221 protein-coding genes, 6 tRNA genes and 3 pseudogenes (2 of these 230 cut by a window edge) are annotated in these 224,283 nt (G+C 68.4%); 119 read left to right on the top strand and 111 right to left on the bottom strand.

The features are described from left to right. A protein-coding gene (locus tag FSY98_RS15175; protein ID WP_144877464.1) for an enoyl-CoA hydratase/isomerase family protein crosses the window boundary here: on the top strand, positions 1 to 440 show its 3' portion. The gene continues 358 nt to the left of window position 1, outside the view; only the last 440 of its 798 coding nucleotides appear in the window; its start codon lies off the left edge, out of view; its stop codon occupies positions 438 to 440. Positions 441 to 480: 40 nt separating this feature from the next. Further along, positions 481 to 2,373, top strand: a complete 1,893-nt coding sequence (locus FSY98_RS15180; RefSeq protein ID WP_144877465.1) for a helix-turn-helix domain-containing protein — start codon at positions 481 to 483, stop codon at positions 2,371 to 2,373. A gap of 18 nt (positions 2,374 to 2,391) precedes the next feature. On the opposite strand, the gene FSY98_RS15185 is transcribed toward FSY98_RS15180, so the two are convergent. Continuing rightward, positions 2,392 to 3,408: a hypothetical protein gene (locus FSY98_RS15185; protein WP_144877466.1), complete on the bottom strand. Its 1,017-nt coding sequence runs from the start codon at positions 3,406 to 3,408 to the stop codon at positions 2,392 to 2,394. A 189-nt stretch (positions 3,409 to 3,597) separates the two neighbouring features. Here FSY98_RS15185 and FSY98_RS15190 point away from each other — a divergent pair, with 189 nt between their 5' ends. Continuing rightward, positions 3,598 to 4,557, top strand: coding sequence for a DNA topoisomerase IB (locus FSY98_RS15190; RefSeq protein WP_186307707.1), 960 nt, complete (start codon positions 3,598 to 3,600; stop codon positions 4,555 to 4,557). 68 nt (positions 4,558 to 4,625) lie between these two features. Further along, on the top strand, positions 4,626 to 7,103 hold the full coding sequence (pepN, locus tag FSY98_RS15195; RefSeq protein WP_144877467.1) for an aminopeptidase N: 2,478 nt from the start codon (positions 4,626 to 4,628) through the stop codon (positions 7,101 to 7,103). A gap of 19 nt (positions 7,104 to 7,122) precedes the next feature. Here pepN (FSY98_RS15195) and FSY98_RS15200 read toward each other — a convergent pair whose 3' ends face one another. Further along, the gene (locus FSY98_RS15200; protein ID WP_144877468.1) at positions 7,123 to 7,761 is read right to left on the bottom strand and encodes an MBL fold metallo-hydrolase; all 639 of its coding nucleotides are present in this window, start codon (positions 7,759 to 7,761) and stop codon (positions 7,123 to 7,125) included. A 152-nt stretch (positions 7,762 to 7,913) separates the two neighbouring features. Between FSY98_RS15200 and FSY98_RS15205 the strand changes: the two genes are divergently transcribed. After that, positions 7,914 to 7,986: transfer RNA gene (locus tag FSY98_RS15205), tRNA-Glu, on the top strand. Positions 7,987 to 8,066: 80 nt separating this feature from the next. Here the strand turns inward: FSY98_RS15205 and FSY98_RS15210 are convergent. The 3 genes from FSY98_RS15210 to FSY98_RS15220 all read right to left on the bottom strand — a co-directional run bounded on the left by FSY98_RS15210 (position 8,067) and on the right by FSY98_RS15220 (position 11,203). After that, on the bottom strand, positions 8,067 to 9,398 hold the full coding sequence (locus FSY98_RS15210) for an acyltransferase (RefSeq protein ID WP_144877469.1): 1,332 nt from the start codon (positions 9,396 to 9,398) through the stop codon (positions 8,067 to 8,069). 108 nt (positions 9,399 to 9,506) lie between these two features. After that, positions 9,507 to 10,625 (bottom strand): DUF4349 domain-containing protein, encoded by a 1,119-nt coding sequence (locus FSY98_RS15215; protein WP_144877470.1) that lies wholly within the window; start codon positions 10,623 to 10,625, stop codon positions 9,507 to 9,509. Next, entirely contained in the window at positions 10,622 to 11,203 is a 582-nt protein-coding gene (locus tag FSY98_RS15220) for an RNA polymerase sigma factor (RefSeq protein ID WP_260857506.1), read from the bottom strand. Before FSY98_RS15220 ends, FSY98_RS15215 begins: the two co-directional genes overlap by 4 nt. A 234-nt stretch (positions 11,204 to 11,437) precedes the next feature. Between FSY98_RS15220 and FSY98_RS15225 the strand changes: the two genes are divergently transcribed. Together FSY98_RS15225 and FSY98_RS15230 are read left to right on the top strand one after the other, a co-directional pair. Beyond that, the gene (locus FSY98_RS15225; protein WP_144877769.1) at positions 11,438 to 12,442 is read left to right on the top strand and encodes a TerC/Alx family metal homeostasis membrane protein; all 1,005 of its coding nucleotides are present in this window, start codon (positions 11,438 to 11,440) and stop codon (positions 12,440 to 12,442) included. Between the two features lie 12 nt (positions 12,443 to 12,454). After that, positions 12,455 to 12,805: a DUF2834 domain-containing protein gene (locus tag FSY98_RS15230; RefSeq protein WP_144877471.1), complete on the top strand. Its 351-nt coding sequence runs from the start codon at positions 12,455 to 12,457 to the stop codon at positions 12,803 to 12,805. Here FSY98_RS15230 and FSY98_RS15235 read toward each other — a convergent pair. After that, entirely contained in the window at positions 12,768 to 13,361 is a 594-nt protein-coding gene (locus tag FSY98_RS15235) for an LON peptidase substrate-binding domain-containing protein (protein ID WP_144877472.1), read from the bottom strand. The genes FSY98_RS15230 and FSY98_RS15235 overlap by 38 nt on opposite strands. 36 nt (positions 13,362 to 13,397) lie before the next feature. Between FSY98_RS15235 and FSY98_RS15240 the strand changes: the two genes are divergently transcribed. Continuing rightward, positions 13,398 to 13,895, top strand: coding sequence for a DUF427 domain-containing protein (locus tag FSY98_RS15240; RefSeq protein WP_144877473.1), 498 nt, complete (start codon positions 13,398 to 13,400; stop codon positions 13,893 to 13,895). 19 nt (positions 13,896 to 13,914) lie between these two features. Here FSY98_RS15240 and FSY98_RS15245 read toward each other — a convergent pair whose 3' ends face one another. Both FSY98_RS15245 and FSY98_RS15250 read right to left on the bottom strand, forming a co-directional pair. Continuing rightward, positions 13,915 to 15,228: an LLM class flavin-dependent oxidoreductase gene (locus FSY98_RS15245; RefSeq protein WP_144877474.1), complete on the bottom strand. Its 1,314-nt coding sequence runs from the start codon at positions 15,226 to 15,228 to the stop codon at positions 13,915 to 13,917. Then, positions 15,225 to 16,520, bottom strand: coding sequence for an O-acetylhomoserine aminocarboxypropyltransferase/cysteine synthase family protein (locus FSY98_RS15250; protein WP_144877475.1), 1,296 nt, complete (start codon positions 16,518 to 16,520; stop codon positions 15,225 to 15,227). The genes FSY98_RS15245 and FSY98_RS15250 overlap by 4 nt, the downstream gene beginning before the upstream one ends. 189 nt (positions 16,521 to 16,709) lie before the next feature. Between FSY98_RS15250 and leuC the strand changes: the two genes are divergently transcribed. The 6 genes from leuC to FSY98_RS15280 all read left to right on the top strand — a co-directional run bounded on the left by leuC (position 16,710) and on the right by FSY98_RS15280 (position 23,063). After that, complete coding sequence (gene leuC, locus FSY98_RS15255) at positions 16,710 to 18,161, top strand: 3-isopropylmalate dehydratase large subunit (RefSeq protein ID WP_144877476.1); 1,452 nt, start codon at positions 16,710 to 16,712, stop codon at positions 18,159 to 18,161. A 2-nt stretch (positions 18,162 to 18,163) separates the two neighbouring features. After that, positions 18,164 to 18,760 carry a 3-isopropylmalate dehydratase small subunit gene (gene leuD, locus FSY98_RS15260; protein WP_144877477.1) on the top strand — a complete coding sequence of 199 codons (597 nt, stop codon included), beginning with the start codon at positions 18,164 to 18,166 and terminating at the stop codon, positions 18,758 to 18,760. Between the two features lie 63 nt (positions 18,761 to 18,823). Further along, complete coding sequence (gene murA, locus FSY98_RS15265) at positions 18,824 to 20,191, top strand: UDP-N-acetylglucosamine 1-carboxyvinyltransferase (protein ID WP_144877478.1); 1,368 nt, start codon at positions 18,824 to 18,826, stop codon at positions 20,189 to 20,191. A gap of 5 nt (positions 20,192 to 20,196) precedes the next feature. Continuing rightward, positions 20,197 to 20,952 (top strand): 1-acyl-sn-glycerol-3-phosphate acyltransferase, encoded by a 756-nt coding sequence (locus FSY98_RS15270; protein ID WP_144877479.1) that lies wholly within the window; start codon positions 20,197 to 20,199, stop codon positions 20,950 to 20,952. After that, entirely contained in the window at positions 20,942 to 22,081 is a 1,140-nt protein-coding gene (locus tag FSY98_RS15275) for an NAD(P)H-dependent glycerol-3-phosphate dehydrogenase (RefSeq protein ID WP_144877480.1), read from the top strand. The genes FSY98_RS15270 and FSY98_RS15275 overlap by 11 nt, the downstream gene beginning before the upstream one ends. Then, positions 21,981 to 23,063, top strand: a complete 1,083-nt coding sequence (locus FSY98_RS15280; protein WP_144877481.1) for a D-alanine--D-alanine ligase family protein — start codon at positions 21,981 to 21,983, stop codon at positions 23,061 to 23,063. Before FSY98_RS15275 ends, FSY98_RS15280 begins: the two co-directional genes overlap by 101 nt. A 34-nt stretch (positions 23,064 to 23,097) precedes the next feature. On the opposite strand, the gene FSY98_RS15285 is transcribed toward FSY98_RS15280, so the two are convergent. Further along, a complete protein-coding gene (locus FSY98_RS15285) occupies positions 23,098 to 23,628 on the bottom strand; it encodes a DUF3515 domain-containing protein (protein ID WP_144877482.1) in 531 nt (176 codons plus the stop codon). A 23-nt stretch (positions 23,629 to 23,651) separates the two neighbouring features. Here FSY98_RS15285 and thiL point away from each other — a divergent pair, with 23 nt between their 5' ends. Next, complete coding sequence (gene thiL, locus FSY98_RS15290) at positions 23,652 to 24,647, top strand: thiamine-phosphate kinase (protein ID WP_144877483.1); 996 nt, start codon at positions 23,652 to 23,654, stop codon at positions 24,645 to 24,647. Here the strand turns inward: thiL and rsmD are convergent. Continuing rightward, on the bottom strand, positions 24,639 to 25,220 hold the full coding sequence (rsmD, locus tag FSY98_RS15295; RefSeq protein WP_144877484.1) for a 16S rRNA (guanine(966)-N(2))-methyltransferase RsmD: 582 nt from the start codon (positions 25,218 to 25,220) through the stop codon (positions 24,639 to 24,641). The genes thiL and rsmD overlap by 9 nt on opposite strands. Positions 25,221 to 25,281: 61 nt before the next feature. Here rsmD and FSY98_RS15300 point away from each other — a divergent pair, with 61 nt between their 5' ends. From FSY98_RS15300 to FSY98_RS15330, 7 genes are all read left to right on the top strand, one after another. Then, positions 25,282 to 27,456: an ATP-dependent DNA helicase RecG gene (locus FSY98_RS15300; RefSeq protein ID WP_144877485.1), complete on the top strand. Its 2,175-nt coding sequence runs from the start codon at positions 25,282 to 25,284 to the stop codon at positions 27,454 to 27,456. A gap of 30 nt (positions 27,457 to 27,486) precedes the next feature. Continuing rightward, positions 27,487 to 27,984, top strand: a complete 498-nt coding sequence (coaD, locus tag FSY98_RS15305; RefSeq protein ID WP_144877486.1) for a pantetheine-phosphate adenylyltransferase — start codon at positions 27,487 to 27,489, stop codon at positions 27,982 to 27,984. Positions 27,985 to 28,120: 136 nt separating this feature from the next. Beyond that, positions 28,121 to 28,615: a DUF177 domain-containing protein gene (locus tag FSY98_RS15310; RefSeq protein ID WP_144877770.1), complete on the top strand. Its 495-nt coding sequence runs from the start codon at positions 28,121 to 28,123 to the stop codon at positions 28,613 to 28,615. A gap of 2 nt (positions 28,616 to 28,617) precedes the next feature. After that, entirely contained in the window at positions 28,618 to 28,827 is a 210-nt protein-coding gene (gene rpmF / locus FSY98_RS15315) for a 50S ribosomal protein L32 (protein ID WP_013586329.1), read from the top strand. Positions 28,828 to 28,843: 16 nt separating this feature from the next. After that, a complete protein-coding gene (rnc, locus tag FSY98_RS15320) occupies positions 28,844 to 29,536 on the top strand; it encodes a ribonuclease III (RefSeq protein ID WP_144877487.1) in 693 nt (230 codons plus the stop codon). Next, positions 29,529 to 30,392, top strand: a complete 864-nt coding sequence (gene mutM / locus FSY98_RS15325; RefSeq protein WP_144877488.1) for a bifunctional DNA-formamidopyrimidine glycosylase/DNA-(apurinic or apyrimidinic site) lyase — start codon at positions 29,529 to 29,531, stop codon at positions 30,390 to 30,392. The genes rnc and mutM overlap by 8 nt, the downstream gene beginning before the upstream one ends. A gap of 185 nt (positions 30,393 to 30,577) precedes the next feature. Further along, the gene (locus tag FSY98_RS15330) at positions 30,578 to 32,023 is read left to right on the top strand and encodes a P-loop ATPase, Sll1717 family (protein ID WP_144877489.1); all 1,446 of its coding nucleotides are present in this window, start codon (positions 30,578 to 30,580) and stop codon (positions 32,021 to 32,023) included. 17 nt (positions 32,024 to 32,040) lie between these two features. On the opposite strand, the gene FSY98_RS15335 is transcribed toward FSY98_RS15330, so the two are convergent. The 5 genes from FSY98_RS15335 to FSY98_RS15355 form a co-directional block, all read right to left on the bottom strand. Further along, positions 32,041 to 33,342: an FtsX-like permease family protein gene (locus FSY98_RS15335; protein ID WP_260857508.1), complete on the bottom strand. Its 1,302-nt coding sequence runs from the start codon at positions 33,340 to 33,342 to the stop codon at positions 32,041 to 32,043. Between the two features lie 17 nt (positions 33,343 to 33,359). Further along, positions 33,360 to 34,055 (bottom strand): ABC transporter ATP-binding protein, encoded by a 696-nt coding sequence (locus FSY98_RS15340; RefSeq protein WP_144877491.1) that lies wholly within the window; start codon positions 34,053 to 34,055, stop codon positions 33,360 to 33,362. A gap of 85 nt (positions 34,056 to 34,140) precedes the next feature. Beyond that, entirely contained in the window at positions 34,141 to 35,223 is a 1,083-nt protein-coding gene (locus FSY98_RS15345) for a GNAT family N-acetyltransferase (RefSeq protein WP_144877492.1), read from the bottom strand. Further along, positions 35,220 to 36,308, bottom strand: a complete 1,089-nt coding sequence (locus FSY98_RS15350) for a GNAT family N-acetyltransferase (protein ID WP_144877493.1) — start codon at positions 36,306 to 36,308, stop codon at positions 35,220 to 35,222. Before FSY98_RS15350 ends, FSY98_RS15345 begins: the two co-directional genes overlap by 4 nt. Before the next feature lie 13 nt (positions 36,309 to 36,321). Beyond that, positions 36,322 to 36,600 carry a hypothetical protein gene (locus FSY98_RS15355; protein WP_144877494.1) on the bottom strand — a complete coding sequence of 93 codons (279 nt, stop codon included), beginning with the start codon at positions 36,598 to 36,600 and terminating at the stop codon, positions 36,322 to 36,324. A 518-nt stretch (positions 36,601 to 37,118) separates the two neighbouring features. On the opposite strand from FSY98_RS15355, the gene smc reads away from it, so the two are divergent. Further along, positions 37,119 to 40,667, top strand: coding sequence for a chromosome segregation protein SMC (smc, locus tag FSY98_RS15360; protein WP_144877495.1), 3,549 nt, complete (start codon positions 37,119 to 37,121; stop codon positions 40,665 to 40,667). 15 nt (positions 40,668 to 40,682) lie between these two features. On the opposite strand, the gene FSY98_RS15365 is transcribed toward smc, so the two are convergent. Beyond that, the gene (locus FSY98_RS15365; RefSeq protein ID WP_144877496.1) at positions 40,683 to 41,345 is read right to left on the bottom strand and encodes a hypothetical protein; all 663 of its coding nucleotides are present in this window, start codon (positions 41,343 to 41,345) and stop codon (positions 40,683 to 40,685) included. Between the two features lie 28 nt (positions 41,346 to 41,373). Here FSY98_RS15365 and ftsY point away from each other — a divergent pair, with 28 nt between their 5' ends. Together ftsY and FSY98_RS15375 are read left to right on the top strand one after the other, a co-directional pair. Further along, positions 41,374 to 42,246, top strand: coding sequence for a signal recognition particle-docking protein FtsY (gene ftsY, locus FSY98_RS15370; protein WP_144877497.1), 873 nt, complete (start codon positions 41,374 to 41,376; stop codon positions 42,244 to 42,246). A 54-nt stretch (positions 42,247 to 42,300) separates the two neighbouring features. Continuing rightward, a complete protein-coding gene (locus FSY98_RS15375) occupies positions 42,301 to 42,801 on the top strand; it encodes a DUF2004 domain-containing protein (protein WP_144877498.1) in 501 nt (166 codons plus the stop codon). A gap of 19 nt (positions 42,802 to 42,820) precedes the next feature. Here FSY98_RS15375 and lipA read toward each other — a convergent pair whose 3' ends face one another. Together lipA and lipB are read right to left on the bottom strand one after the other, a co-directional pair. Beyond that, a complete protein-coding gene (gene lipA / locus FSY98_RS15380) occupies positions 42,821 to 43,813 on the bottom strand; it encodes a lipoyl synthase (RefSeq protein ID WP_144877499.1) in 993 nt (330 codons plus the stop codon). Further along, the gene (gene lipB, locus FSY98_RS15385; protein WP_144877500.1) at positions 43,810 to 44,463 is read right to left on the bottom strand and encodes a lipoyl(octanoyl) transferase LipB; all 654 of its coding nucleotides are present in this window, start codon (positions 44,461 to 44,463) and stop codon (positions 43,810 to 43,812) included. The genes lipA and lipB overlap by 4 nt, the downstream gene beginning before the upstream one ends. 105 nt (positions 44,464 to 44,568) lie before the next feature. Between lipB and FSY98_RS15390 the strand changes: the two genes are divergently transcribed. The 4 genes from FSY98_RS15390 to ffh are packed head-to-tail and all read left to right on the top strand — an operon-like array spanning position 44,569 to position 47,909. Continuing rightward, positions 44,569 to 45,153: a TetR/AcrR family transcriptional regulator gene (locus tag FSY98_RS15390; protein ID WP_144877501.1), complete on the top strand. Its 585-nt coding sequence runs from the start codon at positions 44,569 to 44,571 to the stop codon at positions 45,151 to 45,153. Positions 45,154 to 45,212: 59 nt separating this feature from the next. Next, a complete protein-coding gene (locus FSY98_RS15395; RefSeq protein WP_144877502.1) occupies positions 45,213 to 45,839 on the top strand; it encodes a hypothetical protein in 627 nt (208 codons plus the stop codon). Continuing rightward, positions 45,836 to 46,333, top strand: a complete 498-nt coding sequence (locus tag FSY98_RS15400) for an RNA polymerase sigma factor (RefSeq protein ID WP_144877503.1) — start codon at positions 45,836 to 45,838, stop codon at positions 46,331 to 46,333. The genes FSY98_RS15395 and FSY98_RS15400 overlap by 4 nt, the downstream gene beginning before the upstream one ends. A gap of 13 nt (positions 46,334 to 46,346) precedes the next feature. Continuing rightward, positions 46,347 to 47,909: a signal recognition particle protein gene (gene ffh / locus FSY98_RS15405; RefSeq protein WP_144877504.1), complete on the top strand. Its 1,563-nt coding sequence runs from the start codon at positions 46,347 to 46,349 to the stop codon at positions 47,907 to 47,909. Between the two features lie 6 nt (positions 47,910 to 47,915). On the opposite strand, the gene FSY98_RS15410 is transcribed toward ffh, so the two are convergent. Further along, positions 47,916 to 48,827: an EamA family transporter gene (locus FSY98_RS15410; protein WP_144877505.1), complete on the bottom strand. Its 912-nt coding sequence runs from the start codon at positions 48,825 to 48,827 to the stop codon at positions 47,916 to 47,918. Between the two features lie 70 nt (positions 48,828 to 48,897). On the opposite strand from FSY98_RS15410, the gene FSY98_RS15415 reads away from it, so the two are divergent. Next, on the top strand, positions 48,898 to 49,797 hold the full coding sequence (locus FSY98_RS15415) for a LysR family transcriptional regulator (protein ID WP_260857514.1): 900 nt from the start codon (positions 48,898 to 48,900) through the stop codon (positions 49,795 to 49,797). Between the two features lie 51 nt (positions 49,798 to 49,848). Here FSY98_RS15415 and glpK read toward each other — a convergent pair whose 3' ends face one another. The 3 genes from glpK to FSY98_RS15430 form a co-directional block, all read right to left on the bottom strand. Beyond that, positions 49,849 to 51,363 (bottom strand): glycerol kinase GlpK, encoded by a 1,515-nt coding sequence (gene glpK / locus FSY98_RS15420; protein ID WP_144877506.1) that lies wholly within the window; start codon positions 51,361 to 51,363, stop codon positions 49,849 to 49,851. 30 nt (positions 51,364 to 51,393) lie between these two features. Further along, on the bottom strand, positions 51,394 to 52,146 hold the full coding sequence (locus tag FSY98_RS15425; protein ID WP_144877507.1) for an MIP/aquaporin family protein: 753 nt from the start codon (positions 52,144 to 52,146) through the stop codon (positions 51,394 to 51,396). A gap of 95 nt (positions 52,147 to 52,241) precedes the next feature. Continuing rightward, positions 52,242 to 53,951, bottom strand: a complete 1,710-nt coding sequence (locus FSY98_RS15430) for a glycerol-3-phosphate dehydrogenase/oxidase (RefSeq protein WP_144877508.1) — start codon at positions 53,949 to 53,951, stop codon at positions 52,242 to 52,244. A gap of 102 nt (positions 53,952 to 54,053) precedes the next feature. Here FSY98_RS15430 and FSY98_RS15435 point away from each other — a divergent pair, with 102 nt between their 5' ends. Next, positions 54,054 to 55,025, top strand: a complete 972-nt coding sequence (locus tag FSY98_RS15435) for a sugar-binding transcriptional regulator (protein WP_144877509.1) — start codon at positions 54,054 to 54,056, stop codon at positions 55,023 to 55,025. Positions 55,026 to 55,028: 3 nt separating this feature from the next. On the opposite strand, the gene FSY98_RS15440 is transcribed toward FSY98_RS15435, so the two are convergent. Next, positions 55,029 to 56,180 carry a glutamate--cysteine ligase gene (locus tag FSY98_RS15440; RefSeq protein ID WP_144877510.1) on the bottom strand — a complete coding sequence of 384 codons (1,152 nt, stop codon included), beginning with the start codon at positions 56,178 to 56,180 and terminating at the stop codon, positions 55,029 to 55,031. Between the two features lie 207 nt (positions 56,181 to 56,387). On the opposite strand from FSY98_RS15440, the gene rpsP reads away from it, so the two are divergent. The 4 genes from rpsP to trmD are packed head-to-tail and all read left to right on the top strand — an operon-like array spanning position 56,388 to position 58,404. After that, entirely contained in the window at positions 56,388 to 56,825 is a 438-nt protein-coding gene (rpsP, locus tag FSY98_RS15445; protein ID WP_144877511.1) for a 30S ribosomal protein S16, read from the top strand. A gap of 5 nt (positions 56,826 to 56,830) precedes the next feature. Next, positions 56,831 to 57,061 (top strand): RNA-binding protein, encoded by a 231-nt coding sequence (locus tag FSY98_RS15450; protein WP_096715970.1) that lies wholly within the window; start codon positions 56,831 to 56,833, stop codon positions 57,059 to 57,061. A gap of 1 nt (position 57,062) precedes the next feature. Further along, positions 57,063 to 57,683, top strand: coding sequence for a ribosome maturation factor RimM (gene rimM / locus FSY98_RS15455; RefSeq protein ID WP_144877512.1), 621 nt, complete (start codon positions 57,063 to 57,065; stop codon positions 57,681 to 57,683). Between the two features lie 19 nt (positions 57,684 to 57,702). After that, positions 57,703 to 58,404, top strand: coding sequence for a tRNA (guanosine(37)-N1)-methyltransferase TrmD (gene trmD / locus FSY98_RS15460; protein ID WP_144877513.1), 702 nt, complete (start codon positions 57,703 to 57,705; stop codon positions 58,402 to 58,404). On the opposite strand, the gene FSY98_RS15465 is transcribed toward trmD, so the two are convergent. Further along, complete coding sequence (locus FSY98_RS15465) at positions 58,401 to 58,994, bottom strand: histidine phosphatase family protein (protein ID WP_260857519.1); 594 nt, start codon at positions 58,992 to 58,994, stop codon at positions 58,401 to 58,403. The genes trmD and FSY98_RS15465 overlap by 4 nt on opposite strands. A 70-nt stretch (positions 58,995 to 59,064) precedes the next feature. Between FSY98_RS15465 and FSY98_RS15470 the strand changes: the two genes are divergently transcribed. Together FSY98_RS15470 and FSY98_RS15475 are read left to right on the top strand one after the other, a co-directional pair. Next, the gene (locus FSY98_RS15470; RefSeq protein ID WP_144877514.1) at positions 59,065 to 59,799 is read left to right on the top strand and encodes a class I SAM-dependent methyltransferase; all 735 of its coding nucleotides are present in this window, start codon (positions 59,065 to 59,067) and stop codon (positions 59,797 to 59,799) included. Further along, positions 59,796 to 60,236, top strand: a complete 441-nt coding sequence (locus FSY98_RS15475) for a pyrimidine dimer DNA glycosylase/endonuclease V (RefSeq protein WP_144877515.1) — start codon at positions 59,796 to 59,798, stop codon at positions 60,234 to 60,236. The genes FSY98_RS15470 and FSY98_RS15475 overlap by 4 nt, the downstream gene beginning before the upstream one ends. Positions 60,237 to 60,247: 11 nt before the next feature. On the opposite strand, the gene map is transcribed toward FSY98_RS15475, so the two are convergent. Continuing rightward, positions 60,248 to 61,030, bottom strand: coding sequence for a type I methionyl aminopeptidase (gene map, locus FSY98_RS15480; RefSeq protein ID WP_144877516.1), 783 nt, complete (start codon positions 61,028 to 61,030; stop codon positions 60,248 to 60,250). Positions 61,031 to 61,139: 109 nt separating this feature from the next. On the opposite strand from map, the gene FSY98_RS15485 reads away from it, so the two are divergent. The 13 genes and pseudogenes from FSY98_RS15485 to FSY98_RS15550 all read left to right on the top strand — a co-directional run bounded on the left by FSY98_RS15485 (position 61,140) and on the right by FSY98_RS15550 (position 71,509). After that, the gene (locus FSY98_RS15485; RefSeq protein WP_144877517.1) at positions 61,140 to 61,631 is read left to right on the top strand and encodes an MFS transporter permease; all 492 of its coding nucleotides are present in this window, start codon (positions 61,140 to 61,142) and stop codon (positions 61,629 to 61,631) included. Positions 61,632 to 61,807: 176 nt separating this feature from the next. Next, positions 61,808 to 62,155, top strand: a complete 348-nt coding sequence (gene rplS / locus FSY98_RS15490; RefSeq protein ID WP_050721068.1) for a 50S ribosomal protein L19 — start codon at positions 61,808 to 61,810, stop codon at positions 62,153 to 62,155. 115 nt (positions 62,156 to 62,270) lie between these two features. Further along, positions 62,271 to 63,005 carry a signal peptidase I gene (gene lepB / locus FSY98_RS15495; protein ID WP_144877518.1) on the top strand — a complete coding sequence of 245 codons (735 nt, stop codon included), beginning with the start codon at positions 62,271 to 62,273 and terminating at the stop codon, positions 63,003 to 63,005. Next, positions 63,002 to 63,664, top strand: a complete 663-nt coding sequence (locus tag FSY98_RS15500; RefSeq protein ID WP_144877519.1) for a ribonuclease HII — start codon at positions 63,002 to 63,004, stop codon at positions 63,662 to 63,664. Before lepB ends, FSY98_RS15500 begins: the two co-directional genes overlap by 4 nt. Positions 63,665 to 63,706: 42 nt before the next feature. Then, positions 63,707 to 64,033 carry a DUF2469 family protein gene (locus FSY98_RS15505; protein ID WP_017204525.1) on the top strand — a complete coding sequence of 109 codons (327 nt, stop codon included), beginning with the start codon at positions 63,707 to 63,709 and terminating at the stop codon, positions 64,031 to 64,033. Positions 64,034 to 64,135: 102 nt separating this feature from the next. After that, complete coding sequence (locus FSY98_RS15510) at positions 64,136 to 64,498, top strand: YraN family protein (protein ID WP_144877520.1); 363 nt, start codon at positions 64,136 to 64,138, stop codon at positions 64,496 to 64,498. Next, entirely contained in the window at positions 64,495 to 66,024 is a 1,530-nt protein-coding gene (locus tag FSY98_RS15515) for a YifB family Mg chelatase-like AAA ATPase (RefSeq protein ID WP_144877521.1), read from the top strand. The genes FSY98_RS15510 and FSY98_RS15515 overlap by 4 nt, the downstream gene beginning before the upstream one ends. Before the next feature lie 164 nt (positions 66,025 to 66,188). Continuing rightward, positions 66,189 to 66,719: pseudogene (locus FSY98_RS17045) on the top strand (DNA-processing protein DprA); the annotation flags it as partial. A gap of 128 nt (positions 66,720 to 66,847) precedes the next feature. Continuing rightward, complete coding sequence (locus FSY98_RS15525; RefSeq protein WP_186307708.1) at positions 66,848 to 68,251, top strand: recombinase family protein; 1,404 nt, start codon at positions 66,848 to 66,850, stop codon at positions 68,249 to 68,251. Continuing rightward, positions 68,251 to 68,535, top strand: a complete 285-nt coding sequence (locus FSY98_RS15530) for a hypothetical protein (RefSeq protein WP_144877524.1) — start codon at positions 68,251 to 68,253, stop codon at positions 68,533 to 68,535. The genes FSY98_RS15525 and FSY98_RS15530 overlap by 1 nt, the downstream gene beginning before the upstream one ends. A gap of 386 nt (positions 68,536 to 68,921) precedes the next feature. Then, positions 68,922 to 69,185, top strand: coding sequence for a hypothetical protein (locus tag FSY98_RS15540; RefSeq protein ID WP_144877525.1), 264 nt, complete (start codon positions 68,922 to 68,924; stop codon positions 69,183 to 69,185). Between the two features lie 94 nt (positions 69,186 to 69,279). After that, entirely contained in the window at positions 69,280 to 70,566 is a 1,287-nt protein-coding gene (locus FSY98_RS15545) for a DUF262 domain-containing protein (protein ID WP_144877526.1), read from the top strand. A gap of 43 nt (positions 70,567 to 70,609) precedes the next feature. After that, on the top strand, positions 70,610 to 71,509 hold the full coding sequence (locus FSY98_RS15550) for a HEPN domain-containing protein (RefSeq protein ID WP_144877527.1): 900 nt from the start codon (positions 70,610 to 70,612) through the stop codon (positions 71,507 to 71,509). 19 nt (positions 71,510 to 71,528) lie between these two features. On the opposite strand, the gene FSY98_RS15555 is transcribed toward FSY98_RS15550, so the two are convergent. The 8 genes from FSY98_RS15555 to FSY98_RS15590 form a co-directional block, all read right to left on the bottom strand. Further along, positions 71,529 to 72,107, bottom strand: coding sequence for a recombinase family protein (locus FSY98_RS15555; RefSeq protein ID WP_144877528.1), 579 nt, complete (start codon positions 72,105 to 72,107; stop codon positions 71,529 to 71,531). 146 nt (positions 72,108 to 72,253) lie between these two features. After that, on the bottom strand, positions 72,254 to 72,496 hold the full coding sequence (locus tag FSY98_RS17050; protein ID WP_144877529.1) for a WhiB family transcriptional regulator: 243 nt from the start codon (positions 72,494 to 72,496) through the stop codon (positions 72,254 to 72,256). Beyond that, a complete protein-coding gene (locus tag FSY98_RS15565) occupies positions 72,493 to 72,744 on the bottom strand; it encodes a hypothetical protein (RefSeq protein WP_144877530.1) in 252 nt (83 codons plus the stop codon). Before FSY98_RS15565 ends, FSY98_RS17050 begins: the two co-directional genes overlap by 4 nt. Before the next feature lie 405 nt (positions 72,745 to 73,149). Further along, complete coding sequence (locus FSY98_RS15570) at positions 73,150 to 73,533, bottom strand: hypothetical protein (RefSeq protein ID WP_144877531.1); 384 nt, start codon at positions 73,531 to 73,533, stop codon at positions 73,150 to 73,152. Continuing rightward, the gene (locus tag FSY98_RS15575) at positions 73,530 to 74,177 is read right to left on the bottom strand and encodes a hypothetical protein (protein WP_144877532.1); all 648 of its coding nucleotides are present in this window, start codon (positions 74,175 to 74,177) and stop codon (positions 73,530 to 73,532) included. The genes FSY98_RS15570 and FSY98_RS15575 overlap by 4 nt, the downstream gene beginning before the upstream one ends. 12 nt (positions 74,178 to 74,189) lie before the next feature. Continuing rightward, the gene (locus FSY98_RS15580) at positions 74,190 to 74,585 is read right to left on the bottom strand and encodes a hypothetical protein (protein WP_144877533.1); all 396 of its coding nucleotides are present in this window, start codon (positions 74,583 to 74,585) and stop codon (positions 74,190 to 74,192) included. A 266-nt stretch (positions 74,586 to 74,851) separates the two neighbouring features. After that, positions 74,852 to 75,637, bottom strand: a complete 786-nt coding sequence (locus FSY98_RS15585) for a hypothetical protein (RefSeq protein WP_144877534.1) — start codon at positions 75,635 to 75,637, stop codon at positions 74,852 to 74,854. Positions 75,638 to 75,864: 227 nt separating this feature from the next. Further along, complete coding sequence (locus FSY98_RS15590; RefSeq protein WP_144877535.1) at positions 75,865 to 76,668, bottom strand: tetratricopeptide repeat protein; 804 nt, start codon at positions 76,666 to 76,668, stop codon at positions 75,865 to 75,867. Between the two features lie 62 nt (positions 76,669 to 76,730). Here FSY98_RS15590 and FSY98_RS17005 point away from each other — a divergent pair. From FSY98_RS17005 to FSY98_RS15600, 3 genes and pseudogenes are all read left to right on the top strand, one after another. Next, positions 76,731 to 76,916, top strand: a pseudogene (locus tag FSY98_RS17005) (DNA-processing protein DprA); the annotation flags it as partial. A 63-nt stretch (positions 76,917 to 76,979) separates the two neighbouring features. Further along, positions 76,980 to 77,189 carry a helix-turn-helix domain-containing protein gene (locus FSY98_RS17010; RefSeq protein ID WP_313955889.1) on the top strand — a complete coding sequence of 70 codons (210 nt, stop codon included), beginning with the start codon at positions 76,980 to 76,982 and terminating at the stop codon, positions 77,187 to 77,189. A 34-nt stretch (positions 77,190 to 77,223) separates the two neighbouring features. Further along, positions 77,224 to 78,126: a tyrosine recombinase XerC gene (locus FSY98_RS15600; protein ID WP_144877537.1), complete on the top strand. Its 903-nt coding sequence runs from the start codon at positions 77,224 to 77,226 to the stop codon at positions 78,124 to 78,126. Positions 78,127 to 78,141: 15 nt separating this feature from the next. Here FSY98_RS15600 and FSY98_RS15605 read toward each other — a convergent pair whose 3' ends face one another. Beyond that, the gene (locus FSY98_RS15605; RefSeq protein WP_144877538.1) at positions 78,142 to 78,666 is read right to left on the bottom strand and encodes a M23 family metallopeptidase; all 525 of its coding nucleotides are present in this window, start codon (positions 78,664 to 78,666) and stop codon (positions 78,142 to 78,144) included. A gap of 307 nt (positions 78,667 to 78,973) precedes the next feature. On the opposite strand from FSY98_RS15605, the gene rpsB reads away from it, so the two are divergent. The 9 genes from rpsB to FSY98_RS15650 all read left to right on the top strand — a co-directional run bounded on the left by rpsB (position 78,974) and on the right by FSY98_RS15650 (position 85,700). Beyond that, complete coding sequence (gene rpsB / locus FSY98_RS15610; protein ID WP_144877539.1) at positions 78,974 to 79,915, top strand: 30S ribosomal protein S2; 942 nt, start codon at positions 78,974 to 78,976, stop codon at positions 79,913 to 79,915. A 44-nt stretch (positions 79,916 to 79,959) separates the two neighbouring features. Beyond that, complete coding sequence (tsf, locus tag FSY98_RS15615) at positions 79,960 to 80,787, top strand: translation elongation factor Ts (RefSeq protein ID WP_144877540.1); 828 nt, start codon at positions 79,960 to 79,962, stop codon at positions 80,785 to 80,787. Positions 80,788 to 80,878: 91 nt separating this feature from the next. Then, positions 80,879 to 81,595, top strand: coding sequence for a UMP kinase (gene pyrH, locus FSY98_RS15620; RefSeq protein WP_144877541.1), 717 nt, complete (start codon positions 80,879 to 80,881; stop codon positions 81,593 to 81,595). Positions 81,596 to 81,658: 63 nt separating this feature from the next. Continuing rightward, positions 81,659 to 82,213 carry a ribosome recycling factor gene (gene frr, locus FSY98_RS15625; protein ID WP_144877542.1) on the top strand — a complete coding sequence of 185 codons (555 nt, stop codon included), beginning with the start codon at positions 81,659 to 81,661 and terminating at the stop codon, positions 82,211 to 82,213. A 6-nt stretch (positions 82,214 to 82,219) separates the two neighbouring features. After that, positions 82,220 to 83,377: a phosphatidate cytidylyltransferase gene (locus FSY98_RS15630; protein WP_186307710.1), complete on the top strand. Its 1,158-nt coding sequence runs from the start codon at positions 82,220 to 82,222 to the stop codon at positions 83,375 to 83,377. Then, positions 83,377 to 83,958, top strand: coding sequence for a DivIVA domain-containing protein (locus FSY98_RS15635; protein ID WP_144877543.1), 582 nt, complete (start codon positions 83,377 to 83,379; stop codon positions 83,956 to 83,958). Before FSY98_RS15630 ends, FSY98_RS15635 begins: the two co-directional genes overlap by 1 nt. Positions 83,959 to 84,006: 48 nt before the next feature. Further along, positions 84,007 to 84,687, top strand: coding sequence for a lytic transglycosylase domain-containing protein (locus tag FSY98_RS15640; RefSeq protein WP_260857522.1), 681 nt, complete (start codon positions 84,007 to 84,009; stop codon positions 84,685 to 84,687). A 9-nt stretch (positions 84,688 to 84,696) separates the two neighbouring features. Next, complete coding sequence (locus tag FSY98_RS16975; protein ID WP_144877544.1) at positions 84,697 to 84,984, top strand: hypothetical protein; 288 nt, start codon at positions 84,697 to 84,699, stop codon at positions 84,982 to 84,984. Beyond that, positions 84,981 to 85,700, top strand: a complete 720-nt coding sequence (locus FSY98_RS15650; protein WP_144877545.1) for an alpha/beta hydrolase — start codon at positions 84,981 to 84,983, stop codon at positions 85,698 to 85,700. Before FSY98_RS16975 ends, FSY98_RS15650 begins: the two co-directional genes overlap by 4 nt. Here the strand turns inward: FSY98_RS15650 and FSY98_RS15655 are convergent. After that, entirely contained in the window at positions 85,697 to 86,746 is a 1,050-nt protein-coding gene (locus FSY98_RS15655; RefSeq protein WP_144877546.1) for an AI-2E family transporter, read from the bottom strand. The two genes, FSY98_RS15650 and FSY98_RS15655, sit on opposite strands and share 4 nt — an antisense overlap. 181 nt (positions 86,747 to 86,927) lie before the next feature. Between FSY98_RS15655 and FSY98_RS15660 the strand changes: the two genes are divergently transcribed. Then, positions 86,928 to 88,946 (top strand): glycosyl transferase, encoded by a 2,019-nt coding sequence (locus FSY98_RS15660; protein WP_144877547.1) that lies wholly within the window; start codon positions 86,928 to 86,930, stop codon positions 88,944 to 88,946. After that, complete coding sequence (locus tag FSY98_RS15665; protein WP_144877548.1) at positions 88,943 to 89,878, top strand: tetratricopeptide repeat protein; 936 nt, start codon at positions 88,943 to 88,945, stop codon at positions 89,876 to 89,878. The genes FSY98_RS15660 and FSY98_RS15665 overlap by 4 nt, the downstream gene beginning before the upstream one ends. A 71-nt stretch (positions 89,879 to 89,949) precedes the next feature. On the opposite strand, the gene glgB is transcribed toward FSY98_RS15665, so the two are convergent. The 3 genes from glgB to glgX all read right to left on the bottom strand — a co-directional run bounded on the left by glgB (position 89,950) and on the right by glgX (position 96,359). Then, complete coding sequence (gene glgB, locus FSY98_RS15670; RefSeq protein ID WP_144877549.1) at positions 89,950 to 92,154, bottom strand: 1,4-alpha-glucan branching protein GlgB; 2,205 nt, start codon at positions 92,152 to 92,154, stop codon at positions 89,950 to 89,952. Further along, the gene (locus tag FSY98_RS15675; RefSeq protein ID WP_144877550.1) at positions 92,151 to 94,223 is read right to left on the bottom strand and encodes an alpha-1,4-glucan--maltose-1-phosphate maltosyltransferase; all 2,073 of its coding nucleotides are present in this window, start codon (positions 94,221 to 94,223) and stop codon (positions 92,151 to 92,153) included. The genes glgB and FSY98_RS15675 overlap by 4 nt, the downstream gene beginning before the upstream one ends. A 63-nt stretch (positions 94,224 to 94,286) precedes the next feature. After that, on the bottom strand, positions 94,287 to 96,359 hold the full coding sequence (gene glgX, locus FSY98_RS15680; protein WP_144877551.1) for a glycogen debranching protein GlgX: 2,073 nt from the start codon (positions 96,357 to 96,359) through the stop codon (positions 94,287 to 94,289). A gap of 123 nt (positions 96,360 to 96,482) precedes the next feature. Here glgX and FSY98_RS15685 point away from each other — a divergent pair, with 123 nt between their 5' ends. Genes FSY98_RS15685 through ligA form a run of 3 tightly spaced genes read left to right on the top strand, consistent with a single transcriptional unit; the run spans position 96,483 to position 101,119 of the window. Continuing rightward, positions 96,483 to 97,658, top strand: coding sequence for a cysteine desulfurase family protein (locus FSY98_RS15685; protein ID WP_144877552.1), 1,176 nt, complete (start codon positions 96,483 to 96,485; stop codon positions 97,656 to 97,658). Positions 97,659 to 97,667: 9 nt separating this feature from the next. Beyond that, positions 97,668 to 98,765, top strand: coding sequence for a tRNA 2-thiouridine(34) synthase MnmA (mnmA, locus tag FSY98_RS15690; protein WP_144877553.1), 1,098 nt, complete (start codon positions 97,668 to 97,670; stop codon positions 98,763 to 98,765). Positions 98,766 to 98,803: 38 nt separating this feature from the next. Then, positions 98,804 to 101,119: an NAD-dependent DNA ligase LigA gene (gene ligA / locus FSY98_RS15695; RefSeq protein ID WP_144877554.1), complete on the top strand. Its 2,316-nt coding sequence runs from the start codon at positions 98,804 to 98,806 to the stop codon at positions 101,117 to 101,119. A 30-nt stretch (positions 101,120 to 101,149) separates the two neighbouring features. On the opposite strand, the gene FSY98_RS15700 is transcribed toward ligA, so the two are convergent. From FSY98_RS15700 to FSY98_RS15710, 3 genes are read right to left on the bottom strand one after another with little or no spacing between them, the layout of a single operon-like run. Next, positions 101,150 to 101,722, bottom strand: a complete 573-nt coding sequence (locus tag FSY98_RS15700; RefSeq protein ID WP_260857523.1) for a GNAT family N-acetyltransferase — start codon at positions 101,720 to 101,722, stop codon at positions 101,150 to 101,152. A gap of 30 nt (positions 101,723 to 101,752) precedes the next feature. Beyond that, a complete protein-coding gene (locus FSY98_RS15705; protein WP_144877556.1) occupies positions 101,753 to 103,582 on the bottom strand; it encodes a DEAD/DEAH box helicase in 1,830 nt (609 codons plus the stop codon). Positions 103,583 to 103,628: 46 nt separating this feature from the next. Next, the gene (locus tag FSY98_RS15710; RefSeq protein WP_144877557.1) at positions 103,629 to 105,329 is read right to left on the bottom strand and encodes a long-chain-fatty-acid--CoA ligase; all 1,701 of its coding nucleotides are present in this window, start codon (positions 105,327 to 105,329) and stop codon (positions 103,629 to 103,631) included. A gap of 68 nt (positions 105,330 to 105,397) precedes the next feature. On the opposite strand from FSY98_RS15710, the gene gatC reads away from it, so the two are divergent. The 6 genes from gatC to FSY98_RS15740 all read left to right on the top strand — a co-directional run bounded on the left by gatC (position 105,398) and on the right by FSY98_RS15740 (position 110,974). Then, on the top strand, positions 105,398 to 105,697 hold the full coding sequence (gatC, locus tag FSY98_RS15715; RefSeq protein ID WP_144877558.1) for an Asp-tRNA(Asn)/Glu-tRNA(Gln) amidotransferase subunit GatC: 300 nt from the start codon (positions 105,398 to 105,400) through the stop codon (positions 105,695 to 105,697). Then, positions 105,694 to 107,211, top strand: a complete 1,518-nt coding sequence (gatA, locus tag FSY98_RS15720; protein WP_144877559.1) for an Asp-tRNA(Asn)/Glu-tRNA(Gln) amidotransferase subunit GatA — start codon at positions 105,694 to 105,696, stop codon at positions 107,209 to 107,211. The genes gatC and gatA overlap by 4 nt, the downstream gene beginning before the upstream one ends. After that, entirely contained in the window at positions 107,211 to 108,725 is a 1,515-nt protein-coding gene (gatB, locus tag FSY98_RS15725; RefSeq protein WP_144877560.1) for an Asp-tRNA(Asn)/Glu-tRNA(Gln) amidotransferase subunit GatB, read from the top strand. The genes gatA and gatB overlap by 1 nt, the downstream gene beginning before the upstream one ends. 72 nt (positions 108,726 to 108,797) lie before the next feature. Continuing rightward, positions 108,798 to 110,054, top strand: a complete 1,257-nt coding sequence (locus FSY98_RS15730; protein ID WP_144877561.1) for a DNA polymerase IV — start codon at positions 108,798 to 108,800, stop codon at positions 110,052 to 110,054. Between the two features lie 37 nt (positions 110,055 to 110,091). Beyond that, positions 110,092 to 110,409: a hypothetical protein gene (locus tag FSY98_RS15735; RefSeq protein WP_144877562.1), complete on the top strand. Its 318-nt coding sequence runs from the start codon at positions 110,092 to 110,094 to the stop codon at positions 110,407 to 110,409. Then, on the top strand, positions 110,393 to 110,974 hold the full coding sequence (locus FSY98_RS15740; protein WP_144877563.1) for a hypothetical protein: 582 nt from the start codon (positions 110,393 to 110,395) through the stop codon (positions 110,972 to 110,974). The genes FSY98_RS15735 and FSY98_RS15740 overlap by 17 nt, the downstream gene beginning before the upstream one ends. Before the next feature lie 3 nt (positions 110,975 to 110,977). Here the strand turns inward: FSY98_RS15740 and FSY98_RS15745 are convergent, their stop codons facing one another. From FSY98_RS15745 to orn, 7 genes are all read right to left on the bottom strand, one after another. Continuing rightward, positions 110,978 to 111,472 carry a DUF2017 domain-containing protein gene (locus tag FSY98_RS15745; RefSeq protein ID WP_260857526.1) on the bottom strand — a complete coding sequence of 165 codons (495 nt, stop codon included), beginning with the start codon at positions 111,470 to 111,472 and terminating at the stop codon, positions 110,978 to 110,980. Next, entirely contained in the window at positions 111,469 to 111,768 is a 300-nt protein-coding gene (clpS, locus tag FSY98_RS15750) for an ATP-dependent Clp protease adapter ClpS (protein ID WP_144877564.1), read from the bottom strand. Before clpS ends, FSY98_RS15745 begins: the two co-directional genes overlap by 4 nt. Next, positions 111,759 to 112,106, bottom strand: coding sequence for a metallopeptidase family protein (locus FSY98_RS15755; RefSeq protein ID WP_144877565.1), 348 nt, complete (start codon positions 112,104 to 112,106; stop codon positions 111,759 to 111,761). The genes clpS and FSY98_RS15755 overlap by 10 nt, the downstream gene beginning before the upstream one ends. Positions 112,107 to 112,257: 151 nt before the next feature. Then, entirely contained in the window at positions 112,258 to 112,887 is a 630-nt protein-coding gene (locus FSY98_RS15760; RefSeq protein ID WP_144877566.1) for a LysE family transporter, read from the bottom strand. Positions 112,888 to 112,896: 9 nt separating this feature from the next. Then, positions 112,897 to 114,999, bottom strand: a complete 2,103-nt coding sequence (locus FSY98_RS15765) for a heavy metal translocating P-type ATPase (protein WP_144877777.1) — start codon at positions 114,997 to 114,999, stop codon at positions 112,897 to 112,899. 100 nt (positions 115,000 to 115,099) lie between these two features. Next, positions 115,100 to 115,175 (bottom strand) — tRNA-His (locus tag FSY98_RS15770). A 36-nt stretch (positions 115,176 to 115,211) separates the two neighbouring features. Beyond that, the gene (gene orn / locus FSY98_RS15775; protein ID WP_144877567.1) at positions 115,212 to 115,838 is read right to left on the bottom strand and encodes an oligoribonuclease; all 627 of its coding nucleotides are present in this window, start codon (positions 115,836 to 115,838) and stop codon (positions 115,212 to 115,214) included. A 59-nt stretch (positions 115,839 to 115,897) separates the two neighbouring features. On the opposite strand from orn, the gene FSY98_RS15780 reads away from it, so the two are divergent. After that, positions 115,898 to 115,973, top strand: a tRNA-Arg gene (locus FSY98_RS15780). A 7-nt stretch (positions 115,974 to 115,980) separates the two neighbouring features. Here the strand turns inward: FSY98_RS15780 and FSY98_RS15785 are convergent. Continuing rightward, positions 115,981 to 116,250, bottom strand: a complete 270-nt coding sequence (locus FSY98_RS15785; RefSeq protein ID WP_144877568.1) for a hypothetical protein — start codon at positions 116,248 to 116,250, stop codon at positions 115,981 to 115,983. Positions 116,251 to 116,465: 215 nt separating this feature from the next. Between FSY98_RS15785 and FSY98_RS15790 the strand changes: the two genes are divergently transcribed. From FSY98_RS15790 to FSY98_RS15805, 4 genes are all read left to right on the top strand, one after another. Beyond that, positions 116,466 to 117,017 carry a single-stranded DNA-binding protein gene (locus FSY98_RS15790; protein ID WP_144877569.1) on the top strand — a complete coding sequence of 184 codons (552 nt, stop codon included), beginning with the start codon at positions 116,466 to 116,468 and terminating at the stop codon, positions 117,015 to 117,017. A 55-nt stretch (positions 117,018 to 117,072) separates the two neighbouring features. After that, positions 117,073 to 117,576, top strand: coding sequence for a DUF6993 domain-containing protein (locus tag FSY98_RS16805; protein ID WP_260857529.1), 504 nt, complete (start codon positions 117,073 to 117,075; stop codon positions 117,574 to 117,576). A gap of 127 nt (positions 117,577 to 117,703) precedes the next feature. Beyond that, positions 117,704 to 119,383 (top strand): energy-dependent translational throttle protein EttA, encoded by a 1,680-nt coding sequence (gene ettA, locus FSY98_RS15800; protein ID WP_144877570.1) that lies wholly within the window; start codon positions 117,704 to 117,706, stop codon positions 119,381 to 119,383. Positions 119,384 to 119,387: 4 nt separating this feature from the next. After that, complete coding sequence (locus tag FSY98_RS15805; protein WP_144877571.1) at positions 119,388 to 119,876, top strand: thioesterase family protein; 489 nt, start codon at positions 119,388 to 119,390, stop codon at positions 119,874 to 119,876. 52 nt (positions 119,877 to 119,928) lie between these two features. Here the strand turns inward: FSY98_RS15805 and FSY98_RS15810 are convergent, their stop codons facing one another. Then, a complete protein-coding gene (locus FSY98_RS15810) occupies positions 119,929 to 120,816 on the bottom strand; it encodes an acyl-CoA thioesterase II (protein ID WP_144877572.1) in 888 nt (295 codons plus the stop codon). Between the two features lie 52 nt (positions 120,817 to 120,868). On the opposite strand from FSY98_RS15810, the gene FSY98_RS15815 reads away from it, so the two are divergent. Beyond that, the gene (locus tag FSY98_RS15815; RefSeq protein WP_144877573.1) at positions 120,869 to 121,534 is read left to right on the top strand and encodes a hypothetical protein; all 666 of its coding nucleotides are present in this window, start codon (positions 120,869 to 120,871) and stop codon (positions 121,532 to 121,534) included. A gap of 17 nt (positions 121,535 to 121,551) precedes the next feature. Here FSY98_RS15815 and FSY98_RS15820 read toward each other — a convergent pair whose 3' ends face one another. The 4 genes from FSY98_RS15820 to pepN (FSY98_RS15835) form a co-directional block, all read right to left on the bottom strand. Beyond that, positions 121,552 to 123,210 carry an FAD-binding dehydrogenase gene (locus FSY98_RS15820; RefSeq protein ID WP_144877574.1) on the bottom strand — a complete coding sequence of 553 codons (1,659 nt, stop codon included), beginning with the start codon at positions 123,208 to 123,210 and terminating at the stop codon, positions 121,552 to 121,554. Continuing rightward, the gene (locus FSY98_RS15825; RefSeq protein WP_260857559.1) at positions 123,207 to 123,701 is read right to left on the bottom strand and encodes a globin; all 495 of its coding nucleotides are present in this window, start codon (positions 123,699 to 123,701) and stop codon (positions 123,207 to 123,209) included. The genes FSY98_RS15820 and FSY98_RS15825 overlap by 4 nt, the downstream gene beginning before the upstream one ends. Next, positions 123,653 to 124,732 carry a mechanosensitive ion channel domain-containing protein gene (locus FSY98_RS15830; protein ID WP_144877576.1) on the bottom strand — a complete coding sequence of 360 codons (1,080 nt, stop codon included), beginning with the start codon at positions 124,730 to 124,732 and terminating at the stop codon, positions 123,653 to 123,655. Before FSY98_RS15830 ends, FSY98_RS15825 begins: the two co-directional genes overlap by 49 nt. A gap of 71 nt (positions 124,733 to 124,803) precedes the next feature. Then, entirely contained in the window at positions 124,804 to 127,356 is a 2,553-nt protein-coding gene (pepN, locus tag FSY98_RS15835) for an aminopeptidase N (RefSeq protein ID WP_144877577.1), read from the bottom strand. Between the two features lie 124 nt (positions 127,357 to 127,480). Between pepN (FSY98_RS15835) and FSY98_RS15840 the strand changes: the two genes are divergently transcribed. From FSY98_RS15840 to FSY98_RS15860, 5 genes are read left to right on the top strand one after another with little or no spacing between them, the layout of a single operon-like run. Beyond that, the gene (locus FSY98_RS15840; protein WP_260857531.1) at positions 127,481 to 128,665 is read left to right on the top strand and encodes a ferrochelatase; all 1,185 of its coding nucleotides are present in this window, start codon (positions 127,481 to 127,483) and stop codon (positions 128,663 to 128,665) included. Between the two features lie 36 nt (positions 128,666 to 128,701). Beyond that, entirely contained in the window at positions 128,702 to 129,187 is a 486-nt protein-coding gene (locus FSY98_RS15845; RefSeq protein ID WP_144877579.1) for a ribose-5-phosphate isomerase, read from the top strand. Between the two features lies 1 nt (position 129,188). Beyond that, entirely contained in the window at positions 129,189 to 130,187 is a 999-nt protein-coding gene (locus FSY98_RS15850) for an Fpg/Nei family DNA glycosylase (protein ID WP_144877580.1), read from the top strand. 23 nt (positions 130,188 to 130,210) lie between these two features. Further along, complete coding sequence (locus FSY98_RS15855; RefSeq protein ID WP_144877581.1) at positions 130,211 to 130,852, top strand: FMN-binding negative transcriptional regulator; 642 nt, start codon at positions 130,211 to 130,213, stop codon at positions 130,850 to 130,852. Between the two features lie 26 nt (positions 130,853 to 130,878). Further along, a complete protein-coding gene (locus FSY98_RS15860) occupies positions 130,879 to 132,345 on the top strand; it encodes an amidohydrolase (RefSeq protein WP_260857532.1) in 1,467 nt (488 codons plus the stop codon). A gap of 73 nt (positions 132,346 to 132,418) precedes the next feature. Here the strand turns inward: FSY98_RS15860 and FSY98_RS15865 are convergent, their stop codons facing one another. Then, on the bottom strand, positions 132,419 to 132,904 hold the full coding sequence (locus FSY98_RS15865) for a Dps family protein (RefSeq protein WP_144877583.1): 486 nt from the start codon (positions 132,902 to 132,904) through the stop codon (positions 132,419 to 132,421). 140 nt (positions 132,905 to 133,044) lie between these two features. On the opposite strand from FSY98_RS15865, the gene FSY98_RS15870 reads away from it, so the two are divergent. From FSY98_RS15870 to FSY98_RS15880, 3 genes are all read left to right on the top strand, one after another. Next, positions 133,045 to 133,581, top strand: coding sequence for a gamma carbonic anhydrase family protein (locus FSY98_RS15870; RefSeq protein WP_144877584.1), 537 nt, complete (start codon positions 133,045 to 133,047; stop codon positions 133,579 to 133,581). Positions 133,582 to 133,609: 28 nt separating this feature from the next. Then, positions 133,610 to 133,683: transfer RNA gene (locus FSY98_RS15875), tRNA-Ile, on the top strand. Positions 133,684 to 133,817: 134 nt separating this feature from the next. Continuing rightward, on the top strand, positions 133,818 to 134,021 hold the full coding sequence (locus FSY98_RS15880; RefSeq protein ID WP_144877585.1) for a DUF6458 family protein: 204 nt from the start codon (positions 133,818 to 133,820) through the stop codon (positions 134,019 to 134,021). 6 nt (positions 134,022 to 134,027) lie between these two features. On the opposite strand, the gene FSY98_RS15885 is transcribed toward FSY98_RS15880, so the two are convergent. The 3 genes from FSY98_RS15885 to FSY98_RS15895 form a co-directional block, all read right to left on the bottom strand. Then, positions 134,028 to 134,378, bottom strand: a complete 351-nt coding sequence (locus FSY98_RS15885; RefSeq protein WP_144877586.1) for a hypothetical protein — start codon at positions 134,376 to 134,378, stop codon at positions 134,028 to 134,030. An 86-nt stretch (positions 134,379 to 134,464) separates the two neighbouring features. Continuing rightward, positions 134,465 to 135,394, bottom strand: a complete 930-nt coding sequence (locus tag FSY98_RS15890; protein WP_144877587.1) for an AraC family transcriptional regulator — start codon at positions 135,392 to 135,394, stop codon at positions 134,465 to 134,467. After that, positions 135,375 to 136,130, bottom strand: coding sequence for a 3'-5' exonuclease (locus tag FSY98_RS15895; RefSeq protein WP_144877588.1), 756 nt, complete (start codon positions 136,128 to 136,130; stop codon positions 135,375 to 135,377). Before FSY98_RS15895 ends, FSY98_RS15890 begins: the two co-directional genes overlap by 20 nt. Positions 136,131 to 136,209: 79 nt before the next feature. Between FSY98_RS15895 and FSY98_RS15900 the strand changes: the two genes are divergently transcribed. Further along, the gene (locus FSY98_RS15900) at positions 136,210 to 137,109 is read left to right on the top strand and encodes an alpha/beta fold hydrolase (RefSeq protein ID WP_144877589.1); all 900 of its coding nucleotides are present in this window, start codon (positions 136,210 to 136,212) and stop codon (positions 137,107 to 137,109) included. Here the strand turns inward: FSY98_RS15900 and FSY98_RS15905 are convergent. Next, entirely contained in the window at positions 137,081 to 137,554 is a 474-nt protein-coding gene (locus FSY98_RS15905) for an Lrp/AsnC family transcriptional regulator (RefSeq protein WP_144877590.1), read from the bottom strand. The genes FSY98_RS15900 and FSY98_RS15905 overlap by 29 nt on opposite strands. A gap of 169 nt (positions 137,555 to 137,723) precedes the next feature. On the opposite strand from FSY98_RS15905, the gene pdhA reads away from it, so the two are divergent. From pdhA to FSY98_RS15920, 3 genes are read left to right on the top strand one after another with little or no spacing between them, the layout of a single operon-like run. After that, positions 137,724 to 138,839, top strand: coding sequence for a pyruvate dehydrogenase (acetyl-transferring) E1 component subunit alpha (pdhA, locus tag FSY98_RS15910; protein ID WP_144877779.1), 1,116 nt, complete (start codon positions 137,724 to 137,726; stop codon positions 138,837 to 138,839). 2 nt (positions 138,840 to 138,841) lie between these two features. Continuing rightward, on the top strand, positions 138,842 to 139,852 hold the full coding sequence (locus tag FSY98_RS15915; RefSeq protein ID WP_186307711.1) for an alpha-ketoacid dehydrogenase subunit beta: 1,011 nt from the start codon (positions 138,842 to 138,844) through the stop codon (positions 139,850 to 139,852). Then, positions 139,849 to 141,213: a dihydrolipoamide acetyltransferase family protein gene (locus FSY98_RS15920; protein ID WP_144877591.1), complete on the top strand. Its 1,365-nt coding sequence runs from the start codon at positions 139,849 to 139,851 to the stop codon at positions 141,211 to 141,213. The genes FSY98_RS15915 and FSY98_RS15920 overlap by 4 nt, the downstream gene beginning before the upstream one ends. On the opposite strand, the gene FSY98_RS15925 is transcribed toward FSY98_RS15920, so the two are convergent. After that, a complete protein-coding gene (locus FSY98_RS15925) occupies positions 141,206 to 141,799 on the bottom strand; it encodes a TetR/AcrR family transcriptional regulator (protein WP_144877592.1) in 594 nt (197 codons plus the stop codon). The two genes, FSY98_RS15920 and FSY98_RS15925, sit on opposite strands and share 8 nt — an antisense overlap. A gap of 88 nt (positions 141,800 to 141,887) precedes the next feature. Here FSY98_RS15925 and FSY98_RS15930 point away from each other — a divergent pair, with 88 nt between their 5' ends. The 5 genes from FSY98_RS15930 to FSY98_RS15950 are packed head-to-tail and all read left to right on the top strand — an operon-like array spanning position 141,888 to position 147,821. Then, positions 141,888 to 143,465, top strand: a complete 1,578-nt coding sequence (locus FSY98_RS15930) for a carboxyl transferase domain-containing protein (protein ID WP_144877593.1) — start codon at positions 141,888 to 141,890, stop codon at positions 143,463 to 143,465. Between the two features lie 5 nt (positions 143,466 to 143,470). Next, positions 143,471 to 145,372, top strand: coding sequence for a biotin carboxylase N-terminal domain-containing protein (locus FSY98_RS15935; protein WP_144877594.1), 1,902 nt, complete (start codon positions 143,471 to 143,473; stop codon positions 145,370 to 145,372). Next, the gene (locus tag FSY98_RS15940; protein WP_144877595.1) at positions 145,369 to 146,520 is read left to right on the top strand and encodes an acyl-CoA dehydrogenase family protein; all 1,152 of its coding nucleotides are present in this window, start codon (positions 145,369 to 145,371) and stop codon (positions 146,518 to 146,520) included. Before FSY98_RS15935 ends, FSY98_RS15940 begins: the two co-directional genes overlap by 4 nt. 9 nt (positions 146,521 to 146,529) lie before the next feature. After that, positions 146,530 to 147,018, top strand: coding sequence for a MaoC family dehydratase (locus FSY98_RS15945; protein ID WP_144877596.1), 489 nt, complete (start codon positions 146,530 to 146,532; stop codon positions 147,016 to 147,018). Next, positions 147,015 to 147,821, top strand: coding sequence for a CoA ester lyase (locus tag FSY98_RS15950; RefSeq protein ID WP_144877597.1), 807 nt, complete (start codon positions 147,015 to 147,017; stop codon positions 147,819 to 147,821). The genes FSY98_RS15945 and FSY98_RS15950 overlap by 4 nt, the downstream gene beginning before the upstream one ends. A gap of 57 nt (positions 147,822 to 147,878) precedes the next feature. Here FSY98_RS15950 and FSY98_RS15955 read toward each other — a convergent pair whose 3' ends face one another. Together FSY98_RS15955 and FSY98_RS15960 are read right to left on the bottom strand one after the other, a co-directional pair. Further along, on the bottom strand, positions 147,879 to 148,466 hold the full coding sequence (locus FSY98_RS15955; RefSeq protein ID WP_144877598.1) for a histidine phosphatase family protein: 588 nt from the start codon (positions 148,464 to 148,466) through the stop codon (positions 147,879 to 147,881). Further along, the gene (locus tag FSY98_RS15960) at positions 148,463 to 149,302 is read right to left on the bottom strand and encodes a Sir2 family NAD-dependent protein deacetylase (protein ID WP_144877599.1); all 840 of its coding nucleotides are present in this window, start codon (positions 149,300 to 149,302) and stop codon (positions 148,463 to 148,465) included. Before FSY98_RS15960 ends, FSY98_RS15955 begins: the two co-directional genes overlap by 4 nt. Positions 149,303 to 149,367: 65 nt before the next feature. On the opposite strand from FSY98_RS15960, the gene FSY98_RS15965 reads away from it, so the two are divergent. Continuing rightward, positions 149,368 to 150,171 (top strand): RNA methyltransferase, encoded by an 804-nt coding sequence (locus FSY98_RS15965; RefSeq protein ID WP_144877600.1) that lies wholly within the window; start codon positions 149,368 to 149,370, stop codon positions 150,169 to 150,171. 22 nt (positions 150,172 to 150,193) lie between these two features. Here FSY98_RS15965 and FSY98_RS15970 read toward each other — a convergent pair whose 3' ends face one another. Beyond that, positions 150,194 to 151,024, bottom strand: coding sequence for an SGNH/GDSL hydrolase family protein (locus FSY98_RS15970; protein WP_144877601.1), 831 nt, complete (start codon positions 151,022 to 151,024; stop codon positions 150,194 to 150,196). Between the two features lie 124 nt (positions 151,025 to 151,148). On the opposite strand from FSY98_RS15970, the gene FSY98_RS15975 reads away from it, so the two are divergent. Both FSY98_RS15975 and FSY98_RS15980 read left to right on the top strand, forming a co-directional pair. Continuing rightward, positions 151,149 to 152,891: a DEAD/DEAH box helicase gene (locus FSY98_RS15975; RefSeq protein ID WP_144877602.1), complete on the top strand. Its 1,743-nt coding sequence runs from the start codon at positions 151,149 to 151,151 to the stop codon at positions 152,889 to 152,891. A gap of 123 nt (positions 152,892 to 153,014) precedes the next feature. Continuing rightward, positions 153,015 to 154,112 (top strand): VIT1/CCC1 family protein, encoded by a 1,098-nt coding sequence (locus tag FSY98_RS15980; protein WP_144877603.1) that lies wholly within the window; start codon positions 153,015 to 153,017, stop codon positions 154,110 to 154,112. Positions 154,113 to 154,199: 87 nt separating this feature from the next. On the opposite strand, the gene FSY98_RS15985 is transcribed toward FSY98_RS15980, so the two are convergent. Next, the gene (locus FSY98_RS15985) at positions 154,200 to 154,790 is read right to left on the bottom strand and encodes an isochorismatase family protein (protein WP_144877604.1); all 591 of its coding nucleotides are present in this window, start codon (positions 154,788 to 154,790) and stop codon (positions 154,200 to 154,202) included. A 115-nt stretch (positions 154,791 to 154,905) separates the two neighbouring features. On the opposite strand from FSY98_RS15985, the gene FSY98_RS15990 reads away from it, so the two are divergent. Beyond that, positions 154,906 to 155,889 carry a GlxA family transcriptional regulator gene (locus FSY98_RS15990; RefSeq protein ID WP_144877605.1) on the top strand — a complete coding sequence of 328 codons (984 nt, stop codon included), beginning with the start codon at positions 154,906 to 154,908 and terminating at the stop codon, positions 155,887 to 155,889. A gap of 62 nt (positions 155,890 to 155,951) precedes the next feature. Here the strand turns inward: FSY98_RS15990 and FSY98_RS15995 are convergent. Continuing rightward, positions 155,952 to 156,034, bottom strand: a tRNA-Leu gene (locus FSY98_RS15995). Positions 156,035 to 156,146: 112 nt separating this feature from the next. Between FSY98_RS15995 and FSY98_RS16000 the strand changes: the two genes are divergently transcribed. Both FSY98_RS16000 and FSY98_RS16005 read left to right on the top strand, forming a co-directional pair. Continuing rightward, positions 156,147 to 157,442 carry a M20/M25/M40 family metallo-hydrolase gene (locus FSY98_RS16000; protein ID WP_144877606.1) on the top strand — a complete coding sequence of 432 codons (1,296 nt, stop codon included), beginning with the start codon at positions 156,147 to 156,149 and terminating at the stop codon, positions 157,440 to 157,442. A gap of 50 nt (positions 157,443 to 157,492) precedes the next feature. Further along, the gene (locus tag FSY98_RS16005) at positions 157,493 to 158,317 is read left to right on the top strand and encodes an undecaprenyl-diphosphate phosphatase (protein WP_144877607.1); all 825 of its coding nucleotides are present in this window, start codon (positions 157,493 to 157,495) and stop codon (positions 158,315 to 158,317) included. 93 nt (positions 158,318 to 158,410) lie between these two features. On the opposite strand, the gene FSY98_RS16010 is transcribed toward FSY98_RS16005, so the two are convergent. After that, positions 158,411 to 159,259, bottom strand: a complete 849-nt coding sequence (locus tag FSY98_RS16010) for a PAC2 family protein (protein WP_144877608.1) — start codon at positions 159,257 to 159,259, stop codon at positions 158,411 to 158,413. Positions 159,260 to 159,349: 90 nt separating this feature from the next. Between FSY98_RS16010 and FSY98_RS16015 the strand changes: the two genes are divergently transcribed. The 9 genes from FSY98_RS16015 to lnt all read left to right on the top strand — a co-directional run bounded on the left by FSY98_RS16015 (position 159,350) and on the right by lnt (position 169,067). Further along, the gene (locus FSY98_RS16015) at positions 159,350 to 160,030 is read left to right on the top strand and encodes an HAD family phosphatase (protein WP_260857537.1); all 681 of its coding nucleotides are present in this window, start codon (positions 159,350 to 159,352) and stop codon (positions 160,028 to 160,030) included. Next, a complete protein-coding gene (locus FSY98_RS16020) occupies positions 160,027 to 161,046 on the top strand; it encodes a tRNA (adenine-N1)-methyltransferase (protein WP_144877609.1) in 1,020 nt (339 codons plus the stop codon). The genes FSY98_RS16015 and FSY98_RS16020 overlap by 4 nt, the downstream gene beginning before the upstream one ends. 10 nt (positions 161,047 to 161,056) lie before the next feature. Continuing rightward, positions 161,057 to 161,971: a hypothetical protein gene (locus FSY98_RS16025; RefSeq protein ID WP_144877610.1), complete on the top strand. Its 915-nt coding sequence runs from the start codon at positions 161,057 to 161,059 to the stop codon at positions 161,969 to 161,971. After that, positions 161,971 to 162,963, top strand: a complete 993-nt coding sequence (locus tag FSY98_RS16030) for a YafY family protein (protein WP_144877611.1) — start codon at positions 161,971 to 161,973, stop codon at positions 162,961 to 162,963. Before FSY98_RS16025 ends, FSY98_RS16030 begins: the two co-directional genes overlap by 1 nt. After that, complete coding sequence (locus FSY98_RS16035; RefSeq protein ID WP_144877612.1) at positions 162,960 to 163,949, top strand: YafY family protein; 990 nt, start codon at positions 162,960 to 162,962, stop codon at positions 163,947 to 163,949. The genes FSY98_RS16030 and FSY98_RS16035 overlap by 4 nt, the downstream gene beginning before the upstream one ends. A 33-nt stretch (positions 163,950 to 163,982) precedes the next feature. Further along, the gene (locus FSY98_RS16040) at positions 163,983 to 164,222 is read left to right on the top strand and encodes a twin-arginine translocase TatA/TatE family subunit (protein WP_144877613.1); all 240 of its coding nucleotides are present in this window, start codon (positions 163,983 to 163,985) and stop codon (positions 164,220 to 164,222) included. 62 nt (positions 164,223 to 164,284) lie between these two features. Beyond that, positions 164,285 to 165,043, top strand: coding sequence for a twin-arginine translocase subunit TatC (gene tatC, locus FSY98_RS16045; RefSeq protein ID WP_144877614.1), 759 nt, complete (start codon positions 164,285 to 164,287; stop codon positions 165,041 to 165,043). Next, on the top strand, positions 165,040 to 167,514 hold the full coding sequence (locus FSY98_RS16050; protein ID WP_144877615.1) for an RNA helicase: 2,475 nt from the start codon (positions 165,040 to 165,042) through the stop codon (positions 167,512 to 167,514). Before tatC ends, FSY98_RS16050 begins: the two co-directional genes overlap by 4 nt. Positions 167,515 to 167,525: 11 nt before the next feature. After that, positions 167,526 to 169,067: an apolipoprotein N-acyltransferase gene (gene lnt, locus FSY98_RS16055; RefSeq protein ID WP_144877616.1), complete on the top strand. Its 1,542-nt coding sequence runs from the start codon at positions 167,526 to 167,528 to the stop codon at positions 169,065 to 169,067. Here lnt and FSY98_RS16060 read toward each other — a convergent pair. The 4 genes from FSY98_RS16060 to FSY98_RS16075 form a co-directional block, all read right to left on the bottom strand. Further along, positions 169,064 to 169,447 carry an RNA polymerase-binding protein RbpA gene (locus tag FSY98_RS16060; protein WP_144877617.1) on the bottom strand — a complete coding sequence of 128 codons (384 nt, stop codon included), beginning with the start codon at positions 169,445 to 169,447 and terminating at the stop codon, positions 169,064 to 169,066. The genes lnt and FSY98_RS16060 overlap by 4 nt on opposite strands. Positions 169,448 to 169,569: 122 nt before the next feature. Beyond that, on the bottom strand, positions 169,570 to 170,343 hold the full coding sequence (locus tag FSY98_RS16065) for a glycerophosphodiester phosphodiesterase family protein (RefSeq protein WP_144877618.1): 774 nt from the start codon (positions 170,341 to 170,343) through the stop codon (positions 169,570 to 169,572). Beyond that, positions 170,340 to 171,266 carry an SPFH domain-containing protein gene (locus FSY98_RS16070; RefSeq protein WP_144877619.1) on the bottom strand — a complete coding sequence of 309 codons (927 nt, stop codon included), beginning with the start codon at positions 171,264 to 171,266 and terminating at the stop codon, positions 170,340 to 170,342. Before FSY98_RS16070 ends, FSY98_RS16065 begins: the two co-directional genes overlap by 4 nt. Before the next feature lie 9 nt (positions 171,267 to 171,275). Continuing rightward, positions 171,276 to 171,749 carry an NfeD family protein gene (locus tag FSY98_RS16075; RefSeq protein WP_144877620.1) on the bottom strand — a complete coding sequence of 158 codons (474 nt, stop codon included), beginning with the start codon at positions 171,747 to 171,749 and terminating at the stop codon, positions 171,276 to 171,278. 121 nt (positions 171,750 to 171,870) lie between these two features. Here FSY98_RS16075 and FSY98_RS16080 point away from each other — a divergent pair, with 121 nt between their 5' ends. Beyond that, the gene (locus FSY98_RS16080) at positions 171,871 to 172,635 is read left to right on the top strand and encodes an SDR family oxidoreductase (RefSeq protein ID WP_144877621.1); all 765 of its coding nucleotides are present in this window, start codon (positions 171,871 to 171,873) and stop codon (positions 172,633 to 172,635) included. Between the two features lie 61 nt (positions 172,636 to 172,696). On the opposite strand, the gene FSY98_RS16085 is transcribed toward FSY98_RS16080, so the two are convergent. Beyond that, positions 172,697 to 173,296, bottom strand: a complete 600-nt coding sequence (locus tag FSY98_RS16085) for an HdeD family acid-resistance protein (RefSeq protein ID WP_144877622.1) — start codon at positions 173,294 to 173,296, stop codon at positions 172,697 to 172,699. A 183-nt stretch (positions 173,297 to 173,479) separates the two neighbouring features. Between FSY98_RS16085 and FSY98_RS16090 the strand changes: the two genes are divergently transcribed. After that, a complete protein-coding gene (locus tag FSY98_RS16090; protein ID WP_144877623.1) occupies positions 173,480 to 175,837 on the top strand; it encodes an excinuclease ABC subunit UvrA in 2,358 nt (785 codons plus the stop codon). 11 nt (positions 175,838 to 175,848) lie between these two features. Then, positions 175,849 to 176,505, top strand: a complete 657-nt coding sequence (locus FSY98_RS16095) for a dihydrofolate reductase family protein (RefSeq protein WP_144877624.1) — start codon at positions 175,849 to 175,851, stop codon at positions 176,503 to 176,505. 33 nt (positions 176,506 to 176,538) lie between these two features. On the opposite strand, the gene FSY98_RS16100 is transcribed toward FSY98_RS16095, so the two are convergent. Further along, positions 176,539 to 177,399, bottom strand: coding sequence for a bifunctional 2-polyprenyl-6-hydroxyphenol methylase/3-demethylubiquinol 3-O-methyltransferase UbiG (locus tag FSY98_RS16100; protein WP_144877625.1), 861 nt, complete (start codon positions 177,397 to 177,399; stop codon positions 176,539 to 176,541). Between the two features lie 130 nt (positions 177,400 to 177,529). Here FSY98_RS16100 and FSY98_RS16105 point away from each other — a divergent pair, with 130 nt between their 5' ends. Beyond that, the gene (locus tag FSY98_RS16105; protein ID WP_144877626.1) at positions 177,530 to 177,937 is read left to right on the top strand and encodes a hypothetical protein; all 408 of its coding nucleotides are present in this window, start codon (positions 177,530 to 177,532) and stop codon (positions 177,935 to 177,937) included. 46 nt (positions 177,938 to 177,983) lie between these two features. Here FSY98_RS16105 and FSY98_RS16110 read toward each other — a convergent pair whose 3' ends face one another. Further along, a complete protein-coding gene (locus tag FSY98_RS16110) occupies positions 177,984 to 178,595 on the bottom strand; it encodes a hypothetical protein (RefSeq protein WP_144877627.1) in 612 nt (203 codons plus the stop codon). A gap of 71 nt (positions 178,596 to 178,666) precedes the next feature. Between FSY98_RS16110 and FSY98_RS16115 the strand changes: the two genes are divergently transcribed. Then, on the top strand, positions 178,667 to 180,424 hold the full coding sequence (locus FSY98_RS16115; RefSeq protein ID WP_144877628.1) for an alkaline phosphatase family protein: 1,758 nt from the start codon (positions 178,667 to 178,669) through the stop codon (positions 180,422 to 180,424). A gap of 15 nt (positions 180,425 to 180,439) precedes the next feature. Next, a complete protein-coding gene (locus FSY98_RS16120; RefSeq protein ID WP_144877629.1) occupies positions 180,440 to 181,765 on the top strand; it encodes a nitrate/nitrite transporter in 1,326 nt (441 codons plus the stop codon). 27 nt (positions 181,766 to 181,792) lie between these two features. On the opposite strand, the gene FSY98_RS16125 is transcribed toward FSY98_RS16120, so the two are convergent. The 9 genes and pseudogenes from FSY98_RS16125 to polA form a co-directional block, all read right to left on the bottom strand. After that, on the bottom strand, positions 181,793 to 182,602 hold the full coding sequence (locus tag FSY98_RS16125) for an arginase family protein (RefSeq protein WP_186307712.1): 810 nt from the start codon (positions 182,600 to 182,602) through the stop codon (positions 181,793 to 181,795). A 57-nt stretch (positions 182,603 to 182,659) separates the two neighbouring features. Further along, entirely contained in the window at positions 182,660 to 183,415 is a 756-nt protein-coding gene (locus FSY98_RS16130) for an SUMF1/EgtB/PvdO family nonheme iron enzyme (RefSeq protein WP_144877631.1), read from the bottom strand. After that, on the bottom strand, positions 183,412 to 184,161 hold the full coding sequence (locus FSY98_RS16135; RefSeq protein ID WP_144877782.1) for an SGNH/GDSL hydrolase family protein: 750 nt from the start codon (positions 184,159 to 184,161) through the stop codon (positions 183,412 to 183,414). Before FSY98_RS16135 ends, FSY98_RS16130 begins: the two co-directional genes overlap by 4 nt. 41 nt (positions 184,162 to 184,202) lie before the next feature. After that, entirely contained in the window at positions 184,203 to 185,555 is a 1,353-nt protein-coding gene (locus tag FSY98_RS16140) for an MFS transporter (protein WP_144877632.1), read from the bottom strand. 38 nt (positions 185,556 to 185,593) lie between these two features. Beyond that, a complete protein-coding gene (locus tag FSY98_RS16145; protein ID WP_144877633.1) occupies positions 185,594 to 186,628 on the bottom strand; it encodes an LLM class flavin-dependent oxidoreductase in 1,035 nt (344 codons plus the stop codon). Positions 186,629 to 186,682: 54 nt separating this feature from the next. Further along, positions 186,683 to 186,832 (bottom strand): annotated as a pseudogene (locus FSY98_RS16150) (DUF885 family protein); the annotation flags it as partial. A 15-nt stretch (positions 186,833 to 186,847) separates the two neighbouring features. Then, the gene (locus FSY98_RS16155; protein ID WP_144877634.1) at positions 186,848 to 188,059 is read right to left on the bottom strand and encodes a hypothetical protein; all 1,212 of its coding nucleotides are present in this window, start codon (positions 188,057 to 188,059) and stop codon (positions 186,848 to 186,850) included. 165 nt (positions 188,060 to 188,224) lie between these two features. Then, positions 188,225 to 189,901 (bottom strand): DUF885 domain-containing protein, encoded by a 1,677-nt coding sequence (locus tag FSY98_RS16160; protein ID WP_144877635.1) that lies wholly within the window; start codon positions 189,899 to 189,901, stop codon positions 188,225 to 188,227. 57 nt (positions 189,902 to 189,958) lie between these two features. After that, complete coding sequence (polA, locus tag FSY98_RS16165; RefSeq protein ID WP_186307713.1) at positions 189,959 to 192,589, bottom strand: DNA polymerase I; 2,631 nt, start codon at positions 192,587 to 192,589, stop codon at positions 189,959 to 189,961. Between the two features lie 45 nt (positions 192,590 to 192,634). Here polA and FSY98_RS16170 point away from each other — a divergent pair, with 45 nt between their 5' ends. Next, positions 192,635 to 193,063 (top strand): hotdog fold thioesterase, encoded by a 429-nt coding sequence (locus FSY98_RS16170; protein ID WP_144877636.1) that lies wholly within the window; start codon positions 192,635 to 192,637, stop codon positions 193,061 to 193,063. 39 nt (positions 193,064 to 193,102) lie between these two features. Here FSY98_RS16170 and FSY98_RS16175 read toward each other — a convergent pair whose 3' ends face one another. Both FSY98_RS16175 and FSY98_RS16180 read right to left on the bottom strand, forming a co-directional pair. Beyond that, positions 193,103 to 193,636 carry a GNAT family N-acetyltransferase gene (locus FSY98_RS16175; protein WP_144877637.1) on the bottom strand — a complete coding sequence of 178 codons (534 nt, stop codon included), beginning with the start codon at positions 193,634 to 193,636 and terminating at the stop codon, positions 193,103 to 193,105. Between the two features lie 3 nt (positions 193,637 to 193,639). Further along, positions 193,640 to 194,266, bottom strand: a complete 627-nt coding sequence (locus FSY98_RS16180) for an ANTAR domain-containing response regulator (protein WP_373557873.1) — start codon at positions 194,264 to 194,266, stop codon at positions 193,640 to 193,642. An 83-nt stretch (positions 194,267 to 194,349) separates the two neighbouring features. Here FSY98_RS16180 and FSY98_RS16185 point away from each other — a divergent pair. Next, a tRNA-Leu gene (locus tag FSY98_RS16185) sits at positions 194,350 to 194,435 on the top strand. Between the two features lie 40 nt (positions 194,436 to 194,475). Here the strand turns inward: FSY98_RS16185 and FSY98_RS16190 are convergent. The 27 genes from FSY98_RS16190 to FSY98_RS16320 form a co-directional block, all read right to left on the bottom strand. Next, the gene (locus FSY98_RS16190; RefSeq protein ID WP_260857547.1) at positions 194,476 to 195,093 is read right to left on the bottom strand and encodes a triacylglycerol lipase; all 618 of its coding nucleotides are present in this window, start codon (positions 195,091 to 195,093) and stop codon (positions 194,476 to 194,478) included. Between the two features lie 38 nt (positions 195,094 to 195,131). Then, a complete protein-coding gene (locus FSY98_RS16195) occupies positions 195,132 to 195,932 on the bottom strand; it encodes an alpha/beta fold hydrolase (protein WP_144877639.1) in 801 nt (266 codons plus the stop codon). Positions 195,933 to 196,049: 117 nt separating this feature from the next. Then, positions 196,050 to 197,501, bottom strand: coding sequence for a pyruvate kinase (gene pyk / locus FSY98_RS16200; RefSeq protein WP_144877640.1), 1,452 nt, complete (start codon positions 197,499 to 197,501; stop codon positions 196,050 to 196,052). 54 nt (positions 197,502 to 197,555) lie between these two features. Then, the gene (locus FSY98_RS16205; protein ID WP_144877641.1) at positions 197,556 to 199,022 is read right to left on the bottom strand and encodes a glutamate synthase subunit beta; all 1,467 of its coding nucleotides are present in this window, start codon (positions 199,020 to 199,022) and stop codon (positions 197,556 to 197,558) included. Further along, complete coding sequence (gene gltB, locus FSY98_RS16210) at positions 199,015 to 203,538, bottom strand: glutamate synthase large subunit (protein ID WP_144877785.1); 4,524 nt, start codon at positions 203,536 to 203,538, stop codon at positions 199,015 to 199,017. Before gltB ends, FSY98_RS16205 begins: the two co-directional genes overlap by 8 nt. Before the next feature lie 135 nt (positions 203,539 to 203,673). After that, positions 203,674 to 204,702 carry a prolipoprotein diacylglyceryl transferase gene (gene lgt, locus FSY98_RS16215; RefSeq protein ID WP_144877642.1) on the bottom strand — a complete coding sequence of 343 codons (1,029 nt, stop codon included), beginning with the start codon at positions 204,700 to 204,702 and terminating at the stop codon, positions 203,674 to 203,676. A gap of 10 nt (positions 204,703 to 204,712) precedes the next feature. Continuing rightward, positions 204,713 to 205,516, bottom strand: a complete 804-nt coding sequence (trpA, locus tag FSY98_RS16220; RefSeq protein WP_144877643.1) for a tryptophan synthase subunit alpha — start codon at positions 205,514 to 205,516, stop codon at positions 204,713 to 204,715. Next, positions 205,513 to 206,781: a tryptophan synthase subunit beta gene (gene trpB / locus FSY98_RS16225; protein ID WP_144877644.1), complete on the bottom strand. Its 1,269-nt coding sequence runs from the start codon at positions 206,779 to 206,781 to the stop codon at positions 205,513 to 205,515. Before trpB ends, trpA begins: the two co-directional genes overlap by 4 nt. Continuing rightward, the gene (trpC, locus tag FSY98_RS16230; RefSeq protein WP_144877645.1) at positions 206,781 to 207,554 is read right to left on the bottom strand and encodes an indole-3-glycerol phosphate synthase TrpC; all 774 of its coding nucleotides are present in this window, start codon (positions 207,552 to 207,554) and stop codon (positions 206,781 to 206,783) included. Before trpC ends, trpB begins: the two co-directional genes overlap by 1 nt. Further along, entirely contained in the window at positions 207,554 to 207,799 is a 246-nt protein-coding gene (locus FSY98_RS16235) for an HGxxPAAW family protein (RefSeq protein ID WP_144877646.1), read from the bottom strand. Before FSY98_RS16235 ends, trpC begins: the two co-directional genes overlap by 1 nt. 47 nt (positions 207,800 to 207,846) lie before the next feature. Further along, the gene (locus tag FSY98_RS16240; RefSeq protein WP_144877647.1) at positions 207,847 to 208,437 is read right to left on the bottom strand and encodes a Trp biosynthesis-associated membrane protein; all 591 of its coding nucleotides are present in this window, start codon (positions 208,435 to 208,437) and stop codon (positions 207,847 to 207,849) included. Then, positions 208,434 to 208,793: a phosphoribosyl-AMP cyclohydrolase gene (gene hisI, locus FSY98_RS16245; RefSeq protein ID WP_144877648.1), complete on the bottom strand. Its 360-nt coding sequence runs from the start codon at positions 208,791 to 208,793 to the stop codon at positions 208,434 to 208,436. The genes FSY98_RS16240 and hisI overlap by 4 nt, the downstream gene beginning before the upstream one ends. Next, positions 208,790 to 209,551 carry an imidazole glycerol phosphate synthase subunit HisF gene (gene hisF, locus FSY98_RS16250; protein ID WP_144877649.1) on the bottom strand — a complete coding sequence of 254 codons (762 nt, stop codon included), beginning with the start codon at positions 209,549 to 209,551 and terminating at the stop codon, positions 208,790 to 208,792. The genes hisI and hisF overlap by 4 nt, the downstream gene beginning before the upstream one ends. Continuing rightward, positions 209,551 to 210,393: an ATP phosphoribosyltransferase gene (gene hisG, locus FSY98_RS16255; RefSeq protein ID WP_144877650.1), complete on the bottom strand. Its 843-nt coding sequence runs from the start codon at positions 210,391 to 210,393 to the stop codon at positions 209,551 to 209,553. Before hisG ends, hisF begins: the two co-directional genes overlap by 1 nt. Positions 210,394 to 210,431: 38 nt before the next feature. Then, positions 210,432 to 210,695, bottom strand: a complete 264-nt coding sequence (locus tag FSY98_RS16260) for a phosphoribosyl-ATP diphosphatase (protein ID WP_144877651.1) — start codon at positions 210,693 to 210,695, stop codon at positions 210,432 to 210,434. Beyond that, complete coding sequence (gene rpe, locus FSY98_RS16265; RefSeq protein ID WP_144877652.1) at positions 210,692 to 211,372, bottom strand: ribulose-phosphate 3-epimerase; 681 nt, start codon at positions 211,370 to 211,372, stop codon at positions 210,692 to 210,694. Before rpe ends, FSY98_RS16260 begins: the two co-directional genes overlap by 4 nt. After that, on the bottom strand, positions 211,359 to 212,762 hold the full coding sequence (locus tag FSY98_RS16270; protein ID WP_260857548.1) for an RsmB/NOP family class I SAM-dependent RNA methyltransferase: 1,404 nt from the start codon (positions 212,760 to 212,762) through the stop codon (positions 211,359 to 211,361). Before FSY98_RS16270 ends, rpe begins: the two co-directional genes overlap by 14 nt. A 110-nt stretch (positions 212,763 to 212,872) precedes the next feature. Next, the gene (gene fmt, locus FSY98_RS16275) at positions 212,873 to 213,790 is read right to left on the bottom strand and encodes a methionyl-tRNA formyltransferase (RefSeq protein WP_144877654.1); all 918 of its coding nucleotides are present in this window, start codon (positions 213,788 to 213,790) and stop codon (positions 212,873 to 212,875) included. Positions 213,791 to 213,847: 57 nt separating this feature from the next. Further along, positions 213,848 to 215,806 (bottom strand): primosomal protein N', encoded by a 1,959-nt coding sequence (locus tag FSY98_RS16280; protein ID WP_144877655.1) that lies wholly within the window; start codon positions 215,804 to 215,806, stop codon positions 213,848 to 213,850. 7 nt (positions 215,807 to 215,813) lie between these two features. After that, complete coding sequence (metK, locus tag FSY98_RS16285) at positions 215,814 to 217,007, bottom strand: methionine adenosyltransferase (protein WP_144877656.1); 1,194 nt, start codon at positions 217,005 to 217,007, stop codon at positions 215,814 to 215,816. A gap of 92 nt (positions 217,008 to 217,099) precedes the next feature. Continuing rightward, positions 217,100 to 217,357, bottom strand: coding sequence for a DNA-directed RNA polymerase subunit omega (rpoZ, locus tag FSY98_RS16290; protein WP_045258544.1), 258 nt, complete (start codon positions 217,355 to 217,357; stop codon positions 217,100 to 217,102). 63 nt (positions 217,358 to 217,420) lie between these two features. After that, complete coding sequence (gmk, locus tag FSY98_RS16295) at positions 217,421 to 218,329, bottom strand: guanylate kinase (protein ID WP_144877657.1); 909 nt, start codon at positions 218,327 to 218,329, stop codon at positions 217,421 to 217,423. Beyond that, positions 218,322 to 219,167 carry an orotidine-5'-phosphate decarboxylase gene (gene pyrF / locus FSY98_RS16300; RefSeq protein ID WP_144877658.1) on the bottom strand — a complete coding sequence of 282 codons (846 nt, stop codon included), beginning with the start codon at positions 219,165 to 219,167 and terminating at the stop codon, positions 218,322 to 218,324. The genes gmk and pyrF overlap by 8 nt, the downstream gene beginning before the upstream one ends. Next, a complete protein-coding gene (carB, locus tag FSY98_RS16305) occupies positions 219,164 to 222,451 on the bottom strand; it encodes a carbamoyl-phosphate synthase large subunit (protein WP_144877659.1) in 3,288 nt (1,095 codons plus the stop codon). Before carB ends, pyrF begins: the two co-directional genes overlap by 4 nt. Further along, positions 222,451 to 223,596 (bottom strand): glutamine-hydrolyzing carbamoyl-phosphate synthase small subunit, encoded by a 1,146-nt coding sequence (carA, locus tag FSY98_RS16310; protein ID WP_144877660.1) that lies wholly within the window; start codon positions 223,594 to 223,596, stop codon positions 222,451 to 222,453. The genes carB and carA overlap by 1 nt, the downstream gene beginning before the upstream one ends. Then, positions 223,593 to 224,126 carry a hypothetical protein gene (locus FSY98_RS16315; RefSeq protein ID WP_144877661.1) on the bottom strand — a complete coding sequence of 178 codons (534 nt, stop codon included), beginning with the start codon at positions 224,124 to 224,126 and terminating at the stop codon, positions 223,593 to 223,595. Before FSY98_RS16315 ends, carA begins: the two co-directional genes overlap by 4 nt. After that, positions 224,123 to 224,283, bottom strand: the 3' portion of a protein-coding gene (locus FSY98_RS16320) for a dihydroorotase (protein ID WP_144877662.1). The gene runs 1,144 nt beyond the window's last position; only the last 161 of its 1,305 coding nucleotides appear in the window; its start codon lies beyond the right edge, outside the window; its stop codon occupies positions 224,123 to 224,125. The genes FSY98_RS16315 and FSY98_RS16320 overlap by 4 nt, the downstream gene beginning before the upstream one ends.

Genomic DNA, 224,283 nt, shown 5'->3' on the forward strand with positions numbered 1-224,283 from the left:
CGGCCGCCGAGGCGCAGTTCGCCCTGCCCGAGACCGGAGTGGGCGTGGTGCCGGCCGGCGGTACGCTCGTGCGATTGATCCGCCAGATCCCGTACGCGTTCGCGATGGACCTCATGCTGCGCGGTAGCCGGATCGATGCCGAGACGGCGCAGAGATACGGTCTCGTGAACCGTGTCGTCCCTGCTGCCGATCTGATGGACGAGGCGCTGGGAGTGGCGGACGAGCTGCTGCAGCGAAGCGGAACCGCGATCGCGACGGTGAAGCGCGCCGTGCGCGCCCTCGCCGACCTCCCCGAGGAGGAGGCGTTCCGTCGGGAGGCGACTCTCGGTCAGCAGGCGTTCGCGAGCGCGGACGCACGGGAGGGACTCGACGCGTTCGCGACGCGGAGGCCGGCGTCGTTCCCGTCGCGGGCGGCGTTGCGAGTCGGCTCGTCCTCATAGACTGCTGACAGTCCCGATCGTCACTGCCCGAGGAGACGCGTTGACCGACAGAGCAGTGAGCCCCGCCGCGCTCGTGCGCGAGGTCCTCGCGGCGACTCGTGCGCAACCGGGCGAGCGCACGGCGGCGCTCACCCGGATGCTGACGGATGCCGACGTGGCTGGTGAGGATCGCGACCAGCTCATCGCCGCCGTGCGCGATTCGCAGCAGCTGACGGCACGGCTGCGCCGCCGCGCGACCGAACTCGAAGCGCTGTTCTCGACCGCGAGGGAGCTGGTGCGTCTGCAGGACGTGACCGACGTGCTGCGTCGCCTGGTCGAGCGCGCGCACGAGCTCATGGGCACCGACGTCACCTACCTGTCCGAGGTCGACAACGAGCAGGGAGATCTGCGTGTGCGCTATTCGGCTGGCACCGTCACCCCCGAGTTCCGCGACCTGCTCGTGCCCGCGGGTTATGGGCTGGCGAGCCTCGTGGCGGAGACGCGCGAGCCGGCCTGGGTCAGCAGCTATCCCGACATGGCGGAGGCTCCGCACGACTCCGGTATCGACGCAGCGGTCGAGCGGGAAGGGCTCGTGTCGTTCCTCGGCGTGCCTCTGGCCGTCGGGGACGAGGTGCTCGGCGCGCTGTTCGCCTGCAACCGGTTCTCGCACGACTTCACACCCGACCAGGTGCTCCTGCTCTCGGCGTTCGCCGACCATGCCGCGGCCGTGCTGCACAGCGCCCGGGTCCTCGCGGACTCCGCGGCCGCGCGCGCGCACGTGGAGGACGCCTATCGCGAGCTCGAGCAGCACGTGTCGGCGACCAGGGTGGTGGGGGCCATCCACGAGGAGCTGACGGCCGCGGTGATGTCGGGCGCCACCGTGATCGACCTCGTCTCCACGCTGTCCGATCGCCTGGGGCGCCGGGTCCGCGCGGTCGACGACTCCGGTCGTCCGCTCGATGCCGCGGCCGACGCGCGTGAGACCCTCCCGTCCCGCCGGTCTCTCGCCGACGCCGTGCGGGAGAGCAGGACGAGCGGGCACGCCGTGCCCGTGCACGACGACGAGGGTGCCCGGTGGCTGGTCGTCGCGATCATCGGCGTCGACCGGGTGCTCGGGGCGATGCTCGCCGAAGACGACGACACCGCGACCCACGACGTCGCGCGACTCACGATGGAGCGCGCGGCCCAGGTCGCCGCCCTGGTCTCCTTCAAGCGCGACGCCGTCTCGGCGATCCGTGCCGAGCGGCGGGCCCGAGTCCTGACCACGGTGCTCGACGGGGATGCCGATGCCGCGGCACTCATCGCGGAGGTCGCCGCACCGGTCGTGGCGGCGGCGGTGGTGGACGTGCACGGGCACGACGGCGCCCTCGGGGTGGCCGCGGAGGCGGTGGGCGACGAGGGACTCGTGACGGTTCGCGGCCCCGGTCTCGTCATCGCCTGGACCGCCGCCGACGTCGGGGGAGCGACCGAACGTGTGCGACGTGTGCTCTCCGAGCGCCTCGGAGATCCCGACGTCGCATCCGTCGTCGGGTCCGCCGTCGCGGACGCCGCAGGCCTCCGGGCGTCCGTCGAGCGGTCCGTTCGCGACCTGCGCTTCCTCGCCCCGCTCGGAATCCGCGGCGTGACGGTGCGTTCGGCGGACTTCGCGCCGTACCACGTGCTGACATCCGGCGTCCCCGACGCGGCCGCCCACTTCGTCGACAGCGTGCTCGGACCCGTGCGCGCATGGGACGAGCGTCGAGGAACGGCGCTCGTCGCGACCCTCGGCGCGTACTTCGACCGGGGCGAGAGCAGGCAGGCGACGGCTGCGGCGCTGCACGTGCACACGAACACCGTGCAGCAGCGTCTGGATCGCATCTGGTCGCTGCTCGACGGAGACGCCGACGATGCGGAGTTCCGCTTCCGCCTTCAGGCGGCGGTGCGGCTCGAGCTGCTCAGACGCGCGCTGGGCTGACGCCGGTCGGCGGACGCGTCACTCGCACTCTCCGAGGAACCCGAGGTAGCAGACGGCTTCGTGGGTCTCGGCGGGACGGTAATCCTCGTTCGACACCTGTCGGGTGTCGACCTCGGGCGTTCGGGTCAGATTCCCGTAGGTGCCGAGCGTCGCGACATAGGCGCCTTCACTGTCCTGGCCCCGCATCTGGCCGATCGCGCTGCTGTAGTCCGCGCACAGCGTCGCCGCCGCCTCGGTGAGCTCCACCCCGGCGCAGTTCGCGTCGTAGCTCGCCTGCAGAAGGTCGGTGCAGTCGGTCCAGTCCTGATTGACGTAGCAGGGGTTCGTGGAGTCCATCGACACGTCGTAGCGGCCGGTCTCGTACTCCTCGCTGTGGAACGTCTCCGGCTGCTCCGGCACGTCGACCTTCGTCCAGTGGCGTGCCGTCGTGAAGGCGGCGACGACGACGATGGCGACGATCAGCAGCAGCGCCCCGACGATCGACAGGGTCACCCACAGGCCGACGTTCCGCTTCGTCTTCGGGGAGCCATCCGACGGCATCCCGGCATACTGCGCGGTGTGAAAAGAAGACGACGCAGGGTCGACACCGGGCGACACCGCGGTCGGCGCGAACGCCGCCGTCGGCTGCGCGTCCTGGCCGAACGCTCCCGGGTGCTCCGTCGTGGGCGCGCCGGGATACTCCGTCGCGGGTGCTCCCGAGTAATGCGTGGTGGGCGCGCCGGGGTACTGCGGCGCGGGCGATCCCGGGTACTGCGCCGTGGGCGCGCCGGAACCCTGCGGAGTCGATGAGAAGGGCGGTGGCGCTGCGTCGAACCCTGAAGCAGCCGCGGGCGGTGACACGACCGGGTCGCTCACGGGCGGAGTCTCGGGAGCGGGAGCGGGCTGAAGCGAGAGCCAGTAGGCGTACCAGCTCTCGGAGGATGCCGGATCCGCGGCGACCTGGTGGGCCTCGACGTCGCTCAGCGGCAGACCCAACGGGCCGCGCATGTCCCCTCGGGTGAGGGCCGCACGAAACTGCTCGAGTGACATCGCCATACGTACGAGGATGGCAGACCCGCGTGATCCCCGACAATCAGCGGTCCCGGGCGCGGGCGTCGACACGGTCGGTCGGCCCCGGTGTCGCACTAGCAGATCGCGTCCGCCCGACGCCACGCCCTTCTCGCGTGCGGGATCGTCGGGCATCGTCGCTACCGTGACGAGACGATCGACCAGGGGAGGCCGCTCATGGCGCTGACACGAGTGGTACCCGGCGAGGAGCCGGGCATCCGTCGAGTGCGGTCCGGTTCCGGATTCCGCTACCTCGACGCCGGCGATCAGCCCGTGGCCGAGGCCGATCGCGAACGCATCCAGGATCTCGTGATCCCGCCCCGATGGACCGACGTGTGGATCGCGGCCGATCCGCTCGCGCACATCCAGGCCGTCGGCACCGACGACGCGGGGCGGCGTCAGTACCTCTATCACCCGCTGTGGCGGGCGGGGCGCGACCAGCGCAAGTTCGCCAGAGCCCTGCGCCTGGCCGCGGCCCTTCCATCGGCGCGGCGGCAGGTGACCCGAGCGATCGGGGAGCCGGGGCTGTCGAAGGAACGTGCCCTCGCCGTCGCTTTCCGTCTGCTCGACGACGGGGCCCTGCGCATCGGCTCCGAGCGCTACCTGGTCAAGCATGGCAGTCGCGGTCTGAGCACGCTCCGTCGCAGAGACGTGCGCATCGACGGAAGCACGGTCGCACTCGAGTTCCCCGCGAAGAGCAAGCAGCTCGCGTCGATCGAGATCACCGACGCGCCGCTCGCGGAGGCGCTGTCGGAGTTCGCCGTCGGTTCTCCTCGGGCGACGCTGCTCGCGTATCGCAAGGGCCGCCGACGAGTCAGGCTGACGTCGGGGGAGATCAACGCGTATCTGCGCAAGGTCGCGGGCGCGGCGTTCACCGCGAAGGACTTCCGCACCCTGCACGGCACGATCCTCGCCGCCGACGCTCTCGCGCGGATCGGTCCGCTCGACGGCACGAACGAGCGGCGCAAGGCCGAACGCCTCGCCGTGCAAGCGACGGCATCCGCGCTGGGCAACACGATCGCGGTGGCGCGGAACAGCTACATCGACCCCAAGGTGTTCCGGCTCTACGCCCGCGGGCGCACCCTCGACCTGTCGGTGTCGCCGGAGACGGCGATCCGACGCCTGCTCGGCAAGTGATTCCGCCGCGCCGCCCGTCATCACGGCGGCGAGGCAGCGCTCCCGGACCCGGATGACAGGATGGAACCATGGACATAGCCAACCTCACCCGCGAGGAGACCGCTGCGCGATCCGCGGTGGTCGCCGTGCGCAGCATCCGCGTCGAGCTCGATCTGACCGGCGCACCCGAGCGCGCCCGCACCGGCTTCGCGACGGCGACGACGATCGAGTTCTCCTCGACGAGCGACTCCACCTGGCTGGACTTCATCGGGCTCTCCGTCGACCGGCTCGTCGTCAACGGTGACGAGCGCGACATCGACTACGACGGGGCCCGCATCCAGCTCCGCGATCTCGCCGCCGACAACGTGGTGCGCGTCGAGGGCACCGGCGCCTACAGTCGCTCGGGCGAGGGGCTGCACCGGTTCCACGATCCCGCCGACGGTCTCACCTACCTGTACACGCAGTACGAGCCCGCCGACTCCCGCCGGGTGATGGCGTGCTTCGAACAGCCCGACCTCAAAGCGGCGTACACGTTCGTCGTCGATGCCCCTGCGGGATGGCAGGTTCTCTCGAACCAGTCGGCGTCGTCCGTCGACGTGGGCGTCGGCGTGCAGCGCGTGGAGTTCGCCCCCACGCTGCCGATCTCGAGCTACATCACCTCGGTCGCCGCCGGTCCCTACACGCGGGTCGACGGTGCATGGCAGCGCGACGAGCAGACGATCGCTCTCGGCGTCTTCGTCCGTCAGTCGCTCGCGCAGTACCTCGAGTCCGACGAGATCCTCGAGATCACGCGACAGGGGCTCGACTTCTTCACGGATTCCTTCGCGTTCCCGTATCCGTGGGGCAAGTACGACCAGATCTTCGTCCCCGAGTACAACCTCGGCGCGATGGAGAACCCCGGCCTCGTGACCTTCACCGAGTCCTACCTGTCTCGCGGCGCCGCGACGGATGCCCAGCGTGCTGCCCGCGCCAACACGATCCTGCACGAGATGGCGCACATGTGGTTCGGCGATCTCGTGACCATGAAGTGGTGGGACGACCTCTGGCTCAAGGAGTCGTTCGCCGACTACATGGGCGCCCATGCCTCTGCCGTGGCGACCCGGTTCCACGACGCGTGGGTGAAGTTCGCCGCGAGCCGCAAAGCGTGGGCGTATCAGCAGGACCAGCTTCCCACCACGCATCCGATCGTCGCGGACATCACCGATCTCGAGGCGGCGAAGCTCAACTTCGACGGCATCACCTATGCGAAGGGCGCCGCGGTGCTCAAGCAGCTCGTCGCCTTCGTGGGGGACGACGCGTTCTTCGAGGGCGCGCGGCGCTACTTCGCGGCCAACGCCTACGGCAACACGACGCTCGACGACTTCCTCGTCGAGCTCAGTGCCGTGTCGGGGCGCGACATGACGGAGTGGTCGCGCGCGTGGCTGCAGACCACCGGCCTATCGACGCTCTGGCTCGAACGGTCGGGCGATACCGCAATGCTGGTGCAGAAGGACCCGCGGCCGCACCGGCTGCGCATCGGTCTGTACGACGACGTCGACGGACGGATCATGCGGCGTGACCAGCTCGCACTCGACATCGCCGACGATCGCACCGAGATCGAGCTCGCCGATGCCGCCCTCGTGCTCCTGAACGACGACGACCTCACCTACGCGAAGGTGCGCCTCGACGAGCGCTCGCTCGCCACGGTCGAGGCGTCGCTGTCGTCGATCGAGGATCCCCTCGCCCGCGCTCTCGTGTGGTCGTCGCTGTGGAACGCCACGCGCGACGGTGAGCTGGCCGCCACGCGCTACACGGCGATCGTCCGAACCCACGCCCCGGCGGAGTCGAACATCGGCCTGCTCGTCGGCGTCCTCGCCAACGCCGCCTTCGCCATCCGTCACTTCGTCGCCGACGATCGTCGGGTCGACGAGCAGAGGCTCTGGGTGGAGGCTGCGTGGGACGCGCTGCAGGAGGCCGATGCCGGAGGCGACGCCCAGCTCTCGTGGGCGCGAGCCCTCGCCGCGGCATCCGCCTTCGACGACGTCCGGCACGCGGAGGTGCGAGCTCTTCTCGACGGCGACGTGCCGGAGGGTCTCGCCATCGATCCGGACCTGCGCTGGCAGCTGCTCACCGGCCTCGTCACGACCGGACACGCCGGTCTCGCCGACATCGATCGGGAGGCAGAGACCGATGACACCGGCAGCGGCCGAACGGCGGCCCGTCGGGCCAGGGCAGCGCGGCCGGAGGCGTCGGTCCGTGCGGAAGCATGGCGGACGGCGTGGGACGACGAATCGCTGAGCAACGATCATCTGGATGCCGAGATCGCCGGCTTCCGTGCCGGCGGTCGACGCGACCTCATCGCCGGCTTCGATGACGAGTACTTCGCACGGATCGCCGGCGTGTGGCGCACCAGGAGCATCGAGCTGGCTCAGCGTCTCGTCGTCGGGATGTTCCCGGCGGCGGCGTCGCTGGGCCTCGTGGACGCGTGGCTCGACGCGAACCCGGACGCACCTGCGGCGCTGCGCCGGATCGTCGTCGAGCAGCGCGATCACCTCGCGCGCGACCTCCGCGTGCGAGCGGCTCAGTAACCCGCACGCGGAGGTGCCGTCAGAGGTCGAGGGAGTCGTTCGGCTCGAGCGCGAAGAACTCGCCGCCGTTCTGCTCCGTCGCCCACTTCAGGCGGTCGCGGTGCATCGTCTTGCCTGCGACCGACAGCGTCATGTCGTGCGTGCCGAAGGCCCGGCGGGGTTTGACGGCGAGCACGTAGTCCATGGCCTCGCCGATCTTCAGCCAGGGCGCCCCGAGTGGCGCGGCGAGCGTGCCCACCTCGATGCCCTCCGGCACGGCGTACGAGTCGCCGGGGTAGTAGAACTCGCCGTCGACGAGCACGCCCACGTTCTCGGGCACCGGCAGGGACGAGTGGATGACCTCGTGCGTCCCCCCGAAGAATCGCAGCTCGAACGACCCGATGGTGACGGTGTCGCCCGGGGCGACCACGGTGATGTCGTATCCGTCGGCGGCCTCGGCGACGCCCTGGGGTCCGAAGATCGGCGTACCGGGTGCGGCCCGCAGTATGCGGTCGAGGTGCTCGGGCGTCCAGTGGTCCGGGTGCTCGTGCGTCAGGACGACGGCGACGAGGCCGCTGAGGTCGGCGAGCGGGCTGGTGAAGGACCCTGGGTCGATGAGCAGGACGTTCGTCCCCTTGTCGATGCGGAGGGCGGCATGTTCGAATTTCGTGACGCGCATGAGGCGAGTCAACTCCCTTCAGATCGCTCCCGCAAACGGCTTGACACCGCGCCACGCCCGGGATCTCTGCGCCCTCAGCCTCGATTTGGCGCAGTGAGAATCGCCGTGGCATACTTGAACGGTTGTCGCGGAACGGAAACGGTCCGCAAGACGGCCCCATCGTATAGCGGCCTAGTACGCTGCCCTCTCACGGCGGTAACGCGGGTTCGAATCCCGCTGGGGTCACACAACACACGAAAGCCCTCGGTACGCCGAGGGCTTTCGTCGTTCCCGGGCACGAGTGCCCTGTCGCCCGCGCCGCGACCTCAGGTGTTCGGTCGCCCGGCCGCCGGCGTCGAGCCGGTGAGCCATAGCGCAGTGACCGCGCAGGCGAGCGATACGGCCGCGAGCGGGAAGTCCAGACCGTAGGTGGTGATCGCGATGAGGGGGGCGACGAACACGACGACCGCCAGCGGGGTGATCCGCATTCCGCCGAACCGGGGGATGCCGGGGCGCGGAGCCGCCTCGAAACGCACGAGCCATAGCGACGCGGCCCACACGACGGCGAGCACGACGACGAGGAACAGTGGACGCGTCCACCACCACAGCGCGGTCCCGGGGGCCGGCATCGGGGCTGGTACCAGTAGTTCGATGCCGATGAGGATCATGATGATCGGCAGGTGCCAGAGGTAGATCGTCATGAGACGCGCGCCGACGACGAACACGACGCCCTGCGCGGCGCGGGTCTCCATGAGCGCGGTGAGGGGCCGGTGCAGCAGCGTGAGACCCGCGGCCTGGATCACCGCGAGCACCGCCATGGGGGTCGTCGGCGGCCACTGGTTCCCGAGCATGCTCCAGGAGTACCCGTCGAGCGAGACGAGCCCCCAGAGCGCCAGATAGCCGCCGACCATGAGCAGCACGAGCTCCCACCACCGCCGCCGGGAGAACCAGCCGTCGAAGAGGAAGAAGCCGACCTGCTGCGCGAAGAGCCACACGAACACGATGTTCGGCACTCCGAAGAGCTCCTGGCCCGCGCCGTACCCCTCCGGGGGCACGGGCTGGATGCCGAGCAGACCGCCCGCCACGATGTACCGGAATCCGTCGACGAGCAGAGCGGCGCCGAGCAGGACGAGCAGCACGCGCCCGCCGTTCCTCTCGTGCAGGCGCATCATCGCCGGCGCAGCCGCCTGCACGATGAGGTACGCGGCGAGGAACCACAGCGGCGAACCCACCCCCACTGCCACGACGTCGACGAGTGCGGGGTCGACGCCCAGCATCCGCACGACGCCCAGGGCGACGGTGAAGAACACGAACAGCGGAACCGCGGGACGGGCCAGACGCGCGAGCCGCACGCGGGCGAAGGCATCGGCGCTCTCGCCACGCCGTTGCGCCGACCGCCACCCGGCGCGGGCGGCGTAGCCGCCGACGACGAAGAACAGCGGCATGATGTTCGCCACCCAGGTCGCTGCGCTGAACCAGGGCTGCGCCTCGACGGTCCGCTCGATCAGCAGCGATCCGTCTTCGGCCCGACCGACACCCGTGAAGAGGATGTGGACGAACACCACGAGCACGACGCACACGACGCGTGCGAGATCGAGCGTGAGGTCGCGTCCGATCGGGATCGTGCGGGCGGTCGTGTCGGCGGCGGCACTGCTCATGCCGACGACTCTAGCGGCGGGGGCGACTCACGGCGGAGACGATGTCGGGGCCTCGCGATCGGCCACGGAGGGCCGTCCCGTATGGGGCGGCCCTTCATCGTCTGTTCGTCAGTCCTCGGCCGGCGACGCGACGGCATCCGCTCGCACGATGCGGCGCCGACGACGCGCGCGCCGTATCAGCCAGACGATCAGCACCACGACTGCTGCGACGGCGAGCCAGGGGAGGACGAACCCGACCGCGATGACGAGCGCGTTGAGCGAGACGACGAGGCCGTTCCACCCGGCGAGCAGTCCGTCGCCGAATCCGGCGGGATCGGCCGAGGTCGGCGCGGCCGCCTTCGTGAGCTGCACCTGCACGCTCGACATCGCGATCTGGTCGTCGATGGCAGCGAGCTGCTGCTCGTACGACTCGAGCTGAGCCTGGCGATCGGTGAGCGCGACCTCGGCCTCGATCAGCTCCGACACGCTGCCCGACTGCGCCATGAGCTCCGTCAACCGCTGGACCGATGCCCTGGTGGCGTCGACGCGAGCCCGCAGATCGATCGCCGTCGACGTGACGTCCTGCTTCGAGATCGATGACGAGACGACCTCGCCCGCGTCGCCGACCTCGTCGATCACCGCGGCGAGATCGGCCGAAGGGACCCGGATGCCGATCCATCCGTAACCCGAGTCCGGGGGCGTGGGCGACGACGTGTCGTCGACCTCGAGGCTCCGGCCGACGTCCGTGCTCTCGACGTACCCGCCGCGTGCCTCCGCGAGCGCGCCGATCTCGTCGGCGGCTCTCGCGATGTCCTGCACCTGGAGCGTGACGAAGCCGCTCGCCACGATGTCGCGGTCCGCGCCGTCGACCGCGCCGGGTGCGAGCACCGCGGAGTCCGCACCAGTGGCGGCTTCGGGGATGCTCTGCGGAGCGCTGCGGTCGACGGCGCTGCCGCTCGAATCCTGCGCGGGACCGTCGGCGACCATCCCGCCTCCGTCCGCCGTGCTGGCGGCGCTCCCGCCGACGCTCTGCAGGATGGGCGGTGTCACCAGCACTCCCACCGCGAACGCCGCGGCGATCCCCGCGCCGGTCAGCCAGCGGCGACGCCGAGCGCGTGATCGATCGGCGGCGGGTGCGGGGCGGGGGCGCTCCGCAGCGATCTGTGCGAAGACGGCGCCCTCGATACGGGCGACGGCCTCGTCCGAGAGCTCGGGGAGGTCCGGCAGGTCAGGGGTCTTGTCGTTCATGCGTCGCTCGCTTCCTTGACGGCGCCCCGCAACTGGGTGCGCACTCGCGAGAGACGGTTCCGAACGACCGCGTGGCTGACCCCGAGCTGCTCGGCGGCGGCCTGGTACGCATAGCCCTCGGCGGCGCAGAGCCGGAAGATCTCGCGGTCCAGCTCGCCGAGCGTGCCGACCTCCTCCGCGATCCGGTCGGCGAGGGCCGTCGTGATCACCTGCTCCTCGACGCTCACCGTCGCCGGCAGCGTCTCGTCGACGGCGTCCGCGGTGTGCGCCTGATCACGACGGCGCTGGCGCAGGCGGTTGGCCGCCTGGAACCGGCAGATCGTCGCGAGCCACGGCAGGGCCGATTCGCCCTGCAGTTCGAGCCCCGGCAGCTTGCGCCAGGCCGTCACGAAGGTCTCCTGCGTCACGTCTTCGGCATCGGCGGGCGAGCCGACGATGCCGTGGGCGATCCAGTAGACCGGGCGCGCGTATGCGCGGTACAGCTCGCGGAAGGCGCTCTCGTCGCCTTCTGCGGCCTGCGCCACCCATCTCTGATCACTCGTCTGCACGGCATCCCGCTTCCGTTCGGCGTCTCTCACCCTGGGAGTGTCGACGGATGCCTCATCGTCTCAGAATCCGGATCGACTTCGGATCCGAGTGAGCGATCGACGCCCGGTTCGGGTCTAGCATGGACACCGCGAGGGGGAGTATCCCGGATCCGCGCGTAACGTCATCACGAGCATCTGCGTAGCTGCTCCGGGCGCGCGACGCACCTGAGTGCGGGGGAGAGACTTTCGGTCTTTTCCCTGCCTTCCGAAAGGTCCTGTGTGACTGTGGACATCCCTCTCTGGTTCGAGATCACCTCGATGGTGGTTCTCAGCCTCATCCTCATCGGCGATCTGCTTCTCATCCGTCTGCGACCGCACATCCCGTCCACCAGGGAGTCGACCCTCTGGGTGGTCTTCTACGTCGGGCTCGCGCTCCTCTTCGCCGTGGTCCTCGGCACCGTGGCCGGCTGGCGCAACGCCGGCGATTTCGTCACCGGATGGGCACTGGAGTACAGCCTCTCGGTCGACAACCTCTTCGTCTTCGTGCTGATCATGGCGCAGTTCGCCGTTCCGCGGCGTCTGCAGCAGCAAGTGCTCATGGTGGGCATCATCATCGCGCTCGTGCTGCGCGGGGCGTTCATCCTCGTCGGGGTCACGATCATCGAGCACTTCTCGCCGATCTTCTACATCTTCGGCGCCTTCCTCATCTACACCGCCATCAAGCAGGCGATGCCCGAGGGCGAGCACGACGACGATGTGAAGCGCGAGAACTTCATCGTGCGACTGCTGCGTCGCCGCATCGACATCAGCGACACGTACGACGGCTCGAAGATCCGCACCATCGTCGACGGCAGGCGGATGTGGACGCCGATGGTCATCGTGTTCATCACGATCGGGGTCACCGACCTCATCTTCGCGATCGACTCCATCCCCGCGATCTTCGAGATCACGACCAACGGCTTCCTCGTGTTCTCGGCCAACATCTTCGCCCTCATGGGCCTCCGGCAGCTGTACTTCCTGCTCGGGGACCTGCTCGACCGCCTCCGGTACCTGCACTACGGCATCGCCGTGATCCTCGGGTTCATCGGCGTCAAGCTCATCCTGCACGCTCTGCACGAGAACGAGCTGCCCTTCATCAACGGCGGTCAGCACGTGGAGTGGGTGCCCGACATCGACAACCTCGTCTCGCTCGGCGTGATCGTGGTGTCGATGGCCGTGGCGACGGTGGCCAGCCTCGTCGCGTCGTCCAGGGAGAAGCGCGCCGAGAGGCTCGCCCCGACCACGGAGTGAGATCATGGCGCCATGATGCGCCACTGGACACCGCTCGCCGTCGTCTATCTCGTGCTCGCGGTGGGAGGTCTCGTCGGAACGTGGACGTACAACGTCCTGGCGATCACGCAGATGGTCGACTTCCTCGGCGATCTGTCCGGCAGCGGGCCGGCGGTCTCGTCGATCACGACGGATCTGCTGGTGGTCGCCATCGCCGGCAGCGTGTTCATCATCATCGAGGCGCGGCGCATCGGGATGCGGTTCGGGTGGCTCTACGTGGTCCTGTCAGGCGTGACGGCGTTCGCGTTCACCTTTCCGCTGTTTCTGGCGATGCGCCAGCGCCACCTCACCCGGCTGACCACAGCTGCTCGGCGTCCAGCGTGAGGTCGATGACCTGCCGCAGCAGCCCCCCGACGGTGGTCGATCGCAGCAGCGTGAACTGGTCGTACTCGCCCAGCGGCGCCATGGCGGCGAGCTGCCACGCCGCGGCGAGCGGATCGTCGGAGATCTCGGTGTCGGCATCCCACCGCCCCTCGACGAGGGAGAGCACGCGTCGCACGATCGCCTCCGCCTCGGTGCGCAGCGGCGTCAGTGCGTCGTTCCAGACGAGGTCGGGCAGGAGCGCGACCTCGGCGCGCGGATAGGGGTCGTCGTCGAGCCACTGCTCGATCGTGAAGCGCTGGGTGCCGACCGCGACGGCGTGCAGCACCTCAGCCCCGGCGGTGACGCTCACGAGCCGGGCCATCGTCCCGATGCCGCTTCGCCGGTCGCCTCCGCCCACCTCGTGGCCGCGCTCGATGAGCACGACGCCGAACTGCGGGTCGTCGTCGTCGAGCAGCTGCCCGACCATCGTCAGGTAGCGCGGCTCGAACACCCGGAGCGGCAGTGGGGTGTACGGGAACAGCACCGAGCCGAGCGGGAACATCGGAGTGGCGGTCATGACCCCAGTCAACACTGCGAGACGTACAGTGAACAGATGCGCAGACCCCGCCCAGACACGCCCGCCCCCGGACAGGAATCCGTGTGGGACTACCCGCGGCCCCCACGAGTCGAGCGAGTGACGGAACGGGTGACGATCACACTCGGGGGCGAGGTGGTCGCGGAGACGACGGATGCCGTGCGCGTCCTCGAGACCAGCCACCCGCCTGTGTACTACCTGCCGATCGCCGACTTCGTCGACGGCGCGCTCGTCGACGCCCCCGGGTCATCGTTCTGCGAGTTCAAGGGGGCCGCGCGGTACCTCGACGTGCACGGCGGCGGAGCAGTAGCCGCCGGAGCGGCGTGGAACTACCCGCAGCCGTCGCCGGGGTACGGCATCCTCGCCGACAAGGTGGCGGTGTACGCGGCGCCGATGGACGCCTGCACGGTCGGCGACGAGACCGTGACCCCGCAGCCCGGCGGCTTCTACGGCGGATGGGTCACGTCCACGGTCGCCGGACCGTTCAAGGGCGTGCCCGGGTCGATGGGCTGGTAGCCCGCCGGACTCCGGGGTATCAGAAGGCGCGGAGGTTCGCCTGCAGACCGCCGTCGACGTACTCCCGGCGCAGGATGCCGCGTCGGCGCAATACCGGAACCAGTTCGTCGAGGGTGCGGTGCAGCGTGACCGGGTGGAAGTCGCCCCACAGCAGCACACCGTCGCTGCCCCAGTCGCCGAGTTCCTCGATCAGATCGGCGAACTCCTCCGCCGTGCCCACGAAACCGGTGCGGTCGGTGATCCGGCCGGTACGGGCCAGTGCGGTGAGGTGAGCTCGCAGCGGGGCGTCGTCTCCCCGGTCGCCGACGAGGCGCTGGATGCTGCCCCGCGAGACGTGGGGGCCGAAGATCGACAGGTCGAGCGGTCGTTCGAGATCGAGCGCCGTGAGGTCGGTCTCGAGGTCGCTCGACTGCTTGCGAGCGATCTGAACGAGCGCGGCGTCGTCGGGGTGGGCCGAGGCGGCGACGATGCGGTCGGCCTCTTCCGAGGAGGTGGTGATGACGGGCTGGATCGCGAAGAGGATCTTGATGTCGTCGGGCGTGCGCCCCGCGGCGGTTGCCGCGTCGTGGATCTTGGCGCGATACGCCCTCACCGATGCTTCGTCGAGCGGGGCGAGAGCGAGCTGCACGTCGGAGTTCGCCCCGGCGAAGCCGAGCCCGCGCCCCGAGCCGCCGGGGGAGACGATCGCGGGCTCGCCGTCGGTGAACGGGATCGCGTTGAGAGGCCCGTCGAATGAGAAGTGCTCGCCTCGATGCCGCGTCGCGCGGAAGCGGGTGCCGTCGGTGTACACATCGGTCTCGCGATCCGCGACGAGGGCACCGTCTTCCCAGCTGCGCCAGAGCGAGCGGATGCCGTCGAGCCACTCCTCCGCGCGGTCGTAGGCCGCGTCATGGCCGAGCTGCGCAGCATCCGAGAAGTGGCGGGCGCTGCCGGTGTCCGTGACGACGTTGAGACCCAGCCGGTGCCCGCTCAGATGCTGGAGGGTCGCGAATTGGCGCGCCGCCGTGTAGGGGAGGTACGCCGCGGGGTTCACGGTCGGCACCACGCCCAGGTGTCGCGTCGCCTGGAAGAGGTACGGCGCGAGCAGCAGCGGGTCGTGCTTGGGGCCGCCGAATGCGTGCCGCACCCGGAGGTCGATCGTCTCGGGCGAACCCATCGACGGTGCGTCCTCGATGATGACGAGGTCGAAGCCCGCCTGCTCCAGAGTGCGCGCTGCCTCCTGGTAGATCTCGGGCCGTGTCCAGTCGTAGTCCCAGTCGAGCGAGGGATATCCCCATCCCTGCGGGCCGAAGCCGCGGGCGAGGAACCACCCGAAGTGCTGGAGCTTGGTCATGCCACGGTCTCGCGGGCCGGGGCGAGGACGCGCGCGAGGTCGGCGATGAGGTCGGCGACGTCCTCGATGCCGATCGATAGCCGCAGGGTGCCGGGGCGGACGCCGAGCACCGCGCGCTCCTCATCCGTGCGGGAGGCGTGGCTGGTGGTTCCGGGGTGCAGCACCAGGGAGCGCACATCGCCGATGTGCGTCATGTGGGTGAAGACGTGGACGTCCTCCACGAAGGCGCGTGCGGCGTCGAGTCCGCCGCGCAGGGTGAAGGTGAAAATGGAGCCGTACCCGCCGCCGAGGTACTCCGCCGCGAGGCGGTGGTGCGGGTGGGTCTCGAGACCGAGATAGTCGACGCTCTCGACCGCGTCCTGGGCGGCGAGCCAGCGAGCAACCTCGAGCGCGTTCCGTGACTGCCGCTCGACCCGGAGGCCGAGGGTCTCGGCGCCCTGACCGATGAGGAAGGCGTTGAGGGGAGAGGGCGACGCCCCGAACCGCGGCGCGACCGACTCGCGGGCGTAGGCGATGCGGGCGTTGCCCCCGTGCCGTGCAGCCACGCTCGCGAGGCCGCCCCGCCCGGGGAGCACGAGGTGCGGAGCGTTGAGTCCCTCTTTGGCCGGGTCGAAGCGGCCGTCGTCGACGAGGACGCCGCCGAGCACAGAGCCGTGGCCGGCGAGGAACTTGGACGCCGAGTGCACCACGATCGCCGCGCCGTGCTCGATCGGTCGGACGAGGAACGGCGTGGCGAGCGTGTTGTCGACGATGAGGGGGATCGCCGCCTCATCCGCGACGGCGCTGACGGCGGAGATGTCGAGGAGATCGTTGCGGGCATTCGCGATCGACTCGGCGAAGAGCGCCCGCGTGTTGGGACGGATCGCCTCACGCCATGCGTCCGGGTCCCCGATGTCGTCGACGAAAGTCGTCTCGATGCCGAGCCGGGTGAGGTTGTCGAGGAACAGCCCGCGGGTGCCCTCGTAGATGTGCGTCGACGAGACGATGTGATCGCCGGCCCCGGCCACCGTGAGGAGCGCGGTGGCGACAGCGGCCTGCCCGCTCGCCACGAGTACGGCGTCGGCGCCGGACTCGAGTGCCGCGAGCTGCCGCTCGACCGCGCGGACCGTCGGATTGCCGGTGCGGGTATAGCCGAAGCCGTCACCCGTGCCGAAGTGGTTCGCCGCGTGGTCGAAGTCGTCGAACTCGAAGCCGGCCGTGAGGTAGATGGGCGTCGCGCGCGACGCTGCCGACTGCTGGTTCCGGGCGGCGTGCACCGCCCTGGTGGCGAAGCCGGGGGAGTCGTCGGTCATGCGGGGTGCCTCTCGATGATGCGGGTCACAGTACTGTGTCACGGCGTGACTCGCCGCACGGAAGCGGTGGTAACCTGACGTCATGCGGATCGTGCTCCTTCTTAGCGGCCGCGACGAGACCTCGATCTAGAGCCCCTCCTCGTCGCGGAGTCCATCGTGGGCCGACCCGCCATCATCAGGAGAACCGCCATGAGCACGCCCGCATCAGCATCCGATTCCGCACGCCGCCGGACACTGGCCGAGAAGGTCTGGGACGACCATCTGGTCGTCAAGGGCGAGAACGGCGAGCCGGACCTCATCTACATCGACCTGCACCTCGTGCATGAGGTGACGAGCCCGCAGGCCTTCGACGGTCTGCGCAGCGAAGGAAGACCGCTGCGGCGGGTCGACCTCACCATCGCCACCGAAGACCACAACACCCCCACCTGGGAGATCGACAAGCCGATCGCCGACCTCACCAGCCGCACGCAGATCGAGACGCTGCGGCGCAACGCCGCCGAGTTCGGGGTTCGGCTGCACTCGCTGGGCGACGCCGAGCAGGGCATCGTGCACGTGGTCGGGCCGCAGCTCGGTCTGACCATGCCCGGCATCACGGTGGTCTGCGGCGACTCGCACACCTCGACGCACGGCGCGTTCGGCGCGATGGCCTTCGGCATCGGCACGAGCGAGGTCGAGCACGTCATGGCCACGCAGACCCTGCCGCTGAAGCCGTTCAAGACGATGGCCATCACTGTCGAGGGCACGTTGCGCCCCGGTGTCACGGCGAAGGACATCATCCTCGCCGTGATCGCGAAGATCGGCACCGGCGGCGGCCAGGGGTACGTGCTGGAGTACCGCGGCAGCGCCATCCGCGCCCTCTCGATGGAGGGCCGCATGACGATCTGCAACATGTCGATCGAGGCCGGTGCCCGCGCCGGCATGGTCGCACCGGACGAGACCACGTTCGCGTACCTCGAGGGGCGTCCGCACGCGCCGAAGGGACAGGACTGGGAGGATGCCGTCGCCTACTGGCGCACGCTCCCCACCGACGAGGGCGCCGTGTTCGACGCCGAGGTGTTCATCGACGCCGACGAACTCGAGCCGTTCGTCACCTGGGGGACCAACCCCGGCCAGGGCAGTTCCCTCTCGGCATCCGTTCCGGATCCGGCGGCGATCGCCGACGCCAACGAGCGCGCCGCCGCCGAGCGGGCGCTGGAGTACATGGCGCTGACACCGGGAACTCCTCTGAAGGAGGTGCCCGTCGACGCCGTGTTCATGGGGTCATGCACCAACAGCCGCATCGAGGACCTGCGCGCCTTCGCGTCGATCATCAAGGGCAAGAAGAAGGCCGACGGCGTGCGCGTCATGGTCGTACCCGGCTCTGCCCGCGTGCGACTGGAGGCCGAGGCCGAGGGGCTCGACCAGGTGATCAAGGACTTCGGGGCCGAGTGGAGGTTCGCCGGGTGCTCGATGTGTCTCGGCATGAATCCCGATCAGCTCGCGCCGGGGGAGCGCTGCGCCTCCACCTCGAACCGCAACTTCGAGGGGCGCCAGGGCAAGGGCGGACGCACGCACCTCGTCTCGCCCCTGGTGGCGGCGGCGACGGCGATCCGCGGCACCCTGTCGAGCCCGAGCGACCTGAACGAGATGGCGGAGGTCTGACCATGGAGAAGTTCACCACCCACACCGGCATCGCGGCGCCGCTGAAGCGCTCGAACGTCGACACCGACCAGATCATCCCCGCTGTCTTCCTCAAGCGCGTCACCAAGACCGGCTTCGAAGACGCGCTCTTCCACGGCTGGCGCCAGGACCCCGACTTCGTCCTCAACCAGGAGCCGTACCGGGGCGCGAGCGTCCTCGTCGCCGGCCCGGACTTCGGCACCGGATCGAGCCGCGAGCACGCCGTGTGGGCGCTGCGGGACTTCGGCTTCGCCGTCGTCCTCAGCCCGCGCTTCGCCGACATCTTCCGCGGCAATTCCGGCAAGCAGGGCCTGCTCGCCGCGACGATCTCCGAGGTCGATCTCGAGCGGATCTGGGCCGAGATCGACCGGAATCCCGGCGCATCCATCACGGTCGACCTCGAGGGGCGCACCGCGTCGATCGGCGACATCCAGGCCGAGATCGGTATCGACGATTACACTAGATGGCGGCTCCTCGAAGGGCTCGACGACATCGGGCTCACCCTGCGCAACGAAGACAAGATCGCGCAGTTCGAGGCCCGTCGCGAGTCGTGGCGGCCCCGGACTCTCCCCGTTCAGTGAACGGAGGGGCGGGGGAGCCGAGGGCGACCCCGCCCTGATTTCCTTGAATGAAGTGAGGCCCGAATGACGACACCTGTGCGCGACGCTCTCCCCGACGGGGTGCCCCCGCTGACCGGAGACGTCCTCGCCATTCGAGGAGGCCGACCGCTGCGCGGTCGGGTCGACGTCAAGGGCGCGAAGAACCTCGCCACGAAGGCGATGGTGGCGACGCTCCTCGGCGACACGGCCAGCACGCTGCGCGACGTCCCGGCGATCAGCGACGTCGCCGTCGTGCGGTCGCTTCTCGAGGTGCACGGGGTGCGGGTCACCGAGGGCGACGAGCCCGGATCGCTCACCTTCGACCCGAGCGACGTGGAGTCGGCCCATTTCGAGGAGATCGACGCCCACGCCGGTGCGTCGCGCATCCCGATCCTCTTCTGCGGCCCGCTGCTGCACCGCCTGGGCCAGGCGTTCATCCCCGATCTCGGCGGCTGCCGCATCGGCGACCGTCCCATCGACTTCCACCTCGACGCCCTCCGCAAGTTCGGGGCGACGGTCGAGAAGCTGCCCAGCGGCATCCGCCTCTCCACCGGCGGCACGCGCCTGCACGGCGCGAACATCCACCTGCCGTACCCGAGCGTCGGCGCCACGGAGCAGGTGCTGCTCACCGCTGTGCGCGCCGAGGGTGTGACCGAACTGCGCAACGCGGCGATCGAGCCCGAGATCATGGACCTCATCGCGGTGCTGCAGAAGATGGGCGCCATCATCTCGTACGAGCCGAACCGCGTGATCCTCATCGAGGGTGTGGAGAAGCTGCGCGGCTACGACCACCGGTCGATCTTCGACCGGAACGAGGCGGCGTCCTGGGCGTCTGCGGCACTGGCGACCGACGGCGAGATCTTTGTCGGGGGCGCGAAGCAGCAGGAGATGCTCACATTCCTCAACGTCTTCCGCAAGGCGGGAGGCTGGTTCGACATCCAGGAGGACGGCATCCTCTTCCGCCGTGAAGGCGAGCTCAAGCCCGTGGTCGTCGAGACCGACGTGCACCCCGGCTTCATGACCGACTGGCAGCAGCCGCTCGTCGTCGCCCTGACGCAGGCCGAGGGGCGGTCGATCGTGCACGAGACCGTGTACGAGAACCGCCTGGGCTTCACCGACGCGCTCGTGAAGATGGGGGCCGACATCGTCGTGCACCCGCGGGGGCTGCAGGCCGGACCCCGCCGCGTCCCGCGCCGCGACCTGGAGCAGGCCGCGGTCATCACCGGACCCACTCCGTTGCGCGGCGCCGACATCGTGGTGCCCGACCTGCGCGGCGGCTACAGCCACGTGATCGCGGCGTTGACCGCTGAGGGCGAGTCGAAGGTGTCCGGTGTCGACATCCTCAACCGCGGCTACGAGAAGTTCCTCGCCAAGCTCGACGCCCTCGGCGCCGACTTCGACGTCCTCCGGTGACCCCGATGGGTTCCCGGTCGACGGAGACCACGCGGCCGAGCCTGTTCTGGCCGCTCGCGGCGATCGTGGTGCCGCTGATCTCGCTGCTGGCGAAGGTGCGGATCACGGGTGCGGAGAAGCTCCCGCAGCGGGGTGCCTTCGTGCTCGCCCCGAACCACTACTCGGAGTTCGATCCGCTCATCGTGGCGCTGGCGGTGTGGCGGATCGGACGAGCGCCGCGATTCATGGCCAAGGAGAGTCTGTTCCGCGTGCCGGTTGTCGGGTGGGTGCTGACGCACACCGGCATGATCCCGGTCGCCCGCACGTCGTCAGCGGCGTCGGCCAGGCAGACGATGAAGCAGTCGGAGGCGCTCGTCGAGCACGGCCGTGGAGTGATCGTCTACCCGGAGGGCACGCTCACGCGCGATCCCGAGATGTGGCCGATGCGCGGCAAGTCCGGCGCGGTGCGCCTCGCCCTCGCCGACGGCATCCCCCTCATTCCCATGGCGCACTGGGGCACCCAGGCGATCATGGGGCGCTACCAGAAGGGCCTGAGTCTCTGGCCGCTCAGAAAGCGCGTCGAGGTCGTGATCGGCGACCCGGTCGATGTCTCGGATCTGCGCGGGCGGTCGGGTGAGCCTGCGGCTCTGAACGAGGCCACGAAGAGGCTCATGGATGCGATAACGGCCCTTCTCGAGGGGCTGCGCGACGAGAAGGCGCCTGCCGAGCGCTGGAACCCCAGTGCTCACGGACAGAAGGAGACGGGTCGCCTTGACTCCTAAGCGGACGGTTCCGAGCGGTCCCCGGGTCGCGGTGGTCGGCGCGGGGAGCTGGGGGACCACCTTCGGCAAGATCCTCGCCGACGGCGGCGCCCAGGTGACGATGTGGGCACGCCGCGCGGAGCTCGCACATGAGATCGACGAGGCCAAGCGCAACTCGAAGTACCTGCCCGGCATCAACCTGCCGCGCACGATGGGCGCCACCCACGAGCTCGCCGTCGCGATGCGCGACGTCGACCAGGTCTACCTCTCGGTGCCCAGTCAGTCGCTGCGCGAGAACCTCAAGGCGCTCCGGCCGCTGCTCTCGGGCAGCGACGCCAAGATCGTCAGCCTCATGAAGGGCGTCGAGCGCTCGACCGGCCTGCGCATGAGCCAGGTGATCGAGCAGGGGCTGCGATGTGATCCGGAGCGGATCGCCGTGGCATCCGGGCCGAACCTCGCGCTGGAGATCGCGCGCGAGCAGCCGACGGCTGCCGTGATCTCGTCTCTCAGCCAGGAGACGGCCGAAGAGGTGGCGCGTGCCGCGCGCAATGACTACTTCCGCACGTTCGTCAACACCGACGTCATCGGCACCGAGTTCGGCGGCGTGCTGAAGAACCTCATCGCCGTCGCGATCGGCATCGTCGACGGGGTCGGCTACGGCGAGAACACCAAGGCGTCGATCATCACGCGAGGACTCGTCGAGATGACCGACTTCGCGGTCGCGAACGGCGCCCACCCGGAGACCCTGCAGGGGCTCGCGGGACTCGGCGACCTGATAGCGACATGCCAGTCGCCCCTCAGCCGCAACAACACCGCCGGGCGCCTGCTCGGTCAGGGATACAGCTTCCAGGACGTGGTGAAGCAGATGCAGCAGACGGCCGAGGGGCTCGCGTCCGTCGCGCCGGTGCTGCAGCTCGCCCGTGAGTCCCACGTGGACATGCCCATCGTCGAGCAGGTGAAGATGGTGCTCGACGGGAAGATGGACCCCCGCGACATCGCACCCCACCTCACGACGGACGACGACACCCCGCAGGGGGAGAGGACCAACCATGGACAAGCAGAGGGTGGTGGTGCTCTTCGGCGGGCGCTCCAGCGAGCATTCGATCAGTTCCGCAACGGCGGGCGGGGTGCTGGGCGCGATCGATCGTGACCGCTACGACGTGATCCCCGTGGGGATCACGCGCGAGGGTGCCTTCGTCCTCGAGGACGACGACCCGACGAAGTTCCCGCTGGATGCCGCGCATCTGCCGGAAGTGGTCGACAACGGCACACGCGTGCTGTGGCCCGAGCCGGGCGGAGATCGCACCCTGCGCGTCGTCCGGGAGGGCGGCGCCGTCGACGGTCTCGGTGAGATCGATGTGGTGCTGCCCATCCTGCACGGACCGCACGGCGAGGACGGCACGATCCAGGGGTACTTCGACACCCTCGAGGTGCCCTACGCAGGCGGCGGGGTGCTCGATTCGGCGCTCTGCATGGACAAGCACTTCATGAAGGTGGCGCTGCAGGCCGCCGGGATCGCCGTCGCGCCGTGGCGCACGGTTCGGGCGCGGGAGTGGGAGTCCGACCCGGATGCCGTCCGCGCCGCCGCCGCCGAGCTCGGGTCGCCGCTCTTCGTGAAGCCGGCGCGGGCGGGGTCGAGCGTCGGGGTGTCGAAGGTCGACGCTCTCGGCGAGCTCGACGCGGCTCTGGCCGTGGCGTTCGCCGAGGACGACAAGGTGCTCATCGAGACCGGCGTCGTCGGACGCGAGATCGAGGTGGCCATCCTCGAGAGCGCCGACGGCGTCCGTGCCTCGCTCCCCGGGGAGATCGTGCTCACCTCGCGCGGCTTCTACGATTTCGAGGGCAAGTACCTGGGCGGCGACGGCGTCGACGTCGTGTGCCCGGCCGACCTCGACGACGCAGAGGTCGACGCGATCCAGGAGGCGGGGATCCGTGCCTTCGAGGCGGTCGACGGACGCGGGCTCGCGCGGGTCGACATGTTCCTCACCGCGGCCGGCGACCTCGTCGTCAACGAGCTGAACACGATGCCCGGGTTCACGCCGATCTCGATGTTCCCGAAGTGCTGGGTGGCGTCAGGGCTGAGCTACGGCGATCTCATCTCCGAGCTGATCGAGGCCGGCCTGCGACGCTGACCGCAGCCGCGCCGCGGCGGTTCGGCAGCGGGGTTCAGCCCGCCGTCGAGCCGTCGTCCGTGCCCTGATCGCTGCTGCCGTCCGTGTTCTCATCCGTCGGGATGCGGTCGGTGCAGCGCGCCGTGGCAGGGGCGAGACCGGCGCGGATGCTTGTCGACAGCTGCTCCACCACGGTGCGGAAGTCGATCTCCGAGCCGCGACGGATGATGACCTCGATAGCCGGGTCTCGCCCGTAGGTGACGAGGCGCTGCCGCTCCTCCTCCTGGTCGAGGACGAGCCAGTCGACGCCGCCGATCGTCGTGCACACGTCGGTCGACGGGGCGGGCGGCTCCACGCCGCACCGCAGCACGACGGTCGGGTCGCCCCAGGCCCCCGTCGCCTGAGCATCGGTCCACACCCGGTCGAGATCGCCCACGGCGTCGGGCAGGAGCACCGAGACCTCAGCGCAGGCCGGGTCGTTGGCGTCGTCGGCCGGCTCCAGGTGGATCGTGGTCGAACAGCCGGCGAGCCCCGCGGCGACGAGCAGCATGCCCGCGACGAAGAGCAGACGGCGAGAGGTGGGCATGCATCCAGGCTACCTTTGACAGCATGCCCTCCCGACCCGATGCCGACGATCCGCGCCTCGGTGACCTGTCCGAGGGCGAGATCCTCCGGGCGATCCTCGCCCGGACGTCGCGGGCCACGCATGCGCTGATCGGCCCTGGTGACGACGCGGCCGTGATCGCCGCGCCGTCCGGCTCGGTCGTCGCGACTACCGACACGCTGGTGCACGGTCCTGACTTCCGGCTGGCGTGGTCCACCGGTCACGACCTCGGGTGGAAGGCGGCGGCGGTCAATCTCGCCGACGTCGCGGCCATGGGTGCGCGTCCGACGGCACTGCTGGTCGCGCTGGCCGTGCCGCGGGACCTGCGTCTCTCGTTCGTGGAGCAGCTCGCCGACGGGTTCCGCGAGGCTTGCGCGGCGCTCGCCCCCGGATGCGCGGTCGTCGGCGGTGACCTCACCGTGTCCGACGTGCTCACGGTCGCGGTGACCGCTCTCGGCGACCTCGAGGATCGGGCCCCGGTCACCCGCAGCGGCGCCCTAGTCGGCGACACGGTCGCGGTGGCCGGCGAGCTGGGTCACGCCGCACAGGGTCTGCAGCTGCTGTTCACCCGGTTCCGCGACGGCGAGACTCCCGTCGCCGTCGACCCTGCGGCGCTCGGCGAGGGCGATCGCGCGGCGCTCGTCGCGCAGTTGCGTCCGTCCCCTCCGATCGGACTCGGCCCGGTGGCCGCCGTCGCCGGGGCCTCGGCGATGATGGACGTCTCCGACGGGCTCGCCCTCGATGCGCGGCGCATGGCCGCGGCATCCGGGGTCACGATCGATCTCGCGTCATCGGCCCTGGGCGGTGATCCGCGTCTCGCCCTGGCCGGGGGAGAGGACCACGCGCTGCTGGCCACGTTCCCCCGCTCCGCCCTGCCCCCCGGCTTCCGGCGGATCGGCGAGGTGCGGGAGCGGACGGAGGACGACCTGCTCCTCGACGGCGAACCGGTCGACATCAGCGGGTGGGACCCGTACCGGGACTGGGACTCGGCGTCAGGCTGATCCCTCGTCGGGCGTCGGGGGCACAGCCCACCAGAGAGTCGTGTCGCCGTAGGTCTTCTCGCGGAGCAGCTCGAGGCCCGCGGTGGCCAGATCCGGTGGGGTCGATCGCCGCGCGCGCTCGATGACCACCAGCGCCTCCGGCGAGAGCAGGGGAGCCAGCGCCACGAGGTCGCTCGTCATCGCGTCGTCGTCGAGGTCGTAGGGCGGGTCGGTGAAGACGAGGTCGAAGGGACCGGCCGCTCGCTGCAGGAACGCCCGCACGGCGCTCTGATGCACACGCGTCGTGGCGATGCCGGCCGCCTTCGCCACGATGCCGGCATTGCGACGGATGATCGCGGCGGCGGTGCGGCCCTGCTCGACGAGGTCGACAGAGGCTGCGCCGCGACTGAGGGACTCGAGGCCGAGCGCACCCGATCCGGCATAGAGGTCGAGGACTCGTGCACCGGCGATCGCATCCGAGGATTCGAGGGCGCCGAACAGCGACTCCCGCACTCGGTCGCTGGTGGGGCGGGTGCCGCTCCCCGGCACGTCGAGTCGGGCGCCTCTGGCCGCTCCGGCGATGATCCTCGTCACCCGTTCACGATACGACAGCCGCCGTGCGCGTCGTGTCGGTGCCGCCTTCTAGACTCGGATCATGCCGCTCTCGCTCGACACGTCTCTGCAGGAGGCGCTCGGAGCGACCCCGGCGAAGGCGCTCGACCGAGCCTTCGGCATGACGACCGTCGGCGATCTCGTCTCGCACTATCCGCGCCGGTACGCAGACCCGGGAGAGCTGACTCCGATCCGCGAGCTGCCCATCGGCGAGACCGTCACGATCGTCGCCGAGGTGCTGTCGTCGAGCGCCCGAGCCATGCGCAACCGCCGAGGGGCGATGGCCGACGTGGTGATCGGCGACGGCATCGGCAAGATGTCCCTGACGTTCTTCGCGAAGAACATCGGCGCCGCCAAATGGCGGACCGAAGAGCTGGCGGTCGGGCGCCGGGGCGTCTTTTCCGGCAAGGTGGGCGAGTTCAACGGCGTCACCCAGTTCGCGCACCCCGAGTACGAGCTCTTCGACGACGAGGACGCCGCTCGTCGCCGCGCTGATGCGCGAGCGGCCGTGCTCATCCCGATCTATCCGGCGACGTCGAGCCTGCAGACCTGGCAGATCGCGAAGTTCGTCGGTCGCGTGCTCGACGACCTCGCGGACGTGCCCGAACCCCTCGCCGCGGATGTGCGGGCTCGCGAGGAGCTGCTGACGGCACGCGAGGCGCTCGAGCAGATCCACCGTCCGAAGACCCGCAACGACATCGACCCCGCCGTACGCACTCTCCGCATGCACGAGGCGCTGACCCTGCAGACGGCGCTGCTGCAGCAGCGCGACGCGGTCCGCTCGCTCGCCGCGACGACTCGTCCGGCGAAACCGGGCGGGCTACTCGAGCGCTTCGACGCGGCGTTGCCGTATTCGCTCACTCCCGATCAGCAGACGGTCGGCGAGCAGGTCGCCCACGACCTCGTCGGTTCGTGGCCGATGAACCGGCTCGTCCAGGGAGAGGTCGGTTCCGGTAAGACGCTCGTGGCGCTCCGGGCCATGCTGCAGGTCGCGGAGTCCGGCGGACAGGCGGCGCTGATCGCGCCCACCGAGGTGCTCGCCGGTCAGCATCTCCGCTCGATCACCAAGATGCTCGGTCCGCAGCTCGCTCCGCTCGTCATGCCGACGTTGCTCACAGGTCAGATGCCGGCTGCCGAGAGACGCAAGGCCGCGCTGAGAGTCGCCTCAGGGCAGTCGCTCATCGTCGTCGGCACGCACGCCCTGCTCGGCGAGAAGACCACGTTCGCCGACCTCGGCCTCGTCGTGGTCGACGAGCAGCACCGTTTCGGCGTCGAACAGCGCGAGGCGCTCCGGGCGAAGGGATCCAGTCCGCACGCCCTCGTGCTGACCGCGACGCCGATCCCGCGCACGGTCGCGATGACGGTGTTCGGCGACCTCGATACGTCTGTCATCCGCACCATGCCGAAGGGACGAGCCGGCATCGAGTCGTTCGTCGCGCCCCTCGCAGAGCATCCGGGGTGGTTCAATCGCGTCTGGGAGCGCGCGGCCGAGGAGATCGCACAGGGACGCCAGGTGTTCGCCGTCTGCGCAGCGATCGACACGACGAAGAAGACCGCCGAGGTGGGCGAGCAGTCCCTTCTTCAGGGAGAGGGCGCTGCCGGGCCGAAGTGGGGCGTCGTGCAGCTCGACGAGGCTCTGGCCACGCATCCGAAGCTCGGCGGTCTGCGCAGGGCTGTGCTGCACGGGCGCATGCCGTCGGACGAGAAGGATGCCGTGATGCAGTCCTTCGCCCGAGGCGACATCGACCTGCTGATCGCGACGACCGTCATCGAGGTCGGCGTCGACGTGCCCAACGCCTCGACCATGATCGTCCTCGACGCCGACCGCTTCGGCGTGTCGCAGCTGCACCAGTTGCGCGGCCGGGTGGGTCGAGGAGGAGTCCCCGGCCTCTGCCTGCTGGTGACGGAGGCCGAGGCGGGCTCTGTCGCGCGCGAGCGGGTCGACGCGGTGGCCGCGACGCTCGACGGTTTCGCTCTCGCCGAGGTCGACCTCGAGCTCCGCGGTGAGGGCGATGTGCTCGGCGCAGCACAGGCCGGCGTGCGTTCGTCGCTCAAACTTCTCCGGGTGGTCAAGGACTCGAAGCTCATCGTGCGGGCGCGCGAACTGGCGGAGGCCATCCTCGTTGCCGACCCCGATCTCGGTGCGAATCCCGGACTCCGCGCGGCCATCGCGCGCCGCGTGACGGAGGAAGACCGAGCGGCCCTCGCGAAGAACTGACGCCGGTTCGAGGTGCCCTAGGCTGGACGCATGAGCAGCCGGATCGCCGTCGTCCCGGGTTCCTTCGATCCACCGACCCTGGGCCACCTGGACGTGATCCGGCGTGCGGCGAAACTGTACGACGAGCTGCACGTGCTCGTCGTGCACAACCCCGGCAAAGAGGCGATGCTCCCGATCGCGCAGCGTATGTCGCTGCTCGAGCAGTCCATCGCCGAAGACGGCATGGACGGCAACGTCGTCGTTGGGTCATGGAGCATGGGCCTTCTCGTCGACTATGCGCGGGACGTCGACGCCGGTGTCCTGGTGAAGGGGATCCGCTCCCAGGTCGATGTCGCCTACGAATCCCCGATGGCGATCGTCAACCGGCACCTCGCCGACATCGAGACGGTGTTCCTGCTGCCCGATCCGTCGCACGCCCTCGTGTCGAGTTCACTCGTGCGCCAGGTGGCGGGTCTCGGGGGAGACATCTCGCCCTTCGTGCCGCCGGCCGTCGCCGCGTTCCTCGACACCGGTGCCCGGGGGATCTGACCCGCTCGCGCGGCGTCGGCACTCAGGCGTCGACCAGCCCCGTTCTCTGTGGAGCCGGTAGCATTGCGGGGTGCGTTCCCGATTCAACGGCCCTTTCGTCCTTCCCGTCCGCGACATCGTTCGCAAGCCGGGCGAGATGCGCGAGCATGCCTTCACGGTGACTCTCGACGAGCCGTGGGGCGAGGGCATCGTGTCGTTCGCGAAGGGCTCCGAGCTCGACCTCGACGTCCGTCTCGAGTCCGTCCACGAGGGCATTCTCGTGTCCGGCGCGGCCGACGCCGAGTACTCCGGAGTGTGCGGCCGGTGCCTGACCGACATCGCCCGGCCCGTCGAAGTCGAGTTCCAGGAGCTTTTCGCGTATCCTGGTGAGGAAGAAACTGACTTCGAGGTTCAAGACGACCACGTGGATCTTGAAAATCTTGTCAGGGATGCGGCCGTATTGTCGCTTCCATTTCAGCCGGTGTGTCAGCCGGATTGCCTCGGGCTCGACCCGATCACGGGCGAGAGGCTGACCGAGAGCACCGGATCGGAGCAGGCAGCTCCCATCGATCCTCGATGGAGTGCGCTCCAGCAGATCACAGACCAAGACGGCGCGGCAGAGAGCAGCGCCGCCGAGAAAGAAGAGAGCTAGTCATGGCTGGTAACCCCCCGAAGCGCAAGGTCTCCCGTTCCAACACCCGCTCGCGTCGCGCGCAGTGGAAGGCCGAGGCTCCCGCGCTCGTCAAGACCATCGAGAACGGCAAGGTCGTCTACAGCCGTCCTCACCAGGCGAAGGTCGTCACCGACTCGCAGGGCACCGAGCTCTTCCTGGAGTACAAGGGCCGCAAGGTCGCTGACGTCTGAGTCGCGACTTCACGCCGTGACAGAGGTCCCTGGGGGGACGAGACCTCTCCCTGAGAAGCTCCGTGTCGATATCGACGCGGAGCTTCTGGAGTTGGCGCTCACCCACCGGTCGTACGCGTACGAGCACGGCGGCATCCCTCATAACGAGCGACTCGAGTTCCTCGGAGACTCCGTCCTCGGGCAGGCCGTGACGGTGATGCTGTTCACGACCCATCCCGATCTCGACGAAGGTTCTCTCGCCAAGCGCCGGGCGAGCGTGGTCTCGACCGTCGCCCTCGCGGAAGTCGCGCGCGGCATCGACCTGGGCAGCCACCTGCGGCTCGGTCGGGGCGAGGAGCAGACCGGTGGACGCGACAAGGACTCGATCCTCGCCGACACGATGGAGGCCGTCATCGGCGCCACGTTCCTGTCGGCCGGACCGGATGCCGCGACGGAACTCGTGTTGCGTCTGACTGAGCCGTTGCTCGCAGACCCCGAGCGCTACGGCGCGGCGATGGACCCGAAGACGAGTCTCCAGGAGCTCGCGGCGCGCCTCGGGCTGACCGCCCCGCAGTACTCGATCGAGGCCAGCGGTCCCGATCACGACCGTCGCTTCACTGCGACGGTGACCGTCGGCGATGTCAGCATGAACGGGCTGGGCAGCAGCAAGAAGACGGCGGAGATGGCTGCGGCGCTGAGCGCATGGCGTCTGCTCGACGAACGTGCCTGAACTCCCTGAGGTGGAGGTCGTGCGGGCGGGTCTCGCCCCCGCGGCCATCGGCTCCGTCATCACCGCCGTCAGCGTGCTCGACGAACGAGCGCTCACCCGGCACGCCGCGGGTGCAGCCGACTTCGTCGCCCGACTCGAGGGACACCGCTTCGCTGCGGCCGACCGCCGCGGAAAGTTCCTCTGGCTGCCGCTCGACTCGGGAGGGACCGCGCTCATCGCCCATCTCGGTATGAGCGGTCAGATGCTGCTTCGCGCGCCGGACGCCCCGGCCGAGCGGCATGAGCGGATCAGGCTGAGCCTCGAGCATCCGACCCATGGCGAACTGGCCGTCGTCTTCGCCGATCAGCGGACCTTCGGGTCCCTCGCCGTCGACGAGCTGCGTGACGACGGCCCATCGCGCATCCCGTCACAGGTACTCCACATCGCTCGCGATCCGATGGATCCGCTGTTCGACGACGCGGCTTTCCTCGCCGCACTGCGCCGCAGAAGCAGCGGGATCAAACGCGTCCTGCTCGACCAGCAGGTGATCAGCGGGGTCGGCAACATCTACGCCGACGAGTCGCTGTGGGCCGCGCGCATCCACCCGGAGACGGTGGCCTCCGCTCTGTCGACGCGTGCGGCATCGCGCTTGCTCGCCGAGATCCGATCCGTGCTGGCGAAGGCGCTCGCTGAGGGCGGCACGAGCTTCGACGCGCAGTACGTGAACGTCAACGGCCAGGCCGGGTACTTCGCGCACTCCCTAAACGCGTACGGACGCGGGGGAGAGCCGTGCCCGCGGTGCGGCGGCCCGATCCGCCGCACCGCGTTCATGAACCGGTCGAGTCACTACTGCCCGCGCTGCCAACGTCGTCGCTGACCCGGCCGACGTAGCATGTTCTGCTGAGGGACCTGATTCACGCGTAGATTTTTCTGTGCATCTCGGGACTGCAAGGAGATCGCGGCCGCGCTTATGCTACTTTGAGGCCGGATCTCGGTAAGATTCAGTTCGGACGGCGTTTCTAGCCTCCTCGCTCGCGGGAGGGGGACAGATTTGGAGGATGAATGTCTAATCGGAGATCTGGATTTGAGGCAATTAAATTCGGTTATGCGAGCGCGGAGACTGAGCGAGCCAATGCGCCTGAACTTCTTCTGCAGGGATATTACGATCACCAGGGCGTCGTGGGCGAGGCGCGATCAGGGGCGCGATTTCTCTTCCTCGGATACAAAGGCTCAGGAAAGTCCGCCATTGGGCAGAAACTCGTTGTGGATGCATACGATCATCCCAATGAGTTCGTGACCCCCCTGCAACTCAAGGATTTTCCATTCAATGCGTTCGGCAAGGTTGGGGTGAGCTCGGACGAGCCGGAAAGTCGTTACCCGACGAGTTGGGCATGGTTGATCCTCCTCAGGCTTCTTGGTTCGTTCAAACAGGACGCGAAGGCGACTCAGGACCCAGATTTCGCTCGCGCAGTGAATAGTTTGACGAACATTGGTATCCTGCCGACCGATGATCTAAAAAATCTTGTTGTAAAGTCGTCCAAGAATTCCTTCAAAGCACAGATCCCAACACTCCTGGAAGCTACGCATGAGTCTAGTACTAATGAGTCTGGTCTTGGGTTCTTGCAACTTGTTAATCACCTCCGCTCCGTGTGCTCCCGAGTTCGTTCGGAGAGTTCTCACATCCTAGTTATCGACGGTCTAGACGACGTCCTAACTCAGCGAGAAGTTCAATATCGTTCCCTTGCAGCCTTATTGCAAGAAACAGTGAAGATTAACGAGGACTTGACTGCGCACGGGGTTCCTGCCAAGGTCATCATTCTTTGTCGAACGGATATTTTTGAACTGTTCCCTGACGCGAATAAAAACAAGGTGCGTCAGGATAGTGCTGTGTCTTTGGATTGGTACCACGATACACGGAATCCCGAAGAATCTGCGCTCGTAGAACTAGCGGATCTGCGCATACAGCTGGCGACCGGTGACCGAGACGCAAAGTTGGCCCACTATTTGCCTCCTTCAATCGATGGCGAGCCTACGATCATCGCACTGCTTTCTTTGACGCGTCACACCCCTCGTGATTTTCTACAATTGCTGGAATCCATACGCGTGTTCGTCGATCCTGGGCAGCCTCTCAAAATTGATCAGGTGCTCAGCGGGATGAGGCGATACTCTATTGAGTATTTCCTGCCGGAGATCAAGGACGAGTTGGTCGGGGTGCTGGAGCCGGCTGAAATCGAGGCCGCATTCTCTCTTTTCTCCGCCATGCGCCGCCGCGATTTCAAACTCTCGCAGTTGAAGGAATTCGCTCAGGAATCTGGCCATGATGTGCTTCGTTCCCTTCCGATCGACAAGGTTCTGGCGGCGCTTTATGAACGCAGTGCTATCGGGACGGTTCACGGAACCAAAGGTTACGACGCATACACTTTCAAGTTCAGAAACCGTAATTCAACGTTAGGCTTCCCAGAGCGCCTAATGATGCACAAAGGTATCTGGAAGGCCATGAACTTCTAATCTCGCCCGGCCGACGTTCACGCCGCCGAGAACGAGCGCGCCAGCAGCGGGCGCGTCGCGCGGGTGCTTGCCCAGACGACGCCGATCCCGATCGTGACGACTGCGGCGATGGTCAGCACGGATTCGGGTGCCGTGAGGAGCGCCATCCCCAGCAGCGGGAACACGAGCACGCCGGCGCAGAGCGCGGAACCGATCGCGGTGACCAGCAGCGGCGACATGATCGCCCGGCGCCGTGCGCGGTCGACGGTCTCGAGCGGCATACCCAGGTGGTGCAGGCTGCGGTGGAGTTCGCGCTGGTCGAGGATCGCCGCCGCCTGGTTGACGCCCACCGATGCGGCGACCATGAGGAACGACGCGACGAGGGTGATGATGAGGCCGGTGCGCATGTCGCCGGCGAGAGCGCCCTGCTCGGACGCCGCATCACCGCTGTTCAGCACGTTCATGAGAGAGACGCCGGTGCCGGCGAACACGGCCATGAAGCTCGCCATCGAGATCCCGCTCACCTGACGCCAGGCGCTCTTGGGCGAATCGAGCACGAGGCGCGCGGCCAGCAGTCGCTCCGGGCGCTCCGCCCGTCGCAGCTGCCCCGACGCGATGATCTTGATGACCCACGGCCCCAGCACGTTCAGCACGGCGAGGGCGACCGCGAAGAGCACGGCGAGCACGACGATGGCCGTCGCGATGCCGGCGATCGACGGGACGACCTTGACCAGCACGAAGACGAGTGCGAGGGCGGAGACGCCGATGATGGCACGGAACCAGTGGACGTTCGACGCGGTGGAGCGCATGCGAACGCCGAGCGGCGAGATGATCACCCGACAGAGGCCGAGCGCGGCGCTCACCGCGGCGACCACGAGGATGCCGCCGACCACCGCGAGCACGACCAGAGGCGGGAGTACGACGGCTTCGGTGCCCAGCGCCTCGCCGCGGAACGGGATCAGGCCGATGAGGGGGCTGATCGCCAATGACACGAGCACTCCTGCGACGGCGCCGGCAGCAGCGACGAGCACGGACTCGACGACGGTCGCGACCCCGACGCCCCACGGAGTGACTCCGAGAAGACGCAGCGTGGAGAGTCGCTCGTCGCGGCGTCGTGCCGAAAGACGGGCTGCGGCCCCGCCGAGGTTCGTCAGCGGCACGACGAGGAGCACCAGCGCGATGGCGGCGAGTGCCTGGTACACCGCCGCGAAGTCGTCGGTCCACGTCCAGAACGACTGCGCACCACCGACCACCGTGAGCACGAGTGCGGAGACGATCGCGAAGGCCGTCGCCGGCAGTGCGAGGAACGCCGTCTGGCCCGGTGCCGGACGCAGAAGCATAACGAGGACGCGCGGGTTCATGCGGACACCGCCGGGGACACGACCTGGCCGTCGCGCACCGAGACGATCCGCGAGCAGCGGGCTGCGACCTCCGGATCGTGGGTGACGACCAGCAGTGTTCGCCCCTGCCCCGTGGTCGACCAGAGCAGGGCGTCCATCACCTCGTGCGAGGTGTGGGAGTCGAGGGCGCCGGTGGGCTCGTCCGCGAAGACGAGGTCGGCGCCGGTCGCCTGAGCGCGAGCGATCGCGACGCGCTGGGCCTGACCACCGGAGAGCTCACCGATCCGGCGGTCCTCCATGCCGGCGAGCCCGAGTGCGGCGAGCCAGGATGCCGCGTGATGCACAGCATCCGCTCTCTTCACGCCGTTGATCATGGAGGCGAGGGCCACGTTCTCGACCGCGGTGAGCTCGGGGATCAGCAGGCCCTGCTGGAACACGAAGCCGAAGCGCTCGCGTCGCAACCGGGATCGTGCGGACTCGCCGAGCGCCGACAGCTCGACCGGGTGGCCGGTGCTCGGCTGGAAGGTCACTGTGCCGGAGTCGGGGGTGACGATGCCCGCGAGCACATGCAGGAGCGTCGTCTTCCCCGATCCGGACGCACCCATGATCGCCACGGACTCCCCGGGGTGGACGGTGAGGTCCACCCCGGAGAGTGCGCGGGTGGTGCCGTAGGACTTCGTGAGGGATCGGGCGTCGAGGACGGATGCGTTCATGCTTCCAGCCTCGTCAGCCGCCCGGCCGATGTCGTCGGCACCGCGGATGATCCGGGGACGACCTCCTACATCGCTCGGATGATCCTCAGGAGAGTCGCTTCTGCCAGGCGCCCGCATACGACACGGCTCGGAAGCCGAGCGCCTCGTTGATGCTCAGCATCGGCCGGTTCTCCTCGGCGTTGAAGGTCGAGACGACGGGGGAGTCCGGCATCAGCTCGCGCCATCTCAGCAGGTTCGCGCACTTCACGATCATGCCCAGGCGATGGCCGCGATGTTCGTTCGACACGAGGGTGCCGAACTGGTGCGTGGTGCTGGCCCGGTCCTCGCCGATCAGCAGCTCGTTGTAGGCGACGAGGTCGCCGGTCGGGACGTGCTGCACGGCGGTGACCGCGAACGCCTGCCCCGCAGAGGTCAACCGCGCGTCCCGGCGCTCGACACGCTGCGCATCCCACTCCTCGGCGACGAACTCCATGTCGCCGCTCGGCGCGTCCGTCGACAGGCGTGCGAGTATCCCCGCGTACCCGTCTCGGTACTCCTCGGGTGTGGGTGCCATCCACTGCACGACGCGGTAGTCCGGCCCCGCGATCGCCCGGGCGGCGTCGAGAGCACTCGTCAGCACGGCGGGGTCGGCGCGCAGGTCGAGCTCGCTGTTGCGCTCCACCTGCTCGCACACGAAACCGTCGGCCTCGAGTGCGTCGGATAGTGGTGTCGCAGGGATGCTGCCCCACCCGGTCCGGGGCACAATCATCCGATCCGTCTCGATCGGACGGTGCAGCGACCACGCCTGGATGAGGGACCGGCCGTGGGCGCGAGCCTCGTCGCCTGCACGGGAGAGGAGTGCGCTCTCGACGCCCATCCCGACGAAGCGACGCGGCACGAGCACATCGATCTCCGCCGCGTGCGCATCCGCCTCCCTGGCGTAGTCGATCGTGATCATGCCGGCGATCTCGTCGTCGACCCTCGCCACGAACCCGGTGTGCAGGGTGTCGGTCTGGTCCTGCCATGCCGGCAGCATCTGGGCGGCGTTCGGGGCGAGATCGGGGAGACCGGTCGCCTCGTCGCAGATCAGGCGATTCAGCTCGCCGTACGCGAGGAAGTCGGCGGCGTCGTCGCCGTCCAGTGATGAGGGCACGTGCAGCGGAGTGATCGTCAGCGTGGACGTGGTCATGAGAGGTCCTTCCGCCACGCGCCTTCGTACGCGATGGCTTCGAAGCCCATTGCTTCGTTGATGGAGAGCATGGGCCGGTTCTCCTCGGCGTTGTAGGTCACGATGGCCCGCGACTGCGGCGCGATCTCGCGCCAGCGGGCGAGCGAGGCGCATTTCACGAGCTGACCGAGGCGGTGCCCGCGGTGCTCACGGAGCACCAGGGTGTCGTGCTGATGCGTGGTGGCTGCCGGGTCGGGACCCGCGCCGATCTCGGTGAACCCGGCGAGCTCGCCGCTCTCGATGTGCTGCGCCACGGTGATGAGCAGCCGCTGCCGCATCTCGACGATGCGCTCTTCGGCGCCCACGACGCGATCGGCATCCCAGTGTTCCTCGTCCGCTTCGAGTCCGGCAGACGGGGCGTCGGTCGACATCCTCGATTTCAGCCACGCGTAGCCGTCGAGGTGTTCGGGTGGCGTCGGCACCTCCCACTGCAGGACGCGATATCCCTCGGCTGCTCGACGAGCGTCGTCGTGCAGCGCCGCGATGCGGTCGGCGGTGGGACCATCGAGGTCGAGGCGGCTGACGCGGTACACCTGTTCCAGCGCGAAGCCGTGGCGCACCAGGAACCGGGAGACGTGATCGTCCGGCACGCTGCCGTGTCCGGTGCGTGCGGTGATCCGCTCGCCCGACGACGCGGGCTGCTCGGTCCAGTTCTGGATGACGGTTCTGCCGTACTTCCGGGCGACCGCCTCGATGTGCGGGAGCACGGCGCTGCCGATGCCCCGACCCCACACCCGCGGGTGGATCTCGATGCTGGCGATCGCCGTGCGCGACCCCTCTTCGTGGGGGATGTCCACGACCGCACGACCCACGGTCTCACCCGCCACGCGCACGGCCCAGACGACCGTGGTGCGCTCGGACCGCGACCGGAGCAGAGGCAGCAGCGCCTCGGGTTCGAGGTCCTGCTCGTCGCGCCCGGTGATGGCGCGATAGACGTCGTTGCGGACGCGGGCGAGTTCGCGGAACTCGCCCGCGTCTGCTGCATCCGCCCGTGCCGGGAGCACGAGCGGATGCAGCGTCGCCTCTTCGGTGAGCACGATGCTCATGATGTCCTTCCGATCAGCGCAGCTGGCGCTGCAGGTCGAAGGTGAGCAGAGCGTACGTCTCGGCGACGGAGCGTTCCCGCCGGTCGAGAGCGAGCAGATCGCCGGAGACGCGGGACGCGCGGCGTTCCCGCCGCGGGCGCTGCGCCCTCTGCAGCAGCCAGAGGCCGACGCGGAGGGAGAGACGGTCTGCGAGCGCGAGGCGACGCAGGTCGTCGGGGGCGGGGATGTGGAGGACCTGCTGGTCCTCGGTATCGGGAGGGTGAGTGGTGGAGCGGTACAGCGTGGTGTTCACGATGGTTCCTTCGAGTGGTGATGGTTGAGTGCGATGACGCAGACGGCGCAGACCCGTCGAGAGAGGGGTGGCGCGAGGAGAGCGCGAACCGCGGATACCGCGGAGAGCGGATGCCGGGGTCGGCGGTGAGCCGTGATCCTGGAGATCAGAGGGAGGCGGCGCGATGGCACGCGAGGCGGACGCCCGATAGCGGGCGGAGTCCTGCTGCGGCGGTCCTAGGACAGAGCGCTGCTGCGACGGACGCCGGCGGTTACCGAGTGCGCAAGACGCGGCGCATATGGCGCGGCGAGGCCAGTGGCCTGTGCGGTGAGCTGAGTGATCATCATCGGTAACCTCCTTTCGTGTGGCGATCCGGAGGTTCACGGTAGCGACAACTCACAGCGGACGTCAAGCATCCCGGGCGTGTCCGGCGTGTCGCGGCGCTCATCCGATCGTCTCCGCACCGCGCGGGATGCCGGTCCTGGCGCGGGATTCCGGTAGCGTGAGGGCGTGATCCAGCCCGGAAGCGCGGTGCGCGCATGCATCTGAAGAGCCTGACCCTCAAGGGGTTCAAGTCCTTCGCGCAGCCGACCAGCTTCGTCTTCGAGCCGGGGGTGACGTGCATTGTCGGTCCCAACGGCTCCGGCAAGTCGAATGTCGTCGACGCCCTTGCCTGGGTGATGGGGGAGCAGGGCGCGAAGACCCTCCGCGGCGGCAAGATGGAGGACGTCATCTTCGCCGGCACCTCGACCAGAGGGCCGCTCGGCCGCGCTGAGGTGCAGCTGACGATCGACAACGCCGACGGGGCGTTGCCGATCGAGTACGCCGAGGTCACGATCAGCCGCACGCTGTTCCGCAACGGATCCAGCGAGTACGCGATCAACGGAGAGTCCTGCCGACTGCTCGACGTGCAGGAGCTGCTCAGCGATTCAGGGCTCGGCCGCGAGATGCACGTCATCGTCGGACAGGGTCGCCTCGACACCGTCCTGCAAGCTTCGCCCGAAGATCGTCGCGGCTTCATCGAAGAGGCCGCCGGCATCCTCAAGCACCGTCGTCGCAAGGAGAAGACTCTCCGCAAGCTCGATGCGATGGGGACGAACCTCACACGCCTGAGCGACCTCGCCGGGGAGATCCGTCGGCAGCTCAAGCCGCTGGGGCGACAGGCCGAGATCGCTCGCGAGGCGCAGACGATCGCGGCGGTCGTGCGCGACGCCAAGGCGCGGATCTTCGCCGACGATGTCGTGGCACTGCGTACGGCGCTTGCCGACCACACGCGTACCGAGCACGAGCGTCACACCGAGCGGCTCGTGCTGTCCGACCAGGCGGAAGCCGTGCGAGCGAACATCGCGCGGCTCGAGCAGGACCAGAACTCGGTCGCCGTCGATCGGGCACGCAGCGTCGCGTTCGGACTCGAGCAGGTGCAGGAGCGCATGCGCGGCCTGTATACGCTCGCCAATCAGCGACTCGCCCTGCTCGGCTCGGAGGCGGACGACGCCGCGGTGACCGCGGTGACGGTCACACAGGCCACGATCGATGAGGCGAAGGACGAGATCACCGAGATCTCCGCGGGGCTCGGCGACGCGCAGGACGCCGCCGTCGCCGCCAGCCGCGAGGTCGTGAGCGCCCGCGCCGAGCTCGACACACTCGACGTCGACATCGCCGAGCAGAGCGCTCTCGTGTCGGAGTACGACATGCGGTTGACGTCGCTGCGCGGTGCAGCAGACGCCGCGGCATCGGCACTGGCTGCGGTGCGCGGCGCGGTGCTGCGGCAGGAGAACGCGCTGGAAGCCGCGCACGCGCGGCGCCGTGAGGCTGCCGAGGCGTTGGAGTCGATCGACACCGCCGAAGCGCCGGAGGGGACGGCCGCGGAGTACTCCGCGGCGTACGAGGCCGCCCAGCGGGCAGCGACCGCAGCGGAGACCGAACGAGAGAGCCTTCGTGAGCGCCTGCACACCGCGGAACGAGAGGTCGACGCTCTCACGGCGAAGGCGGCGGCCCTCGGGAGTGCCCTCGCGCTCTCGGGCGGTGCCGCAGAGATCGTGAAGACCGGGGGAGACGGCATCCGCGGCCTCGTCGGTGACGCCGTGCAGGTCGAGTCCGGATTCGAAGCGGCGATCGCCGCCGTGCTCGGACCGCTGGCCGAGGGGGTGCTCGTCGACGACGCAGCCCACGCCTTCGCCCTCGCGGGAGACGCGGCATCGCAGGGACGCGGAGTCATCGACTTCGTGGTCGCCGACGGGATCCGTCCGGCCGTGCGACTGCCTGAGCTGCCCGGAGTCACGCCCGCCGTCGACACCGTCACGGCGCCGGTCGGCGTGCTCGGGATCCTCTCGCACGTGCTCATCGCCGGCGATCTCGCTGAGGCCCGCACCGCCCGGGCGGCGCTCGACGCCCTCGGAGACACGACGACCACCGTCGTGACGACCACGGGGGACGTGGTCACAGCGCAGACCCTGCGCACGGGCTCCGGAGGGGAACGGTCGCGACTCGAGCTCGCCGCGGAGCGGGATGCCGCGCAGGACCGTCTCGGCGAGGTGCAGGTGATCGTCGACTCGCTGCGCGAGGCCCGCGAGGACGCGAACGAGATCGTCGAGACGACGCGGCGGCAGTCCAAGGATGCGCTTCGAGCTCTGCGCGAGCACGACGCCGCCCTCGCGAGCCACGCCGAGCAGGTCAACCGCATCACCGTCACGCACGAGTCGGCGGTAGCCGAGTGCGACCGGCTCGAATCGGGACTCGCTCAGGCGCAGTCTGCCGTGGAGGAGGCGGAGGCCAAAGCCGCCCGCGCGAAGAGCGAACTCGACGACGCGGTGTCCGCGCCGCGGCCCGTGCTCGATGCCTCGGCGCGAGACGGTCTGCTGGAAGCGCTCGAGCTCGCACGGGAGGGCGAGGTCCGCGCGCGCCTGGAGATCGAGACGCTGCGAGAGCGTGTCCGTGCGGCTCAGTCGCGTGTCGCAGGTCTGGAACGTCAGCGCGAGCAGGAGCGGGATGCCGCGGCAGAAGCGGCGCGCCGCGCGGTGATCCGCCGCGCGCAGCGCGAGTCGGCATCCGGGGTCGCCTCCGAGCTGCCGCGCATCCTGGACTCGATCGACCGCTCCGTCGCCGAAGCGCGCCTCGCCCTCGGCGAGGCGGAAGCAGCGAGGTCCGCCCAGAACGAGGAGCTGACAGCCCTCCGTGCACAGGAGACGTCACTCCGCGAGCGCCTCGCCGGTCTCACGGAGAGCGTTCATGGCCTCGAACTGCAGATCCACGAGAAGAAGCTGCACCTGGGCAGTCTGCTCGAACGCGTGGCGTCGGAGCTGGCTCTCGACGAAGATATTCTCGTTGCGGAATATGGACCCGATCAGCTCGTTCCCAGAGATCCGGGCGCCGAGCCCGCGGAGGGCGAGCTGCTCGACGACACGGCCATCCCCTTCGACCGGCGCATCCAGCAGCGTCGCCTCGCAGACGCCGAACGCAAGCTCGCGCAGCTGGGCCGAGTGAATCCCCTCGCGCTGGAGGAGTTCGCGGCTCTCGAACAGCGCCACGCCTTCCTGACCGAGCAGCTCGCCGATCTGACGCAGACGAGGCAGGATCTGCTGACGATCATCGCCGACCTCGACGAGCGGATGCAGACGATCTTCGCCGGTGCGTTCGAGGATACGAAGGAAGCCTTCGGCCAGGTCTTCCCGCTGCTGTTCCCCGGCGGCTCGGGCAGCATCTCTCTCACAGACCCCGACAACATGCTCACCACGGGCATCGAGGTCTCGGTGCGTCCGGTCGGCAAGAAGATCGAGCGGCTGTCGCTGCTTTCCGGTGGGGAGAGATCTCTGGCCGCGGTGGCACTCCTCGTCGCCATCTTCAAGGCGAGGCCGAGCCCGTTCTACATCCTCGACGAGGTCGAGGCCGCGCTCGATGATGCGAACCTCGGGCGTCTGCTGACCGTGTTCGAGCAGTTGCGCGAGAGCTCGCAGCTGCTGGTCATCACCCACCAGAAGCGCACGATGGAGATCGCTGACGCCCTCTACGGCGTCTCGATGCGTCAGGACGGCGTGTCGGCCGTCGTGGGACAGCGCGTCGGAGACCGCGCGGCGGCCGCCGCGGTCTGACCGCCCTCGCGCGGATCACGCCTCGAGGGATCTCTCGAACTCGGAGACGGCGGGGGCGAACCCGGGAAGATCCTGCGGTCGATGCTGGGCCCCGCTGAGCACGGTGTGGTCGGCTCCGAGACCGGCGAGGATCGCGGCGATGGACTCGTACTCGTCGTTCCAGCCGCCCGTGACCACCAACGTCGGGATGTCTTGGAGCATGTGGTCGCGGACTCCGTGCCCCCAGGGGAGATCGCGAGTTGCCCAGAAGGCCGCGACACCCATTTCTGCCGACCAGCGCTTATCGTCAAGGGGGCCGCCGAACATCAGCGGTCGCAACATCGCCCAGAAACCCCGCAGGTCGCCGGAAGCAGCGACATCACGGGCATCCGTCACGATGCCGATGTGTCGCTCGATCGACTCGAGGCCCCGACCCAGGTCGTAGAGCGCGGGTTCGACGAGCACGAGTCCGGCTACACGGCGGGTTGTCGAGGCGAGGACAGCGGGCACAGCGAGGAGGGAGTGCGCGAAGACGACCGTGCTCTCTGCGACGATCGAGGAGCGGAGGAGCGCGCTCTGCTCTTCGATGGGGGCAGTGACGCGCAGTGCCGCCGCACTGTGCGGTTCGGTCGAGAGCAGCGGCCACGCCGACGCGACAGGGCGCCCAGAGCTGTGGACGAGGAGCCGTGAGAGGGGCATTCGAGGATCGTAGCCGTAGGCTGGAGTCATGGCGGAGAAGTCCTGGTCCCTCACCCGTGCGCTGCGCGGGATGTTCGTCAAGCCCACGATCGACGAGACGACATGGGAGGACCTCGAGACCGCGCTCATCACGGCGGACTTCGGCCCCGACATCAGCGAGCGGGTCGTCGACGAGCTCCGCGACAAGGTCGAGCGCTACCGCACGACCGACCCCAAGGATCTCCAGCGGATGCTGCGCGAGACGCTCGAGGAGCACTTCGCGAAATTCGACACGACGCTGAAGCTCACCGAGCGGCCGGCGGTCGTGCTCGTCGTCGGCGTCAACGGCGTCGGCAAGACCACCACGATCGGCAAGTTCACGAAGTTCCTGCGCGGCTACCAGCGGAGCGTCGTGGTCGGCGCGGCCGACACCTTCCGCGCGGCGGCGGTCGATCAGCTCGCGACCTGGGCGCAGCGCGGAGGAGCGGCCATCGTCCGTCCGCAGCAGGAGGGGCAGGATCCCGCGTCCGTCGCCTATCAGACCATCGAGTTCGCGCAGCGCGAGGGCATCGAGATCGCGATCATCGACACCGCCGGCCGCTTGCACACCAAGGGCGGCCTGATGGACGAGCTCGGCAAGATCCGCCGCGTCGTCGAGAAGCAGGCGCCGATCAGCGAGGTGCTCCTCGTGCTCGACGCCACGACCGGCCAGAACGGGGTCATGCAGGCGGAGGCCTTCCTCCAGCACGCCGGGGTGACCGGGCTGGTGCTCACCAAGCTCGACGGCTCAGCGAAGGGCGGCTTCGTGCTCGCTGTCCAGGAGCGCACCGGCATCCCTGTGAAGCTCCTCGGCCAGGGCGAGGGCATCGACGATCTCACCGGTTTCACCCCTCACGTCTTCGTGCAGTCGCTCGTCGGCTGACGACACGCACGTACAGGACTACCGCCGCGACCACGAGGCTGGTTTCATAGCGTTATGGCGATCGAACACGATTACTTCGGACTCTTGTCGTCGGGCCCCGACGGCTCGATCTTCTGGTCGGAGACCGTGGAACTCGGCGATCAGAGCGTGACGGTCGACCTCACGGCTCCGGATCAGGATGACGTGTCGGCGGATGCGCTCGACATCGCGGCGTCTCTCATCGCCGGGCTGGAGACGGTCGACGGCACCGCGCGGCGCAGCATGCTCTCCGAGGTGGACGATCGCACGAGCGAGGTGACCGAGTACATCCTGCAGCAGCAGGAGGCCTACGGCGACGAGCTGGAAGACGTCCTGGTCGATTTCAGCGGCGACGCGGCCGTCGACATCATCCGCTCGCTGCGTCTGATGAGCATGACGATCCTCGCCGACGAGCATGGCGGCTCCGAGCCCTTCGCCGTGCTGGAGTACGCGCTCGACGCCGACACGACCGACGACGTACTGCTGGTGAACCTCGGGTCCGACGGCGTGGTGCTGTCGGTCATGAGCGCCGACTGACAGCCGGCGCTCCGCGTCCTCAGACGGCCTGCGCGAAACCGAGATCCGCGCTCTCGGCGATGTGTGCGAGGTGCGCAGGGATCTCGCGTCCCTTCGAGGTCATCGACTGCGCCCACAGCCGCCCCGCCCGGTACGACGAGCGCACGAGAGGGCCGGCCAGCACGCCGAGGAACCCGATGCGCTCGGCTTCCTCCTTGAACTCGACGAACTCCGCCGGCTTGACCCACCGGGCGACCGGGAGGTGTCGCGGCGATGGGCGCAGGTACTGCGTGATGGTGATGATGTCGCATCCGGCCTCGTGCAGGTCGTTCAGCGCCTGAACGACCTCTTCGGGTTCTTCGCCCATCCCGAGGATCAGGTTCGACTTCGTGATCAGGCCGGCATCCCGCCCCTGCGTGATGACGTCGAGAGAACGCTCGTACTTGAACGCCGGACGGATGCGCTTGAAGATACGAGGAACCGTCTCGACGTTGTGCGCGAACACCTCCGGGCGGGCGTCGAAGATCTGCCCGAGGAACGCGGGGTCGGCGTTGTGCTCGTTCGCCAGGAGTTCCACGCCCGTGTTGGGGTTGAGCGCGTGGATGCGGCGGACCGTCTCGGCGTTCAGCCACGCACCGGTGTCCGGCAGGTCGTCGCGGGCGACGCTCGTGACGGTGGCGTAGCGCAGACCCATGCGCTGCACGCTCTCGGCCACGCGGCGCGGCTCGTCCGTGTCGTACGCGTCCGGCTTGCCGGTGTCGATCTGGCAGAAATCGCAGCGCCTCGTGCACTGCGACCCGCCGATGAGGAACGTGGCCTCTCGGTCCTCCCAGCACTCGAAGATGTTAGGGCACCCGGCCTCCTGGCAGACCGTGTGCAGGTCTTCACTCTTCACGAGGGAATGCAGGGCCGTGTACTCCGGCCCCATCTTGGCCTTGGTCTTGATCCACTCGGGCTTGCGCTCGATGGGAGTCTCCGCGTTGCGGATCTCGAGACGGAGGAGCTTGCGCCCCTCGGGTGCGGCGGCGGTCATGCGGATGCTCCTGCGAGGTCGGCGGACGAGTAGGCGACGGTGAAGGCGGATGCCACGGCATCCGCGAGGTCGGCGGGGGAGACGTCGGCACCGACGACCTCGCTCACGGTGGTGACCCCGGCATCCGTGATGCCGCAGGGGATGATGCCGCGGAAGCCCGAGAGGGTGTTGTCGCAGTTGATCGCGAAGCCGTGCATCGTCACACCCTGCTGCACCCGCACGCCGATCGCGGCGATCTTGTCTTCGGAGAGAGGCCGTCGCACCCAGACTCCGCTCCGGCCGTCGACCTGATAGCCGTCGACACCGAACGGACGGAGGACATCGATGAGCACCCGCTCGATCCGGCGCACGTGCGCCACGACATCCATCGGCTCGGCGAGCCGGACGATCGGGTAGCCGACGAGCTGTCCTGGGCCGTGCCAGGTGATCTTGCCTCCGCGATCCACATCGATCACCGGCGTCCCGTCCTGCGGGCGCTCATGGTCTTCGGTGCGCTTGCCTGCGGTGTAGACGGCCTCGTGTTCGAGGAGCAGCAGGGTGTCGGCGCGCGACCCGGCGACCACCTCGGCGTGGACTCGTCGCTGCAGATCCCAGCCCTCGGGGTAGGGCACGTAGGCCGGGGCGAGGCCGGCGGTGACGACGTCGAGCATGGGAGGACTCCCTCGTGAGACGGTCGATATAGATGGATCGCGTCTAACAATACTCCTCCGGGCGAGCACCGGCGCCGGCGCCACTGCGCGCGATACCGTGTCCACATGACGACCACGAGCCGAGCAGGGCGCCCGAAGGCGTCGTCGCGCGAGACGCTCGCCGAGGCCGCCTGCGAGCTCTTCCTCGAGCGCGGATACGACGCGACCTCCGTCGCCGACATCACGCAGCGCGCCGGAGTCAGCCGCTCCAGCTTCTTCAACTACTTCTCGTCGAAGAGCGATGTGCTGTGGTCGGGCCTCGATGCGCGCATCGACGGAGTCGGCGCCGCGCTCGCGGAGCTGGAAGCCGAGTCGGATGCCGCGGCCGTCCGAGCGATCCTGGTCGACGCCCTTCGCGACTTCGCGCCGGATCCCCTGGCTCTGGCTTTCCGCAACCGCACCGCGATGGGTCTCGACGAGGAGCTCGCCCGCGATAGCGCGCTGCGTCTAGCGCGGCTGGCGTCGATCGTCGCGGGGGCCGCTTCCGCCTCCGGGATCTCGCGGATCCGCGCCGACGTCATCGGGGCGGCGCACGCCGCAGCCGTACTGTCGTCCCTCCGCGCCTGGGCGGAGCAGGGGGCCGGGTATTCGGCGCCGGAGACGGTGCTCGCAGACGCGCTCTCGGCACTCGACGATCTCCGCTGGGGCTGACGCGGACGTTTCGGCAGACGCCGGACATGTCTTGAGCGAACCCACCGAGAGGACCGCTCATGCACACGGACAGCTTCGAGACCTTGCTCGACTCGTCGGCGCCACCAGCCCGGACGCTCGGGACAGACGACGTGCGGGCGCTCGCCTCGCACGCGCGTTCGCATGTGCGGCGGACCGGACGGCGGTCGCGGGCACTCGTACTCGGTGGGGCGATCACGGCCCTCCTGGTCGGCGGGACCGGCTTCGCGACCGCCTCGAGCACCTGGGGCTGGGTAGGAGGTCTCGAGAACCCGGATCGCAGCTACACCTACACCGCGCCGACCTGGGGAGAGTGCGAGCTCCGCGTGAGCGGCTACTCGGTGCCGAACCCGTTCCTACGGGCAGAGGTGAATCGCATCGTCGACGACTGGTTCGCGAATGCCGACGTCGAGGCGGAGGTCGCCCCGTTCGTGCAGAAGTACGCGGACTTCATCACGACGAGCAACGCTCAGGCCGGTATCGACGCGCAGGGCCCGAGACAGGCTGATCTCGATGCCTGGCTCGCGCACGAACAGGCGCTGGGCGAGGCGCTGCACGACGAACTCGTCGCGCACGGAATCGACAGCTGGATGCTCGCCGGCTCAGAATCGCATTCACAGGTGCACTGCGACGGCGAAGACTGGGGCGGAGAGGGCGAGAAGCGGTGAACGCGGAGGACCGTCGCCTCGTCGCCGCATTCGAATCCACCGCCTCACCGCTGCTCGCCTATCTCGAACGCCGGGTCGGTGCGGACGACGCCGCAGATCTCCTGGGGGAGGCGATGGTCGTGGCATGGCGCCGGGTGAGGGAGCTGCCTGTCGATCCAGAAGGAGCGCGGATGTGGTTGTTCGGCATCGCCCGAGGCACCCTGCTCAATCATGCGCGAGGAGCGCGACGGCGGTGGGCCCTGGTCGACCGGATCCGGATCGCGCCGAGCGAACTGCATGCCCCGGCGGCAGACCAGGGCTCGGACGTGCGAGACGCCATCGCTCGGCTCGATCCCGATCTCGGGGAGATCGTCCGTCTGGTGCACTGGGACGGGTTCTCACTCGCAGACGCCGCCGCGCTCCTCGGCATCCCCTCGTCTACCGCGCGCGGTCGTTATCAGCGGGCGAAGGCCGAGCTCCGAGCCGCGCTGAGCATCGAGGCCCCTCTCGCGTAGAATCGGTAGCACCATGGCTACGTTTGGCACGCTCTCCGATCGGCTCACCGACACCTTCCGCAACCTGCGCACGAAGGGAAAGCTCACCGCGGCCGATGTCGACGGCACCGTCCGCGAGATCCGGCGCGCGCTCCTCGACGCCGACGTCGCGCTCGCGGTCGTCAAGGACTTCACGGCGAAGGTGCGCGAGCGGGCACTCGGCGACGAGGTCAACAAGGCTCTGAACCCCGCGCAGCAGGTCGTGCAGATCGTCAACGAGGAGCTCGTGCAGATCCTCGGCGGAGAGCAGCGCCGTCTGCAGTTCGCGAAGACGGCCCCGACCGTGATCATGCTCGCCGGTCTGCAGGGGTCCGGCAAGACGACGTTCGCCGGCAAGCTGGCCAAGCAGCTCGAAGGTGAAGGTCACACGCCTCTCCTCGTGGCCGCCGACCTCCAGCGTCCGAACGCGGTGAACCAGCTCCAGGTCGTCGCCCAGCAGGCCGGCGCGACCGTGTACGCGCCCGAGCCGGGCAACGGTGTGGGCGACCCGGTCAGGGTCTCGCGCGACGGCGTCGAGCACGCCCGTCGCCAGCAGCACGACGTGGTCATCATCGACACCGCCGGCCGTCTCGGCGTCGACGCAGAGCTCATGAAGCAGGCGGCCGACATCCGCAAGGCCGTGGACCCCGACGAGGTGCTCTTCGTGATCGACGCCATGATCGGTCAAGATGCCGTGAACACGGCGAAGGCCTTCCAGGAGGGCGTCGACTTCACGGGTGTCGTGCTCTCGAAGCTCGACGGAGATGCCCGCGGCGGTGCCGCATTGTCGGTCGCCTCCATCACCGGCCGGCCCATCATCTTCGCCTCGACGGGTGAGCGCCTCGAAGACCTCGAGCCCTTCCACCCCGACCGCATGGCGAGCCGCATCCTCGACCTCGGCGACATCCTCACCCTCATCGAGCAGGCCCAGCAGGCCTTCGATGAGGAAGAGGCCGCCAAGATGGCGGAGAAGCTCGCCACGGAGCAGTTCACCCTCGAGGACTTCCTCGATCAGCTTCAGCAGATGAAGAAGATGGGCTCGATGAAGAAGATGCTCGGGATGCTCCCGGGCATGGGCCAGATGAAGCAGCAGCTCGAGGACTTCGACGAGCGTGAGATCGACCGCACCGAGGCGATCATCCGATCCATGACCCCGGGGGAGCGGCGTAATCCGAAGGTGCTCAACGGATCGCGGCGCCTGCGCATCGCGCGCGGTTCCGGAATGACGGTCACGGACGTCAACCAGCTCGTCCAGCGTTTCGATCAGGCCGCGAAGATGATGAAGACCGTCGCCCGCGGTGGCACCCCGAACATTCCCGGTATGGGGCCGGTTCCCGGGATGGGGCGCCCGGGAGCGTCATCGAAGCGAGGCAAGAAGGGCAAGGGCAAGCCCTCGGGCTCGCGGTCCGGCAACCCGGCGAAGCGCGCGGCCGAGAATGCGGGCGTGGCTCCTGCGTCCACTCCGACCGGGTCGGGGTTCGGTCTCGGCGGAGGCGGCGCGAAGGCCCCCTCTGAGGCGGAGCTCGCCGAGATCCAGAAGCTCTTCGGCAAGAGCTGACGCGGTTCAGAGTCTCGCAGTGGCGGGCTCACCACGAGCTTCCGTCTCCTGCGCGCGCAGACGGCGCGGGCGCGCGGAGAGCTGACCGGCCACCAGGGCGATCGACACGACGGTGATACCCGCGGCCTGCACCGGTGTGAAGACCTCCCCGGCGAAGGTGGTTCCGAGGACGGTCGCGACGACCGGGGACAGGAGAGCGAGCAGCCCCGGCGCGATGACGGGCAGTCGCTGGATGCCGCGGAACCACAGCGTGTACGCGATCAGCCCGCCGACGATCCCCAGCCAGAGGTAGCCGACGACCGCTCCGCCGTCGATGCGCGGCGGGAGCCCCTCGGACAGAAGGGCGAGTGGGAGCAGGAACAGCCCGCCGGCCGAGAGCTGCCACCCGGCGTACCCGATGGCGCCGACTCGCGCTGGGCGCCCCCAGCGCTTCGTCAGGATCATGCCGAGCGCGGTCGAGGTCACCCCGCCCACGGCGGCCAGCACGCCGACCAGGTCGAGCTGCGCGTCGGGACCGACGACGACGAGCACGACCCCCACAGCTCCGGCGAACGCAGCGGCCGCGGTGCCCGGGCGGATCCGGTCTCGCAGCACGAGGCCGCTCATCCCGAGCAGGATGAGCGGCTGCACTCCGGCGACGGCAGCGGCGACGCCGCCCGGAAGACGCTCTGCGGCGACGAACAGCAATGCGAAGAACGCACCGATGTTCAGCACGCCCAGGACAGCGGACTTGACCCACCAGGCGCCGCTCGGGAGCCTGCGGGCGATCGCCACCGCGATGAGTCCCGCGGGAAGGGCGCGGAGAAGGCCGGCGAGCAAGGGGTGACCATGGGGGAGCAGGGACGTGGTCACGAGGTAGGTGGTGCCCCACGCGATCGGGGCGAGCGCCGTGAGCAGGAGGGTGGTCGACCGATTCATACCCCCAGCCTGATTCCGCGGCATCGATGAGTCCAACTCGCTGTTGTCATGCCATCCATGAAGATGGATCATGGGTGAGATGGACCTGCAGCAGCTTCGCTACGTGGTGGCCGTCGCCGCGAGTTCGAGCTTCACCCGCGCCGCCGAGAAGTGCTTCGTCACCCAGTCGGCGCTGAGTCATCAGATCGCAGCCCTCGAGCGAGAGATCGGACAGCGCCTCTTCGTACGCACCAGCCGCAGCGTCGCGCTCTCGGAGGCGGGCGCGGCGTTCCTGCCGCACGCTCGTGCGGCTGTCGAGGCCGCCGACCAGGCGGTGGAGGAAGCGGCCGCGGCATCCGGCACGATCGTCGGGTCGCTGCGGCTCGGCGTCATCCCCACCGTCACCGCGATGGACGTGCCCGGTACTCTTCGCGCGTACCGGCTCGCGCATCCGTCGTCTCGCGTGGAGATGACGGTGGGGAACAGCGACGCGATGATCGCCGCCGTGCGCTCGGGCGACCTGGACATCGCACTCCTGGGGCTCCGAGAAGGAGTCGTTCCCGAAGGCGTGGCCTCGCGGATCCTCGAGACCGAGAGTCTGCAGGCGGTCGTCGCGACAGACCACCCGTTCGCCGCGGAGGGATCCGTGGCCCTCAAGGATCTGGCGGGGGAGACCTTCGCCGACTTCCCGGTGGGCACCGCGGGCCGCGCACAGAGCGATGGCGCTTTCCGCGCCGTCGGCGTGGAACGTGACGTGGCGTTCGAGGCCGACTCGGCCGAGCTGATCCTCGACCTCGTCGCCTCAGGATTGGCGGTCACGCTTCTCGCGCCCGGTGTCGTTCGTCGCTCCGCCGCGCGGGTGGCCGTGGTCGATGTACAGGGCGGGCCGGCGCGGAGCGAGCACCTGGCATGGCACGCGACCGACCCGCGGAGCGCCGCGCGCGCGTTTCTCGGTGTCGTGACGACTCGCGACCAGCGACCGCCTGAGTGACAGAACGGGCCCGGAGGAATCCTCCGAGCCCGCTCCCTCAGTGTCCTGAGATCACTTCACGTCGTCGTCGACCCAGTCCATCGACTTCGTGACGGCCTTGCGCCACAGGCGCAGCTGGCGGTCGCGTTCGGCCTCGTCCATCGACGGCTCCCAACGCTTGTCCTCCTGCCAGTTGGCGGACAGGTCGTCGAGTCCGTCCCAGAAACCGACCGCGAGACCCGCGGCGTACGCGGCTCCCAGCGCCGTGGTCTCCGCGACGACGGGGCGAACGACCGGCACACCGAGGACGTCCGCTTGGAACTGCATGAGGGCGTCGTTCGCGACCATGCCGCCGTCGACCTTGAGCTCGGACAGGTCGACTCCGGCATCCGCGTTCACGGCGTCGAGCACGTCGCGCGTCTGGAAGGCGACGGCTTCGAGCGCCGCCCGCGCGATGTGGTTCTTGTTCGCGTACCGGGTGAGGCCGACGATCGCACCGCGCGCATCCGGTCGCCAGTACGGCGCGAAGAGACCGGAGAACGCGGGCACGATGTAGACGCCGCCGTTGTCCTCGACCTGCTCGGCGAGCTGCTCCACCTCGGGGGCGGACGAGATGATGCCGAGCTGATCGCGCAGCCACTGGATCAGCGAGCCGGTGACGGCGATCGACCCCTCCAGGGCGTAGTGGGTCGGCTGGTCGCCGAGCTTGTAGCCCACCGTCGTCAGGAGTCCGTTCTTCGACCGGACGATCTCCTCGCCCGTGTTGAAGATCAGGAAGCAGCCGGTGCCGTAGGTGTTCTTGCTCTCGCCCGTGTCGAACGCGGCCTGACCGAACGTCGCGGCCTGCTGGTCGCCCAGGATGCCGGCGATCGGAGTCTCACGCAGCAGGGACGAATCCTCGGCCTTGCCGTAGACCTCGGAAGAGGAGCGGATCTCGGGCATCATCGAGCGCGGCACGCCGAACACCTCGAGAATGTCGTCACGCCACTCGAGCGTCTCGAGGTCCATGAACATCGTGCGCGAGGCATTCGTGACGTCGGTCGCGTGCACGCCGCCGTCGACGCCTCCCGTGAGGTTCCAGAGCACCCAGCTGTCGGTCGTGCCGAACGCCAGGTCGCCGGCTTCCGCCTTCTCGCGAGCACCGTCGACGTTCTCCAGGATCCAGGCGATCTTCGTGCCGGAGAAGTACGTCGCCAGCGGCAGGCCGACGATGTCCTTGAAGCGGTCGCCGCCCCCGTCCGCCGCGAGGCGGTCGACGATGGCCTGAGTGCGGGTGTCCTGCCAGACGATGGCGTTGTACACGGGCTTGCCCGTCGTCCTGTCCCACACGACGGCGGTCTCGCGCTGGTTGGTGATGCCGACCGCGGCGATGTCGTGACGCGTCAGGTCGGCCCGGCTCAGAGCGAGACCGATGACCTCCTGCACGTTGCGCCAGATCTCGGAGGCGTCGTGCTCGACCCAGCCCGCCTTGGGGAGGATCTGCTCGTGCTCCTTCTGGCCGGTCGCGACGATGCTGCCCTTCTTGTCGAAGATGATGGCGCGGCTCGAGGTCGTGCCCTGGTCGATCGCGATGATGTAGTCAGCCATGGATGTTCTCCTTCGAAGTCAGGTGGCGGTTCAGGCGAGGCCGAGAAGGGCCGGAGCGGCGACGGCGGCGAGCACACCACCGATGAGCGGACCGACGACGGGGACCCACGAGTAGGACCAGTCGCTGGAGCCCTTGCCCTTGATCGGCAGGATCGCGTGAGCGATGCGCGGACCGAGGTCGCGGGCGGGGTTGATGGCGTAGCCGGTGGGTCCACCGAGCGAGGCGCCGATGCCGACCACCACGAGGGCGACGGGGAGCGCGCTGAGCGGGCCGAGGCCTCCGGGGACGCCGATGTCGGCCACGCCGTAGTCGGCGAACGCGAAGACGGAGAACACCAGGACGAACGTGCCGATGATCTCGGTGACCAGGTTCCAGCCGTAGGAGCGGATCGCCGGACCCGTCGAGAACACGCCGAGCTTGTTCGCGGGCTCGGGTTCCTCATCGAAGTGCTGCTTGTAGGCGAGCCACACCAGGATCGCACCGACGATCGCGCCGAGGAGTTCGGCACCGGTCGCCGTCGCGAACTGCGAGAAGTCGATCTTGCCGGCCACGAGCAGGCCGATGCCGACAGCGGGGTTCAGGATCGCGCCGGAGTACGCCGAGGCGAGGACACCCACGAAGACCGCGAGCCCCCATCCCCAGTTGACCATCAGGAAGCCGCCGCCGTAGCCCTTGTTCTTCGTCAGGGCGACGTTCGCGACGACACCACCTCCGAGAAGGAGCAGCAGCGCGGTGCCGACGAACTCCGACAGGAAGTAGAGACCGAGATTCACATCAGTCATGTCTTCATTGACCTTTCTCGCGTGCCGAGGCCCCTCTGCCCCGGCACTTTTCTATTGTGGTTCGTCGCGAGGAGGGCGACGGTCGGAGGATCCCGTCAGCCGCGGGTGCGGGACGGGATGGAAAGTCCGTGTCGCTCGTTCAACAGCGTCCGAGTCTCCTCGACCTCGGCGTCGTGACGGTCGCGATCCCAATCGAGCAGGGGTGCCAGTGCGTTCGCGAGCTCGTCCAGCACCTCGGCATCCGCATTGCCGGTGAAGGCGATGCTGGTGCGGCGGAGGACGACGTCCTGAAGCCTGGCGACGAGCTCGTTCTGCACCATCCACTCGAGCTCGCGCGTCGACACGTCACCGCCGGCGAGCGGGGCGTCGTCACCCTGCTCGACGTACGTCCAGACGTCGGCGGCGCGCGTACCGTAGCGGGCCAGGAGCTTCTCGGCGCGGTCTCCCGCGCCGGCGAGGTTCTCCTGGATCCAGATGCGACGAGCCTTCTCGGTGCGGGGGAAGTCGCGTCCCCCGCCGATCGCACGACCGACGGTGGAGACCGTTCGGGTGCGACCGATGAGGTCGAGCACGACGTCGGAGAGAGACTCGCCGAGCGCGCGGAAGGTGGTCCACTTGCCGCCGACGAGGCTGACGAGCGGGGTCGCGCCCTTCCGGTCGACCTCGACGCGGTAGTCGCGCGACACGAAGCCGGGCGCCGTGTCCTCGTGACGGGGGAGCGGGCGGATGCCGGAGAAGTTGAACACGATCTGGTCGCGCGTCACGGAGATCTGCGGGAACACGTGGTGGATGAGGTCGAAGAAGTAGTCGATCTCCTCCTCGGTGCACACCGGGACCTCGCGCGGGTCGGCGTCGATATCGGTCGTCCCGACGAGGACGCGGCCCTTGAGCGGGTAGATCAGGACGATGCGGCCGTCGGAGTGCTCGAAGAAGATCTCCCGGCCGCGAGTCGCCTCGAGCAGCTCGGGGTGGTCGAGCACGATGTGCGAGCCCTTGGTGCCGCCCATGAAGTGCGTGTCGGTGCCCAGCGCGTCGTTGGTGAGGTCCGTCCAGGGACCGGAGGCATTGACCACGACGTCAGCGGCGACGGTGAACTCGGCGCCGCTCTCGCGGTCGCGCAGCACCACCTCGAAGCCGTCTCGCGAGACGGCTTCGACGTAGTTCAGGGCGACGGCGCCGGGGTGTGCGGCGCGTCCGTCCTGCAGCACGTCGAGAGCGAGGCGCTCCGGGTCGTGCATCGAGGCGTCGTAGTAGGTGGCGGTGTACTTGATGTTCGGGTCGAGCGACGGGAGCTCGGCGAGCGCGCGCTTGCGACCCAGGAAGCGGTGCCGGGGAACCGTGCCGCCGTCGCGGGAGAACGTGTCGTAGATCGTCAGGCCGATCTTGATGAGGAAAGCTCCGCGCTCCTGCGGCTTGCCGCTCTTGTGCGTCAGGAAGCGCAGAGGCGCAGAGAGGATCCCGGAGAACGTCGAGTAGATCGGGATGGTCGTCTGCAGCGGCTTGACGTAGTGGGGCGCGATCTTGAGCAGTCCGTTGCGCTCCTCGACCGACTCGCGGACCAGACGGAACTCGCCGTTCTCGAGGTAGCGGATGCCGCCGTGGATCATGTGGCTCGACGCGGCGGACGCTCCGGATGCGAAGTCGCCCCGTTCGACGAGGACGGCGTCGACGCCCTGCAGCGCCAGGTCTCGGAACGTGGAGATGCCGTTGATCCCTGCTCCGATGATGAGGACGCTCGTGCGCCCTGCTTCGCGTACGGCGCGGACCTCTGCGCGCTCCGGTGACGAGTGTGTCGACTCGATCATCTTCGACCTCCCTGTGTTGCTTGCCCCCAGCATCGACCCGCGCGACCCTCACGCGCAAGCCTGTTGCACATATGTGCAAGGATCTGTATCGAGGAGGCCGTCATGCCCTACGAAGAGCCCGGATCCCGCGACTCCAAACTGGTCGCCGCGCTCACCGCCGCGCAGCTCTACTACATGCAGGACAAGACCATGGAGGTCATCGCCAAGGAGCTGAAGACCTCCCGATCCTCGGTGTCCCGGCTTCTCAGCTTCGCCAGGGAGAGCGGTCTCGTCGACATCCGCATCAACTCCCCGCTGGAACGCCTCGGGATGCTCGAACAGCGGATCCGTGATCGGCATCGCGTCGTGGCGCATGTGGTGCCGACCCCCGAGATCGTCAGCGAGGTGGAGCGGCTGGAACGCGTGGCGCTCACGGCGGGTCGTCTCCTGTCGCAATTCGTCGACTCCAACATGATCGTCGGCGTCGCGTGGGGGTCGACCATCAGCGCGGTCAGCAGGGGGCTGACGCAGAAGGAGACGCACAACACCACGTTCGTCCAGCTCAACGGAGCGGGCAACACCCAGACGAGCGGCGTGGAGTACTCCAGCGACATCCTCCAGCGATTCGGCAGCGCCTTCGGTGCTCAGGTCCAGCAGTTCCCGGTGCCGGCCTTCTTCGACGATCCGTCGACGCGCGAGGCGATGTGGCGCGAGCGAAGCACGAGACGCGTGCTCGACCTCCAAGCGAAGATGGACATCGCGGTGTTCAGCCTCGGGTCACCCGCCGCCGAGGTTCCGAGTCGGGTGTACGTCGGCGGTTATCTCGGCAGAGACGATTACCGGAGTCTTCGCGAGGACCACGCCATCGGCGACGTCGCCACCGTCTTCTTCCGCGCTGACGGCTCGTGGAAGGACATCCGTGTCAACGCTCGAGCGACCGGGCCCGGGCTCGATCGGCTGCGCCGCGTCCCGCGTCGTGTCTGCGTCGTCTCCGGCATCCCGAAGCTGGCGAGCCTGCGCGCGGCGATAGCCGCCGATCTCGTCACCGACGTGGTGCTCGACGAGGGGCTCGCCCGCCGCCTCGTCGACGACTGACGGTCACGGAGCCTCGGTCGAGGCCTCCGGTCCCGACCGGAACTCGCGGATGAGGTGTCGCACCACCGCGCGCAGATCTCCGCCGGTGGCGTTCGCGATCGTCAGCTGCCGCTCATAGCTGGCACCCTCGGCGAGGATGGTCGCGATGCTGCCGAACTCCCGCACGCATCCGAGCTCCAGGGCGACGGGGGCGAGCTCGTCGAGGACCTCTGCGAGGTGATCGCGGACCGGCCGCTGCGTTCCCTCGGCGTCGACGATGAGACGCGCCTCGAGGCCGTAGCGGGCCGCGCGCCACTTGTTCTCGCGGTGATACCAGGAGGGCATGGTCGGGAGATCGCGCCCCTCGTCGATCTGACGGGAGAAGTGCTCGACCAGCACTTGCACCAGAGACGCGACCGCTGCGAGCTCGGGGAGAGTGGAGAGTCCGTCGCAGGCGCGGATCTCGATCGTGCCCCAGCGAGGAGCGGGACGGATGTCCCAGCGTACCTCGGTGGCGTCGGCCATCACGCCCGTTCTGACCATGTCGTCGAGGTAGGACTCGTACGCGTCCCAATCCGGCAGCTGCCAGGGGAGGCCCGCAGTGGGGAGCTGCTGGAAGACGAGTGCACGATTCGAGGCGTAGCCGGTGCGCTCTCCCGCCCAGAACGGGCTCGACGCCGACAGTGCCTGGAGGTGGGGGAGGTACGCGGCCAAGGCGTTGATGATGGGGATGACCTTGCGCCGGTCCTCCACGCCGATGTGGACGTGGATGCCCCAGATCATCATGTTCCGACCCCACCATTGCGTCCGCTCGATGAGCGTGTGGTAGCGGGTCTTGTCCGTGACCTCTTGGTCGTACCACTGCGCGAACGGATGGCTGCCGGCGGAGAGGAGCTCGATGCCCGCCGAGTCGGTCGCGGTGCGCACCGCGGCGATCGCGTTCGCGATGTCGTCGACCGCATGCGCGACGGAGTCGCCGATCCCGCTCGTGACCTCGATGGTGTTGGTGAGCAACTCGCCGGTCACCGTGTACCGTTCATCAGCGCTGTTCGCCTCGAGGGCGTCGAGGAGCTCAGGGGCGCGTCCGACGAGGTCTCCGGTCGCCGGATCAGCGAGCATGATCTCCCATTCCAGGCCGACGGTTGAGCGGTCTGAGGCGGCGAACTCGAGGGGCACCCGCACAGTCTGGCACGCGAGTCGAGCGCCACGACAAGCACCGTGTCGCCACGTTTCGCGACTGGCGGGCGGATCTGGCAGAATAGAGGGTCGGACGACGTGCTCGACCCTCTATCCAGCACGAGTCCTCCCTCTGAGCTTCCGCCGGATGTGCACCCCACTCTCCAGGCGACCGGTTCGTTTCCTTCCACACAATTCAGGAGAATCGTGGCTGTCAAGATTCGTCTCAAGCGCCTGGGCAAGATCCGTGCGCCCTACTACCGCATCGTCGTCGCCGACTCGCGCACCAAGCGCGACGGTCGTGTGATCGAGGAGATCGGCAAGTACCACCCCACCGAGGAGCCCTCGTTCATCGAGATCGACTCCGAGCGTGCGCAGTACTGGCTCTCCGTCGGCGCTCAGCCGACCGAGCAGGTCACCGCCCTCCTCAAGATCACGGGCGACTGGGGCACCTTCAAGGGCGACAAGGACGCGAAGTCCACCCTCAAGGTCGCCGGCGAGAAGACCGCCTTCGAGGCGGACTCCTCGAAGAAGTCGGTCATCAAGCCCAAGGCGGAGAAGAAGGAGGAGGCTCCCGCTGCGGAGGCTCCCGCCGCCGACGCCGACGCGGAGGCCGCCGAGGCTCCCGCCGCCGACGCCGAGTAATCGTCGTGCTCGCCGCCGCGCTCGAACACATCGTCAAGGGGATCGTCGATCACCCTGAGGATGTCCGTATCAACGCTTCCACCTCGCCGCGAGGCGACCTGCTCGAGGTGCGCGTGCACCCCGACGACCGTGGACGCGTGATCGGGCGCGGCGGCCGCACCGCGAAAGCACTGCGCACCCTGGTGTCCGCCCTGGCGGACGGGCGCCGCGTCCGCGTCGACGTCGCGGACGACTGACGTGGTGCCGAAAGACCGCAACCAGGGCAAGAACCAGCTCCGTGTGGGGCGTCTCGTCAAGGCCCACGGCCTCAAGGGCGCGTTGAAGCTGGAGCTGTACACCGACAACCCGGAGCGACGTTTCATCCCGGGTGCCGAGTTCACGTTGCAGGTGCCCGAGGCATCTCCGTGGCACGGCAAGACCATCACGGTGCGCGAGTACCGCGTGATGAATGCGAACTCCGTCGTCTTCTTCCAAGACGTCGACGACCGGGACGCTGCCGAGAGCCTCGTCCGCGCCATCCTGTGGATCGACCAGGATGCCGACGAGCCCGAGGACAACGCCTGGTACGACCATCAGCTCGTCGGTCTGGACGTGGTCCGCGATGACGCGGTGGTCGGCCACGTGGTCCGCGTGGAGCACATGCCGGCGCAGGACCTCCTCATCGTCAAGGTGCAGGAGCGGGAGATCATGGTGCCGTTCGTGGAGGCGATCGTCCCCACCGTCGACATCGCCCGAGGTCGAGTCATCGTGACTCCACCCGCCGGTCTGTTCGAGGACCTGCCCGAATCCGATCCCGATGGCGGCGAGGCTGCGGCAGCGGACGCGGGTGAGTCTGCAGACTCCGACGCGACCGACTGACCGGCGAAACGGTCCCCGCGTGCGCATCGACGTCGTCTCGATCTTCCCGTCCTACTTCGACGGATTGACCCTCTCACTCCTCGGCAGAGCCCGGAGCACCGGGTTGCTCGACCTGAACGTGCACGACCTCCGGGACTGGACGCACGATCGGCACCGCACCGTCGATGACACGCCTTACGGCGGCGGGGCGGGCATGGTCATGAAGCCGGAGCCGTGGGCGGCAGCGATCGACGACCTCACGGCGATCGACGCATCGGCACGACCGACCATCATCTTCCCATCGCCCGCCGGAGAGGTCTTCACGCAGGCCACGGCTCGGAATCTGAGCGATCGAGACCACCTGATCTTCGGCTGCGGTCGATACGAGGGCATCGATGAGCGCGTGTTCGAGTACGCGGCGACGCTCGGCGAGGTGCGGCTGATCAGTCTCGGCGACTACGTGCTGAACGGGGGAGAGGTCGCCACCATGGCGATGGTCGAGGCCATCGGTCGTCTGATCCCCGGGGTGGTCGGCAACCCCGAGAGCCTCGTCGAGGAATCGCACGAGGACGGGCTGCTGGAGTACCCCTCGTACACGAAGCCCTCCCAGTGGCGGGATCGACCGGTTCCCGACGTGCTCCTCAGCGGCAACCATGCTGCGATCGCCGCGTGGCGTCGCGAGCAGCAGCTCGAGCGCACTCGGCTTCGCCGTCCCGATCTGCTGCCGGGCGACGAGTCCTAGATCATCCGCTCGGCGCGGCGGTCGATCTCGAACACGACGCCGTGGGGATGCCGCAGCGCCAGCGCGTTCGGTGCATCGAGACCGCGGAGTTCGGCTCGCAGCATCCGCCCGATCATCTCGTGGCTGACGATGAGCGGCGTGCCGGCCGCCAGCCACCCGCATGCGGACAGGGCTCGGCGTGCGCGCGCGCGTGCCTGCGCGTAGCTCTCTCCTCCTGGGAACGCCCACCCGTACCGGTTGGCCGCTCGCTCCTCCCTGGCCGTGGGGAACCGCGCATCGATCTCATCCCACGTCATGCCGGCCATATCGCCGTGGTGGACCTCGGCGAGTTCCGGGACCTCGATGACGTCGACTCCGAGCCGCTCGGCGATCACCGTCGCGGTGTGCAGCGCCCGACCCAGCGGACTGGAACAGACGATCGAGACGTTCCGGCCGACGAGTCGTTCCCCGAGCGACTCCGCCTGGCTCCGTCCTTCCGGCGTCAACGGGGAGTCGAGTTGCCCCTGAAGACGGTGCTCCGCATTCCACACCGTCTGCCCGTGTCGCGCCAGCAGGACTCGTTCCGGCACGTGTCGGTCCTGCGGGATCATGCCCCCAGGATGGCACAGGGGAGAGGGTCATGGACGTGGGGCCGTGTCGGCGAGCTGCTAGCGTCGGTGCATGGTCGATGAGGCGCTGGCGAGGTCGTTCGAGGGCATCGGAGCGGACTACGACCGCTATCGTCCAGGCTTCCCGTCTTCAGCGGCGGACGCGATCGTCCCGCACCGGGTCTCGGCCGCTCTCGACCTGGGCGCTGGCACCGGCAAGTTCACGGAGCACCTCACCGGTCGTGCGGACCGGATCATCGCCGTCGAGCCGTCGGCGGCCATGATCGACGTCCTCCGCGACAAACTCCCCGGTGTCGAGGCTCTGGAAGGCAGCGCTGAACTCATCCCCGTCGAGGATGCATCGGTCGACGTCGTCTCGGTGGCGCAGGCGTTCCACTGGTTCGACCGCGTTCGCGCCTGCGCGGAGATCGCTCGCGTGCTGCGGTCCGAGGGCACGCTCGGTCTGCTGTGGAATCGTTCCGATCCCGCGTGCGGGTGGGACCACTCGGCTTCGCGGGTCGTACACCCGGCCGTGGGAGAGGCCGATGAGACGACCAGCACGGCGGAGGAGCTTCCGGGATTCCGTTTCGACCGCTTCGAGTCGTTCCGGTGGGTCGAGCGGATCAAGCGCGGCGACTACCTTGCACGGTGGTCGACCGTGAGCGCCTACCTCATCGCCGACAGTTCGACGAAGGCGGCGATGACAGCGGCGATCGAGCGGATTCTGGATGCGGATGCCGAGACCAGCGGGCTCGACACCTTCGATTTGCCCCACCTCACCGACGTCTTCCTCTACACGCGCGCATGAGGATATGGTCGCTGCACCCCCGGTACCTGGATCGTCAGGGACTCGTCGCCTGCTGGCGTGAGACGCTGCTCGCGCAGGCCGTGCTCGCTGGGCGCACCCGCGGGTGGGACAAGCATCCGCAACTCCAGAGGTTCCGGGTTTCGCCGGACCCGCTCGATGCGCTCGGATCCTATCTGGAGGGCGTGGCGGTCGAAGCGGACGAACGCGGCTATCGCTTCGACCGGGAACGGATCGACCGCCGCGCCGCGCATCGCAGTGAGCCGCTGTTGGTCGCCTCGGGCCAGCTCGAGTTCGAATGGCGGCACCTGACCGCCAAGCTGGCCGTGCGGAACCCGGACGTCCTCGCGCTCTGGTCAGGGGTCACCATCCCGGAGCCGCACCCGCTGTTCCACGTCGTGGACGGGCCGGTCGCGGACTGGGAGCGCACGGCGGAGTGAGGAATCGGTCGTCAGTCGACGCCGAGGAACGAGCGGTCCGTCAGCACGATCGGGCCGTCGGCCGTCACGGCGACGGTGTGCTCGGAGTGCGCGCCTCGTGAGCCGTCGACGCTGCGCAGGGTCCAGCCGTCCGGGTCGGTGACGAGCTCGTCAGTGGTGGCGAGCAGCCACGGCTCGAGCGCGAACACCAGGCCCTCACGCAAGGGGAACCCGCGACCGGCGCGGCCGTCGTTCGGCACGTGCGGGTCGCCGTGCATGATGCGTCCGACGCCATGCCCGCCGAAGTCGGTGTTGATCGAGTAGCCCTCGCCGTGCGAGACGGCGGCGATCGCAGCGGAGATGTCGCCGATGCGGTTTCCGACGGTTGCGGCGTCGATCGCGGCGGCCAGAGCGCGCTCGGTCGTGTCGATGAGGCGCAGGTCCTCATCGCGCGGAGTGCCGACGACGAACGAGACCGCGGAATCCGCCACCCACCCGTCGACCGAGACCGCGAAGTCGAGAGACACGAGGTCACCGTCGCGGAGTGTGTAGTCGTGCGGGAGGCCGTGCAGGACGGCGTCGTTGACCGAGGTGCAGATCACCTTCCCGAACGGGCTCGCGCCGAAGGACGGGTGGTAGTCGATGTAGCAGGATTCCGCCCCGGCCTTGCGGATCATGTCGTGCGCTCGGCGGTCTATCGCGAGGAGGTTCGTTCCCACCTTGGTGTCGTCGCGCAAGGTCGCGAGGGTCTCGGCGACGAAGCGGCCTGCGGCGCGCATCTCGTCGATCTCGGCGGGGGTGCGCAGTTCGATCATCGGGTGTCCTCTCGTCTCCACCATTCTCCCTGATGGATGCCGCGCGGGACCGCACGCGCTCAGAGCGAACACCCCGGGCGCGCTCGGCACGCCGACGTACCATCGAAGCATGTGGTTGCGTCAGGGGTTCTTCCGGTGGCTGTTCCCGGCCGCGTTCGTGCTGCCGCTGTGGCTCCTCGTCGGTTGGGGGGTCTTCCAGGGCGGCTGGGCCATCCTCTGGGTGCTCTTCATCGCAGTGCCCTCCGTGTTCCTCGGGCAGCTCCTCCTCACCGTCCTGACCCGCTCGCGACCGTCGGTGCGAGTCGAGCGAGCGGTGTCCTGGTGGGATGTCGCCGGATTCACCGTGTGGCACGGCCTCACCATCGCCGTCGGACTCTTCATCGACGGCGCGTTCGGGTGGCTCCTCACCGCGGCGATCGTCGCCGGCATCGCGCTCATCTGGCTGCAGCTGTGGCAGCTGTGGAACGAGGCGAGGGGGAGTGGGGCGCGTCTCCGCGAGACCATCACCTGGTCCACCATCCCCCGGGTCGACGAGCCGACCCCCGCTGCTCGGCCGCACGAGGTCATCGTCGTGCGCGAGAGCGACGACCGCGGACTCTGAGCGCGAGCGTCCCGTTTTGGCGGCGCGCGTCATCCGTGGCAGAATGGTTCCTTGTGCCGTGACCGGCTCTGCCTCAGGGGAGCCCGCGGACGCTTCGGCGCCGTTCGGTGCACACCCTTTCTTGTTCCTTCCGAAAACATGCATCCGACCTGTGGCGAGTGCAGAGAGAGACGATCATGCAGATCCTCGACGCCGTCGACGCGGCTTCGCTCCGTTCCGACGTTCCCGTCTTCCACCCGGGTGACACGGTCAACGTTCACGTCAACATCACCGAGGGCAGCCGCTCCCGTATCCAGGTCTTCAAGGGCGTCGTCATCGGCCGCCAGGGAGACGGCGTTCGCGAGACCTTCACGGTCCGCAAAATCAGCTTCCAGGTCGGCGTCGAGCGCACCTTCCCCGTGCACTCTCCGGTGATCGACCACATCGAGGTCGTCACCCGCGGTGACGTGCGCCGTGCGAAGCTCTACTACCTGCGCCAGCTCCGTGGCAAGAAGGCGAAGATCAAGGAGAAGCGCGACAACTGACGCGCAGCTTCTCTGCAGCACCCCGGGACACGATGTCCCGGGGTGCTTTGTTCTCCCCGCGGTGTGCGACCCTTGATACTGCCGTGTACGCGGTGCGACTCTGTGAAGGAACCTGATGACGACTGACTCCGCCGCCGCATCCTCGCCTCGAACTCGACGGCGTCGCGGGTTCCTGGTCTTCCTTCGTGACGTCCTGATCATCGTCGTCATCGCGGCCCTCGTCTCGTTCGTCGTGAAGACGTTCGTCGTCCGCTCCTTCTTCATCCCTTCGGCCTCCATGGAGCGCACGCTCATGGTCGACGACCGGATCCTCGTCGACGAGCTGACCCCTCGGTGGACCTCCTACGAGCGCGGAGACGTGGTCGTCTTCAAGGACCCCGGCGGGTGGCTCGAGGGTCAACCGCAGACGCCCGCTCAACCGCCGCTCGTCGAGGCCGTCGACTGGCTGCTCACCGTGATCGGCGTCTCGGCCTCGGATTCTCAGGACCACCTGGTGAAACGCGTCATCGGACTGCCCGGTGATCACGTGGTGTGCTGCAACGCACTGGGACAGATCACGATCAACGGCGCCCCGATCGACGAGTTGCAGTACCTCGACCTTCCGGACGGCGACACCGCCGCGTCGAACGACCCCTTCGACGTCGTCGTACCGGAGGATTCCATCTGGGTGCTCGGCGACAACCGCGATCGGTCTCGCGATTCGCGCGCTCACCAGGACCTCCCGAGCGGCGGCTTCGTACCCCTGGAGAACGTCGTCGGAAAGGCGTTCTTCACCACCTGGCCCTTCGACCGGATGGGCACGATCGACGGTCACCACGCGATCTTCAACGGGGTGCCGGAGGCGGAATGACCGTCGTCGCCCCGAAGCTGACGCTGGAGCGCAGACTCCTGACCCAGGAGTGCGAGCTCATCATCTCGCTCGACGAGGTGGGTCGCGGTGCTCTCGCCGGTCCTGTGGCCGTTGGTGCGGCCGTGATGGACGCCAAGGGTGCGCGGCGTCGTGTTCCCGAAGGCCTCCGCGACTCGAAGCTGGTGTCGGAGAAACGCCGACCCGACGTGGCGGCCCGGGCAGCCGCCTGGGTGCAGGCCTCAGGCGTCGGGTGGGCGACGGCCGCCGAGATCGACCAGGTCGGCATCATGCGCGCGCTCGGGCTCGCTGCCTCACGCGCGGTGCAGAGCGTCGTCGCGCAGGGGATCGCCGTATCGGGCGCGCTGGTTCTGCTGGACGGCAATTACGACTACGTCTCCGCGGTCCACCCTGAGCCGCTCCGCGTGCGATCGGTGATCAAGGCCGACCGTGATTGCGCATCCGTCTCGGCGGCGTCCGTGATCGCGAAGGTCGCCCGCGACACATACATGGCCGAGTTGCACGTCGACCATCCCTCGTACCAGTGGGATCGGAACAAGGGTTACGCGAGCGTGGAGCATCGCGACGCCATCCGATCGCTCGGCCTGTCGCCTCATCATCGGTCCTCCTGGGCGATCGCCGACGCGCCCACGCTGTTCTGAGCGTGCGACCGAGCGCCGTGCCGACTCTAGGATGGACTCATCATGGATGAGGAAGCATTCGACGACTACGACCGCGAACTCGAACTGGCTCTGTTCCGCGAGTACCGCGACGTCGTTTCGCAGTTCCAGTACGTCGTCGAGACGGAGCGACGGTTCTATCTCGCCAACGAGGTGAATGTCGTCCGTCGAGACACCGAGCACGACTTCTACTTCGAGATCTCCATGAGCGACGTGTGGGTATGGGACATCTACCGGGCGGATCGCTTCGTGAAGGCCGTCCGAGTGCTGACGTTCAAGGACGTCAACGTCGAGGAACTGCAGCGCCGGGAGTTCGAACTGCCCCAGGAGCTGTCGCTCGACGGCGAATGAGTCTTCCTGCACAGTCGACGCGATAGTCGAACTGTCCCGGTCCGGCGGCTGACGTCACCTCCGTCTCCGATGGTGAAGTGCACTCGGCGAGAAGCTGTGCACATGGCAGCGAAAGACGAACTCGGCAGGGCCGGCGAAGCGCGCGCAGCGCAACACCTTCTGGAACGCGGATACGAGATCCTCTCCCGGAACTGGCGGTGCGCCCAGGGTGAGATCGACATCGTCGCGGTGTCCGCGGGGTGGCTCTGCATCATCGAGGTGAAGACGCGGTCGTCCGCGGCCTTCGGGCATCCTCTCGAAGCCGTCGACTCGCGGAAGCTAGGACGGCTGTGGCAACTCGCCTATGCCTGGGTGGCGGCGCATCCCGACCGGGCGCGGGGGCTGACACTCCGTGTCGAGGCCGTGTCGCTCATCGGCTCGGATCCCGCATCCGCCGAGATCGAGCACCTGGTGGATCTCTCGTGACCATCGCCCGCACCTGGGCGGTCGCCCTCACGGGGGTCGACGGGCATCTGGTCGAAGTCGAGGCCGACCTCTCGAACCAGACGCCCGACTTCCGCATCATCGGACTCCCCGACAAGTCTTTGGGCGAGGCGGTTCAGCGCGTGCACAACGCCTGCAAGAACTCGGGGCTGGATCTTCCTCGCCGCCGACTCACCATCAACCTCTCACCGGCGAGCCTGCCCAAGCAGGGCTCCGCGTTCGACCTGAGCGTGGCCGTGTGCGCCCTCGCGGCAGGCGGCGCCCTCGATGGCAGATCCGTCCGCCGTACCGTGCATATCGGCGAACTGGGTCTCGACGGGCGGCTGCGTCCGGTCCTCGGTGTCCTTCCGGCGGTGCTTGCCGCCGCACGAGCCGGTTTCGAGCGGGTGATCGTCCCTGCTGGGAACGCGCACGAGGCTGCGCTCGTTCCGGGCGTCGAGGTGCGCGCCGCGGTCTCCCTGGGCGAGGTCGCGCTCTGGCACGGTGCCGACATCGTCGCCCCCGATCTCGAGCCCGTGGTGCCTCCGCGCGTAGAGAGCGTCGATGATGCAGGGCTCGATCTCGCAGACATCGTCGGACAAGGTGACGCCGTGGACGCGCTGATCGTCGCCGCGGCCGGTGGACACCACATGCTCCTGAGCGGTCCTCCGGGGGCGGGCAAGACGATGCTGGCGCGACGGCTCCCGGGAATCCTGCCCCCGCTCGCGGCGGTCGAGGCGCTCGACGTCGCGTCGATCAGATCCCTCTGCGGGGAGAACGTCCGTGAACTCAGCACGCTGCCGCCTCTCGAAGCGCCTCATCACAGCGCATCGGTCGCGGCGCTCGTCGGGGGAGGTTCGCGGGCGGTGAGGCCGGGGGCGATCGTTCGCGCGCATCGTGGAGTGCTGTTCCTCGACGAGGCGGCCGAGTTCTCCCGGGTCGCCCTCGACGCGTTGCGGCAGCCGCTCGAATCGGGGACCATCGAGGTCAGCCGTGCGGGTTTCTCGGCGCGTTTCCCCGCGCGATTCCAGCTGATCATGGCGATGAACCCGTGTCCGTGCGGCAACTACGGCGTGCGTGGTGCGGAATGCGTGTGTCCGTCGGCCGCGATCCGACGCTACGCGACGCGGCTGTCGGGTCCGCTACGGGACCGCGTCGACATCGAGCTGCAGGTGGCGAGGGTGTCCGCTGCGCGGGCGGTCGCCGGAGCTTCGGCCTCCGCGACCAGCGCCGAGGCGTCGGTGCGAGTGGCGAGCGCCCGTGCGCGAGCAGCCGAACGCTGGCGCGGAACTCCGTGGACGCGGAACGCCGAGGTGCCCGGCAGTCGGTTGCGCCAGGCCGATGTCCGCATACCCGCGGAGGCGAGGGTCTCGCTCGACCGAGCGCTGGAGCGCGGGCTTCTGACGCTGCGCGGATACGACCGGGTGCTGCGTCTCGCATGGACGATGGCAGACCTGGACGGACTGGAGCGTCCCGGAGCCGAGCAGGTCGGACGGGCTCTCTACCTCAAGCGGGGGTATGCGGCATGATCGATGAGCTGCTGTCCGACGCCTCGGTGTTCCGGAGCCTCGACATTCTCAGGCCGTGCGTCTCGGAACACTTGCCCCGACAGTCCGACGAGGAGGTCGCGCGGGTCGCCTGGTCGGTACTCGCAGAACCGGGCGACGGAGTGGCGGGCGCACTCGTGGACGAGATGGGTTCTGCACACGCGCTGCGGACCGTGCTCGACCCCGCCGCGCCAGGTCTCTTCCCCCCGGGGCGAGCGGGTCGCGCTCTTCGCGACGGCATCGAACGGTGGAGTCCGCGGGCTTCGGCGGCTGCGGTGTCGGCTGCCCTGAGGGATGCCGCTCAGATTGGCGCGCGTCTGCTTCTCCCGGGCGACCCCGAGTGGCCTCGCGGCCTCGACGACCTGGAGAACCACCGCCCATTCGTCCTGTGGGCCCGGGGCGACGTCGACACACTGCGGTCAGGGGAGCGGGTTTCCATAGTCGGGGCGCGGGCGGCGACCTCCTACGGAGAGCAGATCGCCGGAGACATCGCGGGGGACCTTGCGGCGATGGGAGTGACGGTCGTATCCGGCGGTGCATACGGCATCGACGGCGCTGCGCACAGAGCCGCCGTCGGCGTGGGTGGGAAGACGGTCGCGTTCCTGGCGGGCGGGGTCGACCGGGCGTATCCGCAGGGACATCGGGACCTCTTCCGCCGCATCACGAGCGCGGGCACGGTCGTCAGCGAGGTGGCCTGCGGCACCGCGCCGACGAAGTGGCGGTTTCTGGCGAGGAATCCAAGCCGTGTTTGTCGGAGGCTTCATACGACAGCCTCCATCGGCGTACAACGGTCATGGAGCGAGAGATGGAAGAACAACATCGGTCGGCATGGATCTACACCCGACTGTCGGAGGACAAGAAAAAGGGCACCGAAAAGGAGGGGGCGACGGTCGCGCGTCAGGAGCGTGATTGCCGCCAGTGGGCGGACAACAACGGCATCATCGTGCTCGGAGTGAAGAAGGACAACGACGTCAGCGCGACGCGCTCGAAGTACCGGAAGGGCTTCGAGCAACTGCTCAGAGAGAACCCTCCCGGAATCATCGTGTGGCACCAAGATCGCCTGCTCCGGAAGACCAAGGATCTGGAGCGAATCATCGAACTGGGTATTCCCGTGTACAGCGTGACGAGCGGCGTTCTCGATCTCTCCACACCTCAGGGGCGAGCGATTGCGCGCACCGTGGCAACGTGGAGCACTTACGAGGGCGAGCACCGCGACGAGCGCCAGGGCGCAGCGCTCGACGAGATCCACGCGAATCGCGAGCCCGTGCCAGGCAAGCGCCGATTCGGATACCTGGCTGCGGACGAGAAGGCCGGGCGGCGAGTCAACTGCAAGAAGCATCCTGTCGAAGCCCCGATTGTGAAGGCCATGTTCGAGTCAATGGCCGACCCCGACCCGGATCAGCGCCGGTCAATCAACTCATGGGCGGAGGAGCTGGGATGGCGACGCACCCGGGTGCGGGAGACGCTGACGAACAAGGCGTACATGGGGATTCTGACGCGGCGAGGGGTTGAGTTCGAAGCGGCAAAGCACGTGGATCGCCTTGTCTCGAAGGAGATCTTCGAGACGGTACAGAATCACCTGGCGACGCACCTTCATGCCCGGCGTCCGGGCGGGGTCATCCGCCACCTGGCGTCCGGGATCGCACGATGTGGCGTCTGTGGAGGACCGATGAGCTACAGGAACGCTTATCTGTGTCTTGCGAACCTCTCTCACCCCTGCATCAAGGGCGATTGGGTGGACAAGAAGATCCGATTCGAGATCGCGAGCTACCTCGTGGGGTCCATGCGAGACCCCAGGATCGTTCCTCCCCGCCTGTCTGAAATCGAGAGGCGTCTACCACTCATCGATGTGGAGGAGGCGGAGTGGGCGGAGGCCAAGGCTGGAGGCATGCGCTGGTCGTTGATTGCGCCGCACGTAGAAGCGCTCCTAACAGAGCGTGAGCGCTTGCTGAGCGAGCGAACGGCGCTGCTGGCTGCAAGCACCCGGGCAAGCATCCTCTCCGACCTCAGAAGGGCCGTGGTCGAACCGGCCACACACAGGGTGGACTGGGACGCTGCGGGTGCACTACTGCGGGAGGTTCAGCGCCGCTTCGACGCCCGGTCCATCGAGGATCAGCGTGCCTTGATCGCGGCACACTTCGAGATCGTTATTCATCCTGGACGGGGACCGTCGCGTATCGCGGTCATCTCGAAAGACGAGGAGATCTGATGGCAACGGTCGAGCCCCCGGACTTCGACGCGATTTTGCGGCAGGAAGAGGAGCGCGAGCGTAATGCTCGGATGACGGCACGGTTCGCGCCTCTGTGGGCGGCGGGTGAGGCGGCGCTGCGGGCTGATGTCGGGCTCGTGATTGAGCTGGCGGAAGAGGCTCGACGGGCCGCTGAGTTGAGGCAAGACCGAGAGGCGCGGCGCGAGCGCGCCCGTCACGCGAGCGCCCTTGGCGTGGCCGCACGAGCGGCGCGGAAGGCGGAGCGCGACGCCGCCCAGGGCTAGGCATCCTCGCTGACCGTCACTGCGTTTCCCCACACCCAGCACCGGAATGTCTCATCAATCCCGTGAAACTCGATCCCGGCTGCGAGAGGGGTGGACCGCATGATCGTCGCGTCCACGCGCACGGCCTCAGCTCCGAATCGCACCCATGCCCTCACACGACGCTGGAGGGCGTGCGGGTAGACCGTCACGGGATGGTCTCGCAGGGCTAATTCTCGATCCGAAAGCGTCTGGAGAGGTCCGCGCTTCGCTGCTGCGGAGACAGAGGCACGCGCGCTGCGCACGTCGTTGGCGTACTTCAACCTGTCGCTCGCGCCCAAGGTCCGCCTCCTCTCGCGGCCTGAATCGAGGGTAGCAACAGTCGAACATGTGTTCCGTTGCCTTAACCCATGAGCACGCCAACCGTCGAACGCACCGCAACACTATGGATGGTCAACGACATCCCGGCACGGATGATCTACGCGGGCCGACGATGGCGCGTCACGGATACCCCGACCCGGCTGCGACACTCCACGTGGTCAGTACCCCTCGGGGAGCATCACCACGGGCTCTACGGCTGGCGATTCCAGGGCACGGACGAGGAGGGCGTCTCATTCGTCTTCGACGTCTACAAGGGCGAGGACGGCTGGCACGTCCACCGCGCCTACGACTAATGCCGCCAGGCGCGCGTGCTCCGTCGAAGATCGATGAAACAGTGTCGCTGCGTGCAATGATCTAATCCTGGAACGGTCCACCGGGAGGTACTCTTTGTCGCTCGAAGCCATACCTGACGAGAAGGCTCGTCGGAACCTCACGAGCCGTCAGAGGGAGGCGCTCGTTCAAGCGGAGTTCATCACCTCGGGGCTGGGTGATGACGAAGTAGTCGTGAGGCCAACGGACGACGAGATCAATCAAAAGTACGAGCGCGGCGAGATTCGAATCGTTACCGAGTCGGGCCGGTACCCGCTCGATTCGGTGAGCAAGATGGTCAGCGCGGATAACTACAAGATGGACCCCGACTATCAGCGCCGACGTCGCTGGGACGTCGCACAGAAGAGTCGTCTTATCGAGTCCTTCATCATGAACGTCCCAGTTCCGCCGATCTTCCTCTACGAGTGGGACTTCAACCAGTACGAGGTCATGGACGGCCTGCAGCGGATGACCTCGGTGCGCGACTTCTACGAGAACGAGTTCGCGCTCACGGGCTTGGAGTACTGGCAAGAGCTTGAAGGTCGCCATTACCGCGACCTCCCGTCGCGGATCAAGGCTGGAATCGACCGCCGATACATCTCGTCGATCATCCTCTTGAAAGAGACATCGCATGGAGGTGAAGACCCCGAGCAACTGAAGAGGTTCGTGTTCGGGAGAATTAACACAGGTGGGGTGAAGCTCACGGCGCAGGAGCTGCGGAACGCCCTCTACGAAGGGCCGATGAATAGGCTCTGCAAGCAGCTGTCCTCGTTCCCTGCCCTTCGGCGTTTGTGGGACATCCCCGAGAACGTGGAGGAGCTGATCATCTCTCCTGAGTCTGCTCTTCGCGACGATTCGATGTTGGACTTCGATGTGGAGATCATCGGGGCACCGGACCCGGTGCCGGAGCTCTACAGGGATATGAGCGACGTCGAGCTGGTACTCCGTTTCTTCGCCAACCGTCAACGCATGCTGCACTACCGGGACAACCTGCGCGACTACCTCGACGAGTACCTGAAGGCTGCCAACAGTTACGACGAGGCAACCCTGGAGGGTCTCAAAGCAGTGTTCAGCGAGACGATGCAATTGGCGTACGACATCTTCGGTGAGAACGCGTTCCGCCGACGCGCCAACGGCAAGTGGCGCACCGTCCCGTCGGTCTCGATCTACGACGCTCTCACCAACGTTCTGTCGCGCCTATTGCCACAGGCAGATGCGCTGCGGAGCAACAGCGAGGCGATCATCGAGGGCCTCGACGGCTTCTACGAGGAGAACGCTCGCAAGTTCAACCTGCGCGGTCAGACGCGGAGCGACCTGATGGATCGCGAGATCTTGTTTGAGCAGTTTCTCACTCGATTCGTCTAGCTGATCGATCATGGGAAGACTTCTAGTCGCCTATACGGAGGCAGTGAACAGATTCACGAGAAGGGCCGATTACGTCGCCCACTCGCGTGACGGTGCTGCCGAGTTCGCTTCCGATGTCTACGCGTCGTGGGTGCTCTTGACATATGCGGCGTACGAGGCTTCAATCCAGGCCCTGGGGAAGGCCGCCGTACAGCACCTTGGTGAGTTTTCTTCATCACTTTCAGATCTGCCCGACTTGGTTCGAGAAGCGCACATCGAGCGGACAGTGCGTCGCGCTAGTGATGCGCTGAGTCGGAACAAGCATGGGGCGAGTGATGACCCCGGGAGCGTCGAAGAGATCCTGCGCGGAGCGGTCGGTCCGGCTTGGGCAGACGAGTCGTCCCTGCTTCGGCTAGATCGGAATGCATGGAGCGACAACGTGAAGGAGCTGTTGCGGAGAGTTGGTGTTGGTGACCCTGAGATGGAGTGGATGCGCCAGCCTTTTGGGCCATCCACGGAGACCTTAGAGTCTCAGGTGGACCGCCTCGTCCAGGAGCGAAACGATCTTGCCCACGGCGACCTGCCTACGGAGATTCGCTCTCCCGAGCTAATGATCGATCAGATCTCCGCAGTTCAGGAGTTCGTGCGGCAGTCGTATTACTGCCTAATGATGATGTGCGCGAGTGCTTTCCCGTCATCGCTGAGCAAAGAGTTGGGAGTGGTCAACGAGGCACCGCCCGTTTCCCTCGCGGAGACGACCGTTGGCTACCTAGCGATTTCAACCGCGGTTCGCGTGGGTGACTTTGTTCCGACCGTAAGCGACGAGGGGCAGCTGAGACTTACGAGAGTCGTTTCAATCCAGTGCTCATCAGAATCTCTGGAGGTCGTCGAGCCTGGGCGCGAGCATGTCGCCGTTACATTTTCCAGGCCGATGCGGACAGCCAGAGCGTTCGAGTGCCTTTGACGACTGAATCGTCGGACATCTAGTCCGCGAGGGCTCTATACACCGATGCGCGGCTGATGCCGGTGAGCTTCACGATCTCCGCCACGGTGCGGCCCTTGGCCTTGTGCTGGCGAATCTTCTTGACGTTCTCCGCGGTCATGGCCGTGATCGGTCGGCCCGCGATTTGCTCGCCGTCCTTGGCGCGTGCTGCACGAGCTGCACGTGCCTCTGCGACGCGCTCAGCGTTCATCGAGCGCTCCCACTCGGCCACATGGGTCATGACGGCCCGCACAAGCTTGCCCGTGGGGCCGGTGAAGTCTTCGCCCGGCTTCAAGCTCTTGACGATGATGTCACGCTCTTCGAGATCGGCCAGGGTCGAGAGCACGTGCAGCGCGGAGCGACCCAGCCGGTCCATGCTCGCGACGGTAATCGTGTCGCCGGGGCGGACGCGGGAGAGGAGATCGTCCAGCCCGGGTCGAGACTGACGGGCACCGCTGATCTTGTCCTCGAAGATGTCGGCTCGGTCGATGCCAGCCTCGGTCAGACGGTCGAGCTGACGGTCATTGGTCTGCGAGGTGGTCGAGACTCTTGCGTAGCCGAAGCTCTTCGAGGTGGTCATGTCTCAACTGTAAACCGTACGGGGTATCTGAGACAAGTAGCAGAGACAGTTTTTGGTCACTTTCTCATGACGATCTGCGTGCTGCAATGGCAGGGATTCGGAACGTCTCAAATCCAAGGATTCGAGACGCCGCGCTGCGCGGTGTCTCAGGTCGGTAGACGAACTCCGCGGCGTTTCCCGCTCCAGTAGCCGGTGATCGCATGACGCGGTGCTACGGCTGCGTACGCGGCGCACTCGACCTGAACGGGACACGACGAGCACACGGGCGCGAGGTCGCGATTGGCTGCGTCTGAGCGCCCGTCATCGATGAACCGCGGATCGTCTCGGCACGCGGGCTCATGTGCGAGGAGGGCTCGGCTCAGCTCGGCCCATGCCGCTGATGCACTCATCGCCCGGGGAAGTACTTCGCGATGATGTCAGCGACGAGGTCGGCAGGGAGTCCGGCCATCTCGCGGAGAGCGCCCTGGCGGTCAAGGAGGAGCACGTGCAGAGTCCCGCTCGGCTCCCGCAGGTAAAGCTGACTCCGCGCCGTGCTGGAGTCAATTGCGATGCTCCAATCGACCGGCACACGCACGCGCTTGCCATCCAGGAAGACGGGGACGACGGCGCTCGCCGCGGGGACCTTCGGGGGGTCCACGAATGAGACCCCCGTGGCGGCGTCTGCACGCGCCTGAGCGCTCGAATTGGCCGGTCGTGCCCCTGGGGTACCGGGGTGCGCTGCGCGCCCCTGGGGCGCTTCCCAGAGGAGCCAAGGATCGGGCGCGGCGTACACGCCGGGGTGCTTCACCCAGGGCGCGCGGGGGTGGATCTTTCTCGCTGCTCGACTGCTCATTCTGACCTCCAGGTTGAGATTGGTCCGGCCCCCGCAGGCGGTCCATCGGTCCCTCGTATAGATCAATGCGGGGGCCGGAGTAAAGGGCCGGTCCCGAGACGTATCCGAATGCGCCTCGGGACCGGGGCTGGGGACGAGTGACATCGAGAGCCCCAGCGGGACCGCGCGGCGCACCAAGGAAGAGGGAAGACGCCGCGCGGAGTCTGTTGTTCAGGGCGGCGGAGTGCGGTGGACGTCCGCGAGAAGCTTGGCGAAGTCTCGAAGATCCAGAATTACGAATGCCTCATCGATGGGACGCTCGCGCCACTGCACCACGGCCCCGATACCGGTACCGCGGATGGCGGCAACTCGCTGCGCCTGCTCCAGATCCTCTGCAAGCCTGAATGGCTTCAGCTTGCTGCTCACCCGGAGATCCACGCCGTCGAGAGCGAGATCCGGTGCGAGGGCGACATCCTCACTCAGAGCATCCGACAGGCTCGTCGGCGTCCTCGTGGCCGTCGAGGTGATGCCGCGTGCATCGAGCGCGAGCCGCACGAGATCCACGACGACGGCATGCGTCGCGCGGTTTCGATTGCCGTACGCCGGGCCAGTCATCGCCGCACTGCCTCGTAGTTGTTGACCTGCCGCACGCCCCCGGCATCCAGGCGGGCTCGCTGCACTTCCGCGAGCTTGATCGACGGGTCCGGCGTCGTGCTGATCGTCGTGCTCGTGACCGGCGCGGGTCCGAACTTCTCGTGCACAGCTCGCAGTGCTGCTGCACGTCGGTCCGGGTTCGGCTCGGCCCATGCCGCCTGTCTCGCTGCCTCGCGCTGCTCGCGCCAGTCGCTGTCTCCGTACTGCGTCCAGGTCTGTACATCCTCGGGGGCACGCCCCATCCGGAAGCGCACCTCACCCCACTTCGCGAGCTGCGCGGGCTCGTTGTCGATGAGAGACATCCACGAGCGCCCAGAGGCGCTGTACGAAGCATCGATCATCGCCTGAGTCACGACGACGTTCTCGCCTGCACGGGTGATGTGGGCCGTGCTCAGGAGGCCCTGGCCGGTCGCGATGGTCGCGCCCGTCATCAGGCAGTGGAAGGTGTCAGCCGGTCGCACGGGGATAGGAGCGCTCGCCGCCTGCTCGGCCTGGATCTTGGCCAGGGCCTCACGAGCTTCGCGGAGACGACGGACGCCGATGGGCTCAGCCTGGAGAGCTGCGCGCGCCTCATGGGTGAGGCCTTCTGCTTCATTAGTGCTCATCACGCGCTAACCTCAATTCTCGATCTCGGGGATACGGTCGCGGACCTCGTCTGCGATGTCTCGGATGTCTGCGGCCATGTCGCCGCTGTACATGCGATCAAGCTCCGCGGCCAGGGGGTCGGCCTGTGCCGGGTCATCACGAACGAGCCGGATCGCGGCGTGAGCGATGTGTCGTGCCTTCAGTGCGATGTCCGCATCGATCTCGCGCTCGACGCCCATGTTGGACAGCACGCCTAGCGTTCGAACCTCCACGTCGATAGCGCGAAGGGCGAGAGCGGCGTCACCGGCCTCCAGTGCGACGAGACCGGCCTCTCGTGCTCGCGTGGTCGCATCTGCCAGCCGACCGGCGACGGAGACGGCATCCATGCCGTGTGAGCGCTCGACGGCCTCCGCCACCTCGGGGCTCACGTGGCCGTTCATCACGTGGCGACGGATGGCGTCTCTGCTCGGCGCGCCGGAGATACGCGAAACGTGCGAAAAGGATCGACCCTCAGCGAGGGTGGTCTCGATGTGAGCCCGGAGATCCGCAGGCAGAGCGCACGCTTCGCATCGACGCCCACGACGGGGCGTTGCTGGGGTGATCGCTGAAGTACTCATCGCAAATGAGTATCGCCCGCTCGACGTTGTTGCGTGATTGACGTCGGATACCCGCCCGCCTTTCGTGCGCGTACGCGCTAACCGCGGTCCCGGAGCGCCTTCCTCATGCGGTCGATGGTGCTCTGTGACACATCCAGCGCGATGGACTGCTGCGCCTTGGTCTGACCGTGTAGCGCCGCGAGCGCGTCGAGGTCAGCGTCGGAGTAGGCCGGTTCGGATGGTCGAGACTTCCGCCCTCCGGTCGCGCCCCACTCTCTCGTTTTTCGAATCCAGTTCGGAGACCAATCCCTGAGCACCGACGCCGCTGCGGCGTCCGCCATCGTCTCGATGTCCCCGAAGCTGATCCCGTGGCCGCGGTTGCTGTAGTACGTGTCGTAGGTCGTCGCACGCTCGCGCATCCGGCGCTCGAAGAGGTCGGCCAGGTCGTCATGCGAAGGCGGGGCGTATCCAGCTCCGTCGAGATCGTTCAGCGTGCGGAATCCCCAGGTGGCGAGGTAGCGCCAGATGTCGCCCTTGTAGCTGGTGCCCTTCCGGGTGAGGTTGCCCTCCGAGTCGTACCGGTTCTTGGCATACATCGGTCGGAGAGGCGGGAATCTGAGGATCTTGCGCTGAGATCGTCCCGCGGTTCGGGCTCTCGTCCCCCTCGTGGAGAACGTCCACAGAGTGCCCTCATCAGCCTGCCTCTCCCTTGGGGGGAGTACGGGGTTACTTGACGCGCCATACGCGCTAACGTCCGGCGCGGGTGCGGGCACCTTACTTGACGCGCGTCGCGCGCTAACGTCCGCGCGCATCTCCTCGATGGTGAGCTTGCGAGGAGGCGGATCGTTGCGATGCGGGTCGTCGGACCGGTACTGGAGGGGCACCCGGCGAGGGGTGCGATGGGGTACGTCGGCAGGTACGCTAGTCATGAGAATCCTTCGCCGCCCGTGTCCTGGACAGACCGGGCGGCATTCTCGTTTTTGAGCGCCTACCCGGGCGGCTGATCGTGTGAAGTTGGTAGCCCCGTGCGTCCGAGCGTACCCGCACGCTGTCGCTCTGTCGATCCCGCCGATGTGGCTTCTCATCTGGGGTATTTAATTCGCGTCACGCGCTAACTCGCGGCGATCTCGCCTTGCGCGATTGGTTGAGTGTCGAACTTCACGTTCGCAGATCGGGAGCGCCAATAGGTCCGGGTCGCGGGGGCTACCCGTGCCGTCAGACTCTGCTGCCACTCGAAGTCCTCGTAGCGCCGCCAGTCGCCCTCTGCATCCTCGACAGCGACCAGAGCAGAGCCCCGGATGATGACGGGATGAATCTCGTCCACGTCGGAGTCACGGGGACCCGAGTAGATGACATCCACGGTACCGCTCACTGGGTAGACCTTGCGCTCGTCTTCCGACGGGACAGGGGTGAGAAGCGAGACCCACTCAGCAACGCTCTTGCGCATCGTGAAGACGAACTCTTTCTCAGTGCCAGGCGGGATTGGCTCCGTGGCGGTCATCACGCTCGTAGACGGAGACGCTTTGAACTTCGGCACGACTGTCCCAGGTCCATCGTTCCGAATGGAGAACTTGTGCCTGCACGTCAGCATCATGTCGGCGTCTCGCGGGAGCTTGAAGATGTGCCCCTGCTCGATCTCAACGGTTTGACCCTGCTCCCACCGCCAGAGCTTCTCGGCTCCCACGTAGAAGGCCGTAGTGACGATGAGGCGTGGCACGCCGTTCTCTACGCGGGCGAGCTGGCTCTCCGTGAGCGCTGCCTGAGCGACGTCAACGGCCTTCTCAGAGGCCTGAACGGATCGGCGGGTCTGCCACGCTTGCCAGGCGATTACGACGGCTGAGACAGCTGTCGCACCCGCGGCGATCCATTCCAGGGCCGAAGGCTGCGTCTGCACCACAATGTCAGTCACCGTCATGGATATGACATTGCCACAGGAAGCGTCATACTTAGCGGAAGAAATGAACACGGCTTCGTTTCCTCGCCCGTAATCGCCTGATCGCGGCGCTCGGCGATGCGACGATCGTCGTGGAGGCCGGGTGGCGCAGCGGGTCGCTGAACACGGCCGGACACGCCTCGGCGCTCGGTCGCCCTCTCGGGGCGGTGCCCGGCCCGGTCACGTCGCCGGCGTCGGCGGGCTGTCACCGCCTGCTGCGCGAGTACGACGCCCGTTGCGTGACCTCCGCGCTCGAGGCGCGCGAGCTGTGGCGCTCTGCGGGCTCATCGACGGTGGCCGAACCTCGCTCGAGTCCGGATGAGACGCGGCTCCTCGACGCGATGAGCACCCGCAAGGCATGGGCCCCGGACGAACTTGCAAGGCGCAGCGGCCTCTCGCCGACGACGGTCCGCTCTGTGCTGGGCCTTCTCGAATTGGACGGCACGGTGCGACGCACCGAGCACGGGTGGCTCCGCAGGTCGGAGGCCGATCGGCGGGGCTGACGCGTCCGTGCGCGAAGCGGGGCAAGCTTGTCGCATGGAGCTCGAAGCGGCGGCAGGGGTCTTCGCAGACCATCTGCGACAGGTGAGACGGTTGTCGCCCGCCACCGTGCGTGCCTATCGATCGGACCTGCGCGACCTCACCGCGACCGTCGGCGAGGTGTCGATCGGCGCCGTGACTCTCGAGCATCTGCGCGATTGGCTGTGGACCGCCACGCAGAGGGGCGACGCGCGGTCGACCCTCGCCCGCCGCACCGCCGCCGTCCGCTCGTTCTTCGCCTGGGCGCAAGAGCACGAGCTCATCGTCCACGACCCCAGCCTCCGCCTCGTCGCACCCAAACGAGGTCGCTCCCTGCCGACGGTCGCCTCGCAGGACTCGATGGCGGGCCTTCTCGACGCGCAGCGCACGGCGACGAGCGGAGGCGATCCGATGGCGCTCCGTGACCACGCGATCCTTGAAGTGCTCTACGGTGCCGGCATCCGCGTGTCCGAGCTGTGCGGCCTCGACATCGACGACGTCGACCTCGACCGGGGCACCGCGCGCGTACTCGGGAAAGGGGCGAAGGAGCGCATCGTGCCGTTCGGCGCACCGGCGCGCGATGCCATCGGCGCGTACCTCACACGCGGGCGCCCGGCTCTCGCCCTTCGCACGACACGTTCGTCATCTGCGCTCTTCCTCGGTGCGCGCGGAGGTCGCGTCGGTCCCCGCGCCGTCTACACCCTCGTCGCCGGCGTGCTTGCGCCGCTCGTGGGTGCCGAAACGGTCGGTCCACATGCCCTCCGTCACACGGCGGCCACACACCTCCTCGACGGCGGTGCCGATCTCCGCGCCGTGCAGGAGATCCTGGGACATGCGAGCCTCGGCACCACCCAGATCTACACCCACGTCTCCTCCGAACGACTCACCGCGACCTATCGACTCGCGCATCCGCGAGCGTGAGCCGCGATATCACGATCACAGGGCGTCACAGCACGGCAGAAGCACCGCGCGGGGTACCGGACCGAACAGCAGCATCGGGTTGATGTACTCGCCCTCCCACCGCACTCCGAGGTGCAATGTGTCGACGAGGGCGTGCCCGCCGCGGTCGAGCGTGCCCACCACGTCACCGGCTCGCACGAGGGTTCCCGGGGCGAGGTCCGACGAGATCGGCTCGTAGGACGAGACGAGCCCATGGGCATGCTCGATGGTCAGCACACCTCGATCGACCACGACGCCGCGGAATGCCACCGCCCCGTCTGCCGGCGCGCGGACCACGGCGCCCGCAGCAGCGCGCAGATCCACTCCGCGGTGTCCCGCCCCGTACTGGTGGGCCGGCGCTCGATACGGCTCTGCCACCGTCCGGTGACCGTCGAGGGGCCACTCCCACACGGGTGCCTCCGGGACGCCGGGCGCACTGCCGTCGCCCGACGCCTGGCCGGGATGGATGAGCAGGACGAGCGCGAGAGCGAGCAGCGCGGCCAGCGCGAGTCGATGCCTCATGCAGGCCATCCTCGGCGGGTTCTGAGCGATCGCGGTGACCGGGCCGTGCGGACCGGCGCGCACGGGGGAGAGGAGCGATATCGGGCGACCGGTGGAGGAGCAGTGACGGCGCCGGATCCTGTATGCTGGGGGAGCACCTCGATATCGGGGTGACTACGCGTGCCCAGAGCGACTCCGTCGCGGCATCCACCCCCACAGGTCCCGTTCTCGAACGGGTGGGAGTGCGTCGGGCACCAGGGAATCCGATCGCCCGATCGGTTCGACAAACCTCAACGGCGCGTCCTCGCGCCAGAACAAGGAGACGACCATGGCTGTGGTCACCATCCGCCAGCTGCTCGACAGCGGCGTGCACTTCGGACACCAGACCCGTCGGTGGAACCCGAAGGTGAAGCGCTTCATCCTCACCGAGCGCAGCGGCATCCACATCATCGACCTCCAGCAGTCGCTCGGCTACATCGACAAGGCCTACGACTTCGTCAAGGAGACCGTCGCTCACGGCGGCACCATCCTCTTCGTCGGTACCAAGAAGCAGGCCCAGGAGATCCTCGCCGAGCAGGCGACCCGCGTCGGCCAGCCCTTCGTGAACCAGCGCTGGCTCGGCGGCCTCCTCACCAACTTCTCCACCATCGCGAAGCGTCTCGCCCGCATGAAGGAGCTCGAGGAGCTCGACTACGAGAACCCGGCCGCATCGGGCTTCACGAAGAAGGAGCTGCTGCTCAAGAAGCGCGAGCTCGACAAGCTGCACAAGTCGCTCGGCGGAATCCGCAACCTCACCAAGACGCCGTCCGCCCTCTGGGTCGTCGACGCCAAGCGCGAGCACCTCGCGATCGACGAGGCCAAGAAGCTGGGCATCCCCGTGATCGGCATCCTCGACACGAACGCCGACCCGGACGACTTCCAGTACCCGATCCCCGGTAACGACGATGCGATCCGCTCCGTCTCGCTGCTGACGCGCATCATCGCCGACGCCGCCGCCGAGGGGCTGCAGCAGAAGCACAACCCCGAGTCCGGCGACGCAGAGCCGCTGGCCGAGTGGGAGAAGGAGCTTCTCGAGACGCCCGCGCAGGAGTCCGCCGACGCCGCTGCCGTCGAGCCGGCCGCCGATGAGGCTGCCGCCGCCGAGACCCCCGCCGCCGACGAGACCGCTGCCGACGAGGCCGGTGCCGAGGCTCACGACGAGGCCGTCGCCGACGCTTCCGGTGAGGAGACCGCTGAGGTCGCCGCCGCCGAGGCAGCCGACGCCAAGTAATCACGCGACCACCACACACACCACGAAGCAAGGAGCCACCACACATGGCCAACTTCACCATCGCCGACCTCAAGGCGCTGCGTGAGCAGCTCGGCACGGGAATGGTCGACACCAAGAAGGCGCTCGAGGAGGCCGACGGCGACGTCGAGAAGGCCACCGAGATCCTGCGTCTCAAGGGTGCCAAGGGCAACGCCAAGCGCGCCGACCGTTCCACCAGCGAGGGCCTCGTCGTCGCTCGCGAGCAGGACGGCGCCGTGACGCTGATCGAGCTCGCCTGCGAGACCGATTTCGTCGCGAAGAACGAGCGTTTCATCGCGCTGGCCGACAAGGTCGCCGACGCTGTCGCCGCCGTCAAGGCCGACTCGGTCGAGGCTGCGCTTGCCGCCTCCGCCGGCGACAAGAACGTCGAGACGGTCATCTCGGAAGAGGCGGCCATCATCGGCGAGAAGGTCGAGCTGCGTCAGGTCCGCACCGTGACCGGCGACAAGGTCGAGGTGTACCTGCACCGCACCAGCAAGGACCTTCCGCCGCAGATCGGCGTCGTCGTCGCCTACTCGGGTGATGACGCCGAGACGGCGCGCAGCATCGCACAGCACATCTCGTTCGCGAACCCGACGTACCTGTCCCGCGAGGATGTTCCGTCGGAGGCCGTCGAGAAGGAGCGGGAGATCGTCACCGAGATCTCGCGCAACGAGGGCAAGCCGGAAGCGGCGCTGCCCAAGATCGTCGAAGGTCGTGTCTCCGCGTTCATCAAGCAGGTCGCACTGCTCGAGCAGGATTACGCGAAGGACAACAAGCTCTCTGTCGCCCAGGTGGCGAAGGACGCCGGTATCACCGTGACGGACTTCGCGCGCTTCAAGGTCGGCGCGTAGCACAGTCGAAGGGGTTCGGATCCATGCGGTCCGAACCCCTTCTTCATGCCCACGAGGCACTATCTTGAATCGGGACGAGAGGACACCACCCATGACCGAACGCACAGGACGCCGCCGCGTTCTCCTCAAGCTCTCCGGAGAGGCGTTCGGCGCCGGACAGCTCGGCGTCAACCCCGACGTGGTCAGCCAGATCGCGCGCGACATCGCCGCGGCGGTCGATCGCATCGAGGTCGCCATCGTCGTCGGCGGTGGGAACTTCTTCCGCGGCGCGGAGCTGAGCCAGCGCGGCATGGACCGCGGTCGTGCCGACTACATGGGCATGCTCGGCACCGTCATGAACGCCCTCGCACTGCAGGACTTCCTCGAGCAGGCAGGCGCCCCGACGCGTGTGCAGTCCGCCATCTCGATGACGCAGGTCGCTGAGCCCTACATCCCGCGGCGCGCCGAGCGCCACATGGAGAAGGGGCGCGTCGTGATCTTCGGCGCCGGTGCGGGCCTGCCGTACTTCTCCACCGACACCGTGGCCGCGCAGCGCGCGCTCGAGATCGGCGCGACGGAGGTGCTCGTCGCGAAGAACGGCGTCGACGCCATCTACACCGCCGACCCCAACAAGCACGCGGATGCCGAGCGGATCGATCGCGTCACCTACCGCGATGCGCTGCAGCGAGGACTCAAGGTCGTGGACGCCACCGCGTTCAGCCTGTGCATGGACAACAACATGGACATGCGCGTGTTCGGCATGGAGCCCGCTGGCAACGTGACGAAGGCGCTGCTCGGCGAGCCGATCGGCACACTCGTCACGGCCTGACCTGACGGTCGCCGCGCGTCCGGCCCGATAGAATTCTTGAACACCCCGACGATAGGAGTCACCGTGATCGCGGATGTCCTCGCTGAAACCACTTCTCGCATGGCGCGGGCGGTCGAAGCCGCCAAGGAGGACTTCTCCACCGTCCGCACCGGCCGGGCGAACCCGCAGCTCTTCCAGAAGCTGCTCGTGGACTACTACGGCACTCCGACGCCGCTCGCGCAGCTCGCCTCCTTGGCCAACCAGGAGGCCCGCACGCTCATCATCACGCCGTACGACAAGTCGGCGCTCAAGGCGATCGAGCAGGCTGTCCGCGACATGCCCAACCTCGGGGCGAACCCCACGAACGACGGCAACCTCGTACGCGTCACGATGCCCGAGCTCACGGCAGAGCGCCGCAAGGAGTACGTCAAGCTCGTCAAGACGAAGGCCGAGGACGCGAAGGTCCACGTCCGCGGCATCCGTCGCAAGTCGAAGGACGAGCTCGACGCATTGAAGAGCGAGCTGGGCGAAGACGAGATCGCTCGCGGCGAGAAGGAACTCGATGTCCTCACGCGCCAGCACGTCGACCTCATCGACGACGCACTCAAGCGCAAAGAGGCCGAACTCCTCGAGGTGTAGGCGGCGATGACCGACGACTCCCACGGCGACGGACCGGACACGCCGTCGACGAGCCCACATGCGGGTGACTCCCCGGCGACCTCGCCGGACGGTGTCCCGCTGGGCGACGCCGCGTTCCCGGGCTTCGATGCGACGAGCGTGCCGCCTCGCCCTGCGCTGCCGGCGGAGGAAGCGCCCGTCGCCGCGCCACTGATCACGGCGCCGGGTTCGGCGGCCCTCGATCACAACGCCATCCGTGAGCAGTGGCGCGCAGCGCGCGATGAGTTCGGCACGCACGTCTCGCACGCGCGTGACCAGATCGACCTCGCGAACGAGCGGATCAAGGAGCGCACGGGGCGCGACCTCGTGCTCGCCATCGTCATCGGTCTGGCGTTCGGCGCGGCTCTCCTCGCCTCGTTGCTGTTCATCAAGATCCTGTTCGTCCCGTTCGCCCTGGCCGCCGCGCTGCTCGGTGTCTACGAGCTCTCACTCGCCCTGCGCGGTTCGGGTCGGCGGGTCGACGTCGTTCCGCAGTTCATCGCCGCGGCGTTCCTCGTCCTCTCCGCCTATTTCCTGGATCTGTGGCTCGTCTGGGTGACGCTGTTCCTCGCCGTCGCCTTCGTGATCGTCTGGCGTCTGATGGCGCAGATGATCGCGAAGGACGGCCGCACCTACGGCGACATCCTCGCTGATGCGGTCATCGGCGGGTTCGTGCAGATCTACGTGCCGTTCCTGGCCGCCGTCGCCCTCATCCTCCTCGGCCAGGAGGGCGGGGAGTGGTGGGTGCTGAGCTTCATCGCCATCGCGGTGGCGGCCGATACCGGTGCATACGCTGCCGGACTGGCCTTCGGACGGCATCCCATGGCTCCGCGGATCAGCCCGAAAAAGACCTGGGAGGGATTCGGGGGGGCCGTCATCGCCTCGATCGCGGCCGGCGTCCTGCTCGCGATCTACCTCCTCCAGCTGCCGTGGTGGATCGGAGCCGTCTTCGGAGTCTCCATCCTGCTCTCGGCCACTCTCGGCGACCTCGGCGAGTCGATGCTGAAGAGAGATCTCGGCATCAAGGACATGAGCTCGTGGCTTCCCGGTCATGGTGGGCTGCTCGACCGGCTCGACAGCATCCTCCCGTCGACCATCCCGGCTCTCTGCCTCTACTTCCTCTTCTCCTCCTGGACGGTGCTGTGATGGCTTCCGAAGAACGACTCGACACCGCGCAGGCGGCCGACGCGCGTCCCGCGTTCTCTCTCACAGACGGGCGCACGCGCGGGTATCACCGCGCTGCGGTCGACACCTTCCTCGCCGCAGCACGATCGGCCTTCGAAGGCGGCGGAGACCTCACCGCCTCCGACGTGCGCGTGGCGTCGTTCCCACTGGTGAAGAACGGGTACGTCGTGGCGGAGGTCGACGCCGCGCTCGGTCGGGTCGAGGACGCCCTCGCCGGGCGGACCCGCGAGGAGTCCGTCCGCATCGAGGGCGCCGACGCCTGGGTCGAGCAGGCGCGCGAGGAGGCGCAGGTGATCCTCGATCATCTCGCCCGTCCGAAGCGTCATCGTTTCGCGCGAACCGGAGTGCTGACCTTCGGCTACCGGGTGGACGAGGTCGATCACGTCGCGTCCCGGATCGTGCGCTACCTGCGTGATGGTGAGCCCCTCACGGCCGAACAGCTGCGCGGTGCAGCCTTCCGGATGCAACGGGGCGGCTACCGTGAAGAGCAGGTGGACGCTCTGCTCGACGCCACCATCGACGTGATCCTGGCCGTTCGCTGAACGTTTGCGTGGCCCATGTCGACCCCATTGGGTAGACTGCCCCCTATCGTGAACTCCCGAGACGACATGACCCTTCATCGCAACGAGCGCACGCCGGTTCCCGCATCGCGTGTGCTTTCGCCGCGCGCTGGTTCGCGCCGTCGGGGAGTCGTCGGGTTCTTCAGCGCCCTCGCCGTGGTCGGCTTCGCCGCTGCCATGGTGGCTCCGACGGGCGTCGCCCTGGCCGAGCAGCCCGCGGATGCCGGCCCCGAGTCCGCCTACGCCGCTGCGCTGGCAGACACCCAGAACCTCACTGTGACGGTCGAGGGCGCCGAGATCGCTCCCGTGCAGCGCGGCACGTTCTCCGTCTACGTCACGCCGAAGCCGACGCCCACTCCGACCCCGGTCGCCGCGACCACCAAGTCCGAGAAGGGGAGTTCCGGTGGCGGTGGCCCGCTGTTCTACACGGGTGGCGGTGCGCCGGCCGAGTGGATGTCAGCGGCGGGCATCTCCGAGTCCGACTGGGGCTACGTCGACTACATCGTGTCGCGTGAGAGCGGCTGGAACCCCAACGCGACGAACAAGTCCTCCGGCGCCTGCGGTCTCGTCCAGGCGCTGCCCTGCAGCAAGGTCCCGGGCAACGGTTACGACCCGGTCGACAACCTGCGATGGGCCACCGGGTATGCGACGGGACGGTACGGCAGCTGGGCCGGCGCACACGCGTTCTGGACCAAGAACCACTGGTGGTGACCTCGGGTCATGCCCCGTTCGCGCAAACGGCGTCCGGCGCGCCCTGACGCCGAGGACTCGCTCGACCGTCTCCTCTGGTCGTGGAAGCGCACTGAGACACGGCGCGGCGTCGAGTGGACGGTGCAGCCCATCTCGGCGGTGCAGGCGCAGAAGGAGTACAGCTGCCCCGGGTGCGGGCGAGGCATCGACCCCGGGGTCTCGCACCTCGTCGTATGGCGCGCGGATGGCGTGCTGGGGGATGCGGCGGACCTCGCCGCTCGCAGACATTGGCACACACATTGCTGGAGGATGGCATGAGCATCGAGATCCGCGGACCGCTGGAACTGCCTGCCCGCCGGGAGGACGTCGAGCTCCGCACCGCCGACGGACTGACTCTCGTGGGCGAGCTCGCGACTCCTGAGGAGAAGGTGCCGGTCGCGACTCTCGTGACGCTGCACCCGTTGCCCACCGCCGGCGGTTTCATGGACTCCCACATCCTGCGCAAGGCGGCTGCGCGCCTGCCCGCACTCGCTGAGCTCGCCGTCCTGCGCTTCAACACGCGCGGCACGAGTTCGCCGCGCGGCACCAGTGAAGGCGCTTTCGACGGCGGTGCGTCCGAACGGCTGGATGTCGCGGCGGCGATGGAGCTCGTCCGAGAGCGCGCGCTGCCGCGCCCGTGGCTGCTCGGCTGGTCGTTCGGCACGGAGCTCGCCCTGAAGTACGGACGCGACCACGATGTCGAGGGCGTCATCCTGCTCTCGCCGCCGCTGCACCGCGCCACCGATGAAGAGGTGGCGGCGTGGGCCGGCGACGGCCGCAAGGTCATCGTCGTCGTCCCCGAGCTCGACGATTATCTCCGCCCTGCCGAGGCGCGCGAGCGCTTCTCGGCGATCCCGCAGGCCGAGCTGATCGCCGTCGACGGTGGTAAACACCTGTGGGTGGGGGAGAGTCAGACGCGACGGGTGCTCACCGAGATCGTTGCCGCCGTGAACCCATCGGCTCTGCCGCTGCCGACGGAGTGGCCGGCGGCCTAGAGCTCGTTCATCCGCGGGATCAGAACCTGGCGGTAGATGATCAGGATGCTGGCCGCCACCGGGATCGCGATGAGGGCTCCGAGCAGACCGAGCAGGCTCCCGCCCGCCAGTGCGGCGACGACCACCACCGCCCCCGGCACCGATACGGCGCGGCTCATGATGCGCGGCGACACCACGTAGGCCTCGATCTGCATGTAGATGAGGTAGTAGATGGCGGCGGCGACCGCGGTCGCGGGGGACCCCAGGCCAGGGATGAGGCACACGAGCACGATCAGCGTCGATCCGGTGAGCGTGCCGACGAGCGGGATCAGCGAGAAGAAGAAGGCGACGACCGCGAGCACGGCCGGGAAGGGCGCCTGGATGATCGACAGGAAGATCATGCTGAGGATGCCGTTGATCACGCCGAGCGACACCTGCCCCATGACGTAGTACCCGACGGAGTCGGTGATCTGCTCCGAGAGGTCGACGAAGCGGTCGCGCTTCGACGCCGGGGCGAGCTGGTAGACCGCGCGCTTGAGCGACGGCGTCGACGCGGTGAGGTAGATCGTCAGGATCAGCACGATGAACGCGCCGAAGAGGCCGGTCACGACGGAGAGGCTCGCATTGATCACGCGGTTCGTGATGTCGCCGAGGTTCGCGATGACCCACGCCTGCGACTCCTGCAGCACCCGCTGCACGTCGAGGTTGGGGAAAGCCCCGGTGACCCACGCCTCGATGTCGCTCAACAGGCTCGGGCGGCTGACGATCACCGTGATCTGGCTCACGAGCTGCGAGATCTGATCGACGAGGACGGGGATGACGATGAGGATGATCCCGGCGAAGATGCCGAGGACCGCGACGATGGTGACGAGCACGGCCGACCAGCGGGGGAGTCGACGCCGTTCGAGGAAGGACACGAGGGGGTCGAGTCCCAGACTCAGGAACAATGCGGTCCCGACGTACAGCAACACGGTCGACAGGCTCTGCACACTGGTGATGAGCAGGATCCCCAGCCCGACTCCGAGCGTCGCCACCAGGGCGGTGCGGAAGGGATTGTGGATCTTCATACGTGCTCCTAGGGGATCCGGTTGCTCAAGGGTATCGACCCGGCCGACCCCGTCCGCGCGCGACCTGCCGCCGATCACCGCAGATGCGCCCCTCGTGGGCAACACACAGCTGATTTCGCTAGTCTGAAATGTCGAGTGTTGCGACTCGGGCGTTCGTCCGGGGCGCGTGAGGAGACTATTCGTGCGTTTCGTATGGGCCGTCGTGGCCTTGGTCCTGGCCGCAGGACTGATCGGTGCGGGCATCGCCCAGCGCACCGTGTTCATGGGGCCGTCGAGTCAGAAGGTCAGCGTCGAGGTCGACCAACCCGCGCCGTTCGTGCTGCTGGACGGAGAGGTGCTGCGCGAGAACCCGGGTGCGCAGACGTTGCTCGTGCGCGGCGACGGCGACATCTTCGCCGCCTACGGGCGCACCGCCGACATGGAGGCCTGGCTCGCCGATGCCGATTACAACCGCGTGACCGTGGGTGACGACGGCGATCTGAGCGTCGAGCACGTCGCGGCGCAGAGCGTCGAGGCGGAGCCGGATGACGGCGGAGCAACTCCCGCTCCGACCGAGACGCCGGCGGCCGACGGAGCTCCGGCCGAGGAGGGGGCACCTGCCGACGATACGACCGCCGACGCGACTTCCGGCGAGGTGACGGGACGCAGCCCGATCGGTTCTGACCTGTGGCTGGATTCCTTCAGCGACACGGACTCGCTCATCGCAGACATGCAGGTGCCGGACGGCGTGAGCGTGATCATCGCGTACGACGGGACGCAGGATGCACCGGATGACATCTCCGTCTCGTGGCCGCTCGACAACTCCACGCCGCTCGCGGGTCCGCTCATGGCGGCTGGCGCGATCGTGCTCGCGGTCGGGCTCGTGCTGTACGTCTTGGCCATCCGGCACCAGCGTCGGGGCCGCGGGCCACGGCGCAAGGGGCTGGGTCCGCTCCCTGCGACCGAGCCCATCGACGTCGCGCAGCTTCCGCCCTCCGAGCGTGCAGCCATCGAGCGTCCCGGCTCCGACGCCGACGCGTCTGACGCGGATGCTGCGGCGACGCCGCGCGGCGAGTCGGCGGCGCCCGGTGTCGAGGAGAGCGGCGACGGCAAGACGTCCGCGGACAACCGTTCCGAGAGTCGCGCGAAGTCGCCGCGGCGACGCCGCCTCCTGGCATTGCCGGCGGTGGCTCTGACGGCGGTTCTCGCGACCGGGTGCTCGCCGGACTCGTGGCCGCAGTTCGATCAGGCCTCGCCGACGCCTTCACCCAGCGAGACCGTCATCGCACCGGACAACCAGAAGCCGCCGGCGGTCACGGAGTCGCAGGCGAAGCGAATCCTCCAAGAGGCGTCAGCCACCATCGCGGAGGCTGACACCGCTATGGACATCGAGCTCGCGAAGACCCGCCTGGACGGCCCGGCGCTGACCGCTCGCACGACCGAATACGCGCTCCGGACCGCGGTGCCCGAGACGCCTGTCCCGGCGACGATCCCGACGGATGACGTCCAGGTGGTCCTCCCCGAAGCCACCGACCGTTGGCCTCGGACCGTGCTGATGCTGTCGAAGAGCGATGGCGACGACACGGTACCGCCGGTCATCCTCACCATGACGCAGCAGGATCCGTGGTCGACCTACAAGGTCACGAACATGGCGGAGATGTCGGCCGATGCCGTCTTCCCCGATGTCGCCGCGTCGTGGCTCGGCACCTCCCTGGTACCGGCGGACTCGGCCTTCCTCGGGCTTCCTCCTGGCGAGTTGGCCAATGCCTTCTCTGACGTGGTCGATGCGGCCGAGCAGAGTCCGTCCTACGGTCTCTTCGACGACAACGCGCTGAACCTCGCGAAGTCGATCAGGGACAGCCGTCAGGCGGTCGTGCAGAACCTCGCCGACAACGGAGCGGCGGAGACGTCGCAGACCGCGTTCGACATCGTGCCAGCGGATACCGCGCCGGTCTCGATGACGACTCTCGGCAGCGGGGCGATCGTCAGCGTCTCCCTCATCGACACCGAGACCGTCACGCCGACGTCGGCGGACGCCGTCATCCGATTCGGCGAGAACGTCCAGGCGAAGGCGCTCACGGGTGTGACCGAATCCGCGAAGGGCGTCACGACAAAGTACGAGTTCCAGCTGTTCTTCTCGGTCCCCGCGCAGGGCTCGACCGAGCAGATCAAACTGCTCGCCGTCCATCAGGACCTTCTCTCCGTCGAGGTGATCAAATGACCGATATCTCTCCTGCTGCGATGCGTGGCGCCGTCGACCTGTCGAGCCTGCGCAACAGACCGACCGCTCCGCCCGCGGGCGCCGCCCCCAGCTCCGCGGGCGCGGTGCCCGACGTAGTCGTCGATGCGACCGACGAGTCCTTCGGGCAGATCCTCGAGCTCTCCCGCACGGTGCCGGTCGTCGTCGATCTGTGGGCCGAGTGGTGTGGACCCTGCAAGCAGCTGAGCCCGATCATCGAGAAGGTGACTCGTGAGCTCGGTGGGCGTGTACTCCTGGCGAAGGTCGACGTCGACGCCAACCCCCAGCTGGCCCAGGGCTTCCGTGCGCAGTCGATTCCGATGGTCGTCGCACTGATCGCCGGGCAGCCGGTCCCGATGTTCACCGGCGCTGTCCCCGAGCAGCAGGTGCGCGACGTGTTCGCGCAGCTGCTCCAGGTGGCCGCCCAGAACGGCGTCACCGGGACGCTCTCCATCGGAGGTGCTGAGTCGGCCGAGGACGAGGAGGACGCGGAACCGCCCCTCCCGCCTCTGCATGCGGAGGCGTTCGCCGCGATCGAGGTGGGCGACTACGCCGCAGCGATCACGGCCTACGAGAAGGCTCTCGCCGAGAATCCGCGGGACGAGGATGCCATCGCCGGCCTCGGCCAGGTGCGTCTTCTCGACCGCGTGCAGAAGCTCGACCTGCAGGATGCGAGGGCTGCCGCCGCGGCGGGCCCCCACGACGTGCAGGCGCAGTTCGACGTCGCTGATCTCGATCTCGCCGGAGGCCACGTCGACGATGCTTTCGGCCGACTCCTCGACCTCTTCGCCGAGCTCCCGTCGGACCAGCGCACGCCGGTCCGCGAACGCCTGGTCGAGCTGTTCGGGCTCATCGGCGCCAGCGACCCGCGCGTCATCTCCGCACGCAACCGGTTGTCGTCGCTCCTCTTCTGACGGGGTCCTCGTTCATGCGCCGAGAGGTCGGCGAGACCAGGGTCTCGCCGACCTCTACGCATCCGGAGGGGTCAGTCGTGCGTGACGGTCGGGACGTGCGGATCGTTCTGGAAGCGCAGCCAGATCGTCGACAGTGCGGGCAGCGTCACTGAGGCGACGGGTGCGCCCCCGTCTGCGGCATCTGCGACGACGATTCCGAGGTTGCCCGATCCTCGGCCGCCGAAGGCGGCGGCATCGGAGTTGAGGATCTCCTGCCAGATGCCCTCGTGGGGGAGCTCCATCCGATAGCCGGTGCGCTCGACGCCGGCGAAGTTGCTGATCACGACGACGCGTCCTCCGTGGGCATCCCGTCGCTCGAACGCGACGACCGCGGGGTCCCAGGTCGGTGCGCCGAGGCGGGAGAACGACGACCCGTCGTTGTCGCGCTCCCACAGCGGGGCCTGGGCCCGGTAGGCGTGGTTGAGCTCGCCGACGAACTCCTGCAGCTGTGAATGAGACGGCTGGTCCAGCAGCCACCAGTCCAGTTCCCGGGATTCCGACCACTCCGCGAGTTGGCCGAACTCCTGACCCATGAAGAGCAGCTTCTTGCCGGGGTGGCCCCACATGTACGCGAGGTAGGCGCGGGCGTTCGCGAGCTTGTGCCAGTGATCGCCCGGCATCTTGGAGAGCAGGCTGCCCTTGCCGTGCACGACCTCGTCGTGACTGATCGGCAGGAGGTAGTTCTCGCCGAACGCGTAGACGAAGGAGAACGTCATCTCGCCTTCGTGGTGCGCGCGGTACATCGGGTCTCGTTCGATGTACTGCAGGGAGTCGTTCATCCAGCCCATGTTCCACTTGAATCCGAACCCGAGGCCGGCGTGGTCGGTGGGGGCGGTGACGCCGGGGAAGCTGGTCGATTCCTCGGCGATCATCAGGACACCCGGGTGCAGTCGATACGCGGTGGCGTTGACCTCCTGCAGGAAGCGGATCGCCTCGAGGTTCTCGCGACCCCCGTGGATGTTCGGCTCCCACTCGCCGGCCTTGCGCGAATAGTCCAGATAGAGCATCGATGCGACGGCGTCGACACGCAGGCCGTCGACGTGGAACTCCTCCAGCCAGAACAGGGCGTTCGCCACCAGGAAGCCTCGGACCTCCGAGCGGCCGTAGTCGAAGATCAGCGTGCCCCAGTCCTGGTGCTCTCCGCGCCGGGGGTCGGGGTGCTCGTAGAGCGGCTGCCCGTCGAAGCGCGCTAGAGCGAACGCGTCCTTCGGGAAATGCCCCGGCACCCAGTCCATGATCACGCCGATGCCGGCCTGATGCAGCCGGTCGATCAGGTACCGGAGGTCGTCCGGTGTGCCGAACCGGCTGGTGGCCGCGTAGTAGCCGCTGACCTGGTATCCCCAGGACCCGCCGAACGGATGCTCGGCCAGGGGCATGAACTCCACGTGGGTGAAGCCGGCGTCGGTGACGTGGGCGATCAGCGGATCGGCGATCTCGCGATAGCCGAGTCCTGAGCGCCACGATCCGAGGTGGACTTCGTACACCGACAGCGGCTGTGCGACGGCGTGGGTGGCGGCTCTCCGAGTCATCCAGGCGCCGTCCGACCACTCGTACGACGATGCGGTGACCACCGAGGCGGTCTCCGGGGGCGTCTGTGCAGCCTGCGCCATCGGATCCGCCTTGAACAGCCACGCGCCTTCGCGGGTGCGGATCTCGTACTTGTACGTGGTGCCGACGGCGACGTCGGGGATGAAGAGCTCCCACAGCCCGCTCCCGCCCATCGAGCGCATCGCGTGCCCCTGGCCGTTCCAGCCGTTGAAGTCGCCGACGACCCGCACTGCCGTGGCGTTGGGCGCCCAGACGGCGAAAGCGACGCCGACGTCTCCGTCGATGTCCTTCGGGTGGGCGCCCAGCGCCTCCCACAGCCGTTCGTGGCGTCCCTCGGCGATCAGATGCATGTCGAGCTCGCCGAGCTGGGGGAGATGCCGGTACGGATCGCCGACCGTCTTCTCCTCGTCTTCGCCATAGCTCGTCGCGATCCGGTACGCCACGGGCGGGCCATCGTGCTCGACCTCCCAGATGCCGTGTGCGACGTGGTGGAGCTCCCGCCGGGTGCCGTCGCGGAAGACGGCCGCGACGGTCGATGCGAGCGGTCGACGTACCCGGATCACCGTGACCGACTCGTCTGCCTCCCCGGCGCGTGCGTGCGTTCCGAGAACGGAGTGCGGGTCGTGATGGGTGCCGGCGGCGACGGCACCCCATTGCGCCGACGCGGTCGCGTGTTCGACGTCGCTCATGCTCGTGCCCTCACCTTCAGGATGTGCACCGGCTCGGCGAAGGCGTCGAGGCGCACGTAGTTGTGATCAGTCCACGTCCAGACGGCGCCGGTGAGCAGGTCTTCGACCTCGAAGGGCTCGCCGAGGTCGACGCCCCACACAGTCGTGTCCAGGTGGACGGTCGTCTCACGCACCGAGTGCGGGTCGACGTTCGCGACGACGATGATCGTGTCGGACGCCCCCGTGCCGGTGAAGGCCGCATCGAGGTGCTTGCTGTAGACGAGGATCGCGTCGTCATCGCTCCAGTGCACGGAGAGATTGCGCAACTGACGCAGTGCCGGATGCTCGCGGCGGATGCCGTTGAGACGGCGCAGCAGGGGAGCGAGCGAGTCGCCGGCCTGCTCCGCGGCATCCCAGTCCCGCAGTTTGAACTCGTACTTCTCGTTGTCGATGTTCTCCTCGGAACCCGGGCGGGCCACGTTCTCGAAGAGCTCGTAGCCGGCGTACACGCCGTAGACGGGTGCCGCGGTAGCGCCGATGCAGGCGCGGATGCGATATGCGGCCCTGCCGCCGAACTGCAGGTACTCGGTGAGGATGTCGTGCGTGTTCACGAAGAGGTTCGGCCGCATGTAGGCGCTCGTCTCGTGCGAGACGCTCTCGAGGAACTCCTCGAGCTCCGCCTTGGTGTTGCGCCAGGTGAAGTAGCTGTAGCTCTGCTGGAAGCCGACGGCCGCGAGGGCGCGCATCACGGCGGGCCTCGTGAAGGCCTCGGCGAGGAAGATGACGTCGGGGTCGGCGGCATTGACCGTGGCGATCAGCCACTCCCAGAACTGCAGGGGCTTGGTGTGCGGATTGTCGACGCGGAAGATCTTGACGCCCTCGCGGACCCAGTGCTGCACGATGCGCAGCATCTCGGCGTAGATCCCGGACGGATCGTTGTCGAAGTTCAGGGGATAGATGTCCTGATACTTCTTCGGCGGGTTCTCGGCGAACGCGATGGTTCCGTCGGGGAGCGTGGTGAACCATTCGGGGTGCGCGGCGACCCAGGGGTGATCGGGCGACGCCTGGAGCGCGAGGTCCAGAGCCACCTCGAGGCCCTCCTTGCGGGCGGCTCGGACGAACGCACGGAAGTCCGCGGGGGTGCCGAGATCAGGATGGATGGCGTCGTGGCCGCCCTCGGCTGATCCGATCGCGTAGGGCGAGCCGGGGTCGCCGGGCTCGGTGGTCAGGGTGTTGTTGCGGCCCTTGCGGTTGGTCGTGCCGATCGGGTGGACGGGGACGAGGTAGATGATGTCGAAGCCCATGTCCGCGACCGCCGGGAGTCGTTTCGCCGCGGTGCGGAATGTCCCGCTCTTGATGGTGCCGTCCTTCAGCCGCTTCGCGCCCTCGGAACGCGGGAAGAACTCGTACCAGGCGCCGACACCGGCCGCCGTGCGTTCGACGAGGAGGGGCCTGGTGGGCGAGGCGGAGCGCAGCGTGGTCAGCGGCCTCTCGGCGAAGACACGTGCGAGTTCGGGATCGGTGGAGAGAGCGAGGGTGCGCGCGGCATCGCCCGTGCCCAGCTCCGTGGCCAGGGCGGTCAGGACACGGCGCTGCGCGGCCGGGCGATCCTTCTCGGTCGCCGCACGGGTGAGGAGTTCGGCGCCGAGCGCGGCCATCACGGGGATGTCGACGCCTGCCGCCACCTTCAGTTCGGCGGCGTGCGCCCAGGTGCCGAAGTCGTCGGAGAACGCCTCGAACCGGAACGACCATGTGCCCTGCGCATCGAGGGCGACGTCGGCGTTCCACCGGTCGGTGCCGTCCAGGAGGGGGCGCAGGCGGTGCAGGCTCTCCGCGCCGTCGGGCGACGTCAATCGCAACTGCACTCCGATGAGGTCGTGCCCCTCGCGGAACGCGACGACCTCGAACGGGACGACCTCTCCGACGAAGGCCTTCGGCGCGAAGCCGCCGGGTACCGCGGGGGACGCGGCCGTCAGAGGTATGCGGGTCGCCCGCAGATCATCGGGATCCTGCACGGCACCGAGCGGGCGCAGGGGGATCTCAGCGGGACTCCGGAAAGCCTTCGGGCGGGTAATCGTGCGTGCGGCCACTCCCCGACAGTACCGCGCTCGTTCGGCAGCGGGTAGCGCGCGGATCGCCCGGCGCGCCGTGGGTCACTCGACGCGGAAGAGGTGCATCGATGTGCCGGGGACGGGCAGCACATCGCCCGGTTCGTAGACGTCGCCTCGCGGCTCAGGGCGCTCGTCGGCGCTCGACCAGAGCGACACGAATCGAGTCGCATCCTCGAGCGCGTCGGGGAGTCTCACATCGATCGGCGATTCGGTGCCGTGGACGATCAGCAGGATGCGGTTGGCCTGTTCGCGATCGGGTGTGGAGGCCGCCACGTACTGCAGCGTCCTGTTGCCCGGGTCCGCCCACTGCTCGCTCTCCATGGTCTCGCCGTTCTGGTCGAACCAGTCCATGACGGAGGCATTCGGGATGTGCTCGCCCAGCCGCGCGTACCGACTCGGACGCAGCGCCGGGTTCTCCTCTCGCAGGGCGATCAGACGGGTGACGTGCGCGCGGAGATCCTCCTGCCACGGCTCAGGGTCCCAGCTCAGCCAGGTGAGGGGCGAGTCCTGCGCGTAGGCGTTGTTGTTGCCCCGCTGCGTACGACCGACCTCGTCGCCCGCGGTGAGCATGGGGATGCCCGCCGACAGGAGCAGGGTGCCGAGAAGATTGCGCATCGCCCTCCGGCGTGCGGAGAGGATGGCCGAGTCGTCCGTCGGCCCTTCGATCCCGTGGTTGAAGGCACGGTTGGTGTCGGCGCCGTCGCGATTGTGCTCGCCGTTCGCCTCGTTGTGCTTGACGTCGTACGACACGAGGTCGTGGAGCGTGAAGCCGTCGTGGGCCGTGACGAAGTTGACGCTGGCGAGCGGCCCGCGCTCTTCGGAGAACGTGTTCGACGATCCCGCGAGCCGGGTCGCGAAGCCCCCGACGCCGACCGGCGCGGATGCGCGTCGGGCGTAGTCGATGTCGCTGAGCCAGAAGTTGCGGACGCGGTCGCGGTAGCGGTCGTTCCACTCGTGCCATCCGAGCGGGAAATTGCCCGTCTGCCATCCGCCGAGACCGACGTCCCACGGCTCGGCGATGAGCTTGGAGTCACGCAGCACCGGGTCCGCGGCAATGGCGGCCAGGAGCGGGTGCTCGGGCGTGTAGGCATGAGTCGCGTCGCGCGCGATGGCCGTGGCGAGGTCGAAACGGAAGCCGTCGATCTGCATCTCCTGCGCCCAGTAGCGCAGCGAGTCCAGCACGAGGCGCGCCCCGGCATCCGTCGACGTGTTCAGGGTGTTGCCGCAGCCGGTCGTGTCGATGTACACGCCCGACGCATCCTGGCGGTAGAAACTGGCGTTGTCGATGCCGCGCAGGCTCGAGCGCGGGCCGCCGATGCCCTCCTCCGAGGTGTGGTTGTACACCACGTCGAGGATCACCTCGAGCCCGGCTTCGTGCAGCAGCCGGACCATACCTTTGAACTCGGCGAGCACGGCCTCGGGGCCGCCTTTGCGCGCATCCTCCGTCGCGTACGCCGTGTGCGGGGTGAAGAAGTTGAGGGTGTTGTAACCCCAGTAATTCGTGAGCCCGCGTTCGAGCAGCCGGGGCTCCGGGACGAACGCCTGCACGGGGAGCAGCTCGATGGAAGTGATCCCTAGAGAGTGGAAGTACTCGATCATCGCGGGGTGTGCGAGCCCGGCGTACGTGCCGTGCAGCGCCGGGGGCATGTCCGGCTGTCGTTTCGTGAGCCCCTTGAGGTGGCCTTCGTAGATCACCGTCCGGTCGAGGGGGATGCGCGGCTTGGCGGAGTCGCCCCAGTCGAAGCCGTCCGCGATCACGACGGAGCGCCACTCCTCGTACCCGTCGCCCTGCGCGAGTCCGCGGGCGTAGGGATCGAGCAGAAGGGTCTCGGAGTTGAAGGTGTTGCCGGGGCCGTGCGGACCGCCGACCCGGATCGCGTACCGAGCGCCTGGCTGCAGCAGGGGAGTGGTGACCTCCCAGATGCCGCCGGGCAGGCGCTCGAGGCTCAGCTGATCGATCGCCCAATCGAGATCTTCCGCGTCGAAGATCACGAGTTCCACCGAGGAGGCGTTCTGTGACCAGATGCGAAGCGTTCCGACGCCGTCATGAAGACGGACGCCGAGGTGGTCGAGGGTGGAACCCCCGGGCACGGTGCTGTCTCGAGTCGCGGGCATGAGTACACCCTAGAGGTCCGGACCCGAGCGCCAGAATCGTGCGCATGGCGTCCCATTCCGCGGTGCACGGGTGCGCGTCGTGCCGTCGACGCCGGCGCGGTGGAAATGCGCGACCATGGAGTCATGCGGCATTACCTCGATCACGCGGCGACCAGTCCGCTGCGCCCCGAAGCGCGTGAGGCATGGCTGCAGGCGAGCGGACTGGTCGGCAACGCCTCGTCGACGCACGGAGCCGGGCAGGACGCCAGGCGCGTGCTCGAGGACTCCCGAGAACGGGCTGCCGCGGTGCTGGGGTGCGACCCCATCGAGGTCGTCTTCACCTCCGGCGGCACCGAATCGATCAACCTCGCGCTGAAGGGCCTCTGGGCCGCTCGGCGGGCGGATGCCGACGCCATCGTGATGCCGGATGCCGAGCATCACGCCACGATGGACACGGTCGCCGCTCTGGTCGGCGACGGCGCGGTGCTGAGACCGGTCGGAGTGTCGCCGTACGCGGCGATCGACGTCGCCGCCTTCCGCGACGCGCTTCCCGGCGCGGCCCTCGCTACGGCGCTGATCGCGAACAACGAGGCGGGAACGATCAACGACGCGCACGCCCTCGCTCGGGCGACCGCTGCGGCGGACGTGCCACTGCACCTCGACGCCGTCTCGGCGCTGGGTCACGTTCCGCTGTCGTTCCGTGAGCTGCGGGGCGATGCGTCCGACGCCGTCGGTCTCGTCGCGATGAGCGTGGCGGGTCACAAGATCGGCGCACCGGTGGGCATCGGCGCTCTGGTCGCGTCGAGGACGATCCGGCTGACCGCGCTGCTGCACGGCGGTGCTCAGCAGCGCAGTCTGCGAGCCGGAACCCAGGATGTCGCCGGGGCCGCCGCCTTCGCGACGGCGCTGGAGCTCGCGGAGGGCGAGCGCGAATCCGAGTCCATCCGCCTCGCCGCCCTTCGTGACCGGCTCGTCTCCGGGGTCCTCGACCGTGTCCCGCACGCAGAACTCCTGGGCGATCCGGACGTGCGGCTGCCGGGCAACGCCCACCTGCTCTTCCCCGGCGCGGTGGGGGAGAGCCTGTTGTTCCTCCTCGACATGGCCGGGGTCGCGGCCTCGACCGGGTCGGCGTGTCAGGCCGGCGTGGCCGAGCCGTCGCACGTGGTGACGGCGATGGGCCGTAGCGAGCGAGACGCGCGGAGCGTGCTGCGGTTCTCGCTGGGGCGCACTTCGACGGATGCGGACGTCGAGGCTGTGCTCGCCGCGATCGCCGACGCGTACGCCAGGGCGTCCGGGTCCGGTCCAGGCGTGCGCTCGTAGACTGGTCGCATGAGGATTCTCGCGGCCATGAGCGGTGGCGTCGACTCCGCGGTGGCGGCCGCCAGGGCCGTCGAGGCGGGGCACGACGTCGTCGGAGTGCACCTCGCCCTGTCCCGCGCAGGCGGAACGCTGCGCACCGGCAGCCGGGGCTGCTGCACGATCGAGGACGCACTCGATGCCCGCCGAGCGGCTGATCTGCTCGGCATCCCGTTCTACGTGTGGGACTTCTCCGAGCGGTTCCGTGACGACGTGATCGCCGACTTCGTGTCGGAGTACCAGGCCGGACGCACGCCGAACCCCTGCATGCGCTGTAACGAGAAGATCAAGTTCGCAGCTCTCCTGGAGCGCGCCATCGAGCTCGGCTTCGACGCCGTCTGCACGGGGCACTACGCCACGCTCAACCCCACCGAGGCGGGCCTCGAGCTGCACCGGGCTGCCGACAACGCGAAGGACCAGTCGTACGTGCTCGGCGTGCTGACGGCGGAGCAGCTCGCGCACACATACTTCCCGCTGGGCACGACGCCGTCGAAGGCGGTCGTCCGGGCTGAGGCCGAGGCCAGGGGCTTGAGCGTCGCGCAGAAGCCGGACAGCCACGACATCTGCTTCATCCCCGACGGCGACACGCGCGGCTGGCTCGCCGAGAAGGTCGGCACCGCGACCGGGGAGATCGTCGACCGGGCCGGAGAGGTCGTGGGCACCCATGAGGGAGCCCACGGGTACACCGTCGGCCAGCGGCGAGGCCTCAAGCTCGGCGTTCCCGCGTCCGACGGCAAGCCGCGGTTCGTCCTCGAGGTGCGGCCGGTGTCGAACACGGTCGTGGTGGGCCCGAAGGAGGCTCTCGCCATCCGCGAGATCGCCGGCGCGCGGTTCAGTTGGGCCGGAGCCGCGCCGATCGATGCGGAATTCCATTGCGAGGTGCAGATCCGAGCGCACGCGGAGCCCGTCGCCGCACACGCCTTCGTCGACGCGGACGGGGTCCGCGTGGTGCCGGACGAACCGCTCGACGGCGTCGCGCCGGGTCAGACCGCCGTGCTCTACACGGGCACGCGGGTGCTCGGTCAGTTCACGATCGATCGCACGGTATCAGCGGTTCCCGTCGGGGCGTAGCCCCGGCCATTGTCGGTGCCCACTCGTAGACTGACGGGGTGCCGGAGAACATCTCGTTGGAAGACGCCCGTACCGAGGCCGAGGAGCTGACCACCCGCATCCTCGAAGCGAAGGACGCCTATTACGGCCGCGACACCTCGGTCGTCGACGACTTCACCTACGACGGCTGGATGCACAGGCTCGAAGAGCTCGAGCGTCTGCACCCCGAGCTCCAAGGGCAGGATTCCCCGACGCAGATGGTGGGGGCGGCCGAGGCCACCGGCCTGGCCACGATCGAGCACGCAGAGCGGATGCTGAGCCTCGACAACGTCTTCTCGATCGACGAACTCCGTGAATGGGCCGCCAAGACGCGGGCATCCGCGGGACGTGACGTCGACTGGCTCACCGAACTCAAGATCGACGGTCTCGCGATCAACCTCCGGTACGAGAACGGGCGTCTGACGTCGGCCGCCACACGCGGAGACGGACGCGTCGGCGAGATCGTCACCGAGAACGCCCTCAGGCTGCCGATGATCCCCGCGCAGCTCAGCGGCAAGGGACACCCGCCGATCGTGGAGGTGCGCGGCGAGGTGTTCATACCGGTCGCGGCCTTCGAGCGATTGAACGCCGCCCAGGCGGAGTTCCGCCAGCGCGCGTTCGACGAGGCGCGGTCGCGGTGGGAGGCGCGCGTCGGAGCGAAGAAGGCCTTCGACGAGGAGAAGGCGCGCACCGCCGCCGCTCGTCGCTTCCCTGCGTTCGCGAATCCGCGCAACGCGGCGAGCGGCGGCCTACGACAGCAGATCGACAAGAAGAGCGGCATGGAGCTCGAAGCAGGCCGGCTCCGCATCGAGTCGCTGGACCTCTACGTGCACGGCATCGGCGCCTGGGAGAACCCTCCGGTGGCAGCACAGAGCCAGGTCTACGATCTGCTCTCCGAGTGGGGGCTGCCGACGAGTCCGCACACGAGGGTCTGCACGACGGTCGATGAGGTCGCCGAGTTCGTCGAGTACTTCGGCGAGCACCGTCACGACGTGGAGCACGAGCTCGACGGGATCGTCGTGAAGGTCGATGAGCTCGCACTGCACGATGAGCTCGGGGCGACGAGTCGCGCCCCTCGATGGGCCATCGCCTACAAATACCCACCGGAGGAGGTGCAGACGACCCTGCTCGACATCGTCGTGTCGGTCGGCCGCACGGGGCGTGCGACACCTTTCGCCGTCATGGCGCCGGCGCACGTGGCGGGCTCCGTCGTGCGGCAGGCCACGCTCCACAATAAAGACGTCGTCAAGGCCAAGGGGGTGCTCATCGGCGACACGGTGGTACTCCGCAAGGCGGGCGACGTGATCCCGGAAGTGCTCGGTCCTGTCGTCGAGAAGCGCGACGGCAGCGAGCGGGAGTTCGTCATGCCGACCGAGTGCCCCGAGTGCGGGACGCCACTCCGACCGATGAAGGAGGGAGACATCGACCTGCGCTGCCCGAATGCTCGCTCCTGCCCGGCACAGGTGCGCGGCCGGGTCGAGCACATCGGCTCTCGGGGTGCACTCGACATCGAAGCCCTGGGCGAGGTCACGGCAGCGGCCCTGACCCAGCCGACCTCACCTGCCGAACCGCCCCTCGTCACCGAGGCCGGGTTGTTCGACCTCACCATCGACCGGATCGTTCCCATCGAGGTCGTCGTCCGAGACGGCGAGACCGGCCTGCCGCGGGAAGACGACGACGGCCTCGTGAAGACGCGTGCGCCCTTCCGTCGGAATCCCACGGCCGCGGAGAAGAAGTCGGGGGTGGACGGGCCGCAGCCCTCGTCACAGGCCGCGACTCTCCTGGCGGAACTCGAGAAGGCCAAGTCCAAGGATCTCTGGCGTCTCCTCGTGGCTCTCAACATCCGGCATGTCGGACCGGTCGCAGCCAGAGCTCTCGCCCAGTGGTTCGGCTCGCTCGGAGCGATCCGCGCCGCGTCGCGCGACGAGCTCGCCGCGGTCGAGGGCGTCGGTGGCATCATCGCCGACTCCCTGCTCGCCTGGTTCGAGGTCGACTGGCATCAGGAGATCATCGAGCGCTGGACCGCGGCCGGAGTGCGGTGGGAGATTCCCGGTCACCCCGGTCCTGGAGCGGCAGTCGCCGAAGGGGGCGTGCTGGACGGACTCACGGTCGTCGCCACCGGATCCCTCGACGGGTACACGCGAGACGGCGCTCAGGAGGCCATCATCAAGGCGGGCGGCAAAGCGGCATCCAGTGTGTCGAAGAAGACGGACTTCGTCGCGGCAGGACCGGGAGCCGGATCGAAACTCGCCAAGGCCGAGGACCTCGGCATCCGCGTCCTCGACGCCGCCCAGTTCCACGTGCTCGTCACCGAAGGCCCGGACGCGCTGGACTGAGTCGGCGACCTGCGCTCACTCGGTAGAGACTCACTCCGCGGAGGCTCGCTCCGCAGAAGAGGTGAGGTCCTTGACGAGGCGCTGCTCACGCAGACCCTCGACGCTTCCACCTTCGCCGATCTTCTCGACCCCGTCGGGCGACCAGCCGTGGGCGCCGTAGAACCCGATCGCGCGCTCGTTGCCTGCGAGGACCCAGAGGTACGCCCGGATCCATCCGCCTGTCAGCAACGCATCCTCGGCGTGACTGATGAGCGCGCGACCGACACCCTGCGACCAGGCATCCGGGTGCGCATACAGGCCGGCGATCTCGCCGAGACCGCCGGAGTCGTCGTCGCGTCCCGCACCGAAAGTCGCCCAGCCGACGATGCGGTCGTCGGTCTCGGCGACCACGAGATGGTGGGCGACTGATCCGTACCCGTCGGTCGATTCTCCCGCGAGTGACCGCTCGATCCAGGTCGACCACATCGTCGCACGCGACTCGACGCTCTGCCGATCGAGGACGGCTTGATCGATGAGTCCCGCGTAGGCCGCGCGCCAGGAATCGACGTGGACGACCGCGACACCGTGCGCGTCCGCGACGACGGCGTCCCTGATCGTGATCATCGGCATCCGATCACGCTCGCCGAGTTCCCGTCAGCTCTTGTGGCGGGGCTTGCGCGCCGGGCGGTCGTCGCGGGCCGGGCGGTCGTCGCGACGGTCGTACCGCGGGCGGTCGTCACGGCGCTCGAAGCGGTCACGGTCGCCGTCGCGCGGTGCGCGACGGGCGCCCGGACCCCGGTCGGGCTTGATCTCGATCAGGCGTCCGGAGATGCGCGTGTCTCGCAGCTTCTCCAGCACTGCGGGGTCGAGCTTCGCGGGCAGCTCGACGATCGAGAAGTCCGGCCGGATGTTGATCGCGCCGAAGTCGTCGCGGCCCAGACCGCCCTCGTTCGCGAGCGCGCCGACGATCTGCCGGGGCTCGACACGGTGGCGGCGCCCGACCTCGATGCGGTAGGCGGTGTAGTCGCCGCGACCGCGACGCTCGCGCGGCTCGCGATTCTCACGCGGCTCACGCGTCGCACGATCGCGCGGCGGACGGTTGTCGTACTCGACCGCCTTCGCCAGAGCGTCGTCCTCCGGATCGAGAAGCAGCGGCTGGTCTCCCTGCGCGACGACGGCGAGTGCCGCGGCGACATCGGCCTCCGGCACATCGTGGTTCCGCACGTAGTGGGCGATGATGTCGCGGAACTTCTCGATGCGTCCGCTCTCTCCGAGTGCCGCCGTGATCGCGTCGTCGAAGCGGGCGAGGCGCGTCGTGTTGACGTCCTCCGTCGTCGGCAGCTGCATCTGCGTCGGCTGCTGACGCGTGGCCTTCTCGATGTGCTTCAGCAGGTAGCGCTCGCGCGGAGTGATGAAACTGATCGCATCGCCCGTGCGTCCGGCACGGCCCGTGCGGCCGATCCGGTGCACGTAGGACTCCGTGTCGGTGGGGATGTCGAAGTTCACGACATGGCTGATCCGCTCGACGTCGAGACCACGCGCCGCGACATCCGTGGCGACGAGGATGTCGAGCTTGCCGTCCTTGAGCTGGTTGACGCTGCGCTCGCGCTGCACCTGCGGGACGTCTCCGTTGATCGCGGCGGCCGAGTAGCCGCGGGCGCGGAGCTTCTCGGCCAGAGTCTCGGTCTCATTCTTGGTGCGGACGAACACGATCATGCCGTCGAAGTTCTCGACCTCGAGGATGCGGGTGAGCGCATCGACTTTCTGGGCGTAGGACACGACCAGGTAGCGCTGTGTGATGTTGGTGTTCGTCGCGGTCTTCGACTTGATGGTGATCTCTTCGGGATCACGCAGGTACTGCTGCGCGAGACGACGGATCTGCGCGGGCATCGTGGCCGAGAAGAGGGCGACCTGCTTCTCGACGGGGGTCTGCGCCAGGATCTGCTCGACGTCTTCGGCGAAGCCCATCTTGAGCATCTCGTCGGCCTCGTCGAGCACGAGGTACTGGAGCTCGGACAGGTCGAGCGTGCCCTTGGCGAGGTGGTCCATGATGCGGCCGGGTGTGCCGACCACGACGTGCACGCCGCGACGGAGTGCCGACAGCTGCACGCCGTAGCCCTGACCGCCGTAGACGGGCAGTACGTGCACGCCCTTCATCTTCGAGGCGTACGACTCGAACGCCTCGCAGACCTGGAGCGCGAGCTCGCGAGTGGGAGCGAGCACGAGAGCCTGCGGCGTCTTCTGTGCGACGTCGAGGCGCTCGAGCACCGGAAGGGCGAAGGCAGCCGTCTTGCCGGTGCCGGTCTGCGCCATGCCGACGACGTCGCGACCCGAGAGGAGGGTCGGGATGGTCGCGGCCTGAATCGGGGAGGGGGTCTCGTATCCGAGATCCTTGATGGACTTGAGGACCGGCCCGGTGATTCCGAGCTCCTCGAATCCGGGTGTCGAGGGGGCGTCGGTGGGCGCGGAGTCTTCAGGAGTCACTGATCAAGGGTAGCGTCTCGTCGCAGACTCCGCCTGTGAGCTCGGATCAGGACCCGCCGGTGAGAGCCACGAGCTTCTCCTTGACCTGACGGCGCAGCACTTTGCCGATCAACGACTTCGGCAGCTCGTCGACGACGAAGATGCGTCGAGGGACCTTATACGGCGTCAGAATGCCGCGTGCGAACGCGCGGATCGCGTCGACGTCGATGCCCGCAGCGGGGTCGACGACGATCGCCGCCACGACCTCCTCACCGGAGTGCGCGCTGGGAAGGCCGATGACCGCGGCATCCACCACCTCGGGGTGCTGACGAAGTGCGTTCTCCACCTCGGTGGGGGCCACGTTGAAGCCGCCGGTGATGATGAGCTCCTTGATGCGGTCGACGATGCGGATGAACCCGCCCTCATCGATCGTCACGATGTCACCCGTGCGGAACCAGTCGTCGACGAAGACCGCTTCGGTCTCCTCCGGTTTGCCGTAGTAGCCGGAGAACACCTGGGGCCCTCGAACCAGCAGCTCGCCGGCGGACCCGGCCGGCACATCGACCGCGGGGTTCTCCGGGTCGACGACGCGGCACTCGGTCCCGGGGAGCGGGAGCCCCACGGTGCCTGGCACACGGTTGTCGGCTACGGGGTTGGCCATGAGCACGGGGGAGCACTCGCTGAGACCGTACCCCTCGACGAGGTAGCCGTGAGTGGCTGCCTCGAAGGGCACGACGAGGTCGTGCGGCAGGGCCATGGCGCCGGAGATGGCGACCTCCACGCCGTCGAGAGAGACGCCGGCGTCGGTCGCGGCGGTCAGCAGCCGGTCGGCGATCGGGGGGACGAGAGGGAGGAAGGTCGCCGGATGCTTCTTCATGACATCGAGTACCAGCGAGGGCTCGAACTTGGGGAACAGCACGAGTCGCGCGCCCATCGACATGGCGAAGGTCAGACAGAGAGTGAGCCCATACGCGTGGAACATCGGGAGTACGGCGTACACGACGCAGCCCTTGCCGCGCTGGATCGAGGGGACCCATGCCTGTGCTTGAGCGGCGTTAGCGAGGAGATTCCGGTGGGTGAGGGCCGCTCCCTTCGGGGTGCCGGTGGTGCCGGAGGTGTACTGGATGATCGCCAGGTCATCGGTCGACGGCCGGGGGTGGGACGCGGAGAGGGGCGCGGATTCCACGAGCGTCTCCCAGGTCACGGTTCCCCGGACCCGCTCGGTCAGCGCCGCGCGGGACTCGCGGGCCTTCGCGACCGGGAGCCGGAGGGCGGCGCGGGTGAAGAACGGCATCGCGCGCGTGACGTCGACGGAGATGAGGTTCGACACGGCGAGATCCGCCGGGAAGTCCTGCACCGTCGAGACGACCTTGTTCCAGACGATCGCGTGCGTCGCACCGTGGTCCTCGAACTGCTTGCGAAGCTCACGCGGCGTGTAGAGCGGGTTGTGCTCGACGACGACGGCTCCGAGCCGGAGCACCGCGTAGAAAGCCACGATGTGCTGCGGGCAGTTCGGCAGCACGATCGCCACGGGGTCTCCTGCGCGCACGCCGAGGTCACGCAGACCGGATGCCGCGCGGTCGATCGCCGCCTGCAGCTGCGCGTAACTGGTCTCCCGTCCGAAGAACTGCAGAGCCGGATCGTCGGGGTAGTCGCGGGCCGAGGCGGCGACGATGTCGATCAGCGATCCCGAGACCGGTGCGAGGTCGTCTGGCACGCCGTCGGCGTAGCTGGCGATCCACGGGCGAGGGGGCTCATACGTGCTCACGTGCCCAGCATAGGGCGGGGGCCGACGCGACTGCGGGAGCCGGCTCGCGCGCGAACTAGACTGGAGGGGTGTCTGAAATCACCCCTGATCTTGTGCGCCATCTCGGCGTGCTCGCGCGCATCCAGCTGAACGACGACGAGGTGACGGTGCTCACCGGCCAGCTCGACGCCATCGTCGACAACATCGCGAAGGTGTCGGAGGTGGCCACGGCGGACGTCGCGGCGACGAGCCATCCGATCCCGCTGAGCAACGTCTTCCGTCCCGATGTGGTCGGTGAGACTCTCACGCACGAGCAGGTGCTCCAGAACGCGCCGGACCAGGCCGACGGCCGGTTCCGCGTCACCGCGATCCTGGGAGAAGAGCAGTGAGCGACATCATCCGCCTGACCGCAGCCGAGCTCGCCGAGAAGCTCTCGTCGCGCGAGATCTCCAGTGTCGAGGCCACGCAGGCTCACCTCGACCGGATCGCCGCCGTGGACGGCGACGTCCATGCCTTCCTTCACGTGAACGAGGGCGCGATCGCCGCGGCCTCCGAGATCGACGCCCGTCGCGCGGCGGGCGAGCAGCTCGGCCCGATCGCCGGCGTCCCGCTCGCGATCAAGGACGTGCTGGTCACCACCGACCAGCCGACGACCAGCGGCTCGCGGATCCTCGAGGGGTATCGCTCGCCGTACGACGCCACGGTCGTCGCGCGGTCTCGCGCCGCGGGCCTCGTGCCGCTCGGCAAGACGAACATGGACGAGTTCGCCATGGGGTCGTCGACCGAGCACTCCGCATACGGACCGACCCGGAACCCGTGGGACCTCGACCGGATCCCCGGCGGTTCCGGCGGGGGCTCGGCAGCAGCAGTCGCGGCGTTCGAGGCCCCGCTCGCGCTCGGGTCCGACACCGGTGGATCGATCCGTCAGCCCGCACACGTCACCGGAACCGTCGGCGTGAAGCCCACCTACGGCGGCGTGAGCCGTTACGGCGCGATCGCGCTGGCGTCGAGCCTCGACCAGGTCGGTCCGGTCACCCGCACGGTGCTCGACGCCGGGCTGCTGCACGACGCGATCGGCGGTCATGACCCGAAGGACGCGACCTCGCTCACCGACACCTGGCCGTCGTTCGCCGATGCCGCCCGCGAGGGTGCACGGGGCGACGTCCTCAAGGGGCTCAAGATCGGTGTCATCCGCGAGCTTCCCGACAGCGGCTTCCAGCCCGGCGTCGCGGAGTCCTTCCGCAGCGCTCTCGCGCTCATGGAAGCCCAGGGCGCGGAGATCGTCGAGATCGGCGCCCCGCACTTCGAGTACGGCGTGGCCGCGTACTACCTGATCCTCCCCGCCGAGGCGTCGAGCAACCTGGCGAAGTTCGACTCCGTGCGCTTCGGCCTGCGGGTCACGCCCGACGGCAACCCGACGGTCGAGGACGTCATGTCGGCCACCCGCGACGCCGGGTTCGGCGACGAGGTCAAGCGCCGCATCATCCTCGGCACCTACGCGCTCTCCGCGGGCTACTACGACGCCTACTACGGCAGCGCTCAGAAGGTGCGCACCCTCATCCAGCAGGACTTCGCGAACGCCTTCGCCGAGGTCGACGTCATCGCCACGCCGTCGGCTCCGACCACGGCGTTCAAGATCGGCGAGAAGATCGACGATCCGCTGCAGATGTACCTCAACGACATCACCACGATCCCGGTGAACCTCGCCGGAGTCCCCGGGATCTCGATCCCCAGCGGCCTCGCGTCGGACGACGGGCTGCCCGTCGGCATCCAGTTCATCGCGCCGGCACGTGAGGACGCTCGCCTCTACCGCGTGGGGGCCGCTGCCGAGACTCTGCTCGTCGACTCATGGGGGGCGCCGCTCCTCACCCGTGCACCGCAGCTCGCAGGAGGGACCCGCTGATGGCCGCCGCCAAGCTCATGGACTTCGACAAGGCGCTCGAGCTGTTCGAGCCCGTACTCGGGTTCGAGGTGCATGTCGAGCTGAACACGACCACGAAGATGTTCTCGGATGCCCCGAACCCGGCCAACGAGCTGTACCACGCGGCCGAGCCCAACACGCTCATCGCGCCCGTCGACCTCGGACTGCCCGGTTCGCTCCCGGTGGTGAACGAGACGGCGATCCGCTCATCGATCAGCCTCGGCCTGGCACTCGGGTGCTCCATCGCGGAGTCCAGCCGATTCGCGCGGAAGAACTACTTCTACCCCGATCTCGGCAAGAACTACCAGATCTCGCAGTACGACGAGCCGATCGCCTTCGAGGGTTCGGTCGAGGTCGAGCTCGAGGACGGCACGATCATCCAGGTGCCGATCGAGCGTGCCCACATGGAGGAGGACGCCGGCAAGCTCACCCACATGGGTGGAGCGACAGGACGCATCCAGGGGGCGGAGTACTCGCTCGTCGACTACAACCGCGCGGGTGTCCCGCTCGTCGAGATCGTGACGAAGACCATCTTCGGCACCGAGCACCGTGCCCCCGAGGTCGCGAAGGCGTACGTGGCGGCGATCCGCGACATCGTCCGGGGTCTCGGCATCTCCGAGGCGCGTCTCGAACGCGGCAACCTGCGCTGCGACGCCAACGTGTCACTTCGTCCGCGCGGGGTCGAGAAGCTCGGTACGCGCACGGAGACGAAGAACGTCAACTCGATGCGCTCCGTGGAGCGCGCCGTCCGCTATGAGATCCAGCGTCAGGCGCAGATCCTCGCCGACGGCGGCACGATCACCCAGGAGACGCGGCACTGGCACGAGGACACCGGCACGACCTCGCCGGGGCGTCCGAAGTCGGATGCCGATGACTACCGGTACTTCCCCGAACCCGACCTGCTGCCGGTCGAGCCCGCCGCTGAGCTGATCGAGGAACTGCGTGCGGCTCTGCCGGAGCAGCCGGTCGCTCGGCGCCGCCGCCTGATGGCGGAGTGGGGCTTCACGGACCTGGAGTTCCAGGACGTACGCAACGGCGGTCTGGTCGAGGTCGTCGAGGCGACCGTCGCTGCCGGCGCCACCCCGGCGACCGCTCGCAAGTGGTGGACGGGTGAGATCACACGTCTCGCGAACGCCCAGGAGAAGGACGCGACCGAGCTCGTGTCGCCCGAGAACGTCGCTGCGCTGCAGAAGCTCGTCGACGCGGGAACGCTCACCGACAAGCTCGCACGTCAGGTTCTCGAGGGAGTCATCGCCGGCGAGGGCGCGCCGCAGCAGGTCGTCGATGCGCGCGGTCTCGCCGTCGTCTCGGACGATGGAGCCCTGATCGCCGCGATCGACGAAGCGCTCGCTGCGCAACCCGACATCCTCGCGAAGATCAAGGACGGCAAGGTGCAGGCAGCCGGCGCGGTCATCGGCGCCGTCATGAAGGCGATGAAGGGCCAGGCCGACGCCGCGCGCGTGCGTGAGCTGGTCCTCGAGCGCGCCGCGCAGTGACCTCGCGGGCTCGGCTGTTCGACGGCCGCCGAGCCCGCGCCTCATGTCGGTGGCCCGAGGAAGGATGGTCTGATGGGTCACGGTGACGGCAGAGGACGTCTCGTGTCGACGGCGGATGCCGACGACACGGGAACGGGCATCCTGCACGTCGACATGGACGCCTTCTACGCCGCCGTCGAGGTGCTCGACGATCCGTCGCTCCGCGGGCTGCCGTTGATCATCGGCTCGCCCGACGGACGCTCCGTGGTGTCGAGCGCGTCCTACGAGGCGCGACGATACGGCGTGCGCTCCGCCATGCCCGTGTCTCAGGCGTTGCGGCTCTGCCCCTCGGCACGCGTCGTGCCGCCGCATTTCCACCGGTACCAGGCCGTATCGCGTCAGGTCATGGCGATCTTCGAATCGATCACCCCGCTCGTCGAGCCGCTCTCGGTCGATGAGGCGTTCCTCGACGTTCGCGGCGTGCGCAGACTGTGGGGGAGTCCGGTCCGCGTGGCGGAGCTGGTCCGGCGCCGGGTGCTCGACGAGGTCGGCATCACCTGCAGCGTGGGCGTCGCGTCGACCAAGCACGTGGCGAAGATGGCATCGACCATCGCCAAACCCGACGGGATGCTCGTCGTCGCCGAGGCCGACACGCAGACGTTCCTGGATCCGCGGCCGGTCCGAGCGCTGTGGGGGGTCGGACCTAAGGCTGCGGAAGCGCTCGAAGGGCGCGGCATCCGCACGATCCGCGACATCAGAGAGTCATCGCGCGACATGCTCGACCGCGCGGTCGGAGCGGCCCTCGGCGCGCGACTGTCGCAGCTCGCCCGCGGTGAGGATGCCAGGGCGGTCGAGACGGAACGCGTCGAAAAGAGCATCGGCCACGAGGAGACGTTCGAGACCGACATCACCGACCGTGAGTTCCTGAAGGCGGAACTCCTGCGGCTGGCGGACCGGGTCGCCGCGAGGCTCCGCAAGGCGGAGTGGGAGACCGGTACGGTGTCGATCAAGATCCGCTTCGACGACTTCCGCACGCTCACGCGATCGCAGACCCTTCCCGAGCCCACAGCAGTCGGCCAGCGCATCGGAGAGGCTGCGCAGATCCTGTTCGCGCAGATCGATCGACGCGACCCGGTGCGGCTCGTCGGTGTGCGGGCGGAGAAGCTCCGGCCGGCGGGCGCAGGCGGTATCGGTCTGTGGGACGAGGACGAGGACTGGCGGCGGGTCGAGGGTGCCATGGACGACGCCGTCGCCCGCTTCGGCTCCGCGACGATCACGCGTGCGCGACATCTCGGGCGCGGGGACGGACGCGGCGCAGCCCAGCATCCGAAGGCCCACGGCGTCGATTGACCCTGCGCGGCGACGGTGCCTGGACTAGCGTGGACCCATGCCCAACATTGCACTGGAACTCGGAAAACAGGCCGCGTCGTTCGGGGTCAAGACCGCCTACGGTGAGCCGCAGGACGTCGACGGCGTGAGCATCACTCCCGTGGCGTTCACCTACTCCGGCTTCGGCGGAGGAAGCGGCGACGGCGCGGAGGGCGGCGGAGGCGGTGGCGTCTCGGTACCCGTCGGAGTTTACGTGCGCCGCGAGGAGGGACTTCGGTTCGAGCCGAACATCGTGACGCTGCTCGTCGTGGCCGTCCCCTTCGTGTGGGTCGCCGGACGAGCGCTCTCCCGCATCATCCGTGCTCTCAAGAAGTGACGATCCGGTCGCCGTCGCTCTCGAGCGCGCCGCACAGTTCATCGTCGGCGACATCCGCGATCTCCCGGTCTCGAATCCCGTCGTTCTGATCGACGGTCGGAGCGGAGCCGGCAAGACGACTCTCGCGCGCATGCTCGTCGAGCGGTGGCCGCTGCGTGGTCCGGTCCAGTCGATCGCGCTGGACTCGCTCTATCCCGGGTGGGACGGTCTCGAGGCGGGGGTGGAGCGCGCACTCGACGGGATTCTCCGGCCCCATGGTCGAGGTCTGCTCGGCAGCTGGCGGCGGTGGGACTGGGAGAACGAAGCGGATGCCGAAAGCCACGCCGTCGATCCGGAGCAGAGCCTGCTCGTGGAGGGCAGTGGCATTCTCACGTCGGCGACCGCGACCGTCGCGGATGTGACGATCTGGGTCGAGTCGGCGGAGCAGGGGCGCAAAGCCCGAGCTCTGGCGCGAGACGGCGACACCTATCGACCGCATTGGAACCGCTGGGCCCGCCAGGAGGACGAACATGTGCGGAGAGACGATCCCCGCGCACTCGCTACGAGGATCGTGGAAGTTCCCTGAGCGTCAGTCGAGGCTGTCGGCGGCCTGCACGACGAGTTCGAGCCGGTAGCCGAGCCAGTCGTAGATCCCGAACCGATCGTCCTGTGGGTCGTGATCGTCGTCGGAATCGATGCCCAGGCGGTCTGCGATCACGAGTCGGAGTGCGGTCAGCGTCCGCATCCACGCCGTGAGTTCCTCGCCGGTGGCGGAGACGTCGACGGGAACGAACGCGTCTTCGTCTGGGAGATCGTGGGTCGGGGTGATCGCGGACGAGAGCGCCGTACGCACGACGATCGCGTCCTGCCGCCGCCGATCGAGGAGGTCATCGGTCGTCGCGGAACGGAAGGCCAGGGACGCCGCATCGTCGTCGGGGTACGGATTCGGAGTGAGGCGCTCGACGGCGGTGTCCGACACGTCGCGCTCGTCGCCGAGAAGCTCGATGAAGTCCTCGAGCAGCCGGGCGAGCTGGTGGCCCTCGATGGTCGCCATCTGCAGGGTCGCGCGCCGATGCCCGCTCACGTCGAGGCCTTCCGCACGGTCGCCCAGAGCCCGTAGTCATGCATCGCCTGCGCGTGCGCCTCCATGGTCTCGCGTGGACCCGTCGCGACGATCGCATGCCCGTCATGGTGGACGGCGAGCATCAGCTGCGTCGCGTGCTCGGTCGTGTATCCGAAGTACGTGCGGAACACGCGGACCACGTAGCTCATGAGGTTCACGGGGTCGTTCCACACCACCACCTCCCATGGCTGCATCGGAGACGCTGCCACGTCGATCTGCTCGTCGAGCTCGGGGCTCGCCAGCGGAGTCACGCCCACCCCAGCTCGTGCAACTGGTCGTCGTCGATGCCGTAGAAATGGGCGATCTCGTGGACGAGCGTGGTGTGGATCTCGTCGCGCAGCTCACTTTCGTCATCGCACGCGGCCAGGTGAGGTTCTCGGTAGACGACGATCCGGTCGGGCAGCTCGCCCATTCCGTACTGCATCCGCTCGGTCAGCGCGAGGCCGTCGTAGAGGCCGAGCAGGTCGAGGCTCCCGTCCTCCGGTCGGTCCTCCACGACGAAGACGACGTTGTCGAGGCCGTCGACCATGTCATCCGGCAGACGATCGAGCTCGTCCGCGACGAGCGTCTCGAAGGTGTCAGCTGTCATCTCCATCGAGTCCAGCCTATTGCTGCAGGCAGCCCCGATGCTCATCGTCGCCGGTGCGGTCCCGTCGACGGCGCGGCCCCTGCGATCGGTGCGGTTTCTGCGATCGGTGCGGTTTCTGTGGTCGGCGGGGTTCCTGTCGCCGGCGGGCCTCCTGTGTTCAGTGCAGGAAGGCGAGCAGTGCGGCGACGGCGATGAACAGGATCCCGAACACGGTGTTCAGGATCCGCTGCCCCCTCGGGGAGCGGGTGAATCGGCGGAAGGGTCGTGCCGCGGCTGCGAAGAAGCCCCACATGACGAGGATGTCGACGACGATCACCGTGGCGATGAGGACGAGGTATTGCGGCAGCTGCGGTTCGTCGAGACGGATGAACTGAGGGATGAACGCGAGGAAGAAGACGATGGCCTTCGGGTTGAGCAGGTTCACCCAGAACCCTCGCCGCACCATCGACCAGCGGCTCTCGCGAGGCGTCGCGCCCTGCGCATCGATGTCGTCAGCGGTCGACGGGCGGGCGAGGATGAGTCGGATGCCGAGGTACACGAGGTACGCCGCCCCGGCGTACCGGATCACCGCGAACAGGACCTCCGACCGGGAGACGAGAAGGCCCACGCCGGCGGCGACGATCACGACGTGCACGATGAGGGCGAGCTGCTGGCCGACGATGCCCCAGATTGAGCGCATCCAGCCCTGGTTCAAAGCGTTGGACATCGTGTTTATGGCGCCCGCACCCGGAGTGAAACTGATCACGACACAGGCGAGGAGGAGCGGGAACCAGACTGCCGGCGACACCTCGCAAGTCTAGGGCGCGCGGTGGACGCTCCCGGCCCTAGCCGGTACGACAGCTCCGGGCCTCAGATCGAGGCGTCGCAGCAGCTGCGCGTTGAGCGCCACCACGACGGTCGACAGCGACATGAGAACGGCGCCCACCGACATCGGAAGGATGAATCCGATCGGTGCGAGGACCCCGGCGGCCAGGGGGACGGAGAGCAGGTTGTACCCGGCTGCCCACCAGAGGTTCTGGGTCATCTTGCGGTACGCCGCGCGGGACAGGTCGATGACGGACAGGACCGTGCGCGGGTCGTCGGACGCCAGGACGACCCCTGCCGACGCGATCGCCACATCGGTACCGGCGCCGATCGCCAGACCGACATCGGCCTGAGCGAGCGCCGGTGCGTCGTTGACGCCGTCGCCGACCACGGCCACGCGTCGGCCCTCCGCCTGCAGCTCGCCCACCTTCGATGCCTTGTCTTCGGGGCGTACACCGGCGAATACGCGCTGGATGCCGAGCTCGGCGGCGATGCGCTCCGCGACGGCCGGGGCATCGCCGGTGATCATGGCGACGTCGATGCCACGCTCGCGGAGGGCGGCGACGGCAGCCGCTGACTCGTGCCGGACGCCGTCGGCGAGTCTGAGCGCGCCGACGACGCGGCGGTCGATCAACACGTGCAGGATGATCGCGCCTTCCGTGCGCCATCGGCTCGCAACGGGCAGCTCAGGGAGGTCCTCCGCGTCGAGGAGACCCGGCCCGCCTACGGCCACATGCCGCCCGTCGACGACGGCGTGCACGCCGATGGCAGGGGAGGAGCGGAAGTCGCTCGCCGCCGGGATCGAGAGTCGGCGCGCTCTCGCGGCCGCGATGATCGCTGCGGCGAGCGGGTGTTCCGAGTCGGTCTCTGCCGCGGCCGCCGCCGTGAGGAGCTCATCGTCGCTGACGCCGGACACGCTGCGTATGGCCGTGACCTCGGGCTTCCCTTCAGTGAGGGTTCCGGTCTTGTCGAACAGCACGATGTCGACGGTTCGCATCGATTCGAGAGCGAGCCTGTCCTTCACCAGCACTCCGGCCCTGGCGGCACGCTCCGTCGCGATGGACACGACAAGCGGGATCGCGAGGCCCAGAGCGTGTGGGCAGGCGATCACGAGCACGGTGACCGTGCGCACCACTGCCTCGTCGGGAAGGCCGACGGTCGACCACACGACAGCGGTGAGCACGGCGGCTCCGAGAGCGAACCAGAACAGCCAGGCTGCCGCGCGATCTGCGATGCGCTGGGCTCGCGACGATGACGCCTGGGCGTCGGACACGAGTTTCCGGATGCCGGCCAGTGTCGTGTCGCCGCCGACTGCCGTGACCTCGACCCGGATCCCCGAGTCGGTGACCACGGTGCCTGCGACGACAGCGTCCCCTGCGCCGCGGTCGACCGGCCTCGACTCGCCGGTGACCATGGATTCGTCGACGCTCGCGGCACCTTCGGTGATCCGGCCGTCCGCCGGCACTCGTCCGCCTGGCCGGACGACGACCACGTCGCCCACCCGGAGTTCGACGGGGGAGACGACCACCGTGATGTCGCCGTCGATGCGCTCGGCTTCGTCCGGCAGCAAGGCGGCGAGCGAGTCGAGGGCGGACGTAGCCTGGGTGAGGGAACGCATCTCGATCCAGTGCCCGAGCAGCATGATGACGATCAAGAGTGCGAGCTCCCACCAGAACTCCAGTTCGTGGTCGAGGATCCCAAGGCTGGCGCCCCACGACGCGGCGAACGCGACGGTGATGGCGAGGGCGATCAGGAGCATCATGCCGGGCCGCCGCGAACGCAGCTCCCCGAGCGCTCCGATGAGGAACGGAGCGCCACCCCGGACATACATGAGCGAGCCGAGAACGGGGGCGACCCAGCGCGCCCAGGAGGGGACATCGTAGCCGAGGATCATCGCGAACATCGGCGACGTCGCGACGACCGGCACAGCCACCAGCAGCATCAGACAGAAGAGACGACGGAACCGCTCCGTGTGCCCGGCGTGACCGGTCTCACCGGAGTGGTCGTGGTCGTGGCCGCGGTCGGCGTTGCCGTGCTGCGCTTGGTCGTGCTGCGTATGGTCGTGCTCTTCGGCGTGGGCAGTGTGGTCGTTCATCATCAGGGCGCTCCGTTCTCTGCACCGACCACAACGGCATACCCCCTGGGGGTATTCCCTGGATCACGAAAAAGGCCCGGGTCGACGACCCGGGCCTTTGTGGGGTGAGTAACGGGACTCGAACCCGCGACATCCGGCACCACAAGCCAGCGCTCTACCAGCTGAGCTATACCCACCATGTGCCGACCGGAATCGGCAACCAGACGAGTCTATTACATGTTTGGCGTGAACTCCGACACGGTGCGGCTTGCGATGTCACGCGCGTCGTCACTGGAGGGCCCGGGCTCGTCGACGAAGACCGCCTCGCGGTAATACCGGAGTTCACGGATCGATTCGAGGATGTCGGCGAGTGCGCGGTGGCCGCCGTCCTTCGACGGCGCCTGGAAGAAGACTCGCGGATACCAGCGGCGGGAGAGCTCCTTGATGCTCGATACATCGACGTTGCGGTAGTGCAACCACTGGTCGACCTGAGGCATGTATTTCGCGAGGAACATGCGGTCGGTGCCGATCGTGTTGCCGGCGAGCGGTGCCTTCTTCTCGACGGGGGCGAACCGCTTGATGTACTCGAGGGTCTGCGCCTCAGCCTCAGCGAGCGTCACCCCGTGGGGGATCTCGTCGCTCAAGCCCGACGTCTCGTGCATCTTCGTGACGAAGTCGTTCATGTGCGCGAGAGCATCTTCGCTCGGGCGGATGACGATCTGGAAACCGGGATCGACGGGACGGAGTTCGAAGTCCGTGACCACGACCGCGATCTCGACGAGTTCGTCCACGGCGAGGTCGAGGCCCGTCATCTCGCAGTCGATCCAGACGAGCCGGTCGTTCTCAGACGCAGATACCATGCCGCCATCCTATCGACGGCTCCGACACCGGGCCTTGGCGCGGTACGGTGTATGTGCCCGCCTCCGTAGCTCAGGGGAAAGAGCAGGAGCCTTCTAATCTCTTGGTCGCAGGTTCGAATCCTGCCGGGGGCACCACACCGCCTCAGCCGTTGCGCAGTGCGGCGACGGCGTCGTCGGCGCGCCAGAAGTCCCCGACCAGTCGGAACGCGCCTGTGGGAAGGTGTAGCCGCTCCGCGCGGTAGCGGAGTCCGAGTGGATCGGCGAGGATTCGGAGGTGGCCGAGTACTCGTCCGGCATCGTCTTGCACGCGCCACAAGTGAGCGGAGGCGCGGACCAGGTGTTCGCGTCGCGAAGACAGGCGGGGTGCCGCATAGGGGACCTCTGGTGCGGTCAAGAGTCGGGTGTCGGACATCGGTATCTCCTCTCTCGTTCGAACATATGATCGACCACCGACATTCCTCACGCGACGATCCCGGAGCGCCTTGCCAACCGCTTCCGCACGAAGGTCGTCTTCGTCGACTTCTCCCCAGATGCCGCATTCCGCACCCGCGCGCCGAGCGGCGCCGGACTCCGCCGGAGACGCTGGGAACACCCGGGCGTCCGACCCGGCTCGAGAAGGAGACAGACATGCAGGACACCGTCACGATCATCGGCAACGTCGCCACCGACCCGACGCAGGGCCGCACCTCCGGGGGAGTTCCTGTGACGAACTTCCGCCTCGCGAGTACGCACCGGCGCTTCGATGACGCCACCCAGACCTGGATCGACGTCGGCACGAACTGGTACTCGGTCGCGGCGTTCCGTCATCTCGCGGAGAACGTGAAGGCCTCACTGCGTGCCGGTGACAGCGTCATCGTCACCGGGCGGATGAAGATTCGCACCTGGGAGAACAACGGCAAGCATGGAACGAGCGTCGACATCGACGCGGACGTCGTCGGACACGACCTCAGATGGGGGACGACGGCGTACCGGAGGTCGACATCTCGATCGAGCTCCGCCGACCACGACCGTCAACTCGGCGACGGGGACAGCTCGGCCAGTATCGGGTCTGGCGGAGCCGACGAGACCCGCGATATCGACACCCCATGGGCCGACCCCGCTTTAGCTCGTGAGGAGCCTGGGAGCGGTGAGCTCGCCGCTGCGGGATCGGCAGCCGATGCCTGGAGCCCGTCGTCCTAGGGAAGCCGCAGCGCGTGACGCTCGGTCCATCCGCGCGCCCCCGTAGAATCGGGGCGTGCTTCGACGACCGGCCCTGAGAACGGCACGCGCTGCTGCTCTCCTCTCCGTCGCCTTCGGCGCCGCGCTCGTTCTGTCCGCGTGCGGTCCGCAGAGCGGATTCCAGGGAGAGCCCACCCCGTCGCCGAGCGCGGCGGCGACCACTGTCGCGCCGACGCCGACCGGTCCCGTCCTCGTGCCCGAGGGTTCGGCGGAAGACAACCTGCCGCTGTTCTCGGCGATCACGGCGCAGGTCTGGGCGTCCGATCAGCGCGGTGCCGGCCGGTCCTACATCGACGCTCTGATCGCAGCGGGTTTCGATCGAGACGCCATGCAGGTGACTCAGGACGTCTCGACGGTGGGGAATCCCGCGGAGAGCGTGCAGTTCTCGGTCAGATGGGGCGAGACGGAGTGCCTGGTGGGTCAGGTGGGACCGTCGACCGGCGAACCCGTCACCGTGGTGCTGCCGCAGCTGGCCGAAGGGCGTTGCCTCGTCGGCAGCACGCGTGCGATCGACTGGTGAGATCGTGGGCTCCCCGCCGCGCTCCTGACGAGGGTCGATTCGGACAGCTCCTCTCGTCGGCCCGACACGAGAGGGGCCGGTAGGCTGGAGTGTCGTAGTTCTACGCCAACAGAAGGAGCGGTTTTCGGTGGCTGAGTACATCTACTCGATGGTCCGTGCACGCAAGGCGGTGGGTGAGAAGCTCATCCTCGACGACGTGACGATGTCGTTCCTCCCTGGTGCGAAGATCGGCATGGTCGGTCCCAACGGCGCCGGTAAGTCGACGATCCTCAAGATCATGGCCGGCCTCGACACGCCGTCGAACGGCGAGGCGAAGCTCACGCCCGGTTTCTCGGTCGGCATCCTGATGCAGGAGCCCGAGCTCGATGAGTCGAAGACCGTTCTGGAGAACATCCAGGACGGCATCGCGATCAAAGCGAAGGTCGATCGCTTCAACGAGATCTCCGCCCAGATGGCCGATCCGGATGCGGACTTCGACTCGTTGCTCGCCGAGATGGGCACACTCCAGGAGGAGATCGACGCTGCAGACGGCTGGGATCTCGACTCGCAGCTCGAGCAGGCGATGGACGCCCTGCGCACGCCGCCCGGCGATGCGGCGATCGCACCGCTGTCCGGAGGAGAGAAGCGTCGCGTCGCGCTCGCGAAGCTCCTTCTGCAGAAGCCCGACCTGCTGCTGCTCGACGAGCCCACCAACCACCTCGACGCGGAGAGCGTGCTCTGGCTCGAGCAGCATCTGCAGTCGTACAAGGGCGCGGTGATCGCGATCACCCACGACCGGTACTTCCTCGACCACGTCGCGGAATGGATCGCCGAGGTCGACCGCGGACGCCTGATCGGCTACGAGGGCAACTACTCGACGTATCTGGAGAAGAAGGGCGAGCGACTCGAGATCCAGGGCAAGAAGGACGCGAAGCTCGCCAAGCGCCTCAAGGAGGAGCTGGAGTGGGTGCGCTCCAGCGCGAAGGGCCGCCAGACCAAGTCGAAGGCGCGACTCGCTCGCTACGAGGAGATGGCGGCGGAGGCGGAGCGGACGCGGAAGCTCGACTTCGAGGAGATCCAGATCCCCGCTGGCCCCCGTCTCGGCAGCGTCGTCATCGAGGCGAAGAAGCTGCAGAAGGGCTTCGACAGCCGCTCCCTGATCGACGGACTCAGCTTCAGTCTTCCGCCGAACGGCATCGTCGGCGTCATCGGCCCGAACGGCGTCGGAAAGACCACCCTCTTCAAGACGATCGTCGGACTCGAGCCCCTGGACGGCGGTGACCTGAAGGTCGGCGAGACCGTCAAGATCAGCTACGTCGACCAGTCCCGCGCGAACATCGATCCGAACAAGACCCTCTGGGAGGTCGTGTCCGACGGACTCGACTTCATCACGGTCGGCAAGACCGAGATCCCCTCTCGCGCCTACGTCTCGAAGTTCGGTTTCAAGGGCCCCGACCAGCAGAAGAAGGCCGGCGTGCTCTCCGGAGGAGAGCGCAACCGCCTCAACCTCGCGCTGACGCTCAAGGAGGGTGGCAACCTGCTGCTCCTCGACGAGCCCACGAACGACCTCGACGTCGAGACCCTGAGTTCGCTCGAGAATGCGCTCCTCGAGTTCCCCGGCTGCGCCGTGGTCATCACCCACGACCGGTGGTTCCTCGACCGGATCGCGACGCACATCCTCGCCTACGAGGGCACCGATGAGAAGCCAGACCAGTGGTACTGGTTCGAGGGCAACTTCGAGGCGTACGAAGAGAACAAGATCGAGCGCCTCGGGCCGGATGCGGCGAAGCCGCACCGCTCCACCCACCGCAAGCTGACCCGCGACTGACACCATGTCAGAGCACGCGCCGGGTACCCGCCTGCACATCCCGATCCACCTTCGCTGGGGCGATCTGGATGCGTTCAACCACGTCAACAACACCTCGATGCTCAAGCTCCTCGAGGAGGCACGTGTGCGAGCGTTCTGGCGGGCGGGTCCCGGTGAGCAGGCTCCCTCCACCGCCGTCCTCGACTCCGGACTCGATGAGGGCGTGCTCACGCTGATCGCGCGGCAGGAGATCGAGTACCTCGCTCCGGTGCCGTACCAGCGACGTCCTCTCGAAGTCCAGATGTGGTTCGGCAAGCTCGGAGGCTCGAGCGTCGAGGTCTGCTACGAGGTGCACAACGATCCGGCGGCCGACCCGCGGACGATCTACGCGCGGTCGACGGCCGTCATCGTGCTCGTCGACGCAGGCAGCGGCCGCCCCACGAGGCTCACGCAAGAGATGCGCGATGCGTGGGAGCCCTTCGTCGGCCCGTCCATCGAATACGCCCACCGCTGAGACTCCGTGACGGTCGCGGGCGCTTCGCGTCCGCATGCCCGGCGTGCCGGAATCACGGCAGCTCGGGCACCCGCACCATGATCTCCTGAGCGACGGAGGCGACCAGGTCGCCGCCGCGGCTGAAGATGCGCCCCTGCGCGAGACCTCGTCCGCCCCGGGCGTTCGGCGACTCCTGCACGTACAGCAGCCACTCGTCCACTCGGGCCGGACGGTGCCACCACATCGCGTGGTCCAGGCTCGCGACCTTCAACCCCGGGAGGGCCCAGTACACGCCGTGCGCGCGGAGGATCGACTCCTGAATCGTCATGTCGCTCAGATAAGCAAGTGCCGCCCGGTGGATCCGGGCATCGTCGGGCAGCGGTGCGCGCATCCGCATCCACACCGCCTGATGGGGCGCTTTCGCGTCGTCGCTCGGCAGGAACAGCGGCCCCTCCACATGGCGCACATCTGCGGCGCGGTCGCTCAGCATGCGAGACGTGCCAGGGGGCAGACCCTCGACACGGTCCTCGTCGGGGAGCAGGTCCTCCGGCTCAGGGACTCCTGGCGGCATCGCCGTCGCGTGCTCCACTCCGGGTCCCGCATCCTGGAAAGAGGCGATCATCGAGAAGATCGGCACGCCGTTCTGGTACGCCTGCGATCGCCGCGTCGAGAAAGAGCGTCCGTCGTGGATGCGATCCACCGCGATGGTCAGGCCCTGGCTCGCGTCGCCCGGACGCAGGAAGTAGCCGTGCATGGAATGCGCCGCCCGGTCCTCCGGCAGGGTGCGCTCAGCGGCGAGGAGGCTCTGCGCCAGCACCTGGCCACCGTAGATCCGTCCGGACGGCATCGGGTGGGATCGGCCGGTGAAGATGTCCTCAGTGGTACGAGCACTGGTGGCGTCGAGGTCGAGCACATCCAGAAGCTGCTTGACGGTGCGGATCGCGTGAGAATCAGCGGTCATGACGTCCCCTCCGCGGGCAGACGCGACCGCTGGCCTTGCTAGTTTAGGGGTTGTGTCTCCGCAGCTCGTCCTCACCGATGCCCCGACCGCCAAGGACGTCTTGACCTTCGTGGGGCGCGCCGGCCGCATCTCCGACGAGGGCGTGAGGTTGCAGGCCGACGGTGGCGTTCTCGCTCTGTCCGCCGCCGCGCTCGTGCCCCGGGGGCTCTTCGATCACACACCGACCGTCCTCGGCATGCGTGTCGTCCACGCGGACCCCGAGCTGGTGTGCGACGTCGTCATCGCATCCCTCGCCGCTACCGATGACGAACGAGTGCTCGACCTTCCCGCCACCGGGCTCTCTCCGGCGTGGGTGGGCATCGCCCCGCCGCGCGGCGACTGGCAGCGGGTCGGGAGCGTCACGGCATCCGTCGTCGCACAACGAGCCCAGTGGGGCATCAGCGCGGTGGCGCACGGCGCCGCAGACGGAGCGGGGGAGGAGGCGGTCCGCTCCCTGCGAGCCGCCATCTGGGGAGAGCCGGACGACGACCTCCTCGGGCTCCCGAGAGGCGTCGCATTCGCTGCAGACGCTTTCGGGTTCATCTCCGGCGAGGAAGACGTCGCCGTCATGAGGTCCGGGCGTTGGACGCGCCTCGCGTTCCGGCGAGGGCACGTGCTCACGCGCGGCCCGGCCGCGATCGGCCTCACCCCCGTGCGGGGCACCGGAGCCGGCGGCTGACTCAGGAGCACGCCCAGTCAGCGCGATGCGGCCCGGCCGGCCTGCCGTCCCGAGAACAGGCATCCGCCCAGGAACGTTCCCTCGAGCGCACGATAGCCGTGCACCCCGCCGCCTCCGAACCCGCTGGCCTCGCCGGCAGCGAACAGGCCGGGGATCGGCGCGCCCCCTGCGTCCAGGGCGCGGCCGTCAAGGTCGGTGTTGATGCCGCCCAGGGACTTGCGGGTGAGGACGTGCAGCTTCACCGCGATCATCGGCCCCGCTGAGGGGTCCTGCAGGCGATGGGGTGCCGCCGTGCGGATCAGACGATCACCTCGGTAGCCGCGCATCGAGCGCAGCATGCCGATCTGCGCATCCTTGGTGAACTCGTTGTCCATCTCGCGGTCCCGCGCGACGATCTCGCGGCGCACGCGATCGATGTCGAGGAGCTCGCCGCCGTCTCGCCGCTGCATCTGCGCGAGCAGCGACTCCAGATCGTCCTCGACGATGAAGTCCTCGCCCTCGTCGAGGAAAGCCTGCACAGGCCCCGTCGGCCCTTTCGCCAGGCGCGAGCGCAGCAGGAGTCCGACGTCCTTCCCCGTGAGATCGGGGTTCTGTTCGCTCCCGGACAGCGCGAACTCCTTCTCGACGATCTGCCGTGAGGTGATGAACCAGGAGTGGTCGTGACCTGTTCGGCGCAGGTGAGCGAGAGTGCCGAGCGTTTCGAAACCAGGAAAGAGCGGCACGGGCAGACGAGTGCCGGTGGCGTCCAGCCAGAGGGAGGACGGCCCCGGGAGGATTCGGATGCCGTGCGACGGCCACACCGGGTCCCAATTGGAGATCCCCTCGACGTAATGCCACATGCGGTCGCCGTTGATGAGCCGGGCACCGGCGGCTGCGCTCACCGACTGCATCGACCCGTCGACGTATGCCGGGACGCCGGTGAGCATGTGCTCGGGAGGGGTGCCGAGCCTGGCCGGCCACGCTGCGCGCACCAGGTCGTGGTTTCCGCCGATCCCTCCGGAGCTGACGACGGTGGCTGCGGCCGCGATGTCGAAGTCGCCGATGACGTCACGTGATGACGGGACACCGCGTTCAGAGGCACTGGACGCGAGGATGCTGCCGCGCGCGCCCGTGACGGCTCCGTCCGTGACGACGAGATCCGTCACGCGGTGACGGGGGAGCACCACGGCGCGCCCTTCTCGCTCGCCCTGCTCGACCGCCGCGGCGAACGGGGCGACGATGCCGGGCCCCGTGCCCCAGGTGATGTGGAACCTCGGCACGGAGTTGCCCGGCCCGAGCGCGCCGTACCCGCCGCGCTCCGCCCACCCGACGACGGGGAAGAACCCGACCCCTCGCTGGCGGAGCCATGACCGCTTCTCGCCTGCGGCGAACTGCAGGTACGCCTCCGCCCACCGGCGCGGCCACTCGTCCTCAGGGCGGTCGAATCCGGCTGTGCCGAACCAGTCCTGCGACGCGAGCTCCAGCGAATCGCGGATGCCCATGCGGCGCTGCTCCGGAGAGTCGACGAAGAACAGCCCTCCGAACGACCACCATGCCTGCCCGCCGAGATTCGTGCGCGGCTCGTGGTCGACGATGATGACGCGCTTCCCCGCCGTCAGAGCCTCGGCGGCGGCGACGAGACCGGCGAGACCCCATCCGATCACCAGCACGTCTGCGGACAGGGTCTTGCTCGTCATCTGTTCTCCGTTGATTCCTGACGCGATCCGGTCTCGAGCGTGGGGCGGCCGTCTGCTGACGTGCCGATGCCCGAAGGTTCGAACGTGTTCACCATGGCATACGCCGCGCGCTCGAGGTAGTCCCAGAGCGTCGATTCGTGCAAGGCGGACAACTGCGCCTCGTCGACGGCCGTGCGCATGTGCCGCAACCAACGATCGCGGGCGTCGGGATCGACGTGGAACGGCATGTGCCGCATGCGCAGTCGCGGGTGCCCTCGTGTCTCGCCGTACGTCGTCGGACCGCCCCAGTACTGCTCGAGGAAGAGGAGGAGGCGCTCCTCGGCGGGTCCGAGATCCTCCTCCGGGTACATCGCCGCGAGCACGGGATCGAGCGCCACCTCGCGGTAGAAGACCGAGACGATCCTCGCGAAGGTCTCCCGACCGCCCACCTCGTCGTAGAAGGTCACTTCTGGGCGCTCCCGTCTTCGTCCTGCTGCTTCTTGCGTCGCCAGATCCCTCGATCGGGGATCACCGGCACGCCCGTGACGGCATTCGGACGCGTCTTGGGCGGGTTGGCGCCGCGCACGCGCCTCGCCCCGTCGAGTCCGGTCGGGACGACGGTCTCCATGCTCGGGAACGTGATCCCCTTCTCGAGCAGCGCGGTGCGGAGGCGCTTCCGCAATTCCTGGGCCACGTCGTCCTTCGCGTTCGCCCGAGCCTTGATGACGATGCGCACGACGAGTGCCTCGCCGCCGATGGACTCGAGGCCCCACAGCTCCGGCTTGTCGATGATGCGTGTCCGCCATTTCGAGTCCTTCGCGAGACCCTGCGCGGTCTCGAGCATGGTCTGCTCCACCACGTCGAGATCGGCGTCCAGAGGGACGCCGATGTCGATGATCGCACGCGCCCAGCCCTGCGACATGTTGCCGATCCGCGTCACCTCCCCGTTGCGCACGTACCAGAGCGTGCCGTTGACGTCGCGGACCTGCGTGATGCGCACGCTCACGTACTCGACGACCCCCGATGCCAATCCGAGGTCGACGACGTCGCCGATGCCGATCTGGTCCTCCGCGACGATGAACATGCCGTTGAGGACGTCCTTGACGATGTTCTGGGCGCCGAACCCGAGGCCGGCGCCGACCGCTGCCGTGAGCAGCGTGAGCGACCCGAGCAGGCTGTTGTCGAGGGCGTTCACGATCAATACGACGGCGATCACGACCAACATCACGTTGACGATGTTCTGCAGGATCGTGCCGAGTGTGCGAGTGCGCTGCACGAGCCGCATGTCGGCGAGGGGCGAGCGCTCGAGAGCCTGCGTGTCATCGACGGCCGCCTTGTTCTTCGCGGTGTCGACGATGCGGTGCACGACGCGTCGGATCACGACCCGGAGCACCAGGGCGATCAGGATGCAGGCGACGATGATGATGGCGACGTTCAAGGCGCGCATGCCGACCGCGCCGAGGACGTCGAGCAGGTCGGTCCACCATGCGGGCGGCACGACTTCTTCGGGCGGGGAATCGACTTGGGAAGGCACGGGGATCATCCCTTCCAGGGTAGCGAGAAGGCCTCAGCGTGGGCTGGACGCGCCGGGCTGAGGCCTTCGATCACCGGGGATCAGTCGTCGGCGTCGCGCGACTGCGCGGCGAGCGCACGCTCGACGTCGGCGAGATTCTCCATGACCAGGCGGCGCAGTGCGGGCGCAGCGTCCTGGTGCGCGGCGAGCCAGGCGCGCGTGGCGTCGCGCAGCGCGACGTCGGCGATCGCAGTCGGGAACAGGCCGACCACGAGGTACTGGGCGATCTGGTAGGTCCGCGACTCCCAGATCGGCACCAGCATGTCGAAGTAGGGCTGCACGAACTCTCGCAGCGACTCGACCCCGGCCGGGTGGACGAAGCCGAGGGCGGCCGATCGCACGATCGTGTTGGGGGCGTCGTCGCGCTCGATGAGCGACGACCATGCCTGACGCTTCGAGGCGACATCGGGGAGCGCCGCGCGGGCCTGGGCGGCGAACTCGGCGCCCTTGGCCGTGTTGTCCGCTGCCAAGGCGGCGTCGATCGCGCCGGCGTCGGTCGCGCCGATGGTGGCGAGCCCCACGAGCAGCTGCCAGTTGAGGTCAGCGTCGATCTCGAGGCCGGGCAGGGTCTCCTCGCCGGAACGGAGTCGACCGACGATGCCCGCGTGATCCGGGGTGACGAGCGAGCTCGCGAACGCGGTCACGAACTGCAGCTGGCTGTCGCTGCCCGACTCCGCGCCCTCGGCGAGGGCCCAGAGACCGTCGGCGACCTTCTGACGGGCTGCCGCACGCTGCTCCGGCGTGACGTAGAGCGTCGCGGCGGAACGGAGCTGCGCGAGCGTCGTGCGCACGGTGGTCGACTCCGTCTCGCGGCCGATGTTGCCGAGGACGAGGTCGATGTAGTCCGACGCCGGCGTCTCGGCATCCCGCGTCTGATCCCACGCCGCGCCCCAGACGAGCGAGCGCGGAAGGGGCTCGCTGATGTCGGCGAGGTGCGCGATCGCGGTGGCGAGCGAGCGCTCGTCGAGGCGGATCTTCGCATAGGCGAGGTCGTTGTCGTTCAGGAGCACGAGATCGGGGCGCTTCAGACCCTGCAGCTCCGGCACCTCGGTGCGGTCGCCGTCGACGTCGACCTCGGCGTAGTGCACGCGCACGAGGGCGCCCTCGCGCAGCGAGTAGAAGCCGATGCCGAGGCGGTGCGGACGGATGGTCGGGTAGTCGGCCGGCGCCGTCTGCGTCACGGCGAACCGTGAGATGGTGCCGTCGGAGTCCTCGACGATGAACGGCTCGAGCGTGTTGACGCCCGCGGTCTCCAGCCACTTCTTCGACCACGTGCTCAGCTCGCGCCCGCTGGTCGCCTCGAGCTCGGTGAGCAGATCGCTGAGCTCGGTGTTGCCCCACGAGTGCTTCTGGAAATACTGCGATACTCCGGCGAAGAACTGCTCGATCCCCACCCAGGCCGCGAGCTGCTTGAGGACGGATCCGCCCTTGGCGTAGGTGATGCCGTCGAAGTTGACCTGCACGTCCTCCAGGTCGTTGATCTCGGCGACGATGGGATGCGTCGAGGGCAGCTGATCCTGGCGGTAGGCCCAGGTCTTCTCCATGGCGTTGAAGGTGGTCCACGCCTCGGTCCACTCGGTGGCTTCAGCCGTCGCGATCGTCGAGGCCCACTCGGCGAACGACTCGTTCAGCCAGAGGTCGTTCCACCACTTCATCGTGACGAGGTCGCCGAACCACATGTGCGCGAGTTCGTGCAGGATCGTGACGACGCGGCGCTCCTTGACGGCATCCGTCACCTTGCTGCGGAAGACGTAGGTCTCGGTGAAGGTGACGGCGCCTGCGTTCTCCATCGCGCCGGCGTTGAACTCGGGGACGAAGAGCTGGTCGTACTTCGCGAACGGGTACGGCACGCCGAACTTCGACTCGTAGTAGGCGAAGCCCTCGCGGGTCTTGTCGAAGATGTAGTCCGCATCGAGGTGCTGCCAGAGGCTCCTGCGCCCGTAGACGCCGAGGGGGATGACGTCGCCGGACGCGCTGGTGAGTTCGGAGAACGTCGACTCGTACGGGCCGGCGATCAGCGCGGTGATGTACGAGGAGATGCGCGGCGTCGGCTCGAAGCCCCACGTCGCGATCGAGCTGTCGTCGTGCAGGATCGGCTCGGGGGTGGGGGAGTTGGAGACGACCTTCCACGCGGCCGGCGCCGTGATCGTGAACTGGAACGTCGCCTTGAGGTCGGGCTGCTCGAAGACCGCGAACACGCGGCGGGAGTCGGGCACCTCGAACTGCGAGTACAGGTAGACCTCGTCGTCGACGGGGTCGACGAAACGGTGCAGGCCCTCGCCCGTGTTCGTGTACAGGCAGTCGGCGTCGACGACCAGCACGTTCTCGGCCTGCAGGCCCGACAGCGCGATGCGCGAGTCCGCGAAGACCTCGTCGGGGTCCAGCTGCTCGCCGTTGAGTGAGATCTCACGCACCTCGCGCGCGATCAGGTCGATGAAGGTGAAGCTCTCCGGCGTCGCGGTGAAGCGCACCACGCTGCGGGAGCCGAAGACCTCCGCGCCTTTGGTGAGGTCGAGCGACACCTCGTACGACTGGGTGTCGATGACGTCGCGGCGCTCCTGCGCTTCGGTACGGGTGAGGTTCTCTCCAGGCACAGCTGTACTCCCAGGGGTGAGGGGACGTCACCGCAACCCGGCGCAGTTGGCGCCCACGGCAACCATGACAGCCTACGCCAGCATGACGGCCTGTCTCACGTCCGGGAGATGGAAGGATGGAGGGGTGACTGCGATCGAGCCGAACACCGTCCCCTTTGCCTCCTCCGCCGCCGCGGGCGGAGGCCCCTTCGTGACCACTCCTGTCGCGTACGACGGCATCCTGCTCGCGGGCTTCGGCGGCCCCGAGGGGCAGGAGGACGTCATCCCGTTCCTGCGCAACGTGACCCGCGGTCGCGGCATCCCGGACGAGCGTCTGGAGGAGGTCGCGCACCACTATCGCCACTTCGGCGGCGTGAGCCCGATCAACGGCCAGAACCGCATCCTCAAGGAAGCGCTGGAAGGCGAGCTCGCACGCCGGGGCATCGACCTCCCCGTGTACTGGGGCAACCGCAACTGGAGCCCGTATCTGGAGGAGGTCGTCACGGAGGCGGCCGAGGCCGGGCACACCACGCTTCTCGCGTTCGCCACGAGCGCGTACAGCTCGTTCTCCAGCTGCCGTCAGTACCGGGAGGACTTTGCGAGGGTCCTCCAGGAGACCGGACTGGGCGAGACGGTCACGATCGACAAGATCCGTCCCTTCTACGACCACCCCGGCTTCGTGGAGTCGTTCGAGACAGGGGTGCGCGAAGCCGTCGAGTCGTTCCTCGGGCAGGGCATCGCGGCGTCGGACATCCAGATCCTCTTCTCGACCCACAGCATCCCCACGGAGGACGCCCAGCGCTCCGGCGCGCGCGACATCGACTGGGGCGACGGCGGCGCGTACGCCGCGCAGCACCTCGCGGTGGCCGCGTGGGTCATGGACCGCGTCCGCGAGACGATCCCCGCCGCGGCCGACGTCTCGTGGGAGCTCGTCTACCAGTCGCGCTCCGGCCCCCCTTCCCAGCCGTGGCTCGAGCCCGACGTGTGCGACGTCATCGGCGAACTGTCGGCGCGCGGGCGCAAGGCCGTCGCCGTGGTCCCCGTCGGCTTCATGAGCGACCACATGGAGGTGCTCTGGGACCTCGACACCGAGGCCGCTGAGGCGGCGGAGGAAGCGGGGCTCGCGTTCACGCGGACCCCGACCCCCGGCGTCGCCCCGTCGTTCGTCGCCGGCATCGTCGACCTCATCCAGGAGCGCCTCGAAGGGCGCCCGAACGAGCAGCGCCCCCACGTCACCTCCCTCCCGGGTGGTTTCGACGTCTGCCGACCCGGATGCTGCGAGAACATCCGCGCGGGGTTCAAGCCCGCCGCGGCCGGCGTCGCTCCGTGATGTCGCGCGTCGTCGCCCGATCCTAGGATGGGAGCCATGCGCATCCACATCGCCACCGATCACGCAGGACTCGACTTCTCGACGCAACTGCAGGAGCATCTGCGCACGGCGGGGCACGACGTCGTCGATCACGGTCCTGTCGAGTACGACGCGCTCGATGACTACCCGGCCTTCTGCATCCGGGCCGCGCAAGCAGTGGTCGCCGATCAGACCGCGGGCGTCGAGACGCTCGGCGTCGTCTTCGGGGGCTCGGGAAATGGCGAGCAGATCGCGGCGAACAAGGTCGAGGGCGTGCGCGCCGCACTCGTCTGGAACATCTCGACGGCTGAGCTCGCTCGTCAGCACAACGATGCCAACGTGATCTCGATCGGTGCGCGTCAGCACACTTTCGACGAGGTGACGTCGTTCATCGACACCTTCATCGCCACGCCTTTCTCGGATGAGGAGCGTCACGTGCGTCGGATCGCTCAGATCGCCGACTTCGAGCGCGACGGCTCGCTGCTCCCGGACCCGCGGGCCTGAGATGCCCGAGGGTCACTCCGTCCATCGGATCGCGCGGCAGTTCGACCGGAACTTCATCGGCAAGACGCTGTCTGCCTCGAGCCCGCAGGGGCGGTTCGCCGAAGGTGCGGCGATCCTCGACGGTCGCGAGGCCGTGAGCGTCCAGGCGGTCGGGAAGCAGATGTTCCTGGAGGCCGAGGGCGACGTCTGGCTGCGCGTGCACCTCGGCCTGTACGGCGCCTGGGACTTCGCCGGGGAGATCGTGGTCGATCCGACGATCGCCTCGGCCAACGGGCGGATGGGCCAGACGAACCAGCGCGGCACGGTGCTGGACGAGCCGATCCTCGACGACGCGGGGGAGAATTCCCTCTCGTCCATCGGGGCCCCGCGTCGCACCCGCGTGCATGTGCGCATGTCGGAGCAGACGAAGGGGTTGGGCGACGAGGGCGTCGAGTGGCCGCCGCCGGTCGTCGGACAGGTGCGGCTGCGCCTCATGACCGACATCACGGCGGCGGATCTGCGTGGGCCGACGGCCTGCGTGCTGCAGACGCCGGACGAGGTGCTCGCGACGATCGCGAAGCTCGGACCCGATCCGCTCGTCGGTGATCCGGTGCAGAACGAGGAGCGCTTCGTGCGAGCGGTGCGCAAGACGCAGACCGTGATCGCCCTCCTGCTCATGGACCAGTCCGTCGTCAGCGGTATCGGCAACGTCTACCGCGCGGAGATGCTCTTCCGTCAGCGCCTCAACCCGCACACCCCGGGCAAGCAGGTGCCGGAGGACGTCGTGCGTGCTCTCTGGCGCGACTGGGTGCGGCTGCTGGCGATCGGCGTGGAGACCGGTCAGATGATGACGATGGACGACCTGTCGCCGGATGCCTATCGCGCCGCGATGGCCAGTCGCGACGACCGTCACTGGGTCTATCACCGCGCCGGACTCCCTTGTCGGGTCTGCGGCACGGAGATCGCCCTCGAGGAGATCGGCGCCCGCAAGCTCTACTGGTGCCCGCGCTGCCAGGCGTGACCACGCGGTCATAGGCTGGGGGGATGCGTCAGAACCCCAGCTTCACCCTCGCCGACGTCGATGAGATCCGTCGGATCGTCGACGCCAATCCCTGGGCGACGATCGTCAGCCACGGGCCCGACGGACTCGTCTCGTCGCACTACGTGGTGCTGCTCGACCAAGAGCGCGACGACCTGACGATCGTCGGCCACGTCGGTCGACCGGACGACCTGATCCACGGGATGGGCGAGCGAGAGCTGCTGGTGATCTTCCAGGGGCCACACGGTTACATCTCCCCGGGCTGGTACGGCGACGTGCAGGCTGTGCCCACCTGGAACTACACGGCCGTGCACCTCGCCGGCGTGCCGGAGATCCTCGACGACGACGAGAACCTCGCTGTGCTCGACCGGCTCGTCGACCGGTTCGAAGGGCTGATGCCGGACCCGCGCCGCATGTGGCAGCGCCCGAACGACGACGCCTTCGTGAAGCGGTTGGCCGCAGGCACCGTGGGGTTCCGGCTCACACCGACCCGCGTGGTCGCGAAGCGCAAGCTCAGTCAGAACAAGCCGACCGACACGGTGGATGCCGTGATCGATGCGCTGGAAGGCGGCGGGCCGTACGCCCACCCCGAGCTCGCCGCCGAGATGCGCCGTGCGCGCGACGCGCGAGCGGACGCCGCGCGGTGAGCTCCGTCGGCGAGACGATCGGCACCGTGGCATCTGTGCGGATCGCCGGTCCCGGTCGGGAGTTCCTGGCAGACGACGAACCCGTCGACCTGTTCATCGACGAAGGGCGGATCGTCGACATCGCCCCGACGGGTGCGCTTGCTCCCCGTGGCGAGGTGCTCGACGGCGAGGGCGCATGGGTCGTCCCCGGTCTCTGGGACAACCACGTCCACACGGTCCAGTGGGCCCTCGAATCCCAGCGCACGCCGCTCGGAGTCGCCGCATCGGCGGTGGAGGCCGCTCGCATCATGTCGCGAGCGATGCCGCTGCCGGACGGGCGCCGTGTGGGCAGTGGATTCCGCGATGTTCTGTGGCCGGACGCGCCGAGCGTCGAGCTGCTCGACGCCGTGACGGGAGAGGTGCCGACCTACCTGATCAACGCCGACGTGCACAGCACCTGGCTGAACTCCGCCGCTCTGCGTCGTGAGGGATTCGACGCGATCGACGGGGTGCTGCGTGAGGCGGACGCGTTCGAGATCTCGCGGCGGCTGAATGCGGCCGACCCGGATCACGGCGACCGTGCCGTCGTCGCCGCCGGTTCCCGCGCCGCAGCGCGAGGCGTCACGGGCCTGGTCGACTTCGACATGGCGTGGAACGCCGATGCGTGGCCGCGGCGGGTGATGGCCGGATTCGCCGCGCATCGCGTCGAATTCGCCGTCTACCCCTTCGATCTTCCGCGCGCGATCTCGGCGGGACTCCGCACCGGAGAGCTGCGTGAGCTCGCCGACGCGCCCGACGCGGGGCGTGGTCTGGTCCATGTCGGGCCGCTGAAGATCATCAGCGACGGGTCCCTCGGGACGCGCACCGCCGCCTGCTCGCATGCCTATCCCGACGACCCCGAGAACTACGGGGTGCTCACGGTGCCACCAGCGGAACTCACAGAACTGCTGACGATCGCGACCGGCGCGGGGCTTGGGGCGGCCGTGCACGCGATCGGTGATCGGGCGGTGACGGCTGCCCTCGACGCCTTCACCGTGACCGGGGCCGTCGGGACGATCGAGCACGCCCAGCTGGTCCGTCACGCAGATCTCGCGCGTTTCGCCCGGCTGGGCATCATCGCGAGCGTCCAGCCTCAGCACGCTCTCGACGACCGCGACGTCGTGGGTACCCACTGGGCGTCCCAGACGTCGATCGGCTACCCGCTGAAGGCCCTGCGGGACGCAGGTGTCGGCCTGCGCTTCGGGTCCGATGCTCCCGTGGCCCCGTTGGACCCCTGGCTCGCCATCGCCGCCGCCGTCGCACGCACCGACGACGACCGCGAGCCCTGGCACCCGGAGGAGGCGCTCGGCCTCGACGACGCGCTCCGCGCCAGCATCCGCTCGGAGACTCGGCCTGACGAGGTCGCAGACATCGTGCTGTGCGGCGAGGACCCCCGCTCGGCCGACGGCGAGACCCTGAGGCGCATGCCCGTGGTCGCGACCCTCCTCGGCGGCCGTCTGACGCATCGCGCGTGACGACCGCGACCGGACGGCTGCGAACACGACGAAGGGCACCGGGATGATCCCGGTGCCCTTCGAGTCGGCGCTGTTACGCGGCGATGTGAGAGACGAGGAACCAGCGGTCCTTCTCGAGACCGCGCATGATCTCGATCGCGACGTCCTGGCTGGTCAGGTCGACCTCGTCGAGGCCGTCGATCGCGACCTTGAGGTCGACGAGGATCGCGTCGATGTCGGTGATGACCGCGCGCACCAGTTCATCCGACTGCGTGAAGCCCGCGGGCACGGACGTATCGCCGGCCTTGACCGCGACCGTGCTGACGCGTGCGTCGATCGGCAGGCCGAGAGCGACGATGCGCTCCGCAGCGGTGTCGGCGAAGTCGCCGGCGTGGGCGACGATCGTGTCGAGCAGTTCGTGCACCCCGACGAAGTTCGCGCCGCGGACGTGCCAGTGCGCCTGCTTGCCGTTGATCGTGAGGGCCTGCAGGCCGAGGACGACGGGGGAGAGGAACTGGGCGGCTGCGGCCGCGACGGTGGGGTCGCTGGCGGTGGTGGGTACGGTCTGTGCCTTGCTCATCGTGACTCCTCCGGAGTTGATCTCTTCTGCCTGATGAACACAACGCTACTCATCTGGATTCATTCCGCAAGCAAGCGAAGGCTGGGCTTAGTGGCCCGTGATTCCGCGGAATCCGGGGCTCGTGAGGGTAGTCTCGCCTCATGAGCATCGCAGCTGGAGCATCCGTCCTCGCTCTCGGAGACAAGGTCCCCTCGATCGCCCAGGCGACGTTCGTCGCGGACGGTGCTCGTGTGATCGGGGACGTTCGTCTCGAGCCCGGCGCGAGCGTCTGGTACAACGCGGTGCTGCGAGCGGACTCGGCGCAGATCGTCGTGGGCGAGGGCAGCAACGTCCAGGACAACGTCTCGGTGCACGTCGATGTCGGGCACCCTGTGCGCATCGGGGCGAAGGTGTCGATCGGTCACAACGCGGTCGTGCACGGGTGCACGATCGGCGACGGCTCGCTGATCGGCATGGGCGCTGTGGTGCTCAGCGGTGCGGTGATCGGCGCGGGGTGCCTGGTCGCGGGAGGTGCGGTGGTGTTGGGCGGCACGGAAGTACCCGACGGCTCGCTCGTCGCCGGGGTGCCGGCGAAGGTGCGCAGGGCTCTGACGGACGAGGAGCGAGACGGGCTGATCGCCAACGCCGACCTCTATCTCGGTCATCTGCGCACCCATGAGGACGCCACTCCGGCGTGAGCGCGTCGACCGCTAGGCTTGTCCTCGCGGGGCGGTGGCCAAGCTGGTTAAGGCAGTGGGCTCATAACCCAACGATCGCGGGTTCAAGTCCCGCCCGCCCTACTCCCGCACTCGCGAACGATCTGACGCGACCGCGAACATGTCAAGCCCTTGTTCGGCGGATCGCCGTGCTGCCACCCTGAGGAACGGAACGACGGGCTCACCCTGCCCGACACGTCCGCAATCTAGGAGGCATCATGACCATCGGCACCGGCGTCGTGCTCTTCGTTATCGGCGCGATCCTCGTCTTCGCGCTGAACATCCAGCTGGACTGGGTGAACCTCGACATGATCGGTTACATCCTGATGGCGGCGGGCGCGCTCGTCTTCGTCATCGGACTGGTCCTGCTCGTCGCTCGTCGTGGTCGCGGCGACAGGGTCGTCGAGCGAGATGTGATCTGACGCGTCTCAGTCCGCTGAAGACCTGAGTACCCCGGGGCCGGCGTCGATCGGCTCCGGGGTTTCCAGGTGCTCGTCGATGAGGGTGATCCCGCCGCTGGAGTTCGCGGAGTGGGCGAGCTCCTCGATCCACCGTCTGCTGAGTTCGGGGGCCTCCGGGTCCTGGAAGACGAAACGCAGCGGGATCGACGGGTGCAGCCAGATCGTCGAACGTCCGTCCGGTTGTCCTTCGGGGTGTCGCCACGAGAGGGTGAAGCTCTCGTTGCGACGGAGCTTGGTCGCCACCACAACCTTCAGGTGCGCGAGCGCGCGGTCGTCGATCTGGATCGGCTCGGAGTCGCCGTAGTACAGAGAACCCATACCTCGGAATCTAAGCTCTCGCGGGGCCCGCGCTGCACCGCGGCGTCATGCCGCGCCGCGCAGGCGAACAGTCTCTTCGCCTGACGTCACCTTCGATGCTTGCCTGCCGTCACCGAGGGCAGGACGCCGAAGGCCTCCCGGTACGCGGCGGCGAAGCGCGATGGGTGTGCGTACCCCCAGCGGCGGGCGATCGCGGCCACCGTCGTGGGCACCCCGGATCGCAGTTCACGGTGTGCGCCGTCGAGCCGCGCCTGGCGGAGGCACTCCGCGGGGGTGACATCGAGCGCACGTCGGAACGCGTATTGCAGCCCACGAGTCGAGATGTGCACGGCGGCAGCCACATCGTCGATCGTGATCGGCCGGTGCGCATTCTCAGCGATGAACGCGAGAGCTCGTCTGACCGTTGCAGGCGCGGGCGCGGTCTGCGGGGAGCGCGATCGCCTGTTGAGGATGGTCGTCGCGAACGACGACAGCGTCGTGGTGGCTGCGTGGCGAGCCAGTTCGGCGCGAAGCAGTGCATCTCCGTCATCCATCGCCTCGATGCTGCGCTCGACGTAGTCGAACATGCGGTCCCACGCAGCAGCCGAAGCGGCCGTGGTCGGGGAGATGTCGGTGACGTGGAGTGACATCGCGTCGTCACCCGTGATCCGCCGCGCGAGAGCCTCGAGAGGCTCGCGGTCGAACGCCAGAGCTGTCACCTGCGCCCCTTCGTCCCAGTGCGCATCCACTCGCGGGCCATCCGTGAACCAGGGGTGGGTGGGGTCGAGATCGGATCGGCTGGAGTTCATCCGCACGTCGCGGGCGTGCACGCGGCAGGCGAGGAACTGGTCCTGCGGCTCGGCCGTGCAGTGGACCTGCGCCGCGAGTTCGTACCGGATGACGCTCATACCGCTGAGCTCTTCGGAGTGCCAGTCGAAACGGAACCGCGTCGGGTCCACATCGTGCAGGACCGCCGAGGGGACGTACTGCTGCCAGGTGGCCTCGACGAGGGCGACATCACGGGTATGAAGACGCACGGGCAAGATCCTCTCTCAGGGGCGCGCTGCGGGGGCGCACCGGCCACGTCCCGTCGATGGTCTCTTCCGGGTCGATGCGGCCGATGCGGATGAAGTACTCGGTGAGGCTCGCAGCCTGGGAGCGGGCCCAGCGGATCTGCCTCTCGTGGAGCTCGGTGAGCGTCACGGGAAGGACGAACTGACGGGCCAGCGCCTGGGCGATGCGACCGGCCGCGACGGCATCGGCGGAAGCATCGTGCGCATCCTCGAGTGGCACCGCGTAATGCGCCGCGACGACTTGCAACGTGCGCTTACCGGGCCGATATCGATCATAAGCCTTGTCGATGACCAGAGGGTCGATGACAGGGGAGGGGCTTTCGATCGCCGGAACGCCGTGGCGGCGCGCCTCGTGGGCGAGGAGCGAGAAGTCGTACGAGGCGTTGTACGCGACGACCGGCACTCCCTGCGCCAGCAGCGAGGCGAGGGCTGAGGACACCTGTGTCACCACCTCGAGCGCCGGTCGCCCGTGGGCTCGGGCGTGCACGGTCGTAATCCCGTGCACGGAGGTCGCACCGTCGGGGATGGGGATGCCGGGATCGGCCATCCAGTTCCGAGCGGCGATCTCCACGCCTCGGGCATCGAGCACACCGACGTGCGCGGTCACGATGCGATCGTGCTCGACGTCGACGCCGGTGGTCTCGAGGTCGAACACCCCGACGCGCGTGATCCACTCGGGGATCGGGGCGTCGCGGGGCATGGCATCACCGTAGAGCCGGCCACCGACATCGCGAGGCAACAACACGGGAATGGCCACCGGCGTCCGTAGACTCGACACCATGACAGTCCCGTCCCCGTACGCCGATCGCCTGAGCCGACTCGCGGTGGCTCGGCATGACGTCGAGGTGCGGGGGGCGAACACCGCGTACTGGGTGTACGGGCCGGCGGACGCCGAGGTCGTCGTCATCGCGGTCCACGGCTTCCGCGGCGAGCACCACGGGCTCGAGTCGGTGCTGGCCTTCCTTCCCGAGGCTCGGGTGATCGCCCCCGACCTCCCGGGATTCGGCGAGTCCGCGCCAGTGCCGGGGCGGATGTACGACCTCGACGAGTACGCGGCGTGGCTGACCGACTTCGCCGCACAGGTCGCTCCCGGGGCCGTGATCCTCGGTCACTCCTTCGGCTCGATCGTCACGTCTGCGGCCGTCGCATCCGGCCTCGCGACGCCCAGGCTGATCCTGATCAACCCGATCGGTGCGCCGGCGCTCGAGGGGCCGAAGGGCATCATGACGCGCCTCGCCGTGCTCTATTACGCGCTCGGCGCGCGACTTCCCGAACGACTCGGGACCGCGCTGCTGCGGAACGGACTCATCGTCCGGATCATGAGCATCGCCATGGCGAAGACCCGCGACCCGGCACTGCGACGGTTCATCCACGACCAGCACGACACCTACTTCTCGCGCTTTGCCGACCGCGACGTGCTGAGAGACGCCTTCGTCGCGAGCGTCTCGCACGACGTGAGCGAGTTCGCGTCGTCGATCGAGGTGCCGACGCTGCTCATCGCCGCGCAGCGCGACGACATCACTCCGATCGAGGTCGAGCGGGAGCTGGTGCAGCGCTTCCCTGAGGCCGAGCTCGTCGAGATCGCCCATGTGGGGCACCTGATCCATTACGAGACGCCGACCGAGGCCGCCGGCGCGATCCGACGTTTCCTCAGGATTCCCGTTTCGCGAGGCCGATGAGCCCCGCGACCCGGAACGGGATGACCTCGCCCATCGCGAGTGACGTCTCGGTGCGCTCGACGCCCTCGATCGACAGGATGCGGGCGTCGGTGTCGAAGAGGTGGCGCGCGTCACGGCACGCCACGCGCGCGAGGAGGTCGATGGAGCCGCTCAGGCCGTGGGCCTGGACGACCTCGGGGATCCGTGCGAGTTCGCCGATGATGCGCGGCAACTCCGTCTGACGCACGCCGATGCTCACGAACGCCTGCAAGGGGAATCCGAGCACGTCGGTGGAGAACGACCTCTCGTAGGAGAGGAAGACGCCGGTCTGCTCCAGGCGCGCCATGCGCGCCTGGATGGTGTTGCGCGACAGGCCGAGATTCTCGGCGAGCGCGACGATCGTGACGCGCGGATCATCGGCGAGCGCGGCGAGGAGTTCGAGATCGATGCGGTCGAGGCCAGCCATAGTGCCAAAGGGTAGCAGGGCGGTATGCGACAGAATTGAGCAACATGCTCAAGCGCTCTTTCATTGCTTGAGCGAGGTGATGAGCAGACGTACGCTCTGGTTAGCCGGTGACGATGCCGGTCGCCGCGTGCCGCGCCCCACGAGGACGCCGCGAATGAGGAGGACGATGATGTCACCGCAGATCACCCCGATCGTCGACACAGCGCAGGATCTCGAGCTCGCAGAGCGCATCCTGACCCCCGATGGCGCGCGGATCCCCAACCCGCAGCTCGACCGCTTCGTCGCGGATGTCGATCCTGCGCAGCTGCGCGCGCTGCACCGAGACATGGTCGTGCTGCGGCGCATCGACACGGAGGGCGTCGCTCTGCAGCGCCAGGGCCAGCTCGGCCTCTGGGCCCCGTGTCAGGGACAGGAGGCCACGCAGATCGGCACCGCGCGGGCGCTCGCTCCGCAGGACTTCGTGTTCCCGAGCTACCGCGAGACCGGGGTCATCTACGCGCGGGGCGCGCAGCCCGGCGACTACGTCCGCATGTGGCGCGGGGAGGAGGGCGCGGGTCACGACCCTGCCGCTCTCCGCGTCGCACCGCTGCAGATCATCATCGGTGCGCAGTCTCTGCACGCTGTCGGCTACGCCGTCGGCATCCGTCACGAGGGCGCAGACGAAGTCGCCGTCACCTACTTCGGCGACGGCGCGACGAGCCAGGGCGACGTGAACGAGGCGATGATCTTCGCCGCGTCCTATCAGGCGCCGGTCGTCTTCGTGTGTCAGAACAACCACTGGGCGATCTCCGAGCCGGTGGCGCTGCAGTCGCAGTTCCCCATCGCGGGGCGGGCGCCGGGCTTCGGCATCCCGAGCCTCCGGGTCGACGGCAACGACGTGCTCGCCTGCATGGCGGCGATGCGGTGGGCGCTCGATCACGCGCGCTCGGGCAAGGGGCCCGCCTACATCGAGGCCGTCACCTACCGGATGGGCCCGCACACGACGGCCGACGACCCGACGAAGTACCGCCCGGCCGAGGAGCTCGACGCCTGGCGCGACCGAGACCCGATCGCCCGTCTCGAGACCTACCTGCGCGGGATCGGCGAGCTGGACGACGAGCATCTTGCGCAGACGCAGGCGGAGGCGGATGCCGTGGCGAAGGAGATGCGGGCGGCATGCCTGGGCATGGTCACGCGACCGCCGCTCGCCGTGTTCGACGGTGTCTACGCCGAGCCGCACGCCGGCCTCGAGCGGCAGCGCGACGAGTACGCGGCGTACCTCGCGACGTTCGAGGGCGAGGTCTGATCGTGACGGAACTCACTCTGGGGAAGGCTCTCGGGGCAGGTCTGCGGCAGGCCATGCGCGACGACGACAGGGTCGTGCTGCTCGGCGAGGACATCGGCAAGCTCGGCGGCGTCTTCCGCATCACCGACGGGCTGCTCGACGAGTTCGGAGCCGCGCGCGTCATCGACACGCCGCTGGCGGAGTCCGGCATCGTCGGGATGGCCGTCGGACTCGCCTTCCGTGGCTACCGTCCGGTCGTCGAGATCCAGTTCGACGGCTTCGTCTATCCGGCGTTCGACCAGATCGTCGCGCAGGTGGCGAAGCTGCACTACCGCACGCAGGGACGCGTGAGGATGCCGATCACGATCCGCATCCCGTGGGCCGGCGGCATCGGCGCCGCCGAACACCATTCGGAGTCGCCAGAGGCGTACTTCGTGCACACAGCCGGTCTGCGCGTGATCGCCGTGTCGAACCCCGAGGACGCCTACCGCAGCCTGCGGCAGGCGATCGCGAGCGACGACCCGGTGATCTTCTTCGAGCCCAAGCGCCTGTACCACCACAAGGGCGAGGTCGATCTCGACGCGCCCCTCGCGGACGCCGCGCCGATGGGACTCGCGCGCGTCGTCAGGCCAGGTACGGATGCCACGCTCATCACCTACGGGGCGATGGTGGGCACAGCGCTGCAGGCCGCCGACGCCGCGGAGGACGAGGGCGTGTCGCTCGAGGTGATCGACCTGCGGTCGCTGTCGCCTGTCGACTACGACTCCGTGGCCGCATCGGTGCGCAAGACGGGTCGCGTCGTCGTGGCGCACGAGGCCTCGCGTGAGGCGGGTGTGGCCGCCGAGGTCATCGCGAGCATCACCGAACGCTGCTTCGAGTACCTCGAGTCTGCGCCGCTGCGGGTGACCGGCCACGACATCCCCTACCCGCCCGCGAAGCTCGAGAAACACCACCTGCCCGACCTCGACCGGCTGCTCGACGCGGTCGACCGGGTCATGGACCGACCGAACAACCTCACGGAGGTCGACGCATGATCGCCGAGTTCCGCCTTCCCGATCTGGGAGAGGGCCTCACCGAGGCCGAGGTCGTGCAGTGGCTCGTCTCACCCGGCGACCCCGTCACGCTGAACCAGACCCTCGCTGAAGTCGAGACCGCGAAGGCCGTCGTCGAACTGCCTTCGCCGTACGAGGGCACCGTCTCGACGCTGCATGCCGAAGCCGGGGAGACCGTGGCCGTCGGAGCGCCGCTCATCGCGTTCGACGTGGACGGGGCGGAGCCTCAGTCCTCTGCCCCGGAACAGCCCGCGACCGCGGACGCCGAGGAGAAGGCGCAGCCCAACCTGGTCGGCTACGGCGCGGCACCCACGGCATCCGGCCGCCCGGCTCGACGCGCACGTCGCGGGGGAGTCGTGCGGCAGGCCGACACCGCCGTGCTCGAGGCGGCGCCGCACGACGCCACGCCGTCGCCGTCGTCGGACACGGTCGTCGAGCGACCGCGCTCCACACCACCGGTACGCGCCCACGCGAAACGCCTCGGCGTCGACCTGGTGCTGATCGCAGCGGAGGTCGGCGACCGTCTCATCACGCGTGCCGACGTCGACGCCTACGCGGCCCGCGTCGGAGCGACGGCCGTCACGGCCGCGCCGACGGTGACCGCGACAGTGCCAGACAGCCGCGCCGCTTCCGGTGCACGTGACCGCGAGACGCGTATCCCGATCCGCGGAGTCCGGAAGCACACCGCCGCTGCGATGGTGCAGAGCGCGTTCACGGCGCCGCATGTCACGGTCTTCCACACGGTGGACGTCACGGCGACCATGGATCTCGTCGCATCCCTGCGCGAGGATCGGCGTCTGACCGAGCATCGGATCGGACCGCTGGCCCTGGTCGCCAAGGCCGTCTGCCTGGCACTGCCGCGTACGCCGGGCCTCAACTCCCGATGGGACGAGCCTGCGGGCGAGATCGTCGAGTACGGATACATCGACCTCGGCATCGCCGCGGCGACCGATCGCGGTCTCATCGTCCCCCTCATCAGGGATGCCGAGTCGCTCACGCTCACCCAGCTGGCCGACGCGATCGCCGCCCTGGCGAGCACGGCGCGGTCCGGGAAGACGTCGCCGGCGGAGCTCGCCGGCGGCACCTTCTCGATCTCGAACATCGGCGTGTTCGGCGTCGACGCCGGCACCCCGATCCTGCCGCCAGGGCAATCGGGCATCCTCGCGGTCGGTGCCGTCCGTCGACAGCCGTGGGAGTTCCGCGGCGAGATCGCCCTGCGGCAGCTGATGACGTTGAGCCTCTCGTTCGACCACCGGCTCGTCGACGGGGCCGAGGGTGCCAGGTTCCTCAAGGACGTCGCCGACGTGCTGGAAGAACCGGGCCGGGCGATGCTGTTCAGTTAGTCGCGCGCAGCGCTGCCTCCGCCATCGCACCCAGCACCGACGCGGTGGTGGAGCGACGCCGCGACGCGGACCGCGTGCTGTGCGGCGTCGAGTTGATGAGTCCGAAGCAGGCCTGCACTCGCAGGCGCAGTTCGTCGGACTCGGCATCGACGAGGGGGGCGAGCGTGCGGATCCAGAGTTCGATGTACGCGCGCTGCAGTCGCCTGACCTCGGCGTGGTCGCTCTCTGCGAGCTGCACGACGTCACGGTCGTGCACGCGGATCACGTCGGCGTGACCGAGCGCGAACTCGACATGGAAGGCGATCAGCGCGCGCATCCGCTGCGCATCGTCTCCAGCCTTCTCCGCGACCTCGGAACCGCCCGCCACGAGATCGTCGCTGACCTGAACCAGGACGGCGCCGAGGAGGGCCTGCTTGCCGGCGAAGTGACGGTACACCGCTGGTCCGGAGACGCCCACCGCCGCTCCGATGTCTTCGAGGCTCACGCCGTTGTATCCGCGCTCGGCGAAGAGACGCGCCGCCTCTCGGAGGATCGCGTCGGATCTCTCGGCCTTCGCGCGATCGCGCGCCGTCACGGGGCTTGTCATCTCAGTTAATCCTCGCTAACCTGATGCCATCGGTTAGTGAACACTAACCGAAAGCGCATCGAGCGTGCCAGATCGTTACCGAGGCGCGATGTGGGTCGAGGAGGACAACACGATGCCGGTATCCCAGGAGTCCCTGGCCGCAGAGCTGCGGGAACGCCTCACCACCGCCGCGCGTGGCGGGCCGGAGGCATCTCGGCATCGTCACGTCGCCCGTGGCAAGCTGCTTCCGCGCGACCGCGTGGCGCGGCTGCTGGACGAAGGCAGCCCGTTCGTCGAGGTGGCGCCGCTCGCCGCCGACGGCCTGTACGACGGTGAAGCGCCGGGCGCCGGGGTCATCGCCGGGATCGGGCTCGTGCACGGGCGGCACGTCATGGTCGTGTGCAACGACGCGACGGTGAAGGGTGGCACGTACCTGCCACTCACAGTGAAGAAGCACCTGCGCGCCCAGGAGATCGCACTCGAGAACAGGCTGCCCTGCCTCTATCTCGTCGACTCCGGCGGCGCGTTCCTCCCCAAGCAGGACGAGGTTTTCCCCGACCGCGAGCACTTCGGCCGCATCTTCTTCAATCAGGCCCGCATGTCGGCGGAGGGCATTCCGCAACTCGCCGCGGTTCTCGGCTCCTGCACCGCCGGCGGGGCTTATGTGCCGGCGATGAGCGATGAGACCGTGATCGTGAGGAACCAGGGGACGATCTTCCTCGGCGGTCCGCCGCTCGTGAAGGCGGCGATCGGCGAGGTCGTCACGGCGGAAGAGCTCGGCGGCGGCGAACTGCACGCCCGCCGCAGCGGGGTCGTGGACCACCTCGCCGACGACGACGAGCACGCTCTCGAGATACTCAGGGACATCGTGGCGACGCTTCCGGCTCCGGTCACCCCCGCATGGGAGGTGCACGAGAGCAGGCCGCCCGCCGAGCTCGGATCGTTGTACGACGTGGTGCCGGTCGACGTGAACGAGGCGTACGACGTTCACGTCGTCATCGACCGCCTCGTCGACGGAGACAGCTTCCGCGAGTTCAAGGCCGAATACGGTACCACGCTCGTGACCGGCTTCGCGCGACTGCACGGACACCCTGTGGGCATCGTCGCGAACAACGGCGTGCTCTTCAGCGAGTCGGCGCTCAAGGGCGCGCACTTCATCGAGCTCTGCGACCAGCGCGGCATCCCTCTGCTTTTCCTCCAGAACATCACCGGCTTCATGGTCGGATCGGATGCCGAAGCCGGCGGCATCGCGAAGGACGGCGCGAAGATGGTCACCGCCGTCGCCAGCACCAGGGTGCCGAAGCTCACGGTGATCGTCGGCGGCTCCTTCGGGGCGGGCAACTACTCCATGTGCGGGCGCGCCTACTCCCCGCGGTTCCTGTGGACCTGGCCCGCGAGTCGGATCTCCGTCATGGGCGGCGCACAGGCGGCATCCGTCCTCGCCACGGTGAAGGAGGACCAGCTCGCCTCCCGAGGCGAATCCTGGAGCGACGACGAACGCTCGGCATTCCAGCAGCCGATCCGCGAACAGTACGAGGCCCAGGGCGAGCCGTACTACGCGACGGCACGGCTCTGGGACGACGGCATCATCGATCCGGCGCAGACCCGCGACCTCCTCGGACTCGCGCTCGACGTGGTCGCCCGCACCCCGCTGCCCGCCCCCCGCTTCGGCCTCTTCAGGATGTGACCGCGATGTCGACGACCCCGTACTTCCACACCGTCCTCGTGGCGAACCGCGGCGAGATCGCACGCCGCGTGATCCGTACGCTCCGAGCGCTCGGTATCCGGAGCGTCGCGGTGTACAGCGATGCGGACGCCGATGCACCGCACGTCCGCGAGGCCGATGAGGCCGTACGCATCGGCCCCCCTCCCGCCGTCGACTCGTACCTCGACATCGACGCCGTCATCGCCGCCGCCCGCAGCACCGGGGCGCAGGCTATCCATCCCGGCTACGGCTTCCTGTCTGAGAGCGTGGGGCTCGCCGAGGCGTGCGCCGAGAGCGGCATCGTCTTCATCGGCCCCGACGTCGCGGCACTGCAGATCATGGGAGACAAGGCGCGAGCGCGCGACCACGTCATCCGCTCGGGCGTCCCCGTGGTGCCGGGGTTCGACGCCCGCGGTCTGTCGGACCAGGAGATCGCCGACGAGGCGGAAGCCGTCGGCTTCCCCCTGTTGGTGAAGCCCAGCGCGGGTGGCGGGGGTAAGGGCATGGAGGTGGTGGCGGATGCCGACGGCCTCGCACCTGCCCTCGCCTCGGCTCGGCGTGTGGCGAAGGCCGCCTTCGGCGACGACGCGATGATCCTCGAGCGGTTGATCCGCCGCCCGCGTCACATCGAGGTCCAGGTCTTCGGCGACACCCACGGCACGGTGATCGCGCTCGGCGAGCGCGAGTGCACGCTGCAGCGTCGACACCAGAAGGTCATCGAGGAGGCGCCGTCGGCGGGCATCCCGGAGGGCACGAGGGCACTGCTGCTCGCCGCTGCCGTGCAGGCCGGCGAGAGCGTCTCCTATGTCGGAGCGGGCACGGTGGAGTTCCTCGTCGACGCCGACGCCCCCGACGAGGTGTTCTTCATCGAGATGAACACCCGCCTGCAGGTGGAGCACCCCGTCACCGAGGAGGTCACCGGACTCGACCTGGTGGAGCTGCAGCTGCGCGTCGCCGCAGGCGGTCGGCTGGATCCGGCTCCCGAAACGAGGGGCCACGCGGTCGAGGCGCGGATCTACGCCGAGTCGCCGCATCGCGGATTCCTCCCCTCGACGGGGCGAGTGCTGCTCTTCGATCCACCGGCCGGAGTGCGTGTCGACGCCGCGGTGGAGACCGGATCCGAGGTGTCGGGCTTCTACGACCCGATGATCGCGAAGGTCATCGCCGCGGCCGCCGACAGGGCGACCGCCCTGCACCGGCTCGATGAGGCGCTGGCCGCGACCGTGGTGCTCGGCGTCGAGACCAACATCGAGTTCCTCAGACAGCTCTGCCGCGACCCGCGAGTGGTCGACGGAGACCTCGACACGGGCATCATCGAGACGCTGCTGCCCGTCGTGGCCGAGCCGCCCTCGCCGGCGATGCTCGCCGCCGCGCGCGAGAGCGTTCTGGCGGCCCGCGATGAGAAGGCCGACCGCGCGGCGCGCGCCGGCAGCGTGTGGGCGGCGCTCTCCGACCCACGTCGACGCGTGCTCTCCTTCCTCACGGAGGACGGCCAGGTGATCGACGCCGCCGAGGGTGCCGCGAGTCCGCGGGTCTCCACCGTGGTGGACGCCGAGGGCGCGGTGTGGGTGAGCGAGGCAGGGCGGTCCGCCCGCCTGGACCCGCTCGACCGCCGGGCGAGGACCACGAGACGCCTGCGGTCGCGCGGCGAGGGAGCGGCGGGAGCGGGACCGGAGGGCCGCGCGCCGATGCCGGGCAGCGTCGTCGCCGTGCACGTCGCCGACGGCGCGACAGTGAAGGCGGGCGATCCGCTCGTCTCAATCGAGGCGATGAAGATGGAGCACCCGGTGCTCGCCCCGCAGGACGGCACCGTGCAGGTGCTCGTCGCCGTGGGGGACCAGGTTCGACGCGGCCAGCCGGTGGCGCGAGTGACGGAGGAGAACGAATGAACGATCAGCTGACCGAGGAGGAGCGCGAGCTCGCCGCGATGGTGCGGGAGTTCGCCGATACCGTGGTGGCTCCGCAGTCGTACGAGGCGGACCGCACGCACACCCTGTCGATGGACGTGGTGGCGGCGATGGGGGATCTCGGCCTGTTCGGCCTCCCGTTCCCCGAGGAGTACGGCGGTCAGGGCGGCGACTACATGGCGCTCGGCATCGCCATCGAGGCGCTCGGGCGCGTCGACCAGTCGATCGCCATCACGCTGGAGGCAGGCGTCAGCCTCGGCGCCATGCCCGTCTTCCGCTTCGGCACCGACGAGCAGCGGCAGGAGCTCCTGCCGGACCTCCTGGCCGGACGCGCCCTCGCCGGGTTCGGCCTCACCGAGCCCGAGGCGGGCAGCGACGCAGGCGCCACTCGCACCACGGCGCGTCTTGACGGCGATGAGTGGGTCATCGACGGCTCCAAGCAGTTCATCACCAACTCCGGGACGCCGATCACCCGGTTCGTCACGGTGACCGCCGTCACCGGCCAGACCGACGGCCGCAAGGAGATCTCGACGATCATCGTGCCCAACGGCACGCCGGGGTTCACCGTCGAGGCGCCCTACGACAAGGTCGGCTGGAACGCCTCCGACACGCACCCCCTCACGTTCGACGGCGTCCGCGTGCCGGCGGCGAACCTCGTGGGGCAGCGCGGGAGCGGCTTCCGCAACTTCCTCAGCATCCTCGACGAGGGGCGCATCGCGATCGCCGCCCTGTCGACGGGAGCCGCAGAAGGATGCCTCGAAGCCGCCGTCGACTACGCGAAGAGCCGGACCATCTTCGGCAGCGCGCTCAGCACCCGGCAGAACGCGCAGTTCACGCTGGCCCGCATGCGCGCCCGCGTGCACACCGCTCGCCTCGCCTGGCATCACGCGGCTCGACTGCGTGACGCCGGGCGTCCGTTCGCCGAGCAGGCGGCGATCGCGAAGCTCGTCGCCGGAGAGGCGGCGATGGACAACGCCCGCGACGCGACCCAGATCTTCGGCGGCAACGGTTTCATGAACGAGTTCCCGGTCGCGCGGCACTACCGCGACTCGAAGATCCTCGAGATCGGCGAAGGCACCACCGAGATGCAGCTGCTCGTGATCGCCCGCGCCCTCGGGCTCGCCGGGTAGCGTGGCGGCATGACCACGCACGACATCGTCCAGCGCGGACTGTACTTCGAAGAGTTCGAGCCGGACGCGCGTTACCTCCACCGACCTGGGCGCACCGCGACCGAGTCGGACAACGTGCTGTTCACGACCCTGACCATGAACACGCAGGCACTGCACCTCGATGCGGCCTTCGCGGAGGCCAAGGAGCCGTTCCGGGCCAGGCTGATGAACTCGATGTGGACGCTGTCGACGATGGTCGGATCCTCCGTGGCGCAACTGACGCAGGGCACCCTCGTCGCGCAGCTCGGGTTCGGCGAGATCGCGTTCCCGCACCCGCTCTTCGCCGGCGACACGCTCTACACCGAGAGCGTCGTCTCGGAGAAGCGGCTGTCGGCATCCCGACCGGGGCAGGGCATCGTGTCGATCGCGCACACCGGCCGCAACCAGGACGGTGTGGTCGTCGCCACTGCCTCGCGATCGGTGCTCGTGCACTGCCGACCCGAAGGGGGAAGCCGATGACCTTCGGCCTCGGACCCGGCCTCCTGTTCTGCCCCGCCGATCGTCCGGAGCGTTTCGAGGGAGCGCTGCGGAAGGCGGATGCCGTGATCCTCGACCTCGAGGACGCCGTGCTGCCTGACGCCAAGGTGACGGCGCGCGGCAATCTCGTCGACGCCCATCTCGACCCGGATCGCGTGATCGTGCGCGTGAATTCGCCGGAGTCGCCGGAATTCATCTCGGACCTCGCGACTCTGAACCAGACGGACTTCCGCCGGGTGATGGTCGCGAAGACAGAGGACCCGGACGCGCTCTCGGCATTCGATGAGCGCTTCGAACTGATCGCCCTGTGCGAGACGGCACGCGGGGTGCAGGCTGTCGATCGGATCGCCGCCCACCCGCGTGTGGTCGCGATGATGTGGGGAGCGGAAGACCTCGTCGCCTCCCTCGGCGGCACGTCCAGTCGGACGGATGCCGGGGGCTACCGCGACATCGCGCGCTATGCGCGTTCTCGTGTGCTGCTCGAAGCAGGCGCTCGTGGGAAGGCGGCCATCGACGCCGTGCACGTCGACATCGACGACGTCACGGGCCTGGAGAGGGAAGCCAGGGATGCCGCAGCCTCGGGTTTCGCGGCGACGGCCTGCATCCATCCGAACCAGGTCGCGGTCATCAGAGACGCCTATGCCCCCGATGCCGAGACGGTGGAATGGGCCCATGCCGTCGTGAGTGCGGCGGAGTCGGAGCGCGGCGTCTTCCGCTTCCGCGGTCGCATGGTCGATGAGCCGGTCCTTCGGCATGCCAGGTCGGTCCTCGCCCGCGCGCGCTGAGCGGACGCGCACGTACGAGGCCCGGCGTCCGACACGGAGGATCGGCCGATCAGCCCGTCAGAGCAGGATGGCCGGTTCGATGAGCCGCAACGAACCGGGCGAGGCCTCGAAGCGGTGCACGGAGCCGTTGGGGAGCACTTCACCGACGCGGGGCAGCGTGCCGCCGGACACATGGTCGATCAGTGAGCGGATCACCCCTCCGTGGGTCACGACGATCACGGACTCGGCGACTGGGGCCGACCGTCGCCGGGAGTCGCGCGCGATGGCGTCGAGCGCGCGGAGGGCGCGGTCGGCGACGCCCTCCAGGGTCTCGGCACCGGGCACCGGAGCGAGCCAGTCGCCGTACAGCTCCAGGTACTCGGACACGAGCTTGCCCTCGCCGTCGCCGAACTCGCGCTCGCGCAGGTCCGGCACGAGGGCGGGGGAGTCGAGTCCGAGTTCCGTCGCGATGATCTCGGCGGTCTCCCTGGCACGCACGAGGGGGCTGGCGTAGATCATGTCGTGAGCGGTGTCGGAGAGCAGACCGGCCGCCGTCCTGGCATCCGCCCTGCCCGTCTCGTTCAACGGGATGTCGGTCGACCCCTGGATGCGCCGAGCGAGGTTCCAGTCGGTCTGGCCGTGCCGGACGAGGGTGATGAGGGTCATGAGAGAAGCTCCTGCAGGGCGGGGAGGACGTCGCTCGTGCCGGCCGCGATGGTGAGATCGGCCCAGACGTCGGCGCGCGTCGGCTCCCGATTGATGATGACGAGAGGGATGCTGCGCCGCCGGGCCCGTTCGACGAGGCGCACGCCCGAGTTCACGACGAGGGACGACCCCGCCACGATCATGGCGTCGCTCGAGCGCAGCAGCGACTCGGCGGCCTTGAAACGGTCGAGGGGGACGTACTCGCCGAAGAACACGACGTCCGGCTTCAACATCCCGTCGCAGACGGTGCAGGTCGGCACGACGAATCCGTCGGTGCTCTCCGGCAGCACGTCGCCGTCGGGGGCGAGCTTCACGTTCTCGGGCACCGTGATCCAGGGGTTGAGCTCCTCGATCTGGGTCGCGATGTCGCGCCGGTCGAAGACCTGCCCGCAGCGCAGGCAGAGCACGCGGCGCATGGTGCCGTGCACCTCGATGACCCGCGAGCTGCCGGCGCGCAGGTGCAACCCGTCGACGTTCTGCGTGATGACGCCGGTGACGAGACCGCGCGACTCCATCTCGGCGAGCGCGAGGTGCCCGGGGTTGGGGTCGGCGCGGGCGAAGGCACGCCAGCCGAGGTGGCCACCCACCCAGTAGCGACGCCGCGCGGCCTCGTCGCCGAGGTAGCGCTGGATCGTCATGGGGTCGGCACGCGTCCGGGCGCCCTCGCCGCGGTAGGCGGGGATGCCGGAATCCGTCGAGACGCCCGCCCCCGTCAGGAGGGCGATGCGGCGGCCGGACAGGAGTTCGGCGGTGCGAGCGACGACGGCCGACAACTCGGCCGGACTCGAATCACTCACGGGACCTCCTCCCCGAAGTCTACGGCGTGGGGCCGACACTCCGTCGCAGATGGGAGAGTGGAGCGGTGGAAATCCTGGAAGTGGCGGATGCCGCGGACCCCCGTCTCGACGACTATCGAGGTCTCACCGACACCGCGCTCCGCCGGGTGTCGGAGCCTGCCGGCGGTCTGTACATCGCCGAATCGGCGAAGGTCATCCAGCGCGCCGTCACCGCAGGACACCGCCCGCGGTCGGTGATGGTGCAGCGGCGGTGGGTCGACGGCATCCGCTCGATGATGGCGGATCTCGACGTGCCGGTGTACGTGGTCCCGGACGCGGTGGCCGAGGCCGTCGCCGGGTTCGCGGTGCACCGCGGTGCGCTTGCGGCCATGCATCGACCGGAGCTGCCGAGCGTGGCGTCGGTCGTGGCGGGCGCGCAGCTCGTGCTGATCCTCGCCGACATCGGCGACCACGCGAACATCGGGGCGGCCTTCCGCGCGGCCGCCGGTCTCGGCGCGGACGCCGTGCTCGTGTCACCGGGCTGCGCCGACCCGCTGTACCGTCGCAGCGTGCGCGTCAGCATGGGCACCGTGTTCCAGGTGCCGTGGACCCGCATGAAGGACTGGGAGAGCGCGGTCGAGGTGCTCCACGACGCGAAGATCGCCACCGCCGCCCTGGCGCTCGATGACCGGGCCGTGTCGTTGGGCGATTTCGCACGTTCCCGCCCGGAGCGGGTCGCGCTGATGCTGGGGTCGGAGGGGGAGGGGCTGTCACCGGCGGCGATGGCCCTGGCCGATCACATCGTGACGATCCCGATGAGCGGGGGAGTCGACTCCCTCAACGTCGCGTCGGCCGCGGCGGTCGCGCTCTGGGCGCTCGGCGGCACCTGACCGCGAGTGCTGCGGCGAGACCTCAGCGGTTCTCGGGGAGCCGGAGGAACGGAACCGCATCGGGGCGCTTCGCCGCCACGTGGTCACCGGAGGACTGATGCCGCAGCCTGCGCAGCACCCAGGGCACCAGATGTTCGCGCGCCCATCCCAGGTCCTCGGAGCGGGCTTCGCGCCAGGTGCGCAGGGGGAGGGGTTCCGGCTGCATGGGCTCCAGGTCGTTGGGGACGTTGAGTGCGCGCAGCACCATTCGCGCGACCTCGTGGTGTCCGAGCGCGTTGTAGTGCAGTCGGTCGTCGTCGAAGAAGCGCATGTCCTGGACGACCTTGAGCGCCCACTGGTCGGCGACGATGCAATCGTGGCGGTCGGCGATCGCACGCACGTTCTCGTTGTAGATGGCGACCTTCCCGCGGAAGGGGCGGAAGACGGGTGTGAAGCCCGTGTCGACGCCGGTGAACAGCAGCACCGCCGCGCCGGTGGAGGCGAGGCGTGCGACGGCATCCTCGAGCTGCGCGGCGATCGCGTCAGGGTCTGTGCCGGGGCGGATCACGTCGTTGCCGCCGGCGCAGATCGACACGAGGTCGGGTCGCAGGGCGACGGCCGGCTCGATCTGGTCCTCCACGATCTGGGCGATCAGCTTGCCCCGCACCGCCAGATTGGCGTAGGCGAAGTCGTCGACCTGCTGCGTCAGCACCTCCGCCACGCGGTCGGCCCATCCGCGGTGTCCGCCGGGAACGGCGGGATCGGGGTCTCCGATGCCTTCGGTAAACGAATCGCCCACTGCCACGAATCGACGCCAGGGGTGCGGCGTGTCGTTGGCCACGTAGGGGGTCCGGGTCGAATCCTGGTCGGTCATCCAGCTCTCCTTCACGAACATGCGCCGCGTACCGGTGGCGGCGGCGCAGTGACCGAGCCTACTCCGCGGCCGGCATGTGCACGGGAGCGATCCGGTGTCGGTGGCAGCGATTATCGTTGTCTCGATGCTCTCTCCGTCTTTCCCTCAGCGTGCCCCGTGGGGAACCGCCAACAAGCTGCGCGCCTGGCAGCAGGAAGCACTCGAGCAGTACTTCGACGCTGATCAGCGCGACTTCCTCGTGGCGGCGACACCCGGCGCAGGCAAGACCACGTTCGCTCTGACCCTCGCGGTCGAACTCCTGCGCAGCGGTGAGGTCAACCGCATCATCGTGGTCGCCCCCACCGAGCACCTGAAGACCCAATGGGCCGATGCCGCCGCGCGCGTGCACATCCGGCTCGACCCGCATTTCAAGAACAGCCACTGGGCACCGGCCAGGCACTATCACGGCGCCGTCGTCACCTATGCACAGGTCGCGGCCAAGTCCTCGGTGCATCGCCACCTCACCGAAGACGCGAACACCCTCGTCATCCTCGACGAGGTGCATCACGGAGGCGACGCGCTGAGCTGGGGCGATGCGATACGCGACGCCTACGGACCGGCCAAACGGCGTCTCCTTCTCTCCGGCACGCCGTTCCGCAGCGATACCGCGCCCATCCCGTTCGTCGAATACCACCCCGACGAATCCGGTGCGCGGATCTCGCGCACCGACTACAACTACGGCTACGGGCGCGCCCTCGCCGACGGCGTCGTCCGTCCGGTGCTCTTCCACATGTACGCGGGCAAGATGCGGTGGCGCACGACCTCGGGTGACGAGCTCGAGACCCACCTCGGGCAGGACAACACGAAAGACGTCACGTCGCAGGCGTGGCGCACCGCGCTCGACCCGGAGGGCGAGTGGATGCCGGCGGTGCTGTCGGCCGCAGACCGCCGCCTCACCGAGATCCGGCACCACATACCGGATGCCGGTGGCCTCGTGCTCGCGACCGACCAGACCGTGGCCCGCGCCTACGCGAAGATCCTGCACAGCATCACCCGACAGCAGCCGACGATCGTCCTCTCCGACGACGCGACGGCATCCGCACGCATCGAGAAGTTCAGCGCGAGTGACGATCGCTGGATGGTCGCGGTCCGCATGGTCTCAGAGGGCGTCGACGTGCCGCGCCTCGCGGTCGGCGTGTACGCCACCTCATCGTCGACCCCGCTCTTCTTCGCGCAGGCCATCGGCCGCTTCGTGCGGGCCCGCCGTCGAGGTGAGGCCGCGAGCGTGTTCCTCCCGCAGGTGCCGGTGCTCATGGGCCTCGCCAACGAGATGGACAAGCAGCGCGATCACGCGCTCGATCGGCAGTCGCATGACGACGACGGCCTCGAGGACTCCCTTCTCGACAGCGCCAACCGCGAGGACGACGCCTCCGACGCCCTGACCCAGGAGTTCAGCTACCAGGCGCTGTCGTCGATCGCGCACTTCGACCGCCTGGTGTTCGAGGGGCAGGAGTTCGGCCAGCTGGCGGAACCCGGCTCGCCCGAGGAGGAGGAGTTCATCGGGTTCCCCGGACTCCTCGAGCCCGAGCACGTGCACGAACTCCTCATGCAACGGCAGGCGCGGCAGTCGAGGCTTCGCGAGGCGCGCGAAGCCTCGGCAGGCCCCACCGAGACGACGACGCTCCCGGCACCGCTCCATCGGACGCTCAAGGAGCAACGGCAGCTGCTGAACAGCCTCGTCGGTCTCTACGCCAGGCAGAAGGGCGAACCGCACGGTGCGGTCCACGCCGAGCTCCGCCGCATCTGCGGGGGCCCGGCGGTCGCACAGGCCACCGTCACTCAGTTGCAGGCGCGCATCGACGTGCTGCGCAAGCGCGTGCGGTCCTGACCGCGGTCGTCCGCGACCCCTCTTCGCCGCCCCGAAAAGCTGGCAATCGGAGCTTTTCGGCGTGCCCGTCCGATCGCTCCCGTTAGCGTGGAACGACCCCCGCAGCAGTACCGAGGAGACTCCATGACCGCACCCGCGCCTGCCCCCGCGACCGACGCCGACCGGCGTCGTTGGGCCCGCTACCTCGTCGAGGAGCGAGCGGAGGGCCTCGTCTACCAGCGCCTCGCGCACCGACGAACGGGCGAGGAGCGCGAGATCCTCCTCGGACTCGCCGAGGCCGAGCGTCGCCACGAGCAGCACTGGCTCGACCTGCTGGGCGGCGAGCCGGCGCGCCTGCCGAGGGCCGGCGTGCGCTCGCGAATGCTCGGTCAGATGGCGGGGCGCTTCGGATCGATCTTCGTGCTCGCCCTCGCGCAGAGCGCCGAGGCGCGGTCGCCGTACGACGAGGAGCAGTACGCCACCCCGGCGATGCGCGCGGACGAGAAGGTGCACTACGAGGTCGTGCGCGGACTCGCCGCGCGAGGCCGCCGCCGCTTGTCCGGCTCATTCCGGGCCGCGGTGTTCGGCGCCAACGACGGTCTCGTGAGCAACCTCGCGCTCGTGCTCGGTATCGGTGCGACGGGCGTGAGCTCCGGTTTCGTCCTGTTCAGCGGTATCGCAGGGTTGCTCGCCGGAGCGCTGTCGATGGGAGCGGGCGAGTTCGTCTCCGTGCGCTCCCAACGCGAACTGCTCGCGGCGACCGAGGCGAACGAAGACGCGGCAGCGACGGCCGCCGACCTCGATATCGACGAGAACGAGCTCGCGCTCGTCTACCGAGCCCGCGGAGCGGGGCCCGAAGAGGCCCTGGAACGTGCCCGGCGAATCGTGGCTGCCGCGCGGGCCGGTGTCGAGCGCACCACCACGGGCCCCGTCCACGTGCACGCGGGTGACGACCACGACATCGTCGGCAGCGACTGGACAGCCGCGATCTCGTCCTTCCTGCTGTTCTCCTCCGGCGCGATCATCCCGGTGCTTCCGTGGATCTTCGGCCTCCAGGGCACCACAGCGGTCGTGGTCGCACTCGTGCTCGTCGGGGTCGCGCTGCTGTCGACCGGGGCGATGGTCGGCATCCTGTCCGGTGGCCCGCCGCTCCGGCGGGCTCTGCGTCAGCTGGCGATCGGCTTCGGCGCCGCGGCGGTCACGTACGTGCTCGGTCTCGTCTTCGGGGTCGGAGCGGTCTGAGAGCGGTCGCTGGCGGGGCACTGCACCCCCGAGCGGAGCTGTGCCCCGTCCCCGCCGCCGCCGCGCACCTCGTCGGCACCGATCGCGTCACGTCAGCTCATCACCCGTCCGCACGACGACGCCGTAGAGATCACCGATGGTCGCCAGGGCGGCCTCGTGCAGCGAGAGCGCGGAGACGGGTGTGCCCGCGCTCTCGAGCGGACGCGTCGCGCAGGCGTCGGCGACGATCGTCGGTCGGAACCCGCCGAGGAAGGCTCCTTCGGCGGTGAACGTCACGCACATGTTCGTCATGAAACCCGCGATGACGACATCCGTTCGACCGGTCCGCTCGACGAGTTCGCCGAGATCCGTGCCGACGAAGGCGTTGGGGGCGCTCTTCACGACGACGGCCTCGTCATGGCGGGGGGCGACATCGTCGTGGATCCGGCCGATCTCGGAGTGCACGTCGTACGGCGTGCCCGCCCCGCCGTCGTTCACCACGTGGATGACCGGCGATCCGACCTCGCGCGCCCGCGCCAGGAGATTCGCGGCGGCATCGAGCGCCGGCCGCCACCCCTCCAGTTCCATCACGCCCGTGGTGTACGTGTTCTGGTAGTCGACGAGCACGAGGACCGCCTCGGGGAGGGTCGCTGGTCGATCGTCGAAGCCGTTCAGCTGTCGGAGTGTCGTACGCGGCATGAGAGATGCCTCCTCGGGGTGTCGGTCGAAGGTGAATGCAGGCCACGCTATGAGAGGGTGAGCGTGTCCGGAAGGACCAGCTATCCGCAGAAACCGACATTCGGAGGTGAGCGTCATGAGACGACGGCTGATGGTGATCGTGCTCTTCGATCGCGTCGACCTGCTGGACGTCACCGGGCCGCCCGAGGTGCTCTCGCTGCTGGCGCGGGAGATGGATGAGGCGACGGGATACGAGGTCGTGCTCGCGGCGGAGTCGCTCGAGCCCGTGACGACCTCGGCGGGGGTGCGCGTCCTCCCGGACGTCACCTTCGAGCAGGTGGCGCATCGAGCCGTCGACACGCTGATCGTCCCCGGAGCTGTGGAGCGCGATGCCCAGCGTCGAGTCACCGCCGTCGTCGACGACCGCATCGTCGCGCACGTGCGGGAACTCGCGATCCGTTCGCGACGAGTGGCGTCCGTGTGCGTCGGAGCCCACGTGCTCGCTGCAGCCGGCCTGCTCGACGGCAGACGCGCGACGACCCACTGGAGTACGGCAGCGCAACTCGCCGCGCAGCACCCTGACGTGGACGTCGAGCCCGATCCGATCTTCATCAAGCAGGGCGACGTCTGGACGGGAGCCGGGCTCACAGCGTGCCTCGACCTGACCCTGGCTCTCGTCGCCGAGGACTTCGGCGAGCCGATGGCCGCGCGCGTGGCCAGGCAGCTCGTGATGTACCTGAAGCGCCCCAGTGGGCAGAGCCAGTTCAGCGTGCCGCTGAGCGCCCCGACGACCACGCGGCGGATCGACGAGCTGCGCCTGCATATCCTCGCCCACGTCGACGGCGATCTCACGGTTCACGCGCTGGCGGATGTCGCCCGCGTGAGCGAACGCCATTTGACGCGACTCTTCCGCACCGAGTTGCGGACCACTCCGGGCGCATACGTCGAATCCCTGCGCGTCGAGACGGCGCGCAATCGTCTGGAGAGCACGGACGACACACTGTCTCGCGTCGCGTCGGCCTGCGGTTTCGGAGCGGTGGACACGCTGACCCGCGCCTTCCATCGGACGCTCGGCGTCTCACCGGGGGAGTACCGCAAGCGCTTCCGGATCGCAGGGTGAGCTGATCGCGAGCGCCCACGAAGAAGGCCCCGGAAGATCTGGGATCTTCCGGGGCCTGACCGTGCGCGGAGGGGGACTTGAACCCCCACGCCCTTACGGGCACTACGACCTCAACGTAGCGCGTCTACCATTCCGCCACCCGCGCAGGTGTTGGATGTTCGTTGCCGAACGAAGATTTACATTAGCACGCGGTTCGACGCACTCCGAAACCGGGGCGGTCGCCCGGGCGCGCCTCCTCGCTTCGATACCCTGGACCGATGAGCGAGCAGTCCCTCCCCGAAGTCGTGCGCGTGGCCCGAGACCTGATCCGCTTCGACACGTCGAACTTCGGCGGCGGTGAGGCGAAGGGCGAGCGCGAGGCCGCCGAGTACGTCGGCGCCTACCTGACGGATCTCGGACTCGAGGTCGAGTACTACGAGCCGATCCCTCGGCGCACCAACGTCATGGCGCGAGTGCCCGGGCGCGACCGCAGCAAGCCGGCGCTGGTGGTGCACGGCCATCTCGATGTCGTCCCGGCGATGCCCGAGGACTGGACCGTCGACCCGTTCGCCGGAGTCGTCGAGGACGGGATGCTGTGGGGACGGGGCGCCGTGGACATGAAGAACATGGATGCCATGATCCTCACCGCGGTCGCGAACATCCTCCGTGCGGGCGAGCGGCCGGAACGCGATCTGATCCTCGCGTTCTTCGCCGACGAGGAGAACGGCGGGGTGGAGGGCTCAGCGCTCGTCGTGCGCGACCGCCCCGAGTGGTTCGCGGGCGCCACCGAGGCGATCAGCGAGGTCGGGGGCTACTCGATCTCGGTCGACGATCGCCGCGCATACCTGTTGCAGGTGGGGGAGAAGGCGCTGATCTGGATCCGCCTCGTGGCCAGGGGTCGCGCGGGACACGGGAGTCGACTGCACGACGACAACGCGGTCACGAAGCTCGCCGAGGCCGTGGCGGCCATCGGCCGCACCAGATGGCCCGTCCGGCTCACGCCGACGACCGAGGCGCTGCTTCGGGGGTTGAGCGACCTCACGGGGCGCTCGGTCGATGACCCTGACGCGCTGGCCGCGGCGGCCGGACCTGCGGAGGCGTTCCTCCGGTCGACGTTCCGCACCACGACCAACCCCACGGTGCTCAGCGCCGGGTACAAGCACAACGTCATCCCGGAGCGCGCCGAGGCGCTCGTCGACGTCCGCGTGATCCCCGGCACCGAAGACGACGTGCTCCGCGAGCTGCAGCAGATCGTGGGCGACGAGATCGAGATCCAGACCGTCGTCCGCGACATCGGCATGGAGACCCCGTTCGAGGGCGACCTCGTCGACGCCATGGTCGCGAGCCTCGGACGTCATGACCCCGGCGTCCCCGTCATCCCCTATCTGCTCGGGGCCGGCACCGACAACAAGGCGCTCGCGTACCTCGACATCACCGGGTACGGTTTCGCGCCGCTGCGGCTGCCGGCCGACCTCGACTTCACGGGCATGTTCCACGGGGTCGATGAGCGCGTGCCCGTAGAATCGCTTGTCTTCGGTCAGCAGGTGCTGGCCGATCTGCTGCGCACGTACTGAGCGCTCTCCCCGCGCGTCTGCGCCGCCCCGAACACTCCGAAGGCTCCTCCATGCATCTGCTCGAAGCGCTCATCCTCGGCCTCGTGCAGGGACTCACCGAGTTCCTGCCGATCTCCTCGAGTGCGCACCTGCGCATCCTCGGCACGTTCCTGCCGTCCGGCGAAGACCCGGGGGCCGCGTTCACCGCCATCACGCAGATCGGCACCGAGGCCGCGGTGGTGGTGTTCTTCTGGCGCGACATCGTGCGCATCATCCGACAGTGGTTCCGCTCGCTCATCGGCAGGGCGCCGAAGAGCGACCCCGATGCGCGCATGGGCTGGATGATCATCATCGGCAGCATCCCGATCGTCCTCCTTGGACTCCTGTTCCAGGATCAGATCGAGACGGTCCTCCGGTCCATGTGGATCGTCGCCGTCATGCTCATCGTCTTCGGTGTCCTTCTGGGCGTGGCGGATCACGTCGGCGCGAAGCGTCGCAAGCTCGGCGACCTCACCTACCCGCACGGCGTCGCCTTCGGGTTCGCGCAGGCACTCGCGCTGATCCCGGGTGTCTCGCGCTCCGGCGGCACGATCACGATGGGTCTCTTCCTCGGGTACGAGCGTGCAGCAGCCGCACGGTACGCCTTCCTGCTCGCCATCCCCGCGGTGTTCGGCAGCGGGTTCTACCAGGTCTTCAAGAGCTGGGACCAGCCGTCGTTCTTCTCGTTCGGCGACACGCTCGCCGCGACCGGGGTGGCGTTCGTGGTGGCTCTCGCGGTCATCGCCTTCTTCATGAACTACATCTCGAAGCGCAGCTTCCTGCCCTTCGTGATCTACCGCATCCTGCTGGGATCGGTACTCCTCGTGCTGCTCGGCCTCGGTGTGATCCCGGCCTGACCCCGAGACCCCCGTCTATCGCCGAGACCCCCGCCTGCTGCCGTCAGCAGGCGGGGGTCTCGGCGCGAACGCGGGGTCTCGGCGGGGCGTCGCTCACCCCTTGCGGTCGGCCGGCCCGTCTCCTCGTCGCTTCAGGTAGCGCTCGAAGGCCTGGGCGATGGCGTCGCCGGACGCATCGGGGGAGTCCCAGGTGTCGCGCGTGCGCTCGAGCTGCCTGATGTACTCGGTCATGTCCTCGTCGTCGGCCGCAGCCGCGTCGATCGACGCCTCCCAGGCGGCGGCCTCCGTGCGCAGGTGATCCCGCGGGACGTCGACGCCGGTCAGCTCCTCGAGGCGGTCGAGCAACGCGAGCGTGACCTTCGGAGACGGAGTGGCCGAGGCGACGTAGTGGGGCACGCTGGCCCACAGGCTCGCCGTCGGGATGCCGGAGGTCTCCGCGAAGTGCTCGAACACGCTGAGGATGCCGACGGGCCCCTCGTACAGCGAGCGCTCGAGCCCGTGGGCTTCACGGACCTGTTCGTTCTGGCTGGCCGCGAAGATAGAGATCGGGCGGGTGTGCGGGACATCGGAGAGCATGGCGCCGAGGGTCACCAGGCCCGTGATGTCGTCACGCAGCGCGACGTCCATGAATTCGGACGCGAAGGCCTGCCAGGTGCGAGCGGGTTCCACGCCGGTGAGGATCCACAGCTCGGGGCCGGGTCCCGGATCGCGGGGCCGCCACAGCCCGGCCTCGGGCCACGTCAGCTGGCGGCGCCCCTCGGCATCCATCTTCGTTGCCGGCCGGGTGTACTGGTAGTCGAAGTACAGCTCGGGGTCGATCGAGTGCACGAGGTCGTACTCGTTCTCGGCGCGCAATGCGGCGATGGCGCCGCTGGCGGCTTCGCCCGCGTCGTTCCAGCCGTCGAAGGCGGCGATGATGATGCGTGAACCCAGAACATCCATCGTGATCTCCCTTCGCGGTTGCGGTTCGGTGTCTCCCCAGGCTAGTCCGACGCGACGGGGGGAGGGCGGAGCCACGGCTAACATGGACCGGTGAGCAGACAGCCCCGCGCGATCCTCTGGGACATGGACGGAACCCTCGTCGACACCGAGCCGTATTGGATGGCGGCGGAGACGGCACTCGTCGAATCCTTCGGCGGGACGTGGAGCCACGAGCAGGCGCTCCAGCTCGTCGGTAACGGCCTGATCGACAGTGCGGTGATCCTGCAGAACGCGGGTGTCGACATGGAGGCCCACGCCATCATCGCCCTCCTCACCGACGGCGTGCAGGAGGCACTGCGCGTGCAGGGCGTGCCGTTCCGACCCGGGGCCCGAGAGCTCCTTCTCGACCTCAAGGCCGCCGGCATCACGACGGGGCTCGTGACGATGTCACTGCGGCGGATGGCCCTCAGCGTCGTCGACCTCATCGAGTTCGATGCCTTCGACATCGTGGTCGCCGGTGATGACGTCTCGAACCCCAAGCCCCACCCCGAGCCCTATCTGCATGCCGCGTCGCTGCTGGACGTCGACATCGCCGACACGCTCGTCATCGAGGACTCGCCCACTGGGCTCCGCGCAGGTCTCGCCTCGGGTGCGGTCACCCTGGGCGTGCCCCACATCGTCTCACTCGACCACGTCGGCGCGCACGAGCTCTGGCCGACGCTGGAGCACCGCACCGCCGCCGATCTCGTCGACCTCTTCGACCGCAAGGTCATGACAGGAGTCAGCCGATGACCCACGCAGCCGCACACCGCCCGAGCGGCCCCTTTCGCGAGGGCGACCGCGTGCAGTTGACGGGTCCGAAGGGTCGCCTCCACACCGTCACCCTCCGCGAGGACGGCGAGTTGCACACGCATCACGGCGTGCTCCGTCATCGTGACCTCATCGGACTCCCCGACGGCTCCGTCGTGGCGAACAGCTCCGGCCACGAGTACCTCGCCCTGCGCCCGCTGCTCCGCGACTTCGCGATGTCGATGCCTCGCGGCGCGGCCATCGTGTACCCGAAGGACGCCGCGCAGATCGTCATGCAGGCCGACGTCTTCCCCGGCGCCGTGGTCGTCGAGGCCGGAGTGGGCTCAGGAGCGCTGTCGCTGTCGCTGCTGCGCGCGATCGGGCCGGCCGGACGACTCGTGTCATTCGAGCGTCGAGACGACTTCGCCGAGGTCGCTCGCGGCAACGTCGAGACCTTCTTCGGGGAGACGCCCTCGACGTGGAACGTCGTCGTCGGCGATCTCGCCGAGGCCCTCCCCGCGGAGTTCGAGCCGGGCACCGTCGACCGCGTGGTGCTCGACATGCTCGCGCCGTGGGAGTGCATGGACGTCGTGGCCGACGCGCTGACTCCCGGTGGCGTGGTGCTCTGCTACGTCGCCACCGCCACGCAGCTCTCGCGGGTGGCCGAGTACATCCGCGGCACCGGCCTCTTCACCGACCCCGATGCCTCCGAGACCATGGTCCGCGGCTGGCACGTCGAGGGGCTCGCCGTGCGCCCCGACCACCGCATGGTCGCGCACACCGGCTTCCTCCTCACCGCTCGCCGTCTCGCCCCCGGCGCTGTCGCGCCGTCCGTCAAGCGCCGCGCATCGAAGAGCAGCTACGGCGACGACGACGTCGAGCTGTGGACCCCCGGTGCCGTCGGAGATCGAGAGATCACCGACAAGAACCTCCGCAAGCGGGCGAGGGAGGCGGCGAAGGCCGCAGAGGGCGCGCGCCTCGCTGCAGCGTCGCGCGTATCGGAGCCCCCGACGGAATAGACTGGAGCGCGTGCGTAAAACGTCCGCCGTTCTGGCCACCCTCAGCTTCGCCGCGATCGCTCTGACCGGGTGCGCGTCCGCCCCGTCGTTCGCGGGGGAGGCCTGCGACCGCGCGTCCGGCTCGAGCGCGATCCTCGACTCCGTGAACGTCGACGGCGAACTCGGCGCGAAGCCCGACGTCGAGGTCTTCGGACCGGTCAAGGCGTCGAAGACCTCGGTCGCCGACGCGATCGTCGGCGACGGGCGGACGCTCACGTCGACGTCGCAGCCGCTGGTGCTCGACCTGGCGTTCTTCGCCGGCGACAGTGGCAAGCAGCTGTACGAGACTGAGTTCGACGGCGATCTGAGCCGGGTGCACAGCATCGCGTACTGGTCGCAGAAGTCCCCCGGGCTCGAGAAGGCGCTCGAGTGCGCGACCGACGGCAGCCGCATCGTGGCCGTGCTGACGCCGGACGACTTCGGACAGGCGAATGTCGAGGCCTTCGATCTCGGCGACGACGAGAACGTGGTCGCGGTCATCGACGTCCTCGATGTGAAGCTCGCGCGCGCCGAGGGCGACCCGCAGTTCAACGACGCGCGCGGTATGCCCACCGTCGTCCGTGCTCCCGACGGCACACCGGGTGTGATCATCCCCGACAGCCCCGCGCCGAAGAAGTCCGTGACGCAGACCCTCATCAAGGGCGACGGTCCGGTCGTCGAGAAGGGCCAGACCATCATCACGAACCTGACGGCCGTCGGGTGGGACGACAAGAAGGTCGCCACCAGCACCTGGGGTTCCGAGCCGAACGTCGGGCTGGCCGCCAACGAGCTCCAGGGCGCAACGGTCGGATCCCAGCTCCTCGTGGTCGTGCCCGAGGCCGACGGGAACAAGGCGACGGCGATCGTCGTCGACATCCTGGGGATCGTCCCGACCCCGGAGCAGTGATGGCGGCCCGGATTCCCGCGGAGGAGCGCCTGACGAACCTCGTCGTGGCGCTCATGGCCACGGAGATCGGGCTCACCAAGCAGCAGATCCTCGACAACGTCTCGGGTTATCGACAGCGAGCGGATGCCGGAGCGCGGTCGGATGCCCTCGAGAAGATGTTTGAGCGCGATAAGGACGAGCTCCGCACGCTCGGAGTCCCGGTCGAGACGTTGGGCGATCAGTCCGACCCGAACGATCTCCGTGAGGCTCGGTACCGCATCCCGCAGGCGGAGTACGACCTCCCGGGCGATATCGAGTTCACGCCGGCCGAGCTGGCCGTGCTGCGGCTGGCCGGCAGCGTGTGGAGCGCCGAGTCCGCCTCCGGCGATGCTCAGGCCGGAGTGCGCAAGATCCGCGCGCTGGGTATCGACGGCGACGAGCCCATCATCGGGTTCGCACCGCGCATCACGGCCCGAGACGGGGCCTTCCCGGCGATGCAGGAGGCGATCGAGAAGAGTCGCGTGGTCGTGTTCGACTATCTCAAGCCCGGTGAGAACGCCCCGCGTCGGCGCAGCATCCGTCCTCTCGCTCTCGTCGACTACGAGGCACGCTGGCATGTCTTCGGCGTCGACGTCGACATCGAGGAGGACCGCATGTTCCTGCTCAGTCGCATCGTCGGCACGGTGAAGACCACCACCACCGCCTTCGACCCGTCGCTCCGCGACGGCGCCGGGGAGCGCGCGCTAGCGGGCCTGGAGGCCGTCGCCGCCGAGAACTCCGCCCTGCTCGAGGTGACGCCCGGCACGGAGGCATCGCTGCGGCTCGGCCGTCGAGCGACAGCCGCCGCACAGGGCATCCGTGTGCCGTTCGTCGACCTCCACATCCTCGCCGACGAGCTCGCCTCGTACGGCCCCGAGGTTCGCGTGGTGGAGCCCGTCGCATTGCGCGAGGCAGTCGTGGCACGGCTCATCGCCGTCGTCGAGGCCAACACCGATGCGGGGAAGCGCCGATGAGCGAGAAGGCGAAGCCGCTCCTCGCGGCCGACCGCGTCCGGGTGTATCTCACCCTCGTCCCCTACCTTCTCGAGCACGGCCAGGTCTCGCTGCAGGAAGCCGCAGCCGAGTTCGGGGTGACCCCGAACGAGATGCGCCAGATGGTCGAGAAGCTCACCGTCATCGGACTCCCCGGGGATTCGGGGTACTGGCAGCAGCCGCAGGAGATGTTCGACATCAACTGGGATCTCCTCGACGAGGAGGACGTCATCGAGATCACGAACGATGTGGCGCTCCGTCGCGTGCCGAGGTTCACCGCCCGTGAGGCAGCCGCACTGCTCGCCGGTCTGCAGATGGTCGCGGCCGTCCCGGCCGTCTCGGACTCGGGGCTGGTGAGCGGCTTGATCTCGAAGCTCTCACGGGGGGCTGCCGACGCGCCCGCTGAGGTCGTGGTGGCTCCCAGCGCGGTCGACGAGGTACGTCGAGTCGTCTCGCAGGGAGTGCGTGACGGCGTGGCGGTCTCCTTCACCTACCAAGCCCCGGACGCCGCGCCGACGACACGCACCGTCGACCCGGTGCAGGTGCTGATCACCAACGCACAGTGGTATCTGCAGGGCTGGTGCCACATGCGCAAGGCCATGCGGACGTTCCACCTCGACCGCGTCAGCGACGCTCGACTGACCGACATCCCGATCACGCACGCCGGCGATCACGTCCCCGAGGCGTTCGCAGCCGCGGCCGACGAGGGCGAGGTGAAAGTGCGCATCCCGGAGCGGATCGCCCCGCTGCTGCGTGGCTTCCTCACGGGTGACGAGATCGAGACCGTCGACGGCGTGGTTACGGCGAGGCTCCATCTCGCCGACCCGCGGGGGGTCAAACGGCTCGCCGCCCGCTTCGGCGGTGTCATGGAGATCGTCGAGCCCGCCGTCGCCCGCACTGCCGCCCGAGAGTGGGCCGCTGCCGGACTCGCGCTGTATCACCACCCGGATCGCTCTCACGCCGGTTAGACTGGCCATGATCCCCGATGTGAGGAGTACCCCATGGCTGGATTGACCGGCTGGCACCTGCTGGCCCTCGTGGTCATCGTTCTGCTGCTGTTCGGTGCAGCGAAGCTTCCCGCTCTCGCGAAGAGCATGGGCCAGTCGGCTCGTGTCTTCAAGGGCGAGATGAAGGCGATGCGTGAAGAAGACACGGTCGCCGAGCAGACGGAGGCTCCTCAGCCCAAGGGGTCGACCGCCCCCGAAAGCGGGACCGCGACCGGGCCTGAACGCCCCAGCTGACCTCCGTGGCCGCCATCGATTCAGCCGCGATGGCTGCGAGCGATGGACGCCGTGATCGGCGGATGTCCCTGGGAGCCCATCTCGTCGAGCTGCGCAAGCGACTCATCATCGCTGCCGTCGCCCTCGTGGTCGGCATGGTCATCGCATTCCTGGTGACCGACCCGATCATCCACTTCATCACCGAGCCCATCCGTCACATCTCGGATGAGCGGGGCCAGAGCATCGTCGCTCTCAACTTCACCGCTGTCACCTCCCCGTTCGACCTGCGCATGCGTATCGCGTTCTCGATCGGGCTCTTCCTTTCGGCCCCCGTGTGGCTGTGGCAGATCTGGGCGTTCATCATGCCCGGCCTCACGAAGAAGGAGACCCTGTACACGGTCAGCTTCGTCGGCGCCGCCATCCCGCTCTTCTTCGCCGGTTGCTACGTCGGCACGCTGGTGGTCCCGCACGTCATCGAGCTCATGGCCGGGTTCACCCCGGAGGGCGGGAACAACCTCTATGAGGCGTCGGCTTTCTACGACTTCGTGTTCAAGCTCATGATCGTGGTCGGGGTCTCATTCGTCCTGCCGGTGTTCCTCGTCGCTCTGAACGTCGCCGGCATCATGACGGGTCGAGACATCCTCAAGGGCTGGCGGGTCGCGATTCTCGTCTCCTGCGTCTTCGGGGCCCTGGCCACGCCCGCAGCCGACCTGGTCAGCATGTTCATGCTCGCCGGCATCCTGGTGGTGCTCTACTTCGCAGCCGCTCTCGTGTCGATGCTTTTCGACCGTCGCAAGCGCAAGCGCGATGAGGCCGCCGGCCTCACCTCCCCGATCGCATGAGTTCGCCCGCCGAGCGTTTCGCCGCCGCCCGAGAAGCGGCAGGTCACCCGCAGACGACGGCCTTCGCCGCGCGTCAGCGCTTCGATCTCGATCCGTTCCAGGTCGAGGGGTGTCACGCCCTCGAGCGAGGTCACAGCGTTCTGGTCGCCGCCCCGACCGGTGCCGGAAAGACCATCGTCGGCGAGTTCGCCATCCATCTCGCCATGCAGACGGCTCGCGACAAGGCGTTCTACACCACCCCGATGAAGGCTCTGTCGAATCAGAAGTTCCGCGAGCTCGTCGACGTCTACGGCCCCGACGAGGTCGGGCTGCTGACGGGCGACACGAACATCAACGGCAACGCCCGCATCGTCGTCATGACGACCGAGGTGCTTCGCAACATGATCTACGCGGATTCCGCGGCTCTGCGCGACCTGCGGTACGTCGTGATGGATGAGGTGCACTACCTGGCCGATCGCTTCCGGGGCGCGGTGTGGGAAGAGGTCATCATCCATCTGCCGTCGCAGGTGCGGCTGGTCTCCCTGAGTGCGACGGTGTCGAACGCCGAGGAGTTCGGCGACTGGCTCGACACGGTACGAGGCGACACCGAGGTGATCGTCTCCGAGATCCGCCCGGTGCCGCTCGAGCAGCACGTGCTCGTCCGAGACGATCTCCTTCCGCTGTTCGACGACCGGGCCGGTCTGGCGACGTCGCAGGTGAATCAAGAGCTCATGCGCATCCGCTCGTTCACGGGCTCGCACTACGAGCAGAATCGCGAGGCGCAGTCCTATCGGAGCAACCGCCACGCCGGACGTCAGGCCCAGCGTCCGCCCCGCGGCGGGAGGCGCCCTGTTCGTTCGGCGAACGTGCGGCGCATCGAGAGGATGGACCGCCCGGACGTCGTACGGCTGCTGGAGCGCTCGAACCTCCTACCGGCGATCTTCTTCATCTTCAGCCGGGTGGGGTGCGACGCCGCTGTGCAGCAGATCCGGCGGTCCGGACTGCGACTCACCTCGACGGAAGAGCGGGCCGAGATCCGCTCCATCGTCGAGGACCGCACTCGCACGCTTCAGGAGGAGGACCTCGGCATCCTCGGATACTGGGAGTGGCTCGACAACCTGGAACGGGGAGTGGCCGCCCACCACGCCGGCCTCCTGCCCGCGTTCAAGGAGGTCGTGGAAGAGCTCTTTCAGCGCAAGCTCGTGAAGGTCGTGTTCGCGACGGAGACACTGGCACTCGGGATCAACATGCCGGCGCGTACCGTCGTGCTCGAGAAGATGGAGAAGTTCAACGGCGAGGCGCGGGTCGCGATCACGTCGGGGGAGTACACGCAGCTCACCGGTCGAGCGGGTAGGCGAGGCATCGACGTCGAGGGACACGCGGTCGTGCAGTGGACGGAGGGGATGGATCCGCAGGCCGTCGCCGCGCTCGCATCCCGACGGACCTATCCGCTCAACTCCAGTTTCCGCCCGACCTACAACATGGCCGTGAACCTCATCGATCTGTTCGGCACCGATCGTGCTCGAGAGGTCCTCGAGTCGTCGTTCGCCCAGTTTCAGGCCGACCGGGCTGTCGTCGGCCTCGCTCGGAAGGTGCGCGAGGCCGAGGAATCCCTCGAGGGCTACCGTGCGGCGATGGTCTGCGATCACGGCGACTTCATGGAGTACTCCGCGATGCGCCGCGAGCTGAGCGACCTCGAGAAGAAGAACCGGCAGGACTCGAACTCACCGCGAGTCGCCCGCGAGAAGCGCGCGAAGCAGATCCAGTCGCTGCGCACGCGAATGCAGCGGCACGGCTGTCATCGCTGCCCCGACCGTGAGGCTCACGCCCGGTGGGCGGAGCGCTACTGGAAGCTGAAGCGCGACACCGATCGCATCCGACGCCAGATCGAGAACCGCACGGGTACCGTCGCCCGAGTGTTCGATCGGGTCAGCGAGGTCCTCGAGACGCTCGACTATCTGCGGCGCGAAGACGGTGAGACACGACTGACCGACGCCGGACGCACGATGCGTCGGATCTACGGGGAACGCGATCTGCTCATCGCCGAGTCACTGCGGCAGGGGCTCTGGAAGGGGCTGGACGCTCCGTCTCTCGCAGCCATGGCCTGCTGCCTGGTCTACGAGCCTCGACGGGACGAGGCGAACTCCGGCGAGCGGGGGCTGCCGCGAGGAGCTTTCCGCTCGGCGTACGACCGGACGACCACGCTGTGGGCGGAGCTCGACGATCTCGAGAAGGAGCATCACCTGCCCGGCACCGAGCCGCTCGCGGCGGGGCTCGCCGGCGCGATGCACACCTGGGCACGTGGAGGCAGCCTCGACCGGGTCCTGGTCGACGCCGACATGGCGGCCGGCGATTTCGTCCGTTGGGCGAAGCAGACGATCGACCTGCTCGATCAGCTGTCGATCGTCGCCGAGGATGGAACTCTGGCTAGGAACGCGCGCACCGCGCTCGACGGAGTGCGCCGAGGCATCGTCGCGTACTCGTCGATGTGAGAAGGGGATCGATGTCGGAGTCTTCCGCTGTGCCCGCAGTGCCCCCTGCGCAGCGTCCGCTCATGCCGCTCTGGGCTGCCGTGCTCACCGCCGCCGTGGCAGCCGTGCTCATGGACCTGTCGTACCCTGAGGCCGCGGTGTGGATCCTCGCGTTCCCCGCGGTGGGACTCCTGCTGCTCGCACTGATCGGCCGACGCGCCGGCGGGGCACTGCTCGTCGGAGCCGTCTACGGCGTCGTGTTCTTCGCTCTGCTCGTGTCCTGGACCTCGCGCTACCTCGGACCCGTGCCCTGGGCGGCGCTGAGCGTGGTCGAGGGGGGTCTGACCGCGCTCGCGCTCATTCCCCTCACTCTCGCCTACCGCTGGGTGCCGCGGGCCTTTCCCTCGCCGGTGGCGAAGGTCGTGCTGCTGCCCTCGATCGTCGCGGCCCTCTGGGTCGGCCGCGAGCTCTTCGTCGGTTCGTGGCCCTACGGGGGCTTCCCGTGGGCGCGGCTCGGGATGACCCAGGCTCAGAGCCCTCTCGCTCCGGTGACGTCGTGGCTCGGCATCAGCGGTCTGAGCTTCGTCATGGTGTTCTTCGTCGCCGTGGTCATCGAGGTGGTGCGCACCCGGCGCAGGCCCGGGCCTGCGACACTCGCCCTCCCTGCAGCGCTCGTCCTCGTGCTCGGCTTCACCCCGCTCTTCCCGACCACGGGCACCGGCTCCCTGCGCATCGCCGCCGTGCAGGGGAACGGACCGAGCGGGTACTTCGACGAGCGCGAGTCGTTCTCGCTCGTCGATGCGCAGGCGACCGCGACGGAGCCGCTGTTCGGGGAGGACGTCGATCTGCTGGTCTGGCCGGAGGGATCGCTGGACTACGACCCGTTCCAGACGGACGCGCTCGCGCGACGCATGACGTTCGTGAGCTCGCGCGTCGGGGCGCCGCTCCTCGCCAACGCCGCGACCGAGCGCGACGGTCGTTACTACAACACGTCGATGCTCTGGACGGAGAGCGGGGGAGCGGAGCAGACGCACGACAAGCGGCATCCCGTCCCCTTCGGCGAGTACGTCCCCGATCGTGCCTTCTTCAATGCGCTCGCCCCCGACCTCATCGGGCTGATCCAGCGGGAGTACACACCCGGCACCAACAGCTCGGTGATCGAGGTCGACGGGGTGCAGGTGGGACTCGCGATCTGCTTCGACGTGATCTACGACGATGTGGTCGACCAGGGAGTGCGTGACGGCGCCGGAGTACTCGTCTTCCAGACCAACAACGCCGACTTCCGGGGAACCGACGAGAACCTCCAGCAGCTGGCCTTCGCCCGCATGCGCGCGATCGAGACCGGCCGTAGCGTCGTCAACATCTCGACGGTCGGCACGAGTCAGATCATCCGCGCCGACGGGACGACCGTGTCGAGCCTGGACGCAGATGAGGCCGGGGCGATGCTCGAGAACGTCGAGATCCGCTCCGGCCTCACGGCAGGTGTCGTCCTGGGCCCGTGGATCCAGCAGCTGCTGCTGTGGGGCGGGCTGGGCGCGCTGCTCGTCGGGTGGTGGCGCGCCCGGAGGCGCTAGGCCCCGATCTTCTCGCGGGTGGGGTCCTCACCGGCGCCACGTCGGGCGCGGATGAACGCGAGACGCTCTTCGAGCAGTTCTTCGAGCTCGGCGCGGCTGCGCCGTTCCATCAGCATGTCCCAGTGGGTGCGGGCGGCCTTCTCGTCGGCGACTTCGAGCGTCACGGCCTGGCCGTCGACGTTCAGGCGTGCCTCTGCGCCGCAGGCGCGGCACTCCCAGGTCTGCGGTGCATCGGCATCGGCCGCGAACATGAGCGTGGTGACATGGCCGCACGTGTCACAGGTGTAGGTGGTCTCTCGGCGCTCCATGAAAACGACGCCCTCTTCGCTCTGTAGGCTCTGGGCGCCGAGTCGGATGCCGCGTAGGCTGCGATCTGCCATTTTGTGGTCCTCTCGTCTCTGCCAGGTATAACGTTCGGACCTGTGGGCTTCATCCACGCGAACGCTTTCCCTCGGCGATTCACAGCGGAATCCCAGCGCGATGCAGCGGCTGCCTGCGGTGCTCAGCGGCGTAGCGCAGCCAGTGCGAGATCGGCCCGGTCGGAGACGACGCCGTCGACGCCTAGACCGACGAGCCGCACCATGTCCGCCGGGTCGTTCACGGTCCAGACGTGCACTTCCACGCCGTGCCGATGGGCGGTCCTGAGGAGGGCGGGAGTGAGCACGCGGAGGGCGCCGTGGCGTTCCGGGATCTGCAGTGCGTCGATGTCGCGGAGCGCCCGGCCGGCGGGAAGCCGAAGCGACGAGAGCGCACGGAGCGCGGCGATCGTGCGGCTGCCGCCCGAGGTCGCGGGGCGTAGTCCGGCTCCCGCCCGGAGCACTGACGCGATGGCAGCCCGACGCTTCCTGTCGTCGAAGCTCGTGAGCAGGACTCGGTGCGTGTCTTCCCTCAGGATGACACCGAGCGGGTCGACAGCCTCGGCGGTCTTGACATCGATGTTGAAGCGGGTCGAGGGGAAGGCCGCGAGTGCCTCGGCCACGGTCAGCAGGCCGCCGTGGTCGGCGAACATGCCGGAGAGGTCCCTCGTGCGCACCTCGCGCACGAGACGGGTGTCTCCGGTGAGGCGCCGCAGGGAGGAGTCATGGAAGAGCACGACGTCGCCGTCGGCCGTCACCTGGCAGTCCGTCTCGATGTACTCCACACCGGCGGCTTGAGCCGCGGCGAAGGCGGCCGCCGAGTTCTCCCACACGCCCGAGTCCTCGCCCTCCGCGGTGATGAGGCCGCGATGGGCGAGGACTCGCGGGTGCGCGGTCTTCTCGAAGTACGGGTGCGTCACGCGCCGGGCGTGCCGATGGGCGGCTGACCGGGCTTGGGCGTGAACGCGCTGCCGATGCCCTTCAGGGCCTCCGTGAGCTCGCTCGGGATGATCCACAGCTTGCTCGACTCGCTCTCGCTGATCTTCGGCAGCATCTGCAGGTACTGGTAGGCGAGGAGCTTGTCGTCCGGCTGTCCCTGGTGGATGGCGCTGAAGACGTTCTGGATGGCCTCAGCCTCACCCTGTGCGCGCAGCACCGCGGCCTGCTTGTCGCCCTCCGCGCGGAGGATCTCCGCCTGCCGCCGGCCTTCCGCCTCGAGGATCTGCGACTGCTTGGAGCCCTCGGCTGTGAGGATCGCTGCGCGACGGTCACGCTCGGCACGCATCTGCTTCTCCATCGAGTCCTGGATGGAGACGGGCGGGTCGATCGCCTTGAGCTCGACGCGGCCCACGCGGATGCCCCACTTGCCGGTCGCCTCGTCGAGCACGACGCGGAGCTGGCCGTTGATGTTGTCGCGGCTGGTCAGCGCCTCTTCGAGGTTGAGCCCACCCACGACGTTTCGCAGCGTGGTGGTGGTCAGCTGCTCGACGGCACCCAGGTAGTTGGCGATCTCGTAGGTCGCAGCACGGGCGTCCGTGACCTGGAAGTAGACGACCGTGTCGATCGAGACGACGAGGTTGTCCTCGGTGATGACCGGCTGGGGCGGGAACGAGACGACCTGCTCGCGCATGTCGATCAGCGGGCGCAGGCGGTCGATGAACGGGACCAGGATGTTGAGGCCGGGCGTGAGGGTCTTGTGGTACCTCCCCAGTCGTTCGACGACACCGGCCGTGGCCTGGGGGATGATCCGGATGGATCGGGCCAGCGTGACCACCACGAAGATGATGATCGCGATGACGAGGATCCAGCCGATGGCGGCCGGGATGAACGAGCTGTCGTTCACGGGATGCTCCTAGTCGTTGACGGGTCGGACGGTCGCCGTGGCGCCGTTGATGGCGGTGACGGCGACCGGCGAGCCCTGGGGGATCGCCATCGGAGTCGCCGTGCGTGCGGTCCACGTGTCGCCGTTGCTGAGCTTCACCTGGCCCGAGATCTGGGTGATGTCCTGCAGCGCGGTTCCACGCAGGTCGACGAGGGCCTCGACGTTCGATTTCGTCGGATCTTCACCACGATGGAGTCGTCGGATCAACGGAGGCCGCAGGAAGAGGATGAAGAGCGCCGCCGCGCCGGCGGCCACCAGAACCTGCACCCAGACCGGCACCCCGAGGAAGTCGGTGACGAGGCCGATCGCGCTGCCGAAGCTCAGCATCAGGAAGGTGAAGTCGAGGGTGAGCATCTCGATGACGAGGAACAGGGCGATGAGCACCAGCCATCCCACCCATGCCCACTGATCGACGAACTCTACGAACGTCGCGAAGTTGTCCATGCGGCCTCCCTGTTGCGGTCAACCTATCACGCGACCTGTGCGCCCTCGGGGGGCCTGACGCCGTCTTGGTAGTCTGGCTGTGCCGTGCGATCACGGCGATCCACGCACTTGAGGAGTCACCGTGACCGACGTTCTTCCCGCAGGTTCTCTCGACGGCAAGGTCGCGCTTGTCACCGGCTCGTCCCGAGGTATCGGGGCTGACACGGTGCGGTACCTCGCCGAGGCGGGCGCCGACGTCGTCATCAACTACCGGAACAAGGCGCCGCGTGCCGAGAAGCTCGCCACGCAGCTGCGCGAACTCGGTCGTCGTGTCCTGACGGTGGGCGCCGACCTCACCGACCCCGCCTCGGTGGGGGAGATGTTCGACGCCGTCAAGGCCGAGTTCGGACGCCTCGACGTGCTCGTGCTGAACGCGTCGGGCGGTATGGAGTCGGGCATGGCGGAGGACTACGCGCTCGCGCTCAACCGCGACGCCCAGCTCAACGTCCTCGACGCGGCCACCCCGCTGCTCGATGACGGCGCCCGCGTCGTGTTCGTCACCAGTCACCAGGCGCACTTCATCCGCTCGACGCCGACCATGCGCGAGTACGAGCCGGTCGCGCTCTCCAAGCGCGCGGGCGAGGACGCCTTGCGAGAGCGCATCCCGGAGCTCGCCGAGAAGGGCATCGGCTTCACCGTCGTCTCGGGCGACATGATCGAGGGCACGATCACGGCCACCCTGCTGGAGCGCGCGAATCCCGGTGCGATCGCCGAGCGCCGCGAGTCGGCCGGCAAGCTCTATAACGTGTCGGAGTTCGCCGCGGAGGTCGCCCGCGCTGCGATCGACCCGGTGCCCGTCGACAACACGCGCCTCGTGGGCGATGTGAGCGGCTTCGCCGCCAAGTGACCCGCCTCGCGTGACAGAGGGGCCCGTCCGATCGGACGGGCCCCTCTGCGCTTTCAAGGTGTCAGTTCGCGGTGTCGCCGCGCACGGCGTTCGGGAGGTTCTTCGTGTCCTTGCCGATGGTGAATGCTCGCACGATCTGCACGACGCCGAGGACCACGAGCGAGACTCCGAACACCATCCAGAGCACGGCTGCCGCATACAGGGGAGAGAACAGTACGACGATGCCGGCGACGATGCTGAGCAGGGCGTACAGCAGCGTCCACACCCTCGAACCGTCGTGGCCGAGCAGGGACAACGAGACGACGCCGTCGACGATCCAGTTGATGCCGATGAAGATGACGACGACGAGGGCGAGCGTCGCGGTCGCGACTCCGAGATTGGCGAAGGCGATCACACCCGCCGCGACGTAGAGGAGTCCGAGGACGATGTGGCCGGCGCGCGCCCATCCGCCCCGGCGGTGCGAGAAGATGCCGAGGCCGATGTAGACGAGTCCGGCGATGATGAGATACGAGGCGAAGATGCCCGTCACGATCACCGCCGACTTGACCGGCCAGACGAGCAGCACGATGCCGGCGATGAGGGCGATGGCACCGGAGACCGCAAGGGTGATGCGGATGGACCTGAACAGCGATTTCGCTTCGTTCGCGAGTGTTCCAGACATGGTTGGGGACCCTTTCTGAGAAAACCCTGTGAGGGTTGCGCTCAGAATATCGCGGTGACCGGCTGACGTGGGGGAGGAGTGCGGGACACGGCGTCCCCCCGCTCCGCTGGTGGAGGTCCGACTGTGGGTGTACCGTGAACGCGCCGCCGTCGACGACGGCGTCCCGATCATCCGAGGAACCCCATGACGCACGCCGCCGACGCCCACGACCTCATCCGCGTGCAGGGCGCGCGCGAGAACAATCTGAAGGAGGTCAGTGTCGACATCCCGAAGCGGCGTCTGACCGTCTTCACCGGGGTCTCGGGATCCGGCAAGAGCTCGCTTGTCTTCGACACGATCGCTGCGGAATCCCGACGCATGATCGACGAGACCTACAGCGCATTCGTACAGGGATTCATGCCGTCGGTGCCGCGGCCGGACGTGGACGTGCTCGAAGGCCTGACGACGGCGATCATCGTCGATCAGGAACGACTCGGAGCCAACCCGCGGTCGACCGTCGGCACGGTGACCGACGCCAATGCGATGCTGCGCATCCTCTTCAGCAAACTCGGGCACCCGTACATCGGCGGCCCCACCGCGTTCTCCTTCAACATCCCGACGCAGAGAGCGAGCGGGGTGATGACCGGTCCCGGCGGTGAGAAGAAGATCGTCAAGGACGCGATCTACCTCGGCGGTATGTGTCCGCGGTGCGAGGGGAGAGGAGCGGTCTCCGATCTCGATCTCTCGCAGATCGTCGACGAGTCGAAGTCGCTCGACGAGGGCGCCATCATGGTGCCCGGGTACACGGCCGACGGCTGGATGGTGAAGGGGTTCTCGCAGTCTGGCTTCTATCCGGGCGACAAGCCGATCGCCGATTTCAGTGACAAGCAGCGACAGCTCTTCCTCTACGGCGAAGTCACGAAGGTCAAGATCTCGGGCATCAACATGACCTATGAAGGACTGATCCCGAAGATCACCAAGTCGATGCTGTCGAAGGATCTCGAGGCGCTGCAACCGCACATCCGTGCCTTCGTCGAACGCGTGGCCACGTTCGCCACCTGTCCAGAGTGCGACGGCACCCGCCTCACCGAGGGTGCGCGTTCGTCGAAGATCGACGGTGTGAGTATCGCGGACGCCTGTCGGATGCAGGTCACTGATCTGGCGGAGTGGGTGCGGGCGCTCGACCTGCCAGGTGCAGCCCCGCTGCTCGAGGCGCTGCGCGCGAACCTCGATGCCTTCGTGACTCTCGGACTCGGGTATCTCAGCCTCGACCGCCCGTCGGGAACCCTCTCCGGTGGCGAAGCGCAGCGCATCAAGATGCTCCGCCATCTGGGTTCGTCGCTCACAGACGTCACCTACGTCTTCGACGAGCCGACCATCGGCCTGCATCCCCACGACATCGAGAGGATGAACAGCCTCCTGCTGCGCCTCCGCGACAAGGGCAACACCGTCCTCGTGGTCGAGCACAAACCCGAGACGATCGCGATCGGAGATCATGTCGTCGATCTCGGTCCGGGCGCGGGCAGCGCCGGGGGACAGATCTGCTTCGAGGGGACGGTCGAGGGACTGCGGTCGAGCGGCACACGGACAGGGCTCCACCTCGACGACCGTGCGCAGCTGAAAGGCGCTGTGCGAGAGAGGTCGGGGGTCATCGAGGTCCGGGGGGCGTCTGCGAACAACCTCCGGGATGTCGATGTCGACATCCCGACCGGGGTGCTCACCGTGGTCACGGGAGTGGCGGGGTCGGGCAAGAGCTCGCTGATTCACGGTTCCATCTCGAAGCGCGACGGTGTCGTCTCGATCGATCAGTCGGCGATCAAGGGGTCCCGCCGGAGCAACCCCGCCACCTACACCGGGCTGCTCGAGCCGATCCGCAAGGCCTTCGCCAAGGCCAACGACGTCAAGCCGGCGCTTTTCAGCGCCAACTCCGAGGGCGCATGCCCCACGTGCAAGGGCGCGGGGGTGATCATCACCGAGCTCGGGTTCATGGACACCATCGAGACACCCTGTGAGGACTGCGGCGGCAAGCGCTTCCAGGCCGCGGTGCTGCAGTTCAAGCTCGGCGGGAAGGACATCACCGAAGTACTCGACCTGCCCGTGTCCGAGGCCAGCTCCTTCTTCTCCGAGGGCGAAGCCAGGCTGCCCGCCGCGGCGGCGATCCTCGGCCGTCTGGAAGACGTCGGGCTCGGCTACCTGTCCCTCGGACAGCCGCTGTCGACGCTCTCCGGCGGCGAGCGTCAGCGCATCAAGCTGGCGATCCAGATGGGGGAGAAGGGCGACATCTACGTGCTCGACGAGCCGACGACGGGTCTCCATCTCGCGGACGTGCGTAACATCCTCGGCCTGCTCGATCGTCTCGTCGAGTCGGGCAAGACCGTCGTCGTCATCGAGCACCACCAGGCCGTCATGGCGCACGCGGACTGGATCGTCGACATCGGTCCGGGGGCCGGGCATGACGGTGGGAGGGTGGTCTTCGAAGGCACACCGGCCGAGCTCGTCGACTCCCGCGAGACGCTCACGGGCGAACATCTGGCCGCATACGTGGGCGCGTACGCGCGGTGAAGGAGGAGAACATGTCTCTGGTGCGGGTGCATAATTTCACGATCTCGCTCGACGGCTACGGCGCAGGAGAAGATCAGACGCTGGAGGCCCCCTTCGGGCACGCCGGCTCGCGGCTGATGCAGTGGGCGTTCGGCACACGGACGTTCCGTCGCATGGGGCTACCGGGCGATGGGCCCGGGTCGGAGGGCGTCGACGACTCGTTCGCTCGACGATGGAGCGAGGGGATCGGCGTCGAGATCATGGGGAGGAACAAGTTCGGTCCGCAGCGCGGCGCCTGGACCGACGAAGAGTGGAAAGGGTGGTGGGGCGACGATCCGCCGTTCCACACGCCGGTGGTCGTCCTCACGCATCACCCGCGAGAGCCGATCGCGATGGACGGCGGCACTTCCTTCCATTTCCTGGATGCCGATCCGGTGGAAGCACTCAGGCGGGCCCGTGAGCTCGGAGGAGACGCAGACGTCCGGATCGGCGGCGGCGTCGAGACGGTGCGACAGTTCCTCGCCGCCGACCTGATCGACCGCATGCATCTCGTCGTCGCCCCGATCGTGCTCGGACGAGGGGAGCGGCTGTGGGACGGATTGGAGGGACTCGACGAGCGGTTCGAGATCGAGGCCACACCGTCGCCGCTCGGCGTGGTCCACCTGAACTTCACCCGCCGATCTCGCTGAACGGATGCCGCGCGTCCTGCGCGACCCGGCCGATCAGGTCGGTTGTTCTGCGTCTTTCCGAGCGACGATCGTGTAGGTACACGGCATCAGGTCACGTTCTGCCTCCGGCCAGGCGAAGCCCCCGGGTACCTCGACCATCCGAGAACTGAACCGCCAGGGGAGTGTCCGTCCCTCGTCGAAGTGGACCAGACGGAGTCCCGCGCGCAGCAGTGCGCCGAGGATTTCCGCCAGAGGGTGCGGCCACTCGTAGGTGCGGCTGTGAGAGACGGTTCCGTCACCGGCGTAGGTCGACGAATCATCCCACTGCTGCGCGCGTCCATCGCCGAAATAGCGGTATCGGATCGACAGCCCCGGTGCGTCCTCGTCCAGCGTGTAGAGGGCGGGGTGCCCGTCACGGATGAAGAACGTGCCACCCGCGCGGAGCAGACCGGCGATCTGCTGCGCCCAGCGGTCCAGATCTTCGAGCCAGCAGATGGTCCCGATGCTGGTGTAGACCACGTCGAAATCGCCCTCCACGGCTTCCCGTGCATCGAGTACATCGGTCTGCACCCAGCTCGCCGTCGCCCCGGTGCGGTGCGCGAGTGCCGAAGCCGCCGCCAGGGCCGGCGCGGAGAAGTCGACACCGGTGACGCGGGCACCGGCGCGTGCGAGGGAGATCGTGTCGGTGCCGATGTGGCATTGCAGATGACACAGGTCGAGCCCGAGGAGACTGCCGCCGTGGACGAAACGCTCGAGCACGGGCAGGTCGGCGCGCACGACGTCGCTGAGGTGACTCGGATCGTCGAAGGCGTCGACGCCGTACGCGGTCTGATGCAGCGGCACTCGATCGTCCCAGTTCTGCCGGTTCGCCGATCGCGCCTCGTCCCAGGCCACGTCCACAGAATCACCGTTCACGGACCGAGCCTATACATCAGCGACTCGCACTGTCACCCGATTCGCCCTCGCGCGGAGACTGTTCAGAACCGTCCGCGCACCCCGTCGTCCGATCCTTGTCGCGCCCCGAGCGACTCGCTACAGTTTCGTCATGTCTGGGGACAACATCTCGTCGAAGATCGACGGGACACTCAAAGCGGTCGCTCTCGCCGGTCTGCTTGCCCTCACCGGCGGACTGGTCTCGAAGATCTGGGACGCGCTACCGCCTTTCGCCGCCTCAGCTCTGCTGACTCTCGGGTTGCTGTTCGCGTTCACGTTCCCCGCGTGGCGACTGTTCAACGCGCATCTCGTCAAAGAGGTCGCACGAGCGAGATCGGCCTTCGCGACGGAGCGTGAGAAAGACGACGCGGAACAACTTGTTCGGGATCGATTGGCGGCCTGGGTCGTCGCGGCCCTCGGTGTGTCGTTCATCTTCGGTGGGTTGACCGCCACCTGGGTATGCGTCCTTCTCCAGTTGCCGACCCCGACGGAACTCGTGCGCTGGTTGTTCGTCGAATAGCGAGGCTCAGTCGGCGATCGCCTCATAACCGATAATGCACATTATGTCAGCTTGAATGAGGAGACGCCTCCCCGCGCCGATCCACGGCACGGTCGATGGCTGCGGCGAGCCAGGCTCCGCCGATGCCGAGGAGCGTCACCGCACCGATCTTCGCCAGGGTGAAAGATCCGGATGTCACCGAGCTGTCGATCAACACCCGACTGATGATCGGCGGCACGAAGATCACGACCAGGACCAGGAACGACAGCGCGCAGCGTTCCCGCACGATCAACCATCCGCCCAGACTCGCGGCGAGCGTCACGAGCCCCTGATCGCCGACGAAGACCCAGAACTCCGCCGGCTCCGTGATGTTGCCCACTCCCCGTTCGATACCCACCGCCGCCCACAGGAAGAGGACGACGCTGACCAGCGTGACGGCGGCCACACGACGCGCGCCGGTCGAGGGGAAGATCGCGAACGACGCGACGTAGAGAGCGACGCAGAGGAGGAACTCCGCCACGTCGACCGCGGGCACGTCCGTTCCGAGCACGCCCGCGTAGTTCGCGGCTTGAACGAATGCGCTGAAATCCGTCGCGATATTCACGTATGCCGCGAAAACGACGCCCACGGTGGCCGCGCCGAACCGCGCGTTCCGATCGAACCTCAACGATCGTCGCATGGGTAGACGATAGCGAAGCGGTGCGTGTATCACAGTCTGTATGCCGGATCTGTGGAATGGAGGCTCGCACCATGACACCTCGCGACGACGACGCCGATGAGTCCGCCCCGACGCCGACCCGTCGTGAGTTCTTCCGCCGCGCCGGGCTGGGAATCGCCGGCGTGGCTATCGGCGGCTCGGCCGGCGCGGCGGTGACGGCGGCAGCCACCGCCAACCCGCCCGAGTTCACACCCCTCCCCCAGAGATCGACGCCCGGATTCGACCACGTCGTGACAGTGATGTTCGAGAACCGCAGCTTCGACAATATGCTCGGCCACCTCTACACCGCCGCGGAGAAGACCCGGGACCAGTTCGACGGCATCCCCCAGGGCTCGTACGCGAACGAAGGGCTCGACGGGGAGAAGATCGAGCCGCACGTGTACTCCGGGTCCACCGACGCGATCATGCAGTCACCGCAGCCCGACCCCGGGGAGCACTATCCGCACGTGAACACCCAGCTGTTCGGCGTCGTCGATCCGTCGACGAACGCGGACCTCCGCGCGAACGGGCTCCTCCCCCCGTTCAACACGCCGCCGACGAGCACCGCCGCGAGCAACAGCGGATTCATCAGGGACTACTGCATCAACTTCGAGAACGAGAAAGGCCGGCGTCCTCGACCAGAGGAATATCAAGTCATCATGGGCGGCTTCAGCCCGGCGATGATGCCGGTGCTCTCGACACTCGCCCGAGAGTTCGCGGTGTACGACAGGTGGCATGCGGCCGTTCCGTCGCAGACCTTCTGCAATCGACTCTTCTTCCACGCCTCCACCTCGCACGGGTACGTCACGAACCACGGCGGTGACGGCTACGAGAAGTGGCTCGACGGACCGGCGGCGCCCACGATCTTCAATCGCCTCGCCGATGCCGGGGTGTCCTGGCGCGTGTATTACGACAAGTCCCAATTGGTGTCTCTCACGGGCCTGCTCCACGCTCCGGTGCTGCAGCCGTTCTGGAAGTCGCACTTCCGCGTCATGGAGCAGTTCTACGAGGACGCGCGGAACGGTGACCTGCCGGCATACAGCTTCATCGAGCCGCGGATGGTCTTCAACCACAACGACATGCACCCGCCATGGGGTGAGCGCGTCCGGGAGAGCGACATCGAGGTCGACGGCGAGTCCGTGCCGGTGTACAACAGCGCGCTGTCGGATGTGCGGGCCGGAGACGCGCTCCTCCAGGACATCTACGACGCGGTTCGCACCAGCGCGTCCCCGACGGGATCGAACGCGGTGAACACGGCGCTGGTCGTCACCTTCGACGAGCACGGCGGGACGTACGATCACGTTCCCCCGCCGTCGGCCACGCCCCCTGACCGCAGTGGCCCCGGTGAGATGGGTTTTCATTTCGACCGCCTCGGCGTTCGGGTCCCGGCGATCGTCGTGAGCGCGTACACCGGGAAAGAGACCGTGATCCACGATGAGATGCATCACGGGTCGGTGATCAACACGCTGTGCCGGCAACACGGCCTCGCGCCGCTCACGGTACGCGACCAGACCGCCAATCCGCTCTTCAACGCGGTCACCCTCACCGAGCCGCGACAGCCGTACACCTGGCCGCAGCCCCGCGCACTGTACGTCGGGCGGAACCCCGAAGAGGACGACGCGTCCGCTGCAGCCTCCACGCATAGACACCGGCCGCTCACCGCTCCCGCGATCGGGCTCTCGGGGCTGCTGCTGGCGCGATACAACCCGGGCGCGAAAGCGCCTCGCACCTACGCGGAAGCGTACGAGGCGCTCAGCCGGTTCGGAACGGGTCTGTTCGGCACGAGGGATGACGAGCCCGCTCAGGGGTAGGAGTAGCGTGGAAGCGTGACGTCGGCTGCCTACTCCCCTGTGTCGAGCCCAGGCTGGAAGGCATGGCTGATCTGGTCCGTGGGTGTGGCCGCCTACGTCCTCGCGATCACGAACCGCACGTCGCTCGGCGCGGTCGGCGTGGACGCGGCCGACCGATTCATGGCCGACGCGTCGACACTCGCCCTCTTCGCCGTCGTGCAGCTCGCCGTCTACGGAGGGATGCAGATCCCGATCGGCATCCTCCTCGATCGATACGGCTCCCGGCCGATCATGACCGTGGGGATGCTGCTGATGGCCGTCGGACAGCTGACGATGGCGCTCTCCCCCAGCATCGGCATAGCCATCGTCGCGCGCATCCTCCTCGGCGCCGGCGACGCCGCGGTGTTCCCCGCGGTCCTGCGCCTCGTCGCCACCTGGTTCCCTGCCCAGCGCGGACCGGTGATGGTGCAGTTCACCGGGATCATCGGACAGTCCGGGCAGTTGATCGCGCTCGTGCCGCTGGCCGCGCTCCTGCATGCGACATCCTGGACCATCACGTTCGGCAGCGTCGCCGGCCTCGGTGTGCTCTTCACCGTTCTCGTCGCCGTCGTCATCCGCAACCGTCCGCCGGAGCGAGACGTCGACGTGTCGGTGAACACCGACACGGGCGTCGTGCGCGTCGTCACCTCCGCGATCGACACGGGCGTCGGCATCCGTGCGGCGTGGGCGCATCCCGGTACGCGCCTCGCCTTCTGGTCGCACTTCACCACGCCGTTCGCGGGCACCGCGTTCATACTCCTCTGGGGCATGCCGTTCCTCACCGCGGCGCAGGGACTCGACTCCGCACACGCAGCCGGCATCATCTCGGTGTACGTCGTCGCCGGTATGGCCCTCGGCCCTGTGATCGGCGAGCTGTCCCGCCGATGGCCGAACCGGCGCTCCTACGCGCTCGTTCTGCCTGCGGTCGTCGTCCAGCTCGTGGCCTGGACGACGGTCATCGCGCTCCCCGGTCCGGCTCCGGTCTGGCTCCTCTACGTCCTGGCGGTGGCCCTGGCATCCGGTGGCCCTGCGAGCATGATCGCCTTCGACCACGCCCGTACTCACAATCCCTCGCACCGACTGAGCACCGCGACCGGTGTGACCAATGCCGGGGGCTTCATCGCCGCCCTCATCGCCATCTTCCTGATCGGTCTGATGCTCGACCTGCAGGGCGCAGGGACCCCGGAGAGCTACTCGCTCGAGGCCTTCCGCATCGCGTTCCTGATGCCGATCCCCCTCTGGCTCGTCGGGATGACCTTCATCCTCGTCGAGCGGAAGCGCACGCGGATCCGCATGGGACTCGAACCGGACCGGCGTCGCTGATCCCCGCGGGCCCGGCCGATGTGGCGGTCAGCGCAGCAGGTGCTGGAACGTCTCGACGATGAGCTCGAGGCTGACCCGCTCCGGTACCTCCGCATCACCCGCCTCGAACTCCGCGAGCTCGATGCCGCGGATCGAATCCACCGGGAGCGCGGCGAAGATGGCGGCGATCTGATGCGGAAGCAGACCCGCTCCGACACGGTAGGCAGCGGGGATGTAGCCGGGCTCCAGCACGTCCCAGTCCACGTGGATCCACACCGGGCGGCCGGCGACGAGCTCACGGATCCGCTCCGGCGTGCTCTGGGCGGGGGCGAGCACACGCGCCCCGGCCGTGTCGAGCAGTTCAGCCTCAGCGGCGTCGATGTCGCGCCCGCCGACGATCACGACCTGTGACGGGTCTATGCCCGCTCCGTGCCCGCTGTCCCAGAGGCCGCTGGCGGCGGCGAGCACCATCCCGCCCAGGTAGCCGGACTCTGTGGTGTCGGGCGTGTTGAAATCTCCGTGCGCGTCGATCCACAGCACTACGGCGTCGGGGTAGCGCTCCGCCACCGTGGGGAGCGTTCCGAGGCTCGCCGCGCACGTGTTCGTGGCCAACAGCGGCACCCGCCCGCCGTCGATGGCCGCGTTCACGGCCTCACGGAGTCCGTGCAGCGTCTCCGCGGCCTCGGGCAGCGCCGTCGTCCAATCGTCCGTCTTCGCGGGGCTCGGCGAGCCGACGACGTGCGGCTCGATGTCGAGCAGATCGGCAAGCCTCTCCCCCACCAGGCGGGCACCGACGAGCGCGCCGTCGGTTCGGTCGGCCACTCGGCCCTGCGAGACGATGAGCGAGAAGGAGGTCACCTCCTCAGCTTTCCACCACTTCGGTATACCGAGCAAAACGGCCGTCGCCAGCCGAGGTCACGCGAGGGGGCGGCGAAGCGGAGTCCACCCGAACGGCACCGGGCCGTCGGAGAGCGCTCTCTCCCGATCGTCCTGTGCCGCCCACCCCTGGGCGCGCTGCGGGTCGTCGAACGCCCCCCGCGCGACCCGCAGACCGACGTCATCCTGCGCGGTGCGAGGAGACCCGCCGCGGCGGACCGAAGCCCTGACGCTCCACGCCTCATCGGCGAAACCCCCGCCGCGGAAGACCCGGTAGTCGCCGTAGCGTTCAGGGTCCAAGAGGTCCCAGCACCACTCCCACGCATTCCCGAGCGTGTCGAACAGTCCGAAGAGATTCGGGAGCTTCCCACCCACGTCCTGCGGCGTACGGATGCCGTCGGCGCTCGTCCACGCGGCGTCCGTCAGAGGTGCGTAATGCGGGCCGATCGAACCGGCGCGGCAGGCGTATTCCCACTCGGCCTCCGTGGGCAGTCGGTAACCCTCGGCCGTCGCGTCCCACTCCACGTCCTCGCCGTCGAATCTGTACACAGGGTCGAGACCCTCCCACTCCGACGCAGCGTTGCAGAAGTGCACGGCCCGCAGCCAGCTGACCTCCACCGCCGGCCTCCGCGGATGCCGCGAGGGGATCGGCAGTATCTCGGCCAACTGCTCTTCGGTGACGGCGAAAACCCCGATCTCGAAGCTCTCGAGATCGACGGTTCGCTCGATCTTCCGGCGCGCATCGTGCAGCGTCACCCTCCCCGCAGGGAGGCGGCGCAACTCGAGGTCGGTCACGCGCTCGGCATCCGCTCGACCCACTCGGGATACTTGGCCGCGCGTCCGTCGCCCGAGGAGGTGCGCGTGAGCCGCCGTCGGACCCAGGGGCCGACGAATTCGCGATAGTAGGCCAGCCCGGCGGGTCCCGCCATCGCCGCCGCGCTCGGAGACCACCACGCGGCCGGAGGCTCGTAGCCGAGCGCGTGCAGCACCCGCGCCGCGACGCGGTGATGACCGGCCGCGTTCATGTGCAGACGGTCCTCGGACCAGTACGGCGGCCGGGCGAGCTCGCTGTCAGGCCAGTTGAGCGCACGCACGACATCGGGTCGATCCTCGACACGGCGCAGCACCGCCTCGGACAGCAGGTCACCCCGCCGCCGGACCACGTTACCCATCGGCAGCTGTCCGCTGGGGTTCGCACCGGAGAGCAGGATCAGCGTGACACCTTCGTCATCGCACCGCCGCAGAACGCGACTGAACGCGTCGGCGATGTGTTCGAGATCCGATCGTGGCCGAAGCATGTCGTTGCCGCCGCCGTTGAACGACAGATGCGTTGGGCGCAGGGCCAGGGCGGGTTCCAGCTGCTGCTCGACGATCGGCCAAGCGAGCTTGCCCCTGATCGCGAGGTTCGCGTAGCTGATCGGGCGCCCGGCGGCGTCGGCCCATCCCTGAGCGACGAGGTCGGCCCAGCCGCGCTCCCGTCCGTCGGGAAGCACGTCCCCCACACCCTCCGTGAACGAATCTCCGATAGCCACATAGCGCACATCTGTCACCTCGCCAGCATATTCCTGGTGCGCGGATCGGATCACCGGTCGTCGAGCGCCGCACCGCCTCTGTCCGCGAGGCCCCAAGCCGCGGCCGCGGCTACGACGAAGCACGCGGCAAACACCGCGAACAGCGTCGTCATTCCCCCCGTCGCGAGGAGGACGGGCACCGCCAGCGGCGCGGCGATCGACGCGAGGCGCCCGATCCCGGCCGCCCAACCGGCGCCCGTCGCTCGGAGCGACGTGGGATAGATCTCGGGTGTGACGGCGTACAGCGCACCCCACGCACCGAGGTTGAAGAAGGACAGGGCCATGCCCGAGGCGATGATCGCGATCTCAGAGGTCGACGTCCCGAAGAACACGGCCGCCACAGCCGACCCGACGAGGAAGACGGACAGCGTGATGCGTCGCCCCCACACTTCGATGAGCCACGCGGCGACCGCGTACCCGGGAAGCTGCGCGAGCGTGATGATGAGGGTGAAGCCGAAGGATCGGACGAGGTCGAATCCGGCATCGACCAGGATGCTCGGGATCCAGATGAAGGCGCCGTAGTACGAGAAGTTCACGCAGAGCCACACGAGCCAGAGGCACAGTGTGCGCACCCGGAACTCTGCGCCCCAGAGCGCGGACAGCCGTCCGCGCACGCTCACCGCGATCGGCTGTGTCGCGGGTTCTCTGCGGATGGCCGGGGTCCGACGCACGTCCGCGTCGACCTCGAACGCCGAGACGATGCGGTCGGCTTCGGCGATACGACCTTGGGCAGCGAGCCAGCGAGGGGACTCCGGCAGCCCCCACCGCACGATCAGCGCATACGCGGCGGGAATCGCTCCCAGAGCGAACGCCCACCTCCAGCCGTTCTCCGATGCCGGGATCACGAAGTATCCGATGACGGCGGCTGCCGTCCACCCCAGCGCCCAGAAGGCCTCGAGGAAGACGATGAGGCGCCCCCTGATCCGCGCCGGCGCGAACTCGCTCACGTACGTCGACGCCACTGGCAGCTCCGCACCGAGGCCGAGACCGACGAGGAACCGGAGCACGAGCAGCGCCGCGACCCCGCCGACGAGCGCGCTCGCACCCGTCGCGATGCCGTACACGAGCAGCGTGAGGGCGAACACCTGACGGCGTCCCAGCCGGTCGGCGAGAAGACCGCCGAGGGTGGCTCCGATCGCCATGCCGATGAAGCCGACCGAGGCCACCCACCCGGCATCCGTCTTCGTCAGACCCCATTGCTGCGTGAGGGCGGCGAGGATGAAGGAGATGAGGCCGACGTCCATGGCGTCGAGAGCCCAGCCGACACCCGAGCCGGTCAGCAGACGCAGGTGTCGGCGGGTGAAGGGCAGATCATCGAGACGGCCGGCGAGCGACTCACGGCTCGGCAGGACGGGTTGTGCCATGCCCCCATCGTAGGGGCGCGAGGCCGATGCGCCGGCCCTCAGTCGTTCGCGGCGAGGAGCCTCCGCACACGCGGGATCACCTCGGTGCCGTAGAGCTCGACGCTGCGCATCAGAGCCTTGTGCGAGAGGGTGCCCGTCGCGTATTTCAGGTCGAAACGTCCGAGACCGAGAGTCGTCACCGTGTCGGCGATCTTCGCTGCGACTCGATCGGGCGAACCGGAGTAGATCGCGCCGGCCGGGCCGACGTCGTTCTGGAAGCGAGCGCGACTGTAGGAAGGCCACCCGCGCTCCGCGCCGATCGTGTTGTTCATCGCCTCGAAACCCGAGTACGCCTGCTCCCACGCCTCCTCGTCCGTGTCGGCGATGTGTCCGGGTGAATGCACCGAGACCGGCTTCGCGGTGGTGCCGAAGGTCGCGACAGACCGGTGGTAGAGATCGACGAACGGCGTGAACCGACCGGCGGGACCGCCGATGATCGCGAGCATCAGTCCGAGGCCGTGGCGGGCGACGCGCACGACCGACTCCGGGCTGCCGCCGACGCCGACCCAGGTGCGCAGCCCCTTCGCGGTCTTCGGGAAGACGTCAGCGTTCTCGAGAGACGCCCGCATGCTCCCCGACCACGTGACCGGTTCCTCCTTCAGCAGCTCGACGAACAGTTCGAGCTTCTGCTCGAACAGGGCGTCGTAGTCACGCAGGTCGTAGCCGAAGAGCGGGAAGGACTCCACGAAGGAGCCGCGTCCCAGCACGACCTCCGCCCGACCGTCGGACAGAGCGTCGAGGGTCGAGAACCTCTCGAACACGCGCACCGGGTCGTCGGAGGAGAGGACGGTCACCGCCGTCCCGAGACGCATCCGCTCAGTACGACCGGCGATCGTCGCCAGGACCATCTCCGGGGAGGAGACGGCGAACTCCTTGCGGTGATGCTCACCCACGCCGAAGTAGTCCACCCCCACCGAGTCAGCGAGCACCGCCTGCTCCACCACGTTGCGGATCGTCTGAGCGCCGGTCAGCAGCGCTCCGTCCGCGCCCCGGGTGATGTCTCCGAACGTGTCCAGGCCGAATTCGATGTCCATGTCAGCTCCTTCTATTCACATGAATGAACTGTGGAGCGGGCGAGGACATTCCCGTCACCGGGGAAGAAGCGCGGTCCGCAGGGTGTCGAGTCCGACCCCGCCCATGTCGAGCGCGCGCTTATGGAAGTCCTTGATGTCGAAGTCGGCCCCACGCTCGGCCTGATAGTCATCGCGGACCTGCTCCCAGATGCGCTGGCCGACCTTTCGACCACGGCTCGTCTATGACGACCCACCGGCCGTCAAGAGTCCGCCAATCGCCGCGCCAATACCAGAACCGACAATTGCCGCCACGAGCGTCGCGACCACGATGCCTCGGTTGTCCATGCGGGTGGACTTGTTCTCAATCGCGGCACGAGCAAAGTCAGAGTTGAGAGACTCCACGCTTGCTTCGTCGTCCTTCAAATCGATAGTGAAGAGTTCAGGCGTTGCCCACTCGGAGATAACATCGTTGAAATCTCGGTCTGCTTCCGCGTACTTCTGCTGCAGACTCTCGACTGCCGCCATCCCCAGCCAAAGCTCAGCAATCAACCTCCTGGTCGGGCGTCCCGGACCTTTGCCTCGTGCAAACCACCACGCGTCCTGGAAACCGTGGCCGATGGTGCGCCAGAAGCCGACGTCCGCCCTCAGCAGGGCCGCATAGTCGCGGCTCAATAGATCCGCGGTCTGCCGCCTCATGTTGGATTGGATCAGCAGGATGCGTCGAGCAGTGTTCTTCAAACGAGCAAAAGCCTCAGCGGGAAGGGCTACCTCCCGATGGAGTGCAAGTACGGTCGATGTTGCACCCAGATCGCCCTGCAACTTGACCCATACGGGATCGCTCGGCTCATCGATCCCGAACTCGATATCAAAGTGAAGGCCCGCCCCCTCCCACGAGGCGACCCGCATACTCCTGTGGCCGAAGAGGTGTTCGCACGAGGGGCTGCAAGCCTGAACAAGTAGCGAATGCCCCAAAGCACTTAGAGCGTCCTCCAGTATCTCAACGACAACTTGTCCAGCAGCGCTCGGCGCATGGACTTCGCCGGTTGTACGCGCCCACACAACAACTGCGGTCCATCCATCCCACGAGACCTCGTACCGGTCAGTCTCAGGAGCTTCGCCGTTAATCGTGGGCTGATTCTTCGCGGGTACGTTCACGGAGAACGTGATCGGGTTACCGAATCGCCTTGTGTGGATATGATCCGCACCACTGATCAGGTTGGTGCTGTCCGTTGTATGTACCGGATAGAACGTATGATCTTCGTCCCACTGCGTCCCTGGCGCCCCGGCGCTCACGCGCGTGACGCGGCTGTCCTTGCCAAGCTGAGTAGCGATCCCCTCTCGAAGGTCACTAGCCGGTCTGGTCTCTCCAAAATCGATGATGAAACTACCGAACCGGGCCCACCAGTTCGACGTAGCGGTACCGACGAACGAAGATCGGATAACCGTGGACATACTCCCCCTAGGTGCTGTCATCCCCATAGTTGACTGCTCGCAGAATATCGGGGTGCCAAGGCTATCGTCGGTATGACCCACCGCCGCGTTGGCTCTGGCGGCATGGATGCATTCGTGAACGATCGAAACGTCTTGTCGACGTGGACAAGCGTTCTCGTCTCTCAATCAGAGTTCAAGGAGAGCCTTGCGCAGAGTGTCCAGGCCAACGCCGCCCAGATCCAGCGCCCGCTTGTGAAACTCCTTAATCGAGAATTCGTCGCCCTTACTCGCAGCGTACTCGTCCCTGGCATTAGTCCAGATGCGCTGACCGACCTTGTACGACGGGGCCTGCCCGGGCCAGCCGAGGTATCGATTGACCTCGAATTGCACGAACTGGTCGGACATGTTGACGTTCTTGCGCATGAAGTCCAGCGCATAGGCCGCGTCCCACACGCCCTCGCCGTCCGGGCGGGGCTTGCCGAGGTGCACACCGATGTCGAGCACCACGCGCGCAGCGCGCATCCGCTGTCCGTCGAGCATGCCGAGTCGATCAGCGGGGTCGTCCAGGTACCCGAGCTGCTGCATGAGGCGCTCGGCGTAGAGCGCCCAACCCTCGGCGTGACCGGATGTGCCGGCCAGCAGACGACGCCAGGAGTTGAGTTCGGCGCGGTTGTACACGGCTTGCGCGATCTGCAGGTGATGCCCGGGAACACCCTCGTGGTACACCGTCGTGAGCTCGCGCCACGTGTCGAACTCGGTCACGCCCTCCGGCACCGACCACCACATCCGTCCGGGGCGTGAGAAATCGTCGGTCGGGCCGGTGTAGTAGATGCCGCCCTCCTGCGTGGGCGCGATCATGCACTCGATGGTGCGGATCGCCTCCGGAATGTCGAAGTGCGATGCACCGAGTTCGGCCACGGCGCGGTCGCTTGTCTCCTGCATCCAGCGCTGGAGGGCGTCCGTGCCGACGAGCTTGCGCGCGGGGTCTGCCTCGAGGTGTGCCACGGCCTCCTCGACCGAGGCGCCGGGGAGTATCTCGTTCGCGATCGCCGTCTGCTCGGCGACCATTCGCTCGAGCTCCTCACGCCCCCACTCGTACGTCTCGTCGAGATCGATGGTGGCCCCGAGGAAGCGGCGGGAGTTCAGCGCATACAGCTCACGCCCGACGGCATCCTCCTCCCCCGCCGCCGGCGCGAGCTCCTCGGCGAGGAACCGGCGAAGCGCCCCGTAGGCGACACGGGCCGATGCCGAGTTGTCGGCGAGGGTGCGAGCCAGGGATGCCGGCAGGTTGCCGTCCTCGGGAGATGCATGAGCGACGAAGGCGGCGAAGAAACCGTCATCGGCGATGTAGCGATCGATCTGCGTCGCGACCTCGACCACCTGGCGGCGAGCCGGGGTGGCACCCGCCGCGATACCCGCGCGGAGCGTCTCGGTGTAACCGCGCAGCGCGTCGGGCACGGCGGCGAGGCGGGTGGCGATGACCGACCAGTCGTCGGCGGTGGACGTGGGCATCAGGTCGAATGCGGACCTGACGTCCTGCGCGGCGGAGGCGATGACATTGAGGTCGCGAAGATGCCAGTTCGCCTCATGCAGCTCGAGATCGAGGGTCAACTCGGCGGTGAGGTCGGCCTTCGTGACTTCGTCGATCGCATCGCGCGGCTCGAGCGACGCAAGGGCGGCGAGGGTGGCACGGGTCGCCGCGGCGATGTTCTCATGCCCCTCTGGGCTCAGATCTCCGAAGCGATCGTTGACGTCGTCGCGACCGATGTACGTGCCGAGCGTCGGCGCCAACTGCACCAGCGTGTCGACCCATTCATCAGCGACCTTGTCGATGGCAGATGGCGTCCGGGGCTGAGAACTCATCCCTTCAGCGTAGCCGGATGCCGCCCGCGCCACCCACCTGTCGCACGCTCGTGCAGATCAGTGCGCGGCCTCGTTCCAGTCCTGTCCGCGACCGACCTGCACGTCGAGCGGCACCGTGAGGTCTGCCGCATCTCCCATCCGCTGCCTGACGATGCGCTCCGCTGCGTCCCACTCGCCCGGCGCGACCTCGACGACGAGCTCGTCGTGGATCTGCAGGAGCACGCGGGAGGTGAGTCCCTCCGTGCGGAGGTCGTCGTGGATGTGGAAGAGGGCGATCTTCATGATGTCGGCGGCACTGCCCTGAATGGGGGCGTTCAGCGCTGCTCGTTCCGCGTTCTCCCGCAGCACACGGTTCGGCGAAGCGAGGTCGGGGAACGGCCGTCGCCGACCGAAGATCGTCTCGGTGTATCCGACTTCACGCGCGGCGAGCACCGAGGCGCGCAGGTAGTCGCGCACCGCCCCGAAACGGGCGAAGTACTCGATCATCAGCTGCTTCGCCTCGGACTGCTCGATGCGCAGCTGCTTGGAGAGACCGAACGCCGAGAGCCCGTAGACGAGTCCGTACGACATGGCCTTCACCTTCGTGCGCATCGCGGCCGTCACATCGGCGGGGTCGACGCCGAAGACACGGGCGCCGACGAAACGGTGCAGGTCCTCGCCGCTGTTGAACGCCTCGATGAGTCCCTCGTCCCCCGACAGATGCGCCATGATCCGCATCTCGATCTGCGAATAGTCGGCCGTCAGCAGCGCCTCGTACTCATCGCCGACCTGGAAGGCGCTGCGGATGCGGCGGGATTCCTCGGTGCGCACGGGGATGTTCTGCAGGTTGGGGTCGGTGCTCGAGAGACGGCCGGTCTGGCTGCCCGTCTGGACGTACGTCGTACGGACCCTGTGATCAGGACCGATCGCCACGTCGAGCGACTCGATGATCTGTCGGAGTTTCGTCGCCTCACGATGCTGCAGCAGCAGGCCGAGGAACGGGTGGGGGTGCGATTCCTGGAGATCGGCGAGCACGGCGGCGTCCGTCGAGTAGCCCGTCTTCGTCTTGCGGGTCTTCGGGAGCTGGAGGTCTTCGAACAGCACCTCCTGCAGCTGCTTCGGGGAACCGAGGTTGAATTCGCGACCGACGATCCCGAAGGCCTCCTGAGCGATGCCGTCGGCACGGGTGGCGAGTTCGGTCGAGAAGGTCGAGAGCACCTCGTGCGACACGGCGACGCCGGCGACCTCCATGTCGGCGAGCGTGAGCAGAGTCGGCAGCTCGATGTCGGTGAGCACGGTGGCGACCGATTCGGGAAGATCGTCCCGCAGGGCGGCCGCCACGCGCAGGGCGAACCAGGCCTCCTGCGACGGGGTCGCCCCCTCGGTCTCGGGCACGAGCTGTGAAGGATCGGCCTCAGGCAGCTTCTCGCCGAGGTAGCGCTCGACGAGGTCGGCGAGGGTCTTGTCGGGGAAGCTCGGACGCAGCAGCCAGCCGGCGAGGCTCGTGTCGTAGACGAGTCCGGAGAGGCGGATGCCCAGGCGTAGCAGGGCTTTCACCTGCGGCTTGGCGTCGTGGAGGATCTTCGGGCGGTCGGACTCGAGCCATCCTCGGAGCGCTGAGGCGACGTCGTCGCTCCAATCCAGCTCGCGCAGCTCGCCTTCTGCCGCCACCCCGATGCGTGTCGGGGCGCCGCTCTGGATGACCAGACGGAGCGCCACCTCATCGTGCGACTCGACCCACGAGAGGAACTCGTCGGGCGTGACCTGGGCGGGCGCGGGCAGTTCGACGTCGGTCGCCGGATCGTCGGCGACCTCTCCGGCGCCGACAGCCTCGAACACCCGAGGGAGCAGCGTGCGGAACTCCAGTCGCGCGAAGATGTCGCGCACAGCCCGCGCGTCGATCGGCGTGACGGCGAGGTCCGCAGGGGCGACCGGGAGCTCGACGTCGCGGAGGAGACGATTGAGCTTGCGGTTGCGGCGGACATCGTCGATGTGGTCGCGCAGGTTGCCGCCGACCACACCCTTGATCTCGTCGGCACGGTCGAGCAGCTCGTCGAGGGACCCGAACTGGGTGAGCCACTTGACGGCGGTCTTCTCGCCCACCTTCGGGACACCGGGGAGGTTGTCGCTGGTCTCGCCGACGAGCGCCGCGATGTCGGGGTACTGCTCGGGGCGCACACCGTAGCGCTCCTGGACGGTGGTCGGGTCGTAGCGCTTGAGCTGCGACACGCCCTGCACGTTCGGGTAGAGCAGCGTGATCTCGTCGTTGACGAGCTGGATCGTGTCGCGGTCGCCCGAGACGACGAGGACGTCGTAGCCCTGCTCCGCCCCCTGCGTCGAGAGAGTCGCGAGGATGTCGTCTGCCTCGATGCCCTCCTTGGTGAGAACCGGGATGGACATCGCGGCGAGGCAGTCCTGGAGCAGCGGGATCTGACCGCGGAACTCCTGAGGCGTCTCCGACCGGGTCGCTTTGTACTCCGGGTACTCGTCCGTCCTGAACGAGTGCCGCGAGGTGTCGAAGGCGATCGCCAGGTGGGTCGGCTGCTCGGCCTTGATGAGGTTCACCAGCATCGAGAGGAAGCCGTAGATGGCGTTCGTGTGCTGGTTGTCCTTGGTCGTGAAGTTGTCGACCGGGAGGGCGAAGAAGGCACGGTAGGCGAGCGAGTGGCCGTCGACGACCATGAGGGTAGGCTTTGCGGAATCCGTCACCCTGTCAGCCTAACGAGGACGACAGACACCCGCTGAGGAGGATCCATGGGCGACACCGCCGCGACCGGTCAGGGACTCGATTGGGCGTCCGCTCGGGGCATGGGCGCCCTCGCCCAGAAGATGGGCATGGAGTTCGTCGAGTTCAGCACCGAGCGGTGCGTCGCGACTCTGCCGGTCGAGGGAAACACCCAGCCGGTCGGCCTCATGCACGGCGGGGCGTACGTGGTGCTGGGCGAGTCGCTCGGATCGATGGCCGCCAACCTCCACGCCGGTCCAGGGCGCCTCGCCGTCGGAGTGGACATCAATGCCACCCACACGCGGTCAGCCACCTCCGGTGTGGTGACCGGCGTCTGCACACCGGTCCATCTCGGCCGCAGCATCACCGTGCACGAGATCGTCGTCTCCGATGATCAGGGACGCCGCTGCTCGACCATCCGCATCACGAACATGATCAAGGACGCCCCGGCCCGGTAGCGGCATCCGTCGGAGGGCGCGCCGCTCCGACTTCGGCTCTCAGCCGAGGATGCGCTGGAAGAGCAGGTGATCGCGCCACTCCCCCGCGATGTGCAGGTACTGCGGCGCCATCCCGATCTCTGTGAAGCCCGCTCCGGCGAGGACCCTTTGCGACGCGGTGTTGTCGATGAGCGTCGCTGCCTGCAGCCGATGCAGTGAGAGCTCCTCGTTCGCGAACCGGACGAGTTCGTCGACGCCGCGGCGAGCGAGTCCGCGGTGGAGCCGCGAGCGGTCGACCCAGTACCCGACGTCCGCGCTGCGGAACGCACCGCGCACGACGTTGTTGATGTTCATCCGACCCCGGATCTCTCCGTCGTCGGACACGATTACGAACCGGTATCCGCGACCGGTCTCCGCGTCCAGAAGGCACTGCTCCGCATGTCGTTCCTGCCACGCTGCGGTGAAGAAGGCGTCGTCCCTGAACGGCTCCCACGCCGCGAGGTGTGCCCGGTTGGTCGTGTACGCGCGTGCAAGGGCGACGCCGTCGCCGGACTGCACCGGGCGCAGGAGGTGGTCCGCGTCGAGCCGCGGCACCGACTACTTCTTCGGAGCGAGCTGCTCGATGATGGCCTTGGCGACGTCCTGCATCGTCAGACGACGATCCATGGATGCCTTCTGGATCCAGCGGAACGCCTCGGGCTCGGACAGGCCCATCTTCTCGTTCAGCAGGCCCTTGGCTCGGTCGACGAGCTTGCGGGTCTCGAAGCGCTCCACCATGTCGGCGACCTCGGCCTCGAGCGTGATGATCTGCTCGTGGCGCGCGAGGGCGATCTCGATCGCCGGAAGGAGGTCGTTGGGGGTGAAGGGCTTGACCACGTAGGCGAGCGCTCCCGCCTCGCTGGCCCGCTCGACGAGCTCCTTCTGGCTGAACGCGGTGAGGAGTACCACGGGGGCGATGTTGCCCTTGTGCAGCTTCTCGGCTGCGCTGATGCCGTCGAGCTGCGGCATCTTGACGTCCATGATCACGAGGTCGGGGCGCAGCTCGGTAGCCAGAGCGACGGCGGTCTCGCCGTCTCCGGCCTCTCCGACGACATCGAAACCGTTGTCGCGGAGGATCTCGACGATGTCGAGACGGATCAACGACTCGTCCTCGGCGACGACGACGCGTCGGGGTGCGGATGCCGTGGGCTGCTCAGCCTGTTCTTGCTCTGTCACGCCCTCCATCCTAGTGGAGAGAGTCCGGGTCGACCTCGAAGTCGCACGTCTGTGCACGCGTGCTGCGCTACAGTCGTAGACGCGACACACGGGCCGGCGTGGCGGAATGGCAGACGCGGAGCACTCAAAATGCTTTGTCCGAGAGGGCGTGTGGGTTCGAGTCCCACCGCCGGCACCACGCGGGTCGCTCTCTCTTCGGGCCATGGCACCGGCAGCGGTCAGCGTTCAGCCATGGCCGCGATCTCCGCGATGACGCGCGGGTCGGCGAGCACGCGGAAGTGTCCGCCCGTGTCGAGACAGACGTTGCGTCGGGCGCCGGTGAGCTCACTGCCCTCGGGGATGTGCGGATCGAATCGGGCGTATATCGAGACGATGCGTGAGTCCGCGTCGAGATGACGCGCGAGCGCGAGGATGGACGGGTGCGTTGGCGCCAGCGCGCGGAGGCCCCGCACCGGCATCCATCGCGCGTAGCGGGATCCGCGGAACGGCGTCGACACGGCCACCATGCCGCGGATCCGCGTACCTGCGGCTCCAGCCATGGCCGTCTTCCCCGCCAGTCCTCCCTTGCTGTGCGCGACGAGCACCACGTCGGTCATCCCGCTGTCGGTCAGGAAGTCCGCGAGGATCTCGGCGGCATCCGACACCGGTCGCCTGTTGTGCCGCCAGGCGTCCAGGACGTGCACGGGGTGACCGCGCGCATGCAGGGCCGCGATCATCGGCTGCATGAATCGCCACGTCTCGTACACGCCGGGCAGGATGACGATCGGGACGCCGGCGCCGTCGGCGAAATCACGCGGATCGGTCCGGTCGAACGCGGCGCGCACCTGCCAGACCACGGCATAGGCGTAGTCGGCGATCCACCACCCCGCCCGTCTCAGCGCGTCGATGTCGGACCCCCTCGATGGCCTGACAGGGATGTCTCGGGAACCGCCAGTCGGGTCTCGAACCCCAGGATCGCCTCGGCGACCCGGGAGGCGGCGGTGTACTGCACGTTGTGCGGCTGCCCGGGGACCTCCACGAGCGTGGCGTCCCTTCCGGCCTCATGCAGACGGCGGAGCCACTCCGCGCCGGCGACGGAATCCCGCGCCCCGCGGATCAACAACATCGGCTGCAGCGTGCGGGCGACCGATGTCTCCGTCGCGTAGGACGTCATGTGGCGAGCCTGGGTCAGGTACCAGCGGGGTCCGCATCGCAGGTAGTCCGAGAAGACCAGAGCGTTGACGGCGGGCTTCTCCCGCAGGGTGTCGACGGCGAGGGCGACCGCTTGCGACGGGAGCGAGCGGTGCGCTGCGTCGACGACGGGGCCGATCAGCACCACGCCCGCCACGCGCGGCGCCGCGTTCCTGGCGGCTTCGAGCACCCACTGCACGCCCATCGAGTGGCCGACGAGCACGACTCGCTCGAGCGCGAGAGTGTGGAGCACGTCGGCGACGAGGGCGCCCATCGCCGGCACATCGAGGTCTTCGCGAGGTGACGGCAGCCCTCCGAAGCCCGGCAGGTCGACGGTGATCACCCGTGCGCCGTGCGCGAGCCCGTCGCGCAGCGGGGCGAGATACCGGTGCGACATGCCGATGCCGTGAACGAGCACGAAGGTGCGCTCCGAGCCGACGGGACCGCGCCCCTCGACGCGGAGTGCATGGCCCGCGATGACGATCCGCTGCCGGGCTGTGCTCATATCCTCACGCTAGTGCGAGTCGGGTTCGGTCGTGGCAGCCTTGACAATCGCACCGGGCGTCGACAGACGACGAGGGGGTGGGACCGCAGTCCCACCCCCTCGAGACCGATCTCGCGGTCAGACCGTGGCTTCCTTGTAGATCGGTGCGGCGCCGTTCACGGCATCCCCGACCTTGTGCACCCGGATGTCGTTCGTGGAGCCGACGATCCCGGGAGGGGAACCGGAGATCACGACCACCTTGTCACCCTCGGCGGCGAGGCCGTTCGAGAGGAGGTAGTCGTCGACCTGCAGGTACATCAGGTCCGTGTGCTGGACCATGTCGACGAGAGTGGAGCGGATCCCCCAGGTCAGCGCCATGCGGCGACGGATGTCGGGCTCGGGCGTGAACGCGAGCATCGGGATCCGCGAGCGGAGACGCGAGAGACGTCGAGCGGAGTCACCCGACTGCGTGAAGACGCAGAGGAACTTGGCATCGACGAATTCGGCGACCTCGAGGGCTGCGAGGGTGATCGCACCACCCTGGGTGCGCGGCTTGGCGGTGAGGGGCGCGATGCGCTCGAGGCCGTGCTCCTCGGTGGACTCGATGATGCGCGCCATGGTCTCGACGACCACCACGGGATAGTCCCCCACGCTGGTCTCGCCCGACAGCATGACGGCGTCCGCTCCGTCGAGGACCGCGTTCGCGACGTCGGACGTCTCGGCGCGGGTCGGCACCGGGCTGTTGATCATCGACTCGAGCATCTGCGTCGCGACGATGACCGGCTTCGCCATGCGGCGGGCGAGCTCGACGGCGCGCTTCTGCACGATCGGGACGGCTTCCAGCGGCAGCTCGACACCGAGGTCGCCGCGCGCGACCATGATCGCGTCGAACGCGTCGACGATGCCCTCGAGCGCATCGACGGCCTGCGGCTTCTCGACCTTGGCGATGACGGGGACGCGGACGCCCTCCTCCGCCATGATCTCGTGGACCCGGGTGACGTCGGAAGCGTTCCGCACGAACGACAGCGCGATGAGGTCGGCGCCGGTGCGGAGGCCCCAGCGCAGGTCCTCCTCGTCCTTCTCGCTGAGCGCGGGCACGTTGACGGCGACGCCGGGCAGGTTGATGCCCTTGTTGTTCGACACGGCTCCGGCGACGACCACGCGGGTCGTGACCGTCACACCGTCGCTGTCGACGACCTCGACGCGGACCTTGCCGTCGTCGATGAGGAGGAAGTCGCCGGGCTTCACGTCCTGGGGCAGACCCTTGAAGGTCGTGCCGCAGATCTCGCGGTTGCCGATGATGTCCTCGGTGGTGATCTTGAACGTGTCGCCGACCGCCAGCTCGTAGGGTCCGTCCTCGAAACGACCGAGACGGATCTTCGGGCCCTGCAGATCGACGAGGATCGCGACCGCGCGGCCGGCGTCCTCTGCGGCACGGCGCACGTTGGCGTAGTTGTTCTCGTGCACGGAGTAGTCGCCGTGGCTGAGGTTCAGACGGGCGACGTCCACACCGGCGTCGATGAGTGCACGCACGGTCTCATAGGTGGAAGTTGCGGGGCCCAGGGTGGCGACGATTTTCGCGCGTCTCAACAGATTCTCCAGGGGGAAGGGGGATAAAAATCGGGCGACGGTGCCTGGCTCAGCCTACGCGTGAGCGAGACCGATCGCGACCTGATGCGGGCCCACGGGCTCGGGCAGCACCGTCTCCCCCATCAGGAACCGGTCGACGTTCGCTGCGGCCGCGCGGCCTTCGGCGATCGCCCACACGATGAGCGACTGGCCACGGCCTGCGTCGCCCGCGACGAACACTCCGGGGACGCTGGACTCGTAGCCGTCGTCGCGCACGAACGCGCCGCGATCTGTGAGCTGCGGACGGGTGTCGTCCGTGAAGCCGTCCTGCTCGGGGCCGGTGAAGCCCATCGCGATGAGGACCAGGTCGGCGGGGATCTCGCGCTCGGTGCCGCTCTTCGGCACCCGGCGTCCGTCGATGTACTCGGTCTCGGCGACCCGCAGCGCACGGACCTCCCCGACCTCGTTCGAGAGGAACTCGACCGTGGACGCGAGGAAGACGCGCTCACCGCCTTCCTCGTGCGCGGAGGACACCTCGAAGATCGTCGGCATCATCGGCCAGGGCTGATGCGCGGGACGCTCGGTCCCCGGCTGCACCCCGATCGCGAGGTTCGTGACGCTGAGAGCGCCCTGACGGTGTGCGGTGCCGATGCAGTCGGCTCCGGTGTCGCCGCCGCCGATGACGATGACGTGCTTGCCCTCGGCCGTGATCTGCTCTGGCACCTTGTCGCCGGCCACCGCGTGGTTGGACTCGACGAGGTATTCCATCGCGAAATGCACCCCGTCGAGATCTCGTCCGGGGATCGCGAGATCGCGCGGGATCGTGGCACCGGTCGCGATGACGACCGCGTCGTACCGAGCGCGCAGATCGGCCCAGGAGATGTCCTTGCCGATCTCCACCCCGGCGCGGAATCGCGTGCCCTCCTCCTGCATCTGACGCAGGCGGGCCTCGAGCTGACCCTTCTCCATCTTGAAGTCCGGGATGCCGTAGCGCAGCAGGCCGCCGATGCGGTCGTCACGCTCGAACACGGCGACGGTGTGACCCGCGCGCGTCAGCTGCTGTGCCGCGGCGAGTCCCGCGGGGCCGGACCCGACGACGGCGACCGTCTTGCCGGTGAGGCGCGCTGGCGGCTGCGGCTCGACCCAGCCCTTCGCGAACGCCTCGTCGATGATCGAGACCTCGATCTGCTTGATCGTCACCGCCGGCTGATTGATGCCCAGCACGCAGGAGCTCTCGCACGGAGCAGGGCACAGACGACCGGTGAACTCCGGGAAGTTGTTCGTGGCGTGCAGCCGGTCGATGGCGGCACGCCCCTCTCCGCGCCACGTGAGGTCGTTCCACTCGGGGATTAGGTTGCCGAGGGGGCAGCCCTGGTGGCAGAACGGGACTCCGCAGTCCATGCAGCGCCCGGCCTGCCGCTTGAGCACGGCCTGGTCTCCGGCCTCGTAGACCTCTTTCCAGTCCATGATGCGCACGGGGACGGGGCGCCGTGTCGGCACCTCGCGCTCCGTGACCTTCAGAAAACCCTTGGGATCAGCCACCGGTCACCTCCAGGATCCGGTTCCAGACGACATCGCCGTCGGGGTCGATGCCCTCGGCGACTGCTTCCTCGCGCATGCTCCGCACCGCGGCGTAGTCGCGCGGGAGCACCTTGGTGAACTGGCCGGCGATCTCTTCGAATCGCGCCAGGATGTCGGAGCCGAGCGGCGACGCCGTCCGCTCCACGTGCTCGACGATCAGGCTCCGCAGCACCTCGAGGTCGGCCCTGTCGAGGGGCTCGAGGAGCAGCTCGCCGCTGCCGAGGGACTGGGCGTTGATCTTGCCGGCGTCGAGCGAGCGGACGTAGGCCACTCCCCCGGACATGCCGGCGCCGAGGTTGCGGCCCGTCGTGCCGAGGATCACCGCGACACCGCCCGTCATGTACTCGAGCGCGTGGTCGCCCACGCCCTCGACGACGGCCGTCGCACCGGAGTTGCGCACCAGGAACCGTTCGCCGACGACGCCGGACAGGAACATGGTCCCCGCCGTGGCGCCGTAGCCGATCACGTTGCCGGCGATGACGTTCTCGTGCGGTGCGATCTCAGAGCCGCGCGGGGGCCGGATGGTGACGTCGCCGCCGGAGAGCCCCTTGCCGACGTAGTCGTTCGCGTCGCCCTCGAGACGCAGGACGATGCCCGACGGCAGGAACGCGCCCAGCGACTGGCCGGCCGTACCGTGCAGGGTGACATCGATCGTGCCCCTCGGGAGGCCGTCCGCGCCGTGGCGCGACGTGACCTGGTGACCGAGCATGGTGCCGACCGCGCGCTCGGTGTTGGCGATCGGCAGCTCTGCGACCACGGGTTCGCCGTTCAGCAGCGCGGGTCCGGCGATGTCGATCAGCTGCATGTCGAAGTGCTTGTCGAGCTCGTGATCCTGCGTGCGACGACTGCGCCGCGGCTCGCTCGCCGGGAATGCCGGGCCCTCGAGGACGGGACTGAGGTCGAGCCCCTCCGCCTTCCAGTGTTCGAGCGCCGCGTCGACCTCGAGCAGCTCGGCGCGGCCGATGATCTCGTCGAGCGAACGGAAGCCGAGCTCGGCGAGGAGTTCGCGAACCTCTTCGGCGATGAACTCCATGAAGTTGACGACGAACTCCGGCTTGCCGGTGAACCGCTCACGCAGGACCGGGTTCTGGGTCGCCACTCCCACCGGGCAGGTGTCGAGGTGGCACACGCGCATCATGATGCAGCCGCTCACGACGAGCGGTGCCGTCGCGAATCCGAACTCCTCGGCGCCCAGCAGCGCGCCGATGATGACGTCGCGTCCGGTCTTCAGCTGTCCGTCGACCTGCACGACGACGCGGTCGCGCATGCCGTTGAGCATCAGCGTCTGCTGCGTCTCGGCCAGTCCGAGCTCCCAGGGCGTCCCGGCGTGCTTGAGGGAGTTCATCGGGCTCGCGCCCGTCCCGCCGTCGTGACCGGACACCAGGATGACGTCGCTGAGCGCCTTGGCGACCCCCGCCGACACCGCTCCGATGCCGGACTGGCTGACCAGCTTGGTGTGGATGCGCGCCTCGGGGTTGGCCCTCTTCAGGTCGAAGATCAGCTGCTTGAGATCCTCGATCGAGTAGATGTCATGGTGAGGGGGCGGGGAGATGAGCCCGACTCCCGGCGTTCCGCCGCGGGTGCGCGCCACCCACGGGTACACCTTCTGCGGCGGGAGCTGCCCGCCCTCACCGGGCTTCGCGCCCTGAGCGAGCTTGATCTGGATGTCGTCGGCCTCGGTGAGGTACAGGCTCGTCACCCCGAAGCGTCCGGAGGCGACTTGCTTGATCGCACTGCGACGCTCGGGGTCGAGCAGACGGTCGACGTCCTCCCCGCCCTCTCCGGTGTTCGACTTGCCGCCGAGGCGGTTCATCGCGATCGCGAGGGTCTCGTGCGCCTCCTTGGAGATCGAGCCGTAGCTCATCGCTCCGGTCGAGAAGCGCTTGACGATCGCCGAGACGGGCTCGACCTCGTCGATCGGCACGGGCTTGCGGGTGCCGGTGCGGAGAGCGAACAGACCGCGCAGCGTCTTCAGCTCGGAGGCCTGGTCGTCGACGAGCTTCGTGTACTGACGGAAGATGTCGTACCGGCGCTCGCGCGTGGCGTGCTGCAGCTTGAACACCGTCTCCGGGTTGAAGAGGTGGGGCGAGCCGTCGCGGCGCCACTGGTACTCGCCTCCGCTCCAGAGACGCTCGTGGGCACGGGCCGCGGCGTCCTCCGGGTACGCGTAATCGTGCCTGGCCTGGTTCTCGGCGAAGATCTCCTCGATGCCGATACCGCCGAGCTTCGACTCGGTGCGCGTGAAGTACTTGTCGATGAACTCCTCGCTGAGACCGACGGCTTCGAAGACCTGCGCGCCGGCATACGAGGAGACGGTGGAGATGCCCATCTTCGACATGATCTTCAACACGCCCTTGCCGAGCGCGTAGATGAGGTTCTTGACGGCCTTCTCGGGGCTGATGCCGGTGATGTAACCGGTGCGCACGAGGTGCTCCACGGTCTCCATGGCCAGGTACGGGTTGATCGCCGACGCGCCGTATCCGATGAGGGTCGCCACGTGGTGCACCTCGCGGACGTCGCCGGCTTCGACGATCAGACCGACCTTCATCCGGTTCTCCCGGCGGATGAGGTGGTGATGGACCGCCGAGACCATGAGCAGCGACGGGATGGGTGTGAGGTCTTTGTTCGAGTCGCGGTCGGACAGGATGATGAACTCGGCGCCGCCGGCGATCGCCTCGTCCACCTCCTCGCACATCTCCGTGAGACGCTTCTCGAGCGTGTTCGAGCCCACGTCGAAGTGGTACAGACCCTTGATGGTCACGCTCGACCGATCGGGCAGCGCCTTGTCGATGTGGCGGATCTTCGCGAGCTCGTCGTTGTCGATGACCGGGAAGTCGAGCGACACGGTGCGGGTGTGGTCGGGACCCCAGCTGAGCAGGTTGCTCTCCGGGCCGAGACCGAGCTTGAGGCTCGTGACGACCTCTTCCCGGATCGAGTCGAGCGGCGGGTTGGTCACCTGCGCGAACTGCTGCGTGAAGTAGTCGAACAGCAGGCGCGGGCGCTTGCTCAGGACGGCGATGGGCGTGTCAGACCCCATCGCGCCGAGCGGCTCGACACCGTTCTGTCCCATCGGGGTCAGCAGGATGCGCACTTCCTCCTCGGTGTAGCCGAAGGTGCGCTGGCGACGGGTGATCGATGCCGGCGGGTGCACGATGTGCTCGCGCTCCGGAAGGTCAGCGAGCCGGACCGCTCCGGCATCCAACCACTCCTGCCAGGGGTGCATGGTGGCGAGGTCGTGCTTGATCTCCTCGTCCTCGATGATGCGCTGCTGCGCAGTGTCGACGAGGAACATCTTGCCCGGCTGCAGTCGGCCGCGGCGCTTGATGCGCTCGGGCTCGAAGGTCAGCACACCGGTCTCGGAGCCGATGACGATGAGTCCGTCTGTCGTCTCGGTCCAGCGGCCGGGGCGCAGTCCGTTGCGGTCGAGGGTCGCTCCGACGAGCGTGCCGTCGGTGAAGATCAGCGCGGCCGGTCCGTCCCACGGCTCCATCTGGTTGGAGTGGTACTCGTAGAACGAGCGCAGCTCCGGCGCGATGTCGGACTGCTTCTCGTAAGCCTCCGGCACCATCATCATGATCGCGTGCGGCAGGCTGCGGCCGGTCAGCGTCAGCAGCTCGAGCACCTCGTCGAAAGAGGCCGAGTCGCTGGCTCCGTCGGTGCAGATCGGCAGCAGGGGCGAGACGTCGCCGAGCAGTTCGGACTCGAGCTGCGACTGCCTGGCTCGCATCCAGTTGCGGTTGCCGCCGACGGTGTTGATTTCGCCGTTGTGCGCGAGCATCCGCAGCGGCTGGGCGAGCGGCCACGACGGGAACGTGTTCGTCGAGTAGCGGGAGTGCACGACCGCGAGCTCCGACATGAAGCGCTCGTCCTGCAGATCGGGATAGAACGGCTCGAGCTGCAGGGTCGTCACCATGCCCTTGTAGCCGAGGGTGCGGGCCGAGAGCGTGACGAAGTAGGCGCCCAGCTCGTGACCGGCCCGCTTGCGCAGTCGGTAGGCGACGCGGTCGAGCGCGATCCCGGTGAGCGGCGCGTCGGCGTGCGAGGCCCCTCCGGCGCTGACGAACAGCTGCTCGAAGGCGGGGCGCGCCTCGTCGGCGAGCTTCCCGAGGTGCTCGTTGGCAGTGGGCACCTCACGCCAGCCGAGGACGCGGAGTCCCTCGGAGCGCGCGATCTTCTCGATGCCGGCCTTCTGCTCGCGACGGACGCTGGAGTCGCGAGGCAGGAAGGCGAGACCCGCGGCGTACTCCCCCATCGGAGGCAGCTCGAAGTCGGTGACGGCGCGCAGGAACGCGTCGGGCATCTGGGTGAGGATGCCGGCGCCGTCTCCGGTTCCGGCATCCGAGCCGATGGCCCCGCGGTGCTCGAGGTTTCGCAGCGCCTCGAGGGCGAGCGCGATGATGTCGTGCCCCGCCTCGCCGCGGAGGGTAGCGACCATGGCGAGGCCGCACGCGTCCTTCTCGAACGCGGGGTTGTACATGCCCTGCTTCGGCGGATAGGCGCCGGAGGCGCCGTAGGGAGGTTGCGAATACACCTGAACCGTCCTCAGATCTACGGATGACCCGGGGGCGTCATTGGCCGGGTGGATGCGATGGGGTCCGCACGGACCGGTCGGCTATCGGGCGCCTTCCGTGTCCGTGGGAGCGGTGCTTGTGGCGCTGGCTCCTGCGGCGACTTCTTCGGACGGAGGCTCACTCAGGTCCACGAAGTCGGAGGGATTTTCCTGCGAGTCTACATCAGCGTCCAGATCCTTCCGGCCGCGACCCGGCTGGTACGGCGAGGGCTCGAGACCGAGGTGACGACGCGACTGCACGAGCAGGATCGCAAGGCCGACGACGATACCGATGATCGCGGCCCAGACGTTGCTGCGCAGGCCCAGGATGATCTCGCTCGGGTCGATCCGGATGGACTCCCACACCACGCGACCGGCGCTGTACCAGATGAGGTAGATGGCGAAGAGGCGCCCCCACTGCAGGCTCGTGGCCTTGCGGCTCAGCCACAGCAGGACGACGACGCCGAGGAGGTTCCAGATGACCTCATAGAGGAAGGTCGGGTGGAAGAGCGTGCCCTCGGGAAGACCGGGAGGGAAGGCGGAGTTGTCCGACTCGATCTCGAGACCCCAGGGCAGGTCGGTCGGCAGACCGTAGAGCTCGTGGTTGAACCAGTTGCCGAAGCGGCCCATCGCCTGGGCGAGGAGCAGTCCGGGTGCGAGGGCGTCGGCGAAGGTCCAGAAGCGGATGCCGGTCCAGCGGCAGCCGAGATACGCGCCGACCGCGCCGCCGATGAGGGCGCCGAAGATCGCGATGCCGCCCTCCCAGATCGCCCAGACGGAGCCCGGCTCGAAGGGGTTCCAGGTGTTCTTGCCCTCGCCGAAGTAGAACCCGGGGTGAGTGGCCACATGGAAGATGCGGGCGCCGACGATCGCGAGCGGGACGGCGAGGATCGAGATGTCGATCACGACCCACGGCTCCGCTCCGCGACGCGTGAGGCGGTGGTTCGTCAGGAACACGGCGGCGATGATGCCGGCGATGATGCACAGCGCGTAGAAGTGGATGCGCAGCGGGCCCACGTCGAAGTACGAGACGGGAGGGCTGGGGATGCTGGCGAGCACGCCGGTGAAGGTGCTGTGAAGCGCGTGGGACATGAGTGCGATTCTAGTTCTCGTGTACAGGGCGTGCCGAGGCGGTCCCGGCGGCCAGGGTGCGGGTGACCTCGGCGAGGGCGGGGATGCCGCCGTCACGGAGGGCTCGGACGAGGGCGGTGCCGACGATGGCGCCGTCCGCGTACTCGGAGACGCCGGCGATCTGCTCCGCGGTCGAGATGCCGATGCCGACACAGGCGCGAGTGGCGCCCGCCGCGCGCAGGCGGTCGACGAGTGTGCGCGCCGCGCGGTCCAGCTCGGCCCGCTCGCCCGTGATCCCCATGGTCGAGACGGTGTAGACGAAGCCCGTCGACGACTCGACGACGAGAGAGAGCCGCTCGTCGGACGAGGTCGGGGCGGCGAGGAAGACCCGGTCGAGACCAGTGCGCTCGCTGGCGGCGATCCACTCCGCTGCCACGTCGGGCGTGATGTCCGGCGTGATGAGGCCGGCCCCGCCCGCGGCGAGCAGGTCGTCGGCGTAGCGGTCGACACCGTACTGGAACACGGGGTTCCAATACGTCATGACGAGCACGGGGACGTCGGTCGCGTCGGTGATGGCTCGGACGGCGGTGAAGAGGTCTTTCATCTTGAAGCCGTTCGCGAGGGCCGCGGTGGTGGCCTCCTGAATGACCGCGCCGTCCATGACCGGGTCGCTGTAGGGCGGGCCGAGCTCGATCACGTCGACGCCGTTCTGCGCCAGCGTGATCGCCGCCTGGATGCTGGTGTCGAGGTCGGGGAACCCGACGGGCAGGTAGCCGACGAAGGCGCTGCGGTCGGCCTCGTGCGCGGCGGCGATGGCCTGTTCGACGCGGCTCATAGCTCGGGCTCCCCCTTCGATGCGGCAGCCTCCGCGGCACTCTCGTGTTCGACGTCGTGCTCGAGCGCCGCGCGATCGTACAGTTCGAAGTAGCGCGCCGCCGTGTCCATGTCCTTGTCACCGCGGCCGGACAGGCAGATCGCCAGCACGGCGTCCGGTCCCATCTCGCGCCCGAGGCGCAGCGCGCCGGCGAGGGCGTGCGCCGACTCGACCGCCGGGATGATGCCCTCCGTGCGGCTGAGCAGGCGCAGCGCCTGCATGGCCTCGTCATCGGTCGCCGGGATGTACTCGGCACGGCCGAGGTCGGCGAGCCAGGCGTGCTCGGGTCCGACGCCCGGGTAGTCGAGACCCGCGGAGATCGAATGCGACTCGACCGTCTGGCCGTCGTCGTCCTGCAGCACGTAGGTCTTGGCGCCATGCAGGATGCCGGGGCGACCGCGCTCGATCGAGGCGGCGTGCTTGGGCGTGTCGACGCCGTCGCCGGCCGCCTCAACCCCGTAGAGCTTCACCTCGGCGTCGTCGAGGAACGCGTCGAACATGCCGATCGCGTTGGACCCGCCGCCGACGCAGGCGATCACGGCATCGGGGAGACGACCCGTCACGTCGAGAAGCTGCTGCCTGGCCTCCTCGCCGATGATCTTCTGGAAGTCGCGCACCATGGCGGGGAACGGGTGCGGCCCCGCCGCTGTGCCGAAGATGTAGTTCGTGGTCTCGACCGTCGCGACCCAGTCGCGGTACGCGTCGTTGATAGCATCCTTGAGCGTGCGCGAACCCGAGGTCACCGGTATGACCTCGGCGCCGAGCAGACGCATGCGGGCGACGTTGAGAGCCTGGCGCTCGGTGTCGACCTCGCCCATGTAGATCGTGCAGTCGAGACCGAACAGTGCGGCCGCGGTGGCGGTCGCCACGCCGTGCTGGCCCGCGCCGGTCTCGGCGATCACTCGGGTCTTGCCGAGACGCTTCGTCAGCAGTGCCTGACCCAGCACGTTGTTGATCTTGTGCGAGCCGGTGTGGTTGAGATCCTCGCGCTTGAGGAACACTCGGGCACCGCCTGCATGTTCGGCGAAGCGGGCCACCTCGGTCAGGGGCGAGGGGCGCCCGGCGTACGAGCTCAGCAGCGAGGCCAGCTCGGAGCGGAACTCGGGGTCGACGATCGCCTGGCCGTAGGCGACGGTCAGCTCGTCGATCGCCGCGATCAGCGACTCGGGCATGTACCGCCCGCCGTAGTCGCCGAACAGGGGCCCATGCTGGTCACGCAGGCTCATCACGCCTCCAGGAAGCTCTTGAGTGTGGCGATCGGATCGCCCGTCACGAGGGCCTCTCCGATCAGGACGACGTCCGCGCCCGCAGAGCGGTAGTGCGTGACGTCGTCGGGGGTCAGCACCGCCGACTCGGCGATCTTCACCGCGGAGTCGGGGATGCGCTCGACCAGTCGACCGAAGAGGTCGCGGTCGAGTTCGAGTGTGGTCAGATCGCGCGCGTTGACGCCGATCAGCGGCGCGCCGAGATCGATCGCGACGTCGAGCTCGTCGGCCGAGTGGGTCTCGACGAGCGGCGTCATTCCGAGCTCGATCACGAAGTCGTAGAGCTCGCGCAGCACGCCCGGCTCGAGACCGGCGACGATGAGCAGCACGAGGTCGGCGCCGGCCGCTCGGGCTTCGAGGACCTGGTATCTCGTGGCGATGAAGTCCTTGCGCAGCACGGGGAGCGAGACGCGGGCGGTCACGGCCTCGAGATCGGCGAGGCTACCGCCGAACCGGCGCTCCTCGGTGAGGACGCTGATCGCAGAGGCTCCACCGAGCTCGTACAGCGAGGCCTGCAGCGCGGGATCGGGGATCTCGGCGAGTGCGCCCCGCGAGGGGCTGGCGCGCTTGACCTCGGCGATGATCTTCACCCGCTCCGCGGGGGCGAGGAACGACAGCGCATCCTTCGCAGCCGGGCGCGCGAGCGCGACGCGTTCCACGTCGGCCAACGGCCGCGTGAGCTCGCGTCGCTCGGCGTCTGCGACAGCGCCGGCCGTGAGGTCGGCGAGAACCACTAGTGCCCCTTCGGGGAGTACTTGGGACCCTTCACGCCGTAACCGGCGCGGGCGAGCGCCCAGCCGACGAGAGCACCGATCGGGATGATCGCGGCGCCGACGTAGATCAGCGGCACCCAGAACCCGGCGAACTCGGCCAGGCAGAACGCCACGGTCGCGAGCGTGAACCCGAAGAGCATGATGATCACGGCCGCCCACGCAGCGGGCGAGTGTCCGTGGCCGGGATCGGCGATCGGGTTGGTCATGGTCTCCTCCGGGGACGGCGTGCGGGATCGGGTCAAGTCTACCGGGGTCAGCGCGTCGGATCGGTGCCGCGCGACAGGTCGTCCCACGAATCGATCGCGTCGACGGGGCCTGCGGTCTCGGTCGCATGCGGCGCGTCGGTGCGGAAGCGCCGCCCGCCCCGCTTCCACCGGCGCCACGTCATCAGCACGACGACGGCGGCGGCGAGCAGCACGATCCACCCCACGAGGGCGATCGCCGGCCAGGCGGAGCGCTCGATGCCGACGACCACGTCGGCGATGGCGGCGCTGCCCGCGAGACCCGTCGTCTCGGTGACCGTGGGGGCGACGGCGGACACAGGCTCGGTGACGAGCAGCTGCAGCGTGGTCCAGCCGAGGAAGACGGCGGACGCCGCGCCGAGCACTCCGAAGACCAGGCGCAGCACCGGACCGACGATCGACATCGCGAGCCCCAGCGCGAGCACCGCCAGGCTGAGCGGCGCGAGGAGCGGCAGAGCAGAGGCCCCGGGGACGAGGATCGCCTCACCGGCATCCGCTCGCTCCGCCGTCAGCCAGGTCTGCGTCGAGGAGATGATGCCGATCGCTCCCGAGAGGAGGAAACCGAGCACAGCGATCGAGCGCCCGCGTCGCGCGAGATTCATGCGCCCGCGCCTCCGTCGACGGCGTCGAGGTCGGTCGTGTCGAAGCACGTGCGTGTTCCCGTGTGGCAGGCGGGACCCGTCTGGTCCACCCGCAGCAGGATGGCGTCTCCGTCGCAGTCCAGTCGTGCCTCGCGCACGACCTGGATGTTGCCTGAGGTGTCGCCCTTGCGCCAGTATTCGCGGCGCGAGCGCGACCAGTACACCGCGCGACCAGAGGTGAGCGTGCGGCGCAGCGCCTCGGCATCCATCCAGGCGAGCATCAGCACCTCGCCCGTGTCCCACTGCTGGACGATCGCCGGCGTGAGGCCGTCGTCGTTGAAGACGACCTGCGAGATCCGTTCGTCGACCGAGCTCATCGCACCACGACCCCCTCCGCGCGCAGCGCGTCCTTCACATCCCCCACCGTCAGCGCGCCGGTGTGGAACACGCTCGCGGCGAGCACGGCATCCGCCCCCGCCTTGATGGCCGGAGCGAAGTGCTCGACCGCACCGGCGCCGCCCGAGGCGATCACGGGCACCGCCGCCACCTCGCGCATCAGCCCGACCAGTTCGAGGTCGAATCCGTCGCGGGTCCCGTCGGCGTCGATCGAGTTCACGAGCAGTTCGCCCGCGCCCCGCTCCGCCGCCTCCCGTGCCCAGTCGAGAGCATCCAGGGTGGTCTGGGTCCGGCCTCCGTGCGTGGTGACCACGAACCCCGAGCTGGTCGTATCGGCGCGCTTGACGTCGAGCGACAGGACGAGAACCTGTGCGCCGAAGCGATCCGCGATCTCACCCAAGAGGTCGGGCCGGGCGATCGCCGCGGAGTTCACGCCGATCTTGTCGGCGCCGACCGCGAGCAGGCGCGCCACGTCGTCGACCGAGCGCACTCCCCCGCCCACCGTGAGCGGCACGAAGACCTGCTCGGCGGTGCGCTGGACCACGTCGTACGTCGTGGCACGTGCGTCGACGGTCGCCGTCACGTCGAGGAACGTGATCTCGTCCGCCCCTTGTGCGGCGTAATGACGAGCGAGTTCCACGGGGTCGCCCATGTCGCGGAGGTTCTCGAAGTTCACGCCCTTGACCACGCGTCCAGCGGCGACGTCGAGACAGGGAATGACGCGGCTCGCGAGCGTCATCAGAGCCTCGCGTTGTGGATAGCGGTCACGAGGATGGCCCGGGCGCCGAGGGCGTACAGCTCATCCATCACCGGGTTGACGCGCGACCGTGCGACCATGACGCGCACCGCGACCCACTCCGGGTCGCGCAGCGGGGAGACCGTCGGAGACTCGATGCCCCCGGCGACCTTCACCGCGTCGTCGAGCAGAGCGACGGGCAGGTCGTAGTCGATCATGACGAAACGTCGCGCGACCATCACGCCGCGGAGCCGCCGCAGCAGCGTCTCGGAACCCTCGGCATCGTGGGGGCCTGCGATCAGCACGGCCTCCGACTCGAGGATCACGGGCCCGAAGACGTCGAGACCCGCCTGCCGCAGCGTCGTGCCGGTCTCGACGACGTCGGCGACGGCGTCGGCTACCCCGAGCTGCACGGCCGACTCGACCGCGCCGTCGAGCGGCACGAGGTCGACGGCGATGCCCCGCTCGTCGAGGAACGAGTCCACGAGCCCGGGGTACGAGGTCGCGACGCGCAGGCCGTCGAGCTGCGACACGTCGGTGTAGCGCCCGGCCGGGGCCGCGAAGCGGAACGTCGATCCGGCGAAGCCCAGTGCCTCGATCTCGCGGGCGCCGGGCATGCGGGCGTCGAGGAGCAGGTCCCGCCCGGTGATGCCGACGTCGATGGCCCCGGATCCGACATACGTCGCGATGTCCTTCGGACGCAGGAAGAAGAACTCGACGCCGTTGTCGGCGTCGATCACGTGGAGGGTCTTGGTGTCACGACGACCGGCGTAGCCGGCCTCCGCGAGCATCTCGGCGGCGGTCTCCGACAGAGACCCCTTGTTGGGAACGGCGATGCGCAGCATGAACAGCCTTCAGTTGGGAGTGGAGGGGGCGGGGCGCATCACAGATGTCGGTAGACGTCCTGCAGGCTCAGGCCCTTCGCGATCATCATCACCTGCACGTGGTACAGCAGCTGCGAGATCTCCTCGGCCGCGGCGTCGTCGGACTCGTACTCCGACGCCATCCAGACCTCGGCGGCCTCCTCGACGATCTTCTTGCCGATCGTGTGCACGCCGCCGTCGAGCTCCGCGACCGTGCCCGACCCCTCGGGGCGGGTCTCGGCCTTGCGGCTGAGCTCGGCGAACAGTTCGTCGAAAGTCTTCACGATTCCAGGCTAGCGGCTCGCGCGCGGTCCCTGAGCCGGTTGACGGCCGCTTCCACGTCGTCGGCGCCGTAGACGGCGGACCCCGCGACGAACGTGTCGGCACCGGCTGCGGCGGCCTGCTCGATGGTGGAGTCGGAGATCCCGCCGTCGACCTGCAGCCAGACCGTCGAGCCGCGACGCTTCGCCTCGTCGGCGAGAGCTCGAAGCTTCGGCATGGTCTCGGCCATGAAGCCCTGGCCCCCGAAGCCCGGCTCGACCGTCATGACGAGGATCTGATCGAACTCGTCGAGCACGGAGTACAGGCCGTCAGCGGGAGTGTCCGGCTTGATCGCCACCCCCGCCCGCGCACCCATGCTCCGGAGCCGGCGCGCGAGTGAGATGGGGTCGGCCGCCGCCTCGAGGTGGAAGGTCACACTCGCCGCGCCCAGCTCGGCATAATCGGGTGCCCACCGATCCGGATCGGTGATCATGAGGTGCACGTCGAGCGGGATCGGGCTCGTCGCCTGGATGCGCTCGACCATCTGCGGACCGAAAGTCAGGTTCGGGACGAAGTGGTTGTCCATGACGTCGACGTGTGCGAAGTCCGCTGTCGAGATCTTCGCGAGGTCGCGCTGCATGTTCACGAAGTCCGCGGCGAGGATGCTGGGATTGATGCGCGGGGCGTCAGGCAGGTCCACGGGTGTCGTCTCCTTCTGCGGCAGAGGCGCCGCGTCCGTCCGATTCTGAGCGCTGCAGGAGCGCGAGGAACATGGCGTCCGTGCCGTGCCGATGCGGCCACAGCTGCACCCGACCCGAGCCGTCGGCGCCCAGGTCGATCGGCGACAGCGCGACTTCCGCGAGCACCGCGCGCGCATCGAGCTCGGTGACGTCGGTGCGCCCGCGCAGGACATCCTGGACGACGCCCGTGGTCTCGGCGAGGTGGGGCGAGCACGTGACGTACGCGACGATCCCCCCTGGTGCCAGCGCCTCGATGGCCGAGGTCAGGAGTTCGACCTGCAGAGGTACGAGATCGGCGACATCCGCCGGTGTCTTCCGCCAGCGTGCCTCCGGCCGCCTGCGGAGCGCGCCGAGACCCGTGCACGGCGCGTCGACCAGGATGCGGTCGAAAGCCGCCGGGTGCTCCGCGGCGAGGACTCGTCCGTCCTCCTCGTGCACGACGACCTGGCCCGGGACGGCCTTCAAGGCGTTGCGCACCAGCCCCGCGCGCACGGGCACCACCTCGTTCGCCTGCAGCTCGACGTCGTGATCGTGCGCGATGGCCGCGAGCAGTGCGGTCTTGCCGCCGGGGCCGGCACAGAGGTCGAGCCAGCGTTCGCCGGCCCGGATCGGAGCGGCCGCCGTGAGAGCGAGGGCCACCAGTTGGGAACCCTCGTCCTGCACACGTACCTTCCCGCCTGAGGCGCGGAGCACGCGGCGGGGGTCACCGCCGGGCGACCCGAAGGCCGTCGACGCGTAGGGTCGTCGCGGCTCGCCCGGCTCTGCGAGACCCGGCAGCGCGACGAGCGTCACCTCGGGCGAGTCGTTGTCCGCCTCGAGGAGCGCGTCGAGCTCATCCGATCGGCCTTCAGCCGCGAGGGCTCGACGCAGCGCACGGATGACCCACACGGGGTGCGCGGTGCGCAGCGCGAGACGCTCGTCGTCCGACCGAGCGGCATCCTCGATCCGCGTCTGCCACTCCCCCGGCGTCTCCCGGGCGATGCGGCGGAGTACGGCGTTGGCGAAACCGGCCGCACCGCGTCCCCGCTCGGCGGCGATCAGGTTCACGGACTCGTTCACGGCCGCGTGCGACGCCACCCGCGTGGCGAGGAGCTGGTGCGTGGCGAGCCGCAGCGCATCGAGCACTCCGCTGTCGATGTCCCCGACGGGGCGGTCGGCCGCCGCGCCGATGATGGCGTCGTACGTGCCCCGTCGACGCAAGGTGCCGTACGCGAGTTCCGTGGCCAGAGCCGCGTCCTGCGGTGAGAGATCGGCCTGGGCGATGGCCGACGGCAGTATGAGGTTCGCGTACGCATCCGACTCCGCCACGGCGCGGAGCACGTCGTACGCGACGCGCCGCGCGGGCTGCACGGTGCGCTGAGGCCTCGGATCCCTTGCGTTCCGCCGGTCGCTCGACCCAGCCCGACCCCTGCCGGACTGCGCGGCTCTGTCAGCCGGTCGGCGCCGCGCGTCGTGCCCGCTCATGCGCCCGCCCGCAATCCCTCGGTGTCGCGGAGTCCGCGCCACCAGTCGGTCGCGTTCATCGGTGCCTTGCCGGCCGGCTGGACGCGCACGACGGCGAGGGGAGCATCTGCCGTACCGATGAGCAGGGCCGTCTTGGTCGCGGAGAGCTCCCCCGGCTCGAGGTCGGCGTCGTCGCCGGGCGCAGCATCGAGGATTTTCACGCGCTGGCCGCCCACGGTGGTGTGCGCCCCTGGTTCCGGGGTCACGCCGCGGAACCGGGCGAAGACCTGCGCCAGCGGCTGCGTCCAGTCGAGGGCGCCGTCGTCGAGCGAGAGCTTCGGGGCGAGGGTCGGCTCCCCGGTCTGCGGCACCGCGTGCAGAGCGCCGGCGGCGATCCCCGACACCACCTCGGACGTGAGGTCGGCGCCGAAGGTCGCAAGAGCCGCCAGCGCCGAATCCGCCGTCGCATCGAGCGATATGTCGGCCTCGCGCATCGCGAAGACGTCGCCGGCGTCGAGCTCCGGCACGAGCTGGAACACGCTGGCCCCGAGGGTCTCGTCGCCGGCGATGAGCGCGCGCTGCACGGGCGCAGCGCCACGCCACCGGGGCAGCAACGAGAAGTGGAGGTTGATCCATCCGCGGTCCGGCGTCGACAGCAGCGGTTCGCGTACCAATCCGCCGTACGCGACGATGACACCGAGCTCGGGGTTCACCGCTGCGATGCGGGCCATCGCCTCATCGTCGAGCCGAGCGGCCCTGATGATCGGCAGACCGAGTTCGACGGCGGCCTGGGCGACGGGAGACGGCGTGAGGATGCGCTTGCGGCCCAGCGGCGCGTCGGGGCGCGTGATGACCGCGAGGATCTCATGCTCGGCGGCGAGACGCCGGAGTGTGGGAACGGCTGCCGACGGTGTGCCGGCGAAGACGAGACGCATGAAGGTGCTCCGGAGGGAAGACGGGGGTGGAACGGGTGCCGGATCGGTCGCGACCGGTCACAGCTCTGGATCGAGGATATCGAGGCGGAGCGAGAGTGTGCTCCGAGACGAGCGGCCCTTGCCACGTCGCGCGGCGACGGCCTCGGCGACGACAGCCGCACGCAACGCCATCGCCACACGCGTGCCGGCGCCGTAGTCGAAGCGGACCAGCGCCCTGAGCCTCGGCGGGATGTCGTCGGACTCCACCGGCACGGGTCCGAGCACGGCGTCGGCGGGGAGGGAGAGCTCGCGCAGCGATTCCAACGCCCGCCCGATCGCGGCGGACGACCCCTCGACGAGAGCGACTCTGGCGGCCGGGGGCATGTGCAGGGGCGCTCGCTCCGCGAGCTCTGCACGGGCGTACCCCGCCTGGTTCCAGGTCGCCAGCGCGCGGGCGACCGAGCCGTCGACCCCGACGAGATGCACCGGAGCGCCGGGAGCGGCGAGAGCCGCGGCGTTCGACCACCAGCGCAGACATGCCTCGCCGATGCGGAGGTCGGGGGCCTGCAGCATCCGCGGGCCGTCCAGCAGCACGACGGCGCGGTATCCGCCCTCGGCGATCGGTTCTGCTCCGCGCGTCGCCACGACGAGCGCCGGCTTGTCCGCCACGCGTTCGACCGGGTGGGCGCTGTCGGCCACGATCACCCGGATGCCGGGAAACGCGCGACCCAGCTCATCGGCGGTGCGTTCGCTGCCAGACGATGCGAGCCGCAGCTTGGTCGACGAGCAGACCGGGCAGCTCCAGGCGCGCGCCCCCCGGCCGCACCAGCCGCAGACGGGGACGGCGCCGCGGTGCGTGGCTCCGAGGGGTCCACCGCAATGGGGGCAGCGGGCGGGCGCGCGGCACTCGGCGCAGACGAGCGACGGCGCGAAGCCAGGGCGGGAGACCTGGATGAGGACCGGTCCCTCCGCCGCGGCGTTGCGGGCCGAGAGGAAGGCGGACGAGGGCATCCGCTGCGCGGTCGGCTGCTCCATCTCCTGCGGCGTGCTGAGGATCACGCGGGGCATCACGCGACGGCGGGCCCGGACGTCCTGCAACCACCCGCGGGCGACGAGCCGCTCCACATCGGTGGTACGGGTGTGCCCGGCGAACAGCAGGGCGGAACTCTCCTGCTCCTGCCTCAGCAGCGCCGCGTCGCGCGCGTTCACGTACGGCGCCAGGGGTTCTCCGAGCAGCGGATCACCGTCGTCCCAGATCGCCACCAGTCCGGCCCGCACGGGTGCGTAGACGGCCGACCGGTTGCCGACGACGATGCACGGCGCGTCCTCCAGCGAACGGAGGAAGGCCCGGTAGCGATCGGGATTCGACTGGCGTGAGTCGTACCGCACCACGGAACCCTCGGGCGCCACCCCTTCGAGCGCTGTCAGCAGGCGGTCGAGATCCCGATGGTCGGGCACGACCAGGATGCTGGATGCTCCCCCGTCGAGCATGATCGTGGCCGTCGCGGCGAGCAGCGCGGCCCAGCCCTGCACGTCATCGCGCTGCTGCGGGATCGCCTCGATCGCCGCGCGTCCGCGCTGTGCGAGCACGGCGTCGAGTCCGTCGTACGCGTCGACGAGCTCGCTCGCGGCCTCGCGGGCGGCATCCGACGGTCGCAGCGGGTCGGTGTCGCCGGTCCACGACTTCTCGACGCGCACCTGTCGCTTGGGAATGACGAGCCGGAGGATGTCGGAGGCGGATCCGGCCGCCCGGTCTGCGGTGCGTCGCGCCAGCCGGTACAGCCGATCCGGCAGCACCGCGACCGGCGAGACGACGCTCTCGATCTCCGACAGCGGTCGATCCGCGTCGTCCTCGATGTCGAGTTCCACGACGTAGGCGTCGACCACTCGCCCGGCCGTCCGCAAGGGGACGCGCACGCGCACACCCGTGCCGATCTCGCCGAGCTCCTCGGGGATCGCGTAGTCGAACAGGCGGTCGAGTTGGGGCAGCGGCGATTCGAGGAGCACACGCGCGATGCGCCGGCTCTGTGTCACCATCGCGCGCTCAGAGGCCGGCAGCCCGCCGCAGGTCTTCGGCGCGGTCGGTCCGTTCCCACGTGAACTCGGGGAGCTCGCGTCCGAAGTGCCCGTAGGCTGCGGTCTGCGCGTAGATCGGTCGCAGCAGGTCGAGCTGTTCGATGATCGCCTGCGGGCGCAGGTCGAACACATCGAGGATCGCGCGGGTGATCGCCTCATCCGAGACCTTGCCGGTGCCGAACGTCTCGACGTAGAGGCCGACGGGTCGTGCGACCCCGATGGCGTAGGCGACCTGCACCTCGAGGCGTTCGGCGAGGCCGGCCGCGACGGCGTTCTTGGCGACCCACCGCGTGGCATAGGCGCCCGAGCGGTCGACCTTCGACGGGTCCTTCCCGCTGAAGGCGCCACCGCCGTGGCGCGCGGCACCGCCGTACGTGTCGATGATGATCTTGCGTCCGGTGAGACCGGCGTCGCCCTTGGGGCCCCCTGTCACGAAGGGCCCTGCCGGATTGATGTAGTAGGTGACGTCGTCGAGGTCGAGCCCGGTGGTCGCGAGGACCGGGTCGATGACGTGCTCGCGCACGCGGGCCTGCAGCTCCTCCTGGGAGATCTCGGGGTTGTGCTGCGTGGAGAGCACGATCGCGTCGACCGTCTTCGGGGTGAACCCGTCGTAGCCCAGGGTGACCTGGGTCTTGCCATCCGGTCGGAGGAAAGGCAGCTCGCCCGAGCGGCGCACCTCGGCGAGCCGTTCCGCGATGCGGTGAGCCGTCCAGGCGGCCATCGGCATCAGCTGCGGCGTCTCGTCGGTCGCGAAGCCGAACATGATGCCCTGGTCGCCGGCGCCGAGACCGTCGAGCGGATCGATCGACGAGCCGTCTCGATGCTCCTGCGCGTTGTCGACGCCGTGGGCGATGTCGGACGACTGCTCCCCCACCGAGACGCTGACGCCGCACGAATCACCGTCGAATCCGGTGTCGCTCGACGTGTAGCCGATGCCGTTGACGACCTGGCGCACGATCGTCGGGATGTCGACGTAGGCCTCGGTGCGGATCTCGCCGGCGACGTGCACGAGTCCGGTCGTCACGAGGGTCTCGACCGCGACACGGGAGCCGGGGTCCTTCGCGAGGAGACCGTCGAGGATGCTGTCCGAGATCTGGTCGCAGATCTTGTCCGGGTGCCCCTCGGTGACGGACTCGGACGTGAACAGACGCAGGGCGCTCATCGGTGCTCCAGAACGGGATCGATCGGTGTGCAGGGAATGATCCCATTGTGAACCGTGCCGCCGACATCAGCCGGCGGCACGGACATAGGAGGTCACTCTGCGTGACGCAGGCGGAGCTTGTCCTCGTTGATCTCGTGCAGAGCGATGGTCAACGGCTTGTCCTCGACCGAGGAGTCGACGAGCGGGCCGACGTTGTCGAAGAGATTTCCCTCGTGCAGGTCCGAGTAGTAGTCGTTGATCTGCCGAGCGCGCTTCGCCGCGTAGATGACGAGCTCGTACTTGGAGTCCACTCGGTCGAGAAGGTTGTCGATGGGGGGATCGATGATGCCCTTGTTGTGGTGTCCGGCCATGGTGACCTCCTGATCAGGCGACGGGTTCGTCGCGAAGACGGCGCAATGGGCGCGCGAGAAGACTCAGCGCGCAGAGCTTGAAGACAATTCTACGACCTCGGCGGCCGCAGCGGCGACGTCCTCGTTCACGACGAGGTGATCGAACTCGTTCTGGGCGGCGAGTTCGACCTTCGCGGTGCGCAGGCGGCGTGCCCTCTCCTCCGGCCCCTCGGTGCCCCGGCCGACGAGTCGATGGACGAGTTCGTCCCACGTCGGCGGCAGCAGGAAGATCAGTGTCGCACTCGGCTCGGCCTTGCGCACCTGACGCGCACCCTGCAGGTCGATCTCCAGCAGCACGGTCTTGCCTGCGGCCAGAGCGGCGTCGATCGGTGCACGGGGGGTCCCGTACCGGGACCGGTTGTGCACCACCGCGTACTCGAGCAGCTCGCCGGCATCGATGAGGCGGTCGAACTCGGCATCGTCGACGAAGTAGTAGTGCACGCCGTCGATCTCGCCGGGCCGGGGCGCGCGAGTGGTCGCCGACACCGACAGGTGGATCTCGGGATTGTGCTCGCGGATGTGCGCCGCGACCGTCCCCTTGCCGACGGCGGTCGGCCCGGCGAGCACGAGGAGTCTACTGCGCCCGCCGCGGGGCACGATCACCGGGAACCGCTCGTCGAGCCACCGCGAGAGCGAGACGCGCTGCCGGACCCCGAGGCCGCCGAGTCGCTTGACGGGAGAGATCCCGAGGTCGGCGAGGATGCGATCGCGCTTGCTCGCACCGATGGCCGGGAGCGCGAGGAGGAAGTCGGTGATGCGCATCGACCCCTCGACCGAATCGGGATCGGCGCTCGCACGGGCGAGCACGCTCTGCGGAGTCGTCACGCGCATGGTGAGGTCGCGCTTCAGCGCCGCCCGGGCGCGGCGGCGCTCCACGGCCTTGCGGGCGGCGGCCGCGCGATCGACCTCGGGAACGGGACGAGCCTCAGCCACGGCTGACCTCTCTGTACTCGGCGACGCGCGCCTCGATGGCGTCGGCGAGCCCGTGCGGCCCAGCCGTGAGGATGCTGCGGCTCTCGCTCGCGATGACGGCGGGGCTCATCGAGCCGAAGCGACGATGCAGGTCGGCGGGCGATGCGCCCTGCGCACCGAACCCCGGCGCCAGGATGGGGGCGGCCGGTGAGAAGGCCGCGAGTCCGGCATCCGTCCAGTCGACGGTCGCACCGATCACGAAGCCGATGCTCCCCCACTCCCCCGTGCGGCCCCGTTCCGCGTTGCGCGCCGACACGACCGAGACGATGTCGGCGGATACCGAGCGCCCCGTCTCCGACTGCGACCGCTGCAGCGGCTCCGCCTCGGGGTTGCTGGTCGCCGCCAGCACGAAGACGCCCTTGCCGTGCGCCTGCGCGAGATCGAACGTGCCGTCGAGCGCGCCGACCCCGAGGAACGGGTTCACGGTGAGCGCGTCGGCTTCGAACGCCGACCCGGGTGCGAGCCATGCTGACGCGTAGGCGTCCATGGTCGTGCCGATGTCTCCGCGCTTGGCATCGGCGATCACGACCAGACCCGCCGCCCGCGCCGCAGCGAGAACATCCTCCAGCGCGGCGAAACCCGCGGATCCGAACCGCTCGAAGAACGACACCTGCGGCTTGACGACACCCGCCCGTCCCGCGGTCGCCTCGACCACGCGGAGGCCGAACTCCCGCGTGCCCGCCGCATCCTGCCCGAGGCCCCAGGCGTCGAGAAGGGCAGCATGCGGATCGATGCCGACGCAGAGCGGGCCGCGCTCGTTCAGGACGGCGCGGACCCGTTCACCGAACGGAGTGGTCACACTGCGGCCTTCCGATCGAGCGCGTACTCCTGCAGGCTCTTGACCTGGAAGCCCTCGTGCGCGGCATCCATTCCGCTCACCGCAGCGCCCAGCACGGCCATCGTGGTGAACAGGGCCTTGTCGGCGGCGACCGCCGCGGCCCGGATCTCGTAGCCGTCCGCACGCGCCGCACCCCCCGACGGCGTGTTCACGACGATGTCGATCTCGCCGTCGTTGATCAGGTCGACGATGTTCCGCGCGCCGGACTCCTGCGTGTCGCTGTACTTCTCGACCACGGTGACGGCGATGCCGTTGCGCGAGAGGATCTCCGCCGTGCCCTCGGTGGCCACGATGGTGAATCCCAGCTGCTGCAGGCGGTGGGCCGGCAGGATGACGGCACGCTTGTCGGAGTCCGCGACCGAGATGAACACGGTGCCCGAGGTCGGCATCCCACCGTAGGCGGCAGCCTGGCTCTTCGCGAACGCCGTGGGGAAGTCGCGGTCGATGCCCATCACCTCACCCGTCGAGCGCATCTCCGGGCCCAGCACGGAGTCGACCGTCTTCCCGTCGGCGGTCCGGAACCGCTTGAAGGGCAGCACGGCCTCCTTCACCGACACCGGGGCGTCGAGGGGAACGCGCGAGCCGTCCTGCTCGGGCAGCATGCCCTCGGCACGGAGCTCGGCGATGGTCGCGCCCGCCATGACGCGGCTCGCGGCCTTGGCCATCGGGATGCCGAGGGCCTTCGACACGAACGGCACCGTGCGACTGGCCCGCGGGTTCGCCTCGATGACGTAGAGCACGCCGGCGCTGATCGCGAACTGCACGTTGAGCAGGCCGCGCACGCCGACGCCCTTCGCGATGGCGAGGGTCGCCTCGCGGACGCGGTCGACGTCGCTGCGACCCAGCGACACCGGGGGCAGGGTGCAGCTGGAGTCGCCGGAGTGGATGCCGGCCTCCTCCAGGTGCTCCATCACGCCGCCGATGAAGAGGTCGGTGCCGTCGTACAGGGCGTCGACGTCGAGTTCGATCGCGTCGTCGAGGAACCTGTCGACGAGCAGCGGCTTGCCCTCCTCGATGACGACCTCGTCGGCGGTGCGGACGAAGTAGTCGCGCAGCGATTCGGTGGAGTACACGATCTCCATGCCGCGGCCGCCGAGCACGAAGCTCGGACGCACCAGCACGGGATAGCCGATCTCCTCGGCCACGGCCACGGCGCCGTCGACGTCGATCGCCGTGCCGTGACGCGGTGCCAGCAGACCAGCGGAGTCCAGCAGCTGGGAGAAGAGTTCGCGCTCCTCGGCGATGTCGATCGCCTCGGGGCTGGTCCCCAGCACCGTGTAGCCGGCCGCCTCGATGCCCTTCGCCAGCCCGAGCGGCGTCTGACCGCCCAGCTGGCAGACCACACCGAGGATCGTGCCGCTCGCCGCCTCCGCGTCGAGCACCTCGAGGACGTCCTCGAGCGTCAGCGGCTCGAAGTACAGGCGGTCCGAGGTGTCGTAGTCGGTCGACACGGTCTCCGGGTTGCAGTTGACCATGACGGTCTCGAAGCCTGCGTCCGACAGCGCGAACGAGGCGTGCACGCACGAGTAGTCGAACTCGACGCCCTGACCGATCCGGTTGGGGCCCGAGCCGATGATGACGACCTTGGTGCGCTCCGACGGCTGGACCTCGGTCTCGAAGTCGTAGCTCGAGTAGTGGTACGGCGTGAGAGCGGGGAACTCGCCGGCGCACGTGTCGACCGTCTTGTACACGGGACGGATGCCGAGACCGTGCCGCACTCCACGGATCTCCGCCTCCGTCTCGCCGCGCAGCTGCGCGAGCTGCGCGTCGGAGAAGCCGTGCTCCTTGGCGTAGCGCAGGGTGGCCGCGTCGAGCTCCGGTGCCGCGCGCACGATGTCGGCGACCTCGTTGATCAGCACGATCTGGTCGAGGAACCAGGGGTCCATCGCCGTCGACTCGAAGGCCTGCTCGACCGTGGCGCCCTTGCGCAGCGCCTGCTGCAGAGTGACGATGCGCCCGTCGGTCGGGATCTTCGCGATCTCGAGGAGCTCCTCGACAGACCGCTTCTCGTCACCCCAGTGGAAGCTGGAGCCGCGCTTCTCGAGCGAGCGCAGCGCCTTCTGGAGGGCGGTGGCGTAGTTGCGGCCGATCGCCATGGCCTCGCCCACCGACTTCATGGTCGTGGTGAGGGTGGCGTCGGCGGCCGGGAACTTCTCGAACGCGAAGCGCGGGACCTTCACGACCACGTAGTCGAGCGTCGGCTCGAAGCTGGCGGGAGTGACGCCGGTGATGTCGTTGGGGATCTCGTCGAGGCGGTAGCCCAGTGCGAGCTTCGCCGCGAGCTTGGCGATCGGGAACCCGGTCGCCTTCGAGGCGAGGGCGCTGGAGCGGGAGACACGCGGGTTCATCTCGATGACGATGATGCGCCCGTTCGTCGGGTCGACCGCGAACTGGATGTTGCACCCGCCGGTGTCGACTCCGACGGCGCGGATGATGTCGATGCCGATGTCGCGCATCTTCTGGTACTCGCGGTCGGTGAGCGTCAGCGCGGGAGCGACCGTGATCGAGTCGCCCGTGTGCACCCCCACGGGGTCGACGTTCTCGATCGAGCAGACGACGACGGTGTTGTCGGCCGTGTCGCGCATGAGCTCGAGCTCGTACTCCTTCCAGCCGAGGATGGACTCCTCCAGGAGCACCTCGGTCGTCGGGGAATCGCGCAGACCCGCGCCGCCAATGCGACGAAGGTCCTCCTCGTCGTAGGCGAAGCCCGACCCCAGACCGCCCATCGTGAAGGACGGCCGGACGACGAGCGGGTACCCGAGCTTCTCGGCGCCGGCCAGCAGGTCGTCCATCGTGTGCGCGATGACGCTCTTGGCGACGTCGGCGCCGGCTTCGAGCACGAGCTCCTTGAAGACCTGACGGTCCTCGCCCTTCTTGATCGCATCGACCTTGGCGCCGATGAGCTCGACGCCGTACTTGGCGAGGATGCCGCGCTCGTCGAGAGCCATCGCCGCGTTCAGAGCGGTCTGACCGCCGAGGGTCGGCAGAATCGCGTCGGGCTTCTCCTTGGCGATGATCGTCTCGATGACCTCGGGGGTGATCGGCTCGATGTACGTCGCGTCGGCGAAGTCGGGGTCGGTCATGATCGTCGCGGGGTTCGAGTTCACGAGGATGACGCGGACTCCCTCCTCGCGGAGGACGCGGCAGGCCTGAGTGCCGGAGTAGTCGAACTCGCAAGCCTGACCGATGACGATCGGACCGGAACCGATGACGAGAACGGAGTTGATGTCGTCGCGCTTGGGCATTACTGAGCGTCCTTCTTGTTCGCGATGACCATCTCGCGGAAGCGGTCGAAGAGGTAGTTGGCGTCGTGCGGACCGGCCGCTGCCTCCGGGTGGTACTGCACCGAGAAGGCGGGGATGTCGAGGGCGCGCAGGCCCTCGACCACGTTGTCGTTGAGGCCGACGTGGCTGACCTCGACCTTGCCGTACCCGTGCGGGCTGTCGAACGAGCCGTCGAGCGGGGCGTCGACCGCGAACCCGTGGTTGTGCGCGGTGATCTCCACCCGACCTGTCTGCTTGTCGAGCACCGGCTGATTGATGCCGCGATGGCCGAACGGCAGCTTGTAGGTGCCGAGACCGAGGGCGCGGCCGAGCAGCTGGTTGCCGAAGCAGATGCCGAAGAACGGCAGCCCGTCGTCGAGGACGGAGCGGAGCAGTTCGACGTGGTCGCCGGATGCCGCGGGGTCGCCGGGGCCGTTCGAGTAGAACACGGCGACGGGATCGATCGCGCGGACCTCGTCGATGGTGACGTCCTGCGGCAGCACGTGCACCTCGAAGCCGCGGGCAGCGAGGTTGTCGATCGTGGCCTGCTTGACGCCGAGGTCGAGGACGGCGAGGTTGCCGACCTTCTCGCCGACGGCATCCGTCACCGTCGCGACGTCGACCGAGACCTGCGCCGAGAGGTTCTGCCCGGCCATCTGGGGGGCCTCCCGCACGATGCGGAGCTGCTCATCGGCATCGAGATGCGCGGCCTCGCCCGAGAAGATGCCGCCGCGCATGGAACCGGCGGAGCGGATGTGGCGGGTGATGGAGCGGGTGTCGATGCCGCTGATGCCGACGATGCCGTCCTGCACGAGGATCTCGTCGAGCGAGGCGTTCGCCCGCCAGTTCGACACCACCCGCGAAGGGTCGCGCACGATGTAGCCGGCCACCCAGATGCGACGCGACTCGGTGTCTTCGTCGTTCATCCCGGTGTTGCCGATGTGCGGCGCGGTCTGCAGCACGATCTGCCCGGCGTAGGACGGGTCGGTGAGCGTCTCCTGGTAGCCGGACATTCCGGTCGCGAAGACGACCTCGCCGAGCGTGGTGCCGAGCGCACCGTAGGCGCGGCCGGTGTGGCGGGTACCGTCCTCGAGGACCAGGACGGCGGGTTCGGGGAGGGAGGTCATGACTGTTCTCCTGTGTCGGTCGTGATGTCGTCGCCGGCGTCTGACGCGGGGACGAGTCGTTGCAATGCTGAGATGAAGTTCTTCGGGTCGCCATCGGTGACACGAAGGTAGGAATCGACGACCGTGTCGTCGGCGGCGTTCCAGGCGACCCGCACGAGACCACCCGGCTCGACCACGCGGTCGATCGTGACGGTGGCCCTGTCCACGCCGGCGAGACGCTCGGTGGCGAGGAACACCGTCGGCGCGCCGTCGAGGCAGAGGGCGAGACCGCGGTCGGTCACCGCGACCTCGCCTCGCGCCCGATAGGCGAGCGGAGACATCGTGAGGCGTTCGAGCGGCTGGTCGTGCTTCGTGGTCGACACGTACAGCACCTGATGCCGGTCGAGCACCTCGGCGTGCTCAGGCACTCCGAGCGGGGCGGCGAGCCCCGCGTCGCGTCGGAGCCGTCGCCGCCAGGCGAGGAGCATGGCCAGCAGCGCGAGCGCTGCCAGCGCGATCATCACGGCGATCGCGACGTCCCTGGGGATCATGCGCGCAGCTCCTCGACGACCGAGCCGGACTCCACCGTCACCGTGCCGCCGTGGATCGTGTATTCGACACGGCCGGGCAGCTCACGACCGAGGTACGGCGAGTTCGCGCTGCGACCGTGCAGGTCTGCCGCCGTGAACACGCCGGCTGCGGACGCGT

The organism is Microbacterium sp. 1.5R, from assembly GCF_007667425.1.
In the GTDB taxonomy this organism is placed as follows: Bacteria; Actinomycetota; Actinomycetes; order Actinomycetales; family Microbacteriaceae; genus Microbacterium.

What these genes read in the sequence shown, in the direction of transcription:
- FSY98_RS15185 (WP_144877466.1), bottom strand. Translation starts at nt 3,408, where the DNA reads ATGGCGATGTCACTCGAGCAGTTTCGTGCGGCCCTCACCCGAGGGGAC.
- FSY98_RS15190 (WP_186307707.1), top strand. Translation starts at nt 3,598, where the DNA reads ATGGCGCTGACACGAGTGGTACCCGGCGAGGAGCCGGGCATCCGTCGA.
- pepN (WP_144877467.1), top strand. Translation starts at nt 4,626, where the DNA reads ATGGACATAGCCAACCTCACCCGCGAGGAGACCGCTGCGCGATCCGCG.
- FSY98_RS15200 (WP_144877468.1), bottom strand. Translation starts at nt 7,761, where the DNA reads ATGCGCGTCACGAAATTCGAACATGCCGCCCTCCGCATCGACAAGGGG.
- FSY98_RS15210 (WP_144877469.1), bottom strand. Translation starts at nt 9,398, where the DNA reads ATGAGCAGTGCCGCCGCCGACACGACCGCCCGCACGATCCCGATCGGA.
- FSY98_RS15215 (WP_144877470.1), bottom strand. Translation starts at nt 10,625, where the DNA reads ATGAACGACAAGACCCCTGACCTGCCGGACCTCCCCGAGCTCTCGGAC.
- FSY98_RS15230 (WP_144877471.1), top strand. Translation starts at nt 12,455, where the DNA reads ATGATGCGCCACTGGACACCGCTCGCCGTCGTCTATCTCGTGCTCGCG.
- FSY98_RS15235 (WP_144877472.1), bottom strand. Translation starts at nt 13,361, where the DNA reads ATGACCGCCACTCCGATGTTCCCGCTCGGCTCGGTGCTGTTCCCGTAC.
- FSY98_RS15240 (WP_144877473.1), top strand. Translation starts at nt 13,398, where the DNA reads ATGCGCAGACCCCGCCCAGACACGCCCGCCCCCGGACAGGAATCCGTG.
- FSY98_RS15245 (WP_144877474.1), bottom strand. Translation starts at nt 15,228, where the DNA reads ATGACCAAGCTCCAGCACTTCGGGTGGTTCCTCGCCCGCGGCTTCGGC.
- FSY98_RS15250 (WP_144877475.1), bottom strand. Translation starts at nt 16,520, where the DNA reads ATGACCGACGACTCCCCCGGCTTCGCCACCAGGGCGGTGCACGCCGCC.
- leuC (WP_144877476.1), top strand. Translation starts at nt 16,710, where the DNA reads ATGAGCACGCCCGCATCAGCATCCGATTCCGCACGCCGCCGGACACTG.
- leuD (WP_144877477.1), top strand. Translation starts at nt 18,164, where the DNA reads ATGGAGAAGTTCACCACCCACACCGGCATCGCGGCGCCGCTGAAGCGC.
- murA (WP_144877478.1), top strand. Translation starts at nt 18,824, where the DNA reads ATGACGACACCTGTGCGCGACGCTCTCCCCGACGGGGTGCCCCCGCTG.
- FSY98_RS15270 (WP_144877479.1), top strand. Translation starts at nt 20,197, where the DNA reads ATGGGTTCCCGGTCGACGGAGACCACGCGGCCGAGCCTGTTCTGGCCG.
- FSY98_RS15280 (WP_144877481.1), top strand. Translation starts at nt 21,981, where the DNA reads ATGGACAAGCAGAGGGTGGTGGTGCTCTTCGGCGGGCGCTCCAGCGAG.
- FSY98_RS15285 (WP_144877482.1), bottom strand. Translation starts at nt 23,628, where the DNA reads ATGCCCACCTCTCGCCGTCTGCTCTTCGTCGCGGGCATGCTGCTCGTC.
- thiL (WP_144877483.1), top strand. Translation starts at nt 23,652, where the DNA reads ATGCCCTCCCGACCCGATGCCGACGATCCGCGCCTCGGTGACCTGTCC.
- FSY98_RS15300 (WP_144877485.1), top strand. Translation starts at nt 25,282, where the DNA reads ATGCCGCTCTCGCTCGACACGTCTCTGCAGGAGGCGCTCGGAGCGACC.
- coaD (WP_144877486.1), top strand. Translation starts at nt 27,487, where the DNA reads ATGAGCAGCCGGATCGCCGTCGTCCCGGGTTCCTTCGATCCACCGACC.
- FSY98_RS15310 (WP_144877770.1), top strand. Translation starts at nt 28,121, where the DNA reads ATGCGCGAGCATGCCTTCACGGTGACTCTCGACGAGCCGTGGGGCGAG.
- rpmF (WP_013586329.1), top strand. Translation starts at nt 28,618, where the DNA reads ATGGCTGGTAACCCCCCGAAGCGCAAGGTCTCCCGTTCCAACACCCGC.
- FSY98_RS15330 (WP_144877489.1), top strand. Translation starts at nt 30,578, where the DNA reads ATGTCTAATCGGAGATCTGGATTTGAGGCAATTAAATTCGGTTATGCG.
- FSY98_RS15335 (WP_260857508.1), bottom strand. Translation starts at nt 33,342, where the DNA reads ATGCTTCTGCGTCCGGCACCGGGCCAGACGGCGTTCCTCGCACTGCCG.
- FSY98_RS15340 (WP_144877491.1), bottom strand. Translation starts at nt 34,055, where the DNA reads ATGAACGCATCCGTCCTCGACGCCCGATCCCTCACGAAGTCCTACGGC.
- FSY98_RS15345 (WP_144877492.1), bottom strand. Translation starts at nt 35,223, where the DNA reads ATGACCACGTCCACGCTGACGATCACTCCGCTGCACGTGCCCTCATCA.
- FSY98_RS15350 (WP_144877493.1), bottom strand. Translation starts at nt 36,308, where the DNA reads ATGAGCATCGTGCTCACCGAAGAGGCGACGCTGCATCCGCTCGTGCTC.
- smc (WP_144877495.1), top strand. Translation starts at nt 37,119, where the DNA reads ATGCATCTGAAGAGCCTGACCCTCAAGGGGTTCAAGTCCTTCGCGCAG.
- FSY98_RS15365 (WP_144877496.1), bottom strand. Translation starts at nt 41,345, where the DNA reads ATGCCCCTCTCACGGCTCCTCGTCCACAGCTCTGGGCGCCCTGTCGCG.
- ftsY (WP_144877497.1), top strand. Translation starts at nt 41,374, where the DNA reads ATGGCGGAGAAGTCCTGGTCCCTCACCCGTGCGCTGCGCGGGATGTTC.
- FSY98_RS15375 (WP_144877498.1), top strand. Translation starts at nt 42,301, where the DNA reads ATGGCGATCGAACACGATTACTTCGGACTCTTGTCGTCGGGCCCCGAC.
- lipA (WP_144877499.1), bottom strand. Translation starts at nt 43,813, where the DNA reads ATGACCGCCGCCGCACCCGAGGGGCGCAAGCTCCTCCGTCTCGAGATC.
- lipB (WP_144877500.1), bottom strand. Translation starts at nt 44,463, where the DNA reads ATGCTCGACGTCGTCACCGCCGGCCTCGCCCCGGCCTACGTGCCCTAC.
- FSY98_RS15390 (WP_144877501.1), top strand. Translation starts at nt 44,569, where the DNA reads ATGACGACCACGAGCCGAGCAGGGCGCCCGAAGGCGTCGTCGCGCGAG.
- FSY98_RS15395 (WP_144877502.1), top strand. Translation starts at nt 45,213, where the DNA reads ATGCACACGGACAGCTTCGAGACCTTGCTCGACTCGTCGGCGCCACCA.
- ffh (WP_144877504.1), top strand. Translation starts at nt 46,347, where the DNA reads ATGGCTACGTTTGGCACGCTCTCCGATCGGCTCACCGACACCTTCCGC.
- FSY98_RS15410 (WP_144877505.1), bottom strand. Translation starts at nt 48,827, where the DNA reads ATGAATCGGTCGACCACCCTCCTGCTCACGGCGCTCGCCCCGATCGCG.
- FSY98_RS15415 (WP_260857514.1), top strand. Translation starts at nt 48,898, where the DNA reads ATGGGTGAGATGGACCTGCAGCAGCTTCGCTACGTGGTGGCCGTCGCC.
- glpK (WP_144877506.1), bottom strand. Translation starts at nt 51,363, where the DNA reads ATGGCTGACTACATCATCGCGATCGACCAGGGCACGACCTCGAGCCGC.
- FSY98_RS15425 (WP_144877507.1), bottom strand. Translation starts at nt 52,146, where the DNA reads ATGACTGATGTGAATCTCGGTCTCTACTTCCTGTCGGAGTTCGTCGGC.
- FSY98_RS15430 (WP_144877508.1), bottom strand. Translation starts at nt 53,951, where the DNA reads ATGATCGAGTCGACACACTCGTCACCGGAGCGCGCAGAGGTCCGCGCC.
- FSY98_RS15435 (WP_144877509.1), top strand. Translation starts at nt 54,054, where the DNA reads ATGCCCTACGAAGAGCCCGGATCCCGCGACTCCAAACTGGTCGCCGCG.
- FSY98_RS15465 (WP_260857519.1), bottom strand. Translation starts at nt 58,994, where the DNA reads ATGATCCCGCAGGACCGACACGTGCCGGAACGAGTCCTGCTGGCGCGA.
- FSY98_RS15470 (WP_144877514.1), top strand. Translation starts at nt 59,065, where the DNA reads ATGGTCGATGAGGCGCTGGCGAGGTCGTTCGAGGGCATCGGAGCGGAC.
- FSY98_RS15475 (WP_144877515.1), top strand. Translation starts at nt 59,796, where the DNA reads ATGAGGATATGGTCGCTGCACCCCCGGTACCTGGATCGTCAGGGACTC.
- map (WP_144877516.1), bottom strand. Translation starts at nt 61,030, where the DNA reads ATGATCGAACTGCGCACCCCCGCCGAGATCGACGAGATGCGCGCCGCA.
- FSY98_RS15485 (WP_144877517.1), top strand. Translation starts at nt 61,140, where the DNA reads ATGTGGTTGCGTCAGGGGTTCTTCCGGTGGCTGTTCCCGGCCGCGTTC.
- rplS (WP_050721068.1), top strand. Translation starts at nt 61,808, where the DNA reads ATGCAGATCCTCGACGCCGTCGACGCGGCTTCGCTCCGTTCCGACGTT.
- lepB (WP_144877518.1), top strand. Translation starts at nt 62,271, where the DNA reads ATGACGACTGACTCCGCCGCCGCATCCTCGCCTCGAACTCGACGGCGT.
- FSY98_RS15500 (WP_144877519.1), top strand. Translation starts at nt 63,002, where the DNA reads ATGACCGTCGTCGCCCCGAAGCTGACGCTGGAGCGCAGACTCCTGACC.
- FSY98_RS15505 (WP_017204525.1), top strand. Translation starts at nt 63,707, where the DNA reads ATGGATGAGGAAGCATTCGACGACTACGACCGCGAACTCGAACTGGCT.
- FSY98_RS15510 (WP_144877520.1), top strand. Translation starts at nt 64,136, where the DNA reads ATGGCAGCGAAAGACGAACTCGGCAGGGCCGGCGAAGCGCGCGCAGCG.
- FSY98_RS15525 (WP_186307708.1), top strand. Translation starts at nt 66,848, where the DNA reads ATGGAAGAACAACATCGGTCGGCATGGATCTACACCCGACTGTCGGAG.
- FSY98_RS15530 (WP_144877524.1), top strand. Translation starts at nt 68,251, where the DNA reads ATGGCAACGGTCGAGCCCCCGGACTTCGACGCGATTTTGCGGCAGGAA.
- FSY98_RS15540 (WP_144877525.1), top strand. Translation starts at nt 68,922, where the DNA reads ATGAGCACGCCAACCGTCGAACGCACCGCAACACTATGGATGGTCAAC.
- FSY98_RS15555 (WP_144877528.1), bottom strand. Translation starts at nt 72,107, where the DNA reads ATGACCACCTCGAAGAGCTTCGGCTACGCAAGAGTCTCGACCACCTCG.
- FSY98_RS17050 (WP_144877529.1), bottom strand. Translation starts at nt 72,496, where the DNA reads ATGAGTGCATCAGCGGCATGGGCCGAGCTGAGCCGAGCCCTCCTCGCA.
- FSY98_RS15570 (WP_144877531.1), bottom strand. Translation starts at nt 73,533, where the DNA reads ATGACTGGCCCGGCGTACGGCAATCGAAACCGCGCGACGCATGCCGTC.
- FSY98_RS15575 (WP_144877532.1), bottom strand. Translation starts at nt 74,177, where the DNA reads ATGAGCACTAATGAAGCAGAAGGCCTCACCCATGAGGCGCGCGCAGCT.
- FSY98_RS15590 (WP_144877535.1), bottom strand. Translation starts at nt 76,668, where the DNA reads ATGACGGTGACTGACATTGTGGTGCAGACGCAGCCTTCGGCCCTGGAA.
- FSY98_RS15600 (WP_144877537.1), top strand. Translation starts at nt 77,224, where the DNA reads ATGGAGCTCGAAGCGGCGGCAGGGGTCTTCGCAGACCATCTGCGACAG.
- FSY98_RS15605 (WP_144877538.1), bottom strand. Translation starts at nt 78,666, where the DNA reads ATGAGGCATCGACTCGCGCTGGCCGCGCTGCTCGCTCTCGCGCTCGTC.
- rpsB (WP_144877539.1), top strand. Translation starts at nt 78,974, where the DNA reads ATGGCTGTGGTCACCATCCGCCAGCTGCTCGACAGCGGCGTGCACTTC.
- tsf (WP_144877540.1), top strand. Translation starts at nt 79,960, where the DNA reads ATGGCCAACTTCACCATCGCCGACCTCAAGGCGCTGCGTGAGCAGCTC.
- pyrH (WP_144877541.1), top strand. Translation starts at nt 80,879, where the DNA reads ATGACCGAACGCACAGGACGCCGCCGCGTTCTCCTCAAGCTCTCCGGA.
- FSY98_RS15630 (WP_186307710.1), top strand. Translation starts at nt 82,220, where the DNA reads ATGACCGACGACTCCCACGGCGACGGACCGGACACGCCGTCGACGAGC.
- FSY98_RS15635 (WP_144877543.1), top strand. Translation starts at nt 83,377, where the DNA reads ATGGCTTCCGAAGAACGACTCGACACCGCGCAGGCGGCCGACGCGCGT.
- FSY98_RS16975 (WP_144877544.1), top strand. Translation starts at nt 84,697, where the DNA reads ATGCCCCGTTCGCGCAAACGGCGTCCGGCGCGCCCTGACGCCGAGGAC.
- FSY98_RS15650 (WP_144877545.1), top strand. Translation starts at nt 84,981, where the DNA reads ATGAGCATCGAGATCCGCGGACCGCTGGAACTGCCTGCCCGCCGGGAG.
- FSY98_RS15655 (WP_144877546.1), bottom strand. Translation starts at nt 86,746, where the DNA reads ATGAAGATCCACAATCCCTTCCGCACCGCCCTGGTGGCGACGCTCGGA.
- FSY98_RS15665 (WP_144877548.1), top strand. Translation starts at nt 88,943, where the DNA reads ATGACCGATATCTCTCCTGCTGCGATGCGTGGCGCCGTCGACCTGTCG.
- glgB (WP_144877549.1), bottom strand. Translation starts at nt 92,154, where the DNA reads ATGAGCGACGTCGAACACGCGACCGCGTCGGCGCAATGGGGTGCCGTC.
- glgX (WP_144877551.1), bottom strand. Translation starts at nt 96,359, where the DNA reads ATGCCCGCGACTCGAGACAGCACCGTGCCCGGGGGTTCCACCCTCGAC.
- FSY98_RS15685 (WP_144877552.1), top strand. Translation starts at nt 96,483, where the DNA reads ATGCGGCATTACCTCGATCACGCGGCGACCAGTCCGCTGCGCCCCGAA.
- mnmA (WP_144877553.1), top strand. Translation starts at nt 97,668, where the DNA reads ATGAGGATTCTCGCGGCCATGAGCGGTGGCGTCGACTCCGCGGTGGCG.
- FSY98_RS15700 (WP_260857523.1), bottom strand. Translation starts at nt 101,722, where the DNA reads ATGATCACGATCAGGGACGCCGTCGTCGCGGACGCGCACGGTGTCGCG.
- gatB (WP_144877560.1), top strand. Translation starts at nt 107,211, where the DNA reads ATGGCCGCCGCCAAGCTCATGGACTTCGACAAGGCGCTCGAGCTGTTC.
- FSY98_RS15730 (WP_144877561.1), top strand. Translation starts at nt 108,798, where the DNA reads ATGGGTCACGGTGACGGCAGAGGACGTCTCGTGTCGACGGCGGATGCC.
- FSY98_RS15735 (WP_144877562.1), top strand. Translation starts at nt 110,092, where the DNA reads ATGCCCAACATTGCACTGGAACTCGGAAAACAGGCCGCGTCGTTCGGG.
- FSY98_RS15755 (WP_144877565.1), bottom strand. Translation starts at nt 112,106, where the DNA reads ATGGAGATGACAGCTGACACCTTCGAGACGCTCGTCGCGGACGAGCTC.
- FSY98_RS15765 (WP_144877777.1), bottom strand. Translation starts at nt 114,999, where the DNA reads ATGAACGACCACACTGCCCACGCCGAAGAGCACGACCATACGCAGCAC.
- orn (WP_144877567.1), bottom strand. Translation starts at nt 115,838, where the DNA reads ATGGTATCTGCGTCTGAGAACGACCGGCTCGTCTGGATCGACTGCGAG.
- FSY98_RS15785 (WP_144877568.1), bottom strand. Translation starts at nt 116,250, where the DNA reads ATGTCCGACACCCGACTCTTGACCGCACCAGAGGTCCCCTATGCGGCA.
- FSY98_RS15790 (WP_144877569.1), top strand. Translation starts at nt 116,466, where the DNA reads ATGCAGGACACCGTCACGATCATCGGCAACGTCGCCACCGACCCGACG.
- FSY98_RS15805 (WP_144877571.1), top strand. Translation starts at nt 119,388, where the DNA reads ATGTCAGAGCACGCGCCGGGTACCCGCCTGCACATCCCGATCCACCTT.
- FSY98_RS15810 (WP_144877572.1), bottom strand. Translation starts at nt 120,816, where the DNA reads ATGACCGCTGATTCTCACGCGATCCGCACCGTCAAGCAGCTTCTGGAT.
- FSY98_RS15820 (WP_144877574.1), bottom strand. Translation starts at nt 123,210, where the DNA reads ATGACGAGCAAGACCCTGTCCGCAGACGTGCTGGTGATCGGATGGGGT.
- FSY98_RS15830 (WP_144877576.1), bottom strand. Translation starts at nt 124,732, where the DNA reads ATGATCCCCGTGCCTTCCCAAGTCGATTCCCCGCCCGAAGAAGTCGTG.
- FSY98_RS15845 (WP_144877579.1), top strand. Translation starts at nt 128,702, where the DNA reads ATGCGCATCCACATCGCCACCGATCACGCAGGACTCGACTTCTCGACG.
- FSY98_RS15850 (WP_144877580.1), top strand. Translation starts at nt 129,189, where the DNA reads ATGCCCGAGGGTCACTCCGTCCATCGGATCGCGCGGCAGTTCGACCGG.
- FSY98_RS15855 (WP_144877581.1), top strand. Translation starts at nt 130,211, where the DNA reads ATGCGTCAGAACCCCAGCTTCACCCTCGCCGACGTCGATGAGATCCGT.
- FSY98_RS15865 (WP_144877583.1), bottom strand. Translation starts at nt 132,904, where the DNA reads ATGAGCAAGGCACAGACCGTACCCACCACCGCCAGCGACCCCACCGTC.
- FSY98_RS15870 (WP_144877584.1), top strand. Translation starts at nt 133,045, where the DNA reads ATGAGCATCGCAGCTGGAGCATCCGTCCTCGCTCTCGGAGACAAGGTC.
- FSY98_RS15880 (WP_144877585.1), top strand. Translation starts at nt 133,818, where the DNA reads ATGACCATCGGCACCGGCGTCGTGCTCTTCGTTATCGGCGCGATCCTC.
- FSY98_RS15885 (WP_144877586.1), bottom strand. Translation starts at nt 134,378, where the DNA reads ATGGGTTCTCTGTACTACGGCGACTCCGAGCCGATCCAGATCGACGAC.
- FSY98_RS15895 (WP_144877588.1), bottom strand. Translation starts at nt 136,130, where the DNA reads ATGCCCCGCGACGCCCCGATCCCCGAGTGGATCACGCGCGTCGGGGTG.
- FSY98_RS15900 (WP_144877589.1), top strand. Translation starts at nt 136,210, where the DNA reads ATGACAGTCCCGTCCCCGTACGCCGATCGCCTGAGCCGACTCGCGGTG.
- FSY98_RS15905 (WP_144877590.1), bottom strand. Translation starts at nt 137,554, where the DNA reads ATGGCTGGCCTCGACCGCATCGATCTCGAACTCCTCGCCGCGCTCGCC.
- pdhA (WP_144877779.1), top strand. Translation starts at nt 137,724, where the DNA reads ATGTCACCGCAGATCACCCCGATCGTCGACACAGCGCAGGATCTCGAG.
- FSY98_RS15920 (WP_144877591.1), top strand. Translation starts at nt 139,849, where the DNA reads ATGATCGCCGAGTTCCGCCTTCCCGATCTGGGAGAGGGCCTCACCGAG.
- FSY98_RS15925 (WP_144877592.1), bottom strand. Translation starts at nt 141,799, where the DNA reads ATGACAAGCCCCGTGACGGCGCGCGATCGCGCGAAGGCCGAGAGATCC.
- FSY98_RS15930 (WP_144877593.1), top strand. Translation starts at nt 141,888, where the DNA reads ATGTGGGTCGAGGAGGACAACACGATGCCGGTATCCCAGGAGTCCCTG.
- FSY98_RS15935 (WP_144877594.1), top strand. Translation starts at nt 143,471, where the DNA reads ATGTCGACGACCCCGTACTTCCACACCGTCCTCGTGGCGAACCGCGGC.
- FSY98_RS15940 (WP_144877595.1), top strand. Translation starts at nt 145,369, where the DNA reads ATGAACGATCAGCTGACCGAGGAGGAGCGCGAGCTCGCCGCGATGGTG.
- FSY98_RS15945 (WP_144877596.1), top strand. Translation starts at nt 146,530, where the DNA reads ATGACCACGCACGACATCGTCCAGCGCGGACTGTACTTCGAAGAGTTC.
- FSY98_RS15950 (WP_144877597.1), top strand. Translation starts at nt 147,015, where the DNA reads ATGACCTTCGGCCTCGGACCCGGCCTCCTGTTCTGCCCCGCCGATCGT.
- FSY98_RS15955 (WP_144877598.1), bottom strand. Translation starts at nt 148,466, where the DNA reads ATGACCCTCATCACCCTCGTCCGGCACGGCCAGACCGACTGGAACCTC.
- FSY98_RS15970 (WP_144877601.1), bottom strand. Translation starts at nt 151,024, where the DNA reads ATGACCGACCAGGATTCGACCCGGACCCCCTACGTGGCCAACGACACG.
- FSY98_RS15975 (WP_144877602.1), top strand. Translation starts at nt 151,149, where the DNA reads ATGCTCTCTCCGTCTTTCCCTCAGCGTGCCCCGTGGGGAACCGCCAAC.
- FSY98_RS15980 (WP_144877603.1), top strand. Translation starts at nt 153,015, where the DNA reads ATGACCGCACCCGCGCCTGCCCCCGCGACCGACGCCGACCGGCGTCGT.
- FSY98_RS15985 (WP_144877604.1), bottom strand. Translation starts at nt 154,790, where the DNA reads ATGCCGCGTACGACACTCCGACAGCTGAACGGCTTCGACGATCGACCA.
- FSY98_RS15990 (WP_144877605.1), top strand. Translation starts at nt 154,906, where the DNA reads ATGAGACGACGGCTGATGGTGATCGTGCTCTTCGATCGCGTCGACCTG.
- FSY98_RS16000 (WP_144877606.1), top strand. Translation starts at nt 156,147, where the DNA reads ATGAGCGAGCAGTCCCTCCCCGAAGTCGTGCGCGTGGCCCGAGACCTG.
- FSY98_RS16005 (WP_144877607.1), top strand. Translation starts at nt 157,493, where the DNA reads ATGCATCTGCTCGAAGCGCTCATCCTCGGCCTCGTGCAGGGACTCACC.
- FSY98_RS16010 (WP_144877608.1), bottom strand. Translation starts at nt 159,259, where the DNA reads ATGGATGTTCTGGGTTCACGCATCATCATCGCCGCCTTCGACGGCTGG.
- FSY98_RS16020 (WP_144877609.1), top strand. Translation starts at nt 160,027, where the DNA reads ATGACCCACGCAGCCGCACACCGCCCGAGCGGCCCCTTTCGCGAGGGC.
- FSY98_RS16030 (WP_144877611.1), top strand. Translation starts at nt 161,971, where the DNA reads ATGGCGGCCCGGATTCCCGCGGAGGAGCGCCTGACGAACCTCGTCGTG.
- FSY98_RS16035 (WP_144877612.1), top strand. Translation starts at nt 162,960, where the DNA reads ATGAGCGAGAAGGCGAAGCCGCTCCTCGCGGCCGACCGCGTCCGGGTG.
- FSY98_RS16040 (WP_144877613.1), top strand. Translation starts at nt 163,983, where the DNA reads ATGGCTGGATTGACCGGCTGGCACCTGCTGGCCCTCGTGGTCATCGTT.
- tatC (WP_144877614.1), top strand. Translation starts at nt 164,285, where the DNA reads ATGTCCCTGGGAGCCCATCTCGTCGAGCTGCGCAAGCGACTCATCATC.
- FSY98_RS16050 (WP_144877615.1), top strand. Translation starts at nt 165,040, where the DNA reads ATGAGTTCGCCCGCCGAGCGTTTCGCCGCCGCCCGAGAAGCGGCAGGT.
- lnt (WP_144877616.1), top strand. Translation starts at nt 167,526, where the DNA reads ATGTCGGAGTCTTCCGCTGTGCCCGCAGTGCCCCCTGCGCAGCGTCCG.
- FSY98_RS16060 (WP_144877617.1), bottom strand. Translation starts at nt 169,447, where the DNA reads ATGGCAGATCGCAGCCTACGCGGCATCCGACTCGGCGCCCAGAGCCTA.
- FSY98_RS16075 (WP_144877620.1), bottom strand. Translation starts at nt 171,749, where the DNA reads ATGGACAACTTCGCGACGTTCGTAGAGTTCGTCGATCAGTGGGCATGG.
- FSY98_RS16085 (WP_144877622.1), bottom strand. Translation starts at nt 173,296, where the DNA reads ATGTCTGGAACACTCGCGAACGAAGCGAAATCGCTGTTCAGGTCCATC.
- FSY98_RS16090 (WP_144877623.1), top strand. Translation starts at nt 173,480, where the DNA reads ATGACGCACGCCGCCGACGCCCACGACCTCATCCGCGTGCAGGGCGCG.
- FSY98_RS16095 (WP_144877624.1), top strand. Translation starts at nt 175,849, where the DNA reads ATGTCTCTGGTGCGGGTGCATAATTTCACGATCTCGCTCGACGGCTAC.
- FSY98_RS16105 (WP_144877626.1), top strand. Translation starts at nt 177,530, where the DNA reads ATGTCTGGGGACAACATCTCGTCGAAGATCGACGGGACACTCAAAGCG.
- FSY98_RS16110 (WP_144877627.1), bottom strand. Translation starts at nt 178,595, where the DNA reads ATGCGACGATCGTTGAGGTTCGATCGGAACGCGCGGTTCGGCGCGGCC.
- FSY98_RS16115 (WP_144877628.1), top strand. Translation starts at nt 178,667, where the DNA reads ATGACACCTCGCGACGACGACGCCGATGAGTCCGCCCCGACGCCGACC.
- FSY98_RS16140 (WP_144877632.1), bottom strand. Translation starts at nt 185,555, where the DNA reads ATGGCACAACCCGTCCTGCCGAGCCGTGAGTCGCTCGCCGGCCGTCTC.
- FSY98_RS16145 (WP_144877633.1), bottom strand. Translation starts at nt 186,628, where the DNA reads ATGGACATCGAATTCGGCCTGGACACGTTCGGAGACATCACCCGGGGC.
- FSY98_RS16155 (WP_144877634.1), bottom strand. Translation starts at nt 188,059, where the DNA reads ATGTCCACGGTTATCCGATCTTCGTTCGTCGGTACCGCTACGTCGAAC.
- FSY98_RS16160 (WP_144877635.1), bottom strand. Translation starts at nt 189,901, where the DNA reads ATGAGTTCTCAGCCCCGGACGCCATCTGCCATCGACAAGGTCGCTGAT.
- FSY98_RS16170 (WP_144877636.1), top strand. Translation starts at nt 192,635, where the DNA reads ATGGGCGACACCGCCGCGACCGGTCAGGGACTCGATTGGGCGTCCGCT.
- FSY98_RS16180 (WP_373557873.1), bottom strand. Translation starts at nt 194,266, where the DNA reads ATGGAGGGCGTGACAGAGCAAGAACAGGCTGAGCAGCCCACGGCATCC.
- FSY98_RS16195 (WP_144877639.1), bottom strand. Translation starts at nt 195,932, where the DNA reads ATGAGCACAGCCCGGCAGCGGATCGTCATCGCGGGCCATGCACTCCGC.
- gltB (WP_144877785.1), bottom strand. Translation starts at nt 203,538, where the DNA reads ATGTACAACCCCGCGTTCGAGAAGGACGCGTGCGGCCTCGCCATGGTC.
- lgt (WP_144877642.1), bottom strand. Translation starts at nt 204,702, where the DNA reads ATGTCCCACGCGCTTCACAGCACCTTCACCGGCGTGCTCGCCAGCATC.
- trpA (WP_144877643.1), bottom strand. Translation starts at nt 205,516, where the DNA reads ATGAGCCGCGTCGAACAGGCCATCGCCGCCGCGCACGAGGCCGACCGC.
- trpB (WP_144877644.1), bottom strand. Translation starts at nt 206,781, where the DNA reads ATGAGCCTGCGTGACCAGCATGGGCCCCTGTTCGGCGACTACGGCGGG.
- FSY98_RS16235 (WP_144877646.1), bottom strand. Translation starts at nt 207,799, where the DNA reads ATGACCAACCCGATCGCCGATCCCGGCCACGGACACTCGCCCGCTGCG.
- FSY98_RS16240 (WP_144877647.1), bottom strand. Translation starts at nt 208,437, where the DNA reads ATGAATCTCGCGCGACGCGGGCGCTCGATCGCTGTGCTCGGTTTCCTC.
- hisI (WP_144877648.1), bottom strand. Translation starts at nt 208,793, where the DNA reads ATGAGCTCGGTCGACGAACGGATCTCGCAGGTCGTCTTCAACGACGAC.
- hisF (WP_144877649.1), bottom strand. Translation starts at nt 209,551, where the DNA reads ATGACGCTCGCGAGCCGCGTCATTCCCTGTCTCGACGTCGCCGCTGGA.
- hisG (WP_144877650.1), bottom strand. Translation starts at nt 210,393, where the DNA reads ATGCTGCGCATCGCCGTTCCCAACAAGGGGTCTCTGTCGGAGACCGCC.
- fmt (WP_144877654.1), bottom strand. Translation starts at nt 213,790, where the DNA reads ATGCGTCTCGTCTTCGCCGGCACACCGTCGGCAGCCGTTCCCACACTC.
- FSY98_RS16280 (WP_144877655.1), bottom strand. Translation starts at nt 215,806, where the DNA reads ATGGTGACACAGAGCCGGCGCATCGCGCGTGTGCTCCTCGAATCGCCG.
- metK (WP_144877656.1), bottom strand. Translation starts at nt 217,007, where the DNA reads ATGAGCGCCCTGCGTCTGTTCACGTCCGAGTCCGTCACCGAGGGGCAC.
- rpoZ (WP_045258544.1), bottom strand. Translation starts at nt 217,357, where the DNA reads ATGGCCGGACACCACAACAAGGGCATCATCGATCCCCCCATCGACAAC.
- carB (WP_144877659.1), bottom strand. Translation starts at nt 222,451, where the DNA reads ATGCCCAAGCGCGACGACATCAACTCCGTTCTCGTCATCGGTTCCGGT.
- carA (WP_144877660.1), bottom strand. Translation starts at nt 223,596, where the DNA reads ATGACCTCCCTCCCCGAACCCGCCGTCCTGGTCCTCGAGGACGGTACC.
- FSY98_RS16315 (WP_144877661.1), bottom strand. Translation starts at nt 224,126, where the DNA reads ATGATCCCCAGGGACGTCGCGATCGCCGTGATGATCGCGCTGGCAGCG.